This window comes from Promicromonospora aerolata (genome assembly GCF_042682255.1).
Classification (GTDB): domain Bacteria; phylum Actinomycetota; class Actinomycetes; order Actinomycetales; family Cellulomonadaceae; genus Promicromonospora; species Promicromonospora aerolata.
This window is the reverse complement of record NZ_JBHUHF010000001.1, coordinates 857,182-1,082,797: the sequence shown is the minus strand read 5'-3', so window position 1 is coordinate 1,082,797 and position 225,616 is coordinate 857,182. Positions and strand designations below refer to the sequence as shown.

Sequence of the window (225,616 nt, the reverse complement as noted above, 5' to 3'; positions counted from 1 at the left end):
CACCGAGGAGGCGGCCGGGGGCGGGTCCGCCACCGCGGCCGGCGCCTGCGACCCCGCGGACGTCACCCTGGTGGGCCAGGTGCGCAACGAGTCCAACCCCTACGAGGCCGCGTGGCTGACGGGCGGCGACGCCTTCGCCGAGCAGGTGGGTCTCACCCAGGAGCGGCTCACCTACGACGGCGACTCGACGCGGCAGCAGGAGCAGATCAGCCAGCTGCTGGCCGGCGACACCGAGTGCCTGGTCATGAACATCCTGCCCAACGGGGACTCCGACACCCCGCCCATCGTCGAGGGCGCCGAGGCGGCGGGGGCCTACCTCGTCACCCAGTGGAACAAGCCGGCCGACCTGAAGGTTGCCGACTACGACTCGTGGCTGTCGCACATCACCTACAACGGCGTGGAGTCCGGCAAGCAGATCGGTGACGCGCTGGCCGAGGCCATCGGCGGCTCGGGGGGCATCGTCGCCCTCCAGGGCATCCTGGACACCGGCGCCGCGAAGGACCGCTTCGCCGGGCTCGAGGAGTCGCTGGCGGCCAACCCGGACGTCGAGCTGCTCGACGACCAGACCGCCAACTTCTCCCGCGCGGAGGCGCTCGAGGTCACCAAGACGCTCCTGACCAAGCACGGCAAGGACGTCAAGGGCATCTGGGCCGCCAACGACGACATGGCGCTGGGTGCGCTGGAGGCGCTGCAGCAGGCCGGCCGTACGGACGTGGCAGTGGTCGGCATCGACGCGGTGCCGGACGCGCTCACGGCCATCGAGGACGGCACCATGACGGCCACGGTGTCCAGCGACGGACCGTGGCAGGGCGGCATCGGCCTGGCCATCGGCTACTGCGTGGCCACCGGTGAGCTCGCCGTCGAGGACATCGCCCCCGACGACCGCGCCTGGTTCGCGGAGCAGTTCCTCATCGAGCAGGACAACGTCACCGACTTCGTCTCCCCGGAGGTCGACGAGTCCGACTTCGCCTGCGACAACCTCTTCAGCCGTTCGCAGGGCGCGATGTCGTGACCATGACATCCCCCGCCGAAGCCGGCCCCGAGGTCGTGCACGCGCGGCGCCCCCAGCATCGGCGGGGGGTCCCGCTCCGGGACGCGGGCCCCCCGATCGCCCTCGTCGTCATCTTCGCGGTCTTCGCGGTCCTCAGCCCCGGCTTCCGCACGCTCTCGAACGTGCAGAACGTCCTGGACGCCGCGGCGGTCCTCACGGTCGTGACCTGTGGCATCACGTTCGTGCTGATGATGGGGTCCATCGACCTGTCCGCCCCCGGGATCATGGGGGCGTCCGCCATCACGGTCGCCCTCCTGGTCGCGAACAACCGCAACGACAACGACTTCGGGCTGCTCGGCGTCGTCGTCGCGGTCCTGCTCGGGGCGGGGCTGGGCTGTCTCAGCGGGCTCGCCCTGGTCGTGCTGAAGGTGCCGTCGTTCATGACCACGCTCGGCGTCTCCGCCGTGGGCCTGGGCCTGGCGACCCTGATGTTCGCGGGCGTGCAGCCCAACATCTCCGACGCGCTGCTGGAGGGCTGGGCGGTCGAGCGGTTCCTCGGGCTGGCCCGACTGACCTGGATCGCTCTCGGCTGCGTGGTCGTGGGCTGGCTGATCCAGCGCTACTCGCGCCTGGGGCGGTACGCCTTCGCGATCGGCGGCGCCGAGGAGGTGCTGGCGCTCTCCGGCGTGCGCGTGGCGCCCTACAAGGTGGCGGTCTTCACGATGGCGGGCGCGTTCTACGGTCTCGCCGGCGTGCTGGTCACCAGCCAGCTCGGCGCCGGCCTCGTCCAGGCGGGCCGGGGCTACGACTTCTCGTCCATCGCGGCCGCCGTGGTCGGCGGCACGCTGCTCATCGGCGGCCGCGGCGGCATCCTGCACTCTGCGGTCGGAGTCCTGCTCGTGACGGTCCTGACCAACGGCCTCGTCCAGATCGGGGTGAGCCCCTACTGGCAGGGCGGTGTCCAGGGCCTCATCGTCGTCGCGGCCGTCGCGGCCGCGGTCATCCCACAGCGTCGTAGGAACCAGGTGACGAAGTGAGCACGAACCTGCAGACCGAGACCGGCCCGGACGTGCCGGCGCCCGCGCACGCCCTCGAGGTGCGCGGGCTGGTCAAGCACTACCCGGGCGTCAAGGCGCTCGACGGCGTCGACCTGGTCGTGCACCAGCACGAGGTGCTCGGCCTGGCCGGCGAGAACGGCGCCGGCAAGTCCACGCTGCTCAAGGCGCTGGTCGGGCTGGTGCGGCCGGACGGGGGCGAGATCTGGGTGCGCGGCGAGAAGGTGCGGCTGGGGAGCATCGGCGACGCGGCCGCCCACGGCATCGGCATGGTGTTCCAGGAGCAGTCGCTGGTCCCCAACCTCACCGCCGCCGAGAACATCGTGCTCGGCAGCGAGGGGCCGGGCGTCCGCCGCGGCGTCTACCGCTGGAACACGATGCGCAGGCTCGCGCAGGAGCAGCTGGACAAGATCGGGTCGCACATCGACCCCCTCGCCCGCACCGACTCCCTGACCTTCGCCGACCGGCAGATGGTCGAGATCGCCAAGGTGCTCCGCATCGAGGAGCGCACGTCCCACCCGCCGGTGATCATCCTCGACGAGCCGACCTCCGTGCTGGAGTCGAAGGAGATCGAGACCCTCTTCACGCAGGTGCGCCGGCTGCGCGAGTTCGCCTCCGTCGTCTTCGTCTCGCACCGGCTGGACGAGGTGCTCGACGTCTGCGACCGGGTCGCGGTACTGCGCGGCGGACGGTCGGTGGGCGAGGTGTCCGCTGCGGGTGCCGCCCCGGCGGACCTGCACCGGATGATGATCGGCTCGACCGGGGCCGACGACCACTACCACGGCGCGGCCGCCGACCGGTCCGACGAGCCGGGCAGGCCTCGCCTCGTCGTGCGCGGCCTGACCGGCAAGACGTTCCGGGACGTCGACCTCGACGTGCACGCGGGCGAGATCGTCGGCATCGTCGGCGTCCACGGCTCCGGCCGGGAGGACGTGTGCCGGGCGCTCTTCGGCGCCGAGCCGACCACGGCCGGCGAGGTGGTCCTCGACGGCGAGCGGCTCGACCTGTCGGGCACCCGCGCGGCCTGTGCCGCGGGGGTCGGCTACGTGCCGGCCGAGCGCAAGATCGAGGGCATGGTCGGCCCCATGTCGGTCGCCGACAACATGACGCTCACCAAGCAGCAGTCCCGCTGCACCGGACCGCTGGTGCGCCCGCGGAAGCAGGCGACGCTGGTGGACAAGTGGATCGAGCGGCTCTCGATCCGCACCCCGCACCGGGGCACCGCGATCCAGCGCCTCTCGGGCGGAAACCAGCAGAAGGTGGTCCTGGCCCGCTGGCTGGTGGCCGGCGACGTCCGGCTGCTGCTGCTCGACCACCCGACCCGCGGCCTCGACATCGGGGCGCGCTCGGAGGTGTACCGCCTGATGCGTGAGCTCGCCGCCGGCGGCGTGGCCACGGTGCTGCTCGCCGACAGCCTCGAGGAGGCGATCGGCATGTCCGACCGGATCGTCGTGATGAGCGACGGCCGGGCGACGACGGAGGTCGCCGCCCCCGCGGGGAGCAAGCCGACTCCGCTCGACCTGGTCAAGGAGATGGTCTGAGCATGTCCGCACCCGTCCTCACCACACCGGCCGCCGACGCCGTCGTCCCTGGCCGGCCGACCGTCGGCCAGCGGCTCACGTCGTTCATGCCGGTCATCGCGCTCGTCGTGCTGCTGGCCGCGCTGGCCGTCGCGGACCCCGGCTTCCTGACCCAGAGCAGCCTCACGGCCGTCGCCCGGACCTCCGCACCGCTGGTCGTGCTCGCGGCCGGGGCCACCCTGGTGGTCCTGTGCGGCGGCATCGACCTGTCCATCGCCGCGCTCTGCTCGCTGGCCACGGTCTTCTTCGCCCTGTGGCTGCCCGACCTCGGCGGCCTCACGGTCGTCGCGGTCGTCGCGGCCACCGGCGCCATCGGGGCGCTGCAGGGCCTGGCCCACGTGCTGCTGCGCATCCCGTCGTTCATCGTCACGCTCGGCGGCATGAGCATCTTCGCCGCGATCGCCCTGGTGATCTCGGACGCCGGCCCGATCCGGGTGGTCGACCGGGACGCGACGAACTGGATCACCCTCTACGTCGGTGGCGTGGTGCCCATGTCCTTCCTGGTCGCGCTGATCGTCATCGGGGTGCTCGCGCTGGTCCTCCGGCTCACGCCGGTCGAGAGCTGGATCCGCGCGACCGGCTACTCCGAGTCGGCAGCCCGGCTGGCCGGCTCTCCGGTCGACCTGGTCAAGGTCGCCGCCTTCACGGTCTCCGGAGCCTGCGCCGGCCTCGCCGCGGTCATGCTCGTCTCCCGGAACTTCAGCGGCAGCCCGACCATGGCCGACAACCTGCTGCTGCCGGCCGTCGCGGCCATCGTGGTGGGCGGCACCGCCATCACCGGCGGTCACGGCTCGCTGTGGCGCAGCCTCGCCGGAGCGCTCGTGGTCACCCTGCTGCGCGTCGGTCTGCCGATCGTCGGCGTCCCGTCGGCCTACGAGCAGATCCTCTACGGTGCGATCATCGTCGCCGCCGTCGCGCTCACCCTCGACCGATCGAAGGTGCTGATCATCAAGTAGCCGCGGCCCACCCCACTCCCGTCCGACCACCCCGACCTACGGAAGGTTCCCCATGTCCGAGAGCTCCCCCCTTCTGCCCGCCGTTTCCTCGTTCCTCTCCTCGCCCCAGCAGCTGCTGATCGACGGCGAGCGGGTGGACGCCAAGGACGGCCAGACCTTCGCCACGGTGAATCCTGCGACCGAGGAGGTGCTCGTCCAGGTCGCCCAGGCCTCCGCGGTCGACGCCGACCGTGCCGTCAGAGCCGCCCGCGACGCGTTCGAGACCGGCCCGTGGTCGCGGATGACCCCGCGTGACCGCTCGCACCTCCTGTGGCGCATCGGCGACATGATCGAGGAGCGCGCCGAGGAGTTCGCGCAGCTCGAGTCGCTCGACAACGGCAAGAGCCTCGCGTCGGCCCGCGGCGACGTGGGCGTGGCCGCCGAGCTGTTCCGCTACTTCGCCGGCTGGGCCACCAAGATGGAGGGCACGACCATCCCGATGTCGGTGCCCGGCCGCGAGTTCCACGCCTACACCCGCCGCGAGGCCATCGGCGTCGTCGCCGGCATCGTGCCGTGGAACTTCCCGCTCACGATGGCCTGCTTCAAGATCGTCCCGTCCATCACGGCGGGCAACACGATAGTGCTCAAGCCGGCCGAGCAGACCCCGCTCACCGCGCTCCGGCTCGGCGAGCTGCTGCTGGAGGCCGGCGTCCCGGCCGGGGTCGTCAACGTCCTGCCCGGGTTCGGGGACGCGGGCGCCGCCCTGGTCGACCACCCCGGCGTCGACAAGGTCGCCTTCACCGGCAGCACCGAGGTGGGCAAGAAGATCGCCGCGGCCGCCTCCGGCAACCTGAAGAAGGTGTCGCTGGAGCTCGGCGGCAAGGCGCCCAACATCATCTTCGCCGACGCGGACCTCGACGCCGCGATCGCCGGGGCCGCGCTGGCGGGCTACTTCAACGAGGGCCAGTGCTGCGTCAACGGCTCGCGCCTCTACGTCCAGCGCGAGGTGTTCGACCAGGTGATCGAGGGCGTCGCCGCGGCGGCCCGCGCCATCACGGTCGGCGACGCGTTCGACCCGGCGACCACGATGGGGCCGCTGGTCTCGCAGGAGCAGCACGAGAAGGTGATGGGCTACGTCCGCGGCGCGGTCGCCGACGGCGCCACGCTCGCCGCGGGCAGTGCCGACCCGGCGGCCGACCGCGGCTACTTCTTCTCGCCGACCCTCATCACCGGGGTCACCGAGCAGATGGCCGTCCAGACGGACGAGATCTTCGGTCCGGTCGTGACCGCCATACCCTTCGACACCGAGGACGAGGTCGTCGCCGCCGCCAACAACACCGTCTACGGCCTGGCCGCCGGCGTGTGGTCGCGCGACCTCGGCACGGCCCACCGGGTCGGGAGCCGGCTGCGGGCCGGCACGGTCTGGCTCAACACCTGGCACGCGGACGACGTCACCCTCCCGCGGGGTGGCTTCAAGCAGTCCGGCTGGGGCCGTGAACTGGGGTCGTTCGGCCTGGACGACTACACGGAGCTGAAGACGGTCATCGCCGAGCTCCGCTGAACGAGCGCCACAAGCGCTGAACGGTAACGCAGGCACCACAGGCAACACCCGGAGTGAGGTCTGGCCGGCCCGCCCCTACGGGCCGGCCGTCCGGGCCGCCGTCATGCCCATGAACCACGTGCGAAAAGGGATTCAACGATGAACCTGCTACGCAGACCTGACCGGCGGCGCGACGCGCGCCGCCTCCGCAGAGCACCCGCGCGCCTGGCGGCCATGCTGGTCGCCCTGGCGGTGGCAGCACCGCTCGTCGGCGGCGTCGCGCACGCCGCGCCCGCCACCACGTCCGCACAGGCGGCAGTGGGGTCCGTCGACGACGGCGTGCTGCGCGTCCTGCTGTTCTACAAGCCGAACTTCCACGCCTCCCACGTCCAGGCCCGACAGGCCGTGCGCGAGCTGGCGGACGACCTGGGCACCGAGTACTCCCAACCGGTCGAGATCCAGGAGACCGACGACGCCGCGGCGTTCACCACGGACAACCTCGCGACCAAGGACGCGGTGGTCTTCGCCCAGACCGGCGGCGTGCTGTTCGACGTGGACCAGCGGGCCGCGCTGGAGAGCTACATCCGTGGCGGTGGCGGCTACATGGGCCTGCACTACACCGGCTGGTCGGTGGGGCAGAGCGAGCACGACGTGAACCCCTTCTACGCCCGCCTGGTCGGCGCGGTGTCCGAGGGCCACCCGGAGGACCCCGCGGTGCGGCCGGGCCGGGTCGTGGTCAAGGACAGCACGCACCCGCTCACGCAGGGGCTGCCGGCCGACTTCACCCGCAGCGACGAGTGGTACGACTGGGTGGTCAACCCGGCACCCCACGTGCGTACGCTCCTCGAGGCCGACGAGACGTCCTACGGCATGGGGGAGAACGGCACCAGCCACCCGATCACCTGGTGCCAGGAGATCGACTCCGGCCGGTCCTGGTACTCGGGGATGGGGCACGAGGGCACGGCGTACGCCGAGGCCCCGATCCGCACGCAGATGAAGAACGGCCTGGCCTATTCCGCCGGCCTGCTGCCCGCCGACTGCTCGCCCCCGGACAAGTCCGAGCAGGGTTCCTGGAGCGGGGTCACCCCGTGGCCGCTGGTCCCGATCAACGCGGCGCTCACGTCCGACGGTCGCGTGCAGTCCTTCGGCAGCGTCTCCTCGGGCTGCACCGACGGCAGCCCCTACGACTTCGGCGGCAACTCGTGCGTCACCCAGGGCGGTCAGATGGAGATCGACATCTGGGACCCCGACAAGCCGCGCACAGCGGCCAACGTCACCACGGGGCTCGTCGAGAACACGACGTACACCGACCTGTTCTGCTCCATGCAGGTGCAGATGCCGCACCGGCGAGCCACCCTGACGGTCGGTGGTGACGACGGCCTGGGCGGCAACGCGCCCAACGACGCGTCGCTCGGCGTCACCAGCTACACGACCAACCAGGGGCTGCACAACGAGGCCCCGATGAACTACCCGCGCTGGTACCCCACGGGCACCACCCTGCCGGACGGCTCCGTCGTGGTGCAGGGCGGCAGCCTCAAGGGCGGCCCCGGTGGGCCCGGCGTGCTGACCCCCGAGATCTACACCCCGGACGAGGGGAGCTCCTGGAAGCTCCTCGAGGGCGCCACCAGCGCGGCGGCGTACGGGGACGGCGGTAACGGCAACGGTCCCGACGAGAACCGCTGGTGGTACCCGCGGGCCTTCGTCGCGCCGGGCAACGGCAACGTCTTCAACATCACCGGTACGCAGATGTACGAGCTCGACCCCTCGGGCGACGGTGCGGTGACCCTGCGCGGCACCCTGCCGGCCGAGATCGCCGACCAGGACGAGCTCGGCAACCCGGTCGGTGCCACGTCCACCGCGACCATGTACCGCCCCGGCAAGATCCTGCAGGTCGGCGGCGGCTGGTGGGCCAACGGCGGTGGTCCGGACGGGGCCCGGGCCGGCTTCACCGTGGACATCACGGGCGGCACCGACGCGCCGGTGGTCGAGGCGACGGAGCCGATGAAGCACGCGCGGCACTGGGCCACCTCCACCGTGCTGCCCGACGGCAACGTGATCGTCACCGGCGGTGCTCGCGACAACAACGGCAACGGCGGCTACGTCACCAACGCCGAGATCTGGAACCCGGACACGGGCACGTGGACCGAGGTGGAGGTGCCCTACGAGCACGCCCGCCTCTACCACTCGACCGCGCTGCTCCTGCCCGACGGTCGCCTCATGGTGGGTGGCGGCGGCACGCCGGGCCCGCGCAACTACACGGACGTGGAGTTCTACTCCCCGGCGTACCTCTTCGAGGGTGACGAGCCGGCGGTGCGTCCGGAGGTCACGGGGGTGCCCAAGAAGCTGGGCTACGACGGCACGTTCGACGTGCAGGCCGACGGTCCGGTCTCCCGGGTCACCCTGGTCCGCAACGGCTCGGTGACGCACGGGTTCAACAATGACCAGAGCTTCCAGGACCTGGCGTTCGCCCAGGACGGGGACGCCCTGACCATCGAGACCCCGGTCGACGGCACGTACGCCCCGCCCGGTGCGTACATGCTCTTCGTCTTCGACGAGGACGGCACGCCGTCCGTGGCCGACATCGTCCAGATCGACCCGAAGGTCGCGATGGACGCCCGTTCGCCGCACCTGGTCGACCAGCTCGAGTACCCGCGCATCCCGGCCGAGTGGCGTTCCGCCAACCCGCCCGCCGTCGTGGACGTCGAGCCGGGCAACGGCCGGATGTCCCCGTGGGAGGTCGACAGCACGGTCCAGCTGGTCCGCGCGGCCGAGCCCAGCCAGGGCGGCCTCGGCCGGACCGGGTACCACCTCGGGGTGGGGGACGAGGGCAGCCTGACCCGCACGCTCAAGGGTCTCGACCCGGGCCGCGAGTACCGGCTCTCGCTGCGCTACGCCCGCGACAGCCGGTCCGCCGGCACCGCACCCGGTACCGCGAACCTCTCGGTCGGCGACCTGTCGGCGACCCTGACGGCGCAGGCGGACGTGTCGTCGCAGGACAGGTTCGCGACGTACGTCGGCACCTTCGTCGCGGGGGCGCGGTCGCAGGACCTGACGGTCACCGCCGGCGACTCCGGTGCGGGCGTCATGATCGACGACCTGGTGGTCGTGGGCTCCGACCCGGGAGCTTCCGACGTGCCGGTGCACTACACGTTCGACGAGGGCGACGGGACCAGCGCGGCCAACACCGGCACGGAGATGGGCGTGGGCGCCGCCACGCTGACGGGGCTGACCGGGTGGAGCGAGAACGGCGTGCACGGTGGCGCCGTCGACCTCGCCGGTGGAGCCAACACCAACGCGGTGGACCTGCCCGACAACCTGCTCCAGGGCGAGGCGAGCTTCAGCACGTCGTTCTGGGTGAAGCCGCGGGCGAAATCCGACTGGGCGGGCCTGTTCCACCTCGGGGACGGCCTCGGGGACGGGGGCAGCTTCTTCCAGATCCAGCTGCAGACCAACGCCGCCGCCGGCGGTACGGGGCTCGCGGCGACGTTCAAGGCCAAGGGAGCCGCACTGCAGGAACGGGTCTACGCCACGCCGACCCGTGACGTGGCCGTCGACGAGTGGAACCACGTGGCGTTCACCCGCCAGGGTGCGACCGGCACGCTGTACCTGAACGGCGAGCCGATCGCGTCCCGCGACGACCTGACGATCGACATGACCGACGTCGGGCCGACGGCGAACAACTGGCTGGGGCGCAACGGCTTCCCCGACCCGGCCTACGACGGGCTGATGGACGACGTTCGCGTCTACACGTCGGCCCTGGGCGATGCCGACATCGCGGCGATGTACGCCGACGGCACCGCGGTCGCCACGACCACCACGGTCACCGTCGAGCAGGCCTCGCCGTCGCCGTTCGGCGAGCCGGTCGACGTCTCGGCCGTGATCGGTGCGGGTTCCGGTGCGGCTCCCTCGGGCGTCGCGGAGCTGTGGGTCGACGGGACCCGCATCGGCGGACAGGTCGACGTGGTCGACGGCGCGGTGCGGTTCACCGGTGTCGCCCTCTCACCGGGGGAGCACGACATCAAGGTCCGCTTCGTCGCCGACGACGGGTGGCGCGACTCCGCGCAGACCGTCAAGCACACGGTCGAGCGGCCACCGCCGGGCGAGGGGACGCCGATCCACTACGCCTTCGACGAGGGCCAGGGTACGACGGCGGCCAACTCCGGTCTCGACGGCTCGGTCGGAGCGGCGACGCTCTCCGGGGCGGCGGGCTGGACCGCGGACGGCAGGTTCGGTGCGGGGATCAGCCTGCCCGGCGGCGCGTCGGGGACGGGCAACCAGGTCGAGCTCCCCGACAACATCGAAGCGGGCATGGACGACCAGTTCAGCGTGTCGATCTGGGCCCGCCCGGACGCCCTGCCCACCTGGGTGCCGCTGCTGCAGATCGGCAGCAGCACCGACACGTTCTTCCTGCTGCAGTCCAACACCCAGACCAGCGGGGCCACCGGCTTCGCGGCGACGTTCAAGGCGCCGGGCACCCCGGGCAGCGCCCAGGAGCGTCTGGTCCTGGGCCAGGGCAACGACCTGCCGCTGAACGAGTGGACGCACGTGGTGTTCACCCAGAGCGGCTCGGTCGGGAAGATCTACTTCGACGGTGAGCTCCAGGCCACGCGCGAGGACTTCACCGTGACCATCGGTGACGTCGGCGTGGGCGGCGAGACGACGACCAACCTGATCGGTGGCACCAGCTGGCCGGACGCGCGCTGGGACGGCCTGGTCGACGACTTCCGGATGTTCGGGTACGAGCTGACCGCCGACCAGGTGGGCGAGCTGCACGCCGGAACGCCCGCCAACGCGGCGCCGGTGGGTGCCGCCGACGCCTACGGCACCGTGGAGGACGAGCCGCTGACGGTGGCGGCGCCGGGGGTGCTGGCCAACGACACCGACACCGACGGTGACGAGCTGACGGCGACAGGGCTCACCCAGCCCGCCAACGGCGCCGTCGAGCTGGCGGCGGACGGTTCGTTCACCTACACGCCCGACGCCGGGTTCGCCGGCACGGACACGTTCACCTACCAGGCGTCGGACGGCGCCGCGACGTCGGCGGCGACGACGGTGACCATCACGGTGGAGGAGGGGGAGCAGCCACCGGCCAACACGGCTCCGGAGGCGGCCGCCGACGCCTACGAGGCAGTGGGCGGGGAGCCGCTGACGCTCCCGGCCCCGGGCGTGCTGGCCAACGACACGGACGCGGACGGCAACGTGCTGACCGCTACCGAGGTGACGCAGCCCGCCAACGGCGAGGTCACGCTGGCGGCGGACGGGTCCTTCACCTACACCTCCGACGCCGGGTTCTCCGGCAAGGACGTCTTCACCTACCGGGCCGACGACGGGAAGGATCTCTCCGCGCCGGCCAGGGTGACCATCACGGTGAAGTCGCCCACGGTGACGGCGGTCGCCGGGGTGGCGCTGCCGATCGTCTACGGGACGGCGGGCACGGTCTCCGTGGCGGTGTCGCCCGATACGGCGACGGGTGAGGTGGAGCTGCTCGACGGCGACACGAGCCTCGGCAGGGCGACGATCGCGGACGGTCGGGGAACCCTCGTCCTGCCGGCCACGTCGCTCGCACCGGACACCTACGACCTCACTCTCCGTTATGGGGGTGACGCCGACCACCGTGCCGCCTCGTCGACGGTGCGGGTCACGGTGGAGAAGGTGGTGCCCACGATGGAGATCACGGCGACGAAGGCCCGCGGCAAGCAGGCGGTCATCGACGTGTCGCTGACCGCGGAGCACGACGTGCCGGTCACGGGGGAGGTGCGGGTCGCCGTCCAGGGCGGTGAGACGCTCGTCGGGGCCGTCGAGGACGGCCTGGCCAGCTTTGAGGTGGCCCGGCCCAAGGGCCGCGACCTGACGCTGACGGCGTCCTACCTCGGCAGCGAGCTGGCCCTAAGGGCGGAGACGAAGGTGACGCTCCGGGTCCAGTAGCACGTGAGAGCGGCGTGGGCCCGGAGGACGGATCCTCCGGGCCCACGCCGCGTCAACTTCGCTTCGAGACCTAGGTTGCTTCGCTTTGAGCGGGTTCAAAGCGAAGCAACCTAGGTCTCGAAGGGAACCCGGGCGTCAGTCGTCGGCCAGCGAGGCCACCACGCCCGCGCGGCTCTCGTCTTCGCTGGCGAGCACGCCGCCGTTGGCGACGATGTCGGGGGTGATCTCGCTGAACACCATGCGGACGTCCTGGCGCCGGGCGCCCAGGATCTCGACGGCACTGTCGGCCACGGCCTTGGCGAACTCGCGACGCTGCTCGAGGGTACGGCCGCGCAGCAGCTCGACGTTGATGTTGGGCATGTCTTCCCTCCGGAGGCGGTCGCAGCCGTGTTCACGGGTGCGACCTTGATTCAGTGACATGAACCACCGTACGCGTACCGCGGGACGCCGTCCATGACTTCCACAACCCAGTTCACACTCTTGACAGCAGTTCAGCAGGCTGGTTTGGTCTGCTCAGCCCTTCATCTCTCGGGAGCCACCATGAAACGCACGACAGCCGTCCGCCGCGTGATCCTGTCCGGGCTCGCCGCCGCCGGGCTCGTGGCTCTCGGGGCGACGTCCGCCATGGCCCACGTCACGATCACGCCGTCCACCACCGCGGCGGGCGCCACCACCGTCCTCCGGGTCGAGGTGCCGCACGGCTGCGAGGGCTCGGCCACGACGGCGGTCTCCATCCGGATGCCGGAGGGTGTCGCGGACGTGACCGCCTCGAGCACCGGCCGCTGGACGGTCGACCAGACCCCGGACGCCCTCACGTACACGACCGAGGAGCCGCTCCAGGACGGAGAGCACGACGAGGTCGAGCTCTCCCTGCGCCTGCCCGAGACCGCCGGGACGACGCTGGTCTTCCCCGTCGTCCAGCGGTGCGAGCAGGGCGAGGTGGCCTGGACCGAGGTCGCCGAGCACGACGAGGGCCACGACGCGCTCGACCGGCCGGCGCCCGTCGTCGTCGTGACCTCTGCCGAAGCCGGAGCCGGAGCCGGAGCCGAGACCGAACCCGGAGCCGATACCGATACCGATACCGAGACAGAGGCCGGCGCCGAAGCCGCGGGCGCGGCGACCGGCGCCGAGGAGCGCAGGCCGCTGCTCGTCTACGGTGCGGCCGGGGTCCTGGCCGCGGGCGGCCTGGCGGGCGGGGCGGTCCTGCTGCGCCGCCGCCGGAACCGGTGACCCGCAGCGGCGTGGGCCGCGGCGGCGTGCGGCGGCGCGCCGGCGGCTGGCTGCTCCTGCTCGTCGTCGCCTGCGCGCTGGTCCTCGGCCCGGCGGGGCCCGTCGCCGCCCACGCGACCCTCGTCAGCACCGACCCCGCGGAGGGCGCGGTGCTCGACGCCGCCCCCGACCGGGTCACGTTCACCTTCGACGAGTCGGTGATCGGGGTCCCCGCCGGGATCAAGGTGTTCGACGCGACGGGGGCCGAGGTGCCCTCCTCCGCCTCGGTGACCGAGTCGCAGCTCTTCGTCGACCTCGACGAGGACCAGGTCCCGGACGGCACCCTCGTGGTGCTGTGGCGGCTCGTGTCCGCGGACGGGCACCCGATCGGCGGCTCGCTGACCTTCGCCGTCGGCGCTCCCAGCGACGTGGTCGACGTGCCGGCTGGCGCGGAGGCCGACACCGAGGCGCCGGTCCTGCTCGGGCTGGTCCGCGGGACCGGCTACGTGGGGCTGCTCGTCGCTGCCGGGGTCGCGGCGTTCTCGGTCCTGTTCCTCCCGCGCGACGGGGCCGCCGACCGCTCGCGCGCCCGGCTCCGGCCGGTCGCGCGGGCGGCGGCGGGCGTCGCCGCCCTGGGCTGGTCGCTGGCCGTGCCGCTGATCGCGCTCTACCAGCTCGGCCTGCCGTTCCCGGCGGTCGCCGACGGCTCGACCTGGTCGTCCCTCGCACCCGCTGAGTACGCCGTCCCCGCCGCGGTGGTCCTGGGGCTCGCCCTGGCCGTGGGGGCGCTCCCGGCGGCGGCCCCCGGTCGGCCGCAGGCCGCACTCGTGCTGGCCGGGGCCCTGCTGGCAGTCACCGCGCCGGCGTTCACCGGCCACACGCGGGCCGCGACGCCCGAGGCGCTGGTGATCGGCGTGGACGTGCTGCACCTGGCCGCGGGAACCCTGTGGCTCGGCGGTCTGGTGGCCATCGTGCTGGTGCTCGGGGACCTCGCCCGCGGCGACGCCGGCGCGGTGCTCGGCCGCTTCTCGGCCTGGGCCGCCGGCCTGCTCGCGGTGCTCGTGCTCGCCGGGTCGTTCCTCGCCTGGCGGGTCGCCGGATCCTGGGACGCGCTCGTCGGCTCCGGCTACGGGACCCTCCTCCTCGTCAAGGTCCTGATCGCGCTCGTCGCGATCGCCCTCGCCGCGTGGAACCGGTACGCCCTGATGCCGCGCCTTCGCGCGCCCGCGCGCCGCCGCGACCGCGGGTCCCCGGCCACGCCGGTGGTGCGCACGGCGCTCGCGGAGGCGGGGGTGCTGGTCGCCGTCCTGTTCGTCACCGGAGCCCTCGTGGACCGGAGCCCGGAGGCCGACGTGGCCGTCACCTCCGTGGACGGGGCGGGGGAGAGCGCCGGCGAGTCGGTGCGGCTGGACGACGTCTCGGCGCGGATCAGCCTGGACCCGCCGCGGGTCGGGCCGGCCACGCTCACCATCACGATGACCGACGGGTCCGGCGAGCCCGTGGAGGGCTACGAGGCGCCGCAGCTCAGCCTGGCGACCGACGAGGTGGACCTCGGCGTCGTGGAGGTCGCCTCGCTCGGCCCGGGTGTCTACGCGGGCGAGGTGGTGCTGCCGACCGGAGGGGAGTGGACGGTGCAGGTGTCGCTGCGCACCACGGAGTTCGACAACCCGGTGCGTACGGTGACGTTCCGCGTGCCGGGGCCGTGAGCCGCGGGCCCGGCCGGCTCAGCCGAGCAGCTGGTCCGCGGCGACGGACAGCCGCACCTCGTCCCCGGCGACGGCGGCGATCTGGTCCGCCTCGACGTAGCGGTGGCCCGTGAACAGCCCGCCGGCATCGACCCGGACGTACCCGAGCCGGGCGAGCCGCTCCTGGGACATCCGGCTCAGGCCGGTGCCCGAGTCGAACGTCTCGGCGACCCAGCCGAACGGGTCGCCCGCCGCCTCGGACGGCCGGTCGGCGGGTGCGGTGCTGCGGCCGGCGGTGTGCACGTGGCCGACGGTCCCCACGGTCTCGCCGTCGGCGTCGACCACCGTCATCCCGGTGGTGACCTCGCGGATGGGTCCCTCGGGCGCTGCGAACTCGGTCATGTTCCGTCTCCTCTCGGCGTCCTCCCACCGTTTCGGAGGTGCGCCGCAGTCGCACCCGGGACGTGCGGGGCGGGCGGGAGTGACGTGCACCACGTACCGGTTCTCGGCCCTGGCTTGACGCGACCCGGCGAGCCATTAGGTTAGGTCAGGCAAACCTAAGTTATGGTGCGCTGTCCGGCTCGGCCGGCGTGCGTCGTCCTGCCCGAAACCCTCCCCGAGGAGCCTCCCGTATGCCCGCACGCCTGCCCGCAGTGCCGCAGCCAGCGACCATCGCTCCCGCGCTCGGCGCGCGGCACGACACGACCGCGCTGCTGCGCGGCGCCACCGCGAGCAGCTACGCGGACACGGTCCGCGAGGTGGCCGACGACGTCGCCGCCCGGCTCTCCGCCGTCACGCAGCCGTTCTCCGGCGCCGCCCCGTCCGAGCTCCGCGCGCTCGTGGACGCCGTGGACCTCGACGGTCCGGCGTCGGGCACGCGCCAGGCCCTGCGCGAGGCGGGCGACCTGTACGCGCAGCACGCGATCTGGTTCCACGAGCCCACCTACGCGGCGCACCTGAACTGCCCGGTCGCGCTGCCCGCCGTGGGCGCGGAGACGATGCTGGCCGCCATCAACACCTCGGTCGACACCTACGACCAGTCCACGGTCGCCACGTTCATGGAGCGCCGGCTGATCGAGTGGACGGCCGGCCGCATCGGGTTCGCCGTCGACGGTCCGGGAACCCAGGGCGGTGCCGACGGCGTCTTCACCTCCGGCGGCACCCAGTCCAACTTCCAGGCGCTGTTCCTGGCGCGCGAGCAGGCGCGCACCGCCGGTGTCGCCCTGGAGTCGATGCGCATCCTCGCGACCGGCGTCAGCCATTTCAGCATCGCCAAGTCCGCCCTCCTGCTCGGCCTGCCCGACGGCGCCGTGGTGGCCGTCGGCACCGACGCCGAGGGGCGCCTGAGCCCGGACTCCCTGGCCCAGGCCCTCGTCGACGTCGAACGCGCCGGCGACACCGTGATCGCCGTCGTCGCGACCGCCGGCACCACCGACCGTGGCTGCATCGACCCGCTCGGCCCGGTCGCGGACCTGTGCGACGCCGTCGGCGTGTGGCTGCACCTCGACGCCGCCTACGGGTGCGGGTTGCTCGTGAGCCCCACGCGCCGCCACCTCCTGGACGGCATCGAGCGCGCCCGCAGCGTGACCGTCGACTTCCACAAGGCGTTCTTCCAGCCCGTGTCCTCCAGCGCGCTGGTCGTCCGCGAACGAGCGGACCTCGCCCCCGTCGCCTGGCACGCCGACTACCTCAACCCGCGGGCGAACGCCGAGCCCAACCAGGTCGACAAGTCCCTGCAGACCACGCGCCGGTTCGACGCGCTCAAGCTCTGGGTCACGCTGCGCGCGCTGGGGGCCGACGGGATCGGTGCGATGGTGGACGCCGTCTGCGACCTGGCCGCCGCCGTGCACCACGATCTCGCGACCGACCGCGACTTCCGGGTCGTGGGGACCACCGACCTGTCCACCGTCCTGTTCCGGTACGAGCCCGACGGGCTCGACCCCGAGCACGCGAACGCCCTCGTGCCCCAGGTGCGGCGGGTGCTGTTCGACTCGGGCCGCGCCCTGGTCGCCAAGACCGTGGTCGACGGCCGCCCCTGCCTCAAGCTGACGCTGCTCAACCCCGACGCCACGCTCGCCGACATCCGCGGCGTGCTCGAGCTCGTCCGCTCCGCCGCCCACGGCCTGCTCGCGGGGGAGGCGCTCACGGGCATCGACGAGCCGCCGTGCCGTGCCGTGCATCCCCGGCTCGCCCGGGCGGAGGGGGACGCCCGATGAGGACCTACGACCTGCTCTGCGTCGGCATCGGCCCGTTCGGCCTCGGCCTCGCGGCGCTCGCCGAGCCCCTGGACGACGTGGACGCCGTGTTCCTGGACCAGCGCGACGGGTTCTCCTGGCACGCCGGGATGCTGATCGAGGGCACCACCCTCCAGGTCCCGTTCCTGGCCGACCTGGTGACGATGGCCGACCCGACGTCACCGTACTCGTTCCTGGCGTGGCTCAAGGCGACCGGGCGGCTGTACCAGTTCTACATCCGGGAGTCGTTCTACCCGCTGCGTGCCGAGTACGACGCGTACTGCCGCTGGGTGGCCGAGCAGCTCCCGGCGCTGCGCTGGGCGCGGCGGGTCACGGGCGTCGTACGGGTCGCCGACCCCGGCGCACCCGGCGGCTATCTGTTCGAGGTGACGGCCGAGACGCCCGGCGGCGTCGAGAAATACTGTGCCAAGCACCTGGTGCTCGGCACCGGGACGCAGCCGCGCCTGCCGGCCCCGCTCGACGGCCTCGACGGCGCCGGCCCCGTGGTGCACACGAGCGACTACCTGCCGCGCCGGCAGGAGCTCGCGGCGGCCGGTTCCGTGACGGTGGTCGGCAGCGGGCAGTCCGCGGCGGAGGTCTATCGCGACCTGCTGGACGGCTGCGGCACCGGGGCGGGGGAGCACCGCCTGGACTGGGTGACGCGATCGCCACGGTTCTTCCCCATGGAGTACACCAAGCTGACCCTGGAGATGACGTCGCCCGAGTACACGGACCACTACGTGGCCCTGCCCGCCGAGGTGCGTGACGTGCTGGGCCGCGAGCAGCGCAACCTCTACAAGGGCATCAGTGCCGACCTCGTCGACGACATCTACGACACCCTGTACCGCAGGTCGGCCCTGGGCGCCGAGGTGCCGACCACGCTCCTGTCCGACACCGAGGTGGTCGCCGCCCGGTTCGACGCCTACGGCGCTGACGGCGCGGGGGAGTACGTGCTGAGCCTGCGCCACGCCCAGACCGGCACGACGGCGGAGCACCGCACCCGCGCGCTCGTCGCCGCGACCGGCTACGCCGCCGCCGTGCCCGAGTTCCTCGCGCCCGGCCTGGTCAACCTCGACCACCGCGGCCGGTACGCCGTCACGCGTGGCTACACCGTCGACGACGACCGCCGGATCCACGTGGTCGGCGGCGAGGAGCACACGCACGGTGTCACCGCGCCGGACCTCGGGTTCGGCCCCTGGCGCAGCTCCGTGATCCTCGCCGACATCACCGGACGCCGGCCCTACACGACCGAGCGCCGGATCGCGTTCCAGCAGTTCGGCCTGCCGGACGCCCACGCCCTGGAGGCCGTCCGATGAGCGCTCCCACCACCGTGCACGCGTTCGCCACCAGGACGCGCCTCGGCGAGATCACGCTCGAGCCCGTGGTCCCGGTGCGGGACGCCGAGCTCGTCCAGGGCTGGCTGGCCCACCCCGCCGCGTCCTCCTGGCAGATGGGCGAGCTGCGTGTCGACGAGGTGCGCGAATACCTGGCCGGCCTCCAGGCCGCCCCGCACGAGGCCGCCTGGCTCGGCCGGCTCGACGGCGAGCCGGTGTTCCTCACCGAGACCTACGACCCGGCCCGCGTGCTGCTCGCCGACGTCCACGACGCCCGGCCCGGCGACCTCGGCATGCACCTGCTCGTCGCCCCGCCGGACCCGCCCCGGCACGGCCTCACCGACGCCGTGATGACCGCCGTCATGCGGTTCTGCCTGTCCGACGGGGGACGAGCCGGCGCGGGCCTGGGCGCCACCCGGGTCGTCGTCGAGCCCGACGTCGGCAACCGGAAGATCGCCGCCAAGAACGCCGCCGCCGGCTTCCGCGTGCTGCGCGAGGTCGACCTCGGCCGCGGCGCCCACGCCAAGCGCGCCGCCCTGAGCGTCGCCACCCGGGCCGACTTCGCGGCCTCCGCACTCGGTACCGGTCCGCTGCCCGGCTCCAGCCTGCTCGCCACGCACCTGACCGCCGAGCACATGGAGCACGCCCACCGGCACCTCGTGGCCAAGGCGCTCGCGGAGCTCGCGCACGAGCGGCTTTTCCAGCCCGAGCCCGACGACGCGCCCGGCGCGCCACCGGACGGCTACCGCCTCGCCCTCGACGGCGTCACCTACCGGTTCACCGCCCGCCGGTACGCCCTGGAGCACTGGGTGGTCGACCCGGCGTCCGTCCGGCGCACGGCCACCGCCGGGATGCGCGGCGACGTCGCCCTCCCCGTCGACGCGCTCGAGCTGGTCGCCGAGCTGCAGCCCCTGCTGCAGGTGCCGGACGGCCTGCTCGCGACCTACCTGGAAGAGCTGTCCGCCACCCTGGCCGGTGCGGCCGCGAAGCGGGAGCGCGAGCTCGACGGGCACACCCCGTCGGTGAGCGGGCTGCTCGAGGCGATGCGGGCCGCGTCCGGCACCCGGGCGGTGGCCGAGACATTCCAGCAGGTCGAGGCCGCGATGTCCGAGGGGCACCCGGGCTTCGTCGCGAACAACGGCCGCATCGGGTTCTCCCTGAGCGACTACCGCGCCTACGCGCCCGAACGGGGCGAGCGCATGCGCGTGCTGTGGCTCGCGGCCCGCCGTGCGCACACCCACCTCGCGCTCGCAGCCGACCAGACCGAGGCGGGCCACTACGGCACCCCGGGCGTGCCCGGCGAGCTGTCCGACGCCGAGCGGGCCGCCTTCGCCGACCGCCTCGCCGCCCGCGGCCACGACCCGGCCGACTACCTGTACCTGCCGGTGCACCCCTGGCAGTGGGAGCACCGGGTCGCCATCACCTTCGCCGCCGACGTCGCCCGCGACGACCTGGTGCTGCTCGGGCCCGGGTCGGACGAGTACCAGCCCCAGCAGTCGATCCGCACCCTGTTCAACCGCACCCGCCCCGAGCGGCACTACGTCAAGGTGGCGCTCGCGATCCAGAACATGGGGTTCCTTCGCGGGCTCTCGCCGGCCTACATGCGCGCCACCCCGGCGATCAACGACTGGGTGGCGGACCTGGTCGCGGGGGACGCGACCCTGCGCACCGCCGGGTTCGGCGTGCTGCGCGAGGTGGCCGCCGCCGGCTACACGGGCGACGTGTACCACCGCGCTCCGCTGCACAAGGGGCAGCCGAACCCGCACCGCAAGATGCTCGCCGCCCTGTGGCGCGAGTCGCCCGTTGCAGGGCTGGCGGCGGGCGAGCGGCTCGTCACGATGGCGAGCCTGCTGCACCGCGACGCCGGCGGGGTGTCGTTCGCGACCGCCCTGGTCCGGGAGTCGGGCCTCTCGGCGGAGCAGTGGCTGCGCGCCTACCTCGACGCCTACCTGTACCCGCTGGTGCACTGCCTGCTGCGGCACGAGCTGGCGTTCATGCCGCACGGGGAGAACCTCATCCTCGTGCTGCGCGACGGCGTGGTGCGGCGCACCCTCATGAAGGACATCGGGGAGGAGGTCGCCGTGCTCGGCGACCGGCCCCTGCCCGAGCGGGTCGAGCGCATCCGGGCGGCCGTCGACGACGAGGAGAAGGCGCTGGCCGTCTTCACCGACGTGTTCGACGGCGTGCTGCGCCACCTGTCCGGCATCCTCGCCGAGGACGGGGTGCTGGACGAGGAGCGGTTCTGGGCGCTCGTCGCCGAGACCATCGACCGGCACGCCGCCGAGCACCCGGACGTGTCCGGCTCCGGGGCCCGCGCGCACCTGGGCGTCGACCTGCGGGCCGCCCGCTTCGCGCACTCGTGCCTGAACCGCCTGCAGCTGCGCAACACGCTGCAGATGGTGGACCTCGCCAACCAGTCGGAGTCCCTGATCTACGCGGGTACGCTCGCCAACCCGGCCGGCAGGCCGACCGGGCGGCGAACGGAGAGATGATGGAGAACGTGGACTTCGACCTGTTTCGTGACGACCTCGGCATCCCGCACGTGCGGGCCGCCTCCGAGACCGCGGTGGCCTACGGCCAGGGCTGGGTGACCGCTCAGGACCGGGGGCTGCAGATCGAGGCCGACCGCATGCGGGCCGAGGAACGGTTCGCCGACGTCGCCGGCGCGGCCGGCGCCGCCTGGGACCGGTTCGCCGCCCGGGAGCGGCTGGCGGAGACGGCCCGGGCGATCCACGACGCGCTGCGACCGCCGGAGCGGGCCTGGCTGGCCGCGTACGCCGACGGCGTGAGCGCCGGCCTGGTCGCCGGCGGGCGGGACGTGCCCGAGCTGGCGGGCGTGCCGCACCGGCCGTGGGCGCCGTGGACGCCCATCGGGGTGTTCCTCGCCACCCACGTGCTGTTCAACGGTTTCCCGAACGTGCTGTGGCGTGCGCACGTCGCCCGGCGCCTGCAGGTGCCGGGCGTACCGCTGGAGCGGGTCCTGGAGCTCTTCGGGGCGGACGCCGGGGCGACCTCCGGCTCGAACGCGTGGGCGGTGCACGGCTCGTTCACGGAGTCGGGCAGCCCGCTGGTGGCCGGCGACCCGCACCGCACGCTCGAGCTCCCCGGGCCCTACCAGCAGGTCCGGCTCGTGTGCACCGACCCCGCGGCCCCGTACGACGTGCTCGGGTTCGCCTTCCCCGGTGTGCCCGGCATCCCGCACTTCGGCCACGCCGTGTCGCCGGGCGGGTCGTCCGTCGCGTGGGGCATCACCAACGCGCTGGCGCACCACGTCGAGGTCGTCGCCGACGGCGCCGACAGCGCCGGACCGGGCACGTGGCGCCTGCACTGGCCCGCCCGCGAGCAGGCCGACGTCGGAGTCGCGACCTGGCGCGGCCTGCTGCACGCCCGGACCGCGCGGGACGTCACCGACGCGTTCCGGGGGTGGGTCGACCCGGTCAACCGGGTGCTCGCCGCGGACAGCGCCGGCGACGTGCTCAGCATGACCGCCGGCAAGGTGCCCGCGGTGGCCGACCGTGCGCTGCCGGCCGTCAAGCCGGCGGACGGGTTCGTCGACCTCCCGGCGCCGACGCCCGTCACCGAGGTCGCCGTCGACGCGAACGAGCGGCCCAGGACCCAGCCGTCCGCCGAGCTGGACGGCCGCCCGGGACCCGGTCCGCGTGACGCGCGCCCCGGCCGGGAGGCCCACGACCTGGGCTGGTCCTACGCCCCGCACCGCGCGGAACGGATCCGGCAGCTGCTCGCCGCGGCGTCCGGCCCCGAGTCGCCCGAGACCCAGGCCAGGATCCACGGGGACACCCGCGACCTGGGGGCGGACGGTCTCGTCGGGCACCTCGCGCACGACACGTCCGCGGCCGCCGGCCGCCTGCGCGCCTGGGTGGCGCGCGGCGCGCACGTCGACGCGGACTCCTCCGACGCCGCCCTGTACATGCGGTGGCGCGACACCCTGGCCCGCCGCCTCGCCGCGCATCCCGTGCTCGCGCCCCTGCACGAGCCGCACGGGCACGACCCCGCGCTCGCCGCGGTGCTGGGCGTCGCGCTCGACGTGCCGACGGCGGTCGGTGCCGGGCTCGCGCGCCTCCTCGCGGCCGACTGGCTGGGTATCGATACCGCCGCCGAGGCGAGCCGGGCACTGACCGAGGCCGGCAGCCCCGGGGACGCCGCCGGCCCGTCCACCGCACCGGACGAGTCGACCTGGGGCGACCTGCACGTCCCCGACCCGCTGCGCCCGGTGCCCGGCGGGCCGGCCGGCCCGTCCCACGAGGTGGCGCACGCCGCGGTCTCCGGGAACAACGAAACCGTCCGCTGCACCGGCGGCTCGCCGGGCGTCGCCCCCACCGCCTACCGGGGCTCCGTCGCCCGCTACGTGTGGGACCTGGCAGACCGCGCGAACAGCCGCTGGGGCGTGCCCTTCGGCGCCGACGGCCACCCCGGCAGCCCGCACTTCGACGACCAGCACGCCGCCTGGGCCGACGCGGCCACCACCCCCGTCGTCACCGACTGGGACCGCCTCCACCCCGTGGACACGACCCTCCGGCTGCTCAACGGGGCACGCGGCCAGGAGGTCTGGCGCCGGGACTTCGGCGCCGACGGCCTCATCACCGTGCACCTGGTGGACCCCGACACCGACGCCGACGTGCTGCACGACTGGTTCAAGGAGCCCCGTGCCACGTACTGGGGCATGCGCGAGCACACGCGCGACGACGTGCGGGACACCTACGCGTTCGTCGAGTCCCTGCCCACCCACCACGCCTACCTCGTGCGGTGGGACGGCGAGCCCGTCGTGCTCGTCCAGGCCTACCTCCCCGAGCACGACCCCGTCGCCACCGCCTACGACGTGCAGCCCGGAGACCTCGGGATGCACTTCTTCCTCGGCAGCCGCGGACCCACCGCACGGCACGGCTCGCCCGACGACCCGTGGACCGTGCTCGGGCCCGCCATGTGCGAGTTCCTCTTCGCCGGCCCGGGCACCCGGCGGGTCGTCGGCGAACCTGACGCGAACAACCAGAAGGCCCTGGACCGCATGGTCACCCTGGGCTTCACCGCCGGCGAGCGCGTCGCGTACCGGTCGCCGCAGGGCCCCAAGGAGGCCCGGATGGCCTACCTGACCCGCGAGCGGGCGCTCGCGGGCGGGGTGGTCGGCTAACGTCGCGACATGCCGAACGAACCGACCGCCGCGTCGACCACCGCACCGACCACACCGACCACCGCACCGTCCGCTCAGCCGTCCGCCGGCGACACGGCGGAACGGGGGCGGCGCACGCTGCTCGTCCGTCCGCCGTCCGCCCACCTGGCCGACGGCGAGCTCACGCACCTGGACCGCGTCCCGGTCGACGCCGACCTGGCCGCCGAGCAGTGGCAGCGGTACGTGGAGGTGTTCCGCGGGTTCGGCTGGGACGTGCGCACGGTCCCCGCGGCCGAGGGCCATCCCGACGGGGTGTTCGTGGAGGACGCGGTGGTCGTGTTCGACGACCTCGCCGTCCTGACCCGGCCGGGCGCGCTGTCCCGGCGCGGTGAGGTGGCGTCCGTGCGGCCGGTGGTCGAGGCGGCCGTGCGCGAGAGCGCGCAGATCACGGAGCCGGGAACGCTCGAGGGCGGCGACATCCTCAAGGTGGGCCGCACCGTCTACGTCGGGCGCACCGCGCGCACGAACGCCGAGGGTGCGGCCCAGCTCCGCGCACTGCTCGCACCGCGCGGGTGGCGCGTCGTCGAGGTTCCCGTGACCCGTGCGCTGCACCTGAAGTCGGCGGTGACCGCCCTGCCCGACGGCACGGTGATCGGCTACGAGCCGGTCGTCGACGACGTCAGCCGGTTCGCGGACTTCCTGCCGGTCCCCGAGGCGGAGGGCAGCGCCGTCGTCGTGCTGGACGAGACCACCGTGCTGCTGTCCGCTGCCGCTCCCGGTACCGCGGAGCTGCTGCGCGAGCGGGGTCTGACGGTGCTCACGACGCCGGTCACCGAGTTCGAGAAGCTCGAGGGCTGCGTGACGTGCCTGTCGGTGCGGGTGCGCTGAGGGCGGGTACTGCCGGACCGATGGCTGTGACGCAGGTCACATCACAGGAAGGTGCTTACCCAAAGTAACAAGTTGCGGCCAGCGGGATAATGAACCCGATGCCTCAAACAGCCGACAGTTCGAATCGATCCGATCCTTCGTCCGAGCGCAGCACCTTCGCCTCGATCCGTCGTCTCCGTCCCTACGTCCGCACCGCCCTGCCCCGCCTGGTCGGCGGGCTCGTCGCGTCGCTCGGCGCCAGCCTCATGGCGCTCGCCATCCCCGCCGTGCTCCGGTGGGTCACCGACGGCCCGCTCACGGCGGGTGTCCGCGAGCACGACTGGTCGGGCCTGATCTGGTCCGTCGTGCTGGTCGCCCTGCTCGGCGCGGGGGAGGCAGGCCTGATCCTGCTGCGCCGCACCCTCGTGATGTTCCCCGGCACGCGGGTCGAGGCCGCGATGCGCATGGCACTGTTCCGGCACCTGCAGGACCTGCCGGTCTCGTTCCACGACCGCTGGCCCGGCGGACAGCTGCTGAGCCGCATCATGGGCGACCTCGGCCTGCTGCGCCGCTGGCTCGTGTTCGGCATCCTCCAGCTCGTGGTCAGTTTCGTGACCATCGTCGTGGGTGTCGGCCTGCTCATCGCCACCGGCGGCTGGCTCGGCATCATCTTCCTGTGCGGCGCGATCCCGGTGACCCTCCTGGCGTTCCGGTTCTCCCGCAAGTACCGCAAGATCTCCCGGCTGTCGCAGGACCAGTCCGGCGACCTCGCCACCACCGTCGAGGAGTCGGTCCACGGCATCCGCGTGCTCAAGGCGTTCGGCCGCGGCCCGGACGCCCTCGACCAGTTCACCGACCAGGCCGAAGGGCTGCGCGAGACGGAGATCCGCAAGGCGACGACCGACGCGGGCCTGACCGTCGCCCTGCGCGTCATCCCCGAGGTCACCCAGGGGATCGCGCTCGTCGTGGGTGCCTACCTCGTGGCCCAGGGCGACATGACCCTCGGCACCCTCGTCGCGTTCTTCGCCACGGCCGCCGTCATCAACGGCCCCGTCGTCGACCTCGGTATGACGCTGTCGATGACGCTCAACGCGCGCACCGCCGTCGACCGGTTCTTCGAGGTCATGGACACCACCAACCCGATCACGGACCCGGCGGCGCCCGCCGACGTACCCGTCGTCACCGCGGGCGCGGCCGGCACGGCGGGCGGGCACGTCGCCTTCCGCGACGTCACGTTCCGCTATGCCGACGCCGCGCGCCCCGTGCTCGACCACGTCGACCTGGAGCTGCCGCCCGGCACCACGACCGCGCTGGTCGGCCTCACCGGCTCCGGCAAGTCGACGCTCGCGATGCTCCCGCCCCGCCTCTTCGACGTGACCGACGGCGTCGTCGAGGTCGACGGCGTCGACGTGCGCGACATGACCCGCGCCCAGGTGCGCGAACGGGTGGCTGTCGCCTTCGAGGACCCGACCCTGTTCTCCGCGTCCGTCCGGGACAACGTGCTGCTCGGCGTCTCCGACACCCTGCCGCAGGCCGAGCGCGAGGCGCTCATGACCCAGGCCCTCGAGGTCGCCCAGGCGCAGTTCGTGCTCGACCTGCCCGACGGCGTGCGCACCCGCATCGGTGAGGAGGGCCTGTCCCTGTCCGGCGGCCAGCGGCAACGCCTCGCCCTGGCCCGGGCCATCGCGGCCCAGCCCCGCGTCCTCGTGCTCGACGACCCGCTGTCCGCGCTCGACGTCACCACCGAGGAGGCCGTCACCGCCCGCCTGCGGGACGTGCTCGTGGCCACGACGACCCTCGTCATCGCGCACCGACCGTCCACGGTCGCGCTCGCCGACCGGGTGGCCGTGCTCCAGGGCGGCCGGATCACCGCCGTCGGCACCCACCACGACCTCCTCGCGAGCGACCCGCACTACCGGTACATCATCTCCAGCCTCGAGGACGACTACGAGGCGCACGACCACGGTCCCGAGCCGGATCGGGAGCCGGATCGGGAGCCGGGTCCGGAGCCGGGGCCCGACCGGACGACGAACCCCGACGAGCGCGACAAGCAGAGCCAGGAGGCGCTGTCATGACGGCAACCACCCAGCCCACCACCGGCCCCGCCGACCGCCGCCGTCCCACCGACGCCGCCGCCGACGACGAGACGAGCCTCGGCAAGGACGCCTCACGCGGGGTCCGGCGACGGTCCATGCACCTGCTCGGCGACCTGCTGCGCCCGCACAAGAAGGCCCTCGCCTGGGCCGCCGTGCTCGTCGTGGCCTCCACCCTCGGTCAGGTCGCCGGACCGTGGCTCGTCGCCGTCGCCATCGACCAGGTCGTGCCCTCCCTCCAGGACGGGTCCGTCACCCCGCTGGTGCTCACCGGCGCCGGATACCTCGGCGCAGCCGTGCTCGGCGGCGTCGCGGCCGGTGCCTACGTGCGGGCCGCCGCACGCATCGCGCAGGCCGTGCTGCTCGACCTGCGGCGCCGCGTCTTCCGCCAGACCCAGCGCCTCTCCCTCGAGTTCCACGAGTCGTACACGTCCGGCCGCATCATCTCCCGGCAGACCTCCGACCTGGAGGCGCTGCGCGAGCTGCTCGACGGCGGCCTGACCGGCGTCGTCTCGTCGCTCCTGCTGATGGTGTTCACCTTCGTCAGCCTGCTGCTCATCGACTGGCGCTCCGGCCTCCTGCTCGCCGCCGCGTTCTTCCCCGCCTGGCTGCTCACCCGCTGGTTCCAGCGCATGTCGCAGCGCTTCTACCGCGAGCAACGGACCGCATCGGCCCGGCTCATCGTGAAGTTCGTCGAGACCATGACCGGCATGCGAGCCGTCCAGGCGTTCCGCCGCGAACCCACCACCGAGGCCGACTACCGCCAGCTCGGCGAGGACTACCGCGACGCCAACCTGCAGATCTTCGGCGTCAACGGCCGGTTCCAGCCGGGCCTCATCCTCATCGGCAACATGACCGTCGTCGCGGCGCTCGCGGTGGGTGGCTGGCGGGTGCTGGAGGGCGCGCTGGACGTGGGTGTCCTCGCGGCGGTGCTGCTGTACTGCAAGCGGTTCTTCCAGCCCGTCCAGCAGCTCGGGATGTTCTACAACTCGTTCCAGTCGGCCACGGCCGCGCTGGAGAAGGTGTCCGGCCTGCTGTCCGAGGAGCCCACCGTCACCGAGCCCGCCGACCCGACGCCGCTGCCGAAGGCGGACGGCCGGGCCCGGGGCGAGCTGCGGCTGGACCACGTGCGGTTCCAGTACGGCGACGGCCCGGTGGTGCTGCCCGACCTGGACCTCACGATCCCCGGCGGGCAGACCGTCGCGGTGGTGGGTACCACGGGTGCCGGCAAGTCGACGGTGGCCAAGCTGGTCACCCGGTTCTACGACGCGTCGGCCGGTGCCGTGCGGCTGGACGGCGTGGACGTGCGCGACCTGGCGTCGACCGAGCTGCGTCGAGCGGTCGTCATGGTCACGCAGGAAGCGTATCTGTTCAGCGGTTCCGTGCGGGAGAACATCGCGCTCGGCCGGCCGGGCGCTACCCAGGAGGAGATCGAGGCGGCGGCGCGGGCGGTGGGCGCGCACGAGTTCGTGCTCGACATGCCCGACGGGTACGACACCGACGTGAACAAGCGCGGCGGACGCGTGTCGGCCGGGCAGCGGCAGCTGCTCTCGTTCGCGCGGGCCTTCCTCGCCGACCCGGTGGTGCTGGTGCTCGACGAGGCGACGTCCTCGCTCGACATGCCCGGTGAGCGGCTCGTGCAGCGCGGTCTGCAGACGCTGCTCGCCGACCGGACGGCGATCATCATCGCGCACCGCCTGTCCACGGTCGCGATCGCGGACCGGGTGCTCGTGATGGAGCACGGGCAGGTCGTCGAGGACGGCACGCCCGACGAGCTGATCGCCGGCAACGGGCAGTATGCGCGGCTGCACGAGGCCTGGCAGGACTCACTGGTCTAGCGGGTCCGGCTGGTCCGGCGGCTCCGACAGGCCGTCGGCGATCGCGGAGAGCGCACGGTCGAGCTCGGCGTCGGTCACACCGCCGAAGCCGAGCACGAACCCGGTCAGGTGCGCGCTGCGGCAGTACTCCGCGAGCAGCTGGAGGTCGAAGCCGGCGGCCCGGGCACCCGCCCGGGCCGCCCGGGCGGACGCGGGGCCGGTGAGCCAGGTCGAGTACATCCCGGCCAGCGGCCCCGCGAGCTCGGCGTGCGGCGCCATGGCGGCGGCGACGCGCGGCGCGCGGTCGGCGTAGACGCGGCGTGCGGTGCGCACGACCTTGTCGGCCCAGCCGTCGCGCAGCAGGGTGAGCAGCGCACGCTGGGTGGGCCACGGCGGGGTGTCGTGGGTGACGGCGCGGCGCCGGACGAGGATCTCGTGGGCGGCCGGCGGGGCGACGAGCCAGCCCAGCCGCAGGCTCGGGCTCACCGACTTGGACGCCGTGCCGAGGTAGGCGACGCGTGACCGGTCGAGGGCCGCGAGGGCGGGGACGGGGGCCACGTCGTACCGGAACTCGGAGTCGTAGTCGTCCTCCACCACCACGGCGTCGGCCTGTCGGGCGGCGGCGAGGAGCGCGAGCCGGTCCGCTGCGGGCATGACGCGACCCAGCGGGTGCTGGTGGGCGGGCGTGACGTAGGCGGCGGCGCAGCCGGCCAGCCCGATGACCGGTGCGAGCGCGGGATGGTCGACGACGGTGCGGCCGGCCGCCCGGACCGTTTCCACGGCCGCGCGGTAGCCGGGGTCCTCCACGAGGACGTCGCCCGGACCGAGCGCCCCGAGGAGCTGGCGCAGGCCGTCCGTCGAGCCGGTCGTCACGAGGATCTCGTCCGGCTCGACGGTGAGGCCGCGGGTGCGGGCCAGCCGCTCGGCGAGGGCGTCGCGCAGCTCGGGGAGGCCGCGCGGGTCGGGGTAACCGCGTGGCGGTCGGGTGGCGGAGACCTCGCGCCACGCCCGCTTCCAGCCCGCGGCGTGGCGCGGGTCGATCCAGGGCGTGCCCGCGTCCAGGCGGACGTACGACGGCTCGCGTGTCGCGGGCCGTGGCGGGGGAGCGGGTGCCGGGAGCGCCTCGCCGGACGCGACGAACGTGCCCGACCCGCGCCGGGTCTGCACCCAGGACTCGGCCAGGAGCTGGTCGTAAGCCTGCTCGACGACGGCGCGCGCCACGCCGAGGTCGGCCGCCAGGGCCCGGCTGGAGGGCAGACGGTCGCCCGTGGTGAGCGTGCCGTCGGTCACCAGCCGGCGGACGGCGGCCGCGAGCTGTGCGGGGAGCGGTTCGGGTCGCGTGCGGTCCAGGTGGACGGGGAGCATGGTCGTCTCCGGTGGGCGCCAGCAAAGTGGCTTGTTCGATCGGCGGCAAAATGGCCCGTGTCCGTGGGCCAGTTTCGGGCCAGGCTAGCGGCATGACGACGCAGCACCTCTCACCCACCTCGCGCACCACCCCGACGCGGGGCCGCAACCGTCAGGTCGACGACCGCCGTCGGCTCATGGCCCTGCTCTCCGACGCGCTCGTCGCGCACCTCGGGATCGTCGCGGGAACGCATCCGGTGGTGCTACCGACGGCCTTCGCCGTGGACGCGGCCGGCCCCGACGACGGTGGCACCCTCTACCTGCACGGATCGGTCGCCGCCGGCTGGCTCGTGCCCGCCCTGGAGCAGGACGTGTGCGTGACCGTGACGGAGCTGGACGGCATGGTCCTGGCGCGGACCGGGTTCCACCACTCGATGAACTACCGGTCGGCGGTGGTGATCGGACGGCCCCGGCAGGTCACGGACCTGGCGGAGCGGGCCCGGGCGCTCGACCTGATCGTGGACCACATGATGCCGGGCCGGGCCGCGACGCTCCCGGCCCCGACCCGCAAGGAGCTCGCGGCGACGGCCGTGCTCGCACTGCCCCTCGCGGAGGCCTCGATGAAGCAGCGCGCGGGCGGCGCGTCGCTGGAGCCGGGCGACCTCGAGCTCACCGGGTGGGCCGGGCACGTCCCGCTGCGCCGGGTCGCGGACGAGCCCGTCACCGAGGACTACGTGGCCGATCCGGTACCGGAGTCGGTGCTGCGGCGGGTCGCGGAGCTCGGACGGGCGTGACGGGGGCGGGCTGACCGCTCCGCTGTCAGACGTACGGGTCACTGGCGTGGCCCGTACGTCTGACGTGCTGGGTCGGGGCCTACGCCGCGGGGTAGTACTCGTCGAACGCCTGTGACTCGAGCTGCCAGCCGAAGGACCGGCTGATCTTGCCGTCGGCGATCTCGTAGACGTAGAGCCTCGGCACGACCAGCTCGGGCTTGTCGGTCCGTGCGTGCTTCTCGTGGACGAGCAGAGCGACGACCGCGTCACCGGCGACCAGGACGGTCGGGGGTGCCGCGAACGTGATGTTGCCGCCGCTCAGCTCCTGGAGGCGCCGCATGACCTTCAGCGACTCCTCGGGGCTGCTGGTCTCGCCGGAGAGCTCCGAACGACCCGCGGTGTAGGACGGCTTGTTCTCGGCGTAGAAGCTCGCCATGCGGGCCAGGCCTTCGGGGCCGCCGTCCCCGTAGGCGGCGTAGTAGTCGGTCAGGAGCTGGTGGTTCTCGGATGCCGTTGCCATGTTTCACTCTTCCTTGTTGCCGGGCAACTCCTGCTAGCCGGGTGGCTAAGCGAGTTAGCCGCACGGTCATCGTAGGAGCCGAGATGGTGAGCGTCAACGGGCACCTCGCTCGCCCGGTCGTGCACGGAGCGGGCGGTGATCCCGGCGATCTCGCGGGTGGTCCCCGTAGTGGCGAGCCGAGTCCTATTCGTCGGTGGGCCCGAAGGGGCGATTGGCACGTTGACGAGCACGTGGCGGTCAGAACGGTGGTTCGTCGGGTAAGTGGCGCGCCAGTTCTGCTGTGGCCGGCGAGCCCTGGGCGGACGTTCTGCCAGCCTCGGTCTCGGCACCAGCCCTGGCGTCGGCCCCGGGGCGCCCGAGGCGCGTCCGGATGTCGTCGGTCAGGCTGGTGATGTCGTTGCTGACGCGTCCGGTCAGGTCGGATCGGGGCGCCGTGGCCCCGACAGCCGGCGCGGGAAGCCGGGCGAGCCCCGTGGTCCCGGGCGTGTCCGTCGGATCGGTGATCGTGGGTGGGCGGGTGTAGAGGTGCCCGGTGGGTGCGGTCCACGTCGTGACGCCGGTCGCGGGGTCACGCACGGGGGTCCAGCCGTGGTGGGTCTTGGCCAGGTGATGTGCCCGGCAGAGGGGCTGGAGGTTCTGAGCGCGCGTCTGTCCGGGGGCGCCGAATGGTCGGGTGGCCGGGTCGAGACCGTGGTCGAAGGGGACGATGTGATCCAGGTCGGCCCAGCGGCCATGTCGGTCGCACTGCGGGAAGCTGCACGTCTCGTCGCGGGCGATCACAGCTTGACGGAGGACCTTGCCGGGCTGGTACGTGGTGGTCGAGTAGTCGGTCAGGATCCCGCTGACCGGGTCGGTGACCAGCCGCTGCCAGGTGGCGTCGGTAGCGATCTGCGCGGCCAGGCCGGCCGGGATCGGCCCGTAGGCGTCCAGCTGTCCGGGGGTCTCGTCGAGACCCAGGAGCATGCTGGCCGGGACCGTGACGCGGATCTGTGGCTTGACCGGGATCACCCGCACGCCTGCTCCGTCGCAGGTGCACCCACCACAGGTGCATCCCGACGCGGGCACTGTCGTGCGAGGCGGTAGCGAACCCTCTCGGTCCGGAGTGGTGCCGTGCCCGGTCGTATCAGCCGGCGCCGGGCCGCACGGGGCCTGGGGCGGGACGACGAGGCGGCCGGTCGTGATCGCCACCAGAGCATCGGCGCGTGCCTGGGCCAGGGTCCGGGTGGCCCCGGGCGCACGGCGGAGGGCGTGGGCGGCCTGCTCGATCGCGTCCCAGACCGCTGCGGCATCGGTCGCCGGGAGGTTCGCGCTGAGCCACGCCATCGCATTGTCCGCCGGGTCCAGGAACACCGCACGGCGTCTCATCGCCTGCTTGGTCACCTCCGCCGTACCGTGCAGACGGTTGGCGAACTGGTTCATCTTGTCCCGCAGCCACCGACGGGTGCGGTCGGGTGCCTGCGGCAGGTACCGCGTGATCGCCTCCTCGCGCTCCTCGGTGCTCAACGGGTTCCCGCTGCGCAGCAGGATGTCGGCCTTCGCGGTATCGATCACCGCATCGTGCAGGGCGGTCAGGACCTGCGGGTGCTCGGCCAGACCCGCGCCCCGGGCAAGGTGCCTGTTCGCCTCGCCCTGGGGCACCCGGAGACGCGCGCTGATCTCCGCAGCGGCCGCGTTGTGCTCCTCGGTCCACGTCCTGCGCCGGGCGATCTCACCGAGCGCTCGTGACTGCATGGCCGTCGCCCAGGAGACCACCTCCTGCCACCGCGCCGCCACGTCCAGCAGTGCCTCGTCCTGCAGGACGGCCACCTCCAGGCCGGCCAGCACCTCCACGAGCCCGGCGCCGACCACCGGACCCTCCAGCCCCGCCCCGGACGTCACCGCGCCGCGTTCGGCCCGAGCCCCGTCGGCCCTGGCGGCGCCGCCGGCATCGGCGACACCGGCAGGCGTCGGCGCGGCGCTCGCGGCCGGGCCGTGCCCGCGCCACGTCACGGTCGCCGAGGGTAGGGCGCCTTTACCGTCCAGACGGACCCCGTCCCAGCTCCAGGTGGACGGCAAGGACGTCACCGATGCCGGCTCTCGACCGGGTCCCGGGCCGTGCTGCGGGATGGGGGTCGAGTGCAGGACGCGGGCCAGCGACCGTTCGACCGCAGTGTGGAGGTGACCGTTCCGGTCGGTGTCCACGTTCATCGGTACGCCCCCTCTCCTCCAGGCCACTCTCAGCCGCTAGTCCAACCAAATACGTCATGACATAGAACGTATGTGCGATCAAAGAGATCCGCATCCCCAGATCCAAAGATGTGGATAACCCGCGGGCTCCGTCAGAGCGGCGCGCCGCCGCCCGACTCCGAGGCACCGAACCTCGAACGCACCCCGACCCTAGCCATGCCCTCCGACACCCGACGGCCCGCAGCGCCCCGCCCTCACCCTCGCCCCACCCCGCCGCCGCCCCGGCGACCGCTGCTAGCATCCCGTCCGTGACTCCCCACCGTTCCGTCCTGCCGCCCCCGGTCGTCTGACCGGAGCGGCACCACGACCGGCCCGCGCGGGCCGGCGCCGGGGTGTGCTCCACGACGATTCCCCGTCCCACGAAACGGGCCGGCGCGTCCCGTGCCGGCCAGGAGCACACATGTCATCCACGCGAACCGGGCTGTTCTCCGTGTGCCTTGCCGGGATCCTCTGGGGCACCGGCGGCCTCGCCCTCGAGATCCTTCGTGACCACTCGTCGATGTCCGTCCTCACGGTCAGCGCGTACCGCATGCTCATTGCCGCGATCGCGCTGGTCGCTGCGTCCCTCGTCCTGCGGCGAGGGGCGCAGCTCGTCGCGCTGGCGCGGGCGCACCCCGGGCGGGCGGCCGCCGTCGGGCTCGGGACCGGGGTATATCAGGCCCTCTATTTCGGGTCCGTGGCCACGGCCGGGGTCACCGTCGCCACCGTCGTCAGCCTGGGGCTGGCGCCGGTCATCCTCGCGGTCGTCGACCTCGTCCGGGCCCGACGCCGGACGGCCGCCCGCGGCACCGTCCGCCTGACCGTGGTCGTCGGCGCCGCCCTGTCGGGTCTCGTGCTGGTCAGTGCGGCGTCAGGTGCGAGCGCCGTCGGCCCGCGGCCCGTGCTCGGCCTCGTGCTGGCCGTCGCCTCCGGCTCCGTGTACGCGGCGACGACGGCGCTCGGCGGCACCCTGCTGGCGTCGGACGGCGTGGACCCGCTCGCCCTGACGACCGTGGCGACGACGGCGGGCGCCGTCGGACTCGTCCCGGTGGCGTTGTGGGGTGGGGGTCCGTTCGTCACGAGCGACCCGACGACGCTCGTCACCCTCGCCTACCTCGGGATCTTCACGATGGCGCTGGCGTACGGGCTGTTCTACGCGGGGCTGCGCACGACGCGCAGCGGTGCGGCGGTGGTGGCGACCCTGCTGGAACCGGTGACGGCAGCGATCGCGGCCGCCGTCGTGCTGGGGGAGCGGCTCGGCGTGACGGGGATCGTCGGGTCCGTACTGATCCTGGCCGCCGTGGCGGGGCTGGACGAATAGCCGGCAGTGCGGCAGCAGCACTGCCCGGCAGCGCTGCCGGCCGCCTCAGGCGTAGGACCAGCGTCCGTCCTGGTGCGGCCCCGGCCGCGCCGGGACGGGGGCGCCGCGTTCGACGGCGGCCACCTGGCCGGTGTTGTACTGGTCGGCGATGTACTGGCTGAACTGGCCCGAGTCGGCGGTGTGCGCGTTGTCCACGTAGTCGTACCGGTTGCGCCCGCCGGATGCCTCGTAGCCGCCTGCCGGAAGGGAGGCGGACGGCTCGGCCGGTGCGGCGGTGTAGGCACCGGTGCCGTAGCCCTGCGGCTGGCCGGAGCCGTAGTCCAGCTCCGAGCCCGCCGGGTACCGGGTCTCGTAGCCGGCCTGCTGGTACGCCGCCCGCGCCGGCGCCGTGCTCTCGTGCAGCCCGCCCGCGTACCCGGGCTCCGGCGTGGGCCGGTACGCCGGGTAGGCGCCGGTGTCGACGCGCTGCGCGGTCGGCTCCCACCGGTCGGTCTGCGGGTTGGGCGCGTCGAACGACGGGACACCCTGGCCGGCGACGTTCTGACCGCCCGCGCTCGGCGCCCCGGCGAGCTGCTGGGCGGCGAACAGGGCGGATGCGCCGGCGTCGGGCTGCACGCCGTTCAGCTCGCCGTGGATGCGCCCGGCGAGGTTCGCGGCGATGGCGAAGCGCAGCGGCGCGAGCGAGTCCACGGACATCGTGCCGGTGACCGCGGGAGGAGGCAGGAAGGCGAAGACCTCGTCGTCGTCGAGGCGCAGGCCCTGGCCGAGTGCGGTGCTCAGCGTCTCCTCGAGGAGGTACTCCGCGCGCCCGTCGGGGCGCTCGAGCTCGGCGAACATGTCGTCCATGGAGCCCCAGAGCCGCTCGAGCGTGCCCTCGACCGTGTCGAGGAACCACCAGCCGTCGGCGGACTCCAGAAACATGTCGCCGAAGCAGGACGCGAAGCGGGGGGTCTTGTCACCGGTCCCGATCCACGACCAGGACGACAGCGCGAACTCGTAGGCGTCAGGTGCGAATTCTCGGATCAGGTGCACCTTGCGAATGTTGCCATGCTCACACTCCGAGCAAAAGAGGCGTACTGGACACGTAACGATTCGGCCGGGGTGAAATGGTCAAGTGTTTTCTTGCCGGAAACACGTGGCGGCCGCTCCGGGACGCCGTTACCGTCCCGCCATGGAGAGCAGCAGGCACGACGACGGCGGCAGCCGGGAGCGCACGCGGGACCCGGCAAGCCCCCGCACGGCCGGTCCGCACACCACCGAACAGCGCCTGGTCGACGACCGGGTCCAGGAGTACTACGCCGGACGGACCGGCTGGGACGAGCACTCCCGGCTCACCGCCGGCACCGCGCAGGGTCCCGTGGAGCACATCAGGACCCAGGAGCTGGTGCGGCAGCGGCTCGCGCCGGGCGCCCGGGTGCTCGACGTCGGTGGCGCCACCGGCGCGCACGCCGCGCCGCTGGCCGCCGACGGGTACGACGTGCTGCTCGTCGACCCGGTCCCCGCCCAGGTCGCGCGCGCCGCGGCGCACGGGACGTTCGAGGCGCGCGTCGGCGACGCACGGGATCTGGCGGCCGTGGGCCCGGAGCTGGCGGACGGCTCGTTCGACGCCGTGCTCCTGCTGGGTCCGCTGTACCACCTCGCGACCCGCGAGGTCCGGCTGCGTGCTCTCCGCGAGGCCGTGCGCGTGACCCGGCCGGGCGGCACCGTGGCGGCGGCCGCCATCACCCGGCTGGCCGCACTGGTCGGCGGCGGGTACGAGCAGTTCGCCCCGTCTGCCTGGCAGGCGGTGCTGGAGCACGGCGCGGCGCCGGACGACATCCCCTTCCCGGCCGCCCACTTCCACGACGCCGCGGAGCTCGCGGCCGAGGCGGCCGAGGCCGGGCTGGCCGACGTCGTCGTGCACGGCATCGAAGGGCCGGCCGGCGGGGCGCTGGAACGGGTGCCGCTCGACGCCCCCGAGGCGCCCGAGCTCATCCAGGCCGCGCTCACGCTCGCCCGGTCGCTGTCGACCACTCCCGGGGTGCCGGACATGAGCCAGCACATCCTGGCGGTCGGTACGGTCATGCCATGAGCTCACAGCCGGACCGTGCCACCGTGCCCAGGACCGAACCACCGCAGGTCGCCGACGAGGTCACGACACTGCGGTCGTTCATCGACTTCTACCGCGCCACGATCCGGCGGCAGTGCGAAGGCCTGACGCCGGAACAGCTGCGCACGCCGCTCCCGCCGTCGACCATGACGCTGGCCGGGATGCTCAAGCACCTCGCGTACGTCGAGGACGTCTGGTTCAACGTCCGGCTGGCCGGCAACGAGCCGGCCCCGCCGTGGGACACCGTGGACTGGGCGGCCGACGACGACTGGGACTGGCACAGCGCCCTCGACGACACGCCCGAGCAGCTCACCAGCGTGTTCGACGGCGCGGTCGCGGTCTCGGAGCGGATCCTCGACCAGGTGCTGGCAGAGGCGCCGCCGTCCGGCGAGGGTGCCCTGGACCGCATCGCCGTGCGCGCGGGGCGTCGCGGGCCGATCTCCCTGCGCTGGATCCTCGTGCACATGGTCGAGGAGTACAGCAGGCACGCGGGCCACGCCGACCTGCTGCGCGAGGCCCTGGACGGCGCCACCGACATCTGAGCGGCGCGGGCCGGGCCAGGCCGGTTCAGAGCAGGAACCACGCGTAGTCGGCGGCCTCGAGCACGATCCAGAACCGGAAGAACCGGCCGACCAGGCCGGTGCCGACGAACAGCCACATCCGGACGCGCAGCACGCCCGCGACCACCGACATCACCATGAACGGCGGCAGCCCGGCGAACGCGGAGGCGAGCAGGATCATCCCCGTGTAGACCGGGCGGCCGTCGGTACGGTCGCGCCAGCGGGTCATGGCGGCGGCGGCCCGGGGCGACTCCAGCTTGCGGCGCAGCCACGGCAGGCGGGTGGTCCCCGCACCGGCCCAGTACCAGAGCAGCTTGCCGGTGACCTGGCCGGCCGCGGCCACGGCGGCGAGGACCACGCTGGGATAGGTGTCGTCGACCGCGGCGACCGCCAGGTATGCCTCGAGCGCCAGGAAGGCGGCCACGGCGGCGCCCGCGGAGTAGAAGAAGGTGGACAGCAGGAGCATCGGGCCGGAGTCTGTTCTCAGCCGGCCGGGCGCGGGTGGGTGGCCTGGGTCACAGTGGGACGTTAGCGCCCGCGGCGACGAGCTGCCGAATCAGGGCCTCGGCGGGCGGCGCCGGCGGGCCCACCGTGAGCGCCATGACCCGACGCACCGCACCCGGCAGGGGAGCGGTGGCTATGCCGGGGTGCCGATGGGCACGCAGGGTGAGCCCGGGCAGCAGGCTCACGCCGGCACCGGCGGCGACCAGGGCCTGGACCGCCACGTAGTCGTCGGTCTCGAAGGCGATGCGCGGGGCGAAACCCACGGCCGCACAGCGGGCGACCATGTCGGCCCGGCACCGTTCGCAGCCGGCGATCCACTCCGCGTCGTCGAGCACCTTCAGGTCCGGGACGTATCCCGGGACCGGCGCCGCCTCGAGGTCGGCCGCGGTCACGAGGTGCACCGGGTCGTCGAGGATCGTCGTGGCCTCGTAGCGCGAGAGGTCCTCCATCGAGCGGGCGTGCCGCACGTCGATGTGCTCGAACACGAGCGCGACGTCGACCGCACCCGACTGCAGCGCGGCGAGGGCGTCGGGCGGCTCGTGCTCGACGAGGCCGACGGAGAGCCCGGGATGTTCCTGCTGGAGCCGCGCGACGGCGTCGGGCACGACGGTGGCGAGGGCGGAGGGGAAGGCGGCGAGGCGGGCGCGGCCCGCGCGGAGGCCGGCGAGCGCGTCGAGCTCACGGCGTGCGCCCTCGACGCGGCCGAGGATCTCCTCGGCGCGGTTGGCGAGCAGGCGGCCGGCCTCGGTGAGGCGGACGCCGCGGCCGTGTCGCTGGAGCAGGGGGAGGCCGGCGTCGGCCTCGAGGCGGGACAGGTGGTGGCTCACCGACGGCTGTGCGTAGTGCAGCTCCTTCGCCGCCGCCGTGACGGAGCCGGTACGGGCGACCGCCGCGAGGACGCGCAGCCGGGTGAGGTCGAGCTCTGCGGTCATGTCTCCAGGCTAACGCAGAAAGATAGGCACTATCGATCGAATGTCTTCGTAACAGGTATTGGACCTATGGGTCATGTCGGGGTCACGCTGGACCCATGACGCTCGCGACGCTCCCGGTATCCCTCCCGTCGGCGACCCGCCCGACCATCGCCGACGTGCTCGCCGCCCAGGCCCGGCTGGACGGCACGGTGATCCGTACCCCGGTGGGGGAGTACGCGGAGCTGGACCGTGCCACCGACGCCGCGATCGTCGTCAAGCACGAGAACCTGCAGCGCACCGGGGCGTTCAAGGCCCGTGGGGCGAGCAACCTGCTGCTGGCGATGTCCGACGCCGAGCGCGCCCGCGGCGTCGTCGCCTACTCCACCGGCAACCACGCCCAGGGCGTCGCCTACGCAGCGCGCCTGACCGGTACCTCGTGCACCATCGTCATGCCCGACGACCCCAACCCCGTGAAGCTGCGCGCCGTGCTCGACCAGGGTGCCGACGTGCTGCTGCACGGTGCGAACTTCGACGACGCCCGCGCCCAGGCCACCGCGCTCGCCCACGACTCGGGCGCCCGGCTCGTGGGTGCGGCGAACGAACCGGACATCATCGCGGGCGTCGGCACCCTCTACCTCGAGCTGTTCCAGCAGGCGCCCGGTCTCGACGTGCTCGTCGTACCCGTCGGGGGCGGGTCGGGCGCGGCCGCGGCGAGCCTCGTCGCCGCCGCCGTCGCCCCGCACACCGAGGTCATCGGCGTCCAGTCCGCCGGCTCGCCCGCCGCACACGACTCCTGGCACACCGGCACGCTCGTCGAGCGTGACAACGCCACCCGCGCCGAGGGCCTCGCCGTCGGCTGCGGGTTCGAGGTCACGCAGGCCCTGATGCGCGAGCACCTCGCCGACTTCGTGCTCGTCAGCGACGACCAGATCACCGCCGCGCAGCACCTGTACCTCACCGGTGCGCACACCGTCGCCGAGGGGGCCGGCGCCGCCGCCTTGGCCGCGGTCCTGGCCGATCCGGAGCGGTTCGCCGGCCGCCGGGTCGGCATCGTCTGCACGGGCGGGAACGCCAGCGCGGACGAGCTGCGGCGGGCCCTGGCGCGCGCCGACGACCCCGTGCGCGACTAGGCTCGGCGGCATGGCCCGTTACTTCGACGTCCACCCCGTCGACCCGCAGCCGCGCAGCGTCGCGCAGGTCGTCGCCATGCTGCGCGACGACGCCCTGGTCGCCTACCCGACCGACTCTTCCTACGCGCTGGGCTGCCGCATGGACTACCACGACGGCGCGGACCGCATCCGCAGCATCCGCAGGCTCGGCGACAAGCACCACTTCACGCTGGTGTGCTCGGACTTCGCACAGCTGGGGCAGCTCGTGAAGCTCGACAACTCGGCGTTCCGCGCCATCAAGGCGGCCACGCCGGGTGCGTACACGTTCATCCTCCCTGCGACGGCCGAGGTGCCCCGCAGGCTGGCGCACCCGAAGAAGAAGACGGTGGGCGTGCGCATCCCGGACTCGGCGGTCACCCAGGCGCTGCTGCGCGAGCTCGGGGAGCCGCTGCTGTCGTCGACCCTGATCCTGCCGGACCAGTTCGAACCGCTGACCGACGGCTGGACCATCAAGGAGGAGCTGGACCACGTCGTCGACGCCGTCGTCGACGGCGGGGACGCCGGGACCGAGCCGACCACCGTGGTCGACTGGTCCGACGGCTACCCCCAGGTGGTCCGCGAGGGTGCGGGCGACCCGGCGCGCTTCGAGTAGCCGTACGCCGCGCGGGCGCGCGCTTCGAGTGGCCCCGGCTTCGCATAGCCTGTGCCCATGACGGACCCCACCGGGCTCGAGCAGGCCCGTACCAAGATGACCGAAGCCGGCGTGGCCCCCGCCGCCATCGAGACGTTCACCCGGTTCTACCACCTGCTCCAGGCGGGTGAGACCGGCCTGATCCGCGAGGACGACATCGACCCGCTGGTCGACATCCCGAACCGCGCGGAGCTGACGATCAGCGACGACGACGCGAACGCCGCCCTCGCCCGGACCGCGATGCTCAAGCTCAACGGCGGGCTCGGTACGTCCATGGGCATGGACCAGGCGAAGTCGCTGCTGCCGGTCCGGGTCGCGCCCGATACGGCGGCCGGCGAGCCGGCCGGCGGCGAGCCCGAGATGCTGACGTTCCTCGACATCATCGTCGGCCAGGTCCGTGCCGCGCGGGAGGCCACCGGGGCGCGGCTCCCCCTGCTGTTCATGAACTCCTTCCGCACCCGCGACGACTCGCTGGCGGCGCTGGAGCGCTACCCGGACCTCGCCGTCGACGGGCTGCCCGTCGACTTCCTGCAGAACCGGGAGCCCAAGCTCCTGGCCGACGACCTCACGCCGGTCACGTGGGAGCGGGAACCCGACCTCGAGTGGTGTCCGCCCGGGCACGGCGACCTCTATCCGGCCCTGCACGCGTCCGGTGTGGTCGTCGCGCTGCTGGAGGCCGGCTTCCGGTACATGTGCGTGTCGAACTCCGACAACCTCGGCGCCACGCCGGACGCCACGATCGCCGGCTGGTTCGCCGCGTCCGGCGCCCCGTACGCCGCCGAGCTCTGCCGCAAGACGGCGGCGGACGTCAAGGGCGGCCAGCTCGTGGTCCGCAGGAGCGACGGCCGCATCGTCCAGCGCGAGACCGCGCAGACCCACCCGGACGACGTGGCCGTCTCCCTCGACGCGACGCGCCACCCGTTCTTCCACACGAACAACCTCTGGTTCGACCTCGAGGCGCTGGCCGCGGAGCTGGACCGGACCTCGGGCGTGCTGGAGCTCCCGCTCATCCGCAACGACAAGACCGTGGACCCGGCCGACCCGACGTCGCCCGCGGTCGTGCAGATCGAGTCCGCGATGGGTGCGGCGGTCGCCGTGTTCGAGGGCGCGACGGCGATCGAGGTGGAGCGGTCCCGGTTCCTGCCGGTCAAGACGACCAACGACCTGTTGGTGCTGCGCTCGGACGTCTACGACCTGACGTCCGACTACCGGCTGGAGGCTCAGGCACCCGCGCCGCTCGTCGACCTGGACAAGGCGCACTACAAGCTCATCGACGCGTTCACCGAGCGCTTCGCGGCCGGCGCCCCGTCGCTGCGCGCCGCCGACTCGTTGACGGTCCGGGGCGACTGGACCTTCGGATCCGACGTGCGGGCCGAGGGCAAGGCCTCCCTCGCGGGCGACGGCGGCACGGTGCCCGACGGCGCGACGATCGGCCCGGACGGTATCTGACCTTTTGCCGACTACTCGGGGCCCGGCCGCGCGACGGCGCGCCACCTCTCCTCCAGCGCGACCACGCGCTCGCGCAGCGGGGTCGGGTCGGCGTCGGGTGGGACCGGACCCCGCGCCGCGGCGTCGGCCAGCCAGTCCGCCCAGGCCTGCCAGCGTGGCAGGTAGAGGTCCCGGACGAGGCCCTGCCAGTGCCGGCCCGAGTAGTCGTGCAGACCGTTGTGCTGCCCGCCCCAGACGCTGACGAGGCTCCGTGCCTCGCGCTCCATGGCGTTCCGCTCCGCCGGGGTGTCGCCCCAGGCGCGCGCGGCGTCGATCCAGGTGGCGACCCGGGTCTCGGGGCGGGCGCCGGCCAGGTCGTCGAGCTCCAGCAGGTCGGCGCGCAGGCGGCTCATGTGGGCGCGGACGCCGTCCGGGTCGCCCGCGCGCGCCGCCGCCAGGATGCCGCGCACGTGCACCCGCGTGCCCTGGGCGAGGACGTGACCGGTGAGGTCGGCGAGGTCGGCGCTCAGCACGTCCCTGGCGGCGTCGGATACCGAGCCCGCCGGCGATCCCGCGAGCGCGTCCCGGACCTCGGTGAGGTCCCGCACGGCCGCGGCCAGCCGGGGGAGCGCGGCCTCGTTCGCGGGATCGTTCTCGGCGTCCACGTCCGACGACGGCGTGGGCGGCTCGGTGCCCACGGCCTCACCCGCGCTGCGCTGGGCGGGGAACGGGAGCCCGGCGGTCCAGGGGCGAGCGATGACCGGCGTCGGGGTGGAGCGGGTGCGGCCGTCGGCGTAGAGCGTCGAACTAATAGTGTGCCAAGCGCGCAGCGCAACCCGTGCCAGGTTCGCCCGTTTCCTCCGATCCAGCCCAGACGGCCCGATCGGCGCCGAACGCCCGGCAGGCACCCCGCTCCGCTCGGACAGGCCGTACCGGTCGCGGACGAACCGCTCGAGCCAGTCGTCGAGCTCCGCGGGGGAGCGTGGCGCGTCGTCCCAGGCGAGGTCGGTGGCCAGCTCGTAGAAGACCTCGTTGTTCTCGATGGCCTCGGGGGCCAGACCGACGCCGCGCAGGTGCGGGACACCGTCGGGCAGGGCGTGCACGTCCCGCACGAGGCCCCGCAGGTCGCCGAACAGCGCCGGCCGGCCGCCGAAGTCGTGCAGCGCGCACCAGACCCAGGGTCGCCCGGCGAGCGGGGCGCCGTCGGCCAGGAGGGCGGTGTGCAGCGGCACGTGCTCGCCCCAGAGGTCCAGCACGAGCGTGCGGTCGACGGGCACGTCGCCCAGGTACGCGGCCACCCGGTCGGGCGTCCAGAACGCGCCCTTGTAGTGGAAGGGCCAGCCCTGGAGCACCCAGACGGCGTCGGGGTCGGCGGCGGCGAGGGCCTCGTACGTCCCACGACCGGCGGTCCGCAGGTATCCCACGTCGCCCGACGGCGGGACCGACTCGATGTACGGGTCGACGGCGTAGTACCCGGTGCCCGGCCCGATCAGCTCCTGCTGGACCTGCGCGAAGGTCGCGAACAGCTCGCGGAAACGCGGTGACCCCGGGTGCAGCAGGGGCACGCGCCAGCCCTGCCACTCGATCTCGTCGACGGGTTCCGGACCGGCGAGGGCCGGGGGGACGTGCCCGCCGAACACGGGCAGCACCGGCGTCATGCCGAGCTCGCGCATCCGGGCCAGGACGCGTCGGGCCAGGTCCACGCGGCGCTCGCCCCAGCGCGCCGGCAACGGACCACCGAACGAGTGCATGCCGCCCATGAACGTCCACGGGAGGTGCGCCGCCCCACCGAGCCACTCGGCGGCCTCGGCCTCGGGCAGCCCGGCGCGCCGGAACGTCTCGGCCAGAACCGCCTCGTGCCCCAGCAGCATGAGCGGGTGCGTCACGCCGTGCAGTGCCATCCAGTCGGTCTCCCGCTGCCAGCGGTCCCAGCCCCAGAACGGCGTCGAGTACCCGGCGGTCACGACGTTCAGGTAGTACCGCACCGCGTGCGGCGACGAGATGGTGGTGCGGGCGGCGTCCGGCAGGGGGCGTCCCGGCGGCAGGGCGTGCCCCGCCACGCGCGGCCGCTGCCAGGTCAGGCGGACGCCCAGGTGGTTCCGGACGTACCGGGCCAGCGCGACCGCGGCTGCTACCGCGCCGGTTGCGCGGACCGTGAGCCGGCCGCCCTGGGCCTGGTACTCGGCGACGGCCGGTCCTCCCCGGGGCAGCGGTTCCAGCCTGACTGCCCGCGGGTCGAGTCCGGCACGCTCTGCGACACCCCTGAGCGCGCCGGCCCACGGCGCGGACGACGGCGTGCTCGACGGCGTGCTCACAGCGGCCCCCGGCCGGCGGCGTCCAGAGCCGTCGCGGCCCACGGCCCGAACTCCACCACACCGGCGCCCGCGCGGGACTCCTCCGCGGCGAACGCCATGAGGTGGCTGTCCAGCGCGGTGTCGAACGACAGGTCGCCGGATCCGACGGTGCCGTCGGCCACCGCGCGGCAGAACGCGTCCATGAGTCCGTCGTCGCCGCCGGCGTGCCGGGGAGCACCCGCGGCGTCGCCCGACCCGGCCGCCGGGCGCGCCACCAGCGTGTGGGTCGCATGCCCGAGCGGTCCGTCCGTGCCCGACGCGACCAGCTCCACGTCGGGCGGGGCGTCCGGGCCCACCAGGGTCTCCGGCAGCCGGCCCGACGGCGAGAACAGGTCCACCCGGAGCTCGCCGGACTCCATGTGCCCGTGCAGCTGGCCGCGGGTGCCGGTGATCGCGAGGTGCCGGGTGTTCTCCGCCGTGAACGCGCTGGCCGTGAGCGTGGCGGTGAGGCCGGAGCCGAAGCGCAGGAGCGTCTGCTGGTGGTCGGCGACGTCGTTGTCGCTGCGGTAGACGCAGCGTCCGTACGGTCCCCGCCGCAGGGCGGCGAGGCGGCCGGCGGGGGACAGGTCGGCGCCGAGCATCGTGACCGGGTGCCCGGTGACGTCCCGGAGGGCGTCCAGGTAGTAGCGCGGCGCGTAGAACGGGCAGTCGGCGGCGGCGGGGCAGCCGTCGGTGCAGCGGGCAGGGGCGCCGTCCGGCGCGTTCTCGGGCCGGAAGTGCAGCAGCGAGCCCTCGCTGGACACCGTCCGGGGTGCCGCGCCGGCCAGCCAGCGGATCAGGTCGAGGTCGTGGCACGTCTTGGCGAGCACCATCGGGCTGGACTCCGCGGCACTGCGCCAGCTGCCCCGCACGAACGAGTGCGCGAAGTGCCAGAACCCGATGTTCTCGCGCACCTCGATCGTCGCGAGGTCGCCGAGGGCGCCGCTCGTGACGACGGCGTGCACCGCCCGCCAGAACGGCGTGAACCGCAGCACGTGCCCGACGGCGATCCGGGCGCCCGTCCGGTGTACCACCCGGGCCAGCTCGGTGAGGGCCGGCAGCGTCGGGGCAGAGGGCTTCTCCAGCAGCATCGGCAGCCCGGCGTCGGCCACGGCCACGGCCACGGCGGCGTCGACGTGGAGCGCGTCCGGGAGAGCGACCACGACGGCGTCGGGCCGCAGGTGCGCGAGGTCGGCGACCAGGTCGCGCCAGTCGGGGGAGCGGGCCGCCGTCGTGCCCGCCAGGGCGTCCAGGCGGGCACCGTCCGGCTCGGCGACCGCGACGATCCGCGCGCGGTCGGGGTGCGCCCGGACCCAGCGGCCGTAGGCGTCCGCGCCGCGTCCGCCGGCGCCGAGGGCGGCGAGCCGTACCGGAGCCGTGGTCATGTCGTTCCGCCTCTCGTCGCACGCATCGTTCCGCTCATCTCTCCGCGCCCTGGACCAGCCCCGACACGATGTAGCGCTGCGCCAGGAAGAAGACGATCACCACGGGCACGGTCACCGCGATCGACCCGGCCAGGAGCACCGTGACCGGCACCTGGAAGTCGCCGAGCTGTGCGATCCCGAGCGGCGCCGTCCAGAGGTCCCGGTGCTGCACCAGGAACAGCAGGGCGTAGAAGTACTCGTTCCAGGCGATCATGAACACGTAGATGGCGGTGGCGACCACACCGGGGACCGCGATCGGCAGCACCACCCGGACCAGCAGCTGGCCGAGCGTGCAGCCGTCCATGATCGCCGCCTCCTCCACGCTCTGCGGCAGCGCGAGGAAGAAGTTCCGCATCATGTACAGGGCGACGGGCACCGTCGCCGCCACGTAGACGATCAGCAGCCCCACCAGGGTGCTGGTCAGGCCCAGGCGCGACAGGATGACGAACTTCGGCACCGCGAGCACGATGCCGGGGAACAGGTAGACCGCGAGGATGATGCCGTTCGTGAGGGCCCGGCCGCGGTACCGCAGGCGGGCGGCGGCGTACGCACCGAGGATGCAGACCAGGATGCTCAGCGCGACCGTCCCCGCGGCGACGCCCAGGGAGTTGAGCACGAACCGGCCCAGGCCGAACCCGCCGTCCGACTCGTCCCGCATGGCCGTGGCGAACGCCGAGAGGTCGAGCCGGTCGGGCAGCCCCAGGGGGTCCCGGGTGACTTCCCCGTACGGCCGCACGGACAGCACGATGCCGTACACGACCGGGCCCAGCGACCACAGGAGCGCGGTCACGATCACGGCGGCGCGACCGGCACGCGCCGCCCGGGTGGGGCGCACGCCGCTCATGGCGCTCCTCTCCTGACCGGCCTCATGACTCCTCCGTCCGTCGGGACAGCAGCACGTACCCCGCCAGGAGCACCACCAGGATCAGGCTCATGAGCAGGCCGAACGCGGCGGCACTGCCGATGTCGGCCTTGGTGACGAGCTCGGTGTACACCTGGATGGCCATGACCTGCGTGCTCCCGGCGCCCTCGGTGAGCAGGTAGACGTCGTCGAACGTCTGGAACGACCAGATGAACCGCAGCAGCAGGAGCAGCAGGGCGACGGCCCGCAGCTGCGGGAGCAGGATGAACCGCAGGACCTGCCGGCGGTCCGCGCCGTCCAGCGCGGCGGCCTCCTCGATCTCACCGGGCACGGACTGGAGCCGGGCGGTGAGGAACAGGAAGGCGAGGGGCGCCGACCGCCAGATGTCGAACAGCACCACCACGAGCAGGGCCACCGGCACCGGGACGCCCCAGACCTCGGCCGAGGTGGTGCTGAGGAAGCCCACCGGCGTGTCCCACCCGAGGTAGGCGCGGCCGAACGCGTTCACCACGCCGTACTGCGGGTTGAGCGCGGTCTTCCAGATGGTCGCTGCAGCCACCACCGGCAGCACGTACGGCACCAGCAGCAGCGCGCGCACGAGCCCGCGCCCCGCGAACGGCCGCCGCAGCGCGAGCGCCAGCACCAGGCCGACGGCGAGCGAGCCGACCGCCGTCAGGCCCGCGTAGAGGACCGTGGTCCACAAGGCGCCCCAGAACGCCTGCGACGCCGCGGCGCGGCGGAAGTTGTCCAGCGTCCACTCGACGGGCTCCGTCCCGAGGTACGGGATGTCGATCAGGCGGATCTCGGAGAACCCGAACACCACGACCAGGGCGAAGGGCACCAGCACCACCAGGCCCACCACCGCGAGCGACGGCGAGACGAGCAGCCATCCCGAGCGGTTCTCGCGCTGTGCCCGCCGGGTCCCCGCGGCCGCCCGCGAGGTCCGGGTCGTCACTGGTCCTGCTGGAGCGCCGTCACCTCGGCGGCCATCTGCTGGGTCACCTCTGCCGGGTCGGTGCCCCGGTAGAGGGGGTCCAGCTGCTGGGCGAGCGTGCCCTGGGTGGCGACGAGCCCGGCGAGGGTCGCGTCGGGCGTGCCCTGGCCCCAGCGGGAGACGGCGGCCATGCCGTCGCCCATGGCCGTGACCAGGTCGTCGCCGTACACCTCGGCGACCGAGGACTCCACCTTCGGGCCGAAGCCCAGGTCGCCCCAGGAGTCGAGGTACTCCGTCGGGCTCTCCGGGGTGCCGGTGCGCAGCGGGAGGCGGCCCTCCGTGGCGACCGCGAGCGTGTCGGCGTAGCCCTCGCTCATGACGTACTCGATGTACTGCCGCGCCTCCTCGCTGTCGGCGTGCGCCGGGACGGCGTAGGCGAGGGTGGCACCGAACTGGGCCGGCTCGGACGCGGAACCCGATGGCTCCAGCACGGTGATGAAGTCCGAGCTCTCCGCGAGGAACGTCGGGTCGTCGGTGCACTGCGGGCACGACGGCGGCACCGCCTCGTCGAGGTTCGCCAGCTCGTCGAGGATGTGCGTGGAGAAGAGCAGCATCGCGGCGTCCCCCGCCATGTAGGCGGCGCGTGCGGACTCGACGTCGTAGTCACCGGCGACCGACGAGTCGCGCAGCTCCTTGAAGTATCCGGCGGCCTCCGTGCACTCCGGTGAGTCGATGGTGACCTCGCCGTCGGACACGAGCTCGCAGCCCGCGGACTGGAAGACCGACTCGATGCCCTCCGTGCCGGACGCGGTACCGGACTGGGTGCCGAGCGCGATGCCCGTGATGTCGAGCTCCTTCTTGACGGTGGTCGCCGCCTCGGCGAGCTCCGGCACGGTGGTGGGTACCTCGACGCCCGCCTCGTCGAGCAGGTCGGTGCGGTAGGCGATGAGGTGCACCCAGCCGTCGCTCGGCACGGCCGCCGGCGTCCCGTCGACCGTGACCGCGCCGAGCGCGTTCTCGTTGAAGGTGCTGGGATCGAGCGCGTCCATGGCCAGCTCGACGACGTCGGTGTCCAGCAGCCCCTGGGCCTGCCAGGAGGTGATCTGTGACGCTCCGGCGAGGATGACGTCGGGCACCTCGCCCGACGCGGCGCCGGTGACCAGTGCCTGGTCCTGGTCGGCGGCCGCGAGGGGCACCACGTCGACCTCGATGCCGGACTCCTCGGTGAACCGTGCGGCGACCGCCTCCTGCGCGGCCACCCGCTCCGGTGTGGACTGCGGGGTCCAGAACGTGATGCTGTCGGTCTGCTCGTCCTGCTCGGACGGGCCGCCACAGGCGGCGAGGAGGGTAGCGGCGGCGGTCAGTGCGACGACGACGGCGGACGAGCGGATGCGACGATGCATGGTCCCAGAGACTTCACCCGAGCGGTGAGCCAGTCAAGGCCGACGCGCCGGTGGCGTCGGAGCGCGGACCAGGAACGCGACCCCTACGCAGGGCACGCGACACGCCGACGAGGGGATGCAGGATGTTGGACTCGCGGTGTTGGGCTCGCCGAGCGAGGCCCGAGGAAGGTCAGTGAGGTCGCCGGGACGGGAGACCCTCCCCGGGGAGTATCGGGGGACGGAGCACGACCACAGGCGGGCGATCCCTGGACCTGTCCCCAGGAACGTCCGGACAGCACCAGGAGGGGCGACCGACGGTGTCGACTGTCCCCATGTCCCGTCCTCTTCCGATCCTGCCGAAAAAGCTGCTGCGCCTCGCGGCCGAACAACAGGGCCTCCTGACCATCGACCAGTGCGACGTGCACGGCGTCGACCGCGGGCGTCGGGCGCGGCTCGTCGCGGCAGGGACCTTGCGGCGGGTCGCTCGGAGGATCCTGGACACCCGCAGTGCGGACATCGCCGGCCGGATCGCCGCACGGGAGCACGACCATGTCCGGCTACGGAAGGTGTGGTTGGCGCAGCTGCTCGCCGGTCCCGGCTCGGTGGCGGTGGGGCGGGCCGCGCTGGTGGTGGCCGGTGTGCACGGCATCCCGTGGGAGTTCATCCCCGAGATGGCGTACCTGGACGGCCGGTACGGGCGGAGTAGCGAACACGTCGTGATCCGCCAGATGGATCTGGGCGACCGGCACTTCGAACGGAACGGGCTCCGATACACGGAGCCGGAGCGGGCTCTGGGGCAAGCGGTCCCCACCATGGATCGTCGGACGGCGATCGCCGTGCTCGACAGCGCCCGCCATCGCGGTGTGGTCGACGAGGAGGGACTGGCCCGGGCCCGGGAGATCGCCAGGGGCCGGCGTGGTTCGGCAGGGTCCACCCGCTGGTGGGACGAGTCGGTCGAGGGCGCCGAGTCGGTCCTCGAATCGCTGGCCCGCACGGACTGCGTCGATGCGGGTGTCCCGCCCGACGAGCTGCAGGTGAAGGTTTTCGCTCCGGACGGGACGCTGCTCGGTCGGGGTGACATGGGCTTCCGCCTGGCGGACGGTCGCCTGCTGGTCGTCGAGATCGACGGGGCCGGGGTGCACTCCGAGCTCGCGGCGCTCTTCCGCGACAGGTCACGGCAGAACGCTCTCGTCGCGCAGGGCGGCGTGCTGATCCTCCGGTTCACCTGGAGGGAGGTGCGCGAGCCGGGTGCGGTCGGCCAGGCGGTCCGGGCGGTCGTTCGACCGCACATCGGCCCCTGACTGGCCACCCCTACGCACGGCACGCGACACGCCGACGAAGGGATGCAGGATGTAGGGGTCGTTACGGACGCAACGGCAGGCTCACGACCCGGGAATCGCCGACGGTGGGGGAGCGGGCGCCCGCGGAGGCGGCGGCGACGTCGGCGGACAGGGCGTCCAGCTGCTGCGGCGGGACGAGCAGGCGCAGGTGCGCCACGGCGTCGTACGTTGGCGGCTCCATGACGGCGCCGTGCCCGGCGGCCCAGTCGCGCAGCATGTTGTCGATCCGGCCGGCGTCCCCGTGGGGAACCGCCACCTCGACCTCGTACAGCAGCTCCCGCCGGAGCAGCGCGCCGGAGTCGGACGCGACGTCGAGCGCGGCGGCCACGGCACCCGAGTAGGCGCGGACGAGGCCACCGGCCCCGAGCTTCACGCCCCCGAAGTAGCGGGTGACGACGGCCACCAGGTCGGTGACACCGCGATGCCGCAGCACCTCAAGCATGGGCACGCCCGCCGTGCCGCTCGGCTCGCCGTCGTCGGAGGAGCGGGCCTGGTCGGCCTCCGTGCCGAGCACCATGGCCACGCAGTGGTGGCGCGCGTCCCACAGCTCCTTGCGCAGCCGGGCGATCACGGCGTCGGCCTCCGCGACGTTCGTGGCGGGCGCGAGATGGGCCAGGAAGCGGGACTTCTTGATGACCACCTCGTGGTCGACGGGCCGGGCGATGGTGCGGGGGAGCTCCCCACTACCGGGCTTCCTGCTGACATGGTCCACCGCACGAGGGTACGGGCGTTCGGCGTTTCTCCTTTGATTAATAGTGTGCCAAGCGTACATTCACCACTATGACCAGCGAGCACACCACGTCACCCGCAGCACGGAGCGGGGAGCTCGGCCGCTACCCGCGGCCCCCCGTGAGCCTCGAGGAGGCCGAGTGGGTCTGGCGCGAGCTGTCCACCGAGGCGATGCGTCCCGGCGCCAAGCCGGAGGCCGTCCGCCTGGCGGTGATCACGGGCCTCGTGCGGGCGACGGGCGCGCGGTACGGCGACCTGCTGCGCGTTCGGGTCGAGGACATCGATCTCGGGCCGGCGCGGGCCCGGTCGGCGGAGGGTAGCGTGCTGGTGCGCCACGGCAAGCACCGCACGCCGCGGCGGCACCTGCTCCCGGCGGAGGTCGTGGTGCTGCTGAAGCACTGGATGGTGGTGCGCGAGGAGCTCGCCGCCGAGCTGGAGGGTTCGGTGCCGCGGGCACTGCTGCTCACGGTGCACCACACGCACGACAACGGCACCACTGTCGCGTCCGGCCTACCGATCACGCGGCAGGGCCTGGTGCTGTCGTGGCGCCGGTTCGTGCACCGGACCAACGCCCGCTACGGTGCGCTGCGTCCGCCGCTGCCCACCCGGTTCGAGCAGGTCAGGCGGGCCTGGGTGGACGCCGCGCAGGAGGACGGCTGAGCTCGATGTACGCGCTTCCGGTACCTGGGACCGGGCGAATATCCGGCAGTCAGCTGGTGCGGATGCCGAGGAGCGGCGCCTGCGGCGTCGACGACGGCAGCTCCGTGAACCCGTACCGGTCGTAGAAGCGCCGGGCCGCGGTGTTCTGGGCCGCGTACCCCAGGTGCACACCCGGTACGCCCCGCTCCGCGAGGGCGCCCCGGAGGGTGTCGAGGAGGCGCGAGCCCAGACCGCGGCGCTGCAGGACCGGGAGCAGGTCGATGTGCAGATGGGCCGGGTGCGTCGTCAGCTCGCCGTGGCGCAGGCCCCGGACCATGCGCTCGGGGTCGGCGCCGTCGTGCAGGAGCTGCGCCTCGGAGTACGCGGGGTTCCGGCCGGTCGCCGGGCCGGGCGCAGGGTGCCGGGCGACGAGTCCGGGCGTCCACTCGCGGGCCCACCAGCCGACGAACGCCTCGGTGTCGGCGACGCCGAGCACGTACCCGGTGGCCCGGCCCTCGTGCTCGACCACCCAGGCGAGGTCGGGGGAGTGCTCCACGTACGGCAGTGCGTAGACGTCGGGCATGAGCAGGTCGGAGGAGTAGACGCCGCGCGCGTCGCCGCCGGCCGCGGCGGTTCGGACACAGATGTCCGCGATGTCGGGGCGGTCGGCGACACGGTACGGACGGATGAAAGGGTCGGTCACCCCGGCACAGTAGCCTGCCGTCCCACAATGTGACCGTGCTGTGACATGACGCTCGGTCGGTCATGTGCGGACCCCGTGCGAACCGCGTACTGGTGCTGGTCAGCGCCCGATCTGGCCCCGCCGCGTTACTGCCAATTTGCCGCGTGAACACGCCAGTAACGGGATCGTCACAGGATCGCAATGTGCAATCGCCGCGCAAGTTCGTTACGGTCGATTTGTCATGCAGAACCTCGAAGAGGAACTCAAGCACATCCATCCGACCGAAACCACGGTGGCTTTGAGGGAGCCCACCGTCGCAGACGGAGCAGCGATGTGGCGCCTTGCGCGCGACTCCAAGACGCTGGACCTGAATTCGTCCTATGCGTATCTCCTCTGGGCACGAGACTTCGCCCGGACCTCGGTGATCGTGAGCGTCGACGGCGAACCCGGTGGGTTCGTCACGGCCTACATCCGACCCGACGAGCCGACCACGCTGATGGTCTGGCAGGTGGCCGTCGACCACGCGTACCGTGGACAGCGGCTGGCCTCCCGGATGCTCACGCATCTTGCCGAGCGGCACCCCGAGTGCACCCACGTGGAGACGACGATCACGTCGGACAACACGGCGTCGATCGCCCTGTTCATGTCCTTCGCGTCGGCCCAGGGTGCGCCCGTCGACGTCCGGACCGTCTTCCCCACGGAAGCGTTCCCGGACGGCCACGACGCGGAACTGGTGTTCCGCATCGGTCCGCTCTCCTGACCGTGCTCAGGTCATAACCCCGATAACTGCAGAAAACCGATCTACCACAGCCGAGTCCGGTCAACGGGACCGGACCGTGGAAGGAGCCATGCGCCCGAAAACCGCCATGCCCACTGGCATGTCCTCGACCAGCATCTTCGACGAGCTCGAGTCCCAGGTCCGCAGCTACTGCCGGAACTGGCCCGCGACGTTCACGACCGCTTCCGGCAGCTCGATGCACGCCGAGGACGGCCGAAGCTATCTCGACTTCTTCGCAGGGGCAGGTGCGCTCAACTACGGGCACAACCACCCGGTGCTGCTCGAGGCGCTGATCGAGTACCTGCGGAGCGGCGGGATCGTGCACTCGCTCGACATGCACACCGCTACCAAGCGCGAGTTCCTGAGGACGTTCCGGGACCGCATCCTCGCGCCGCGCGACCTCGACTACAAGGTCATGTTCCCCGGGCCGACCGGGACGAACACCGTCGAGAGCGCGCTCAAGCTCGCCCGCAAGGTGACGGGTCGGCAGCACATCCTGTCGTTCACCAACGCGTTCCACGGGATGACGCTCGGCGCGCTGTCCGTGACCGGCAACTCGATGAAGCGCAACGGCGCCGGCCTGCCGCTCACCAACAGCTCGAAGATCCCGTACGACGACTACTTCTCCGGCGCCACCGAGGACTTCCTGTGGCTCGAGCGCGTGCTCAGCGACAGCGGTTCCGGCGTCGACAAGCCCGCCGCGATCATCGTGGAGTCGGTCCAGGGCGAGGGTGGCCTGAGCGCCGCGCGCCCCGAGTGGATGCGCGCCCTGTCCGAGCTGTGCCGCGCCCACGAGATCCTCCTGATCGTCGATGACGTGCAGGCCGGTTGCGGCCGCACCGGCGACTTCTTCAGCTTCGAGGAGGCCGGGATCACCCCGGACATCGTGTGCCTCTCCAAGTCGATCTCCGGCTTCGGGCTCCCGATGGCGCTCACCCTGATCCGCCCCGAGCTGGACCAGTTTGCGCCGGGCGAGCACAACGGCACCTTCCGCGGGCACAACCCGGCCTTCGTCACGGGGACCGCTGCCCTGAACCACTTCTGGTCGGACGACACGTTCGTCGGCCAGGTCAAGGAGCGCGGCGACGAGCTGCACGACGGCCTGAGCCGGATCGCGAACGGCTACGAGGGGGCCGTCGTCAAGGGCCGCGGCTTCCTGACCGGGATCAAGTTCCCGGACACCTCGGCCGCGTCCAGGATTGCCGCCGCGTCGTACCAGCGCGGCCTGCTGGTCGAGACGTCCGGGCCCGAGGACGAGGTCCTCAAGACCATGCCCGCCCTGACGATCACCTCTGACGAGCTGCGTTCCGGCGTGGACATCATCGAGGCGGCAGCGACCGAGGTGCTCGGCGCGCCCGTCGCGGGTCTCGCCGCCGCGAAGTAGGACTGCCGCAAGGGCTCTGCGCCGCAGCTGGTCTGCGGCGCAGGGCCCTGCGCTGCGGGGCCCCGCAACGAGGGCCCTGGACTGGAGGGCGATGCCTGCCCCCGAGGAAAGGAACACCAAATGATAGTGACTCGAATTGCCGACCTCGACGGCACCGACCGGGACGTCAAGGGGAAGAACTGGCGGAGCCGCAGGCTCGTCCTCGCCAAGGAGGGCGTCGGGTTCTCGTTCCACGAGACCACCATGTACGCCGGCACCGAGACCGAGATGTGGTACGCGAACCACTTCGAGGCCGTGTACTGCGTGGGCGGCACCGGACAGCTCGAAAACCGGGAGACCGGCGAGATCCACGAGATCTCGGACGGCACGATGTATCTCCTGGACGGCAACGAGAAGCACACGATGCGTCCCACGACCGACCTGCGCCTGATCTGCACCTTCAACCCGCCGGTCACCGGGCGGGAGGTGCATGACGCCGATGGCGTGTACCCGCTGATCAAGGAAGAGGAGGCCGCCGTATGACGACGGATGCAATCAGCAACACCCAGACCCAGCCCACCACGGCCCAGCCCGCGGACCTCTACCCCACTCGGGTGGAAGGACCGGCCTCGGAGATCCCGCGCCAGGACAAGGTGGTCTGGGGCAGTGCCGCCGACGGCCCGCTGGAGCAGGAGCTCCTGGACGGGTTCGACCGCAACGGGTACCTCGTGTTCGAGGACCTCGTCACGCCTGCGGAGGTCGAGGAGTTCCGGGCCGAGCTGCAGCGGATGTCGACCGACCCGGTGATCCGCGCGGACGAGCGCACGATCATCGAGGGCACGTCGCAGCAGGTGCGGACGATCTTCGAGGTCCACAAGTCCAGCGACGTCTTCGCGCGGATCGCGAACGATCCCCGGGTGGTGGGCCGGGCCCGCCAGATCCTGGGCTCGGACGTGTACATCCACCAGAGCCGCGTGAACCTGAAACCGGGCTTCGGTGGCGGCGACTTCGCGTGGCACTCGGACTTCGAGACCTGGCACGCCGAGGACGGGCTCCCGCGGATGCGGACGGTCAGCATCTCGATCTCGCTGACCGACAACTACTCGTTCAACGGCCCGCTGATGATCATGCCCGGTACGCACAAGACCTACGTGTCCTGCACCGGCAAGACGCCGAACGACAACTACAAGTCGTCGCTGGTGATGCAGAACGCCGGGACTCCTGACGAGGACATCCTGACGCGGATGGCGGACGAGAACGGCATCGACGTGCTCGCCGGCAAGTCCGGCAGCGCGATCATGTTCGACTGCAACTGCATGCACGGCTCGAACGGCAACATCTCGCCGTACCCGCGCTCGAACATCTTCCTCGTGTTCAACAGCGTGGAGAACACGGCGGTCGAGCCGTTCGCGGCGGAATCGGCACGGCCGACGTTCCTCGGGACCCGGGACTTCACCCCGGTCGGCTGATCCCGGGGCACGCAGAGCGCCCCACAGCACGGAAGCCCCAGGTCACTCAGCTGACCTGGGGCTTTCGTCGTGGTGCCTGCGACGGTGCGGGTCACGTCTCGGGGATCGCTCCGGACGACGACTCCAGGTGCGCGCGGACGAACCAGTGGAACTGCTCGAGGTCGTGCAGGTGCCCGATGAGCAGGTCGTTCGTCACGTCGTCCAGACCCGCGGTGTCGTCCGCAGCCTTGCGGTGGAACGTGATGATCGAGTCGTAGACGCCGTCGAGCGCCCCCAGGTGCTCGATGGCCGGGGCGCGGCCGAGCTCGTAGTCCTCCCAGGTGCGCGCGGCGACGAGGGCGCCCGGCGTGCCGACCGGCACGGCGCCGAGCGTGGCGATGCGTTCCGCGATCTGGTCGACCATCGCGCGGACGGCGTCGACCTGCGGGTCGAGCATCTCGTGGACGCCGATGAAGTGGGGGCCCACCACGTTCCAGTGCACGTGCTTGAGCGTGAGGTGCAGGTCGTTCAGCGCGTGCAGCCGCTGCTGGAGGATCTCCGCGACCTTGGATCCCTCCTCAGGAGTGAGCGACGGGACCGTGTAGCGGGGGAGCTTCGGGGGCATGTCGGGTCCTCTCGTGCGGCAGTCGTGCAGACCACGGGTCAGCTCCGACCATGGTCACGCGAGGAGCCACCGGTCGCCAGCGCGAGGAGGGCGATGCCGACGACCGCCAGCGCGGCGAGCAGGACGGCGCCCGGCACCGTCGCGCCGGAGGCGAGCATCGCGAGCGCCCCGAGCAGGCCGGTGGTGGTGAGGACGGTGAGGTCGCGTCGCCAGCCGACGAGGAGGGCGGTGAGCTCGGCGCGGCCGCGGAGGGGGACGTGGGCGGTCCACCAGGTGATGCGGGTGAGGAGGTAGGCGAGGAGGGCGACGGCGAGGGCCCAGGGGTCGAACGGTTCGGTGGTGAAGCCCCACAGGAGGACGCCGGCGACGATGACGATGCCGGCGGCGGTGGTGGGTCGGGGGCGGGCGAGGAGGAGTCCGGTGCAGAGGGTGGTGATGGTCCAGGTGACGCCGTCGGGGATGTCGGGGGTGCGGCCGGCGGCGGTGAAGAGCAGGAGGGGGACGAGGGCGAGGAGGGCGAGGCGGGGTACCCAGCCGCGGAGGGTGGGGCCGGTCTCGGTGGTGATCTCGGGCAGGGGGCGGTGTGCGGGGTCGGTGAGGCGGAGCCGCAGGTGGTGGAGCTGTTCGGTGAGGGTGTTCATGGGACGCGTCCTGGTACGTGGCGTTGGGCGGCGCGGGCGAGGGCTTGGAACCGGACGGTGGCCTGGTCGCGTTCGGAGCCGGCCCAGGGGACGAGGGGTACGCCTTCGCCGTCGAGGGCGGCGATGCGGTCCTCGCGTTCGAGGCGGGCGATGTGCCAGGCGATGGCGAGGTGGTTCTCGATGACGGGGTGGACGTCGGGGAGGGTGTCGATGACGACGACGGGGTGGCCTGCGGTGCGCCAGGTGCGGACGAGGTGCAGGGGTTCGTCGTCGAGGAGGGTGGTGAAGAGGTAGACGATGGCGTCTGCGGGGAGCTGTGGTGGGCGTACGCGGTGGCCGGAGGCGCGGTCCGTGGGGTGGGCGAGGGCGAGGCCGTGGATCAGGCGGCGCAGGTGGCGGCGTCCGGCGGCGGGTGGCAGGGGGCGGCGTCGGCGGGCGAGGTCTTCGAGGCCGACGCGGTCGCCTGCTTCGACGAGGGCGTGGGCGACGGAGGCGGCGGCGTGGCGGGCGAGGTCGAGCGAGGTGGGTTCGTCGACGCGGAGGGTGCCGTAGCCGCGCCAGGTGCGTACGTCGGGTCCTACCTCGTCGCGGGAGTCGACGACGAGTACGGCGCTGGCCTCGGCGGTGGCGTAGGTGCGGCGTACGTACAGGGTGTCGAGGTCGGGGGAGCGGCGGGCGGTGGTGCGCCAGTCGATGCGGCGGAGGCGGTCGCCGGGGGTGAAGGGGTGGATGTCGCGGAGCTCTGCGCCGTCGCCGAGGCGGCGTGCGGAGTGTGGTCCGGTGAGGCCGCGGAGGCGGTGGGGCAGGGGTAGGCGGCCGAGGGGTGCGGAGGCGGGCAGGACGAGGCGGGGTGGGCCGCCGGCCTGGGTGGGTTCTTCTTCCCAGGTGTGGTGCCGGGATCCGCGGACGTCGACGGTGAAGGTCTCCTGGGGTCCGGTGCGGACGGAGGAGAGGCGCAGGGGCAGCTGTCGTCCGGGTGGGGGGCTGCGAGTGTGAGGTGGGTGTCGCGGTGGCCGGGTGCGGTGATGCGGAGGTGGACGAGGTCGGCGCTGGTGGGGTCGGTGGTGAGGTGGAGGGTGGCGGTGAGCTCGCCGGGGGTGGCGGTGCCGGGTGGTTCGTTCAGGGTCGCGCGCAGGGGTGCGGTGGGTCGGGTGGCGTGTGCCCAGGTGGCGGCCAGGAGGGCGGGGATGCCGATGAGTGCGAGGTCGGCGCGGCCGGCGAGGACGCTGAGGGTCAGCAGGAGGACGCCGGTGACGACGGCGGCGGTGTGGGCGGAGGTGGGTCGCCAGCCGTGGTGGTCGGTGGGGTGGCCCGGGGAGGTTGGTCCTGGGGCGACGTCGAGGCCGCCGGCGGTCATCGGGTGGGGACCGTGGCGGGGGTGGGGACGGTGTGCAGGAGGTCGGCGACGATGGTCTCGGGCCGGGTCGCCGATGCCCAGGCGGTGGGGGTGAGGGTGATGCGGTGGGCGAGGACGGGTACGGCGACGCGCTTGACGTCTTCGGGCAGGACGTAGTCGCGTCCGTCGAGGACGGCGATCGCCCGGGCGAGGAGGACGAGGTTCTGGGAGCCGCGGGGTGAGGCGCCGACCTCGAGGGCGTGGTGGCCGCGGGTGGCGGCGGCGAGGTCGACGCAGTAGCGCACGACGTCGGGGTCGACGGCGACGGCTTCGGTCCCTGCCTGCATGGCGCGCACGGTGGCGGGGTCGACGACCTGTGCGACGGGGGCGGCTTCCTGCCTGCGCGCGAGGCGGCGGGTGAGGACCTCGGCCTCCTGGCCGCGGTCGGGGTAGCCGACGGCGAGGCGGACCATGAAGCGGTCGAGCTGCGCCTCCGGCAGGGGGTAGGTGCCCTCGTACTCGACGGGGTTGGAGGTGGCGAGCACGTGGAAGGGGTTGGGCAGGGGGCGGCTGGTGCCTTCGATCGAGACCTGTCGTTCGGCCATCGCCTCGAGGAGCGCCGACTGGGTCTTGGGCGCGGTGCGGTTGATCTCGTCGGCGAGGAAGAGGCCGGTGAAGACGGGGCCGGGGCGGAACTCGAAGGTCCGTGTGGCGGGGTCGAAGACGGAGGAGCCGGTGATGTCGGCGGGCAGCAGGTCGGGGGTGCACTGGAGGCGGGCGAAGTCCAGGCCGAGGGCGGTGGCCAGGGACCGGGCCGCGAGCGTCTTGCCGAGCCCGGGGACGTCCTCGAACAGGACGTGCCCGCCGGCCAGGATGGTCGCGAGCGCCACCTCGAGCGGGTCTCGCATGCCGACGACCGCGGTACCGACCTCGGCCAGGACGCGCTCGCCCAGTGCTGCGACGTCGGCGACGGCCAGGGGGCGGGGATGTTCTGGTCAGGCACGGTGCTCCTCGGTGGTGGGTGCGGCACCGAGGCGCTCGATCGCGTCGAGCCAGGTCTTCACGGTGCGGGCGGTGGGGGGTTGCCGGGACTTGAGCTGGCGCAGCACGCGAGCGCCGAGCAGGCGTTCGGCGTCGGGTTCTGCTGCGGGGTCGGACGGGTCGATGCCGTGGGCGCGGAGCCGGTCGGCGGCCAGGGCGCGGATGCGGTGGACGACGCGGTCGGTGACGTGGCCGTCGCGGCCGAACACGGACCAGCCGAGGTCGGACACGTCGTGTCGTCCGCCGGCGCGGGCTTCGACGGGGTTGCGTGGCCACTCGGGGTCGCTGGTGGCGGTCTGGGTGGTGGGTTCGGTGGCGGACCACAGGATGCTCAGGGCGGTGGTCAGCGCTGCGGCGGCTATGGCGTGCCCGGGGTCGACGATCTGCCAGAGCAGGAGTCCGGTGGCGGCCAGGGCGGCGAGGACGGTGACGGTGGTGATGCGTCGCCAGTTCCAGGTGCTCATGCGTCGTTCTGCCGTGCGTTGCCCGGGGTGTCGGGGGCCGGGTCGTCGATGTCGAGGCTCTGTGCGATGTCCGCGAGCGCCTGGCGGGCCTGGTCGACGGTGGTGCGGTCGATGGGCCGGTCGGTGAATCGGGCGCGTTGGTAGAGGGTGCGTAGTCGGGCGACGGCGGCTGGTGGGGCGGGGGTGGTGGCGAGGACGGCGCCGGCGAACTCGGTGGGGGTCTGTGCGGGGTCGCGGTGGGCTCCGGCGCGGGCTGCGGCGTCTTCGAGGGCTACCCAGGCGGCGACGACGGCGTCGCGGGGGCGGGCGTGGCCGTCGAGGTGGGCGAGGGCGCGGGTGACGGCGTCCTGGAGCTCGGGGAGGTCGACGTCGTCGCCGAGGGTGCCGGTGGTGTTGGTGCCGGCGGGGAGGCGGTCGGTGGTTGTGGTGGTGCGTTGGCGCAGGATGGTGAGGAGCTTGCGGACGGCGAGGGTGAGGAGGGCGGCGGCGAGGAGTCCGAGGAGGAGGGCGGCGACGAGGCCGAGCCAGCGGATGTCGGCGGGTGGGTTGTCGACGGGGGTGCTGGGGGTGCTGGGGCTGTTGGTGGGTGCCGGGAGGAGCTGTTCGGGCATGGGGATCTCCGGGGTGGCCTGGGGTGGGTTCAGGCGCCAGGGTGTGGCGGTGGCGACCCCGAGTACGACGACGGTGATGAGCAGGAGGGTGAGGGCCAGGCGGGTGGTGGCCTTCATGCGCGGTGGGTGAGGTGGTGGGCGTGGATGCCTGCGACGGCGGCGGTGACGAAGGAGGCGGGGTCGCTGTCGAGGTTGCGGCCCATGGTGCGCAGGGCGGCGGGGGAGGTGCGGAGGGTGTCGAGGAGGGCGGTGTCGGCGGGGACCTCGACGAGGGTGTGGCCGGGCCTGCTGGTGGGTGTGCTGCTGGGTGGGGTCAGTGCCTGTGCTTGTTCGCGGATCCGTTGGGTCAGGGGAGTGCCCCAGGTGGGCAGGCTCTCGATGTCCCTGGTGGGGGTGGCGAGGGGATGTCCGCGGGGGCGAGGGCGACGCGTGTGTAGGCGGTCAGGGAGTGGTGGGAGATGCCGAGGTGCCGGTCGCGGGGGTCGGCGCCGGAGACGCGCAGGGAGGCGACGGGGCGTCCGTGGAGGGTGGCGGTGGCGTTGACGGCTTCGCCGGCGGCGACGCCGGAGTAGCCCCAGCGGGTCCCGGTGCCGAGGTTGCCGGGTCCTTGGGTGACGACGGCGATGTCGCACGCGGCGATGTGGCGGGCGGCGAGGAGTCCGGTGTGGACGGTGACGGCTTCGAGGTCGCCGCCGAAGGCTTGTCCGACGGTGATGCAGGTGGTGAGCCAGTCGGTGTCGCGCAGGGCGGCGATGGTGCGGGAGAAGGCCGCGGGCAGGGCGCCGCCGTCGGTCATGACGTAGGCGATCTTGAGGTTTTCCGCGGCGGGGCCGGCGGCGTGGCGGATCCCGGCGACGACGGCGGGCAGGGCGGAGTGGAGGTCGGCGACGACGACGGGCATGCCGTCGAGGCTGTCGGCGTCGGCGAGGGTGGTGTGGTGGGGCGATTCCTGCTCGTCGACGCCGAGCACCATGGTCTGCAGTGGTGTGTACCTGGCCTTGACGAGGTGGCCGGGTCGGGGTGCCGGGTCGGGTGGCAGGGGGGTGTCGGGTGCTGCGGGGCCGACGACGAGCGCGTACCCGCCGGTGCCGAGCCCGCGGGCGAGGGCGGACACGTTGAGCAGGAGGGCGTCGCCCGGTCCGGGGTCGCCGACGAGGTCGGTGTAGGCCAGGGCGCGTACGGTCACCGGGGCCCCGGTGTCCTGCCCTGGTAAGGGCCGGTCGAGGGTCACCTCGAGCTCGCGTGCACCCCGCCACGACCTGCCTGTGGAAATCACGGTCCCGATCCGCCACGTCATCACAGGGTGGAGGCTACCGAACGCTACCGTTGTCCTGATGCCCATCGACCCGCTCCCCGCCGCGCAGTCCACCTCGTCACCCGGCCTGAACCCGGCCGAGCGGCTGCTGAACCTTGTCATCGCGCTCGTGAACACGAACGCGGCGATGACGAAGCAGCAGGTCCGCACCGCCGTGGCGGGGTATGCGGACGCGCCGAGCGACGACGCGTTCGAGCGGATGTTCGAGCGGGACAAGGACATGCTGCGGGCGCTGGGGATTCCGGTGGTGACGGTGGGTACCGGTGGGCACACCGACGAGCTCGGGTACCGGATCGATCAGGACGCGTACGCGCTGCCGTCGATCGACCTGACGCCGGCCGAGCTCGGTGTGCTGTCGCTGGCTGCCCAGTTCTGGCAGGACAAGACGCTGCAGACGGACATCAACCGTGCCATGGTCAAGCTGCGTGCCGCTGGTGCGGGCGACCCGTCGGACGACGCCCTGTCCGGGCTCGCGCCGTCGGTACGGGCGGTCGGGGACGCCTACGGGCCGCTCATGGAGGCGATCGAGGCACGCCGGGCGGTGACGTTCAGCTACCGCGCCGCGTACAACGGGACGGTGCTGGTGCGGCACGTCGAGCCCTGGCGCATCGCGGCCCGCGACGGTGGCTGGTATCTCATGTGCTTCGACCGGGACCGGCAGGCGCCGCGCGTGTTCCGCATGTCGCGCATCGAGTCCCGCGTGCGCATCACCGGCCCTGCGGGTGCGTACGAGATCCCCGAGTTCGAGACCGACGTCATGCTGGGCAAGGCGCACGGTGAGGTCCGGCAGGCGGTGGTCGCCGTGCGCCCCGAACGGGCGGGGGCGTTGCGCGCCCGGGCCAAACCCGTGCCCGACGGCGAGCGCGAGGTCTACGGCGAGCGCCTGCCCGACCCCGGTGGTGCGTCCGCCGGTGACCGGGCGGGCTGGGACATCCTGCGGGTGCCGTACCGGTCGATGAGCGGCATGGCGTCCGAGGCGGCGGGCTACGGGGCGGCGCTGGTCGTGCTCGAACCGGACAACGTCCGGGAGGAGACGCTGCGCCGGCTCGCGGCCGCCGCGGCACTGGGGCGGGGCACGGCCCGGACCGTGGAGAGCGAGGTGCCCCGTGGCTGAACGCGCCGACGACCGGCTCCTGCGCCTGCTGGGCATCGTCGCCTACCTCGACGGTGCCGGGCCGGTGTCCGTGGCCGACCTCGCCCGCCGGTTCGGGACCACGCCCGCACAGATCCAGAAGGACGTCGACGCCCTGTGGGTCTCCGGCACGCCCGGGTACTGGCCCGACGACCTCATCGACTTCGACGCGGCGTCCATCGACCGTGGTGTGGTGCACCTGACCGAGGCGCGCGGCATGACCCGGCCGCTGCGGCTCGGGACCCGGGAGGCGGTCGCGCTGGTCGCGGCTCTGCGGGCCATGCGGGCCACCGGCGCGGTCCAGGCGGACCCGGCGCGGTCCGCCGTCGTCGAGTCCGCGCTGCGCAAGCTGACCGACGCGACCGGTGAGGCGGCGAACGCGGTGGACGTGCGGCTCGCGCCGGGTGGTGACCGGCAGGTCGTGGCCGCGATCACGTCCGCGCTCACCGCCCGTCACCGGCTGCGGATCCGGTACGTGACGTCCTCGGACGTCGTCAGCGAACGGGAGGTCGATCCCGTGCGGCTGCACACGCAGGACGAGTTCGCCTACCTCGCGGCCTGGTGCTACCGGGCGGCCGCGCCGCGCACCTTCCGCGTGGACCGCGTCCTGGAGGCCACCGAGACGGACGTGCCCGTCCAGTCCCACCCGGGGGCCGAACCGTCGGCGGAGATAGACTTCACTGCCCTGTTCGCCGGCGGGTCGGCGCCCCTGGCGACCATCCGGTTCGCGCCACGGGCGCGCTGGTTCGCCGAGGAGGTGCCCGTCGAGTCGGTGCGCAACCTGCCCGACGGCGACTTCGAGGTCACGCTGCGCGTCACCAACCCGGGCTGGCTGCGCAGCACCCTCATCCAGCTCGCCCCGTACGTGCGGTCGGTCGCCCCGAAGTCGCTGGCCGACGACGTGGCGGGCGCCGCGACGGACGCGCTGGCCCTCTACGACGCAGGTCCGATCCCCCCGGACGCAGCCACATCGGCGATTCGGCACTAGGCTTGGCGACCATGTGGTTCTGGGTGTGGACCCTGCTGATCGTGGGCAGCCTCGTCGGAGCGTTCTTTCTGGCCCGCTCTCTCTGGCGGTCGGCGATGGGCCTGATGGACGAGCTGGGCCGGGCGTCGCGCCGTGTCGGTGAGGCGAGCGACCGGCTCCAGGAGCTGTCCGACCGTGCACGCGAGGCAGCAGCCTCGCAGCACGCCGGACCGAGCCTGTTCGACGACGTGACCATCCACTACCAGCGCGTCAACGCGCAACGGGCAGCCCGGGCGGTGCGCAAGGACGTGCGCCGGGCGCGGCACGTGGTGACGTGGCAGAAGTGGAAGCACTTCAACGACTGAGACCACGTTCCGCGCGGTTCCCGCGGCACGTTCCGGACCCGCGCCACCTTCCGTCCACCGGAGGGCTACCTTTGTGCCCCGCCGGTCCGCGTAAGATCGGTCATATCCGCATCACACCGCGTACTAGCACCGCACCGTAAGGAGTCACCATGGGCGCAATGCAGCCGTGGCACTGGATCGTCCTGCTCGTCGTCGTCCTGCTGCTCTTCGGGTCCACCCGCCTGCCGGGACTGGCCAAGAGCGTCGGGCAGTCGATGAAGATCTTCAAGAAGGAGATCAAGGACCTGCGCGACGACGGTTCCGAGAACACCGACGGACGCGACCGGGCCGCCGACAACGCGCCGGGAGGTTCCACCACGTCCACCTCGGGCTCGACCACGGGCACGGGGGCCAGCTCGGGAACGGACGAGGTACCTGGACTGATCAACAACAGGGACCGCGACATCCCCAAGGCCTGACCGGTGGCACGTACGAGGCGGCCGTCCGACGGCCGTATGCCCCTGCTCGAGCATCTCCTCGAGCTCCGCAAGCGTTTCGTCCTCATCGGGGCCGGGCTCCTGCTCGGCGCCATCGCCGGCTGGGTCCTGTACGAGCCACTGCTCGTCGCGCTCCAGCAACCCCTGGAGCGGGCGTCCGAGCTCACGGGCAACGACGTGACCCTGAACTTCACCGGACCGGCATCGGCGCTGGACCTGAAGGTCAAGGCCGCGCTGTTCCTCGCCGTGTTCGTGTCGTGCCCGTGGTGGCTCTACCAGGTGTGGGCGTTCATCACGCCCGGGCTCAACAAGCGGGAGAAGCACTACGCGTACGGGTTCGTCGGCGCCTCGGTACCGCTGTTCGTCGGTGGCGCCTACATGGCGTGGGTCGTCATCCCGCACGCCGTGCAGATCCTGACCGGCTTCCTGCCCGAGGACGCGACCAACTTCACCGACGCCCAGATGTACCTGAGCCTGGTGATGCGGCTCCTGCTCGCCTTCGGGCTCGCGTTCGTGTCCCCGGTGCTGCTGGTCGGGCTCAACTTCGCGGGCCTGATGTCCGCCAAGGCACTGCTCGCCGGCTGGCGGTGGGCCATCCTGGTCGCGTTCACGTTCGCCGCGATCATGACACCGACACCGGACGCGCTCACGATGATCCTCGTGGCGCTGCCGATCTGCGTCCTGTACTTCGGGGCCGTCGGCGTCTCGATGCTGCACGACAGGCGCGTCGAGAAGCGGCTCGCCGAGGCCGAGGTCTGACCGACAGCCCGGGCGCGGGCCTGTCGCGCCCGGGCTGTCGGACAGTGACCGTAGGCTGTGCCCATGAGCGAGCTGAGCCCCGCCGAGCGGTACACGGCCTTCCGGTCACAGAGCCGCCTCGTGGCCGAGCACCCCGAGCTGACCCAGTTCCGGGAGGTCATCGGGTTCGAGCTCGACGACTTCCAGACACAGGCGTGCGAGGCCCTCGAACAGGGCCGCGCCGTCCTCGTCGCCGCCCCCACCGGGGCGGGCAAGACCGTCGTGGGCGAGTTCGCGGTCCACCTGGCCCTGGCGTCGGGCCGCAAGGCGTTCTACACCACGCCCATCAAGGCCCTGTCCAACCAGAAGTACGCCGACCTCGTGCGCCGGTACGGGCCCGACAGCGTCGGCCTGCTCACCGGCGACACCACGATCAACGGCGAGGCCCCCGTGGTGGTCATGACCACCGAGGTGCTGCGCAACATGCTCTACGCCGGCTCCTCGACCCTGGACGGCCTCGCCTACGTCGTCATGGACGAGGTGCACTACCTCGCCGACCGGTTCCGCGGCCCCGTCTGGGAAGAGGTCATCATCCACCTCTCCGACGACGTGCAGCTCGTCTCCCTGAGCGCGACCGTGTCCAACGCCGAGGAGTTCGGCGACTGGCTCGAGATGGTGCGCGGCGACACCGCCGTCGTCGTCTCCGAACGCCGGCCCGTACCCCTGTGGCAGCACGTCCTGATGTCCTCACCGGAACCCCGCGGCAAGCCGCGCCTCCTGGACCTCTACGCCGGGCACGTCGACCCGACCGACCCCGGCACCAGCCCGCCCATCAACCCCGACCTGTCCGCCGCGTTCCGGTCCGGGCGCGGCGGCAACCGCCCCGGCGACTACCGCGGCGGGCCCGGCGGCCGACGCGGCCGCGGGCGCGGCGACCGCGGGTACCGCGGCGGCAACGGGCGCCGCACCGACGACGGCGGAGGCGGCATCGGCCCCAGCCGCCGCACCCCGCCGCGGTTCATCGTCATCGACGCGCTCAACGCGGACGCCCTGCTGCCCGCGATCTACTTCGTGTTCTCGCGCGCGGGCTGCGAGGCCGCCGTCGACCAGTGCCTCAAGGCCGGGCTGCGGCTGACCACCCCGCAGGAGGAAGCGACCATCCGGTCCGTCGTGGAGGAGCGCACCGCCGCCATCCCGCCCGAGGACCTCGACGTGCTCGGCTACTGGTCCTGGTCCCAGGCCCTGGCCCGCGGCGTCGCCGCCCACCACGCCGGCATGCTGCCCGTGTTCAAGGAGACCGTCGAGGACCTGTTCTCCCGCGGGCTGGTCAAGGTCGTGTTCGCCACCGAGACCCTCGCGCTCGGCATCAACATGCCCGCCCGCTCCGTCGTCCTGGACAAGCTCGTCAAGTGGGACGGCACCAGCCACGTCCCGGTCACCCCCGGCGAGTTCACCCAGCTCACCGGCCGCGCCGGGCGCCGCGGCATCGACATCGAGGGCCACGCCGTCGTCGTCGACCACCCGGCGCTCGACCCCGTGGCACTGGCCGGCCTCGCGTCCAAGCGTCTCTACCCGCTCAAGTCCAGCTTCCGGCCCACCTACAACATGGCCGTCAACCTCGTCGCCCAGGTCGGCCGCGACCGCGCCCGCGAGGTCCTGGAGACCTCGTTCGCGCAGTTCCAGGCCGACCGCGGCGTCGTCGGCCTCGCCAAGCAGGCCCAGGCGCACGCCGAGGCCCTCGACGGATACGCCAAGGCCATGTCCTGCACCGAAGGCGACTTCGGCGAGTACATGGACCTGCGCCGCGCCATCAAGGACCGCGAGAAGGAGCTCTCCCGCGCGGCGTCCGGCGCCCAGCGGGCCGAGATCGTCGCCTCCCTGGAACGGCTGCGCCGCGGCGACGTCGTCGAGGTCCCCACCGGACGACGGCGCGGCTACGTCCTCGTGCTCGACCCCGGCGAGCCCGGCGGGTTCGACGGACCCCGCCCCACCGTGCTCACCCAGGAACGTCAGGTCAAGAAGCTCACCCTCGCCGACGCGCCCGCCGGGCTGGAGACCGTCACCACCGTCAAGATCCCCAAGGCGTTCAACCCCCGCAAGCCCGACGCCCGCCGCGACCTCGTCTCCTCCATGCGCAACGCCCTGGGCGCCCTGGCCGACGACGTCCCCGCCGCACACTCCACCAGCAGCCCCGGCGGCCGGGCCGCACGCGGCGGCAAGGCCCTGGCCGCACGCCGCTCGGACGCCTCCACCGACGCCGAGCTCGCCCGGCTGCGCAAGACCCTCAAGGCACACCCGTGCCACGCCTGCCCCGAACGGGACGACCACGCCCGCTGGGCCGAACGCTGGAACAAGCTCAAGCGCGAGCACGACCAGCTCGTACGCCGCGTCGAGGGCCGCACCGGCTCCATCGCCCGCACCTTCGACCGCACCCTCGACGTGCTGCTCACCCTCGGCTACCTGCAGCGCACCGGCACCGGCACCGGCGACGGCCGGCGCGACGCCGGCCCCGGCCGGATCCGCGTGACCGACGACGGCCGCTGGCTACGGCGCCTGTACGCCGAGAACGACCTGCTGCTCGCCGAGTGCCTGCGCCGCGGCGTCTGGGACGGGCTCGACCCGGCCGGCCTGGCCGCCGTCGTCTCCACCGTCGTCTACCAGAGCCGCCGCGACGACGCCCCCGACCCCTACATCCCCGGCGGGCCCACCGGCCGCCTCGCCGGCGTCCTGGACGACACCCAGCGCGTCTGGTCCGAGGTCGACGACCTCGAGGAGGCGCACGGCATCGACGCCACCGGACCGCTCGACCTCGGCCTGGTCGGCGCGATGTACCGCTGGGCGTCCGGCAAGGGCCTGGACACCGTGCTGCGCGGCTCCGACCTCGCCGCCGGCGACTTCGTCCGCTGGTGCAAGCAGGTCATCGACGTGCTGGACCAGCTCGGCGGGGCCGCACCGTCCGCCAAGCTGCGCTCCACCGCCCGCAAGGCGCAGGACGCGGTGCTGCGCGGTGTGGTGGCGTACTCCAGCCTCTGAGCCGCTGACGAGGCCCCGGTGCCGGATATCGGCACCGGGGCGGCCGATCGCATACAGTTCCCACCGTGAGCCAGCCTGTCCGATCCATCCTGTACCGCAACGGCGTCATCCACTCCGCGGCCGACCCGTTCGCCGAGGCGATCCTCGTCGACGACGGTGTCGTGGCCTGGCTGGGAGCCGACGACACCGCGGCAGGCCTCGCCGCACGCGCCGACCGGGTCATCGACCTCGACGGTGCCCTGGTGACCCCCGGGTTCGTCGACGCGCACGCCCACGTGCTGGAGACCGGCCTGTCGAGCGATGCCGTGGACCTCACCCCCACCGGGGGAGTGCACTCCCTCGCCGACGCCCTCGCCGCCCTCCACGAGGGCGCCCGCCGGCTGGCGGCCGCCGACCCGGCCGGCGACCAGGTGCTGCTCGCCTTCGGCTGGGACGAGCAGGCCTGGCCCGAACGGCGCACCTTCACCCGGCAGGAGCTCGACGACGCCTGCGGCGGTCGCCCCGTGTACGCCGCCCGCGTCGACGTGCACTCGGCAGTGGTCTCCACGGCGATGGCCGCCCGCGCCGGTATCGAGCACGACCCCACCTGGACCGGCACCGGCATGTCCGGCTCCGGCTGGTCCGACGCCCCCGCCGACACCGGCCTGGTCACCGCCGACCTGCACCACACCGTGCGCGCCGTCGCCCACACCCTGTCGCCCGAGCGCCGCACCCGCCTCTACCGCGAGACCCTCGCAGCCTGGGCCGCGCGCGGCGTCGTGTCCGTGCACGAGATGAGCGGCGAGCACCTCGACACCCGCGCCGGACTGGCCGAGCTGTACGCCATGACCGCGCACTCCCTGACCACCGAGGCCCGGTCCGACGCCGGTGTGCCCGCCCTGCCGCACCTGGCCGCGTACCGCGGCGAGCTGTGCGGGACCACCGACGACGCCGCCGCGCTGCTCGCCGAGCTGCCGTTCCTCACCGGGATCGGCGGCGACCTCAACGTCGACGGCTCCATCGGCTCCCGCACCGCCGCACTGCGCAGCCCGTACGCCGACCTGCCCGTCGACCCCTCCACCGGCTCCTTCACCGGTGCCCTGACCAACCCCGACGGCACCCCCTGGACCGGCAACCTCTACCTGTCGGCCGAGCAGATCGCCCACCACCTCGCCGCCGTCCAGGGCGCCCGCGGGCAGGGCGCCGGCGTGCAGGCCGCGTTCCACGCCATCGGGGACCGCGCCATGGACACCATGGTGCTCGGCCTCCAGATCGCCGCCCAGCTGACCAGCGAGAGCGCCGTGCGCGCCGGGCACCACCGCATCGAGCACGGGCTGTTCGTCGACGCGACCACCCTCGCCGCGCTGCTGGTCCAGGGCGTCGGCCTGTCGGTCCAGCCGGCGTTCGACTCCGCCTTCGGCGGCAGCAAGGGCGTCTACGCGTCCCGGCTCGGCACGATGCGGGCCGGCTCCCTCATGCCGTTCGCCGACCTCGCCCAGGCCGGCGTGCCCCTCGCGTTCGGCTCCGACACCCCCGTCACCCCCGTGGACCCCTGGCAGGGCGTGCGCGCGGCGACCAGCCACGAGGACCCCGACCAGCGCATCTCCGCCGGCGCCGCGTTCCGCGCCCACACCCGCGGCGGCTGGCGCCTCGCCGGCCTGGACCACACCGGCGCCGGACAGCTGCGGGTCGGTGCGCCCGCCCACCTCGCCGTCTGGCGCGCCGAACGGCTCGGCGTACAGGCCGCACCGGGCCGCCTCAGCTCCTGGAGCGAGGAGGCCCGGGCGGGAACGCCCCTGCTGCCCGACCTCTCGCCCGACGCCGTCGAGCCCGAGTGCCTCCACACGATGCGCGACGGCATCATCCTCCACGACACGTTCTGACGAGCGCCGGGCCCCGGCCGTGAGCAGGAGGAGGGGTTCGCGCCGGTAGGCTGCCTCCGTGCGCCTGCCTGAGCCGTCCCGGCTGCTGTCCCTGTTCCTCGCGGTGGCCGGTGGCCTCCTCCTCTGGACCGCGTTCCCCGACGCCGGCGTGTGGCCCGCCGCGTTCGTCGCCGTCGCCGTCCTGTACTGGTCGCTGGGCCGCGACGGTGCCTGGTGGAACTTCCTCATCGGCTTCCTGTTCGGCCTCGCCTTCTTCCTGCCCCACCTGTGGTGGGCGCACGAGTCCACCGAGACAGCGCCGTGGATCGCCATGTCGGCGGTCGAGGCCCTGTTCCTCGCCGCGTTCGGCGCCGGATGGACCTGGGTACGGCGGGCGCGGTTCCTGCGCCGCCGCGGATGGCGGCTCGCCGCCGCGTTCTCCGTGCTGTTCGTCGCCGTGGAGCAGTGGCGCGCCGAGATCCCGTTCGGCGGGTTCCCCTGGGGCCGCCTCGCCTGGGCGATGGCCGGTACCCCGACGGGTCGCGCCGCCTGGCTGGGCGGCACCGTCGCCGTGAGCCTCCTGGTCGCCTTCGCGGGCGTGCTGCTCGCCCTGGCCGTCGCGAGCCTCGTCCGCGCGGCCCGCCTGCGTACCTCGCGGGCCGACGGCGGCACCGCGTCCTCGGGCGGCGGACCCCGGCACTCCACGCCCGGACGGGAGGCGCGCCGCGCCGCCGGTGCCCTCGCGCTGGGTGTCGCGGTCGCCGTCGTACCGCTCGTGCTGCCGCTGGCCACGTCCGCGAGCGCCGGTCCCGTCGAGACACCGGAGGGTGACGAGGTGTACGACGCGGGGAGCGACCTGGCGGAGGAGGGGACGCTGTGGGTGGGTGCGGTCCAGGGCAACGTGGGGGAGCCGGGTCTGGGGGCGTTCGCGAACCGGGCCGAGGTGCTGAACAACCACCTGGACGGTACGTACACGCTGGCGGAGGACTTTGCGGGTGAGCTGGACGTGGTGCTGTGGCCGGAGAACGGCAGCGATCTGGACCCGCAGACGACGCCGGACGTGGCGCGGGGTCTGGATGCGGCGGCGACGGCTGTGGGGGCGCCGATCCTGGTGGGGGCGCAGGAGTTTCCGGAGTCGGGTGGGCGGTACAACGTGTCGTTGCTCTGGCAGGCGGGCAACGGGGTGATCGGGCGGTATGCGAAGCAGCATCCGGCGCCGTTCGGTGAGTACATCCCGATGCGGTCGTTCCTGCGGTTGCTGTCGGACCAGGTGGACCGGGTGACGACGGACATGATCGCGGGGGTGAATCCGCCGGTGGTGGATGTGCCGAGCCGGCTGGGGCAGGGTGACTACCGGATGGGCGTCATCATCTGTTTCGAGGTGGCGTACGACGAGATCATCCGGGACGCGGTGCTGGAGGGTGCGCAGGTGCTGGTGGTCCCGACGAACAACGCGTCGTTCGGGTTCACGGCGGAGTCGACGCAGCAGCTGGCGATGTCGCGGATGCAGGCGATCACGACGGGCCGGGCGACGGTGCAGATCTCGACGGTCGGTGTGTCGGGGGTGATCACGCCGGACGGGACGGTGGTGCGGCGGACGGGCCTGTTCACGGATGACGAGTTCGTGGCGAACCTGCCGTTGCGGTCCTCGGTGACGCCGGCGGTGGCGGCGGGGTACTGGCCGGGCTGGGTGGTCGGTGGTCTCGCCGTGCTGCTGGTCGGGGCGGGGGTCGTGGGCGGGGTCGGTGCGCGCCGGCGGGTGCGTGCGCAGGCTGCGCCGGTGGAGACCCGGTAGAGACCCCGGAGGGACGCAGAGACGACCGTCGGGTCCAGGCCATGTGGCCTGGACCCGACGGTCGTTGTTCTGCTGTCGGTCGCTGCCGGCGGTCGCGGGGACCGTCGGTGCGGGACCGTCAGGCGGAGCGGCGGAGCTTGCCGGCGCGCAGGAGCTCGAGCCGCTCGTCGAGCAGGTCCTCGAGCTCCTTGACCGTGCGGCGCTCCAGCAGCATGTCCCAGTGGGTGCGCTGCGGCTTGGTCGCCTTGGGCTCGGGCTTCTCGGCGTCGCGCAGGAGTGCCTCCTCGCCGCAGCGGCACTCCCAGATCGGGGGGACGTCCGCGTCGGTGGCGAAGGGCAGGATGATGGTGTGGCCGTTGGGGCAGTCGTAGTAGGCCTGGAACCGAGGGGCGAAGTCCACGCCCTCGTCGGACTCCATGCTCTTGCTACCGATGCTCATACCGCGCAGGGACCGGTCGGGCACGATGTCCTCCAGAGGGTTGTCGGGATAGGTGGCGGAGAAAAGGTCCGTACTGCCAACGCGGGGACCCTCTGTGATGTTCCAGCCGTTCCGGCCGTCATCTTTCCAGCCGTCTGATCAGGCTACGCGTCGGATGTGCGCGCGCAAGCGCACTCCGGGCAAAATGGGCGCGGATGTGCGCGATCTCACGTGTGTCACGGCCGGTGGGAGCGGGCCGGGTGGGAACAATCGACAGTAGCAGCAGGTTGACGCCCACGTGCATGCATCTGCATGGACAGCTCGTACAGCGGGCATCATCAGTACCACGATCAGGGAGCGCGGCATCATGCAGTTCGGGATCTTCAGTGTCAGTGACGTGACGACGGACCCGACGACGGGGCACACGCCGGACGACACCGAGCGCGTCCGGGCGATGCTGACCATCGCCAAGCACGCTGACGAGGCGGGCCTCGACGTCTTCGCCACGGGCGAGCACCACAACCCGCCGTTCGTGGCCTCCAGCCCGACGACGATGCTCGGGTATCTGGCCGGCGTCACCAAGAACATCACCCTGTCCACCGCGACCACGCTCATCACGACCAACGACCCGGTCCGCATCGCCGAGGAGTACGCGATGCTCCAGGTAATCTCCGACGGCCGCATGGATCTCATGATGGGCCGCGGCAACACCGGTCCGGTCTACCCGTGGTTCGGTCAGGACATCCGCCAGGGCATCCCGCTCGCCATCGAGAACTACGCGCTGGTGCGCCGGCTCTGGACCGAGGACGTCGTGGACTGGGAGGGCAAGTTCCGCACCCCCCTGCAGGGCTTCACCGCCACCCCGCGCCCGCTGGACGGCGTGCCGCCCTTCGTGTGGCACGGCTCGATCCGCAGCCCCGAGATCGCCGAGCAGGCCGCCTACTACGGCGACGGGTTCCTGCACAACAACATCTTCTGGCCCATCACCCACACCAGGCAGATGGTGCAGTTCTACCGCCAGCGCTTCGAGCACTACGGCCACGGCCGCGCCGACCAGGCGATCGTCGGCCTCGGCGGCCAGGCGTTCATGCGCAAGAACAGCCAGGCGGCCTGGGACGAGTTCCGGCCCTACTTCGACAACGCGCCCGTCTACGGCCACGGGCCGAGCATGGAGGACTTCACGCGCGACACACCCCTGACCGTCGGGTCGCCGCAGCAGGTCGTCGACCGGTACGGCTCCTTCATCGACGACGTCGGGTACTACCAGCGTCAGCTGTTCCTCATGGACCACGCGGGCCTGCCGCTCAAGACGGTCCTGGAACAGATCGACCTGCTCGCCTCCGACGTCGTGCCGGAGCTGCGCAAGATCGCCGAGGCCAAGCGGCCCGCGGACGTGCCGGCCGACCCGCCCACGCACGCCGAACGCGTCGCCGCCGCGCAGGCCAAGGGCAAGGCCGGCGCCACGCACGTCGGCGACGGCGGGGACGAGTACACCGGCAAGCGGGCAGAGGAGGTCCTGTCATGACCGAGATCGAGACCGCGGAGGACCGCGACCACCGCACCGTCGCCGTCGTGCACGCCGGGCTGGGCCAGCCCTCGTCCACCCGGCTGCTCGCCGACCGCATGGCCGACGCCACGGTCCGGGAGCTGGAGTCCCTCGGGCACGACGTGACCGTCGAGATGGTCGAGCTGCGCGACCACGGGCACGCGATCGTCGACGCGATGCTCACCGGGTTCCCGGCCGGCGACCTGGCCCAGGCCGTCGAGACGGTCACCCGGGCCGACGCCGTCATCGTCGTCACCCCGCTGTTCACCACCACCTACTCGGGACTGTTCAAGTCGTTCGTCGACATCCTCGACAAGGAGGCCCTCACGGGCATGCCCGTGCTGCTCGGCGCCACAGGCGGCACACCGCGGCACTCCCTCGCGCTCGAGTACTCGCTGCGGCCGCTGTTCACCTACCTGCGGGCCGACGTCGTCACGACGTCGGTCTTCGCCGCCACGGACGACTGGGCACAGGCCGCGGACACCGGCGGGCACGACGACGGAGGCAGCTCCCTGCCGCAGCGCATCGAACGGGCAGGCCGGTCCCTCGCCGGCCTCGTGTTCGCACGCGGCGAGCACGCCAAGCCGGCCGACCCGTTCTCGAGCACCCCGAGCTTCCTGGACATGCTCGGCGGGGAGTGACGCGAGCGCCCGGACCACGGTCCTGGACCGCGACCCGGGGCTTGCACGCCCAGGTCAGGGCAGGGAACATAAGGGACAGCGGTCGCCGCTGGTCGTGGCCGGGACGATGGTGAGGGAGCGCGGTCATGGCGGACGGTACGGACAAGCCGGTCACGGACGGTTCGAGCACAGACAGCCCCGGGGCTGTGCACCCGCCGAACACCGACCCGGGACGCGTCGCCCGCATCGTGGCCGCGCTCCGCGCGGCGCACGCAGCGCAGGCAGCGAGCGCCGCGGCAGGTACGGCTGCCGCTGTACCGGCCGACGTCGCCGCGGCTGACGTCGCCACCGTCGACACTGCTGCCGACACTGCTGCAGACACCAGTCCTGTCGACGCCGCAGGCTCCGTCGAGCTCCCGGACGCGCCGGCGCCTCGCCGGGAGACCAGCGGGGTCCGGTCGACCCGGCCGCCGGTGCCGGGCCTGCGCTGGGACCCGGGGTCGCGCTACCGGGCGTCGCGGCTCGCGAACCGCCCGGTGCCGCAGCCGCCGCCCGCCGGGCCTGCGGCGCCGGCCGCGGCTGGCCCGCTGCCTGCCGCACCGTCGTCGGCCGCAGCGCCGGTCCCGCCACCCCCGACGCCACCCCCGCCGCCCGCGCCGCCGGCACTGGCCGGGCGCCTGTTTCGCGGGCCGGCTCGGCGCACCGGTGTCTTCGAGCGGGAGATCTGGTACCCGGTGACGCCGTCGTCCCGGGTTCCGCGCGACGTCAGTGAGGCGCTCGTCGCCGCGGTGGAGCGCTACCGCAAGGGCTCGATCTCGACGTCCGGCCTCGTGCGTGCGATCGGCAGGGCGCACGCCGCCTGACGGCTCGTCGGGGCGGCCGGCCGGCCTCGACACGGGGTGTCCCCGCGTGTCGCGCCGGTTTTTCACATCGTGGTAAATCGCCTGTCCCGTGCGGCGTGGTTCCCCCTCGTGGGGTCTTGTCCTGCCGTGGTGCGACGGAGGAGCATGCGTTGCACGTACGAGGGAGGCAGGTCCGGCCAATGCGACGGCGGGTGAGGGTATCGCTCGGTGTGCTCGGTTTGGTCGTGCTCCTGTGCGGCTGCAGCACCGATGCGGGAGCCGCCGACTTCATCGCGCCCGAGAAGTACGGCACGGTCGAGCAGCTGGTCGCGGACGCCGATGTCGTCGCCGTCGTGCAGGCCGGCGAGTCGGCGGTCGACGTCGTCGACGAGGTGCCGTACACGCGCACGGAACTGCAGCTGCGCGAGGTGCTGCTCGGTGCGGTGGCGAAGAACGCCGGGCTTGCCGTCACCCAGGTCGGGTCCGCGTCGTCGCCGCCGGGGGCGGGGCTGCCGGCCGTCCTGGAGGAGGGTCAGGAGTACGTGGTCGTCCTGCACCGTACCGAGGCGGGGGAGTTCGAGGTGGTCGGTCCGGGCGTCTGGCGGGCGGACACGCTCGGGGCGAGCCTCACCCTGCACTCGGCAGGGTTGGCCTGCGTGCCGGCGGCCATCCCGCACGTGACCACGCCCGGTCAGCTCGAGGTGCAGCTCGGCGAGGTCGGTGAGGTGCTCGGCACGAGCGTGATCGGCCGGACCTGACCGGTCCGGTACGGGTCCGCGACACGTGCGGCGCCGCTGTCCGCGGCTGCGCCAGACTGGACGCATGACGCGCAGCCTCGTTCTCACCGCGGACGATGCCGGCACGGACCCGGACGCCGACCGCGAGATCGCCGCGCTGCTCGCCGGCTCACCGCTGACGGCGGTCGGCGTGATCACGACGCCTGCGGACCACGGCATGGTGCAACCGGACCCCGTGCAACCGGACCCCGCGCAACCGGACCCCGCGCTCCCCGGCCCGATGCGCCCGGGCGTGGCGCGGGCCGTCGAGCTGTTCGCCCGGTCCGCTCCTGACGTCGCGCCCGGGGTCCACGTGGTGCTCCCGGTACCGGCACCGGAGGGCGGCTTCGACGACGTCGCCGACCGGGTCACCACCCAGGTCGACGCGCTGGAGCGGGCGACCGCCGCCGCCGGCTCGCCCGCGCCGGACCGCCTGGACTCCCACCAGGGCACGCTCTACGGGCTGGTGGGACGTTCCTACCTCGCGGAGGCGATCGGGGTGTGCGCACGGCGCGGCCTGGCGTTCCGGCTGCCGCGCGGCCTGGAGCTGTACGGGGACGGCGACCCGGTGCTGGCCACCGCCGCCGTCCGCTCCCGGCACGCGAGCGCCGTGGCGGCGGCGGACGCGGCGGGGGTGCGTCTGCCGCGGGTGATCGCGACCCACCGGGGCGGAGACGCGGAGGCGCGGGACTACGGGACCTTGCGTGACCACTACCTGCGTCTGCTGGGGCGGCTGCCCGAGGGGGCGAGCGAGATCTTTCTGCACCCGGCCCCGGACACCGCGCGCCTGCGTGTGCTGTCGGCGGGGTGGTGGCGCAAGCGGACGTGGGAGCTGCGTCTGCTGAGCGATCCCGTTTTCATCCGGGAGATCGAGCGACAGGGCATCGACCTCGTCGACCGGTGGTGAGTAGGCTCACCTGCGTGGACGCCGAGCGAGCGGCACCGGGTGCGTCGTCGGGCGCGCCCCGGGAGGGGACGTCGCCGCTGCGCTATGGCGTCGGTATGTTCGGCACCTCGCTGCCGATCAATCTCGTCAAGGGCTCGATGCTCTACGTGTACGTGGAGCTGCTCGGCCTGGACGCCGTCGTCTACGCGGCGGTGTACGCGGTGTACGGGGTGCTCGACGCCCTGGACAACCCGGTGTTCGGGTACCTGTCGGACCGCACGCGGTCCCGCTGGGGGCGGCGCCGGCCGTATCTGGTGACCGGTGCGCTGGTGCTGGCCGCCACCACCGTCGCCCTGTTCTCGGTGCCGGGTCCCGTGGCGGAGTCCGCGGTGGGTCTCGCCGTGTGGTTCGCGGTCTTCGCGATCACCACCGAGATGGCCGACTCGCTGATCAACGCCAGCTACGGTGCGCTGCTGCCCGAGCTCTTCTCCCACGAACGTCGGCGGGCGACGGCGAACGCGGTGCGGCAGGGTGCGCAGCTGGTCGCGCTCGTGATCGCGCTGGCGCTGACGCCGGTCCTGGCCCGGAACGTGCTCGGCACGGAGGGTTCGGCCGTCGGTTACGGGCGCCTCGCAGTGATCTTCGGGATCGTGTCGGCGGCGGTGATCCTCTGGACGGCGTTCGGTGTGCGGGAGGATCCGGCGCTCGACGACGAGCCGCGCCCGCTGTTCTTCCGTTCGGTGAAGGAGATCCTGTCGACGTCGCACTTCTGGACGGTCGGCCTGGTCAACGCCTGCTACGGGGCGGCGATGGCGCTGGTCCTTGGCGGGCTGCAGCTGTACGTGCACCACACGCTGGGCGGTTCCGCGCTGGACGCGAGCATCCTGCAGCTGGTGGTGATCGCGGTGTCGATCGGGATGCTGGGCGTGTGGGCCGCCGTGGTGCGGCGCAGGGGCGCCGCATGGACCTGGCGGCTCGCGCTGCCGATCGCGGCCGTCGGGTTCGTGCCGATGTACTTCGCGACGGACCTGCTCACGGGGATCCTGGGCGGGCTGTCGGTCGCGGTCGGGTACTCCGGGCTGCTCGCGACGAACGACCTGGTCATCGCCCGTGTGCTCGACGCCGACGCCGCCCGCCACGGCACACACCGCAGCGGTCTCTTCCTCGCGGCGTTCGGGGTGCTGGGCCGGCTCAACGGCCTCGTCACGGCGGGCGCGCTGGCCTCCCTGGCACTGTGGTTCGGCTACCGCTCGGGCACCGACCCCGGGCCGGACCCGGGCCAGGCGTTCCGGGTGTACCTGTCCGTGTACCCGGTCACGCTCCTGCTGATCGGCACGGCCGTGTCCCGGTTCATCCGCCTGCCGCCCCCGCCGCAGGAAGCGCCCTCGCCGTCCGAACCCGGCTCGGCACCCGTCACGCGCTGATCGCGAGCAGCGTCCGGTCGGCGGCCTCCAGCCGGTAGGGGCCGTGCGCGTGCGGGGCAGGGAACACCACCCGGTCGCCACGCACCCGACGGCGGCCCGTGCCGCCGACCAGGACCGTCCCGTCGGCGTCCACGGCCACCAGATCGTCCCCCACGCGCACCAGCACGGGCTCGCCGGGCCCGGGAAAGCGGCTGATCGCCGTCCGCCCGTGGCGGACGGCGTCGAGGATCGCCTCCGGCGTGCGGTCCTCGGCGGCGACCCAGGTGGTCGGCGTGCCGGGCGGGTAGCCCTGGTCGGGCGTGTGGAAGTCGCTACCACCCAGCAGCACGGGCTGCGCCGCGCCCCCGGACGCCAGATAGGCCCAGGGTCCCGTCGCCGTCAGGTCGAGGAACCACGAGATGTGCCAGAGCTCCAGGAACCCGGTGCGCACGGGATACAGCCAGCCGCAGTCGTCCTGGACCGGGTGGTTCACCGACAGGAACCCGCCGCGCTCCTCGACGTCGGACAGCCACCGCGCCGCAGGGCGCCGGAAGTCCACCCAGCCGATGTCGCCGAACGCGTTCGCGTGCCCCGCGTGCGTGGTCACCTCCTGCCCGGGCAGGAGGCACAGGTCGTACACGGCCCCCACGGCGGGAAGGTGCAGATGATGGGAGACCGTGTTGTGGTCCGTCACGGCGAGGAAGTCCAGGCCCCGGTCCGCGGCGGCCGCCGTGAGCTGGGCGATGCTCAGGGTGCCGTCCGAGTGCGTGGTGTGCGCGTGCAGGTCGCCCGCATACCAGGTCAGGCCGTCCGGCGCGGGGAGGTCCCGCCCGAGCCGGGTGCGGTCCGCCCCGCTTCCGGACGCGCCGGTGCCTGACGGCGGTGGCGGCGCCGGCGCCTCGTCCTCGACCCCGCCCGCGTCGACCCCCGTGGCGATCGTGACGGTGACGTCGACCGGCTCGGCAGGCATCCCGTGCAGGCCCAGCACCACCGCCCACCGCCCGGGGACCAGCTCACCGGGCTCGTACCCGGGCGTCGCCGCCCCCTGCGTGAGCGCGAAGCGGGACCGGGCGCCGCCCGACCACCCGCGCCAGCGCTCAGGGTCCCGGCAGCCCAGGTCGATCACCGCGGCGTCCCGGTCGTAGGCGAGGGTGACCTCCAGGGCGGACACGCCGCCCGCGGGCAGCTCGAACGGCACGTCCAGGTACCGGTTCTCGATCTGGTCGTCGATCGACAGGTGCAGGCGGCGCTCCTCGCGGGTCACGCCTCGAGGCTACGGCGTGCCTTGCCGAAGATCACGTGACCGTCTGTCGGTACTGCGGCCCTGACTCGGCGTACCTGACTCGACGTACCTGGTACGTCGAGTCAGGGCCGCACGACGGTTCTCAACGACCCAGGATCTCCGCGAGGAACTCGATCGCCGCCGGGTAGGCGTCCTTCCGGTTCGCGCGCTTGGCCAGCCCGTGACCCTCGTCGGCGTACACGCGCAGCTCGTGCCGGATGCCACGTTCCGCGAGCGCCGCCGCGATCTGCTCGGCCTCGGACAGCGGGACGCGGGGGTCGTTGGCGCCGTGGATCACGAACAGCGGTGCGCGAAGCTGGTCGAGGTAGGTGATGGGGGAGGCGGCGACGAGGAGGTCGCGGTCGTGCTCGAGACTGCCGTACTCGCGTTCGCGGGCGGCGCGGCGGTACTCGGACGTGTTCTCGAGGAACGTCACCAGCGAGGACATACCGACGATGTCGACGCCGGCGGCCCACAGGTCGGGCTGCATGGTGGTGCCGGCCAGGACCATGTAGCCGCCGTAGGAGCCGCCCCAGAGCGCGCTGCGTGCGGGGTCGAGGCCGAGCTCGAGCAGCCAGGCGCGCAGGGCGGCGAGGTCGGCGACGGAGTCGAGGCGCTTGTCGACGTCGTCGAGGCTGACCCAGCGCTTGCCGTAGCCGGCGGAGCCGCGGACGTTGGGGACCAGCACGGTGAGCCCCGCGGCGGCGAGCGCCTGGACGACGGGGGAGAAGAGGCGGGTGGCCTCACTCTCGGGCCCGCCGTGCACGACGACGACGGAGGCGCCGGCCAGGGCGGCGTCCGACCCGGGTGCCGGGCGGTGCACGAAGCAGGGCACCTGCTCGCCGTCGGGGGTGGGGACGCGGTGCACGGTGGGCAGCGAGACGGGCAGGCCGGCGGGGATCTGGGCGGTGCCGTCGACCACCGTGGTGGCGGTGCCGGTGGTGGCGTCGACGAGGTGGACGGAGCCGGGGTCGCCCGAGGTGGTGAGGTGCACGGCGAAGCGGGAGGAGTCCGGGGCCCAGACGACGGTGGGCACGCCTGCGCCGGGCAGCGTGACGTCGCAGCGGTGGGCGCCGTCGGGCTCGTGCACGGCCAGGGTGGTGACGCCGTCCTGGTGGTGACCCACGACCATCGTCGTGCCGTCGGGGGAGAGGACCACCTCGAGGTCGTGGTCGTCGGCCTCGACGAGGGTCTCCCAGATCGTGCGGTCAGTGCCGTCGGCGGCGCTCGTGTCGTCGGTCGGGTGGATATCGCCGGTACGGTCGGCGCGGTCGGCGCGGGCCCGGAGGACGGCGGCGAACTCGCGGTCGTGGTCCGACGCCATGACGAGCGCACCGTCGTCCGCGGTCCAGGCGGCCTGGGAGTGATGGGCGTGCTCGTCGTAGGAGGTGACGGCGACCGCCCGTGCGGCAGTGTCGTCCGCTTCGCCGCCTGCTGCGAGGAGGATCTGCGTGGAGCGTGGCTTGCTGCTGAGCAACGTGATGGCGACGGAGCGCCGGTCGTGGGAGGCGACGGCGTCGACGAGGTAGCCGCCGCCGTCGTACAGCGTGGTCTCGGTGCCGGTGGCCAGGTCGTGCACCACGACGTCGAAGGCCACGCCGTCCCGCCGGTTGGTCAGGAACACGACCGAGTCGGCGGAGACGTCGGCCAGGTCGTGCTTGTGCTCCGGGTCGCGGACCAGGGGAACGAGGTCGGCCAGCGTCGCGGGCAGGGCTGCCGGCCGGGCGGGCGTGGTCGTGCCCGACGCGTCCGACGCGAGGTCGAGCAGGCTGAGCTGCGTCTTCTCGTCGCCACCGTTGTCGTGCTGCACCACCACACGGCGCGTGCCGGGGACATACCGGCCGGAGCAGCGGGACGGCAGCGCGGTGAGCGCGGTCCGGGTGCCGTCGGGTGCGATCTCGACCAGCTGCATGCTGCCGGACTCGTCGTTCCCGGCCAGGATGCGGCCCTCCGGGTCGACGTCGAACACGGCCCAGGCGGTCAGGTCGAGCAGGGCGTTGATGATCTCGGGCGCGGAGGTCGCGGGTGCGGAAGTCACGCACGCAACTTAGCGGCCCGGTCCGTCAGCCCGCGAGGGAGTGCTGCTCCAGGTAGTGCGGGTTGTACATGACACCGAGGACGTTCCCGAACGGGTCCACCACGGACGCCGTGACGAACCCCGCCTCCCGCGGTGTGACGGGCTGGTACTCGGTGGCGCCCAGCTCATGGAGCCGTGCCAGCGTGCCCTCCAGGTCGTCGACGTGCCAGTACATGACCGCGCCGCCCGGCTCGGCGGGGAAGCCCGGCGGTGCGTAGGCGCGGCTCACGATTCCGAGCTCGGCCTGCTTGTCACCGATCCGGAACTCCGCGTAGGCGGGCACCCCGTCCGGGCCGGAGCGTTCGAAGTAGGGCTCGATGCCGAGCAGCTGCGTGTACCAGGCGGCGGCCGCCGCGACGTCGTCGGCCCAGTAGCTGATGGTGGCAAATCCGCGAAGGTTCATCCGAGCATCAAAGCACCAGCCACTGACACTCGACCTGGACCCGCGAGCCGGACCCCGCGAGCCGACCGGTGCGTCAGCTGGTCACCGCCTCCGCCGACCTCGCCGCCTCCAGTGCCTCCCGCAGCCCGGCCGCCGTGCCTTCGGCCTCCGCGCGGGCGGCGATCGCTCCCACGCGGGCCTGCTCGGCCTCCGCTGCCTGCCCGCGGGCCGACTCCAGCGCCTCCCGCGAGGCCGACAGCTCGCCCTCGAGCCGGGCGACCGACGCTTCCGCGGTGGAGCGGGCAGCCTCGGCCGCCGCACGGTCCTGGTGGGCCCGGGCAGCGTCGGCCCGGGCGGCGTCGAGGGTGCCCCGCACGTCCGCGAGCGACTCCCGCAGCCCGACGGCGGCACCCTCCGCCTGGGCGCGGGCGGCGTCGGCGTCCGCGCGCGCACGCTCGGCGGTCACCGCCGCGGACCGCTCCTGGGCCAGCTCCGCCCGGGCCGCGTCGAGGGCCTGCCGCACGGCGGCGAGGTCACCCTCCAGGCGGGCGGACGTCGCCACGGCGGCCGCCCGCTCCTGCTCCGCGGTGCCGCGCTGTTCCTCCACGGACCGGGCATGCTCGCGCGCCGACTCGAGCACGGCACGGAACTGCGCCAGCTCCGCGTCCGCCTCGTCCACGCGCGCGGCCAGGGCGTCCGCCTCGCCGACTACGGCGGTCAGCGCCTCGTCCTGCGCGGCGGCCGCTGCCTCGTGCTCGGCCCGCGCGACCTCGACCGCGGCGCCCCACAGGGCGTCCAGCCCACGCTCGGCCAGCGCCGTGACCGCCGGAGGCAGATCGGGGAGCGCCTGCCGGGCCTCGTCCTCCGCGGCCCTCGTGTCCCGCCACTCCCGCAGGTACTTCGTCGCCGCGGCGTTGGAGCAGCCGGCGCGCTCACGCACGTTCGTCACCGTGACCGCTGCGCCCTCCGCCGTCAGCGTCTCGGCAGCCTCGAAGACCCGTTCCCTGTCCCGCACGTCGTTCCCCGATCCGTCGGTCGTTCGTCGCGCCGTCTATTCGTCGCAACGCCGTAGTAGTACGCGTAGTACTGCGATACTACTCCTACTCTTGCTCCACACACTACGCACCCGCTTTCCTGAAGCGGGTGCGTAGTAGTGGAGCAATCGGCTAGATGACAACGCTCCGAGGCGATGACGGCAGCCTTTGACGGGCCACAGAGAGCACATAGTGAGCACCCGATGCGCGGGTGCGACGCCGTCGGGCAGCGCGCTCAGTGGCGCTCCGGTCGAAGACCTGGCCCGCGCCGACGTGCGCCTCCCCCGAGCGGGGGAGACGCTTCACCTGGTCAGGGGAGGTATGCCCCCGGGCACGACGCCACGCTGGAGCCATGCGAACCTCGACGAGAACCCCTGGCACGACGGGAACCCCTGGCACGCCCGGCTCCGCGCTCACCCGCGCCGGTGGGGCCCTGATGATCCTGATCGCCGTGGTGCACGTCGTCTTCACCAGCAGCCCCCACTGGCCCGGCTGGCTCGCGGGGGAGCTGCGGAACGGCACCGCGAGCGCCGAGTCCGTGGCGTCCTTCTGGGCCCAGCCGGGCGGGTTCTCGGTCGTCGTGCTGCTGCTGGGCCTCCTCGCCGTACGGGCCGCGAACCGGGGTGAGCGGCTGCCGGCCTATGTCGGCTGGACGGTGCTGGCCTGGGTCGGTCTCTGCGTCTTTCTGGTGGGCCCCGCGAGCGGGTTCAGCTTCGCGCTGATCCCGGCCGTGCTGCTGGTGGCCGCCGACGTGCGGGCTCGTACGGCGGGCTCCGGCGGCCCTGCTGCCGTTCGGTCGCGGCGGTAGGTCGTTCCCCATGGGCGACACTCGCCTGCTGCGCCGACCCGGCGGCCGGATCGGACGAATCCATGGGTATGGAGCCGGATACCTGGGTGATCGTCTAGCCTCGGTGGTATGGATGCCTTCAGCGACCTGATCCGCGGGGTGCGAGCCCGGGGCTCGTTGTTCGGCAGCTCGGCTCTGACCCCGCCCTGGGCACTGCAGTTCGTGGACGGCGCGCCCCTGACGTTGTGCACGGTCATCGGCGGTCAGGGCTGGGTCGTGCCGGAACACGGTCCGGCGCAGGAGCTCCGCCCTGGCGAGACGGTCCTCGTGCGTGGTCCCGGCACGTTCACCTTCGTCGACGCGATCGGCACCGCGGCCGACCCGGTCGCGTGCGGAGAGTTCTGCGCGGTGCCGGAGGAGGGCGGGACCAGGCACCGGCTCGGCTGGCACGATCCGGGCGAGGACACCGACGCCGGCCGCCCGACCACGCTGATCGTCGGCGCCTACCCCGTACGGGGCGAGATCAGCCGCAGGCTGCTGGACGCCCTGCCCGTGGTGCTGCGGGTGGGCACCGGGGGTACCGGCGACGCCGCGCTGGAGCATCTCGCCGCCGAGGTCGCCGTCGACGCGCCGGGCCAGCAGGTGGTGCTGGACCGGCTGCTGGACTGGATGCTGGTCTGCACGCTGCGTGACTGGTTCGACCGGCCAGGTGGCGAGCCCCCCGCCTGGTGGGCGGCCCAGCGGGACCCGGTCGTCGGCTACGCGCTGCGCCTGCTGCACGCCGAGCCGGAGGCACCGTGGACGGTCGCCGCGCTGGCCGACCGGACCGGGGTCGCGCGCTCCACGCTGGCCAAGCGGTTCGCCGACCTGGTCGGCGAACCGCCGCTGACCTACCTGACCCGCTGGCGCATGACGCTCGCGGCGGACCTGCTGACCGAGCGTGAGTCGGTGACCGTCGCGGAGGTCGCCCGCGGTGTCGGCTACTCCGACGCGTTCGCGTTCAGCGCGGCCTTCAAGCGCACCCGGGGCGTGAGCCCGAGCCTGTTCCGGCGCGCCTCCGCGTCTCCGGCCGGCGCGGTGTCTACTTCAGTGGCTGCTTCGGTGGCTACTGCTGCGGGACGTCCCTGACGAACACGATCCCGTCGACGTCCGGCAGGTCGGCCGGGTCGAGCGGGGCGTAGCCGTACCAGGAGGACACCCGGGCGGGGGGCGTCCCGTCGAGCTCCGCGGCCAGCCGCGGGGCGTCGACGAGCACCTGGTCCTCGGGCAGCGCGTACAGCAGTCCCTCGACGGTGTCCGACGGCGGGGCGTCCACGCCCTGCTCCCGCAGCGTGCCGACCGCGGTGGCCAGGAACCCGTACTCCCCGCCGAGCCGTGCGCTCACGAGGGCGCCGGCACCCCACCACTCCAGCACGGGGTGGTCCCACATGCGCAGGGTGCTCTGCCCGCGCCGCAGGTGGCTGTTGTGGGCGTTGACCAGGGTGGGGCCACGCTCCGCGAGCGCGAGCAGGTTCGCGGCCATCATCGCGTCCCGCACCCCGAGCAGCCACGTCATGCGGCTCGGGGAGGTGTCAGCCATCCAGAAGTGGTAGCGCAGCAGGCCGGTCGCGGTGCGTCCGTACAGCCGGGCCCGGTCCCACTCGTCCGGTGCGGACGCGGCGATCAGCCGGGGTGTCTGGGCGTCGAGCAGCGCCACCAGGTCGTCCGCGAGCAGCCGCAGCTCCCTGGCCTGTGCCGACCGTCCCACGGACCGGGCGGGGTCCGTCATCGCCGCCGGCTCGGTCCAGCGGTCGTCGGGTCCGAGCAGACCGTCGAGCACCTCCGCGGTGCAGGGGAGCAGGGCCGGGTCCACCCGGTCCGCCAGGAAGTCATGCAGGGCGGTCAGGACCTGGCGGGGGCTCGCGGCGGCCGTGCTCTCCAGCGGGCCGTCGAACCCGGCGAACCGGAGCCGGTCGTCCCCGGACCGGTCCTCGTTGTAGGCGCGCATCCAGCGCACGAGCTCGCGGTTTGCCCCGAAGGCGCCCCACTCGTGGCTGAAGCCGCGTTCCATGACCTCGTCGAGCCCGGCGTCGGCGTCGCCCGCACCAGTGACGTAGTCGTCCACGAGCGAGCCACGCACACAGTCGATCTCGAGAGCGATCGTCCGGTACCCCTCCTGCTCGACGAGCTGTCGGAAGAGCTCGTTGCGCAGGACGAGCAGGCGGTCCGCGCCGTGGGTGGGCTCGCCCAGTGCGAGGAGCCGCGGCCGGGACGTGAACAGGCGCCCTACGGCGGGGGAGTCGATCGGAAGGGTGGTCTCCTGGATGTCTGTCACCATTCCCTCAACGGTATCGTTGAAGGCCCGGTTGAAACTTTGCCCCGACAGATCGCAGCGCATGCCCCACAACCCTCAAAACCGAAGCGGCCCGACAGGTGCGCGGCTCCGGCCGGTCGACCTGGCGCGCGAGCACGGACTGTCCACCCAGGCGGTGCGGAACTACGAGGACGCGGGCATCCTCCCGGCCGCCGGGCGCACACCGCACGGATATCGCGTCTACACCATGCAGCACGCACGGGCCCTGCGCGCCTTCCTCGCCCTGCTGCCCGGGCACGGCCACCAGACGGCGACGGCGATCATGCGCGCGGTGCACGACGGCGCCGACGCCGATGCGTTCCGGCTGGTCGACGAGAGCCACGCCCAGCTCCTCGACGACCGGCGGACGCTGCAGGCCGTCGAGGACGCCCTGCGCGACCTGGACACCGCCGCGCCCGGCGCCCGGCACGAATCCGACGCGACACCCGACGCGACACCCGGACGGAGCCCCGCCGACACGTTCATCGGCCCGCTCGCCGCAAGGCTGCGGGTGCGCCCCGCGACCCTGCGCGCGTGGGAACGCGCGGGGCTGGTGCGCCCGCGCCGCGACCCGCTCACCGGCTACCGGGTCTACGACGCGGCCGGCGTGCGGGAGGCCGAGCTGACCCACCAGCTCAGACGCGGAGGCTACCGGCTGGACCAGATAGCGCCGCTGATCACCCAGGTGCGCGAGGCGGGCGGTCTCGAACCGTTGGCGGCGACCCTGCGGGACTGGCACGGCCGGCTGTCCGACCGCGGCCGGGCCCTGCTGGCCGGCGCCGCCGCGCTGGAGGCCTACCTGCGATATCTCCCCCGGACGGGGGACGCGGATCACCCCTGAACAGGAGGCTCGGGGGCCCCGGGGCGCAGCAGGCTCGCGGTATGGATACGAGTACGTTCCCGACCGCACATCCCCGCACCCCAGCCCCGGCGCGTACCGCAGTGCTGCGGTGGGTGGTCACCGTCGCGTGCCTGCTGGCCGGCGGGGCGCTCCTGGCCATCGAGGTGGCCGAGCTCGCCGATCCCGTCGAGATGCCCACCGCACCGCGCTGGTTCGCCGCCGTGATGGCTGCCGCCACCGCCCTGCTCACGCTGCCCACCGCACGACCTGCCCCGCGGTGGCGTACGACCCTGGCCGCGGGTACGGGGATCGGGATGCTGAGCGGCAGCCTGCTGGCCGTGCCGCACTCGATCCTGATGCTCGTGATCGGGGTCCTGAGCCGGCTCACCGGTGCCGAGGGGCCCTTCGAGGTCGGGATCCCGTGGGCAACGGCCGGAACACACCTGCTCGTCGTCACGGCGGGGCTGTTCCTGCTGGCCTGGTCGGTGGTGCAGCACCGCCTGCGCCGGGGCAGGTGCCCGTGGTGCGGGCGGGTGGAGGCCGAGGCACCCGTCGTCGGCGAGAGGACCCGGCGCACGCTGCGCCGGCTAGCGTTCGTCGCCGTGCTGGCCGCAGCGCCGTACACCGCGCTCAAGCTCGCCTGGGGGCTCGGCTCCCGGATCGGCGTCAACGGCGACGCGTTCGACGGCGTGACCCTTGCCTCCCCCGGTTACGGGGACACCGTGGTGATGGGGGTGCTGGCCGTGCTCGTCACCCTCGTGATGGGTGCGGGTGCGGTCCCGGTCACCACCCGGCAGCGCGTGCTCCACGCCGTCAGCGGGACGTTCGGCGTGATCGGTTCGCTCATGCTGCTGCCGATCAGCATGACGGGCGTCGTGCTGATGGTCCTCGCTCCGCCGGCGGCGGGCGGCGACCTCGCTCCGTGGGTCTTCTACCTGGTCTACGGCTGCTTCTTCGTCTGGGGGCTGGCCTTGGCTCCGCTGACCGCCCTGTACCTGCGTGCGACCCGGCGGGACTGCGGGCGGCACCCGCTCAGGTCTGAGCGCCCGACCGCAGCCGCGCCGCCTGCTTGATGAGGTGGGTGCGCTCCGCCGAGCTGGTGGCCTGGTCCGCGGCTGCCCTGTAGTGCTGGATCGCCCGGTCGACGTCGTCGGCGCGCTCGTACAGGTGGGCCGCCACGGCGGCCCACCGGGACAAGCCCGGGTCGACGTCGGCGAGGACGGCGAGTCCCGCACGCGGGCCGTCGACCTGACCCACCGCCACCGCGCGGTTGAGGGCGACGACGGGGCTGTCCGTGAGCTGCGCCAGCTCGTCGTACCACTCGAGGATCTGCGGCCAGTCGGTCTCCTCGGCCGTGGGGGCGTCGTCGTGCAGCGCGGCGATCGCCGCCTGCACCTGGTACTGGCCGAGCCGGTCGTGTGCCAGGGCGGTCTGCAGGACGGTGACGCCCTCCGCGATCATCGAGGTGTCCCACAGCGACCGGTCCTGCTGGTCCAGGGGCACCAGCTCGCCCGAGGGTGTGAACCGGGCGTCCCGGCGGGCGTGGTGCAGCAGCATCAGGGCGAGCAGGCCGGCGATCTCGGGGTCGGCCGTGTCGAGGGCGTCCCGGGAGGTCGCGGCGACGAGCTGGCGGGTCAGGCGGATCGCCTCGGCGGCCAGCGAGACCTCGCCCGTGAATCCCTCGTTGAACATCAGGTACAGCACGTGGAGCACCGCCCGGGCGTCACCGGGCGTGTCGAACCGTTCGCCGGTGATCGTGCGCTTGGCGCGCGAGATCCGCTGGGCCATCGTCGCCTCGGGGACCAGGAAGGCCGTGGCGATCTGCGCCGTCGTGAGCCCACCGACCGCACGCAGCGTGAGTGCGATGGCGGACGCCGGGCTGAGCGCCGGATGGCAGCACCGGCTCAGCAGGAGCAGCGTGTCGTCCGCCTGCTCGGTAGGTCCCTGCGCGGGTTCGTCGTGCACCCGTTCCTCGCGCCGCCGGCGGGCCGCCTCGGAACGCTGCAGGTCGATCAGCTTGCGGCCGGCGACCCGCAGCAGCCACGCCTTCGGGTCGTCGGGCGGGCTGTCGGGCCAGTGCCGGGCGGCCTCGATGAGGGCCTCCTGCACGGCGTCCTCGGCCGTCGCGAAGTCAGCTCCGCGACGGACGAGGACGCCCAGGGCCTGCGGCGCGAGCGTCCGCATCAGGTTCTCCACCTGGTCCCGGTCCACGCTGTCTCCCGACTACTCGGCCGTGGCCTGCAGCTCGGCGAAGAACGGACGCACCTCGAGCCACTCGTAGATCGGGCGCCCACCCTGGCCGGGTGCCGCGGAGAGCTCGGCGGCGGCCTCGTAGGCCCGCTCCTGGGACTCGACGTCGATGATCATGAAGCCCGCGATGAGGTCCTTCGTCTCCGCGAACGGCCCGTCCGTGACCGGCGGCCGGCCCTCGCCGTCGTACCGCACGAACGTGCCCTCCGGCAGGAGCGCGCCCTCGCTGACGAACTCACCGCGCTCCGTCAGCTTCTCCGCGAACCGGCGCATGTAGTCGATGTGCTCCGTGATCTCCTCCGGCGTCCACTGGTCCATCATCGTCTCGGTGCCCGGAACCGGCTTGGGGCCGTTGTGCCGGTAGTGCTTGAGCAACAGGTACTTCGCCATGGTGGTCTCCCTGGTCGAGGGCCCTCTCCCGGGCCCAGCGGTCGTGGGCGCGGTGTGCGCCCTCGAGCCTAGGACGGAGCCGGCCGGAGGTTCTCGACATCAGCATCGCCTGATTCCCGGAAAGACGTCTGCAGAGAATTCCGGAGCGATCGGGTCAGCCGGTCGCCGAGGCCCGCGCCTCCCCGATCGAGGTGACGCTCGCACTGGTTCCCGGTGCCGGACCGGCGGCGCTCGCCTGGAACGCCGCGCTCATCGTGTCGCCCAGGGCGTCGAGGTCGTCCTCGAACAGGCCCGCGTACGTCGACAGCGTGAGCACCGGCGACTCGTGGCCCAGCATGCGCTGGACCGCCTTGACCGTGGCCCCGCCGGAGATGGCGAGCGACGCGGCCGTGTGGCGCAGGTCGTGCAGGGTGAGCGTGTCGAAGTCCTCGGCGCCCGGCCCGAGCGTGGTGCCCGACAGTGCGGTGAGCAGCCGGGTACGGCTCACCTTGTCGCCGCGGGTCATCCCCGGCCCAGGTCCGGGCCCCGGCCGGTCGCGGCGCGCCCGGTCGGCGTCGGTCACCAGCGCCCAGGTCGCCGGGTCGCAGACGCCCGTCGCCGCCAGCCCGCCGTCGGCCTGCAGGTGACGGACCGCGGCGCCTACCACGTCGTCGTACAGGCCGGACGGGTGCAGCCCGAGGGCCTCGCGCAGCGTGCGGACGGCGCGGCCGGCCGCCAGGACCGCGGGCCGGAACGCCGACCGGTCGAAGCTCTCGCGACGCAGCGGACCACCGCGCGTCCCGGTGAACAGCAGGTCCGTGGGCATCCGGCCGGCCGCCTGCCCGGCCACCATCCCGACCAGGGTGGCGGGCAGGGGAACCTCGCGCCGGGCGTGGGTCTTGGTGTCACCGAGCAGCAGGGTGCCGTCGTCGAGCCGCGTGTACGCCTTGGTCACGCGCACCCGGCGGCGCAGCGGGTCCACGTCGGCCACGGTCAGCGCGCTGACCTCGCCCCAGCGCAGGCCGGTCAGCGCCGTCAGCAGCACGAGCGTGCGCGCCTGCGCCGACCGGGTGGCGTCCGCGACGCGGCGCAGCTGTTCGTGCGAGAGGTAGCGGTGCGGCTTGGTCTTCGGCGCACGCGGCAGGGCAGGCACCCTGCCGGACGGCGTCCGCGCCGGGTTGGTGCGCAGGCGCCGTGCGTCGACGGCGGCGTCGAGCAGGGCCACCAGGAGCCGCGCCGCGTCCCGGCGCCGGGCCGGAGAGGCGGTCTCGCCGGTGCTGGGGGACGTCATGGTGGCCGCCCAGCGGGCGACGTCCTCGTGGGTGACCTGGCGCAGCGGCCGGTCGCCGAACGCCGGGGCCACCAGGGAGCGGAACCGCTCCCGCTCCGCCTCGAGGGTGCGGGGCGCACGGTCGACGCGGGACTCCTGCCACGTCGCGAACCACTCGGCGACCGTGACCCGGCCGGCGGCGGGGTCGACCCACTCGCCGTGCTTACCCGCCTCCTCCTGGCGCCTTGCCTCCGCGAGCGCCTCCCGCTTGGCGGTGAAGCGGCGGGTGCTGCGCAGGCGCCCGTCGACACGGTAGCGGCCGACGTGGCCGGTGCGGCCCTCGGAGTCGGTGCGCTGCTCGGTGTAGGCCACGGGGGCAGCGTAGTGGCGGCGTCCGGTGCGGTCACGGCTGCCGCGCTGCCGTGCGGGCTTCCGTCAGATCACGCGAGCCTGTCCGGTCAGGGCGTTCCACCCGAGCCGTCCGCCGAAGGCGAGCAGCACCACGCCCGTCACCCGGTCGGTGACCCGCGCGATCGCACGCCCGGACAGCCAGCGCTTCGCCAGAGCGGCAACGTTGATCAGCAGCGCCAGCCACACGAACCCGAGGACGTCGTGCTCGACCGCGAGCAGCAGACCCATCAGCAGGTGCGGCACGTCGTCGGGCAGGAACTGGGGGATGGTCGCGAGGTAGAAGACGCCCACCTTCGGATTGAGCAGGTTCGTCGTGGCGCCCACCGCGAACGAGCGCCAGGCGGACCGCGGCGCGCCCCGGTCCGCACCAGGGAGGTCCGCACCAGGGAGGTCCGCACCGGACGGCGCCGCACGCCGCAGGGCGACGGCGGGCAGCGCGTCGTACCGGCCCGGCCGGAAGCTGGACCACAGCATCCGCCCGCCGAGCCACACGAGGTACGCGGCTCCGGCGAGCGTCAGCACGCGGTAGGCGGTCTCGGAGGCGGCGAGCACCGCCGTCGCACCCACCGCGGCGGCCACGCCCCAGACCAGGACGCCCGCGTTGATGCCCAGCGCCGTCGCGTAGGCGTGCCGGTGGCCGCTCACGACGGCGGTGCGCAGCACGAGCGCGCTGTCCAGGCCGGGCATGATGGTCAGCGGGATCGCGACGACCGCGAACAGCAGCATCGCCTCGAGCACCGTCATGCGCGCGAGGCTACCGACCGGCGATTCTCCGAGGCCAGCGGATACCGGACACGGCACCGCCCGGCCACCCGGTAGTTTGAGAACATGCGCGTTCTCGTCTCCGGTGGTGCCGGCTATATCGGCTCACACACCGTCCTCGCCCTGGTAGCCGCTGGTCACGACGTCGTGGTGGTGGACGACTTCTCCAACTCCAAGCCCTCGGTGCAGGGGCGCCTGGAGGCGCTCGCGGGCCGGGCGATCCCGATCCATGCGTTCAACCTGACCGACGTCGACAAGACGGAGGCACTGTTCGCGCACGAGCAGATCGACGCGGTGATCCACTTCGCGGGGTTCAAGGCGGTGGGGGAGTCGGTGGCCAAGCCGCTGGAGTACTACCGCAACAACCTCGACTCCACGTTCGCCCTGGCCACGTCGATGATGAAGTACGGCGTGACGAAGCTGGTGTTCTCGTCGTCGGCGACGGTGTACGGCGAGAAGGCTCCGGTGCCGTACCGGGAGGACTACGAACACCTGTCCTCCTCGTCGCCGTACGGGCAGACCAAGGTGATGATCGAACGGGTCCTGTCGGACATCGCTCAGATCTCCGAGGGGTGGAAGGTGGCGCTGCTGCGGTACTTCAACCCGGTCGGCGCGCACGAGAGCGGTGACATCGGCGAGGACCCGCAGGGCATCCCGAACAACCTGATGCCGTTCATCGCGCAGGTAGCGGTGGGCCGGCGCGACCGGCTCACGGTGTTCGGGGACGACTACCCGACGGCGGACGGCACGGCGGAGCGCGACTACCTGCACGTCACGGACCTCGCCGCGGGTCATGTCGCGGCGCTGGAGCACCTGGACGACATGGCCGAGCCGGCGCGGGCGTTCAACCTGGGCACGGGTACCGGTACGTCGGTGCTGGAGCTGCTCAAGGCGTTCGAGCGGGCGGTCGGCCGGGAGCTGCCGTACGAGATCGGTCCGCGCCGGGCGGGTGACCTGCCGGCGTTCTGGGCCGACCCGACCCGGGCCAACACCGAGCTGGGCTGGCGTGCGACCAAGACGATCGACGACATGTGCGCGGACACCTGGCGCTGGCAGTCCAAGAACCCGCAGGGCTTCCCGGGCGGCGCCTGACGGGTCGCCCGGTGTCCTGGGTGGCGGCCCAGGGCACCGGGTGTCAGACGACGGGGTTGCCGATGGGCGGGGTCTCGAGGCGGTCGAAGTCGAGCTGGGGCACGCCGTCGTCCGGGTCGAGGTCCCGGTCGCGCCGGTGCGCGGGGCGAGGCCGCGGCCGCAGGACCGGGTTGCGGCCCGCCCCGGGCGTCGTGGGCACGCTCTGGTCGTGCAGCGGCTGCTCGGGCACCGGCTGCTCCCGCGTCGGAGGTTCGGTCGCGGCCGCGCGGGCGGTCCGGTCGACGGGCTCCGCGTGCGCCTCCTCGAAGGCCCGCACGATCGACCAGGGCAGTCGGATGTAGCCCTCGACGTCGAACCCGTTGGCGATGGCCCAGGCGCGCATCTGCGCGGGTGTGGCGGCGTTGCGTCCGTCGGTCGGCTTCTTGCGCCCCGTCTCGTCGTCGAGCTTGGGGAACTCCACCGGCGTCGCCTCGACGATCGGTTCGATCACGGCGTCGCGCGGGCAGCCGAGCGTGTCCGCGACGCGCCACAGCTCCTGGCGCGCCTCGAGGTGGTAGCGGTCGGCGTCGATGGCCTGGTGGACGAGGGCGTCGAAGAACTTCCGGCGGACGTCGGCGGCCGCGTCGGGCGTCAGACGGTAGAGCGGCTCGGCGTCGGTCAGCCCGGCCGCCGTCTCGGGCGTCAGGCGGCCGTCGTGCAGGGTCTCGGCGATGAGCGCCAGGTACCCGTGGGTGTGCACGTCCGCGACCGCGGCTATCGCGTCGGCGAGCGGCTGGCCGGCGAGCGTCGTGAGGATGCCGGGACCGCGGCGTCCGGGCCAGGGGCGGGGGGCCTCGGCCATCCGGCTGGGCGCCTCGGGCCAGGGATAGACCCAGGCTCGCAGGGTGACCTGCAGCAGCTCGGGCAGGTCGGGTACCCCGCCGACGCTCTGCACGAACCGGGACAGCAGGCCGGCCACGGCGCGCGCCTCGTTGACCGGGCTGGAGTTGGGCGGGATGCCGCCGCCCTCGAAGGGGACCCCTGCGGCGGTGCAGCAGTCCGACAGGCGGCGGTGCACCAGGTTCGGCAGGTAGTGGTAGCTCGCGTCGATGGTCGTCAGCTGCGCGAACGCGGGCAGGTGCCACCCGAGGTGGGCCAGCTCCGCGCGCAGCACCTCGATGCCGAGGCGGCCGTTGTGCGTCACGATCGCCATCTGCGACAGCCGCTGACGCAGGGTCGCCGCGACGTCCGCGAGCGCGATCCAGGCACCGTCCGGGTGCAGCACCGCCGACCACTCGTCGACGACGCCGCCGCGCTCGTCGACCCGTACGACGGCGATCTCCCGCAGGCGCGCGCGAGCCACCCGGATGCCGGTGATGCGCGTCGACACCGCTGCGTACGCGGGCTTGCCTACGCCTTCGTCCCTCGCCATGCGCGTCCTTCCTCGACAGCCGTGCCGCCGGCGGCGCTACGACGCGCCACAGGGTGCCATCAGCGCGGGAGCCCTGAAAGTGGAGATAGTACGAATATGTCGGATTTTGTGAAAATCACTACCGGGGATGGCGGACCGCCCCCCGATTATTAACACTTGTCGTGGGTGTTTGGCCACCGCCCGGGGTGGGTCAAAAGGGGAGGTCATGGTGTTGTCGAAGCTTTCGGTCATGGACTGGCGCGCCATCGCGGCGCTCGGATTCGCTCTGCCGTACGTGGCACTGGTGCTTTTGGGGGACCGGTTCGGATGGCTGGAGCCATCCGCCTCCGGCACGCTGACCAGCCCGATCACCCTCGTCACGCTCGGCTGCCTGCTGGCGGGAGCAGCCCTTGCACTAGCGCCCGTGCTACAGGACGGAACCTACCCGGTCCTGAACATCCTCGTCGGCACGGCGATGCTCCTGGCCTTCGTCTGGGCGGTTCTCGTACTCGCACAAGCCAAGTACGGCTGCGACCCGATGAACGTGCTGCCCGGGTGCGGGTGAACTTTTTCGGATAGGGGCCGGCACCGTCGCCCGCCGGCCTTTTCCGCTGCTCCTTCCGGCACCTTCAGGACACAATGCGAGCGTGATCCGACGCCGCTGACACCCCCGTAGCGCGGACGCCGCCACCCGGTGTCCAGGGGCAGTTCTCCCCGTTGACCCGGCACCCGCCCCGACGCACGATGCCGCCCATGAGCAACCCCGCGAACGGCTGGGACGGCGCCGTCAACCTCCGCGACCTCGGCGGGCTCCCGCTCGCCGACGGCGGCACCACCGCACCGGGACGCGTCTGGCGCTCCGGCGCCCCCGAACCCATGACCTCCACCGGCTGGGCCGAGGCGCTCGCCGCGGGGCTCACCACCGTCGTCGACCTGCGCAACGCGGCCGAGATCGCGCAGGCGCACGACCCGACCCCCGAGGCCGTGCGCCCGGCCGTGCTCGTCACGCACCGCACCCCGACCGAGGACCCTGGCGACCCGCACTTCCTGGAGACCTGCGGCCCCTGGCTCGACCACCCGCGCTCCTACGCCCCCAACACCGCCATGTACCCGCACCTGCTCGGCGCGGTCTTCCGGGCGCTCGCCGACGCGCCGGGACCGGTGCTCGTGCACTGCTCCGCTGGACGCGACCGCACCGGGATGGTCACGGCGCTGCTGCTGGCCCTGGCCGGGGTGGAGCATCAGGCGATCGCCGACGACTACGAGCAGGCGTTCCGCGGGGCGACCGACCGTGGCGGCATCGCGTACGACGTCGAGCGGGGCGCCTGGGTGCAGCACCCGGGGGAGACGTGGACGACCGCGCAGGTCGACGTACGCGTCCGCGAGCGCCGGGCGGCGCTCCTGGAGTGGCTCGCCGGCCTGGACCCGGTCGCCTACCTCCGGTATGCGGGGCTGGACGGGCGCCGGCTCACGAACCTGCGCGACCGGCTGCGGCGGGCCGCAGGGCGGCCGGCAGCTCCAGCGTCATGAACACGCTGTGCGGGTCGGGTACGTAGCTGCCGAACGGGTCGCAGGGGGTGAACCCGTGGCGGGTGTAGAGGCGGCGGGCCGGCGCGAAGAAGTCCTGCGTCCCGGTCTCGAGGCTCACGCGCGGGTACCCGCGCCGCTCCGCCTCGGTCAGGACGGTCCGCAGCAGGGCCGACGCCACGCCCCGCCCCCGGGCCGGTGCGGTGGTGCGCATCGACTTGATCTCGCCGTGGCGGGCCGGGGTGCCGGGCTCCTGGCTCGTGGGCGGGTCGAGCTCGCTGAGTGCGGCGCACCCGAGCAGGGTGTCGTCGTCGCGTGCGGTCCAGAATGTGATGGTCGGGGCGAGCAGGGCGGAGTGGTCCAGCGCGTGCACGCTGTCGGCCGGGGACGTGGCGAACATGTCGGTGAGGTGTTCGTCCAGGAGCCGGCGGACGTCGTCGCGGCCGGGCGATTCGGTGGTGATGTGCACGGCACCATCTTCGGTGGCGAGCGGGGCGGCGCCGTCCGGATAGCGGTCCCGTGTGGCGCACGTCACGTCCTGCCGGTAGGAATCTCTTCGTGCGCGGACTCCCGCGCGCGTGACCGAGGAGACCACGATGTCGTTGCCCAGCCCGAGCTACACGATCACCCTGCGCGTGGAGGTGGCAGCGTCGCAGCGTGCCACGAGCACGGTGGTAGCGGCGGTAGCGGACGCCGGGGGTGCGGTGATGGGGGTGGACATCGCACACTCGACGTCGCACGGCCTGGTCGTGGACGTCACGTGCGACACGATCGACGCGGAGCACGGCGAGCGGGTCGTGGCGGCGGTGAACGCGATCGAGGGCGCCGAGGTGCTCAAGTCGAGCGACTCGACGTTCCTGATGCACCTGGGCGGCAAGATCGAGGTCACCAACAAGGTGCCGCTCAAGACGCGGCGCGACCTGTCGCGTGCGTACACGCCGGGCGTGGCCCGGGTGTGCCTGGCCATCGCGGACAACCCCGAGGACGCGCGCCGGCTGACGATCAAGCGGAACACGGTGGCGGTGGTCACGGACGGCACCGCGGTGCTCGGCCTGGGGGACATCGGCCCGGCCGCTGCCCTGCCCGTCATGGAGGGCAAGGCCGCCCTGTTCAAGGAGTTCGGCGGGGTCGACGCGTGGCCGGTGTGCCTGGACACGACCGACACCGACGAGATCGTGCGGATCGTCAAAGCGTTGGCGCCCGTGTACGGGGGCGTGAACCTGGAGGACATCGCGGCGCCGCGCTGTTTCGAGATCGAGGCGCGGCTGCGGGCGGAGCTGGACATCCCCGTGTTCCACGACGACCAGCACGGCACGGCGATCGTGGTGCTGGCGGCTCTGGTCAACGCCCTCAAGGTCGTCGACAAGGGGCTCGAGGACGTGCGGATCGTGGTGTCCGGCGTCGGCGCAGCGGGCAACGCGATCATCCGGCTGCTCAAGGCGCAGGGCGCGCGCCACATCGTGGCGTTCGGCCGGGACGGCGCCCTGCACGCCGGGGTGCGGACCGACGACCCGCACCGGCGCTGGATCGTGGAGAACACCAACGTCGACGGGTTCGCCGGCACCCTCCAGGAGGGCCTGAAGGGGGCCGACGTGTTCATCGGGGTCTCGGCGGCCGGGATCCTGTCGGGGGCGGACGTGGCGCAGATGGCCGAGGGGGCCGTCGTGTTCGCCCTGGCCAACCCGACGCCCGAGGTGGACCCGCTCGAGGCCGCCGAGACGGCGGCGGTGGTGGCGACGGGCCGCAGCGACTACCCGAACCAGATCAACAACGTGCTCGCGTTCCCGGGGCTGTTCCGTGGCCTGCTCGACACGGGTGCGAAGGACATCACCACGGAGCTGCTGCGGGTGGCGGCGGTCGCGATCGCGGAGGTCGTCGGGTCGGACGAGCTCAACAGCGCCTACATCATCCCGGGCGTGTTCGATCACCGGGTCGCCGACGCGGTGGCCGACGCGGTGCGCAAGCAGGCGTAGCGGCTGCCGCGGTCGGCCGCGGCGGGGTGCTACCGGTCGGCCGAGGTCAGCCGATGCCGCTGATGGTGGAGTTCACCAGGCTGCTGACCACCGCGGCGGTGCCGAGGACCAGGACGAGCAGCGCGCCGGTGGACGCCACGAGCGGGATCCACCAGCGGACGGACTCCTGCTGGGTGTAGCTGTCGGGACGGAAGGCGTTCTTGTTGTTCACACTGTTGCTCACACTGATAGAGACGCACGGGACCCGGAAAACGATGCCCCGAGTCCGGTAACGGTTCGGGAACGGTCCTGGGACCCGGGACGGGGCAGCTGCCCCGGGGAGGTTGAGGTCAGCATGAAGAACATCGGATTCCTGTCGTTCGGACACTGGACGCCGCACCCGCAGTCGGGCACACGCTCGGCGTCGGACGCGCTGCTGCAGTCGATCGACCTGGCCGTCGCCGCCGAGGAGCTGGGCGCCGACGGCGCCTACTTCCGCGTGCACCACTTCGCACGCCAGCTGGCCTCGCCGTTCCCGCTGCTCGCGGCGGTCGGCGCCCGCACCAGCCGCATCGAGATCGGCACCGGTGTGATCGACATGCGCTACGAGAACCCGCTGTACATGGCCGAGGACGCCGGGGCGGCGGACCTGATCTCGGGCGGCCGGCTGCAGCTCGGCATCAGCCGCGGGTCACCCGAGCAGGTCATCGAGGGGTACCGGTACTTCGGCCACGAGCCGGCCACCACGGACGCGGGCGCGGCCGACCTGGCCCGCGCGCACACCGCACGCTTCCTGGAGGTGCTCGACGGCGAGGGCTTCGCCGAGCCGAACCCCCGGCCGATGTTCCCCAACCCGCCCGGGCTGCTGCGCATCGAGCCGCACTCCGAGGGGCTGCGCCGCCGCATCTGGTGGGGCGCGGGCTCGCGGGCCACGGCCGAGTGGACCGCCGCCCAGGGGATGAACCTGATGTCGTCCACCCTGCTGACCGAGGACACGGGCATCCCGTTCCACCGCCTGCAGGCCGAACAGATCCAGCGGTTCCGCGACGCCTGGGCCGAGGCAGGGCACGAGCACGCCCCGCGTGTGTCCGTCAGCCGCAGCATCTTCCCGATCACCGACGAGCGCGACCGGCAGTACTTCGGCATGGAGGTCTACAGCGAGGACCAGGTGGGCCGCCTCGACACCGGCCCCGCCCGCTTCGGCAAGACGTACGCCGGCGAGCCCGACACGCTCGTCGAGGACCTGCGGGCGGACGAGGCCGTACAGGCCGCCGACACCCTCCTGCTCACCGTGCCCAACCAGCTCGGCGTCGACTACAACGCGCACGTCATCGAGAACATCCTGCGGCACGTCGCGCCCGCCCTCGGCTGGCGATAGACCCCACCGCGGTAGACCCCACCAGAGACGCGCCCGCCCGCACCGTGGTGCAGCAGACCTACCTGACCTGGCCCGCCACCCGCCACCTGGCCAGGTCCCGCACCTGCCGGAACGCATCACACCGAGCCATCAGGTACACCCCCGACCACGGGCCCCGCGGGCCACCGTCCGCACCCGCGAAGGCCGCCCGCTGCGCCGTCCACCGCGACCAGTGCCGCACGAACTGCTCCGGCCGCACCACCCGGCCACGATCCAGCTGCCCGTCGAGCGCCTCCGCCAACGACACGTCGACCGCCACCAGCACCGGGTCCCACCCCCGCGACCGCGCCAGCAGGCCCAGCGCCTCCCGCCGCCGCTCCCGGGTAGCGGTGTCGTGCACCAGCAGCGGAACACCCGAACCGGGCCCCCGCAGGACCCGCACCAGAACGACGACCGCATGCAGCGTGTGCACCGCCCACCGGTACACGTCGTACGGCAACCACGACGGCACGCGCGACGCGAGCCGACGCCGGTACCGGTCGGGATCGAGCACCACGCCGCCCGGGACGTCATCGGCGATCCGAGCCAGGAGGGTGCTCTTGCCCGCACCCGGCACACCACCCACCACGATCAGCACCGGACCGGGCGTCGCACCAGGAGAGTCGGCCAGGCCGCCGACCTCGCGTGACCGGGGCCGTAGTACGGGAGTCGTCACATGGTCCTCCATTCGTCGGGGGCCGGGTGAGCAGCATCGCGCGCGCCGATCCGCGAACACCGGGAACACCCTGAGAGAGCGCTGAACAGCACACGGACCAGGACGAGCCACAACGCCAGGCACAGGGCACCAACCCTCGGCCCACGACGTCGGACAGCCGCTCATTCCACCCATAGAACGGAAGAAACGGTCACCTTTGTTCCCACCCGCCCCCAAGTCGCCCCAGGTCACAGCGCCGAGCACCCCACCAGCCCACTTCACGCGCCAGAAACCACCCCCCATGGCACCATCACCTACGTGACGAGCAGAGCCGCCGACCCGGACCACCTGCGCGACCTCACGCTCCTGCGCCGCGTGCGCGACCGCATGGACCGCGAGTACACCCAGCCCCTCGACGTCCCGGCGCTCGCGGCCGGGGTGCACATGTCGGCCGGGCACCTCTCGCGCCAGTTCAAGGCCGCCTACGGCGAGTCGCCGTACAGCTACCTCATGACGCGGCGCATCGAGCGCGCCATGATGCTGCTGCGCCGCGGCGAGCTCAGCGTCACGGAGGTCTGCTTCGCCGTCGGCTGCTCGTCCCTCGGCACGTTCAGCACCCGCTTCACCGAGCTGGTCGGCGTCCCGCCCAGCGTCTACCGCGACGACCCGCTGGCGGCGGCGGCATCCGTCGACACCGCCGGACTGCCGGCCTGCATCGCCAAACAGGTCACCCGGCCCGTCCGGAGCACCTCGGGCCGGTCAGGAATCGAGAAGCGCACACCCGCAGGGGGGCCTTAGCGTGACTGGCATGAGCACCGACACCGGCATCACCATCCACCAGACGTTCCTCCCGCACACGGACCCGGAGGCCTCGCTCACCTTCTACCGTGACGCCCTGGGGTTCGAGGTCCTCCTCGACGTGGGCCAGGGCACCATGCGCTGGATCACCGTGGGCCCCGCCGGCCAGGCCGGCACCTCGATCGTGCTGACCCCGCCGGCCGCCGACCCCGGCGTCACCGACGCCGAGCGGCAGACCATCGCCGAGATGATGGCCAAGGGGACCTACTCGGCGATCATCCTCGGCGCCGACGACCTCGACGCCACGTTCGAACGGGTCCAGGCCAGCGGCGCCGAGGTCATGCAGGAGCCCGTCGACCAGCCGTACGGCTTCCGAGACTGCGCGTTCCGGGACCCGGCGGGCAACACCGTCCGCATCAAGCAGCTCTGAGTCCGCGATGTGCATCCCCGGCCTGACCGCGAGCGCCCGTGCAGCAGCCCAGGCCGCGGCACGTCCCACCACGCTCCGCACGGCACCCGGCACCACACCCGGCGCCGTTCCCAGCACCGTTCGGCGCGTGGTCCGGCGGACCGGTCCCGCCACGACGCACGAGCCGGAGCCAGCAACCTGGTCCGCGTCCCGCGTGACCGTCATGGAAGGTCGAGCATGAACACGGCGAGCACAACCACGACGAGCACCCCGGCGGCGCAGGACACCGCACCGGGGGTGCCGCACCCCGCGGACAGCCACGACCTGATCCGGGTCCAAGGGGCGCGGGAGAACAACCTCAAGGACATCAGCCTCGAGATCCCCAAGCGTCGACTCACGGTGTTCACCGGGGTCTCGGGGTCGGGCAAGAGCTCGCTGGTGTTCGCGACGGTCGCGGCGGAGTCGCAGCGGATGATCAACGAGACGTACAGCGCGTTCGTGCAGGGCTTCATGCCGTCGCTGGACCGCCCGGAGGTGGACCGGCTGGACGGGCTGACCACGGCGATCGTCGTGGACCAGGAGCGGCTGGGGGCGAACCCGCGGTCCACGCTCGGGACGGTGACGGACACCAACGCGTTGCTGCGGATCCTGTTCAGCCGCCTCGCGCAGCCGCAGATCGGGCCGGCGATCGCGTTCTCGTTCAACGTGCCCGCCCGCAAGGCGAGCGGGGTGATGACCTCGGCGACGGGCGAGAAGACGATAGTCCGTGAGCAGGTGTACCACGGTGGCATGTGCCCGAGCTGCGAGGGGCGCGGCCAGGTCTCCGACCTCGACCTGACGCGGTTCTTCGACGACTCGCTGTCGCTCAACGGCGGCGCGATCAAGATCCCCGGGTACACCCCGGGTGGCTGGATGGTGGGCAGCTACAGCGAGTCCGGCTTCCTGGACCCGGACAAGCCGATCCGCGAGTACACGGAGACGGAGCTGCACGACTTCCTGTACAAGGAGCCCACGAAGATCAAGGCCAAGGGCATCAACATCACCTACGAGGGTCTGGTGCCCAAGGTGCGCAAGTCGATGCTCAGCAAGGACGTCGAGTCGCTCCAGCCACACATCCGGGCGTTCGTCGAGCAGGCGGTCACGTTCGTGACGTGCCCCGAGTGCGCGGGTACCCGGCTGGCGGAGGCGGCCCGGTCGGCCAGGATCGACGGGGTGAGCATCGCGGACGCGTGCGCGATGCAGATCAGCGACCTGGCGGTCTGGGTGCAGGCGCTCGCGGCGTCGGACGCCGGGGCGTCGACGGGGCCGCTGCTGGCCAACCTGCTGCACCAGCTCGACAAGTTCGTGCAGATCGGTCTGGGGTACCTGTCGCTGGACCGGCCGTCGGGCACGCTGTCCGGGGGAGAGGCGCAGCGCACCAAGCTGATCCGGCATCTCGGCTCGGCGCTCACGGATGTCACGTACGTCTTCGACGAGCCGACGATCGGCCTGCACCCGCACGACATCCAGCGGATGAACGACCTGCTGGTCGAGCTGCGCGACAAGGGGAACACGGTGCTGGTCGTGGAGCACAAGCCGGAGGCGATAGCCATCGCGGACCACGTGGTCGACCTGGGCCCGGGCGCGGGGTCGGCGGGCGGCACCGTGCAGTTCGAGGGCACGGTCGAGGGGCTGCGCACCAGCGACACCCTGACCGGACGCCACCTCGGCTACCGCGCGCAGCTCAAGGACGCGGTGCGGGAGGCGTCGGGCACGCTGGAGATCCGCGGGGCGAGCACGCACAACCTGCAGGACGTCGACGTGGACGTGCCGCTGGGGGTGCTGACGGTCGTGACGGGTGTGGCCGGTTCGGGCAAGAGCTCGCTCATCCACGGCTCGCTGCCCGGCGACGCGGGCGTCGTGACCGTCGACCAGGGCGCGATCAAGGGGTCGCGGCGGTCCAACCCGGCCACGTACACGGGTCTGCTGGACCCGATCCGCAAGGCGTTCGCCAAGGCGAACGGGGTCAAGCCGGCCCTGTTCAGCGCGAACTCGGAGGGTGCGTGCCCCACGTGCAAGGGTGCGGGCGTGATCTACACCGAGCTCGGGTTCATGGACACCGTCTCGACCACGTGCGAGGACTGCGGCGGCAAGCGGTTCGACGCCTCGGCACTCGTGTACACGCTCGGGGGGACGGGGTCCGGCGCGGGTGGCGGCAAGGACATCAGCGAGGTCCTCGCGATGCCGGTGGCGGAGGCCGAGGCGTTCTTCACGAAGGACGGGCCCGCTCCGGTCCCCGCAGCGCACAAGATCCTGCGGCGGCTGGCCGACGTGGGGCTCGGCTACCTCGGCATCGGGCAGCCGTTGACGACGCTTTCGGGCGGCGAGCGGCAGCGGCTCAAGCTCGCTGTCGAGATGGCGCGCGACGGTGGTGTGTACGTGCTGGACGAGCCGACCACGGGCCTGCACCTGGCGGACGTCGAGAACCTGCTCGGGCTGCTGGACCGGCTGGTCGAGTCCGGTAAGTCGGTCATCGTGATCGAGCATCACCAGGCGGTGATGGCGCACGCGGACTGGATCATCGACCTGGGCCCCGGGGCCGGCCACGACGGCGGCCGGGTCGTCTTCGAGGGCACGCCCGCCGCGCTCGTGGCGCAGGCCCGGGCGGGACGGTCGACGCTCACGGGGGAGCACCTGGCGCAGTACGTCGGGCAGTAGCCGGCAGGTGCGGGGGGGGGGGTCAGCGCCCGGCCCGCACCAGGCCGGACTCGTAGGCGCAGACCACCAGCTGGGTCCGGTCGCGCAGGTCGAGCTTGTTCAGGATGCGCGAGACGTGCGTCTTGACGGTCTGCTCGGCGAGGTACAGGGCGGCGGCGATCTCGGCGTTCGACCGGCCGGCAGCGACGAGCTTCATGACGTCGAGCTCACGGTCGGTCAGCGTGGACAGCGTGGCGTCGGGCGAGGAGGGCAGGGTCGGGCGCGCCGCGTAGTCCGCGATCAGGGCCCGGGTGATCTTGGGGGACAGGAGCGCCTCGCCGGCGGCCACGACGCGGACCGCGTGCGTGAGCTCCTCGGGCGGCGAGTCCTTCAGCAGGAAGCCGCTCGCACCCACGCGCAGCGCCGCGAAGACGTACTCGTCGGCGTCGAACGTGGTCAGCATGATCACCTTGGGCGGGGTGCCGGGCATACCGATGATCGTGCGGGCGGCGTCCAGCCCGCTCACCTTCGGCATCCGGATGTCCATCAGCACGACGTCCGGCTGGGTGCGGCGTACGACGTCGGAAATTCCCGCGCCGTCGTCGGCCGTGCCGACTACCGTGATTCCCTCGTGCGCATCCAGGAGGGCTGCGAAGCCAGCACGGATCATCGACTGGTCGTCGACGATCAGCACCCGGATCGCGTCGTCGACGACATCGAGTGCTGGTGACATGGGACCAAACTATCCGACCGCCGGAGGTATGACGCCGGTTAGCCCTCAGGGGTGACGCGGCGCACGTGCCCGACCGCATAACCTGCAAAGAATGGACCACCCACATGACGCTCCGCCGGTGCCGCGCGACGCCGCAGCGCCCGGCCGTGGCGAACGACGCTGGCGAAGGCTGCCCCGGGTGCTGCGCTCCCTGACCCGGCTGGACGTACCCACGGTCTCGATCGCGCGGCGCGAGGTCGTCTGGATGTGGAGCGTGGTCTCCATCGCGGCGGTCGCGCTGGTCGCGGTCGGCTGGCCGGTCACCGCATCGGGGTACGGCACGCACCCGGCGGCGGCCATGGCGTGGACCATCGTGCACTGCGCCGCGGCGATCCTGGCGGTGCGCTGGCCCTGGGCCGGGCTGCCCGCGTCCGTCGCCGGGGCGCTCGGCCTGATGGTCGTCACGGCCGACGCCGCGCCCGAGTGGCCCTGGCCGTGGCCGGTCACGGTGCTGCTCACCCACTGCCTGACCGTGTTCGTGCTCGCCCTGCGGCACGCGTGGTACTGGGCGGCGTCCCTCTGGCTGGCCGGCGCCATGCTGACCGTCCTCGCGCCCGCGGCGTTCATCGACGGACCGCGCGCGAGCTCCGTCGCCAACGGCGTCGTGCTCGTCTCCCTGAGCGGCGGCATCGCCCTCGTGGGCGTCATCGTCCGGCTGTGGATCCTGAGCGTGGTGCGCATGGAGCAGGCCGAACGGCTCACGGCCGCCGAGGCCGGCCGCCGCCGGGAGCTCGAGGAACGCAACCGGATCGCCCGGGAGCTGCACGACGTCGTGGCGCACAGCATGTCCGTCATCACCGTCCAGGCCTCCACCGCCCGCTACCGCCAGCCCGGCCTCGACGAGGCGATCCAGCAGGAGTTCGAGGAGATCGCCGCATCCTCCCGGCGGGCACTGGGGGAGATGCGGGGACTGCTCGGCATCCTGCGTGGCCACGACACCGCACCGACGGCACCCCTGCCCGGGCTGTTCGACGTCGCCGAGCTGGTCGAGTCCACGCGGGCCTCCGGTGTCGAGATCGCCTACGCCGGCACGGACGCCGTGGTGCCCGACGCCGTCGGGCTCACCGGGTTCCGCGTCGTCCAGGAGGCCCTCAGCAACGCCCTGCGGCACGCCCCCGGGTCCGTCGTGACCGTCGCCATCACCGAGGACGAGCACGATCTCACCGTCCGCGTCAGCAACACACCCCCCGAACGCACCGACGACCCCACACCCGGCGCCCGGCTGGGCCTGGCCGGCATCCGGGAACGCGCCGCCGCCCTCGGCGGGAGCGTCACCGCAGGCCGCACCCCGGACGGCGGCTTCGAGCTCACCGCCACCCTGCCCATCGTCGACGACGAGCCCCCACTACTCACGTAGGGGGTGAGGTTGGCTCCCGCGGGGGACGCGCACAGCACCGCCCGCTTCCTAGGTTGACGCCCATGACGACGACGACCGACGCACCGCCACACCTGGCCCGGCCGGCACGCTCGGCCCGCTCAGCCCGAAACCAGCAGACGAACGACTACTTCGACCTCGTCGAACGCGCCAACGCCGCCGGGCTCATGGGCCGCCGCGTCGGCTGGTACGCCCGCCGCACCGTCGTCCTGACCGCGAGCCTGGCGCTCGCCGTGGTGCTGCTGCTCACCCTCGGCAACACCTGGTGGCAGCTCGCCGTGGCCGCGCTGTTCGGGGTCGTCCTGACGCAGTTCGCGTTCCTGGCCCATGACGGCGGGCACCAGCAGGTCTTCGCCACCAGCAAGCACAACGAGTGGTTCTCCCGGATCATCGGCAACCTGGTGGTCGGGCTCAGCATCGGCTGGTGGAACCGCAAGCACAACCGGCACCACGGCAACCCCAACGTGATCGGCAAGGACGGCGACATCGCCACCGGGGCGCTCGTCTTCGTGCCCGGCGAAGAGGTCGGGCGCTCCGGGTTCCTCGGCTGGGTCACGCGCCGCCAGGGCTGGCTGTTCTTCCCGATGCTGGCGCTGTTCGGCCCGGTGCTGCACTACAACTCCGTCCAGACCCTCGTCACGATGCCGCAGGTCAAGCACCGCGTCGCGGAGAGCGTGCTCCTCGGCATCCGGCTCATCGGGTTCCCGGCCCTCGTCCTGCTCACGCTCGGCCCGGCCCTCGGCGCGGCGTTCCTCGTCGTGCAGCTCGCCGTGTTCGGCGTCTACATGGGCGCCACGTTCGCGCCGAACCACAAGGGGATGCCGCTGCTCCCCAAGGACACGTCCATCGACTTCCTGCGCCGCCAGGTCCTCACCTCGCGCAACATCCGGGGCGGACGATTCGTCGCGTGGGCCATGGGCGGCCTGAACTACCAGGTCGAGCACCACGTCTTCCCGCGGATGCCCAGCGTCAACCTGCGCCACGTGCGCCCGATCGTGCAGGATTTCTGCGCCGAGCGGGACATCCCCTACACGGAGACCGGGCTGTTCGAGTCCTACGGCATCATCGTCGACTACCTCAACCGGGTCGGGCTCGGCTACGCCAACCCGATGGACTGCCCCATCGCCGCGCAGTACAGGTGACCGGTGCGCCTGACCGGTGCCGCTGACCGGTGCCCGCCGCCGGTCAGGCGGCGGGCCGCACGGCGTCCGCCACGGACACCGGGACCCGTCCGGTCAGCCGCAGCACCTCGTCCGAGACGGCGCCCCACCGGCCCTGCCGGACGGACGCGAACATCGTCGAGTACGCGTACGCCCACCACGGGTCCACACCCGCCCTGGCCAGCTCCTCGACCTGCACGTCCGCCGGGATGTCGGCGTAACGCACCGGCCGGCCCGCGACCGCGGACAGCACACCCGCCACGTCGTCGAACGTCAGAGCGGCCGGCCCCGTCAGGTCATGGTGCCGGCCGCTCGGCGGCAGCAGCGCGAGAGCGGCCAGGCACCGCCCCACGTCGGCCCGGGCCACCAGAGCGACCCGCCCACCACCACCCGGCACCCGCAGCACCCCGGATGCCAGCGCCGGCCGCAGGAACGCCGCGAAGAACTCGGTGAACAGCGACGCCCGCGCGAACGAGAAACCACACCCGCTCGCCGCGAGCAACCCCTCCGTGTACCCGTTGGTGAACGCGTAGCAGAACGGCGAGCCCAGGTCGGCGTCCACACCGCTCAGATACACGACGTGCCCCACCCCACCAGCGACGGCCGCCCGCACGACGTTCTGGTGGTGCACCATCATGCGCGCCGCGTCACCATCGCTCGAGACGAACACCAGCACGTCGACACCCCGCAGCGCCGAAGACAGCGACGCCACGTCGCCGTAGTCCGCGCGCACCGGCACCACCACACCGGCATCCCACGCCACCGGGCCCACCGCCGCCCGCACCGCGTCCGGACGCCGCGCGAGCGCCAGGAGCTCGAGCCCCGACCCCACCGATGACGGCGGCGACGAAGCCGGCGACGACGAAGCCAGGCCACCGGCCGCAAGAAGGCCGACGACCTGACTCCCCAACGCCCCGGTCGAACCGGTGACCGCGATCCGCACGGCCGCCACGCTACCGCCGGGCCGACGCCCGCGGGACCCGTACCGAGCACGAGTCCCGCGCGCCGACCACCCGCCCCACCCTCCTAGGCAGCCGCCGGGGCGATCCCGTCCAGCACCGCGACCTCCTCGTCCGTCAGGCGCAGCGCCCCCGCCGCGACGTTCTCCTCCAGGTGCGCCGGGCTACCCGTACCGGGGATCGCCAGCACGTGCGAACCACGATGCAGGGTCCAGGCCAACCGCACCTGAGCAGGGGTGGCGCCGTGCGCGGCAGCGACCGCTGCGACCTCCGCCTGGCCGGTCTCGTCGGCACCGCCCCGCGGGGACGCACCCGGCACCGCCGCACCGACAGCGAAGAACGGCACGAACGCGATCCCGTGCTCACCGCACAGGGCGAGCACCGCGTCGTCCTCCCGGCTCGTCAGGCCGTACTGGTTCTGCACGCACACCACCGGGGCGATCGTCATCGCCTCGGTCAGCTGCTCCGGGAGGACGTTGGAGACACCGAGGTTGCGGATCAGGCCCGCCTCGCGCAGCTCCGCGAGCGCCCCGAAGTGCTCGGCCACCGACTCGGGCTCGCGGCCCTCGCCGGCCATCCGCGTGCCCCAGCGCAGGTTCACGACGTCAAGGTGGTCCCGACCGAGCTGACGGATGTTCTCCTCGACCTGGCCACGGAGCTGCTCGGGCCGTGCCATCTCCTCGAAGTCACCGCTCCGGACCCGGGACGGCCCGACCTTGGTCGTGATCGTCAGGTCGTCCCCATAGGGCTGCAGGGCCGTGCTGATCAGCTCGTTGGCCGACCGGACAGGCGTGAAGTAGAACGCGGCGGTGTCGATGTGGTTCACGCCGAGCTCGACCGCGCGCCGCAGCACGGCGATCGAGCCCTCGCGACCGCGGGGCGTCGTGTCCCACGGCATGCCCACGAGCCGCATCGCACCCAGACCCACCCGGTTGACCGTCCGGTCACCGAGCTGCCACGTACCAGCCGCCGCCGCATCCGGCACCGTCGTCGTCATGTTCGCCTCTGTCGTCATGCAGCCAGCATCACGCCACCCCCAGCCCTGACCACACCGATGGCAACTTGCTGCCGAACCTGGCGCGACCGGGCGCTCGCGGGCAGACTCGGAGCCATGCAGACGGGTGAGGCTGTCACGATCGTGCACGGCGAGCAGGAGCTGTTCGAACGGACGATGCACCTGTTCGCGTCGGCCTCCGACGTCGCGTGTGCCGCCAACGACCTCTTCACCTGGGCCGGGGCCCGGATGGCCGCGGATCTCGGCGAGTCGTACCGCCACCACCGGCCGGCCGACGCCCGGATCCGCAAGGTCTACCGGTCCGGGATGCTGCTCGACCCCGTGGCGGCACGGACCGTGGCCAGGGCACGGGACCTGCACGGCGCGGAGATCCGCATCACCAGCGACGAGATCAACGAGACGATCGTCCTGGACCGCCGGATCGTGATCCTGGCCGGTGACCTCCAAGCCGGCCGGCGCAGCTTCAGCATCCTCACCCAACCCGAGGCGGTCCAGGGCGTCATCTCCCTGTTCGATGCGGCCTGGCGCTCCGCCACCGACCTTGCCGTCTACGACACCCAGATCGCCGAGATCCGTGAGCTCGCGCCCCAGGTGCTCGACCTCCTCGGAAAGGGCGTCAAGGACGAGGCCGCCGCCCGCACGCTCCACCTCGGCGTCCGCACCTACCGCCGCCGCGTCGCCGAGCTGATGGACGCCCTGGGCGCCGGGTCACGCTTCCAGGCGGGCGTCCGGGCACGCGAGCTCGGCCTCGTCTGACCCGCACCCGGAGCACCGCCGACCGACCATGTCAGTGGCGGGTGCCAGACTCACCGACGTGAGCGAACGTGCACCCGTCCCCGCCGAGACCGTCCTGCGGCTCGCTGCCATCCTCGAACACCTCCCGGAGTGCGCGGAGCACGACGCCTGGACCGGCGTCGCCTGGAAGGTCCGGGACGCGACGGTCGGCCACGTGTTCGGCGGCGAGGACGGCCTGGTCCGGATCACGTTCCGTGCCGAACCCGACGAGGTCGAGGCCTTCCAGCACCTCGGCCCCCAGTACTTCAAGACGAGCTGGGGCACCAACGTCGTCGGCATCGTGCTGGACCAGCGCACCGACTGGGACGAGCTGACCGAGCTGCTCACCGACTCCTACTGCATCCAGGCACCCCAGAGCCTCGCCGCGCAGGTGGACCGACCCGCACCACACACCACTGAGTAACCTCGACACATGACCCACCACGCCACCGCCGAAGCCTGGATCAGCAGCTACGAACGGCTCTGGCGCACCTCCGGCACCGACGGCCTCGCGCAGCTCTTCACCCTCGACGCCACCTACCGCACCTCACCCTGGGCGCCACCCATCGAAGGGCTGCCGGCGCTCGCGGCTTTCTGGGACGCGGAGCGGGACGGACCGGACGAGCCCTTCACGATGAGCGCCGAGGTCATCGCCGTGGACGGTTCGACGGCTGTCGTCCGGGTCGACGTCGAGTACGGCGCGTCGGGCGATCGCTGGCGTGACCTGTGGGTCCTCGAGCTCGACGACGACGGGCGCTGCATGTCCTTCGAGGAGTGGCCGTTCGCGCCCCAGTAGGCAGCGTCACGGTAGGGCCCGCCGTCGCAGGGTGACTGGCGCCGGGTGACTCGGTGTCCGGGTACGGCTCAGTAGCCTCGTTCGCGCGCGGCCGCCGACGTCGGACGGACGCCGGCCCGGATCTGCGTGAGCGCCTCCTCGAGGGCCGCGACGACGTCGGACGGCAGTGTGAGCCCGGAGATGTGGGGCGTGATGGTGACGTCGGGCCGGCGCCACAGGAGAGAGGCGGGGTCGAGGGGCTCCTGCTCGGTGACGTCGAGCGTCGCGTGCCGTACCCGGCCGGTGTCGAGGGCGTGCAGCAGCGTGTCCGTGCGGAGAGCCGATCCGCGTCCGATGTTGATCAGGTGTACGCCGTCGAACGTCTGGAGGAGCTCAGGGGTGATGACGCCGGCGGTCTGCGGGGTGTGGGGGAGTGCGAGCACGACGACGTCGGTGCCAGGTGCGTCGAGTCGCGCCTCGTCGTGCCCTGGCCGTTCGGAGTCGGCCGGGTCGAGGGCCCGGGCGAGGGGGAGCACCGCGTCGAAGGCGTCGTCCGGGCGTCCGCTCCTGCTGAGGCCCGTCACGCGGTGCCCGACGACCCTCAGCGCCCGGGCGATCGCGCTTCCCATGGCGCCGGTACCGATCACGACGGCCCCGTTGCGGTCGGGTGGTACCGGCGGGTCGGAGGGGTCCCATGTGGCCGTCGCCGAGTCGGCGAGGTAGCGGGCCGTCTGCCAGCGGTCGGCGAGGACCCAGGCCAGCACGTACTCGGCGATGCGCTCCGGCATCGTCCCGGTCGTACGGGTCAGCAGCACGTCGCCGGGCAGGGCGGGCGCCAGGTGCTCTATACCTGCGTAGGGTGAGTGGACCCAGGCGGCGCCGTTCGCGTGGTCGGGACGAGTCGTGATGGCGAGGGTCGCGTCGCGGTCGGTGATCTCCAGGCCGTGCGAGCGCGCCCAGGCGGTGAGCGCGTCACGCCAGCCTGGTTCGACGTCGTCCCCGAGGCGGACCGTGGGGCTGGCGCGGAGGGTGCCGTCGAGGCGGTGCATCGTGAGCTCGGAAGTCATCGGTGCAATTCTGCCCGGTCTGACCACCTTTACGGCGCCGGTTCCTGGCACGACGCCCATCCTGGTCCAGAACCGATAATGCACATTATGTCATTACGGCGCTGAAAGAGGCCCTGACTGGCGGGGTGCGGTGCCCTGTAGGTGCGCTTGCAGCCCTGCGCCCCTGCCCTGCAGTCCTGCACCTCTGCAGCGTGCCCGCGTGCCCCGGCACCCTGTGCCCGCGACCCGCTCTGAGCTGCACACCCGCCAGCCCGCCGACCCGCCCGCGAGGTCGGTGGAGTTCGGTCACCGAGTTCGGTCGCTTGCTGGTTCTGGTCTCGTGAGTTCGGTCCGTTGGTATGAGATCGGTCGGTTAATTGACCGATCTCATACCAACGGACCGAACTCACGGATCGAGACCTCCCATCCGACCGAACTCACAGACCTGGACGCCCCAACTGGCCGAACCCGCGGGCCAGAACGCTCCAACCGACATCTGATCCAGCTCCAGGCGCCCCAACTGACCGATCTCATGGCCCTGCAGCCGCCCCGGCACGCCGCCGCCAGGCATACATGCCGCCGCCGGGCACACCCCGCCAGACACACCCGGGCGCGGCGTTCCCGAGCACAGCGCTCACTGCACACCTGCCACTGCACGTCCATCACTGCACGTCCATCACTGCACAGCGCTCACTGCGCACCCATCACAACACCCCTCTCACTGGATGACCGTCAGCCACGACCGCCCCACTCGCCCGCACCCATTCAACTACCAACCGATCCAAAGCATTGTGTATAGCGCAACACAACCGTTACCCGCCAAGAAGCAAGATCAATACGCTAGCAGGCCACGAATACCGCGGCACGGACGCCCGCCCCCGGCATACGATCCGGAGACCATGAACCTCGCAGGAGTCATCACCGCCTCGACGCGTACCGCGGTGCTCGTCGAGGGTGAGAGCGACCGTGCGGCGGTCGAGACGCTCGCGGCCCGTCTGGGCCTCCCCCTCGCCGACCTCGGCGTGCAGGTCCTGGCGATGGGCGGGATCACCAACATCGGCCACCATCTCGTCGCGCTGGGCGAGCAGGACGTTCGCCTGGGCGGCCTGTACGACGCCGCGGAGGAGCGCTTCGTCGTCAACGGGCTGGACCGGGTGGGGCTGCGTCCGTTCGGGTCGACCACTCCCCTGTCCGACGTCGGCTTCTTCCGTTGCGACCGGGACCTGGAGGACGAGCTGATCCGGGCGGTCGGGATCGACGGGTTCCTCGCCCTGATCGCCGCCGAGGGCGAGCTGCGCAGCTTCGAGCGCCTGCAGGGTCAGCCGGCTCAGCGCGAGCGGACCACGACCCAGCAGCTGCACCGCTTCATCGGGTCCAAGGGTGGACGCAAGGAACGCTACGGGCGCCGTCTGGCGCAGGCGCTGCCCCTCGACCGGGTGCCGGCGCCGCTCGACGCGCTCCTGCGCTGGGCCACCTGAGGCGCGACTGAGGCTACGACCCGGCCTGAGCCCAACCCGGGGTCGGGCAGCAGGCAGGCTGCGCGGGTTCACCGCCAGTCAGTCGCCGCCGAGCCGAGCAAGCCGGTCGGCGAGGTGCAGCACCGCGCGGCTGCTGCCGCGCCGGTTGGTGGCGAGGACGAGCTCTCGCCACAGGGGCTCGGCCAGCGGGAGGAACGTGACGTCGTCGGAGGCGTACCGGCGAGCGGAGGCAGGGACGCACGCCACGGCGAGCCCAGCGCGGACGAGCTCGATCTGCGTGACGTGGTCCGCGACGTGAAAGCGCACGTCCACGTCGACCCCGCGCGAGTGAGCGATCTGGGTGAGCGCGACATGCGGGTCGGACCCTGCTGGGCAGGTGGCCCAGGACGCGCCCTCGAGGTCCCGGAGATCGACCTCTGCCCTGGTGTGTCCCGGGTGGCCGGCGGGCAGCGCGATGTAGGCCTCCTCCCTGGCGAGCCGCCGGTACGTCAGACCAGCAGGGAGCCGGACCGGGGTCGGGGACCATGACTCGGCGATCACGAGGTCCAGGTGCCCCTCCGCGAGCCGGCGAACATGGTCGACCGCTTCGCCGTCCTCGACGAACACGTCGACGCCTGGATGGGCCGCGCGCAGGTCTGCGAGCTCGGTCGTGAGGACCGTCCTGACCGCCGACGCGACCGCACCGATACGGACCACGCCGGCCAGCGGGTCGCGGGCGTGCACGGCGTTGTCGGCCTCTTGCATCAGGGCTGCCACCCGCCCCGCGTAGCGGGCCAGCACCTCCCCCTCGGAGGTGAGCCGGATGCCTCGTCCGCACGGTTCGACAACCTTGACCCCGGCCTCGGCCTCCAGTCGCCTGAGCTGCTGGGAGACCGCCGGCCCCGACATGCCGAGCAGCGTGGCGGCTTCCCTGACCGAACCGGTGCGGGAGAGCGCGTCGAGTGCTCTGAGCCGATTCCATTCCCACATATTCTTAACGTTAGCTTATGACTTGGTCCAACAAACCGGTCGTAGACGAGCGCAATTCCGGCCCATAGCGTCACCTGCGTGGAGAAGACCAGGACGATCGCGCAGCCGAGACGCCAGAGCACGGCACGATCACGCAGAGCCGCATCCCTGTCGGTGCTCGCCGGGGCGCTGTGTCTCTCCGGCTCGGCGGTCCTCGTCAAGCTCGCCGGGGTCGACCCGTCCACCACCGCGGTCCTGCGCTGCGCGATCGCCTGCGCGTTCCTGGTGCCGCTCGCGCTGTGGGAGCGTCGACGCCGGGGTGCGGCCTCGCGGACCGCCACGCTCTGGGCCGTCGTCGCCGGGATCGCGCTGGGTGTGGACTACGCCGCGTGGACGGCGTCGATCTACCACGTCGGCGCCGGGATCAGCACCGTGCTGGTCAACGTGCAGGTGATCGTCCTGCCCGCGCTCGCGTTCGCCTTCGACGGTGAACGTCCACCGCGACGGTTCCTCCTCGCGGTCCCGGCGATGGGCGCGGGGATCGTCATGGTCGGCGGGATCGGCGCCGGCGCAGGGACCGGCGGCGACCGCGTCGTGTCGGGAACGGTGCTCGGAGTGCTCGCAGGCGTCGGGTACGCCGTCTACCTCTATCTCACCCGCCGCGGAAATCGGGCGTCACCCGGGAAGACCGTGCAGTCGCTGGCCTGGGCGACCCTGTCCGCGGCGATCACTGCCGCGCTCCTCGCCCCGTTCGGCTCCGGCCTCGACATCACCGGCATCTCCGCCCGCTCGTGGCTCCTGTTGCTCCTGCTGGCCGTCCTCGGCCAGGTCATCGCCTGGATGTTCATCAACACGGGCAGCGCCGAGCTCGCGCCGAGCACGACCGCGGCGCTGCTGCTCGTCCACCCGATCCTCGCGCTGGCGCTCGCCGCGGCCGTCCTCGCGGAGCGGCCCCAGCCCACCCAGCTCGTGGGCGCCGTGCTCGTCGTGACCGGTGTCGCCGTCGCCGGCAATGCCGTACCCGGCGCCGTGGCGCTGCTGCCTCGCGGAAAGCGCGGCGCCGGGCGTTAGCAACGCCCCGCACCGACCGAGGGTGGGCTGCCCGTCAGGCCCGCCGCGGGTCGAGCACGACCATCCCGGCGCGCGGCGTCGAGTCCATCGTCGGCAGGAGCTCCGCGGCCTGCGCCAGGCCGACCACCCGGTCGAGCAGGTCCTGGGGGCGCAGCGCCCCGGAGGCCACGAGGTCGAGCATCTCCGGGTAGTCCGCCGCCGCCATGCCGTGGCTGCCGAGCACGTCCAGCTCCCAGGCGATGACCCGGCCCATGGGGACGCGCGGGCCACCCTCGACGGGCGCGAAGAGTCCCACCTGTACGTGCCGGCCACGGCGGCGCAGGCTCCCGATCGCGTCGGCGCACGTCTGCTCGCTGCCGACGGCGTCCACCGTGACGTGCGCGCCGCCGTCGGTCACCTGCTGCACGACGACGGGCACGTCGAGACCGTCGGCGAGCACGGTGCGCTCGGCACCGGCCCGCCGGGCCATCTCCAGTGCCGCCGCGGACCGGTCGACCGCGACGACGCGTGCCCCGCGCGCCACGGCGACCATGATGGCGCTGAGCCCGACACCGCCCGCGCCGATCACCGCCACCCACTGCCCTGCCTGGACCTCCGCGCGTCCGGCCACCGCCCGGTAAGCGGTGGCGAAGCGGCAGCCGAGGGCGGCCGCGGTCTCGAACGAGACGTCCTCGGGGATCGCGACGAGGTTGGCGTCGGCCGCGTGCAGCACCACGAGCTCGGCGTACGACCCCCAGTGCGTGAAGCCGGGCTGGGTCTGGTCGGGGCACACCTGCGCCTGCCCGCCGCGGCACCACCGGCAGGTACCGCAGCCGCTGACGAACGGGACGGTCACCCGGTCACCCACCTGCCAGCCGGTGACACCCGCACCGACCTCGGCCACCGTGCCGGCCAGCTCGTGCCCGGGCACGTGCGGCAGGGAGGTGATGTCGCCGTCGTGCCCCGCCCAGGCGTGCCAGTCGCTCAGGCACAGGCCGGTGGCGTGCACCCGCACCACCACTCCCCCGACGGGGGCACTGGGGTCGGGCACCGCCCGGACGGCGGCGGGCCCCTGGAACTCGTCGAAGAGGATGGCACGCACCCACGGATTGAATCACGGCCGCCGGTCCGGCCCGACCAGCTCCGCCCTCGCCCTGCACCGGGCGGCGCCGCGAGCGCCGTCGGCCGGCCGGCTACGCAAACCTGCGTACGAGGGTGTCGCTCCGGGACGGACGCCGTGACCGGGCCGGGGCGCGACGGTGGGGTCATGGACGACGACGACATGAACGACATGGACGACGACGCGCTCGTGCTGCGGACGGAGGGGCTGACCAAGCGGTACGGCGACCGGCTGGCGGTCGACGGGGTCAGCATGACGGTGCGGCGGGGCGAGGTGTACGGGTTCCTGGGCCACAACGGTGCGGGCAAGACCACCACGCTGCGGATGGTGCTGGGCCTGGTGCGGCCCACCTCCGGGCACGCGACGGTCCTGGGCCGTGCGGTAGGGCGGCAGGACGTGACGGCACGGGTCGGCGCGCTCGTGGAGGGGCCGGGTTTCTACCCGTACCTGTCCGGCAGGGACAACCTGCGCTCCCTGGCCCGCTACCAGCACCTGCCTCGCACGGACGTGGAGCGGGTGCTCGACCTGGTCGACCTGACCCGGCGCGGCGACGACGCGTACAAGGGCTACTCCCTGGGCATGAAGCAACGCCTCGGGGTCGCCGCGGCGCTGCTCGGTGACCCGGAGCTGATCATCCTGGACGAACCGACCAACGGCCTGGACCCCGCGGGGATGGCCGACATGCGCGACCTGGTCGTGTCCCTGGCGCGCGACGGCCGCACGGTGCTGCTGTCCAGCCACCTCCTGACCGAGGTGCAGGAGATCTGCGACCGCGTCGGCGTCATCGACCACGGCCGCCTCCTGCGCGAGGCAGCCGTCGCCGACCTGCGCGGCGGCATCACCGTCCGCGTGCGTGCCACACCGCAGGACACGGCGCTCGCCGTCGCGGCACGCCTGGCCGGCCCGGGTGGCGTCCGCCCCCTGCCGGGCGGCGCCCTCGGGGTGGACCTGCCCGCGTCCGCCGCACCCGGCCTGACGCGTGCCCTGGTCACCGCCGGAGCCGACGTGCACGAGGTGGCACCCAGCGAACGCACCCTCGAAGAGGTGTTCTTCGAGATGACCACCACCCCCGCACCGGACACCACGACCATCAAGGAGCCCGTCCCATGACCGCCATCCTCGACAGCACCCGCGCGGAGCTGCTCCGGCTGCGTCGGTGGCCGGCCGTCTGGATCACCATCGGCGCCTGGACCGCCCTGGCCCTGACGTTCGGGTACGTCTTCGACTACGTCTCCTACGCCACCGGCACGGAGAGCTTCGCCACCGCGGGCGCCGCACGGGACGCGCTCCTGACCGGGCTGCTGCCCCAGGCCGTCCCCGACGTCCTGGTCCAGGGCATGCCCCTGTTCGGCGGGGCGCTCGCCATGGTGCTCGGCGCCCTGGTCGCGGGCAACGGCTTCGCCTGGGGCACCTGGAAGACCGCGCTGACCCAGGGACCAGGACGCCTCGCCACCGTCGGCGGCTCCCTGACGGCCCTGACGATCTTCGTCGTCGTCATCGTCGCCGCGACCCTCACCCTGTTCACCGCCGTGTCCACGGGCATCGCCCTGGCCGAGGGCGAGAGTATCACCTGGCCGACGGCGACCGACCTCGCCCGCGCGACCGGCGGCGGACTCCTCGTCCTGCAGATGTGGGCACTGCTCGGCTACACCATCGCCATCCTCGCCCGCGGACCGGCGCTCGCGGTGGGTCTCGGGCTGGTGTGGGCACTGGTCGTGGAGAACCTGCTGCGCGGTGTGGGGTCGCTGCTCGGTGCCGTGGAGCAGCTCACCCTGTTCCTGCCCGGCACCGCGGCCGGGTCCCTGGTCGGGTCGCTGGTCGACGCCGGTGGCACACCGGGCGTGCTCGACGTCGTCCCCGGCGACCGGGCAGCCCTGACGGTGGCCGCGTACGTCGTCGGCCTGACCGCTCTGGTGCTCACCGTGATGCGGCGCCGCGACCTCGCCTGAGCCACCCCGCCGGTCGTACCACGGCGCACCCACGGGGCACCTGTCGAGAGGTGCCGGTCGCATCGCAGGTCAGCGGCACATTCCGGCATATCGGGAGTGTCAGTGGTGGCGCCTAGGGTGACGGTCATGGTCGCTCCCCCGCGCCTCGAGCGCATCACCGTCGCCGAAGCCACCCGTCGCTATCTCGCGGCGGTCGAGGTCGAGACGATCCGCGGCGTCCTGTCACCCGCCACGGCACGCAGCTACACGCGTGACGTCACCGAGTTCGGCCGGCTGACCGGACGCGACCGCATCCTCGACGACGTCACCGGACCCGACGTCGACACCGTCCTGGTGCGCTACCAGTCCGCACCGGACGCCCGGTACACCGACCCGGACCGCAAACCCGGACCGGGACGCAGCACCGCGACCGTCAACCGGTTCCGGCAGTCCGTGACCCGGTTCCTCGCGTACGCCGCCCGCGAGTGCTGGGTACAGGCCGACCCCATGCAATGGGCCGCCCCGCCCGCCAAGGTACGCGGCACCCTGCGCACCGCCCGCACCGCCCTCTCGGCCGGCGCAGCACGCAGCCTGCTGACCACCACCCCCGCCGACGCACCGGCCCGCACCGACCAGGACCTCGTCCTGCGCGACCGGCTGGTCGTCGCACTCCTGCTCGTCCTCGGCCCCCGCGTCTCGGAACTGGCCCGCACCGACGTCGACGACGTCGCCCGCGAACCCGAACGCACCACCTGGCGCATCCGCGGCAAGGGCGGCAACACCCGCACCGTGACCCTGTCACCACCCCTCGCCCGCGCCCTGGAGGACTACCTCACCCACCTACGCCCCACCCTGGCCGCCAAACGCCCCCAGGACCCCGACGCACAACGCGCCCTCCTGCTGTCCTGGCGCGGCCGCCGCATCGACACCCAGGCGATCCGAGCCCTGCTCTCCCGCACCGTGGCCCGCATGCCCGCCCCCTACCAGCGCGAAGCCACCCCCCACGCCCTGCGACACACCACCGCCACCCTGCTCGTGGCCGACGGCTGGGACGTCAAGGTCGTCGCCGAGCTGCTCGGCCACGCCTCGATCGCCACCACAGGCGTCTACCTCGACCGCATCGAGGGCGAGCTCGCCGCCGCGATCCGCGCCCACCCCCTGGCCACCGCCATCGACTGAGACCCGGAGATATCCCGTGCCAACCCACCGATACCGGGTACCGTGAGCCCGTGGCGTCTCGCAAGGTCCCTCGCAACCTCCCCAAGCTCACCCTCGACCTCCCATACGGTTTCGTCCAGCGTGCCCGCACGCTCGCGACCCGCGCCGCGATCATCGCGGCCGCCGTACCGGTCGGAGCAGCCGTCGCACTCACCGTCACGGACATGGTCCGCCGACGCCTGCACCCCCTCACGGCGAAGTTCCCCACCGAGAAGCCGCTCACCGAGCACATCGACCAGACCGCCACCACCGTCTACACCTACGGCGCCGACCTGTTCGAAGCGATGCTCGAGGCCATCCGCGGCGCTCGCAGCACCGTGATGCTCGAGTCGTACATCTGGAAGAACGACCACGTGGGCCAGCAGTTCAAGCAGGCCCTCATCGACGCGTCCGCACGCGGGGTCGACGTCTACGTCATCGTGGACGGGTTCGCCAACCTCGTCGTGCCGTACTCGTTCTTCCGCTTCCCGCCGGCCGTGCACGTGCTGCGCTTTCCCGTGCTGCGCCCGGGCATGGCGTACCTCAACATCCGTACGTCCGGCCGTGACCACCGCAAGATCCTCGTGGTCGACGACGAGATCGGCTTCGTCGGCGGGTACAACATCGGCTCCCTGTACGCCACGCAGTGGCGTGACACCCACGTGCGCCTCGCCGGGCCGTCGGTGTGGGAGCTGCGCAACGCGTTCGTCGACTTCTGGAACCGGCACCGCAAGCCGCGCCACCCGATCCTGCCGGACATCGGCTCGGAGGCCTGGCTGCCGCACCTCAAGGCCGCGCGCAACGCACCGTCGGAGCTCGTGTTCCCCATCCGCGGTCTCTACCTGGACGCGATCGACCGGGCCACGCACCACGTGTACATCACGCAGGCGTACTTCATCCCGGACCACGACATCCATGCCGCGCTGCTCGCCGCGGCCGCGCGGGGGTGTCGACGTCCGGGTGCTGGTCCCGCACCGCTCCAACCACGTCGTGGCCGACTGGCTCGCGCGCGGCCAGTACGCCTCCCTGCTGCGCGGCGGGGTACGCATCTTCCTGTACCAGGGCGCCATGGTGCACGCCAAGACGGCGACCATCGACCGCCGCTGGACCACCATCGGCACCGCGAACATCGACCGGCTCAGCCTGACGGGCAACTACGAGGTCAACCTCGAGATCGTCGACCCCGGGCTCGCCGGCCGCATGGAGGACGTCTTCGCCATGGACCTGTCCAACGCGCAGGAGCTCACGCTCGCCCAGTGGGAGGAACGTGGCGCGCTCGCCAAGATCGGGGAGTACCTCCTGATCCCGCTGCGCCCTCTGCTGTAGAAGCCTGCGGTAATCCTCTGCTGTGAACCTCCGCTGCGATCCCCTGCGGTCAGACGGCGGCCTCGGCCGCGGTGCGCAGCACGGGGTGGTGCGCCGCACCGTGCTCCCAGCGGGTGCGGGGCAGCGCGTCGGGTGCCTCGCGCTGCAGCCAGGTCACCAGTCCCTCGCGCACCAGGCACTGCAGGTTCCACAACGCGGAGCTGTCGGCGGCGCTGATCGTCGCGCGGGCCCGCACCGTCCCCTGCACCGCCGAGGTGACCTGCAGGCTCACCACGCGCCCGTCCCACAACGGTGACTCGACCACGAGGCGCCGCAGCTCGGTCCGCATGGGTTCGAGCGGTGCCCGGAAGTCCACGTCGACCTCGACGGTGCCCATCACCTCCGACGACGTGCGGGTCCAGTTCTCGTACGGTGTCGACGTGAAGTAGGTGCACGGCAGGATCAGCTTGCGCTCGTCCCAGATCGCCACCACGACGTACGCGAGGGTGATGTCCTCGATCGTGCCCCACTCGCCCTCGACGACGACGACGTCGCCCACCCGTACCGCGTCGCTGAACGCGATCTGCAGCCCGGCGAACACGTTGCCGAGCGACGACTGCGCCGCCAGGGCCGCGACCACGGACAGCACGCCCGCGGACGCCAGCAGGCTCGCGCTGGCCGCACGGGCCTCCGGGAACGTGAAGAGCACGGCGGCGCACGCCACGACCGCCACGAGCCCCATGGTCAGGCGGCGCACGACCATGATCTGGGTGCGCAGCCGGCGGGCGTGCCGGCCCTCCATGCTGTGGCCGACCCGGTGCAGTGCCCGGTCCTCGATGACCAGTGCGATGGTGGCGACCATCCAGGCGGAGCTGAGGATCACCGACACGGCCACCACGTGCTCCAGCACGGGGAACCAGTGGTCGCCCCGGTTGGCGGTCGACCACACCGCGATCCACATGCCCAGGACCATGAACGTGGCGTGGGCGGGCTTGCGCAGCCGTACCGCGATCTCCCGCACCGTCTCGTGGCTCCGTGCGGCGTACCGCACCACCTTGGAGGCCAGCATCACGGCGAAGAACGCGACGGTGACCGCGAGGGCGACCCACCCGAGCGTGACGGCGAGGTTGGTTGCCTGTTCGATCTCTTCCTCTGCCACGGGCACAGCGTCGCCCATCGGCGGCACATGCCGCAAACCCCGCAACCAAGACATAGCGGATTTCACCCGTGGGGGTGGTGCGGGCGGGGCCGGGTCAGGCGGTGAGCGACTCCCCCACGGACAGCCGGGTGTAGTCGTACTGCCCGCCGAGGCGTGCGGTGTCGAGCCACCGTGCGGTCAGGGTGTGGCCCACCTCGGACAGCGGTGCGTCGTGGATCGGTACGACGACAGCCGCGGGGACCGTCCGTGCGAAGTCGATGGCGTGGGCCAGCTTGACCCACGGTCCGGAGACCGGCACCAGCAGGACGTCCAGGCCGCCGTCGGGCAGCGCCTCGGGGGCGGTGTAGGAGTCGCCGGGGTGGTAGACCGTGCGCCCGGACGTCGCGACCTGGTAGGTGACGTTCGTGGCGAGCCGGGGGGCGTCGGGGTGGATCTCGGCGTGGGTTCCGCCGCCGACGGTGACGTGGGTGCCGGCGATGTCCAGGACGTCACCGGGGTTGACCTCGTGCACGCGGTCGGCGGGCGCACCGGCGGCGGTCAGATCGTCCAGGGCGGAGCGCGGGCCCCACACGTGGGTGTCGGGGGCGGTGCGAAGATGCCTCAGCACGGCGTCGGTGTCCAGGTGGTCGGCGTGGTCGTGCGTGATCAGGACGGCGGTCGCGCGGCGCAGTGCGGCCTCGGTGTCGCTGAAGGATCCGGGGTCGATGACGAGGGTGTCGCCGTCGGGCAGGGTGAGGCCGACGCACGCGTGACCGTGGTAGGTGAGCTGCATGCTGGCAGGTTACGCCTGCCGGCGTGGTGGTGGCCGGGTCAGCCGGCGGTCCTGGCTGCCCGGCGCTGCGCGAGCTCGTCGCCCTCGACGACGGGGACGTCGCCGGGCTCGCCCTGTTCGAGGGTCTCGGTGGGCATCTGGGCCAGGGTGCCCTCGATCTCGCGCCACACCCGCCCGACGGCGATGCCGAACACGCCCTGGCCGCCGGCGACGAGGTCGACGACCTCGTCGGGTGAGGTGCACTCGTACACGCTCGCGCCGTCGGACATGAGGGTGATCTGCGCCAGGTCGTCGACGCCGCGTTCGCGCAGTGCGGTGACGGCGGTGCGGATCTGCTGCAGGGAGACTCCGGTGTCGAGGAGGCGCTTGACCACCTTGAGCACGAGGATGTCGCGGAAGCTGTAGAGCCGGTGGGTGCCGGAGCCGGTGGCCGGTTTGATGCTGGGCTCCACGAGCCCGGTGCGTGCCCAGTAGTCGAGCTGGCGGTAGGTGATGCCGGCGATGTGGCACGCCGTGGTGCCTCGGTAGCCGGTCGTGGCGTCCTGCTCCGTCAGGTCCTCACCGAAGAGGAGACCCTGCGCGCCGTGCGGGACCGTAGCGCGTGTGGCTCTCTCACCGCTGGTGTTCACTGTGCCTCCTGGGGTGTCGTGGCCACGCTATGGCGCGTCGAAGGTGATTTCAAAGATGCGCGCCGTGAAAGGCCCCGGCGTGTCGCGAGTTGGTCCGCTTTCAGCCGGTTCGGCCGCCGCCGCCCTGGGTGCCGCCGCCGGGTGGTCCGAGGAAGTCCTCGGGGGTGACGTGGTCCAGGAAGTCGCGGAACCGTTCGACCTCGGCCTGCTGGTCGACGTCGACGATCTCGACGCCGGCCAGGGCGACGATCTCGGCGGAGCACAGGACGGGGCTGCCGGTGCGTACGGCCAGGGCGATGGCGTCGGAGGCCCGGGAGTCGAGGTGGACGCCGTTGCTCAGGACGAGCTCGGCGAAGTAGATGCCGCCTTCGAGGGCGACGATCTCGACGCGTTCGAGCGTGACGCCGACGGCGCCGAGCACGTCGCGCAGGAGGTCGTGGGTCATGGGGCGGGGTGTGGCCAGGCCTGCCTGGGCCATGGCGATGGCGCTGGCCTCGCGTGCGCCGATGACGATCGGGATGGCCAGGTCGGCGGCACTGTCCAGCAGCAGAACGACGATCTCCTGATCGCGTTGCTGCTGTCGAACGCCGAGGATCTCTACGGGGACCATCGGCACGTCGTCCGGCCTCACGCTTTCACCGTACGGCTACTCGCGGCCACTCGTCGCGCGCTCGGGACAAGTTCCTGGTCACGGACGGGCCCCGGGGCGGCAGCCGGCGGGTGATTTCTCGCGCGGGCGTGGTGCGGTGCGGCGGTGTCAGCCCAGGTCGTCGATGCCCTGGCGGACCCAGGCGGCGTGCAGGCGGGTGAACAGCTCCCCCATGTCGCTGGCCATGCTCGCGGCGCGCCCGTGGGCCGCGCTGGCCTGCTGGCTGCGCAGTGGTGCGACGACCTGGTCCACGAGGGCGACCTGCCGGTCCGCGGAGGTGCGGAAGGAGCGCAGGTGGCGTGGCTCGATGCCGAACTCGGCCAGGGCGCCCGCGATGCGGGCGACCTCGACGGCGCCCGACCCGAACGTGCTGCCCGATGCGGGCAGGAGGCCGGCACGGGCCAGGTCCTGCACGAACTCGTCGGTGACGCCGGCGGCCTCGGCCACCGACTGGGCGGTCCAGCGGCGGCGGGCGGGTGCGGCGACGCCGGCCAGGCGGGGTGCGGGGTGCTCGGCCGAGTCGGGGTCGGCGTCCATCGTGGCGAGGCGTTCCTTGATGACCTTCAGCGGCATGTAGCTGTCGCGCTGCTCGGTCAGGACGAACCGCAGGCGTTCGACGTCGGCCTGGCTGTACTGGCGGTACCCCGACGGTGTGCGGACGGGCTCGATCAGTCCCTGCTCCTCGAGGAAGCGGAGCTTGGAGTGCGACACGGAGGGGAACTCCGTGCCCAGCGCGCGCAGGACGTCGCTGATGCGCATGGTGGCCTGGCGGGAGATGCCGCGGGGCCAGGGCGCGTCGAGGTCGTCCTGGTCGGGGCCGTGCTCGGTGTCCTGAGCTCGGTCGTGGCGCGGGACGGAGGTGCCGTGGACCCCGTGGTGGTCGCGCGCGGCGCCGCTCGTCACGGGGCCGGCGTCCCCGCGCCCCACTGCGCCGGCGACTGCGGGCTGGCGTGGAAGGTCAGGCGGAACTTGCCGATCTGCACCTCGTCGCCGGTGACCAGGGTGGCGGCGTCGATGCGGCCGCGGTTGACGTAGGTGCCGTTCAGGGAGCCGATGTCGCGCACGACGAACGAGTCGCCCTCGCGCACGAACTCGGCGTGCTTGCGGGACACGGTGACGTCGTCCAGGAAGATGTCGGCCTGCTCGCTGCGGCCGGCGACCGACCGGCCGGTGTCCAGCAGGAACCGGGCACCGAACCCGGGTCCGCGCTGCACGATGAGCAGTGCGGAGTGCCGCGGCAGCGCGGCGACGGCGGCGGCTTCCTCCGGGCTGAGCGCCGTGCGGGGCGCCTGCTCGTCGGAGGTCGGGAACGCGATGCGACCCAGGTTGGCCGTGGTATCGGGCCCGACCGGATGGGCGCTGGGGTCCGTCATCAGGTCTCCTCGGGTGCGGTGGTCGATGTGCGGGTCACTACGCTTCGGACAACGGCTGGGACCGTGTCCGGGTTCCACTCAACCTACCCCGATCGAGATGGGCGCGGGAACCACGGTGGGGAACCAACCCGGATAAAACTACCCACGTCACGGCGGTTCCGCATGCCAGTTTCCACAGCACGCGCCACCACGGCCCGAATCCGGGCCCGGAACGTGGCGGGGGTCACTCCTCCTCGACCGGTTCGGCGTGCTTCGGCTCGGCCGGGATCCGCAGCGCATCTACCCTGACCTGGTCGGAGACCGTCGTCGTCGCCTCCCCGCCCTCCTCCCGGATCCGCGGCAGCGCACCCCCGGGGATCTCGAGCGCACGGTCGATCGTCTCCGGGTCCCCGATCGCCGTCCACTCGTACGGGGACACGATGGCCGACCCGTCCAGCACGACACCACCACCCGAGTCGACGAAGTAGCTCGTCGTGACCAGCCGGACCCCGTTGACCTCGATCGCCTCGGCGCCCGCGTTGCGCAGCTCCTCCAGCAGGTTGAACAGGACCTGCGCCTCCAGCGGCCGGTCCCCGTCCTCGACGTGGATCTGCACCCCCGGCCCGTGGGCGGGCAGCCGGCCCGAGAGGATGCCCTCCTGCTCGGCACGCTGCTGCGCCAGGTCCCGCGCCGCCTGGTCGCGACCGTCCTCGGAGCGCAGCTCGTCCCGGATGTCCTCCAGGTTGGCGACCTCCGCGTCGAGCTGGTCCGCCCGTTGCGTCACCTCGTCCAGCAGCCGTACCAGCTCGTCCTGACGCAGGCTGCTGAGCTGGTCGCCCGTCGACTGCCCCACCTGGACCGCCAGGGCGAACCCCAGCAGCAGGCACAGCAGGCCCGTCAGCAGCTCCGAACGCGTGCCACGCGGCCGCAGCAGCCGCGCCACCCGCCGCCAGCCCGACACCGGCCGGTCCTCGGCCCCCTCCGGGGCGCCGTCACGCTCGTCGTCCATGCTCACGCCTTGAAGATGTGCCGACGGATCGACGCGGCGTTCGAAAAGATGCGGATACCCAGCACCACCACAACGGCCGTCGACAGCTGACCACCCACACCGAGCTGGTCACCGAGGAACACGATGAACGCCGCCACCACCACGTTCGACAGGAACGACACCAGGAACACCTTGTCGTCGAACAACCCGTCGAGCATCGCCCGCAGCCCCCCGAACAGGGCATCCAGCGCCGCCACCACCGCGATCGGCAGATACGGCTGCAGCATCAGCGGGACGGTCGGCTGCAGCACCAGCCCGGCCACCACCCCCACCACGAGCCCGACGATCGCGATCATCCGTTGTCCTCCTCGGATCGGTCCTCCGTTGTGCGCGCATAGCGCAGCGTCGGGGAGCCCGCACCCGGCAGGTACATCCCCTCGCTCGTGGTCACCTCGTTCTCGATGCCGTACTCCGCACTCAGCAGCTGCAAGAAACCCAACCCCGCCGACCGCGCGAACTCGACCTGCATGTCATCCGGGTCCCCCACCGCCTCGATCGTGTACGTCGGCCCGTTCAACGGCTGCAGATCCACCAGGATCGCGTCACCCGCGTTCCGGATCGCCGACAACGACGTCAACCGCTCGTCGTTCACCGCCACCGCCTCCGCACCCGCCGCCCACAGCTCGTTGACGACGAACTGCACGTCCGCGTCCCGCACCCGCGACTCCGCCGGCGCGTCCCCCGGCTCCACCAGCCCACCACCCGAACCATCGGTCAACCGCACCACCATCCCAGGACCCCGCACCGGCACCGCACCACCCACCCACCGGTCCAGCTCGTTGACCTCCACCAACGCCGAAGGCAACAACCCACCAGCACGCAGCCCCTCCACCTCGGCACCGAGCTCCACCGACCGCCGCGACAACGCCTCCACCGCAGCACTGCGCTCCTGGATCTGCTCCATCAGCACCGCGCGCCCCCGCGACACCGACGGCTGCGGCGCTCGCAGGTCGCGCACCGCGATCGTCGTCACCGCGCCCAGCAGCACCGCCACCAGCAGCCACGTGACCACGCTCGCACCGCCGCGCCGCGCCGTGACCTCCCCCGCCGCACGCCGCTGAGCCATCTGCGCGTACCCGGGGTCCAGCGGACGCTCCGTGACCTCGCGCAGAAGGGTCATCGACTCGTCCGGGCGGCGGCCCGCCGCGTCCACCGTCGGCCCGGGTGCCGTCATGCCCGGCCGCCAGGCGCCGCACCTGGGCCACGTACTGCAGGCCCGCCAGCCAGTACAGGCCCACGCCCCACCAGGTGAAGGCCCAGCCCACCACATGGGCGGCCGCACCGACCCAGCCCGGAACCTCCGCGAGCAGCAACAACGGGAACGCGTACAACAGGGCGAACGTCGCCACCTTGCCCACCAGGGTCACGTTCAGCGTGCCGTACCCGAGACGGGCCAGCACCGGCACCGTCAGCGCCAGCAGCACGTCACGCGCCACGATCGCCCCCACGAGCCACAGCGGGACCACCTCGCGCCACGCCAGGCCGATCAGTGTCACGAAGATGAACAGACGGTCGGCGAACGGGTCCAGCACCTGCCCCAGCCGGGTGACCTGGTTCAGGCGACGGGCCAACACACCGTCCAGCCAGTCCGACACACCCGAGACCGCGAGCACGAGCAACGCCCAACCGTCCTCGCCCAGGAAGATCAGCACGGCGAAGACCGGCACGAGCGCCAGCCGCACCAGGCTGATCACGTTGGGCACGGTCAGGACCCGGGAGCTCATCTCCGCCCCACTAGACACGCGCACCGCCCTCGCTCACGCCGGTTGGTCTCGGCCGCCATCCTACGTGGCGGCCGTTGCGTATCCGCACTGGCACGCCGCCCACGCCCCCGACCACCCCGCTCACCACCCACAACATCACCCCCGTGCTGCACGTCACGCCCCGAACGTCTGTGCCGAAGCCCCCAGCAGCCGATAGGGTGGTGACACATCCCCTTGGAGTTCGTCGTCTTCCCGTGTGTGCACACAACGTGCGAGGCAGGCCCGCAGCCCTGGCTGCGGGGAAGGTGTTTCGGGAGCGAGCGACGCGAGGGCCCTCACCTCGGCCCTGACTCCGCCCGCGACGACGAACGGTGCAGCACTGCATGTCTATCGACACCCATGACCTGATCGCGCCTGCCCAGCAGGACACCGAGCAGGCCATCGCCGACACCGGCGACCAGGCGACCCCCGAGGCCGCCACCACCGAGGCCACCACCGAGGCCACGCCCGAGGCGCCCGCCACCGAGGCAACCACCCCGGAACCGGCCACCACGCCCGAGCCCACCGGCCCGACCTTCGCCAGCCTCGGCCTCCCCGCGCAGCTGATGGCAGCCGTCGACAAGCTCGGCTTCGTCACCCCCTCCGCCATCCAGGCGCGCGCCATCCCCGAGCTGCTCGCCGGCCGCGACATCACCGGCGTCGCCCAGACCGGCACCGGCAAGACCGCCGCGTTCGGCCTCCCGCTGCTCGCCGCCATCGACCCCAAGCTCCGCAAGGTCCAGGCCCTCGTCCTGGCCCCCACCCGCGAGCTCGCCATGCAGGTCGCCGACGCCATCGAGTCCTTCGCGACCGAGCTCGACGACGTCCGCGTCCTGCCCGTCTACGGCGGCGCCCCCTACATCCCCCAGCAGCGCGCCCTGCGCGACGGCGTCCACGTCGTCGTCGGCACCCCCGGCCGCATCAAGGACCACCTCGACCGCGGCGCCCTCAAGCTCGACGACATCCGCTTCCTCGTCCTCGACGAGGCCGACGAGATGCTCCGCATGGGCTTCGCCGAAGACGTCGAGGAGATCTTCGGCCAGGCACCCACCAAGCGCCAGGTCGCCCTCTTCTCCGCGACCATGCCCCCGGCCATCCGCAAGGTCGCCGACCACCACATGACCGACCCCGTGCAGATCGCCGTCACCCGGCAGGCCTCCACCGTCACCTCGGTCCGCCAGACCTACGCCGTCGTCCCCTTCCGCCACAAGGTCGGCTCCCTCGCCCGCGTCCTCGCCACCTCCGACGCCGACGCCGCCATCGTCTTCACCCGCACCCGCGGCGCAGCAGAAGACGTCGGCTCCGCCCTCATCGAAAAGGGCATCTCCGCTGCCACCATCTCCGGCGACGTCGCCCAGAAGGAACGCGAGAAGATCGTCGAACGACTCCGCTCCGGCGCCCTCGACGTCCTCGTCGCCACCGACGTCGCAGCCCGCGGCCTCGACGTCGACCGCATCGGACTCGTCGTCAACTTCGACGTCCCCGGCGAACCCGAGGCCTACGTCCACCGCATCGGCCGCACCGGCCGCGCCGGACGCACCGGCGAAGCACTCACCTTCGTCACCCCCCACGAGCGCGGCAAGCTCCGCAGCATCGAACGCACCATCCGCGCCACACTCGAAGAAATCGAGATCCCCTCCCCCAAGGACGTCTCCGCCCACCAGGTCAAGCGCACCCTCGGCAAGGTCGCCACCCGCCGCGAAGCCGGACGCCTCGACATGTACACCGACCTCATCCGCACCTACACCCAGGAGAACGACGTCGACCCCATCGACGTCGCAGCCGCCATCGCGGCGCTCGCGGTCGGTGACGACGGCCCCCGCGCCCGTGCGGAGCAGGAGGAGTACGAGCGCGAGCGGAGCGAGGCCAAGTCGGCCGCCGCCCGTCGCAGCTCCCGTGACGGCGACCGCCAGGACCGGTCCCCGCGGGGCCGTTCCGAGGGCGAGCGCGGCATCCGCCGTCCGGCCCGTGGCACGCGCTACCGCATCGCCGTCGGGCACACGCACGGCGTGCAGCCGGGCGGGATCGTCGGTGCGCTGACGGGCGAGGGCGGCATCACGGGCGCCGACGTCGGCAAGATCGACATCTTCGGCAGCTTCTCGCTGGTGGACATCATCGCGCCGCTCGACAACGACGCGCTCGACCGCCTGGCCCGTGCCCGCGTGGCCGGCAAGCCGCTGCGCATCACGCTCGACCGCGGACCGGCACGTACGGGTGGCGACCGTGACCGGGCGCCCCGCTCCGGTGGCGACCACCGCCGCCCGGACGGCGAGCGTGGCCCCCGTGGCCGCAGCACCGCCCACTGGGAGGCGCGCAGCAGCCGCTGACCCCGGCTGACGCCCGACGAGCGGTCGTACGACGACGGCGGTCGAGCTCACCGAGACCTGGTCTCGGTGAGCTCGACCGCCGTTCTTGCTGTCCGGGGCAGGAGCCGCGAGGCTACGTCTGGCCGGGCTCGCGCGGGTCGGGCTCGCTGGCCTCGCCCAGCTCCTCGATGAGCGCCACCAGGCGGCGGGCCTCCGCCATACCGTGCTCGCCGTCGGCGCGCTGGATGCCCATGACGGCCAGCACGTCGCCGTCGGCCAGGTCGAGGTGCACCCACGGGTCGTTCGGGCCGAACCGCACGGTGACGATCTCGGCCCAGTCCAGCCGGCGGCTCGTGGCGTAGTTCACCACGGTGAGGCCGGACGGGTCGGGCACGGCACGCACCGCACCGAACCGCCAGGCGATGACGGCGGCCACCAGTCCGAACACGATCATCGCCACCCGGTTCGGGGTGTCCGCGGTGTTGGCCGCCAGGGCGACGAACGTGCAGCCCCCGGCGACGAGCAGCGCCAGCCCGTACGCCGTGGGCGTGCCGAAGCGGCCCCGGAAGGTGCGGAAGCGGCCCCGGCCGGAACCGGAGGCGGCGCTGCCTGTCTCCCCGCCCATGAGGCCTACAGCCGAGAGGCGTGGATCGACGTCACGATGATGGCGCGCGCACCGATGTCGTACAGCGCGTCCATGATCTGGTTGGTCTCGCTGCGCGGCACCATGACGCGTACCGCACAGGCGTCGCTGTGGTGCTGCGCCGAGACCGTCGGCGATTCCTTGCCCGGCGTGATCGCCACCGCGCGCTCGAGCCGACCCGCGGACACCACGTAGTCCATGAGCACGTACTCCCGGGCCGTGATCACGCCCTCCAGCCGCCGCGTCAGGATGTGCAGGCCCGCCGGCTCCTCGGCGTCGGCCTGCCGGATCAGCACGGCCTCCGAGCGCAGGATGGGGTCGCCGAAGACCTCGAGGCCCGCGGCCCGCAGCGTGGTTCCGGTCTCCACGACGTCGGCGATCACGTCCGCGACGCCGAGCCGCACGCTCGACTCGACGGCGCCGTCCAGGTGCACGATCGCGGCAGCCTCGATGCCCTGCTTGGCCAGGTGCTGGGCCACGAGCGTGGTGTACGACGACGCCACGCGCCGCCCCGCGATCTGGCTCACCTCGGTCACCGGGTCGGTCGCGCCCGGACCGGCGGGCGCCGCGAACCGGAACGTGGACCGGGCGAACCCGAGACCGAGGTGCTCGACCGCCTCAGCGCCGGAGTCGAGCATCAGGTCACGACCGGTGATCCCGACGTCGACGGTTCCGGTACCCACGTAGACCGCGACGTCGCGCGGACGCAGGAAGAAGAACTCGACGTCGTTCTCGGGGTCGGCGAGCACGAGCTCGCGGGTGTCGCGGCGCTGGCGGTAGCCCGCCTCGCGCAGCATCTCGGAGGCGGGGCCGGACAGGGCACCCTTGTTGGGGACGGCGATGCGCAGCATGTGGTGATTCCTCTCTGGGGTACGTCGGATCCGTGGAACCCGGTTCTCTCGGCTCTCCGACCACGGGGTGGGCGGTCGGGCCGAGGCCGGGTCACAGATGCGTGTACACGTCCTCGAGGGTCAGGCCCTTGGCGACCATCAGTACCTGCAGGTGGTAGAGGAGCTGGGAGATCTCCTCCGCGGTCTCGCCGTCCGACTGGTACTCGGCGGCCATCCACACCTCGGCGGCCTCCTCCACGACCTTCTTGCCGATCGCATGGACGCCGGCATCCAGCTGGGCCACGGTCCCGGAGCCCGCCGGACGGGTCTCGGCCTTCTCGGTCAGCTCGGCGAACAGGGTCTCGAAGGTCTTCACGGGCCCAGCCTAGTCGGGCATCGGGGGCACTACCCGCCGCCGTCCCACGTACTGGCCATGTCCGGCTATGGCACGGGCCACTTTGCCGGCAGCGTGCCGCCGGGCGCCGGCGGCACGACGCCCTGGTACGGCGTGATCAGGGAGGGGTCCTCCACCCCCTCCGGAGCCTCGTCGCCCCACGCACCCGACAGCATGACGATCACGGCACCGTCCTCGCCCGCGAGGCCCGTCGCCGGGTCGAGCGGGTCGCCCTCCGGATAGGCGCCACCGTCGGTGCACGTCTCCGGCGTGGACACGACCGGCACCCGGTCCCCTGCCGACACCGGCAGCTCGGGCGGTGGCTCCCCGCCGTCCCGCGGGGGTTCCGGGCGCTCCAGCACCTGCTCGACCTCGACCACCCAGCGGTTCGCGTCGACGCCGAAGAGCTCGACAGTGCCCGCACGCTCCACCACCGTCCCCAGGAGCACGGCACCGGCGTGGGCGGCCGCCTCCCGGGGCGTCCCGAAGGAGACCCAGTCGACGCACGCCACCCCCGGCGCCTCCGGCGCAACGGAGGACTCCGCGCTACCGGACGGCCCGCCCCCCGTCGGCTCGCCGTCCACCGATGCGCCCCCGCCCACCGGTCCGGCCGTCGCGCAGCCCGCGAGGCCCCCGGTCACGGCGATCGCCAGGGCGGCCGCGAACAGTCGCGACGCGGACGCCGGGCGACCCGCCGGCTGTCGAGCACGTGAGGTTCTCATACCCAGCACATGTGCCGGCGCCCTGGTTCTTGCAGGGCGCCGGGCCTTTTCTCCGGGCCGGGTTCGGTTCTCGCGGAGCTGTCCGGACGGTGCTCACCCGCTTGGCACACTATTAATGCAGGACGATACCACTATCCGGCGCGTCTCACTCCGGCACCGGCACCAGGCCGCGCAGGGTGACCGCCGTGGCGACGGCCGCCTCGGCGGCCTCGGCCCCCTTGTCCTCGTGGGAACCCTCCAGGCCGGCCCGGTCCAGCGCCTGCGCCTCGTCGTCGCACGTCAGCAGCCCGAACCCGACGGGGACGCCGGTGCGCACGCTCACGTCCGTCAGGCCCGACGTCGCGGCCGCGCACACGTACTCGAAGTGCGGCGTCCCGCCCCGGATCACCACCCCCAGGGCGACCACGGCGTCCGCTCCCCCGGCGGCCGCGCGCGCCGCGGCGACCGGCAGCTCGAACGAACCGGGCACCCGGATCTCCGTCCAGGCCGCACCCGACTCCCCCAGTGCCCTGCGCGCCCCGGCCAGCAGGCCGTCCATCACCTGCTCGTGCCAGCTCGCCGCGACCACGACGACCCGCAGGCCGGTCCCGTCCACGGTCACCTTCGGTGCTCCAGCGCCGCTCATGCGCATGCTCCTTCGTCCTCGTTCATGGTCAGGTCGTTCGAAACGGCCGACCCGGTCGGTCCGGGCGGCTCGGTCACGTCCGGCGTCGCGATGCGGTGGCCCATGACCGTGCGCTTGGTCTCCAGGTAGCGGTGGTTGTGCACGCCGCGGCCCACCACCAGGGCGCGCCGGCCGACGACCGCCGTGCCCGCCGCGCGCAGACCCGACACCTTCTCCGGGTTGTTCGTCAGCAGGGTCACGCCGTCGATCCCGAGGTCGGCCAGCATCGCCGCCGCAGCGCCGTACTCGCGCGCGTCCACCGGCAGCCCCAGGTCCACGTTCGCCTCGACCGTGTCCCGGCCGCCGTCCTGCAGCGCGTACGCCTGGATCTTCGCCGCGAGGCCGATGCCCCGGCCCTCGTGACCGCGCAGGTACACCACGGCGCCGCCCTCGGCGGCCACGGCCGCCAGCGACGCCTCCAGCTGCGGGCCGCAGTCACAGCGCAGCGATCCCAGGGCGTCCCCGGTCAGGCACTCGGAGTGCACCCGCACCAGGGACCCGCGGCCTGCGCTCCCGCCCCGCGGTCCCGACGGGACCACCGGGATCAGCGCCAGGTGCTCCGCGCCCGAACGCAGGTCGCGGTACGCCACGACCCGGAAGTCTCCGTGCCGGGTCGGCAACGACGCCTCCGCCACCCGGTGCACCCGTGAGACCGGGGCGCCGGATCCCACATCGCCGGGGCCCGCACCGTCGACCGTCGGCCCGGGGTCGTGCGCCCGGCGCCACGCCACCAGGTCGGCGACCGTCAGCACCACGAGACCGGCCTCCGCGGCCAGCACCCGCGCGTCGGACAGGCGCAGCACGGCACCGTCGTCCCGCACGAGCTCGGCGATCGCGCCCACCTCACCCAGGACCTGACCGGGACCGCCCGCGAGCCGCACCAGGTCCACCGCGGCCTCGGTGTGCCCCGCACGCTCCAGCACACCGCCCGGCCGGGCGCGCAGGGGCAGCACGTGCCCCGGACGGATCAGGTCCCGCGCGCCCGACGCCGGGTCGCCCAGCACTCGCAGGGTCCGAGCCCGGTCGGCGCCGGAGATCCCCGTGGTCACACCGACCGCGGCGTCCACCGACACCGTGTAGGCCGTGGCCCTGGGGTCCTCGCTCCGCTCCACCATCAGGGGCAGCTCCAGCGCGTCCGCGCGGTGCGCGGGCATGGGTGCGCACAGGTACCCGGACGAGTGCCGCACCGTCCAGCCCACCCACTCGGCCGTCGCCGTGCTCGCCGCGAGCACCACGTCCACCTCGTTCTCCCGGCCCGCGTCGTCGGCGACCAGGACCGGCCGGCCCGCGGCGAGCTCGGCGAGAGCCTGCTCGACGAGGCCGGTGCCCGGCGCGGCCGCCGGCGCTGCCAGCGCGTGCACCGTGCCGCCCGCGCTCATCGTGCGACCTCCGCGGCCGGCACCGCACCGGACACCGCGCCCACCGCCAGCAACCGCTCGACGTACTTCGCGAGCACGTCCACCTCGACGTTGACCGGGTCGCCCGGCGTGAGCCGGCCGAGCGTCGTGGCGGCGAGCGTCGTCGGGATGAGCGACACGCCGAAACCGTCGTCCGACACCCAGGTCACGGTGAGCGAGACCCCCGAGAGGGCCACCGAGCCCTTCTCCGCGACGTACCGGGTCAGTGCGGCGGGTGCGGCGAGCTCGAGGTCGTCCCAGCGCGGGCCGGGCGTACGTGCCCGCAGCGTCGCGACGCCGTCGACGTGCCCCTGGACCACGTGTCCGCCCAGCCGGCCGTCGGCGGGCAGGGCCCGCTCCAGGTTGACCGGCGCACCCGGGCGGAGGCCGCCGAGCGAGCTGCGCCGCAATGTCTCCGGCATCACCTCGGCCACGAAGGTGCCGTCCGTCACCGAGGTGACCGTGAGGCACACCCCGTCGACGGCGATCGAGTCGCCCGGGCGGGCGTCGGACGCGGCGAGCGGGCCCGCGACGGTCAGCAGGGCGTCGGAGCCGTCACCACCGCCGGGCCGGGCGAGCGCGACGACGGAGCCGAGCTCCTCGATGATTCCGGTGAACATCAGATCTCCTCCTGGGTGGGCCGGCCGGGCCGGCCGTTCTGGCGTGGCTGGGCGCTCCGGGCGTCCGGTGACGGCCCCGGGTCGGACCCCGGGGCAAGGTTCTGGGTGGGCTCCGCGCGGCGCGCGACCAGCAGCACGTCGTCGCCGAGCCGCGTCACGTCGCGCGTGGCGAAGCGCGCGGCGGCGCCGATCGTGCTGATGCCGAGGTCCCCGACGACCGTCGCCCCCGCGCCCAGCAGCACGGGTGCGACGTAGGCGTGGATCTCGTCGACGGCGTCGGCGGCCAGCAGCGCGGTCGCCAGCGTGGGGCCGCCCTCCACGAGCAGGTGGCGCACCTCGCGTTCCGCGAGCCGCGCGAGTGCGGTGTCGACGTCGTGCTCGGGCAGGTGCAGCAACGCGCCCCCGGTCCCGCGCAGGCGGGCGTCGTCGGGCACCCCGCGGCGGCCGAGCACCACTCGGAGCGGCTGGTGCTCGAAGAGGCCGCCGTCGAGGGTGCGTGCCGTAAGCGACGGGTCGTCGGCCAGGGCGGTCCCCGTGCCGACCGCTATCGCGTCGACCTGCGCACGGACCGTGTGGGCGTGGGCGCGCGCCTGCGGGCCGGTGATCCAGCGGCTCGTCCCGTCCGCCGCGGCGACCCGGCCGTCGAGGCTGGTCGCGAGCTTCAGGGTCACGTAGGGCCGGCCGGTCCGGACCGCGTGCAGCCACGGTCGCAGCAGCTCCTGGCCCTCGTCCGCGAGGATCCCGGTGGACACGTCGATCCCCGCCGCACGCAACCGGGCCACGCCGCCCGTCGCGAGCGGGTTCGGGTCGCGGACCGCCAGGTGCACGGCGGTGACGCCGGCGTCGATCAGGGCGTCGGCGCACGGCCCGGTCCGGCCGTGATGGGCGCACGGCTCGAGCGTCACCACCGCCGTCGTCCCGCGGGGGTCGACACCGCGGGAACGGGCGGCGGCCAGCGCCGCCGCCTCGGCGTGCGGTGTGCCCGCGCCCCGGTGGAACCCCTCGGCGACGGTGCGACCGTCCGGGTCCAGGAGCACGCAGCCGACGCGCGGGTTCGGGCCGTGTGCGGGGCCCTGCGCGGCCAGCAGGAGTGCGCGGCGCATCGCGGCCTCGACGGCGGTGGGTACGGCGCGCACCGGCGCGTACCCCGCGGCGCTGCCTTGCGGTGCCTCAGTCATGCTGTCCTCCCCGAGCTTCGGCGCTCGGGGTGGACGACGGGTACGCGGACGGGGCCGTCCGGCCCTGCCCGCGCGCACGACGTCACGGCGTGGCCGCCCCAGGGGACGGCGGCGCCGCACGTGCTTCCTCCCATCCGGACTTTCACCGTCGGTCCTGGAGTTCCACCAGATCAACCGGCCCTCCTCACGGAGGACGCGGGTCGCGGACTGTCACCGCCGGCTCGGAATTGCACCGACCCCGGAGCACGTGTGTGCGTACTGCTGCTTGCCAGCATGCCACAACTCGGCAGGCCACCGGCATGGTGTGCGTCACACGCGCGCGGGCACCCGGCGACGGCGGATCACCCACTCGGCGACCGCCGCGTTGATCACCCATGCGGCGGTCATGAGCACCGTGACCGGCACCGGCGCGGGCGCGTCGACGAGGAGCATGTACGGCCCCAGCAGCAGCGCCTGGGTGCCGGCCCCCATGGCCAGCGCGTACGCCCGCATCATCCAGGCCGGGTGTGCCACGAGGTCGCGGCGCAGCGCCGCCCGCACCCCCAGGACCAGGGACACCGCCATCACCACGCCGACCACGTAGCGCACCCCGTTGACGACCACCGTGTCCTTGTCCGGCAGGTCGTAGAACGCGGTCATCCAGAGACCGGTCAGCGCCACGCCGAGCCCGGTGACGGCGACGACCCGGCCGGCCAGCCGGTGCCAGCCGTTCCGCCGCAGCCGGGGCACGAACTGGAACGCACCCAGCACGCCGTACAGGGTCGCGCACACGATGTGCACCAGGACCGGCACGGGCTGCGTCACGAACCGCGCGTTCTCGGCGGTGAGGACGGGATCCGACGCCAGCTCGGTGACGCGCGCCGCGCCACCGAGCGACGGGATGATGGTCAGCAGGAGCAGCCCGGCGGGCACCAGCCACTCGCTACGTCCGGTCCGGGCCCGCGGGGTTCTCGCCTTGGTCGTCGTCATGCGTAGAGCCTGCGTGGCCGGGTACCCGCCCGTCATCGGCCGGGCGGCCGGTTCCCGGCCTGGCCGAAAGGACGACGTCAGCGGCGGCCCGGCCGCACGCGCCCGGTGTCGTACGCCCAGAGGGCCATCTCGACCCGGTTGCGCGCGCCCACCTTGGCCATCAGGTTCGCCACGTGCGACTTGACCGTGCTGAGCGTCACGTACAGCTCGTGCGCGATCTCGGTGTTGGTCCGCCCGCGGGCGACCGCCAGGAGCACCTCCTCCTCGCGCGCCGTCAGTGGATCGAGCGGCTGCGCCGGCACGGCCGTCGGTCCCGCGTCGGCGAACGCGCTGAGCAGGCGGGTCGTGATGCTCGGCGCGATGAGGGCGTCACCCCGCGCGGCGGCACGCACCGCCTGGGCCAGGAGCGCGGGCCCCGCGTCCTTGAGCAGGAAGCCGCGGGCCCCCGCCCGCAGGGCCGCGTACACGTACTCGTCGAGATCGAACGTGGTGATCACGACCACGGCGAGGGGCTCCGCGACGTCGGGCCCGGCCAGCAGCCGGGTCGCCTGGATGCCGTCCAGGCCGGGCATCCGGATGTCGAGCAGGCAGACGTCGGGGCGGAGCCGCTGCGCGAGCTCGATGGCGTCGGCGCCGTCCGCCGCCTCGCCGACCACCTCGATACCGTCCTGGGCCCCGAGAATCATGCTGAGCCCCGTACGCACGATCTCCTGGTCGTCCGCGACCAGCACCCGGATGTGCTCCGCCGCGTGCTCCCAGCCGGCGCCCCGGCCCTCTGGGCCACCCCCGGGCCTCATGCGGGCGGGTTCGCGGACGCAGTGCGCTCCGGCCCGCGTCCGGCCGACAGCGGGAGCTCCGCCTCGACGGTCCAACCGCCCGGTGCGGCCGGCCCGGCGGCGAGCGTGCCGCCCAGCAGCGCGGCGCGCTCGCGCATCCCGGCCAGCCCGTACCCGGCACGTGCCGGCCGGGCGGCCTGCGGGGCACCGTCGTCGGACACGCGGAGCCGGACGGCCGTCGCGCCGACCTCGACCAGGACGGTGATCCCGGTGGCGCCGCGGGCATGGCGGCGGGCGTTCGTGACCGACTCCTGCGCGATGCGCCGCACCGCGCCGCCGACGGCGGCCGGGACGCGGGACGGGTCTCCCGTCAGGTCCACCTCGACGGGCGGGAAGGAGGGGTCGGCGAGCTCCTCGACGTCGGCCAGGACCGGCCCGGGGGCGAGGTCGGGCGGCTCATCCGCGTCCGGCCCGCCGCCACGTAGCTCGTCCGAGCGGAGGCCGCGCACCAGGGTGCGCATCTCGGCCAGCGCGCGGGAGGCCTGCTCCTCGATCACGCGCAGCGCGTCCGTGGCGGCGTCCGGGTCGGTCCGGGACATCGCGAGCCCTGCCTGCGCCCGCACGGCGACGGCCGAGACGTGGTGCCCGACGACGTCGTGCAGGTCCCGGGCCAGCCGTTCCCGCTCCAGCAGCACCATCTGCTCGCGCTCCCGCCGGCGAGCACCGGCGCGGTAGCGCACGGCGAGGCCGATCGAGAACGCCGCACCGTAGAACAGGACAGCGCCGCCCGCGTCCGCGAGCGTCCCGGCCGCGAGCACCGTCCGGAGGCCCACGATCGCGAGGGCCGCGGCGCCGCCCAGCACCATGGCGCGGCCGCTCCCCCACCGGGCCAGCGCGTACGGCAGGGCGAGCGTGAACGCGTAGCTGACGAGGTCCACGTCGCGGCCCAGGAGCACGCTCGGCACCGTGGTGACGGCGAGCCCGACCGCGAGCATCTGTGCCGGGTACGTACGGCGCCACAGCAGAGTCGGCGTGAGGAGCACGACGACGGCCGCTTGCAGCCAACGTCCGGGCACGTCCGGGCGCAGCGCTCCCTCGAGCATCGCCGCGGTGACCACGGCGGCGACGAACACGCCGTCGCGCCAGACCCACGCGGGCGGGACGGCGGGACGTGGCTCGTCCCAGACCGCGCGGATGGTGGACACGGCCACATGCTACGAGGGCGGGGTGGCCGGCGGATCAGGCGAAAGTACGAGGTGGGCCCTCGGCATCGGGGCGGTTGGCGCGGTGTCTGCTGGACGGTGTGGGGCGGAAGGCCCGCTTGGCACACTTTTTATCGTGTTCTCCGCACGGCGGACGCGGGCGTGCCGAAGCGAGCGGTCGCGTCAGTGGGCGTGCCGGGACGCCAGCTCGCGCAGCGTCGCGATCTCGGCGGGGACGTCCTCGGCCCCGTACACCGCCGAGCCCGCGACGAAGACGTTCGCGCCGGCGTCGGCCGCCCGCTCGATGGTGTCGCGGGAGACTCCCCCGTCGACCTGGATCCAGACGTCCAGCCCGGACTCGCTGACGGCCTCGCGTGCGCGCCGGATCTTGGGCAGCGTCCCCTCGATGAACGACTGTCCACCGAACCCGGGCTCTACCGTCATCACCAGGATCATGTCGATCTCGGTGAGCAGGTCCAGGTACGGCTCCACCGGCGTCGCCGGGCGCAGCGCGACGCCGGCCCGCGCCCCCAGCTTCCGCAGCTCCCGGGCCAGGCGCACCGGCGCCTGCGCCGCCTCGGCGTGGAAGGTGACCGACGCCGCCCCGGCCTCGGCGAACGCGGGTGCCCACCGGTCCGGGTTCTCGATCATGAGGTGCGCGTCGAGCGGGATCGGCGACACCTTCGCGAGGCGCTCGAAGATCGGCAGTCCCAGCGTCAGGTTCGGCACGAAGTGGTTGTCCATGACGTCGACGTGCGCGTAGTCGGCATCGGCGATCCGGCCGAGGTCGCGCTCCAGGTTCGCGAAGTCGGCGGACAGGATGCTCGGGGCGATGAGGGCTGCCATGATGCCAGCGTAGAGCGCAATTCATCGCGGTTGCGAACGAGCAGTCCCCACAGACCGGGAGCACGGATGATCCCCGAGGTGAACTACTGGGCAGTCATCGTCGCCACGGTGTCGACGGTGGTCGTGGGCGCCGTCTGGTACACGCCCAAGGTGTTCGGCGGCCGCTGGACCGAGCTGACGAGGGTCGGCCCGAAGTCTCCGAACCAGCCGACCGTCTGGCCGTCCGTCGTGGCGGTCCTGGGTGGCTTCGTGACCGCGTGGGTGCTCGCCGGCGCCGCCTACATCTCGTGGGAGTTCTACGAGGGCACCTTCCTCATGGCCGCGATCGTCACCGCCGTCCTGCTCTGGATCGGGTTCACCGTCGCGCGCTTCGCCGTGCACGACGCCTTCGAGGGTCGCCCGGCCGCGCTCACCATCCTCAACCTGGGGCACGAGCTGGTCACGATCCTGGTCATCGCCGTGATCATCGGAGTGTGGCCGCCGGCGGGCGTCTGACGGCGCTGCGGGCCGGCTCGCAGGTCTGCACCGGCCTGTGACGACGGACAGCGTCACCCCGCCGGGCCCCGGTACGTGACAATCGCCCGCGTGGAAGAACTTCTCGGAATCACGCCGCTCGAGGCCGCCGCCGTCGCCATCGCCACGGCCGGGATGTACGGGGCGCTCGTCGTGCTGGTCCGCCTGCTGGGCCAGCGCATGCTCGCCGGGCTGTCGACGTTCGACCTCGCGGCCATCATCGGCATCGGTTCCGTCCTCGGGCGTGCGGCGCTCGGCGAGGCCCCCCGGCTGGTCGGCGGTCTCGTCGCGCTGGCCACCTTGGCCGCCTGCCAGGCCGCCGTGGGGCTCGTGCGTACCCGCGGATGGGGCGCCCGTGCGGTCACCACACGCCCCATGCTCCTCATGGCGGGCGAGACCGTGCTGACGCGCAACCTCCGACGCTGCCACGTCGTGCCGAGCGAGCTCGCCGCGAAGCTCCGCCAGGCCGGCATCCGCCATCCCCGGGAGGTCGCGATCGCGGTGCTGGAACCCTCCGGGACGATCAGCGTGCTGCGCACCGGTGAGCTGATCGATCCGTTGCTGCTCGCCGGGGTCGACGGCGCCCGGCTCGTCCCGCAGGAGCTGCTCGCCCCTCAGCCCTGAACAGGACTTTCTGTGCCGCCGCCCGCTCTACGCCAGGAAGAACTCGGCCAGCGCCCGGCCGATCCGTTCGGGGGCGTTCTCTGTAGGGATGTGGCCCGCATCCGGGATGCGGAGGAGCGTGGTGTGCGGGATCTCCGCGGCGAACCGTTCGGCGTACTCCACCTTCTGGAAGGCGTCGTCCTCGCCCCAGACGAGCAGCTTGGGCGTCGTGGACCGCTGCAGCGCGGGAGTCAGCTCAAGGGTGTAGCGACTGTCGGCCGCGCCCGCCAGGGCCATCCAGGAGCGGCGGACCCGCGCGTCGGTCCACGGGTCCAGGTACTCCGCGACGAGCGGCTCGGTGGCGGCACCGGCCAGCGCACCTGTCACGGTGTGCCGGCGAGCGTCGAGAATCTCGGCGCCGGTGGTCGCGGCGACGACCTCGGGGTCCCGGAACCGGGCCACGCTGGGCACCGGCCAGGAGTCGTACGTGACCGAGTTGACCAGGGCGAACCGCGAAACCTCCAGCAGCTCGTGGACGAGGAGGCGCTGCGCGATGGCGCCGCCGATGTCATGTCCGGCCAGCGCGATCGGCCCGGAGACCCCGAGCGCGGACACGAACCGGGTCACCCAGCCGGCGAGGGCCGGCACGGTGGCCGTCTCCGGGGTGAGCTCTCCGCCTGAGCGGCCCAGTCCGGGGAGGTCGACGGCGATGGGACGGAACCCCGCCTCGGCGAGCCGGCCCAGCACCGGGAGCCAGACCCGGCTCCAGTACGTCCCGTGCAGCAGGAGGACGGGCGGGCCGTCCCGCTCGACGGTCAGGTAGCTGGCGGCCTCGCCGTCGACCTGGACGCTTTTCCTCAGCATCTTCGTCTCCGTGGTTTCGCTCATGGGACCACCGTGGCCGGGACGGACGGCGCAGCCCAGTGTCAAGAAAGACATCCTTGGGTATCTTTCTGCCATGGAGCTGCGTCGAACCAACCTGCCTCAGCCGGACCTGCACCGAGTGAACCTGCACCGAGTGGTCGCCCTCCTCAACGAGCCGCAGTCACCCTTCGAGCTCTCCTGCGCCGCCGAGGTCTTCGACACCGCCCTGCCGGGTGTCCCCGGTCGCTACAGCTTCCGGATCTGCGCCGAGCGCCCCGGTGCGCTGCGGACCACGATCGGCTACTCGGTGCTGGTCGACGCCGGGCTGGAAGCCCTGCAGGAAGCGGACACCGTGGTCGTCCCCGGCTGGCAGCCGCCCGGGGACCCTGCGGCGCCGGCCGTCATCGAGGCGCTGCAGGCGGCCCACCGGCACGGAGCACGGATCGTCGCCATCTGTACCGGAGCGTTCGTCCTCGCACAGGCCGGACTGCTCGACGGCCGCCGTGCCACCACCCACTGGCGTAACGCGGCCCGGCTCGCCGCGAGCTTTCCAGAGGTCCAGGTGGACGAGGACGTGCTCTATGTCGACCATGGCGACGTGGCGACCAGTGCCGGGTCCGGCGCCGGGATCGACCTGTGCCTGCATCTCGTTCGATCCGACCACGGGGCGGCCTACGCTGCCCAGGTCGCCCGGAACATGGTCCTGCCGCCGCACCGGGAGGGCAGCCAGCTCCAGTACGCCACCCAGCCGGCGCCGGCCAGGGCGGACGGGTCGCTGGCGCCGCTGCTCGAGTGGGCGGCGTCCCGCCTCGACACCCCACTGACCCTCGACCGGCTCGCCGAGCGTGCTGGGCTGTCCAGCCGAACGCTCGCCCGCCGGTTCACCGAACAGCTCGGCACCAGCCCCGGACACTGGCTGCTCGGCCAGCGGCTCGACGCGGCACGGGCTCTCCTGGAGCAGACCGACCTGCCGGTCGAAGCCATCGCCACCCGAGTCGGTCTCACGTCGGCGGTCAACCTGCGGCGCCGGTTCCGGGCGTACCTCGGCACCACGCCCGGCGCCTACCGACGGACCTTCAGCGAGGTCTGATGCCCTGAGCCGTGCGGAGGCCACCCTCGCCACGACCGGCAACTTGCTCGCCGTGCTGGGTGCGCTGGCGCCCGGCGGAGACGAGTGCCGGGGGCTGGTCCGACGCCGGTACGGGGCACTAACCTCCCTGTGTGACCGATCAGCGGGACAGGCCATAGTGCGAATCGGCACAGGGCAGATCAGAAGATCCAGTGCCAAAGGCCTCGTGCTCACGATCTGCGTGGCCGTCGTCGTCGCCGCGTTTCCCGCCTACGCCACGTTCGAGCACATCCAAGATCGGCTGATCCTCGCGGACCGTGGGGTGCAGGTCAACGCATGGGTGGTCGACTACGACCACGTGCGCAGGGGCTGGGACACGGTGGTGGTCCGACCGGACGAGCCACCGTACTTCGAGGCGACACTCAACCGCTGGCCGGGCGACATCGCGTTCAACAGTCGGATCGACGTCGTGTACGACGCCCGCGACCCGGGTCGGATCGTCGCCGTCGACGAGCCGCTGATCGACAGCCAGGTTCTGGTCTTCGCCGGCCTCGACCTGTTCGCCCTCCTCATGCTGTTCCGTGGGCTCGTCGCGATCTGCGAGCTCTTCCGGCGGCGCGCACGGGCGCGGCGGCCGGAAGGCGTGGTCCTGCAGGATGACCCTCCTGCAGGACCACGTCCACATCTCCTTTCCGGGTGGCAGACGTCCCAGATCGTCCTCCTGCTGGTCATCGCACCCGTTCTCGGCACCGCGATCTCCGGCCTGCTCGCCGCGAGCGCCATCAGCGAGGCGGCAGCGCTGCGAACGTCCGGCGTCTCCGAACGGGCGGTTGTCGTGAAGAGCATCTGGGAAGGCGCGGGCAGGCTCGACGTCCGGTTCCCGATCCAGGACGGCACGAGGCGTAGTGCAGAGGTCACGGTGCGGGGTGGCGGGTACTACGAGGGCGACACCGTCGAGGTGGTCTACGAGCCGGCCGACCCGGCCAACGCTCGGTTGACCGGACCGGACAGCGGAGACTATCCGCCGTGGGTCCATGCCGGCGTCTCCATCGCATTCTCGGCGACAGCGGCCGTGACCGTCCCGACCGCCATCGGCGCGCTCGGACGTCGGCGGCCGCGGTGACCCGACGTCAGCACTGTGACTTGGCTCGGAGTCACACGGTGCGCCGCAGCAGCGTCAGGTGCATCGCGTCCGTCCCGTGCACGTGCGGCCACAGCTGCACGTCGTCACGGTCCGACAGCGGGATGTCGTCGCCCCCACCGGCCCGGACGACGGACCGCACGGTGGCCGCCGTGTCGAGCCGCTCGACGTCGTCGCGCTTCTTCAGGACGTCGGAGACCACGAGCTGCGTCTCCGCGAGGTGCGGGGAGCACGTCACGTACGCCACCACTCCCCCGGGCCGCACGGCGTCCAGCGCCGAGGCGAGCAGCTCGCGCTGCAGCGTGGTGAGCGCGGCGAGGTCCGCCGGCGTCCGCCGCCACCGGCTCTCCGGCCGACGGCGCAGCGCGCCCAGCCCGGTGCACGGCGCGTCGACCAGCACGCGGTCGTACGCACCCGGCTCGTCGGCGCCGACCTCGCGCCCGTCCCCGGTCCGGACCTCCTCGACCACGCCGTCGGGCAGCGCGGCGAGGGTCTTCTCCACCAGGCGGGCGCGGTGCGGCGCCACCTCGTTGGCGACCAGCGTCGCGCCGCGCTGTCCGGCCAGCGCCGCCAGCAGGGCTGCCTTGCCGCCAGGACCGGCGCACAGGTCCAGCCAGCGCTCGTCCCGACCGTCGACCGGTGTGTCGGCGAGGGCGAGGGTCACGAGCTGTGAGCCCTCGTCCTGCACGCCGGCGAGGCCCTCGCGGACCGCGGGGATGCCCGACGGGTCCGAGCCCTCCAGGCGCAGCGCGGTGAGCGCCCAGCGGCCCGCGACCAGGTCGACGTCGCCCCAGGCGGCCTCGTCGGCGACGTCGACCAGACCCGGCCGTGCCACCAGCGTGACGCGGGGCGACGCGTTGTCCGCGGCCAGCAGGTCACCGATCTCGCCGACGTCGCGGCCGTTGCCGGCCAGCGCCTCGCGCAGGGCGCGGGCGATCCACATCGGGTGGGACTCGGTCGCCGCGAGGCCGGACAGGGCGTCGGGCGCCTCCCCGGTGAGCACGGCGAGCCACTCGTCGAGCGACCGCTGTGATACACGGCGCAGCACGGCGTTCACCATCTGCGCCGGCCCGGCGCCCACGCGGTTGCGCGCGAGACCCACCGTCTCGGAGACCGCCGCGTGCACGGGCACCCGCATGCCGAGCACCTGGTGGGCGCCGAGGCGCAGCACGTCGAGCAGCGCCGGATCGAGCCCGGGCAGGGGGCGGTCCACGCAGGTCGCCAGGATCGCGTCGTACCGGCCGCGCAGGCGCAGCGTGCCGTAGGTGAGCTCGGTGGCGAAACCAGCGTCCCGCCCGCGGATGTGCCGCTCGCGTAGCAGCGGGGGCAGCACGAGGTTCGCGTACGCGTCCGACTCGTCGACCTCGCGCAGCACGTCGAAGGCGGCCATCCGGGCCGGGTCGGTGCGCTTACGACGCTCCGACGGCGCCTGCGACGTGCGCGAGCGGTCGCCACCCCGGGACCGGGACGCGGAACGCTGCCGCCCCGCGGCGTTGCGCCGGCCGTCGTCGAAGCCGCCGTCCCGGCCTCCCTCCTCGTGCGAACCGCCGTTGCCGCGGTCGCCCTCGTAGCCGCTCATGCGGAGACCTCCGTCGCACCCGTCGTGGAGCCGCCGAGCACGAGGCCCGCCTCGACCAGCGGACGCCCTGCGCCGCGCGCCCAGTCGGGTGCGGGCATCGCCTTCTTCCCGACGGGTCGCACGTCCCCGAGCGCGACGGCGTGCGTGGCCGTCCCGACCAGCACCTCGTGCTTCAGGGCGCGCACCTCGCCGGGCCGCAGGTCGGTGACCTCCTGGCGCACCGCGACGGGACCGAGGCCCAGCCGGGAGCCGTCCGGCAGCACCGTCCACGCGCCGGGCGCGGGCGTACACCCCCGTACCAGCCGGTCGACCGCGAGCGCCGGTGCGGTCCAGGCGACGCGGGCGTCGTCGGTGGTGAGCTTGGGGGCGACGGAGACGCCGTCGGTGGGCTGTGGCTGGGGCTGGAGGGTGCCGTCGTCCAGGGCGTCGAGGGTGGCGACGAGGAGCTCGGCGCCGGAGACGGCGAGGCGGCCGAGGAGGTCGCCGGACGTGTCGGTGGGGCGGATGGTCTCGGTGGCGGTGCCGAGCACGGGGCCGGTGTCCATGCCCTCGTCGAGCAGGAAGGTGGTGGCGCCCGTGACCTCGTCGCCGGCGATCACGGCGCGCTGCACGGGGGCGGCGCCGCGCCAGGCGGGCAGCACGGAGAAGTGCAGGTTGATCCAGCCGAGGCGGGGTACGTCCAGCACCGCGGGTCGCAGGATGTGCCCGTAGGCGACGACGGGGGCTGCGTCGATCTCAAGCTCGCGCAGGCGGGCGATGAACTCGTCGCCGCGGGGGACGTCCGTGATGACGGGGATCCCGGCCTCCTCGGCGCGGGCGCGCACGGGGCTCGGCGTGAGCTTGCGGCCGCGGCCCGACGGCGCGTCGGCGCGGGTCAGGACGGCCACGACCTCGTGGCGCGAGCCGATCAGAGCCTCCAGCGAGGCGACGGCGGGTTCGGGGGTTCCTGCGAAGAGAAGACGCACCAGGTCAGTCTAAGTTCGGCACACCGCACGCGGGTTCTCGGGCGGCGCGCAAGGGCCGTGGTCCTCGGCACAGAGACGCTGTAGCAGCGCTGTCAGCGGCTGGCAGTGCGTACCCGGTCGGAGGACCATGATGCGTCGGACCGTGCTCGTCCCACAGGTGCTCGTCCCACCGGTGCTCGTGCTGCTCGCCGGTGGCCTGCTGGCGGGGTGCGCCGCCGATCCGGGGAGCGCTGGTGGCTGCGGCACCGGTGCCGGGGACCGTGCGGGCGAGGCCGGCTTCGCCGAGGTGCTCGCCCTGTCCGCGCCGACCGCGGACTACGCCTGGTACCCGGAGACGGTGACCGCTGCACTGCCGTCGGTCACGTACACCGGTGAAGGGGTTGGGGACGGGCATGGTTCCGAGCTGGCCGCCGTCGGCCGGTTCACCGGCTGGGAGCCCGGCGAACCGGACCACCCGGCCCGCGCGATGATCGACCTGACGTTCGCCGTCGACGAGGTGGTCGACGCGCTGGGCGACCTCACCATGCTCGAGGGTGCCACCGTCACGGTGCACGTCGGCGTCGACGGCTGTGCGGACGTCGACCGGGTGGCCGAGGAGCTCCTCGGGCTGGACGACCTGGTCCTGTTCCTGGACCACGTGGGTCCGGAGCCCTGGCCGCCGCCGGAGTGGGTCATCGGGTTCGACGGCGCCTTCCTGGGCGACGTGCACGGCGACGGCGCGATCACCTGGCCCGTCGCGGACGCTATAGCGGCGAACAACGCCGCCGACCACCATCCGGAGACCGACGCCGGCACGCTCGAGGATCTCCGGGCGGCGGCCGCGGAGGAACGCACCGTGGAGCTCTGCACGGACTGATGCCCGGCAGCCCTGCTACTCCGCGACGGGAAGCCCCAGGGCGCGCAGGTCCGTGCGGAGGGCCGCGGTGGTCGTGAACACCACGCCGTGGAAGCCGACCCCGCGCGCCGCGTCCACGTTCACGTCCTTGTCGTCGATGAACACGGCGCGGGCCGGGTCCACGCGGAACCGTTCGGCGACGAGCTCGAAGATGCGGCGGTCCGGCTTGGCCATGCCCTCGCGGCCGGACACGATGACGTCCTCCATCAGCCCGATCGCCGGCGCGGCGGGCTCGGCGCTGTGGAACGTCTCGGCCTGCCAGTTCGTCAGCCCGTACAGCCGCAGCCCGAGACCCTTGAGCTCGGCCACCAGCTCCGCCGACCCGTCGATCGGCCCGGTCAGCGAGAGCTCGTAGTGCTCCACGTACCGGCGCAGGTCGTCGACCAGGTCGGGGCGCGTGCGCTCCACGCGCTCGAGCAGCACGGCGTAGGGCGTGCCGGCGTCGGCGGCGTGGTTGATCGAGCCGAAGTCCACGGCCTCGAAGAACGCCTCGACCTCGGCCCGCGGCCGGCCCTCGTAGGGACCGAACGGGTCCCAGCCGACCAGCACGTTGCCGAAGTCGTACACGACGGTGTCGATCGCCGGACCGTCCGTCGGGGCGGGCGGGGTCACGGGGCTGGTCGTCAAAGCATCTCCTTGGGGTCGAGCTGGACACGGACGGTGCCGCCCTCGCGACGCGCGGAGCGGACGGCAAGACTCGCCTTGAGCCTACGTGCCAGCTCGTCGCCCTGGGCAAGGGGTACGCGCAGCACCGTGCGTACGGGCAGGTCCAGGGCCTGTGCCGCGGCTCTGCCCGCGCCGCCTCCTCGGCCGCCCGACGGCGCTCCGGCGCCCCGGCCGGCCGGTCCGCGACCCGTGGCGTCGAGGTCGACCTCGACCGGTCCGAGCACACCCGAACCGGTCCCCGGGTCCTCGCGCAGCCCGACGCGCGCGACGACGGCGTCGACCGCGGTCCGGTCCCCGGTGACGGCGGCGACCCGGACCGCGGGCGGCAGGTGCAGCTCGGCCCGCTCGTCCAGCTCACGCGCCGCGAAGCCCGCGGGGTCCCAGCGCACCAGGGCCTGGGTGGGTCCCGGTGCGCCGTCGCCCACGAGCAGCACCTGTCCGTGCGGCCCGGGACGCACCAGGGACGCGGCCGCCAGCCAGCGGTGGAGCGCCTCCGTGCCGGCGGCGAGGCCCGTGCCGCCCGTCATCACGGCGGCGTCGAGCAGGAGCGCCGTGGTGTACCCGGACTCGGCGACCGGCTCGGCACCGGGCGTCGCGACGACGAGCGCCGGCGTGGCCGGGACCGCGTCGAGCACCCCGCCCGGGGCGGACGCGGACGACAGCCGCACCGGCACACCCGCGAACGCGCGCCCGAGCTCCTCGGCGGTGCGCGCGGACCCGACGCGGACCGACCGCAGGCCCGTCCAGCCGCACTCCTCGCAGTGCCAGCCGCCCGCGAGCCGCCCGCACCAGCTGCACTGCGGTGCACCGTCGGCGTGCGGCAGGCCCAGCGGACCGTGGCAGTGCCCACAGCGGGCCGCCACGCGGCACCGCGAGCACGCCACGACGGGCAGGTAGCCCGACCGTGGCACCTGCACCAGCACGGGGCCGTGCTCCAGGGCGTCCCGCGCGGCCTTCCAGGCGGCGGACGGCAGACGGGCTGCCGCGGCGGCGCCGTCCCGCGCGAGCTCCACGGACGTCAGGGCCCGCACCCGTGGTGCGCGGCCGCGCACCACGTCCCGGGGGGCCGCCAGCTCGCGCGCCCAGCCCGACGCGAGCAGCGCCTGCGCCTGCACCGTCCGTCCGGGCGAACCCAGCAGGAACGCGGCGTGCTCCCGGTCGGCGCGCAGCGCCAGTACGTCACGGGCGTGGGGGTACGGCGCGTGGGGCTCCGCCAGGGTCTCCTCGCCGTCGCCCCACAGGACCACCAGACCGAGGTGGGCGACCGGTGCGAACATCGCCGCCCGGGTGCCGACCACCACGCGTGCGGCGCCCCGCAGCACCCGCAGGAACGCCCGGTAGCGGGGTGCCGGCCCGTCGTCGGCGAGGAGCCGCACGACGTCGTCCGCGGCGATACCGGCGCCCTCGAGCGCCGTGGTCACCCGTGCCACGTCCCGGGCGTCCGGCACGACCACGAGCGCCCCGCGCCCACCGGCGGTGCACGCCCGCACGGACTGCGCGACGGCGGCGGCCCAGTGCGGCGTGTCCCGGTCCGTGCGGCCGCTACCGGCCGTGCTCCCGTCCGTACCCACGCCGGACAGCGCCGACCAGACGGCCCGCGGTGCCTCACCCGCCTGGATGCGGCGGAGGTACGCCTCTCCCCCGCGGTACGGGGCCCAGGAGGAAGACTGCGGCGGCGCGGCGGCGCCGGGCCCCGTAGGTTGCTCGGGTTGCTCGGGTTGCTCGGGCGCCGGCTCCTTCTCCACCCGCGCGTGCCGCGGCGGCAGGGCCAGGCGGAGCACGTCGGCGAGCGTGCCCGAGTACCGGTCGGCGACGGCGCGACACAGCTCCAGCACCTGCGGGGTCAGCACCTGCTCGCCGGACACCACCTTGCGCAGTGCCACGAGCCGGCCGTCGTGGTCCGACGTCTCCTGGCGCGCCACGACGTACCCGGCGACGTCCTGCCGCCCGAACCGCGCCTTGATGCGGACGCCGGGCAGGGCCTCCGGCGCCATCGCGGCCGGGACCAGATAGTCGTACGGCTGGTCGAGGTGCGCGGGCTGCAGGTCGAGCACGACCCGCGCCACCGGGAGCGTCTCGCTGATGGGGACGCCGTTGGTCTCGGCCTTGTCGAGCGGGTGCTTGCCGCGGCCACGGGCGGGCGCCGCGCCCACCTCGTCCAGCCCGAGCAGCACGCCGTCAGGCAGCTCGTCATCCGGCACGGCCTCGTCCGGCGACACCGCCTGCACCGCCTCCTCGTCCACGTCCCCGATCACGCCCCTATCCCACCACGCGCCACCGACATCCCGGGGCGCGTGCCGGCAGGCGTCAGAACAGGCTCAGCAGGTCCTCGACGCGGTCCGTGCGCTCCCAGGTGAAGTCCGGCAGGTCCCGCCCGAAGTGCCCGTAGGTCGACGTCGCACGGTAGATGGGCCGCAGGAGGGCGAGGTCGCGCACGATGGCGGCCGGGCGCAGGTCGAACACCTCGCGGATCGCGGCGGTGATCCGCTCGACCGGCACGGTCTCGGTGCCGAACGTCTCGACGTAGAGGCCCACGGGGTGCGCCTTGCCGATCGCATAGGCGACCTGCGCCTCGCAGCGCCGCGCCAGCCCGGCCGCGACCACGTTCTTGGCCACCCAGCGCATCGCGTACGCGGCCGACCGGTCCACCTTCGACGGATCCTTGCCGGAGAACGCCCCGCCGCCGTGGCGCGCCATGCCGCCGTACGTGTCGACGATGATCTTGCGGCCCGTCAGGCCGGCGTCGCCCTGTGGCCCGCCGATGACGAACTTGCCCGTCGGGTTGACGAACTGCCGCGCGCCCGACCAGTCCAGGCCCGCGGCGTCCAGCACCGGAGCGATGACGGTCTCGGCCACCTCCACGTGCAGCTTCTCCTGCTGGACGTCGGCGTCGTGCTGGGTGGAGAGCACCACCGTGTCGACCGCGACGGGGCGGTCGCCGTCGTACCCCACGGTCACCTGGGTCTTGCCGTCGGGGCGCAGGCCCAGCAGCTCACCCGACTTGCGCACGGCGGCGAGCCGCTCCGAGAGCCGGTGCGCCAGCCAGCCCGCGACGGGCATCAGGGACGGCGTCTCGTCCGACGCGTAGCCGAACATGAGCCCCTGGTCCCCCGCGCCCTGGGCGTCGAGAGGATCGAGACCGCTCGTGTCGTCCCGCATCTCGAGGGCCTTGTCGACCCCCTGCGCGATGTCGGGCGACTGCTGGCCGATCGACACGGACACACCGCACGAGTCGCCGTCGAACCCGATGGCCGACGACGTGTAGCCGATCCCGCGCACCACGTCCCGCACGATCTGCGGGATCTCGACGTACGCCTCGGTGGTGACCTCGCCGGCGACGTGCACCAGCCCGGTGGTGACCATGGTCTCGACCGCCACCCGCGACGTCGGGTCCTGCTCCAGCAGGGCGTCGAGGATGGCATCACTGATCTGATCACAGACCTTGTCCGGATGACCCTCTGTCACGGACTCGGACGTGAACAGACGCAGCTCGCTCATGCGCACCAGCCTACGGTCTCGCACAGCGAACAGTCGATCCTGGTAGGTGAGACGGGCATCACGGCCCCGCCGAAGGCTACGGCAGCAGCTTCACGACGGCGTCCCAGAGGGCGTCCGCCACCGCGCGCTTCGACCCGGAGGCCTGCCCGACGACGTCGCCGGCACCGTCCAGGACCGTGACCTCGTTGGAGTCCGTGCCGAAACCACGACCGGAGCCGACGGCGTTGACCGCGATCAGGTCAGCGCCCTTGCGCCGGGCCTTGGCGCGGCCGTGCTCGAGGACGCTCCCCGAGGCGTCGCCCGTCTCGGCGGCGAAGCCCACCACCACCTGGTCGGGCCGCAACCGTTCCCGGGCGAGCTCCGCCAGGATGTCGGGGTTCTCGACCAGCTCGATCGGCGCGGGACCCTGCCCCGGCACCTTCTTGATCTTGGCGTCCGGCGTGGCGGCAGGACGGAAGTCCGCCACTGCCGCGGCCATCACCACGACGTCGGCGTCCGCACCGGCGGCCCGCACGGCGTCGCGCAGCTGTGCCGTCGACTCGACCTGCACGACGGCGCAGGGCCGCTCGCCGGTCCGCACCTGCTCGGTCACGTCCTGCGCGAGGTTGGCCGCCACCAGGGTCACGTGTGCACCGCGTGCGGCAGCCGCCTGAGCGAGCGCGACACCCTGCCGGCCGCTCGACCGGTTGCCGATGAACCGGACCGGGTCGATCGGCTCCCTGGTGCCGCCCGCGGAGACGACGACGTCGCGGCCGGCCAGGTCCTGCGACTCCGGCCGGGATCCGGCGGGCTCCACCTCGGTGCCGACCAGGGCGAGCGCCTCGCGCGCGATGTCCTCCGGGTCGGGCAGCCGGCCCGGCCCCGTGTCCGCACCGGTCAGCCGGCCCGCCGCCGGCTCGATCACGTGCACGCCCCGCTCGCGCAGGGTGGCCACGTTGGCCCGGGTCGCGGGGTGGTCCCACATCTCGGTGTGCATCGCCGGGGCGAACACCACCGGGCAGCGGGCGGCGAGCAGCGTCGTGGTCAGCAGGTCGTCGGCGAGGCCGACGACGGCACGCGCCATGAAGTCCGCGGTCGCCGGTGCGACGATCACGAGGTCGGCGCCCTTGCCCAGCGCCACGTGCTGGACGCCGGGCACGTCGTCGAACACCTCGGTGCTGACCGGCTCGCCCGACAGCGCCTCGAAGGTCGGCGCGCCCACGAACTCGAGCGCGGCACGGGTCGGCACGACCCGCACGGCGTGCCCCTGCTCACGCAGGAGGCGCAGCAGGAGCACCGCCTTGTACGCGGCGATCCCCCCGCTCACACCAAGGAGGATCCTCATCGATGGTCGCCCTTCGGCACGCTCGGCGGCATGCTCATCAGCAGCTCGGATACCGCGGATCGAACCCCGGTCAGGCCGGGAACTCGGGCAGCGGCTGCTCGGCCTTGGCGGCCGCGGCGGCGTCGGCCTGCGCCTGGACCTCCGCCGGGTCGACCTCCTCGATCGTGAGGAGGCCCTGGGTGATCTCGCGCATCGCGATGGAGAGCGGCTTCTCCTGGTTGCGGGTCTCGACGAGCGGACCCACGTTCTCCAGCAGGCCCTCGTTGAGCTGCGAGTAGTAAGCGTTGATCTGACGGGCACGCATGGACGCGTACAGCACGAGGCCGTACTTCGAGTCGATGCGCTCGAGCAGCTCGTCGATCGGCGGGTCGGTGATGCCCTCGGGGGCGGCGACGGTTCCGGCCATGATGAAGCTCCAGAAGTCTGAGGTGATGGGGGAAAGTCCGAAGGAAGAGTCTACCTGCTCTGTCGCTCGGCGGTGATCGGGCGGGACGCCCGCCCTAGCCGGCGACGGGCGTGGAGGAACCCACGCCCATGACGGAGACCAGCTCGTCGGTGGCGCGGTGGACGTTGTCGTTCACGATCGTGACGTCGAACTCCTCCTCCGCCGCGAGCTCGACCCGTGCGGTGGCGAGCCGGCGCTCGCGCTCCTCGGAATCCTCCGTGCCGCGGCCGACGAGCCGGCGCACCAACTCGTCGAAGCTCGGCGGCGCGAGGAAGACGAACCGGGCCTGCAGGCCCGAGGTCGTGACCGCGGAACGCACCTGGCGCGCACCCTGGAGGTCGATCTCCAGGAGGACGGGCACTCCGGCGGCGAGCTTCTGCTCGACCGGCCGACGCGGCGTTCCGTAGCGGTTCTGACCGTGCACCACGGCCCATTCGAGCATCTCCCCGGCGGCGACCATGCGGTCGAACTCCTCCGGTGACACGAACAGGTAGTGCACTCCGTCCACCTCGCCCGGACGCGGCGACCGGGTGGTCGCCGACACAGACAGCCAGACTTGCGGATAACGGTCCCGCACATCAGCGGAGACCGTGCCCTTGCCCACTGCCGTGGGGCCTGCGAGCACGGTCAGCCGTGCGGGTTGTGTCGTACTGATCTCAGCCAAACCTCTCGATGAGCGCCGCCGACTGGTGCGGTCCGAGGCCTCGGACGCGGCGGGTCTCGGCGATCCCGATCTCTTCCATGATCGCCTTGGCCTTAACCTTACCGACCCCCGGCAGTGACTCGAGCAGCGAGACGACCTTGAGCTTCCCCACGACGTCGTCCTGCTGCCCCTGCTCGATGACCTCCTTGAGGGAGCCTTGCGAGTACTTGAGCTTGTTCTTGATCTCTGCCCGCGCGCGTCGCGCCTCGGCCGCCTTCTCGAGTGCTGCCGCACGCTGCTCGGGTGTGAGTGGAGGTAGTGCCACGCAAGTCACCTACTCGTGTCTCGACCGGTCTCCTGGCTCGGACACCCGTGGTCCTCGCTCGGGCACGATGCCCAAGTCCGTGACCTGGTCCGCAACCGGTCTGGTGTGAACTGCTGCATCGAAAGTAGCCACCGGGTCAGTGGTCGGCAATCGCAGAACGCCACTTCGTGAAAATTCATGCAGACGTGCGTTTAGTCATTTAGTACATATCGCATTAAAAGGGCCTCAATTGCGACGGTTGGCGCCACGGCCGGGGCTCGTCACGCCCGCGACTTCCGCTGCCTTCCCCGAGGTCCGCGGCCCGTGCCACCTCGCACCGGACCGACCATTGACGCCGGATCGACCGTCGCCGTACCGTCCATCGACACTGACACCGATGTCATGGCCAGAGGAGTGCCGCGTGCCCCGAAGCAGCAGATCGACGAATCGTCTCGCCTCCCTCACCGCAACCTTTGTCACAGCGTTCGCCACGGCGGCCGCCCTCGTCGTCGGCGGGCCCGGCGGCCCGCCCCCGGCGCTCGCCCAGGACCCGCCGACGTCCGCCGACCGGCCCACCTGGGTGGGCACCTGGTCGGCGGCCCCCAACGGTGGCACCGGCACCGACGGGTACGCGGGCTTCACCATCCGCAACCTCGTGCACACCAGCGTCGGGGGCGATCGCGTCCGCGTGAAGCTGTCCAACGCGTTCGGCACCGAGCCCGTGCTGGTGGAGCACACCACCGTCGGCGTCCAGCGGCTCCCCGGATCGGCCGCCGTGGCGGACGGCACGCTGCGCGACGTGACGTTCGACGGCAGCACGGCGGTCACCATCCCCGCCGGGGCCGAGCTCTACAGCGATCCGGTCGCGCTGCGTCTCGGCGCGGCCGCCGACCTCTTCGTCACGACCTTCACCCCGGAGCCGTCCGGGCCGGTCACCTACCACGCCGAGGGTCTGGCGACGTCGTACTTCGCCACCGACGGCACCGACCACGCGGCGAGCGTCGACGGGAGCGCCCTGACCGAGACCACGACCGCGCTGCACTACGTGACGGAGGTCGACGTCGAGCCGGGGCAGAGCCCTGGCGCCGTGGTCACCCTCGGGGACTCGATCACCGACGGCGTGGGCTCCGCGCGCGACCGGAACCGCCGCTACCCGGACGTGCTCGCCGCGCGGCTCCGCGCCGAGGGCGGCGACCTCGGCCGGATGGGCGTGCTGAACGCGGGCATCAGCGGGAACCGGGTGCTGCTGGACGGCGCGGGGGTGCGCGCGACCGAGCGCGTCGACCGCGACGTGCTCCAGCGGGCCGGGGCCAGCAGCGTCATCGTGCTGCTGGGCATCAACGACATCCAGCAGCAGCCGCACCAGCTCGACCCGGACAAGATCGTCGCCGGTCTCCGGCAGATCGCCCGCGACGCCCGGGACGCCGGGCTGACCGTGATCGGCGGGACCATCACCCCGTTCAAGGGCTGGTACAGCTACGGCCCCGAGCAGGAGGCCACCCGTCAGGCGGTGAACGACTGGATCCGGACCACCGACGAGCTCGACGCGGTGGTCGACTTCGACGAGACGATTCGCGATCCCGACGACCCCCAGCGGATGCTGCCGCGCTATGACAGCGGCGACCACCTCCACCCGGGCGAGGCGGGTCTGGCGGCGATGGCCGGAGCCGTCGACCTGTCCCGGCTCGGAACGCCGGGCAAGGTGCTGCCCGGTGAGCCGGCACCGGTGGAGCGCTCGGTCGGCGTCGCGAGCTCCCCGCAGTCCGCCGTGGCCGTCGCGGGACGGCCCGCCGAGATCGGCTTCCAGGTCCGGGCCGTCGTCCAGAAGCCCGGCACTGCCACGGGCACCCTCACCACGGTCGTCGACGGGGACCGCACGGTGACCCCGTTCGAGGTGCTGAGCGAGGGCCGGATGACCCAGGTCGACCTCAGCCCCACGGTCCGGGTGCCCGGCGACGCCGAGCCCGGCACCAGGACCGTCCGGTTCGAGATCGCCGTGGAAGGCGGTGGGCGGGCCGTCACCACCTCCGAGCTGGAGCTGGTGGCCGTCGGGTGCGCACAGGACGACGATGTCTGCCCGGTCGGCCTCGACCACGACCACGACTCGGTCGCCAGCGCGGCCGACGACCGCGACGGCAACTTCGACGGGCTGGGCTGGAGCTATGCGGCGGAGACCCTGCCGGACGCCGGCACCACCCTGCTGGCAGGGATGGCGTACGCGTTCCCGAGCGGCGCCGACGGCGACGACAACACCGTCGTGGCGGACGGGAAGACGATCGACCTGCCCGACCTCAGGTCGGACCGCCTGCACGTGCTGGCGGCCGCCGGCAACGGCTCGGTGAACGAGACCGCCACGGTCACGTACACGGACGGCGGCACCGAGACCGTCTCGCTCGCCTTCAGCGACTGGGCCCAGGGTCCGGGGAGCGGCGAGCACGTGGCGGTACGGGCCCCGTACCGGCTGCGGGCCGGCGTGGGGCGCGACGGCCCGGCCGTGCACATCTACGGCCGCGCCAACGAGCTCGACCCGTCCCGGACCGTGACCGCCCTGACCCTGCCGGACGAGTCCCGGCTGAAGATCTTCGCCCTCACCCTGGAGGTGGCGACCCCGTAGCCGGAGCCCGGGACGACTCTCCCGGCCAGGCCTGCGCGGCCGGCCGGGAGAGCTTTCGTCAGGACCGCAGCGCCGCCTGCGCCTCTCGCGCGGCGGTGCGTGCGGCACGCACCAGGTCGTCCCGGTCGGGTCCGGCGCCGAGCACGGCGCGGGACGACGACGCCAGCACGTTCCGCCGGGCGGCGCCGAACGTCGTGGCGAGCTCCCGCTCCCCCGCGCCCTGCGCGCCCACACCCGGGGCCAGCAGCGGGCCGTTCACCGCCACCAGGTCGGTGCCCGTGGCGCGGACCGCGTCACCGATCGTGGCACCGACCACGAGACCGACGGAGCCCAGGGGCTCGGCTCCCGCGTTGAGCACCGCCGCCCGTGCGGCCATGAGCGCGGCCACCGTGCCGCCGGCCGCGCTGCCCGGAGCATCCTCCGGGCCGGCGGTGCGCGCGTGCTGCACCTCGAAGCCCTCCTTGTTGGAGGTGAGGCACAGCACGAACAGCCCTCGGCCCGTGGCCGCGGCCAGCTCCACGGCCGGCTGCAGCGAGCCGAACCCGAGGTACGGCGACACCGTGATCGCGTCCCCGGCCAGGGGCGAACCGTCCGCGAGGAACGCCTCGGCGTAGGCGCCCATCGTCGAGCCGATGTCGCCCCGCTTGGCGTCCACGATCGTCAGGGTGCCCGTGCTGGAGGAGCCCGCCGCGCGAGCCGCCGCCACGACCTCCTCCAGGACCGCCAGGCCACGTGAGCCGTGCCGTTCGAAGAACGCCGCCTGCGGCTTGACGGCCGCGACCTTGCCCCCGAGCGCGTCCACGACCCGCAGCGAGAACTCGCGCAGCCCGTCGACGTCGTCCCGCAGGCCCCAGGCCTGCAGGAGCGACGCGTGCGGGTCGATGCCCACGCACAACGGGCCGTGCTCGTCCATCGCGGTCGCCAGGCGGGCGCCGAACGGCACCACCGGGGTGGGCCCGACGCCGCTCATGCGTGCGCCGCCGCCTCGACGACTGCCTTGGCCGCCGCCAGGCGGGCGACCGTCGCCGCCTGGTGCTCCTGGAGGCTCGCCACCTCGAACGGCCCGGCGAGCACCGCCTCGATGCCCTGCACGGCGGCTGCGAGCTGGTCCACCGTGGTCGCTATCGGCTTGTCCGCCGCCGTCGTGGCCGCACGGATCTCGTAGCCGTCCGCGCGGGCTCCCTGGCCGGAGGGCGAGTTCACCACCAGGTCGATCTGCCCCTCGGTGATGAGGCCGACGACCGTGAGCTCGCCGTCCGGGCCGCGGCCCTCGGTGTGCTTGCGCACCACCGTCGCCTCGATGCCGTTGCGGCGCAGCACGGTGGCCGTGCCCGCGGTCGCCAGAACCTTGAACCCGAGCTCGACCAGGCGCTTGACCGGGAAGACGACGTGCCGCTTGTCGCTGTCGGCCACCGACACGAACACGGTGCCCGACGTCGGCAGCCCGCCGAACGCTGCCGCCTGCGACTTCGCGAACGCGTGCGGGAAGTCCTTGTCGAAGCCCATGACCTCGCCGGTGGACCGCATCTCGGGGCCGAGCAGCGAGTCGACGACCAGACCCTCCCGGGTGCGGAACCGCTTGAACGGCAGCACGGCCTCCTTGACCGCCAGCGGGGCGCCCAGGTCGAGCGTCGCGCCGTCGTGCTCCGGGAGCATGCCCTCGGCGCGCAGGTCGGCGATCGAGTCGCCCACCATCACGCGCGCCGCCGCCTTGGCGAGGGGCGTGCCCGTCGCCTTGGAGACGAACGGCACCGTGCGCGACGCGCGGGGGTTGGCCTCCAGGACGTACAGGACGTCGCTCACGAGCGCGTACTGCACGTTCAGCAGGCCGCGCACCCCGACGCCCCGGGCGATGGCCTCTGTGGAGCGGCGGATGCGCGCGATCTCGGTCTCGCTCAGGGAGACCGGCGGCAGCACGCACGCCGAGTCGCCCGAGTGGATGCCGGCCTCCTCGATGTGCTCCATGACGCCGCCGAGGAACAGCTCCTCGCCGTCGAACAGGGCGTCGACGTCGATTTCCATCGCGTCGTCGAGGAACCGGTCGATGAGCAGCGGCGCGGCCAGCGTGCCGTGCGCGCCGGAGTCGGCGTGGGTCAGGGCTGCCGCGTCGAGCGCACGCTCGACGTACCCGGTGAGCTGGTCCTCGCTGTAGACGATCTCCATGCCACGGCCGCCCAGCACGTACGACGGGCGCACGAGCACGGGGTAGCCGATGCGGTCGGCGATGTCGCGCGCCTGGGCGAGCGAACGAGCGGTGCCGAAGGCCGGGGCGGGCAGGCCGGCGTCGTGCAGCACCTGGCCGAAGATCCCGCGGTCCTCCGCGGCGTCGATCGCCTCCGGGCTGGTGCCGAGGATCGGCAGGCCGGCCTCGGCCAGCCGCCGCGCGAGGCCCAGCGGCGTCTGCCCGCCGAGCTGCACGATGATGCCCTTGACGGGCCCGGCGGCGAGCTCGGCCTGGTACACCTCCAGGACGTCCTCGAAGGTCAGCGGCTCGAAGTACAGCCGGTCGGACGTGTCGTAGTCCGTCGAGACCGTCTCCGGGTTGCAGTTGACCATGACGGTCTCGTACTTGTCCGCCAGGGCCAGGGTGGCGTGCACGCACGAGTAGTCGAACTCGATGCCCTGCCCGATGCGGTTGGGGCCGGAGCCGAGGATGATCACGGCCTCCCGCTCGCGGGGTGCCACCTCGGTCTCGGCGTCGTAGCTGGAGTAGTGGTACGGCGTCCTGGCCTCGAACTCGGCGGCGCAGGTGTCGACGGTCTTGTAGACCGGGCGCACCCCCAGCGCGTGCCGGATCTCGCGGACCGTGACCTCGCCCGTGGAGCCCATGCCCCGCAGGCGGGCGATCTGGGCGTCCGAGAGCCCGTGCCGCTTGGCGTACCGCAGGACGTCCTGCGTGAGGGTCGGCGACGCCGCCACCTCGGCCGCCACCTCGTTGACGAGCTGGATCTGGTCCAGGTACCAGGGGTCGATCTTGGTGGCGTCGAAGACCTGCTCGAGCGTGGTCGCCCCGGTCGCGACGGCCCGCAGTGCCTGCTGCACCTGCACGAGCCGCTGCTCGGTGGGCCGTTCGATCTCCTTGAGCAGCGTCGCCAGCTCCTCGCCCGCCGGGGCGTCGCCGTCCCAGTGGAACGTCACGCCGCCCTTGTCGATCGAGCGCAGGGCCTTGCCGAGCGCCTCGGTGAAGTTGCGGCCGAGCGCCATGGCCTCGCCCACGGACTTCATGGTGGTGGTGAGCGTGTCGTCGGCAGCGGGGAACTTCTCGAACGCGAACCGCGGGACCTTGACCACCACGTAGTCGAGCGTGGGCTCGAAGCTCGCGGGGGTCACCTTGGTGATGTCGTTCGGGATCTCGTCCAGCGTGTAGCCGACGGCGAGCTTGGCGGCGATCTTCGCGATCGGGAAGCCGGTCGCCTTGGAGGCCAGCGCCGAGGAGCGGGACACGCGGGGGTTCATCTCGATCACGATGATGCGGCCGTCGGCCGGGTCGATCGCGAACTGGATGTTGCAGCCACCCGTGTCCACGCCCACCTCGCGGATCACGGCGATGCCGATGTCCCGCAGCTTCTGGTACTCGCGGTCGGTCAGCGTCATCGCGGGGGCCACGGTGACGGAGTCGCCGGTGTGGACGCCGACGGGGTCGACGTTCTCGATGGAGCACACGACCACGACGTTGTCGTTGTGGTCGCGCATCAGCTCCAGCTCGTACTCCTTCCACCCGAGGATGGACTCCTCCAGGAGCACCTCCGTGGTGGGCGAGTAGTGCAGGCCCTGCCCGACGATGCGGTGCAGGTCGGCCTCGTCGTACGCGAGGCCGGAGCCGAGGCCGCCCATGGTGAAGGACGGGCGCACGACCATCGGGTAGCCGAGGACCTCGGCGGCCTTCAGCGCCTCCTCGATGGAGTGCACGATCTCGGAGCGTGCCGACTCGCCGCCGCACTTCTCGACGACGTCCTTGAACTGCTGGCGGTCCTCGCCCTTCTGGATGGCGGGGATGTTGGCGCCGATGAGCTCGACGCCGTACTTCTCGAGCACCCCGGCCTCGTCGAGCGCGATGGCGGCGTTGAGCGCCGTCTGGCCGCCCAGGGTGGGCAGCAGCGCGTCGGGGCGCTCCTTCGCGATGATCGTGGTGAGGACCTCGGTGGTGATGGGCTCCACGTACGTGGCGTCCGCGAACTCGGGGTCGGTCATGATCGTGGCCGGGTTCGAGTTCACGAGGATGACCCGCAGGCCCTCCTCGCGCAGGACCCGGCACGCCTGGGTGCCGGAGTAGTCGAACTCGCAGGCCTGGCCGATGACGATCGGGCCGGACCCGATGACCAGGACCGAGGAGATGTCGGAACGGCGAGGCATCAGTGGTTCTCCTCGGTGGTGAGCTGTGCGGTGGTGAGCTGTGCGGTGCCGGTCTGAGCTGCCGGCTGCGGGGACCTGATGGCGGGCGGCCAGGCCGCCGGGTTCGTCAGGAGGCCGACGAACCGGTCGAACAGGTAGGCGGCGTCGTGCGGACCCGCCGCTGCCTCCGGGTGGTACTGCACCGAGAAGGCCGGCAGGTCGAGACAGGTCAGGCCCTCGACCACCTGGTCGTTGAGGCCGACGTGGGAGACGACCACGCGGCCGTAGCGCCCGCCGTCGTGCGGCGCGCTCGAGCCCGCGTCGTCGAGCGGCGCGTCCACGGCGAAGCCGTGGTTGTGCGCGGTGACCTCCACCTTGGCGGTGGTGCGGTCCAGCACCGGCTGGTTGATGCCGCGGTGCCCGTAGCCGAGCTTGTAGGTGCCGTAGCCGAGCGCCCGGCCCAGGAGCTGGTTGCCGAAGCAGATGCCGAAGAACGGGATCTTGCGGTCCAGGACGGCCCGCAGCAGCTCGACCTCGTGGCTGGACGCGCTCGGGTCGCCGGGGCCGTTGGAGAAGAACACGCCGACGGGGGTGCCGTCGGCGGGCAGGGCAGCCTCGAGGTCGGCGATCGTGGAGGACTGCGGCACGACGACGACGCGGACGCCGCGCTCGGCGAGGCGCACCGGCGTCATGGTCTTGATGCCGAGGTCGACGGCGACGACCGTGGCGATCGGGGCCTTGCCCGTCTCGCCCCCGTACTCGGCGGGGTTCACGGTGGCCGGCTCGACCGTGTAGGGCTCGGTCGTGGAGACCTCGCGGGCCAGGTCGGCGCCCGCCATCTGCGGCGACGCCTGGACCTGGGCCACGAGCTCCTCGACGGGGCGCGGGTAGCCGTCGCGGACCAGGTCGGCGCCGGAGAAGATGCCGGCGCGCATGACGCCCTCCTCGCGCAGCCGGCGGGTCAGCGCACGGGTGTCGACGTCGGAGATGCCGACGACGCCCTGCTCGGCGAGCTCCTCCCCCAGCGAGTGCTGCGCGCGCCAGCTCGACACGCGCCGCGCGGGGTCGCGGACCACGTAGCCGGAGACCCAGATCTGCCCCGACTCCGGGTCCTCGTCGTTGACGCCGGTGTTGCCGACGTGCGGGGCCGTCATGACGACGATCTGCCGGTGGTAGGACGGGTCGGTCAGCGTCTCCTGGTAGCCGGTCATGCCGGTGGAGAACACGATCTCGCCGAACGTGGTGCCCGTGGCGCCGTACGCGCGGCCGCGGTAGGTGGTGCCGTCCTCGAGGACCAGTGCTGCGGGTGTGGCGGGGGACGTAGCTGTGGGTGTCATCGGGATGGTCACCGGGCCTCCTGCTGGTGCGGGTCCTGCTGGTGCGGGTACTGCTGGGCGTGCTGCCCGGAATGCTGCTGTGGGGTGTGCTGCTGGCCCTGCTCCGGGGCCTGCTCCAGGGCCTGCTCCTGGGCGGCGAGCAGGTGGCGCACGGCGTCGACGAGACCGCCGCGGTCCTCGGCGCGTCGCGGGCGCAGCCCGGTGTCGACGAGGGCCGTCGCGACGTCGTCGGCCGGCGGGACCGACCAGGTGAGGACCACGAGGCCGTCGGCGCCGACGTACTTGCCCGCCATGCCCGGGGCGAGGCCCGCGCTGCGGACGGCGTGCACGGGCACCCAGAGGTCGTCGGCGCCGTCGCGCTCGACCAGCACGCCGCCGTCGTGCACGGACACGAGGGCACCGGACCGGTCGCCCAGTCCGTGCGCCCCGACGCGGGCGAGCCAGTCGCCGTGCAGCGTGGTGGACACGTAGACGGCCTCCAGCGGACCGAACCGGACGGGCCCCACCTGCTCGGGACCGGGCACCGCCGGCGGCCGCGGCACGACCGTGGTGGTGCGCTGCGCGAGCCGGCGCCGGCCGATGAGGGTCACGTACAGCACGAGGAAGATCGCGAGCGCGACCAGCAGGGCGATGGCCAGGATCTTCATCGGGCGGCTCCTTCGAGGGGCCGGCCGTCGGCGCCGGCACGGTCGACGACCGCGCCGTCGAGCACCGTGGCCCGGCCGCGCAGGAACGTCGCGACCACGCGGCCCGGGAGCTCCATGCCGGCGAACGGCGTGTTGTCGCTGGCCGTGACCTGCGCGCGCCCCTCGACGGCACGGGTGGCGGACGGGTCGACCAGCGTCAGGTTGGCGGGCTCACCGACGGCGATCGGCCGGCCCTGGCTCCCGCCGTGCTCGGCGTCGATCCGGCCGATGCGTGCGGGGTTCTCCGACAGCACGCGGGCCACGTCCGTCCAGGTCATGCGTCCGGTGTCGACCATCGTCTGCTGCACCACCGACAGGGCCGTCTCCAGGCCGGTCATGCCGAACGCGGCGGACGCCCACTCGCAGTCCTTGTCCTCGACCGGGTGCGGGGCATGGTCGGTGGCGACGATGTCGATCGTGCCGTCGGCCAGGCCCTCGCGGACCGCCTCGACGTCCTTGGCGGTACGCAGCGGCGGGTTCACCTTGAACACCGGGTCGTAGTCGCGGGCCAGCTCGTCGGTCAGCACCAGGTGGTGCGGCGTCACCTCGGCAGTGACGTCGATGCCGCGACCCTTGGCCCAGCGGATGATCTCCACCGAGCCGGCCGTGGACAGGTGGCACACGTGCAGCCGCGAGCCGACGTGCTCGGCCAGCAGCACGTCGCGCGCGATGATCGACTCCTCGGCGACCGCGGGCCAGCCCGTCAGGCCGATCTGCGCGGAGACGACGCCCTCGTTCATCTGGGCGCCCTCGGTCAGGCGCGGCTCCTGTGCGTGCTGGGCCACGACGCCGTCGAACGCCTTGACGTACTCCAGCGCGCGGCGCATCAGCACCGGGTCGTGCACGCACTTGCCGTCGTCGGAGAAGACCCGGACACGAGCGGCGGAGTCCGCCATGGCACCGAGCTCGGCGAGCTTCTCGCCGCCCAGCCCCACGGTCACGGCCCCGACGGGGTGCACGTCCACCCAGCCGGCCTCCTGGCCCAGGCGGTACACCTGCTCGACGACGCCCGCGGTGTCCTGCGTCGGCGTCGTGTTCGCCATGGCGTGCACGGCCGTGAAGCCGCCCGCCGCGGCCGCACGCGTGCCGGAGAACACCGTCTCGGCGTCCTCCCGGCCGGGCTCGCGCAGGTGGGTGTGCAGATCGACCAGCCCGGGCAGCAGGACCAGGCCCGCCCCGTCGCTGCCCGACGCCGCGATCTCCGTGGCTCCCTCGGGCGCCTCGACCGTTCCGGCGGCGCCGAGGGCGGCGATCACACCGTCCGCGAGCACGACGTCGACCGGGTCCGTCCCGTAGGGGCGGACGCCCCGCAGGACGTAGGCCACGGGTGTAGGGGTGCTCACAGGGCATTCCTCTCGTCAGTGCTGGTCTCAGAGCCCGGATCGGTACCGGCCAGCAGCAGGTACAGGGCGGCCATCCGCACGGCGACGCCGTTCGCCACCTGCTCCACGATCACGGACCGCGGGTGGTCGGCGGCGGCCGCCGAGATCTCCAGACCGCGGTTCATCGGTCCGGGGTGCATCACGATGGCGTGCTCGGGCAGCACGGCCAGACGCCGGGCGTCGAACCCGAACTTACGGCTGTACTCCATCGGGCTCGGGAAGAACGAGCCGGAGCCGCCCGACATCCGCTCACGCTGCACCCGCAGCATCATGACCCCATCCGGCTGCCACTGCTCGAGCGTCTCGTCCAGGTGGTACGACACGCGGCACGGCCACGTCTCCACGCCCACGGGGACCAGGGTCGGGGGCGCGACCAGGGTCACCTCGGCGCCGAGGGTGTGCAGCAGGTACACGTTCGAGCGGGCGACGCGCGAGTGCAGCACGTCCCCCACGATCGCGATGCGCAGCCCGGACAGGTCCGCGCCCGCGGAGGTGTCGGTCCCCCGACCGTCCTCGCCGACGTTGCCCACCAGGTGGCGGCGGATCGTGAACGCGTCCAGCAGTGCCTGCGTGGGGTGCTGGTGCATGCCGTCGCCGGCGTTGAGCACGCCCGCGTCGAGCCAGCCCGCGTGGGCCAGCTGGTGGGCGGCCCCGGAGGCCGAGTGGCGCACCACCACGGCGTCAGCGCCCATGGCGTGCAGGGTGAGGGCCGTGTCCTTCAGGGACTCGCCCTTGGAGACGCTGGAGCCCTTGGCCGAGAAGTTGATGACGTCGGCGGACAGCCGCTTGGCCGCCGTCTCGAACGAGATCCGCGTGCGTGTGGAGTCCTCGTAGAACAGGTTCACCACCGTGCGCCCGCGCAGCGTCGGCAGCTTCTTGTTCTCCCGCGACTGGGTCGCGGCCATCTGCGCGGAGGTGTCCAGCAGCAGGATCGCGTCGTCCTTGGACAGGCCCTGGGTGGTCAGCAGGTGCTTCACCGCACGCCTCCGTCCGTCGTGGCCGGGCCCGCCGGAGCCGCGCTGATCACCACGGCGTCCGCGCCGCCGTCGACGTCGGACAGCCGCACCCGCACACGCTCCCTGCGCGACGTGGGCAGGTTCTTGCCCACGTGGTCCGCACGGATCGGCAGCTCGCGGTGCCCGCGGTCCACCAGGGCAGCGAGCCGCACCACGCGCGGGCGGCCCAGGTCGTTCAGGGCGTCGAGCGCCGCACGGATGGTGCGCCCGGAGAACAGGACGTCGTCCACCAGGACGACGACCTTGTCGTCGATGGTGCCGTCCAGGCTGCCCGGCAGGACCGTCTGCCCGACGGCGCGCGTGGGCTGCCGACGCAGGTCGTCGCGGTACATGGTCACGTCGAGCGTGCCGTACTCGCCGCTGAAGGAGGGCTCGATCTGCGTCAGGCGCTCGGCCAGCCGGTGGGCCAGCTGCACGCCGCGCGTGGGGATACCGAGCAGGAGGAGGTCGGCGGCGCCCTTGTTCCGCTCCACGATCTCGTGGGCGATGCGGGTCAGCGCTCGAGCGATGTCGGCCTCACCGAGTACGGTCCGCTCGACGACGGTGCCGGGATCCGCTGAGGTCGGATCACCTGGTGTCGGAGCTGTGCCGTGGTCGGCTGGGGCGCTGGATTCGGGCATGCGGCTGCCAGGATTCATCTGGCGACCTCCTTCTCCGCCTCACGGGACGGGTTTAAAGGGAGTCTGACAGCCACCACCTTAACCTGCCGGACATGTGCCGGATGCCGAGGCAGCCGCCCGCCGAAGCGGCGTTGCTCACACCCACCGCCCCCGCGGAGCCGGTTCCCGCGGCGCACGACGTCAGCCGCCGTCCAGGCCCTCCGCGATCCGCGCGATGCGACCCAGGCGGGCCTCCCACGCGTCCCCGATCCGCTCCAGCCGCCGGCCCAGCGCCGTCAGCTCCGCACCGAGCGCGCGGTACCGGCGCTCGCGGCCCACCAGGCGCGACTCGACCAGCCCGGCCGCCTCCAGCACCGCGAGGTGCTTGGCGATCGCCTGCCGCGTGACCGGCAGCCGATCGGCGAGGGCCGACGCGGTGAGGCCCGTCGTACCGGTGCCGGCCGTCCCCGGATCCGCGGGGCCGGCCTCCGCCAGGGTCGTGAGCACGGCCCAGCGGGTCTCGTCGGCAAGTGCGGCGAACGCGGCGACGGGCGAGCCTCCCGCCGCCGCCGTGGCGCCGGCCGGCCTCACCACGCGCGCGACTCGACGTACTCGACCAGCTCGTCCAGCTCGCCGTCCCAGCCCTCCCGGTTGCCGTCCAGGGCGGCGCGCAGGGCGTCGTCCATGTCTCCGTCGAAGCCGGTCTCGTGCACCGTGAGGTACGTGCCGTCGCCGTCGGGCCGCAGGGTGAACTCGGCCTCGGTCATGCGGTCGGGCTCGTCGGCCGACTGTCCCCACCGGTAGGCGAGCAGGCGGCCCGGCTCGGCCCGGGTCACCTCGAAGGGGAACCAGCCGTACCCCTCGAAGTGGAGGCGGCCACGGGTGCCGGCGGCGAGCGGGCCCCCGTCGTCCGTCTCGCAGCCGTCGCCGAACCAGCCGGCGACGTGCTCGGGCTCGGAGAGAGCGCGCCAGACCGCGTCGGGCCGGGCGGCGACGCGGACGGTGCGGGTCACGGATCGCTCGTCGAGGTCGACGGTCGCGCGGGGCTGGGCGATGGTCATGGCTTCCTCCGGGGATATGTGCAATCAGCTGGTTGCACATCATCATGCACCGCGGTCGAGGAACATGCAACCCTTAGGTTGCACCAACCGGGTGTCGCCGCCCGCCGGGTCAGTCCCGCAGCACCACCGCCGCCAGCCCGGCCGCGACCGCCACCAGCACGAGCACCATCCACACCGTGCCGGGCCAGCCGGCCAGCGCGAAGCCGACGCCGCCGAGCCAGCCGAACACGCTGGAACCCGTGTAGTACGCCAGGTTGTAGACGGCGGCCGCCTGGGTCCGGGCGCGCGGCGCGGCGACCGGGGTCCAGCCGCTCGCCACCGCGTGGGCGGCGAAGAACCCGGCCGTCAGGATCACGAGGCCCGCCAGGACGAGCGGCAGCCGGTCCGACAGCGTGGTCAGCACGCCGGCCGCCTGTACCCCGGTCGAGACGACCAGCACGCGGCGCCGGCCGTACCGCACCACGAGCCGCCCCGTCCGCGCCGACGACCACGTACCGGCCAGGTAGGCGAGGAACACGAGGCTCACCACACCGGAGGACAGCCCGAACGGTTCGTCGACCAGGCGGAAACCGAGATAGTTGTAGACGGCGACGAAGCCGCCCATGAGCAGGAGACCCTGTGCGTCCAGCACCAGCAGCCGCGGGCTGAACAAGACCCGCAGGCGGCTCACGGCCGGGATCCCGGTCTCCGACTCCTCGGCCGGTGGCCGGCTGCCCGGTGTTCGACTGCCCTGTGCTCGACTGCCCTGTGCTCGACTGCCCTGTGCTCGGCTGCCCGGGGGCCGCTGGTCCCGCGGCGCCAGCCAGACGAACACGCCTGCCGCGACGAGGCACGCGACCGCGACGGCGCCCACCCCCGCGCGCCAGCCGAAGAGCTCGGCGACCCCGCCCGACACCAGGCGCCCCAGGAGCCCGCCCATGGACGTGCCGGCCACGTAGGTGCCGGCGGCGCGGGGCACCATCGATGCCTCGCCCGCCTCGGTGAGCATCTCGGTCAGGTATGCCATGGCGACGGCGGGCACGCCCGCGACGAGCAGCCCTTCGAGGGCGCGGCCGGCGACGATGAGGCCGAACGTCGGCGCGAACGGGACCATCAGCCCGACGGCGGTCGCCCCGAGCATCGCGACGGTCATCGACCGCACCCGTCCGACGCGGTCCGCCACCCACGCCCAGGGCAGCACGCCGACGGCCAGGCCGAGCGTCGCGGCGGAGACGAGCAGCGCCGTCGCGGAGGCCGACGTCGCGAGCTCCCGGGCGGCGTCGGGCAGGACGGACTGCGGCGCGTAGAGCTGGGCGAACGCAGCGGTCCCGGCGCCGAACAGCGCGACGAGCAGACGTCGCTCGTCGAACCGTCCGGCGCCGGGACCGGTGCTCACGCGTGCCGGCGGCCGGCGCTCGCGGTCATGCCGACCTCGTACCAGACTTCATGGCGGAGCTCGGGCCGGCCTCAGGCCAGCAGGGTCGGCTTCAGGTCCTTGACCCGGCCGAGCAGACCGTTCACGAAGGCCGGGGAGTCGTCCGTGGACAGGTCACCCGCGAGATCGACCGCCTCGTCGAGCGCGACGGCGTCGGGCACCTCGTCGTTGAAGAGGACCTCCCAGGAGCCGATCCGCAGCAGCGCGCGGTCGACCGCTGGCATGCGCTGGAGGCTCCAGCCCTGCGAGTACGTCTCCAGCACCTCGTCGATGCGGTCGCGGTAGGCGACCACACCCTCGACGATGTCGACCGTGTACTGCGGCACGGCCGCCTCGCTGTGCGGGACGGCCACGCGGTCGGCGAGGAGCTTCAGCGGGTCGATGCCCCGCTGCTCCGCCTCGAAGAGGATGTCGGCGGCGCGCTTGCGCGCCTTGGTGCGTGCGCCCATGGTCTCTCTCTGCTACGAAAACTCTGCTACGAAACCTGCTGGAGGGCTGCTGTGCGTCAGTCCGTGACGCGACCGAGGTAGTCGCCCGTACGCGTGTCGACCTTCACCCGGACACCCTGCTCGAGGAACAGCGGGACCTGGATCTCTGCGCCCGTCTCGAGGGTCGCCGGCTTGGTGCCGCCGGTGGACCGGTCGCCCTGGAGGCCCGGCTCCGTGTAGGTGATCTCCAGGACCACGGACGTCGGGAGCTCGATGTAGAGCGGCGTGCCGTCGTTCGAGGCGAGCATGACGTTCATGCCCTCGAGCATGTAGTCCTTCGCCTCGCCGACGGTCGCGGCGGGCACGTTGATCTGGTCGTACGTGTCGGTGTCCATGAAGACGAAGTCCTCGCCGTCCATGTACAGGTACTGGAAGTCGCGGCGGTCGACGTTGGCCGTCTCGACCTTGATGCCGGCGTTGAACGTCTTGTCGACGACCTTGCCCGAGAGCACGTTCTTCATCTTCGTCCGGACGAACGCTCCACCCTTGCCCGGCTTGACATGCTGGAATTCGATGACCGACCAGAGGTTGCCGTCGATCCGGAGCACGGTGCCGTTCTTGATGTCGTTGGAGGTAGCCACGTTCGTCTTCCTGTGTCGGTGAAGGTGTGTACCCAGGGCACGCCGACAGGGAGCCGGCGGCTGGGGTGATCAAGCGGGGTGTCAAGCAGCAGCGGTCAAGTCTAACGGACGACGGCGAGCACGCCGGTCTACCCGCCCGTGCGGACGATGACACCGAGCGCTGCAGCGACGACCATCAGGATCACAGACACCGGATAGAACGTCAGAGCTCGTCGAATGTTGGCGTGCTTCTGCGCCGAGATGTCCGCGAGGTTCTTCACCTGGACCCATGCCTCGCGACGATCGCTCTCTGGACTGGTCGCCGCCAGCTCCTCCACCGTTGCTGCGGCAATGTCCGGCAAGGAGTAACGGGAGAACTCTCGTCGCTTCATACGGGGACGGAGCGACAGGACCAGGTACAGACCCGCGACACCGCACAGCACGATCGCGATGAAGCCCAGTGCGGCAGCGAGCACGGCAAGCCCAGCCCCTGGCTCCAGAGCCTGGGAGAACGGGATCGCCGGCGTCCCGACACCGAAGGTCAGTGCGATCGCACCGACAAGAACACTCGTCTTGAGGTCCGCGTTGGTGATGGTCAGCTGGAGCATCGACTGGACGAACTGCGCATCCGCGGCGCCGCCGTCACTGTCCGGCATCCGAGTCAGCCGAGCCGAATCACGCTGCACCCGGCCGATGCCCCACCGACTCATACGGCCTCCTGACCTCGAACGACGCCACTGCTCGGGCGAGCGTACCCGCGCCCGCACCGAGCGCCGCGGAGTTCGCGTCAGATTCGACCGGACTTAAGTCTCGAACTTATATACCTCCAAGTTAAGGTATATCCTTGACGGGTGTTCACAGTTATCGGGGATATCGTCGGCTCCCGCGCCCTCGAAGACCGGGCGCGGGCACAGCAGGCTGTCGTTGCCACGCTCCTCCGGGTCAGCAGCGTCATGCCTCTCGCACAGCGGCTGGAGCCGACCTTCGGCGACGAGATCCAGGGCGGGTTCGAGACAGTCGCCGACGCGACGCTCGCAACCCTGCTGATCCGGCTCGAGCTCAATCGACTTGCGCACCCTCAGCCCCCGGGCGATGCATCAGCTGAGCCGACGCCCGAGCTGGTCACGATGCGTTTCGGGATTGGCAAGGGCGACGTCAGGGTGTTCGAGCTGGAAACCCAGCCGATTCGCCAGGATGGCCCTGGCTGGCATGCAGCCCGCGATGCGATCGACTCGCTCGGCAAGAAGCCTGGTACGAGGTATGTCGGCCCCACGGATGTCGCATGGCCCCGGCCCGCGGCCGTCAACGCGTTCCTCGTTGCACGGGACTGCCTCGTCGATACACTCAACCACCGCCAGCGGCGGATGCTGCTCTTCACACTTCACGGCGAACCCCAGAAGGCCATCGCCGAGCGGGAGGGCATCTCCCCATCGGCCGTGAGCCAGGCGTTCGCGAAGGGCGTGAGCGCCATTCGCGACGCGCAGACCTTGTTCGGAAAGGCGTGATGCACGGATGGCAGTCCTCGGAGCATTCCTCGCAGCACTGGGCGTGACGGACGCGATCCGCGACACCAGCCAAGGACCCATCTCTCCCACCCGGCGTTACGCCGCACTGGCCGCCGGTCTTGTCACCCTGGGTGCCCTGTTGACCGCTGGCGGCGTCTCGGCAGCCACCGGACTAGCTGTTGGCATTCCACTCGCCACACTCCTCGCGGTCTGGGTCCACGACGGCGTTATCGCGCGCGCCTTCGGAGAGGCTCCGGGCCTTGCTGTCGCCTTTTCAGCAGTGAGCCTGGGCATCGCTGTTGCGCTCCTCTTCGGGGAGGCCGCACCCACCGCGTGGCCGAGCTGGGTGCCGGGACCTCTGTCGGAGCTCCCCGTCTCGCGCGTGATTCTCGTGGGCGGCATCGCCCTGTTCCAGGTAGCTACGGCGAACCTGCTCGTCCGCCTCATTCTCGAGGCCGTCAACGTTCCCAGCAAGGAAGGTTCCGCCCGCCTGCGAAGCGGACGCGTGCTCGGGCCGATGGAGCGGCTCTTCATCGTCGGGCTCGGGCTTGCCGGAAACCTGACGGCCGCAGCAGTCGTAGTGGGCGCCAAGGGCTTGCTCCGCTTCCCCGAGCTCGCCGCCAGCGAATCCAGGGGCGCCAGCGGGCCGCCGCCGATCATCATCCAGGCTGCCGGCGCCGAAGGTTCCGGTAACGGTGCCGACCCGGAGCCCGCCACCACACCTGTCGACCACGGGCCGAACCCCGTCACCGAGTACTTTCTGATCGGCAGCTTCGCAAGCTGGCTCCTCGCGCTCGGCGGGCTCGGGCTGGCCATGCTTGTCTGGGAGTGAGTTAAGCCGCTTGCTTAACTACCTCAAGGTTAAGTTCCTGGCTTCTACTGACTGAGCCGCTGTGCGATCGCCGACAGCGCCAGCCGGTAGGAATCGAACCCGAAGCCGGCCACGGTGCCTGTCGCGACCCCCGCCACCACGGAGTAGTGCCGGAACGACTCCCGCGTGGCCGGATTCGAGAGATGCACCTCGACGAGCTGCAGGCCCGCCGTGCTGACCTGGGCGGCAGCGTCACGCAGGGCGTACGAGTAGTGCGTGAACGCGGCCGGGTTGAGCACCACATGGGCACCGGCGTCGACCGCCTCGTGGAGCCAGCCGACGATCTCCGACTCGCCGTCCGTCTGCCGCACCTCGACCTCCAGACCGAGCTCCGCGCCCCACTTCGCGGCGGCGACCTCGAGATCCGCCATGGAGGCGTGCCCGTAGATCTCGGGCTCGCGGACACCGAGCCGGCCGAGGTTGGGTCCGTTGAGCACCAGGACACGGGGCAGTGCAGAAGCCATGGCCGAGAGCCTAGTCGGCCACGGCAGCCGCCGCCGTCACGCCTGCGCCCGACACCCGCGGCCGGCCGGCGCACCGGCCGGGTCCGCCTTCGGTCGACCGTCAGACCCCGTCCGGCTCCAGCCCTTCGACCAGCAGCGTCCGCGGGCCCGGGCCGGCCTCGGCGAGCTCGTCGTGCGGGTTGGTCAGGGCGCACCGGCGCAGCGAGAGGCAGCCGCACCCGATGCAGTCGGTGAGGTGGTCGCGCAGCCGCGACAGCTGCTCGATCCGCGCGTCGAGGTCGTCGTGCCACGCCTGCGAGATACGGCGCCAGTCCTTCGCGGTGGGCGTGCGGTCGCCGGGAAGCGTGGCGAGCGCCGCACCGATGTCCGCGAGCGGGATGCCGACGCGCTGCGACACCCGGATGAACGCCACCCGCCGCAACGTCTCGCGCCGGTAGCGCCGCTGGTTGCCCGACGTGCGCCGGCTCGCGATGAGCCCCTTGCGCTCGTAGAAGTGCAGCGCCGACACCGACACGCCGCTGCGTGCGGCGAGATCACCGACGGTGAGCTCGTCACGGTCCCACGGGACCTGGGGACTGACTGATTCCACGTGCCGCCTCCAGCGGATCCGAGGCCACCGTTGACCTCAACTTTGGTTCAGGTTGAATGATACCGGCATGGACGCGATCAGACACCACACCTTCGGCCCGCCGGAGGTACTCACGCTCGAACAGATCCCCGACCCGGTGCCGGGGCCCGGCGAGGTGCTCGTCGACGCGGTCGCGCACGGCGTGCACCTCGTCGACGTCACCGTCCGCCGCGGCGAGAGCGGCCCGCCGCTCCCCCTGCCCAGTCTCCCGACCGTGCCCGGCCGAGAGATCGCGGGCACCGTCGCCGATGTCGCACCCGGGGTCGACCCCTCGTGGATCGGACGGTCCGTGGCCGCGCACCTCGGCCGTGTGCCGGACGGCGGTGGGTACGCCCGACGGGTCGCCGTCGCCGCCGACAAGCTGCACGCCATCCCGGACAGCCCTGGCGGCAACCCCCTCGACCCGGCGGACGCGATCGCCATGATCGGCACCGGCCGGATGGCCGTCTACACGCTCGACATCGCGGCACCGACCGCGACCGACGTGGTCGTGGTGACTGCCGCGGCCGGCGGGCTTGGCACACTTTTTGTGCAGGAGGCGCTGCACACCGGGGCTCGCGTCATTGCCCTCGCAGGCAGCGACACCAAGCTCGCCCGCCTGCGAGAGCTGCTCCCCGACGTACCCACCGCCGGCGAGACCGACGGGCAGTCCGGCACCGCCCGCCTCGCGCTCGTCGACTACGCCGCTCCCGGCTGGACCGCCGCCGCACGCGCGGCCCTCGGGGACTCCCCCGCGACGCTCGTGCTCGACGGCGTCGGCGGAGACCTCGGCACGGCCGCGACCACCCTGTTGGACGGAGCCGACGGCGCGGGAGCCCGCACCGGCGCGGCGCCCGGGCGGCTCGTCGCGTACGGCTGGGCCTCCGGCGCACCGAACCGCTACACGTCCTGGGCCGGGGACGACGACCGGATCGAGTCCACCGTCGAGGTCCGCTACGCCCTGGGGCCCGATGCTCCCCCGATGCCCGACCAGCGCCCGTACCAGGAGCGCGCGCTGGCCCGTGCGGCGTCGGGCCGGTGGCGGGTGGTGACGCACCGGGTGCCGTTCGCCGAGGCGGCCCGGGCGCACCGCGAGCTGGAGGAGCGCCGCACCACCGGCAAGGTGGTGCTGGTGTGACCGCCACCGTCGCCGCCGCACCCGTACCACCTGCCCCGGTGTCGGGCACGCTGAGCCGGGGCGCCCAGCGCCTCGTGATCGCCGGGATGATCGCGCTGTGCTCGCTGGGCGCGTTCGAGTCGCTCGCGGTGTCCACGGCGATGCCGACCGTCGCCGTCGACCTGGACGGGCTGCGGCACTACACGCTCGCGTTCGCGGTCGCGTTGGCCACCGGCGTGGTCGGGATGCTCGCGGCCGGTCGCTGGTGCGACCGCAGCGGTCCGACGCCGGCCATGTGGACCGGCGTGGCGCTCTTCGTGGCCGGGCTCGTCGTCGCGGGGACGGCGACCGGCATGGGCGCCCTCGTCGCGGGACGTGCGGTACAGGGAATCGGCAGCGGGCTCTACGGCGTCGCGCTGTACGTGCTGGTGGCGCGCGTGTTCGCCCCGGAGCGGCGGGCCGCCGTGTTCTCGGCGTTCGCCGCGGCCTGGGTGGTGCCCGCGATCGTCGGCCCCGGGCTGGCCGGGCTCGTCGTGGAGCATCTGGGCTGGCGCTGGGTATTTCTCGGCGCCGCCGCGCTGACCGTCCCGGCGGCGCTGCTGATGCGGCCGGGGCTGACTGCGGCGAACGCGCGCGACGCGGCTCCGCGCGACGCGGACCCGGGCGACGGAGACGGCGACGGCGACGGCGCACAGCCAGGGCCTTCCCCGCTGCCTGCGCTGGGCCTGGCCCTCGCGGTGCTGCGGGCCAGGCGGGGCCTGCCGGCCGTCATCTCGGTGCGGGCCCTGGTATCGGCGGCGTTCATGGGTGCCGAGGTGCTGCTGCCCCTGCTCCTCGTGCACGAGCGCCAACTGAGCCCCGGGAGCGCCGGGTTGATCCTGACCGTGGGGGCGCTCGGCTGGTCGGTGGCATCGTGGGTGCGTGGGCGCGACGTGCTGCATCTGAGCCATGCAGGTTACGTGCGGCTCGGCGGGGTTCTGCTGGCGCTGGGGATGGCCGGTGCGTCGGTGCTCGTCCTCCCGGACGTGCCTGCCGGGTTCGGCATGGCGTTCTGGGTGCTGTCGGGCAGTGGGATGGGTCTGGTCTACCCGACTCTGTCGGTCCTCACGCTCGACCTCGCGGCGCCGCACGAGCAGGGTTCGGCGTCGTCCGCCCTGCAGGTCGCCGACGCCGTCGCGGCAGCCATCGCATCGTCGGCGACCGGCGCCCTCCTGTGGGCCCTCTACGACGTCGCGGGACTGACCGCGTACGCAGCGGTGCTCGGTCTCACGAGCGTGCTGGCGTTGACGACCGTGCTGCTGGCCGGCCGGACGCGGGTCCTCCGGGCATGACCGTCGCGGAGGCGGCCCGACTCCGGAGTCAGCCGGAGTCAGCCGGCCTCCGCGGCCGTCGGAGCCCGTCGGTCAGGCTGCTTCGGCAGCAGGTGGTCCGGCCTCCGGTGGGGGTAGTGCGTCGAGCGAGGGTAGGGCCTCGAGAGCGTCGGGCAGGCGGATGCGATGCCCACGGGCATCGGTGAACGCCCACCCGGTCTCCACGAGGGCTCCGAGCGCGCCGGTACCCGGTGCCGGCTTGCCGGTCCAGTGCATGACAATGCCTCGGGCGTCCACGAGCTGATGGTGGAACCAGCACAGCAACGCACTGTTCGCGACCGAGGTCTGCCCACCGTCAGCCCAGTGCCGCACCGCATGGTGCACCTCGCACCGCGACGGCGGCTGATCACACCCCGGATACACACAATGCCGATCCCGGGCAATCACCGCACGACGGATCTGCCCCGTCACCGTCCGCTGCGCACGACCCACATCCACCACCGCACCATCCGGCCCGAACACGACCCGCGTGACCGCACCATCACACGCCAACCGCCGCAACAACGCCCGGGGCACGCGTCCACCCGCCTCGGTGAACACCGGACCACCAGCCGACAGCGCTCCGGACACCGACGGCATGGCCGAGCCCCCACCCGCCACCGCCGTCGTGCCCGCTGCGCCGGCGCTCGCCCGGCTGCCGCGGGCGGGCGTGGCCTGCCCACAGGTGAGGCACAGCCCCTCGCGGGTCCGGGTGACCTGCGTGACCAGCTCCGACCACGACACGGTCACGTTCAAGTGCGGTCGGATCGCCGCGCCCGGGGAGGCCTGATCCGTATCCAGCACGACCCGGGCCACGTCTGCCAACCCCTGCGCCCGACGCTGCGTCGACGTGCGCACCTCTCCGGCCGCGGGCGCACCCATGACCGCGTTCACCGCCGCCGAGACCAGCAGGCCGTGCTCGTCGGTCAGGAACCCCGCCACGTGATAGCCGCCCAACGTCTTGGACAGGTCCAGGAACTCCCCCTGCGCGGCCTTGTCGTCCTCGATGTCGTCCGTGCCCGGATCGGTCACCGTCGCGAACCGGCGCGCCACCACACGAAACCGGTCCGCGTTCAACACACCCGCCTCACGCAACACCAGACCCTCACCGGTCACCAGCGTCCCGTCCGCGACCGCCTGCTCCAGCACCGCGGTGATCCGCTCCCGTGTGCGAGTGCCGTCCGGATCATCCAACGGGTCCGGGAAGTCCACAGACACGCTCTGCACGAACTGCTCGGGCGTGGTCGTCTGCCCCGTACGGGTATCGACCAACCACGCCAACGCGTCCGTGCGGGTCTCGCTCGTCGGCGCGACCTCCGCCATCACCCGCGCATGATCCACACCCAGCCGCCCCGCGACCAGCTGCTCCCGCGTCACGGGCAACGCCGTCGCCAGCCGGCGCGCCATCGCCACGTCCCTACCCGCCGTCGCCGACGACACCCCCTCACGCAACCGCAACCACGCCCGGAACGTACGCGCCATACCACCCGACCGCCACGAACCCTCCCGCTCGACCCGCTCCAGAACGGTGTACCGCACCCCGTCCAGACGACCGGTCACCCGACGGATCCGCGCATGCGCCTCCACCAGGCGCGTCACACTCGGCGCGTCCCACCCGTTCAGCACCTCCGGACCGACCAGGTCCGCCAGATCACCCACCGCATCCTCGAGCCGGCCCAGCACCTCCTCGAACGAACCCATGGCAGGCGGACCGTCGGACGCCGTGCCGTACATCGACCGCTCCACCGATCCGCCCCCTCTACCTCTAGCTCTCCAACTCTGACTACATCCATTATCTCGAACATTCGTACGCTTCGCAGCGGCAAACCAAGATCTGTGGACAACTCTCCCGACCCGGTCGGCAGTTCCCCCGGCATCACTCTCGGGAACGCCCTGGCGCGCACGCCGTGCCCTGACGGCACCGGCCCGGGAGCTCCCGAACCCGGGCGACGGCGCCGGCCTCGCGCAGCGCCGTCCGCGGAGCGATGCTGTGCAGATGGACGAGTTCACCGAGTACATCGCGAGCCTGGACGGCTCGGTGCGGGACGCCGTCGAGCGCGTGCGGGCCCGCGCGCTGCGGCTGGTCCCCGCCGCCGAGGAGGGCATGAGCTACGGCATGGCCGCGCTGCGCTACCGGGACAGCCCGCTGGTGTCGGCGCGGGCCACGGTGAAGCACATCGGGCTGTACCCGTTCAGCCCGCCGGCGATCGAGGCGCTCGCTCCCGAGCTGACGGGCTTCTCGACGTCGAAGGGCACCATCCGCTTCACGCCCGAGCAGCCGTTGCCCGACGACGTCCTGGACCGGCTCATCCTGCTCCGGCGCGACGAGATCGACGCGATGCGCTCGCACTGATCGGTCGCACTGATCGATCACCCCATAGCCGACCCCATACCCGATGCGACGGTGCTGTCACGTCTGACGCCCGCATCTCGTCATCGGAGCATGACGCGAGAGCATGTCCTCATGACGGAACCCGACACCTCGCACCCCGGTGGTGCGCAGGCCGGTGCGGAGCACGGCGGCGCGCTCCCCCACGACACCCGCCTCGACGGCGCGGCGCTGGACCGGCTGCGCCCTCTGGCGTTCTCGGTGGCGTATCGCATGCTCGGCAGCGTGGCCGAGGCGGAGGACGTGGTGCAGGAGGCGCTGACACGGCTCTCGCAGGCCGACGGCGTGCGCAACCCGGATGCGTTCGTGACCACCGTGACGACCCGGATCGCCATCGACGTGCTGCGGTCCGCCCGGGTGCGGAGGGAGTCCTACGTGGGCGACTGGTTCCCCGAGCCTTTGGTCGGGCCGGTGACGTCGAACCAGCCGGTCGCCATGGCGGCCATGCCGCCGGACGCCGCGGCGCACGCCGAGCTGGCCGACGATCTCTCGACGGCGTTCCTGGTGCTGCTGGAGACCCTCACCCCGACCGAGCGGGCGGCGTTCCTGCTGCACGACGTACTGGGCTTTCCGCACAGCGACGCGGCCGAGGTGATCGGCACGAGCGAGGTCGCCGCCCGCCAGCTGGCGTCACGCGCCAGGCGACGGATCGCCCGGCAGCGCGGCGCCGGCGCCGGACGGGCAGGATCCGCGGAGCCGGGATCCGGGGAGGCACCCGCGAGCGCCGCTCCGGTCCGGTCCGAGGGTCGTTCGAGCGGCCAGCAGGGCGACCGGCCGCGCGACCGGCCGCCCGTCCCGACGGGTGAGCAGCAGGGCGACCGGCCGGGTGAGCGGCCGAGGGAGCAGCCGGGCCGCCGGCCGGGCGACCGCTCGGGCAGGGCGCGTGCCGACGAGCTCGTGACCAGGTTCCTGGCAGCGTGCGAGGAGGGCGCCGTGGACTCGTTCCTGGAGCTGCTCGCCGAGGACGTCGTGATGGCCGGTGACGGGGGCGGGAACGTGCCGAAGGGGATGTCGATCGCCCGGCCGGTCACGGGGCAGGTCGCAGTGGCGCGCCTGCTGGCGACCTTCGTGCGCCGTGGGGGTCCGTTCTCCTTCGAGCGGGCCCTGGTGGGTGGTGAGCCGGGTCTGCTCATCCTGGCCGACGAGAGCGTCGGTGGCGGTCTGATCGGTACCTGGGCGTTCGAGGTCGCGGAAGGGAAGCTCGTGGGCATCCGGGGCGTGATCAACCCGGACAAGCTGCGGCACCTGGGGCCGTTGGCCGATCTGCCCCGGATCCAGCGGTGGCTGCGTGGGCCCGGGCGGCGCCCGCCCCGTCGCGGGGCCGACGCCCCTCGCGGGGCCGACGCCCCTCCGCCCGCCTCGTAGGCGGAGCGGCGTGCACGCCGGCGGTCACGCGTCGGCTACTGGTGCTTCCTGGACGAACCACATCAGGACGAGGCCGAGGAGGACCACGGCGATGATGCCGAGGGTGCCCCAGATCGTCGCTCCCGTCACGGCGATGAGGATGGTCCAGAGCCCGTGCGACATCCAGGACGTCGCACGGCCGGTGGTCGCGTAGAGGCCGAAGATCTCGGACTCCTTGCCCGCGGGGGTCACGCGGGCGAGGTAGGAGCGGGAGGCGGCCTGCGCGGGGCCGACGCACGCGGACAGGACCAGTCCACCGACCCAGTAGACGACGGGGCCGAGGTCGCGCAGGAAGACGACGGCGAGCCCGGCGACGACGATCACGCTGAGCGTGCTGAGGATGACCGAGCGGGGTCCGAAGCGATCGTCGGCCCGGCCGATGAGGATGGTGCTGACTCCGGCCACGAGGTTGGCTGCGATGCCGAAGATGATGACCTGGTCGGGGCTGAACCCGAAGCTCACGCTGCCGATGATGGCGCCGAAGGCGAAGACGCCGCTGAGGCCGTCGCGGAACACGGCGCTGGCCAGGAGGAACCAGAAGGTGCGCCGGGCGGTGCGCCACAGGCCGAGGATGTCGCGGTAGAGGACCGCGTAGCTGGCGAAGAAGCCGACCTTGGCCCGGCCCTTGGTGGGCGGCAGCTCGGGTACGAAGGCGAAGATCGGCCAGACGAACGCCACGGCCCAGACCGCGCAGCCGACCGCTATGACGCGGTAGGCGAGGCCGTTGTCGGTGGGCATGCCCCACCAGCCGGCGCCGTTGGCGATCACGACGAGCAGCAGCATGAGGATGCCGCCCATGTAGCCGAGGCCCCAGCCGAGTCCGGAGACCTTGCCGACGGTCCTGGGCGTGGCGACGGAGACCATCATGGCGTTGTAGTTCACGCCCGCGATCTCGCTGAGCACGCTGCCGAGCCCGATGACTATCGCGCCGAACACGAAGTAGGCGGGGTCCGCCTCGACGAACCACAGCGCGAGCATGCACAGCACCATGCCGCCGGTGGCGCCGCCGAGCCATGCCTTGCGGCGGCCGGACGCGTCGGCCCGCTGGCCCAGCACGGGGGCGACCAGCGCGACGAGCACACCGGCGAGCGTGGTCCACAGCCCGAGGCCGCTGGTCAGCTCGGCCAGCGCGCGGACCCGCAGCGGGTCGTCGTCGTCGAGGGACGCGACGCTCGGGTCCAGGAACGACTCGGAGATCAGGTAGCTGGCCGTGAACACGAACGTGAGGATCACCGTGTTGAACGGCTGCGTCCCCCAGTCCCAGAGCGCCCAGGAGTAGACCTGGCGGCGTGGGATCCGCACACCGTCCCGGAGCTCGAGGCCGGTCCGCGGGGGTGCCGGGGCGCTCGTCGAGCCGGTTTCCGGCGGTTCAGGTCGGCGGGGGGCGTCGGTCATGGCCGCAGTCTGCCCGCGTCGCGTGAATCGTGGGTGCTGGACCGGTCACGATCTCATACCGACCCGACGCCGTGGGGCGGGCCGGCCGGGCCGGTTCGCGGCGCCGGTCAGAGGGCCAGGTTGTGCCGTCCGACCTGCCGCACGTCGGCGACGCCCGCGAGCGCCATGGTGAGGTCGAGCTCGGCGAGGACGTGCTCGGTGACGGCGCGCACGCCGTCGGCTCCGGCGAGGGCGAGGCCGTAGACCCAGGGCCGGCCCAGGAGCACGGCGTCGGCGCCGAGGGCGAGGGCGGTGAAGACGTCGGCGCCGGTGCGGATGCCGGAGTCGAACAGGACGGGGACGGGTGGCGCCGCCGGGTCGGTGCCTGTGCGGGCGCGGACGGCATCGACCACGGGGGCCAGGGTGTCGAGGGACGCGACGGCGTTGTCGATCTGGCGGCCGCCGTGGTTGGACACGATGATGCCGTCGGCACCGTGGTCGAGGGCCGCGCGGGCGTCGTCGGGGTGCTGGACCCCCTTGACGACCAGGGGCAGGGTGGTGCGCTCGCGCAGCCAGGCGAGGTCGGCCCAGGTGAGGGTGGAGCGGGAGAAGACGTCGAGGAAGGTCTCGACGGCGGCGCGCGCGTACGGCTGGGTGAGGTTGCGCAGCGTGGGTCCGGGGTGGTGCCTGGCCATGGACAGCAGCGAGCGGACGGCGGCGACCGTGGGCCGGGCCGGTGCGGGTCGGGGGCTCGACGACGCGGCGGCGCCGACCCGGGCCTCGACCAGCTGCTGGAACACGGGGTCGCTGAGGTACTGGGCGATGCCCTCGGCGCGGGCGAACGGCAGGTAGCCGAGGTCGAGGTCCATCGTGCGCCAGCCGAGCACGTGGGTGTCGAGGGTGACGACGATGGCCTCGCAGCCGGACGCCTCGGCGCGGGCGACGAACGACTCGACCAGGGCGTCGTCGGACGACCAGTAGAGCTGGAACCAGCGGGGGCCGTCGCCGAGGATCGCGGCGGTTTCCTCCATCGGGGTGGAGGCCTGGGAGGAGATGACAACGGGCAGGCCGAGGCCACGGGCGGCGTGGGCGAGGGCCGGCTCGGCGTGGCGGGGGGCGGCAGCGCGGCCGCCGCGCCGGTGCTGCACGGCGAGCTCCAGCGCGCCAACGGGGGCGAACAGCACGGGCGCCGGCAGGTCCCGACCGAGCAGGGTGGTGGCCAGGGAACGCTCGCCGACGTCGACGAGCTGGCGCGGGACGGTCCGGTACCGGCCGAAGGCCTCGCGGTTGGCGTCGACGGTGCGCTGGGCGCCCGCACCACCGGCGACGTAGGACCAGCCGGCGCGGGTCATCCGGCGCCTGGCGGCGGTGGCGAGCGCGTCGGGGCTGGTGGGGACGGTCGGCCGGTGGCCGTACACCCCGTCGCGGTAGATCGACGACTGCACTGTCCGGCCGATATTGCGCATGCCGGACATCTTGTCATGTGGCTCCGCCCACCGAGCAAATGTACAAGCCCTCTTGTACAACTTCTCTTGTGGAACTAGGGTCGTGGCCATGCCCACCCCCGACGTACGCAGGCTCACCGAGGCCAAGGCACTCGCCGCGCTCGCCCACCCCACCCGCTCACGCCTGCTCGACAGCCTCACGGTCGACGGGCCCGGCACCGCCTCCGACCTCGCCGAGCGGATCGGGCAGGCGGTCGGCAGCATCAGCCACCACATGAAGGTCCTGGCCGACGCCGGGCTCGTCCAGGAAGCGGCGGAGCTCGCGCGCGACAGACGGGAGCGCTGGTGGCGCATCACTCCTGGCCGCGTCTCGTGGTCGCGCACGGACGTGGCGCAGGACCTGGCCTCGACGCGGACCGCCGTCGCCGCCGAGAAGTTCGTGCTCGCCCAGCAGACCGAGCGTGCCTACGAGTGGCTGGAGGTCGCGCAGAGCGCCGACGAGTGGGAAGCCGCCGCGTTCGCCGCCCAGGGCTGGCTGCGTCTCACCCCGGACGAGCTGCGACAGGTCAACCAGGAGCTGCTCGACGTCGTGGACCGGTGGCGGCACCGCGACGTGCCCGCCGACGACCGCGAGCGCGAGTCGGTCTTCCTGTTCGCCCGCGGCTTCCCGGCGCAGCCATGAGTGCGCCCGCCGGCAGCGCACCGGCCGCCACCGACGACGCGGGCCGGGCCCCCGCCGCCCCGCTGTCCCGTAACCGCTCGTTCTCGCTCCTGTGGCTGGGCGAGGGCGTGAGCGTGCTCGGCAACACCATGACGTCCGCCCTGCTGCCGCTGCTCGCCGTCGTCTCCCTGGACGCCGGGCCGCTGTGGATGGGGCTCATCACGGCCGCGGCCTGGCTGCCGTGGCTGGTGATCGGTCTGCCCGCGGGCGCCTGGGTGGACCGGCTCCCCGCCAAGCGGGTCATGATCGCCGCCGACGTCGTCGCCGCGGCGGCCCTGGCCTCGGTACCCGCCGCCTGGGCTCTCGACCGGCTCACCCTGACCCACCTCGTGGTGGCCGCCCTGCTGAACGGGACCTGCACCGTCTTCTTCCGCACCGCCTACGTGGTCTTCCTGCCCCAGGTGGTGGCGCCGGAACAGCTCGAACCGGCGAACGCCCGCCTGTTCGGCACGGAGTCGGCGATGCAGCTCGTCGGGCCGGGCGCCGGCGGCCTGCTGGCACAGTGGCTCTCGGCCGCCCTCGGCCTCCTGGTCGACGCGGTGACGTTCCTCGTCTCGGCCGTCTGCCTGTGGCGGATCAAACCGGCGTACGCCCCGCCGGCGCCGGACCGCGCCGGCGCGGCGGGCGAACCGTTGTGGGCGCGGATCCGCGAGGGCGTCGCGTACGTGCGCCGCGACCGCTACCTGCCGTGGTTCGTGCTGATCGGCGGCCTGTCGAACTTCGGGCTCACCGGGTACACGACGCTCTTCGTGCTCCACCTGGTCCGGGACCTGGGCCTCGCTCCTGCCCAGGTCGGCCTGACCTTCGCCCTGGCCGCGTGCGGCGGCCTCCCCGGCGCCGTCATGGCCACCTGGCTCAGCCGCCGCTTCGGCAACGGACGGGCCTCGACCATCCTGCTGCTGTGCTCCGGCCCGGTCGCCCTGCTGGTGGGCCTCGGCAGCCCGGGGTGGGGCGTCGCCGTACCGGTGCTGGGCAGCTTCCTCGCGGGGCTGTTCATCGTCGCGGGCAACGTGATCCGGGGCGCCTGGCGTCAGCGGTACGTCCCGCCCGAGATCATGGGGCGCGTCACGACCACCATGCAGATGGTCAACTTCGGCACCATGCCGCTCGCGGGGCTCGCCGCGGGCTGGCTCGGCGGAGCCCTCGGAGTGCGGGAGACCATCCTCCTCATGGCCGCGACCCACTGCCTGGCGTGCTTCCTGGTCCTGCTCAGCCCGTTGCGACCGCTGCGCGAGCTGCCGACCCGGCCCGCCGGCCCGCTCGACGGCACCGACGCCCGGCCGCCACGGCAGCAGCCCGCTCGTGGTGATTGATCTCCCACCGACCGCCGTCTAGCATCGGGCGCCCGGGGGTGGAGGGGGTCCGGTGCCTGGTCATGACGTGTTCCTGTCCTACGACTGTGTGATCTCAGGACATCGGAATGGGGTGTCTCGGGTCATCGGAATAGGCGTGTCTCAAGACATCGGCATCCCGCGGCCGGTACACCCCGGTCATGTCCATCAGGAAGCTCGTGATCACGGCCGTGCTGGCCGGTTCGTCGCAGTCCGAGACCGCCCGCCGCTACGGCGTCTCGCAGGGCTGGGTCTCACGACTCATGGCCCGCTACGCGGCCGAGGGTGACGCCGCCTTCGAGACCCGGTCTCGCCGCCCGCACACCACACCGAACGCGACCCCACCTGCTGTCGTGGAACAGATCCTGCGACTACGCAAGCGTCTGACCGAGCAGGGCCTGGACGCCGGCGCCGACACGATCGTGTGGCACCTGACCCACCACCACCAGACCACCGTCTCCCGGGCCACCGTCCACCGGATCCTGACCCGCGAAGGCACCATCACCCCCGAACCCAGGAAACGCCCCCGGTCCTCCTACCTCCGATTCCAGGCCGACCAGCCGAACGAGACCTGGCAGTCCGACTTCACCCACTACCGGCTCACCCGACCCGACGGCACTCCCGGCACCGACGCCGAGATCATCACCTGGCTGGACGACCACTCCCGCTACGTGCTGCACGCCAGCGCTCACCAGCGCGTCACCGCACCCGTCGTGCTGCACACGTTCCGCAAGGCCTGTGAGCAGCACGGACACCCCGCTTCGGTGCTGACCGACAACGGCATGGTCTACACCGTCCGCTACGCCGGCGGCCGCGGTGGACGCAACCACCTCCAGCACGAGCTACGCCGCCTGAACATCGTCCAGAAGAACGGCCGCCCGAACCACCCCACCACCCAGGGCAAGGTCGAACGCTTCCAGCAGACCATGAAGAAATGGCTCCGCGCCCAGCCGATCCAGCCGACGACGACCACAGAGCTGCAAACACTGATCGACACCTTCGTCGACGAGTACAACCACCGGCGCCCACACCGGTCACTGCCGCACCGCCAGACCCCGGCCACCGCCTACCAGGCCCGCCCGAAGGCGACCCCGAACACCGACCGCACCACCGATACCCACGACCGCGTCCGCCACGACCGCGTCTCGACCGCCGGAACCATCACCCTGCGCCACAACGGCACGCTCTACCGGATCGGGATCGGCAAGACCTACGCCCGAACCTACGTCCTGGCCTTGGTCCAGGACCTCGACATCCGGATCATCAACGCAGCCACCGGTGAAATCCTCCGCGACCTCACACTCGACCCGACCCGGATCTACCAGGGCACCGGCCGACCACCCGGCCCTACCCGGAAATGACGAATGGCCTGAACCTACGATTCGTAGGTTCAGGCCATTCCGATGTCCTGCGACATCACATTCCTGTCCTACGACCCTACGACCCTGCGACCCTGCGACGGACGAGCCGTTCACCCGACGGATCGGTCCGCGTCGTGGACCCGGGCAGCGGGCGCCTGCGCGGCGAGGCGAAGGTCGCGGGCGGCCCGTGGGCCTCCGCCGAGATCGCCCCGACGGGCGCCGCGTGACAGCCCCATGCTCGCCGCCACACCCGGCCGGCTCCTCGTGATCGGGAGCAGCCCCGACAACCGCCGGGTGGTCCGCCGCGACACCAGCGCCGACGGCCTGCTGGAGGCGGCCTGCGCGACCGCCGGCCGGGACCTGACCGTCCAGGAATGGCACCAGGCGGCCGACACCGCGCCGCCGTCGGACCTGTCCTGCACGCGAGCGCCGTGAGCCGGTCGGGACGGCGCACGCTCGAAGTTCCGCCTCTCGGGGGAGGTCATGCCGAGGCCTTCCGCCTAGCGTGAGGACATGGCCAACCATGGAGACCCGGCGAACGAGGAACCGGACCGTCACGGCGGCGGCGCCTCGTCGACCGCGACCTGGAACTGGGGCGCGGGCATCGCCGTCGCGCTGGGCGTGGGCGTCGCCCTGGGCTCCGCCCTCGGCAACGTCGCCCTCGGCATCGCGTTCGGCGTCGCATTCTTCCCCGTGTTCGCGATGCTCTTCCGCAGCAGGCCCAGTGGTCCGGCGAATCCGCCTCCGCCTGCCGGCGGACCGCCCCCGTCCGACGACGGAGCACCGCCCGCCGACATCAAGGACTGACCGGCTCGTCGTGCCGCACGACCCGACCCGACCGGGCTACGATCCACTCGTGCCTGTACCGCCCCTGCCCGAGTCGCCGCAGGTCACGCTCCACTGGCGCACCGACCACCTGCTCGGCGAACCGTTCCTGGAGGCCCCGCTCGGGCCCGCGACGCTCGTGCGGTACCCGCACCCGGCCGACGCTCCCCCGGCCCGCGCCGCCGTCATCCACGTGCACGGCTACAACGACTACTTCTTCCAGGAGCACCTGGCCCGTGCCTTCGCGGCGGCCGGCTACGCGTTCTACGCCGTCGACCTGCGGGCGGCGGGACGGTCGTTGCAGAGCGACCAGATCCCGCACTTCGTGCTGGACCTGCGCGAGCAGGCCACCGACATCGCCGCTGCCGCCCGGACCGTCCGAGCGCTGGAGCCGGGCCTGCCGCTCGTCGTGCACGCGCACTCCACGGGCGGGCTCACCGCGTCGCTGTGGGCGCACGCCCACCGGAACGCCGCGGGCGCCGACGCCGGACCCGACGTGCTGGTGCTCGACTCACCGTTCCTCGACCTGCACGCCCCGCACTGGAAGCGCACCTTCGGGACGCGGGTGCTGGACACGGTCGGCCACCTCGCTGCGACCGCCGTCGTCAGCGACGGCCCGTCCCGGTACGCCGAGCACCTGCTCGTCGCCAACGGCGGACGCTGGGACTTCGACACCACGCTCAAGCGCCCCGAGGGCCTGCCCAGCCGGGTCGGGTGGTTCGTCGCCGTGCGGCGCGGCCAGGCGCGCGTCGCCGCCGGCCTGGACATCGCGTGCCCGGTGCTGCTCGCCCGGTCCGACTCGTCCGGCCCCGACATGCTCGACAACCCGCTGCTGGACGCGCAGGACACCGTGCTCGACGTGCGGCAGATGGCCGCGCTCGTACCGTGTCTCGGGCACGACGTCACCGAGCTGGTCGTCCCGGGCGGGATCCACGACCTCACGCTGTCGGCCGGCGGGCCGCGCGAGGCCTACCTCGGGCGCATGCTGGAATGGACGAACAGCCGGGTCGGCGCCGTCGTCGGTGCTCGTGACGCCACGTAGCACCCACCAGCCGGTACGCACGACGCAGTACACGCGACGCAACTTTCACGCCACAGCTTTCATGACGCAGGACCGAGACCCGAGGGACAGCCAGTGACCTACTTCGAGGGGCCGTTCCAAGCCCTCGCCCACCGCGGATTCGCACACGCTTCGGCCGGCACCGAGGGCCTGGAGAACTCGCTGGCGGCGTTCGGCGCCGCCGTCGACCTCGGCTACCGCTACGTCGAGACGGACGCGCACGGCACGGCCGACGGCGTGGCCGTCGCGCTGCACGACGAGTCGCTGGACCGCACCACCGACGGCACCGGTCTCGTGGCGGAGCTGCCGTGGTCCGAGGTCAGCGAGGCCCGCATCGGCGGTGTCGAGCCCGTCCCGCTGCTGGAGGACGTGCTGGGCGGCTGGCCCGGCCTGCGGGTGAACGTGGACGTCAAGCACAACTCCAGCGTGGGTCCGGTCGCCCGGGCCATCGAGAAGACCGCGTCGTGGGACCGCGTGTGCGTCACCTCCTTCGACGTCGCGCGGCGCCGCGCCACGCTCGCGAAGCTGTCCCGTCCGGTGACGACGTCCGCGGGCCGCAAGGAGATCGCGGCCTTCCTCGCCGGCGTGCGGCTCCACGTGCGGCCGCTCGCCCGGCGGGCGCTGCGCGACGTCGACGCGCTGCAGGTCCCGGTGGGCGAGGGCGCCGTCACCGTCGTGGACATCGCCTCGATCGACGCCGCGCACGCCCTCGGCAAGAAGGTGCACGTCTGGACCATCGACGACCCGGACGAGATGGACCGGCTCATCGACGAGGGCGTGGACGGCCTGGTCACCGACCGCGCCGACCTCCTGAAGGACCTCCTGATCGGGCGGGGCCTGTGGGAGTAGCGGGACAAGATCACCCAGGCGACTCCCTGGCCGGTGGTTGCGCCGGGGCGCACGCCCTGTCGAGAATGAAGCGGTGAGCAGCCCGGACGGCATCCCCAGCGAGTCGGCGCCACGGAGGAAGCGGCGTGGTCGGCGCACCGTGCTGCTCGCGATCGCGACGGTTGCCGTCGTCGGTGTCGGCACGGCAGGAGCCGTGTTCGCAGCGACGGCGAACGACACCACGCCGTGGGGCGGAGCCGCACCGCTGCAGCCCTTTCCGTTGGTGCAGCCGGAGCGTCTTCTTGTCCCGGACGGGACGGTCCCGACCGGGCATGTCCGCGTCCCGGAGCTCCGGGAGGGCCTGGACGCGGAGGAACTCGGTCACGCAGCGATCGACGCCACGACGGCGGAGTGGATCGAGAGCCTCCAGACCGCGGTACGGAACGACCCGAACTTTGGTTCCGTGGCGATCTCCGCGGACCGCGCCACCGTCACGATCACCTGGTTCAGCGAGCCGAGCGCAACGCTTCGAGCGCAGATCGACGCCGCTCCCGCGGACGTGGAGGTCGTCGTCCAGTCGGCCGCGTTCCGTACCGGCGAGCTGCAGGATCTCGTGCTGAAAGCGATGCGGCCCGGCCTCGTGCCCGGCGTCCAGGTCACGACCGGCGGCCCCGAGAACGACGGCTCCGGTCTCCGGCTCACCATCCTGGAGCTCCCCGCCGGTCAGACCCTTGAGGACGTCGGCCACGACATCGCCACGGCCCTCGAGCGCACCGACGTGCCGATCTCCGTCGAGGTCAGCGGACCGGTCACCGCGATCTCCGGCACCCGCTGACAACCGGCTGGGCGGAATGCCCCACCCGCTGCGCGCGGACCGGCTCAGCCCAGCGTCAGCGTCACCGGGGTGCCCGGGCCCTTGGCCGGGGGCTCCTTCGAGACCTCCGCGTAGGCGGCGGCCAGGAGCGTCGGGTCGGGGCCCTCCAGGCGGACCGGCTTGGCCACGTCGTCCAGCACCACGAACCGCAGCAGGTCCCCGCGCGTCTTCTTGTCGCGGCGCATCGCGGCCAGCAGCTGGTCCCAACGGTCGCCCCGGTAGTGCACCGGGAGCCCGAGCGAGGACAGCAGGGCGCGGTGCCGGTCGGCGACGTCGTCGGGCAGCTTGCCCGCCATCCGGGCAAGCTCTGCGGCGAAGACCATGCCGACGCTGACGGCGGCGCCGTGGCGCCACTGGTACCGCTCGGCCAGCTCGATCGCGTGGCCCAGCGTGTGCCCGTAGTTCAGGATCTCGCGCAGGCCGGCCTCCTTGAGGTCCTCGCCCACCACCTGAGCCTTGACGCGGACAGACCGCTCGACGAGCTCGGCCACGACGGCCCAGGTCTCATCGGACGCATCCTGGCCGGCCCAGTTGCGCAGCTCGTCGACGTGGGCCTCGACCACGTCCAGGATCACCGGGTCGGCGATGAAGCCCGTCTTGACGACCTCGGCCAGCCCTGCCACGAGGTCCCACTTGTCGAGCGAGCCGAGCGCCGCGAGGTCGCACAGCACACCGGCCGGCGGGTGGAACGCACCGACGAGGTTCTTGCCCTCGGACGTGTTGATACCGGTCTTGCCGCCCACGGCGGCGTCGACCATCGCGAGCAGCGTGGTCGGTACGTGGACGACGCGGATCCCCCGCAGCCAGGTGGCGGCGACGAACCCGGCAAGGTCCGTGGTGGCGCCTCCGCCGACGCCGACGATCGCGTCCGAGCGCGTGAAGTCGAGCTGGCCCAGCAGGCCCCACAGGAACGCCGCGACCTGGGGCGTCTTGGCCTCCTCGGCGTCGGGCACCTCGGCCACGAACGCCTCGTAGCCCGACGCCTTGAGGTCCTCCGCGATGGTGTCCGCCGTCGCCGACAGGGTGGCCGGGTGGATCACCATGACCTTGCGGGCCACGCCCACCAGGGACGGCAGCTCCCCCAGCAGGTGGCGGCCGATGACGACGTCGTAGGGCGCGTCTCCCCGCACGGTGATCCGTGCGGGGGCGCTGTCGGTGCTCACGTGGTGCTCTCCTTCGTACTTTCCGTCCGCTTGGGGTCCACCAGCTCGGGGACCTCCAGGTCGAGGCCCAGGGCCTCCATGATCTCGGCGGCCACCTGCTCGCCGGGCCGCTCGCTCGACACGATGGTCAGCGTGGCGAGGCGCTCGTAGGTGGGTCGCCGCTCGGTCATCAGCTTCTGCCACTGCGCGCGGGGGTTGCCCAGCAGCAGCGGCCGCGCCTGGTTCATGCCGACGCGCTGCGCCGCGATCGCCAGCGGCACGTCGAGGAACACGACGTGGCCACCGCCTGCCGCGTACTGCTCCAGCGCGTCCTGCGTCACGGGGTTCATGATCGCGCCGCCCCCGAGGGACAGCACGCCGTCGTGCTCGGCGAGGGCAGCCAGCACCGCCTCGCGCTCGAGCTCGCGGAACCGGGGCTCGCCGTCGTCCACGAAGATCTCGCTGACGGGCTTGCCCGCGGCCGCCTCGATGTCCGCGTCGGTGTCCCGGACGGTGACGCCCAGGCCGGCCGCGAGGATGCGGCCCACCTTGGACTTGCCCGACCCGGGCGGCCCGATCATGACCGCGACGGGCCCGCGGCGGGTCGCGGCCGTCACTGCAGCAGCTCCGGGATGGCGGCGAGGTAGGACTCGACGTTGCGGCGCACCTCGACCACGGAGTCGCCGCCGAACTTCTCGCACGCGGCCTCCGCCAGCGTGAGCGCGACCATCGCCTCGGCGACGACGGCGGCGGGCGGCACCGCGCAGACGTCGGACCGCTGGTGGTGCGCCACGACGGGCTCACCGGTGGCGACGTCCACGGTCGGCAGGGCGCGGGGCACCGTCGAGATCGGCTTCATCGCGGCGCGCACGCGCACGATCTCGCCGTTCGACATGCCGCCCTCGATGCCACCGGCGCGGTTGGTGGTGCGGTGGATCCTGCCCGGCCCGGCGCCCTCCGCCCCGGCGTCGCGCACGATCTCGTCGTGGGCGGCGGTGCCACGTCGACGCGCGGTGCGGAAGCCGTCGCCGACCTCGACGCCCTTGATCGCCTGGATGCCCATGAGCGCGGCGGCGAGGCGTGCGTCGAGCCTGCGGTCGCCCTGCACGTAGGTGCCGAGGCCGGACGGCACGCCGTAGGCGAGCACCTCGACGACGCCACCGAGGGTGTCGCCGTCCTTCTTGGCCAGGTCGATCTCCTCGACCATGAGCTTCGACGACGCGGCGTCGAAGCAGCGCACCGGGTCGGCGTCGAGGGCGGCCACGTCGTCGGGGGCGGGCAGGGCGGCGTCGTCGGGCGCCGCCGCCTCGCCGATGGCAACCACGTGGGAGACCAGGCGGATGCCGAGGGCCTGCTCGAGAAACTTCGCCGCGGCCACGCCGAGCGCGACCCGGGCCGCCGTCTCGCGCGCCGAGGCCCGCTCCAGCACCGGGCGGGCGTCCTCGAAGCCGTACTTGCGCATGCCTACCAGGTCGGCGTGTCCCGGCCGGGGGCGCGTCAGGGGCCGGTTGCGGGCCACCTCGCGCTCGTCACCCGTCCCGGCGTCGACCAGGAGCGCCTCCGGCGGCACCGGGTCGGCCGACATGACGTCGGTCCACTTGGGCCACTCGGTGTTGGCGATCTCGATCGCGAGCGGGCCGCCCTGCGTGATCCCGTGGCGCAGACCACCGAGCACCCGCACCTGGTCCTGCTCGAACTTCATCCGCGCCCCGCGGCCGTAGCCGAGGCGCCGGCGCGCGAGCGCGCCTTGAATGTCCGACGTGGTCAGCTCCACCCCAGCGGGCAGACCCTCCATCACCCCCACCAGGGCTGGACCGTGCGACTCACCCGATGTCAACCAACGCAGCATGGCGCGATTGTTTCACGCGTGTCCCGCACCCGGCGCCCGGTGTCCACAGGACGGCGTCAGCCGAGCGCTGCCCGCAACGCCTCGTCCATCGCACCCAGCGGCGCCGGGCGCCCCGTCATCAGCCGCACCTGCTCGGCGGCCTGGTGCAGCAGCATGCGCTCGCCGCCCACGGCGTCGGCCCCCAGGGCGGTCCACGCGGACTGCAGGACCGTGGGACGCGGGTCGTAGACCACGTCCAGCAGCACACCGCGGGGTTTCTCCCCCGCGCCCGTCGACAGGGTCGTCAGCAGGGGGGCCCAGGTGTCCGCCGCGTACTTCGGCGTCGTGGAGACGACGGCGTCCGCGGTCGCCAGGGCCGACGTCGTCGCCTGCTCGTCGAACACCTCGAACGACGGGCTGACCCCCATCCGCGCCACCGCCTCGCGCAGCGGGCCGATCCGGTCCAGGGACCGGACGAAGACCCGCGGCGAGGGGCACCCGAGCTCGGCGACCGCCGCGAGGGCCGACGCCGCGGTGGCACCGCCGCCCAGGACCGCGGCGTCCGAGACCCGGCGGGTACCGAGGCCCTCCCGCAGTGCAGCGACGATGCCGTGCACGTCGGTGTTGGTGCCGGTGGCGACAACCCGGCCGCGGACCGTGGCGAACAGCACCGTGTTCACCGCACCCACGGCCTCGGCGAGGGGCTCCACGTGGTCCAGCAACGGGATGATCGCGTGCTTGAGGGGCATGGTCAGGCTGAGCCCGGCCCAGTCCGGGTCCAGACCCCGCAGGAAGCCCGGCAGGGTGTCCTCCGTGACGTCGTGGACGCCGTACTCCCACCCGTCCAGCCCCAGCGCGTGGTACGCCGCGGTGTGCAGCACCGGGGACAGGGAGTGGGCGACGGGGTGGCCGAGCACCGCGGCGCGACGCATGGTCGTGGTGTGCATGATCAGTAGCCGTTCTCCGCTGCCCAGGCCTGGTACTCGTCCTTGAAGACGAGGAACTCGTCGTAGCTGTCGGTGAACTTCGTCTCCTGCGAGTCCAGGTTCACCGTCACGTACCACCGCCAGGGCCCTTCCGGCGGGTTCAGGACGGCTTCGACCGACGCCTTGCTCGGCGCGCCGATGGCGGTCGGCGGCAGGCCCGGGACCACCCGCGAGGCGTAGGGGAACGACTCGTCCTGGAACTCCTCCGTGGTGATCTCGTGCGACGGCTTCCCGCGGCCGTACGAGTCGATCGCGTCCAGGCCGAGCGGCTCGTCGATCTCGAGCCGGTTCTCGATCACCCGGGCGACCTCGCCCCGGTACTCGTCCGGCGCCTCGCGCTCGACCAGGGACGCCTTGATGATGACCTCGTTGCGCTGGTCCGCCGGCACGTCCAGCTCGTCGAGCTCGCTCACCGTCATGGCGACCGCGTCCTTGAGCACGTCCACCGCGCTCGTGTCGTCCGGCTTTGCCTCGTAGGTGTTGGCCGCCAGCCAGCCCTCCAGCTCCCCACCCGCCTCCGCGGGCAGGCCCAGCGCCTTCGGGTCCGCCAGGGCCGCCTCGACGTCCTCCTGGGGCCAGCCCTGGTCGACCATCGTCTGCTGGACCTGCGCCACCGTGTGGCCCTCGACGATCGTCAGGCCGCTCCGGTCCACGTTGTTCTGCGCCAGCAGCTCGACGGCGGCCGCGGCACTCATGTGCAGCTTCATCTCGCGGGTCCCGGGCTGGATCGCCGCGGCGTCCGGGTTGGCGTTGAACGCGCGCACGAACGCGTCGGCGCTGGCCACCACGTCCTGCTCCGCGAGCGCCACGCCGATCGTGCGCCCGCTGCCCTGCGGGACCTCGACGACGACCGGCTCCCCGCCCGTGCCCTCGTAGTCGGCGGCGGCCAGCGGCGTGCGGAGGCCGAAGAGATAACCGTCGTTCAGCACCGTCCAGCCGCCCAGGGCGCCGAGGACCAGCAGGACGGCCACCACCGCGAGGACCAGCGGGCGCCTGGAGCGCCTCGACCGCCTGTCGCGCCGGCTGGTGTGCACGTCCCGCTCTCCTCGTCGCCCGCGAGAGCCGCTGGCGTGCCGCGGTGGCCCCTGATAATTCACTCCGGGCAGGGCCTCGGTCACGCTCGCTCCATCCTCTGCACTGCCTGGATCTCTGGTCGATCCACGCTGGTCACCGACCGGGCGCGCGGCATCGTGGTCCGATGTCACGATCACATCACAGCCCGGGTGCCGCGAACGCTACCCCGATCGGTACATTCCCGGCCAACTCCCGGGATTCAGCGCGCAGCAGCGGCAGGAACCCGTCCGACCTGCCCGTTCATTCGTTCGCGTCCTGCCACGCACGCAGCTCCGCGACGTTCAGCTGGTGCTCCTCGAAGTCCTCGGCGAACTTCGTCTCCCCCGTGTCGAGGTTGACCGTGACCCAGAACTTCCATTCGCCCGGCGTCGGGTTGAGCACCGCGTCGATCGCCACCTCGCCCGGGTTGGCGATCGGGCCCGGCGGCAGACCCGTGTGCTCGTACGTGTTGTACCGGTTCTTCGCGTCGTTGAGGTCGTCCCGCGTCAGCTCGGTGCCGGGCTTGTCGGCCCCGTACGCGACGGCCGCGTCGATCTCGAGGAACGTGTCGTCGGCCAGCCGGTTCTCGATCGCCCGCGCGATCTTGGGCTTGTCCGCGGCGTGCAGGCCCTCGCGCTCCACGAGCGACGCCTTGGTCAGCACGTCCTGCCGGTCGCCCGCGGGGACGTCCTTCTTCCCCAGCAGCTGGTCGGTGCGGTCGACCATCCGCGACAGCAGGTCCTCGGCGGTGTCGTTCGGCTTCACCATGTAGGTGTCGGCGTACAGCCAGCCCTCGGCCTTGCCGCCGGCCTGCTTCGGCAGGCCGATCGCGGACGGGTCCTTCAGAGCGGCCGTGAAGTCCTTGGCCGGCAGGCCGGTGACCTGCACGGCACGGTCGACGATCTGCTCGACCGTGTAGCCCTCGGGAATGGTGAGCTGCAGGTCCACGGTGTCGTTCTTGACCAGCAGCGCGACCGCGTCCCGGGCGGGCATCTCCTCGAGCATGGCGTGGGTGCCGGGCCGGATCAGTACCGAGTCCGGGTTGGCCTCGAAGGCCGTCGTGAACGCCGACACGCTGGCGACGACGCCGGCCTCGTAGAGCGTCTCACCCATGGCGGTGCCGGTAGCGCCCTCGGGGATCTCGACGACGATCGGGTCGCCACCGGGGCCCGAGAAGTCCTTGGACTCGAGCGGGTTCGTCAGGCCGGTCAGCCAGTCCAGGTTCGTCCAGACCGCGTAGCCCGACCCGCCGACCAGCACGAGGGCGACCAGGAGCACGATGAACGAGCGCCCGTTCCGGCCGCGTCGTCGGCGGCGCTGGGCCCGCCTGCTGGATCTCGGTTCAGGGAACGCGGGGTCTGCCTGGCTACGCGGGGGCGCCGTGAAGAGGTCCGTCACCGGAGACTCACTGTCCTTCGTTGGGGGGGCACTGGGGTCAGTCGTGCGTGTCGTGCACCGTCCGCGCCTCGACGAGCTCGCCGGCGCGCTCCCCCTTCGCCCGCTCCGCGTCGAGTGCAGATTGCAGAATGATAACGGCTGCGGCCTGATCAATCACGGACCTGTGCTTCTTACTTTTCCGGCCCGCCGCGTGGAGCGCCTGATGGGCCGAGACGGTGGTCATCCGCTCGTCCACGAGCCTGACCTCCGCGTCCTCGCCCGCAGCGGCCAGCGCGGCGACCAGACGGCCCGCGAAACCTCGTGCGTCCGCCGTCGCGGCGCCCTCCTTGCCGGACAGGTGCCGGGGCAGCCCCACGTAGACGACGACGGCGAAGCGCTCCGTCACCTCCGCGACGATCCGCGCCACGTCGGCGCTGGTCCCGGACGCGTGCAGGGCGGCCTGCCCGCCCTGCTGCCGACCCCCTCTGCCGCCCTGCCGGCCGCCCTTGCCCCTTTGCCCGGAGGCGGCCGGCACGCGCGGCACCGTCTCCACCGGGGTGGCGACCAGACCGTCGGGGTCGCTGGCGGCGAGCCCGATCCGGGCCATGCCGACGTCGACCCCGAGCCGGGCTCCGCGAGGGAGCCCGGCCTCGGCGTCGGCCGCTGCGAAGGATGCGTCGGTCACGGGCGTCAGGCGCCGACGGCGGCCAGGCGCACGCTCTCGGCGATGCCCGCCAGCGCCTCGCCCAGCCGGGCCGGGTCGGTGCCACCACCCTGGGCCATGTCCGGCTTGCCGCCGCCACCGCCGCCGAGCGTCTGGGCCGCCGTGCGGACCAGGTCGCCGGCCTTGTGGCCCGCGTCGCGCGCGGCGGCGTTGGTCACGACCACCACGACGGGACGACCGCCCGACACACCGCCGGCCGCGGCCACCACGGGCTCCGCCTCGCCGAGGCGCGAGCGCACGTCGAGCACCAGGGCCCGCAGGTCGTCGGCCTGGACCTCTCCGGCGTCGTGCGCCACGACGCGGACGTCGCCCACGCGGGGAGCCTCGGCGGCGAGCTTGCCCGCGGCGGCCAGCAGCTGGCCCTGACGCACCGCCGCCAGCTCCTTCTCGGCCTCCTTGAGCCGCGACACCAGCGAGCCCACGCGGTCGGGGAGCTCCTCGGCCCGCGTGTTCAGCAGCCCCGTGAGCTGGCCGACGAGGGCGTGCTCCTTGGCCTGGAAGCCGTAGGCGCCGTCGCCCACGAGGGCGTCGACGCGACGCACACCGGAACCGATCGACGACTCGCCCAGCAGCGTCACGCGGCCGAGCTGTCCCGTCTGCTTGACGTGCGTGCCGGCACACAGCTCGCGCGACCAGTCGTCGCCGATCGAGACCACCCGCACGACGTCGCCGTACTTCTCGCCGAACAGCGCCATGGCGCCGGCCTCACGGGCCTGGGCGATCGGCATGAGCTGGTCGGTCACCTCGAGGTTGTCGGCGAGACGCACGTTCACCCGCTCCTCGATCTCCGACAGGGCCGACGACGGCACGGCCGACGGCGAGCGGAAGTCGAACCGGATGCGGCTCGGGGCGTTCTCCGAACCGGCCTGCGTACGGTCGGGACCGACGAGCTCGTGCAGCGCCTTGTGGATCATGTGCGTGGCCGAGTGCGCGCGGCTGATGGCCTTGCGCCGGGCAGTGTCGATCTGCGCCGTGCCCGGGTCGCCCACGGCCACGGTGCCCTCGACGAGCCGACCGCGGTGCACGCTCAGGCCCTTGATGGGGCGCTGGACGTCGTCCACCTCGATGGTCGCGCCGGCGTCGAGCACGATGGTGCCGTGGTCGGCGAGCTGGCCACCGGCCTCGGCGTAGAACGGGGTGCGGTCCAGGATGACCTCGACCTCGGCCGGGGCGGTGACCGCCGGGGCGGGCACCCCGCCGCTCAGCAGGCCGGTCACGCGCACGGTGGCGTCCGTCTGCGTGTAGCCGAGGAACTCCGGCGGAGCCGTCAGCTCCTTCTCCAGCGCCTCGTAGGCGGCGACGTCGGCCCCGCCGGTGCGCTTGGCGAGGGCGTCGGCACGGGCGCGCGAACGCTGCTCCTGCATCAGCGAGCGGAAGGCGTGCTCGTCGACCTGCACGCCCTGCTCTGCGGCCATCTCGAGGGTGAGGTCGATCGGGAAGCCGTACGTGTCGTGCAGCTGGAAGGCGGCCTCGCCCGGCAGCACCAGGCCGCGGTCACCGGTACCGCCCTGGTCGGCCGCGCGCTGCTTCAGGTTCGTCACGGCGTTGTCCAGGATCGTGGTGCCGGAGACCAGCGTGCGGCGGAAGGCGTCCTCCTCGGCATAGGCCACGGCGGAGATCTGGTCGAAGTGAGTGGCGAGCTCCGGGTACGACGGGGCCATGGCGTCCTTGGAGACCGGCAGCAGCGTCGTCAGGGCGAGCCCGTCCACGCCGAGCAGGCGCATCGCACGCACGGAGCGGCGCAGCAGCCGGCGCAGCACGTAGCCGCGGCCCTCGTTGGAGGGGCGCACGCCGTCGCCGATGATCATCAGGGACGAGCGGACGTGGTCGGCGACGACACGCATGCGCACGTCGTCCTCGCGGTTGTCGCCGTACTTCTTGCCGCTGAGCTTCTCGGCGGCCTCGATGACGGGGAACACCTCGTCGATCTCGTACATGTTGTCCTTGCCCTGCAGCAGGAAGGCAACCCGCTCGAGACCCATGCCGGTGTCGATGTTCTTGTTCTCGAGCTCCCCGAGGATCCGGAACTCCTCCTTGGACTTCACCTCGTCGATCTCGTACTGCATGAACACGAGGTTCCAGATCTCGACGAAGCGGTCACCACCCTCGTCGATCAGCGGACCGCCGTCGGGACCGTAGGCGGCGCCGCGGTCGTAGAAGATCTCCGAGCACGGGCCGGCCGGGCCCGGCTGGCCCGTGGACCAGTAGTTGTCCTTCTTGCCGAGGCCCTGGATGCGCTCGTCGGGCAGCCCGACGATGTCCTTCCAGAGCTGCCGGGCCTCGTCGTCCTCGTAGTAGACGGTGACCCACAGCTTGTCGGGGTCGATGCCGAGCTTGCCGTCGTCCAGCGAGCCGGTCAGGAAGTCCCAGGCCATGCGGATGGCGTCGGCCTTGAAGTAGTCCCCGAACGAGAAGTTGCCGTTCATCTGGAAGAAGGTGCCGTGGCGCGTCGTCTTGCCGACGTCCTCGATGTCGAGCGTGCGCACGCACTTCTGCACGCTCGTGGCGCGCTTCCACGGCGGCGTCTGCTGCGCCGTCATGTACGGGATGAACGGGACCATGCCGGCGATGGTGAACAGCGTCGACGGGTCCGGGGAGATCAGCGACGCAGACGGCACCACCGCATGACCCTGAGCTTCGAAGTAGTCGAGCCAACGCTTGCGGATCTCGGCGGTGCGCATGAGGTCAGTGATCCTTCTTCTCGGTCGTATCTCGGTCATACGGAACGGGGGTGCACAAGTCGCGCCAGGCTCCTCGCGCAGGTACATACCTATTCTGCCGCTCGTGGCGGGGCAGACGGAAACTGAATGATCCAGCGGGACGACGGACGGTGACGCTACCGCTCGTGCCGCGGCAGCTCGCCCCGGAGGGACGCCATGAGCTGCGCCTCGCGCTCGGCGCGCGCCGTGCTGAAGTCGGACCGGAACGAGTGCGCCATGCGGTTCAGCCGCACGCCGGCGTCGTCCACCGCGGCCGCGGCGCGCTCGCTCACCGCCTCCGGCGTGTAGCGCGCGACGACCTGGCGACCCTTGCGGATGACGACGACGGTGACGGCCACCCCTACGCCCACCCAGAACAGCCGCCGGATCATGCGCCGGCCCCGGTGGCACCGGCGTTCGGGTCGGTGTGCTTGCCCAACCGGCCCTTGGCCTGCCCAAAGGCCTGTCGCACGCCGTAGGAGAAGGCGGCGACCTTGACGAGGGGCTTGCCGAGCGTCGCGGCGTACAGCCCCGTCAGGGCGGACACGTTCTCGCTGACCGACGCCGCCGAGGTGGTGATCGTGTCGACCTTGACGAGCTGGGTGTTCGCGGAGGCGACCGTGCTCGCGGCCTCGTCGAGGATCGGTACCGAGTGGTCGGTGACGTCACGGACGCTCGAGCGCGCCTCGTCCAGGAGCTTGCCCAGCTTCCACAGGGGAACGGCGAGAAAGCCCACCAGGAGCACGAACGCGATCGCCGCGATCAGTCCCGCCACGTCTCCGAGGTCGCCGAGGGTCATGCGCAAACTCCTACCTGAAGGTCCGCTGGTGGTCAGCTGGTGTCCGGCCCGAGCTGTCTGCGACCAGCCTGCAAACCTGTCTGCACGGAACCGTTCGTCACCCTATCCCGGACGCCGCCACCGGCGCCGCCCGACGCCAGCGCGCCGCGAGAACGGGGTTGTGTGCGCTCTGGACCCCCAGCCGAGCACAAGCCCGTTCTCGCCAGGGCGCGCCAGTCAGCGCAGACGACAGGACGCCCCGACTGCGCCGAAGCGCGGACGGGGCGTCCTGTTACTGCTCAGCGATGCGGATCAGCGAGCGTAGTACTCGACGACCATCTGCACGTCGCAGGTCACGGGGACCTCGGCGCGCTTGGGCGCACGGGTCAGCGTGGCCGACAGCTTCTCGATCTGCACTTCCAGGTAGCCCGGGACGGCCGGCAGCACGTCGCGGTGCGCACCGGCGGCCGCGACCTGGAACGGCACCGTGGCCTGGCTCTTCGCCTTGACCTGGATGGTCTGCCCCGGCTTCACGCGGAACGACGGGCGGTCCACGATCTTGCCGTCGACGAGGATGTGGCGGTGCGTCACGTGCTGACGCGCCTGCAGGATGGTGCGGCCGAAACCCGCGCGCAGCACGACGGAGTCGAGCCGCGTCTCCAGGTCCTCGACCATGACCTCACCGGTCAGACCGGCCTGCTTGCGGGCGTTCTCGTACACCTTGAGCAGCTGCTTCTCGCGGAGCATGTACTGCGCGCGCAGACGCTGCTTCTCGCGCAGACGCACCGCGTAGTCCGACTCGGTGCGACGGCGGGCACGGCCGTGCTCGCCGGGCGGGTAGGGGCGCTTCTCGAAGTGCTTGACGGCCTTGGGCGTGAGCGCGAGGCCCAGCTTGCGGCTCAGACGCACCTGGCGGCGCGAACGGGTCACAGAAGTCACTGTGTTTCCTGTCCTGTAGTAAGGAAAAAGGTCACACCCAGACACGGCACGCCCACGAGGGGGAACCACATCGGGTGCGGGACCAGCCGTTGGAGCGCGGGATCGGATCGAAGTCCGACCATCACGTTCGCGGGGCCGAGGTCCCAGGGAGTCGCCATGGGCAACCTGTACATCTTAGCGCACGTCAGGGCTCCGGCCTGTCGTGGGGCTGATCACTGCCGTTCGCCCTCGCTGCCGAGGATGCCTCGGATGCGCTCCAGCCGCTCCGACACCTGCCGCTCGTAGCCGCGGTCGCTCGGGTCGTAGTAGCGCGACCCCGCCAGGACGTCCGGCAGGTACTGCTGCGGCGCGACGCCGTTCGGCCAGTCGTGGGCGTAGCGGTATCCCTCGCCGTGCCCCATCTGCTTCGCGCCCGCGTAGTGCGCGTCGCGCAGGTGCTGCGGGACGGTGCCGACGCGGCCGGCCCGCACGTCCGCGAGCGCCGCGTCCACGCCGAGGTAGGCGGCGTTGGACTTGGGCGCGGTCGCCAGGTGCACGACGGCCTCGGCGAGCACGATGCGCCCCTCGGGCATCCCGATGAGCTGGACCGCCTGCGCGGCGGCGACGGCGGTCTGCAGCGCGGACGGGTCGGCCATGCCGACGTCCTCGGCGGCGGAGATGACCAGGCGCCGGGCGATGAACCGGGGGTCCTCCCCCGCGGCCACCATGCGGGCGAGGTAGTGCAGCGCGGCGTCCACGTCGGAGCCGCGGATGGACTTGATGAACGCGGAGATGACGTCGTAGTGCTGGTCGCCGTCGCGGTCGTAGCGGACGGCCGCGACGTCGACGGCGCGCTCGACGTCGGCCAGCCCGATGCGCGGCACGTCGCCGGGGGCCCGGTCACCGGCGGCGGAGGCACCGTCGGCGGAGCCGCCGTCGGACAGGACGGCGCCGGCCGCGGCCTCCAGGACGGTGAGCGCCTTGCGGGCGTCGCCGCCGGAGAGCCGCAGGAGGTGCTCGGTCGCCTCGTCGGCGAGCTCGACGGCACCGCCGAGGCCGCGCTCGTCGGTCACCGCACGCAGGACGAGCTCGCGGACGTGCTCGGTCTCCAGCGGCCGGAGCGTGAGCAGCAGCGAGCGGGACAGGAGCGGCGAGTTCACGGAGAAGCTGGGGTTCTCGGTGGTGGCGGCCACGAGGGTGACCCAGCGGTTCTCGACGCTGGGCAGCAGCGCGTCCTGCTGGGACTTGGAGAAGCGGTGCACCTCGTCGACGAACAGCACCGTCTCGTCGCCGCCGGTGGCGAGCCGGCGCCGGGCGTCCTCGACGACCTGGCGCACGTCCTTGACGCCGGCCGTCACGGCGCTCAGCTCCACGAAGCGGCGGCCGGACACGGTGGCGACGAGGTAGGCGAGCGTGGTCTTGCCGGTACCCGGCGGCCCCCAGAGGATGACCGAGGACGGGGCGGCGCGCCCGCCCGCTCCCGGTTCGATGAGGCGGCGCAGCGGGGACCCGGGGACCAGCAGGTGCTGCTGCCCCGCGATCTCGTCGACCGATGCCGGGCGCATGCGCACGGCGAGGGGGGACGACGCCCGCGCGACCGGGGTGCCAGCCGTGTCTGTCGTCGCGGCATCGAAGAGATCCACCATGGCCCCAGCCTACGGAGGCTCACTGACATGCTCGGCCACGCGGGGCGCCGGCGGGGGCCGGGAGCACTCCTCCGGGGCGCTCTCCGGCTCGCCGCGCGGGACGGTGCGCGCGGTGAGATGGTCGCTCGGTGCTCACTTCGCTGTTCGACGGGCTGGGCCGCACCGTCGCTCGCCGTCCGCTGACGACGGTCGCCGTCTGGTTCGTCCTGGCCACCACGGGGTTCGTGGCGGCCGCCACGGGGTTCGGTGGTCCGAACCTCCTGGACCGGTCCACGGTCTCCGCGCCGGCCGCACCCGGCTCGGAGAGCGCCGCTGCCGACGCCGTCCTGGCCGACGCGGCCCCGGGTGGCGGCGCCGTCTCCCTCGTGGTGCACGGTGCGGACCCGGCAGACCCGGGTGTGACGTCGACGATGGGCACCCTGAACGCTCGGCTGGCCCGGCTCGACGGCGTGGCGACCGTGGTCAACCCGTACGTGCTCGACGGCGGGCCGGCGGGCCCCACGGCGCGCGACCTCGTGGCGCAGGGCGGCGACGGGTTCGTGACCTACGTCCTGCTGGAGGACGGCCCGCTGCCGGAGCGCGCCGCCGTCCACGATGCCGTCGTGGACCGGCTGGAGGCCGTGCCCGCGGCGCTGCGGCGGGACGGCGGCGAGGGCGCCGCCGCGGCGTCCGGCCTGGTGACCAGCACGGACCTGGTGGACGACGCGGTGCGCGACCAGGCCGGGGACGACCTGCGGACGGGCACGCTCGTCGCGCTCCCGCCGGCGCTGGTCGTGGCCGCGCTCGCGCTGGGCAGCCTCCTGGCGGCGGCCGTCCCACTGGCGGCGGCGGTCGCGGCACTGGGCACGGGTCTCGGCGTCCTGTACGCCCTGACGTACCTGTCGTCCGGGGCCGTGGTGGTCGACGCGTCGCTGCCCGCGGTCGTGGCCATGCTCGTGACGGCGGTCGCCGTCGGAAACGGGCTGTTCCTGACCGCCCGGTTCCGGGAGGAGCTGCGCACGCTGTCGGGCCTGGCCGCGGAGTCCCGCCTCCTGCGCCGGCGCCGGCGCGACGTCGTGGTGGTCGAGGCGGTGGCCCGGACCACCGCGACGGCGGGCCGGGCCGTCGCGCTCGCGACCCTGGCGCTGGCGGCGGCCACGGCCGGCCTGCTCGCGCTCTCCCCCGCCGCCGTGCTGGGTACCGGGGCGGGCGCCCTGGCGGCCGTCGTGCTCGCACTGCTCGCCGCGGTCACCCTCGTGCCCGCACTGCTGGCCCTCACCGGGCGCCGGCTCGCCCGCCCCGACGTGCTGCGGCCCCCCGGACGTCTGGGCCTGCGGTACCGGGCGGTGCGGGAGCGGGTGGTGCGCCCGCGCCGCGTGGCCACCCGCTTCGTGCGCAGGCACCGGTGGGCCGTCGCCGTCGGCTGCCTGGTGGTGCTGCTCGGGTTCGCGGCTCCGGGCACGGCGCTGCAGGTGCGTTCCACGAGCGCCATCGAGCTGCTGCCCGACGACGCCGAGCAGCGCCGCTTCTTCGAGGTCCTCGCGGCGTCCTACCCGGCCAGCGAGGGCGCCGAGGTGACGGTCGTCGCCCGGGCGGCCGCCGGTGACGTCGGGCCGCTGGCCGCCGAGGTCCGCGAGGTGGAGGGCGTCACCCGGGTGGACGGGCCGGACGCCCTGGACCCGGCGGGCCCGGGCGCCGCACGGGGGTCCACGCAGGGCGCCACCCAGGACCACCACGCCGTGCTGGGCGTGCACACCGACGGCGCGGACGCCACGAGCCCGGAAGCCCAGGACGTGGTGCGGGCCGTGCGCGGGCTGGCGGCCCCGCACGAGGTGCTCGTCACCGGCCGGGCGGCCACGCAGGTGGACCTCACGGAGTCGCTCGCGCAGCGGGGCCTGCCCGCCGCCGCGGTCGTGGCGGCCGTGGCGGCACTGCTCGTCCTCCTCGCGACGGGCTCCGCGGTGGTGGCATGCGCCGCCGTGGTCTCGGGCGCCCTGACTCTCGCCGTCTCGCTGGGCGTGCTGGTCCTGACCTTCCAGCACGGGGTGCTGCCGGTGCCGCTGGGGGTGACGTCGGTCGGTGGCATCGAGGCGAACGTGCTCGCCACCGTCGCCGCACTGGCGTTCGGGCTGGGGTGCGCGCACACGCTGCTCGTGACCTCCCGGGTGGCCGAGCTGCGCGCCGGCGGCACGTCCGCCACCGAGGCCGTCCGTCGCGGCCTGTACCGCGCGGGGCGGTCGGTCCTCGCGGCCGTGCTGGTGGTCGTGGTGGTCTGCGCGGCGTTCATGGCCGGTGGCGGGCTGGTGATCAACGAGACCGGGTTCGCCGTCACCGTCGCCGCCCTGGTCGACCTGCTGGTCCTCGCGCTGCTCTGGCCCGTCGCCCTGGTCGTGCTGGGCCACCGGGCCTGGTGGGCGCCACCGGCCGTCCGCGCGGCGCAGGCCCGCCTCAGCTGACGCCGGGCCGCACCCGCGTCCCGGGAGCGTCGGCGGGCCAGGGTTCGTTGGGCTCGCGCGGATCGTCGGGCAGCACGGTCCCGACCCAGGCGTCACGCCGCACGCCGCGCTGCAGCGCGTGCCTGCGCAGGGTCGCCTCCAGGCGGAAACCGAGACGCCAGGCGACACGGCGCGACGCCCAGTTGCCGACGTACGCCACCCAGCTCACCACCGACAGCCCGAGCCCGTCGGGGTCGAGCGCCCAGTCCACGACCAGCCGGGCGGCCTCGGTGCACAGCCCGCCGCCGCGCACGTCGGCCGCCATCCAGTAGCCGAGCTCGCCGGCGCGCTCCTCCCCCGGGCCGCCCTCGCACGTCAGCCCCACCATGCCGATCAGCGGTCCGTCGGCGTCGCCCGGCGCGCGCACCGCCCACGTGTACACGGCGCCCTTCGCCCAGCCTTCGGCCACGTGATGGCGTACGAACCCCTCGGCGTGCCTGCGCTCGTACGGCACCGGCACCACCGTCCACTCGGCGACGGCGGGGTCCTGACAGGCCGCGGTGATCGCGTCGACGTCCGCATACGTGGGGACGGACAGGCGGACGTGCTCTGTGGCCAGGACGAACGGTTCCATGGGTCGATCGTGCCACAAAAAGTGGCTCCGACCTGCAGGTTTACCGTTTCGAAGAGGTAGCGGGACGGTCCGGGGTCTGCTCGTCCTGCGGCGTCGGGTCCGCGGGCGGCAGATCCTCCCCGCCGTCGGGCACGGGATCGTCGGGACCCGTGCGGAGCGTGCTGAACACCGACCACGCCACCGCGATCAGCGGGACGGCGATGATCGCCCCGAGGATGCCGCCCACCACCGTGCCGCAGGTGACGCCGAGCGCGACCACCACGGGGTGCAGCGAGACCTGCTTGCCCATGATGAGCGGCTGCAGCACGTGCCCCTCGAGCTGGCCGATGCCCGCGATGCCGAGCGTGACGATCAGCGCCGTCAGGAGCCCGTCGGCGGCGAGCGCCACCACCGCGGCGATGATCATGGCCAGGGGCGCCCCGATGAGCGGGATGAAGGTACCGATGAAGACGAGCACGGCCAGGGGCGCCGCGAGCGGCACGCCGAGGATCGAGAGGAAGATGCCGGCCAGGATGCCGTTGGAGATCGCGACCAGGACGATGCCACGGGTGTAGCCGGAGAACGTGTACCAGCCCGCGCTGGCGACGGCGTGCCACCGGTCCCGCGTACGAGCGGGCACCTGCGCCATGAACCAGCGCCACATCGAGGCGCCCGACGCGACGAAGAAGACGGTGCAGAAGATCGCGAGCACCACCACCGCGACGCCCTCGACGATCGAGCCGGCGCTCTCCGCGGCGCGGCCCACGAGGGTCTCGGCGTTCCGCTGGAGCCAGTCGGCGGCGTCGTCGATCCACTGGTCTCGGGTGTCCACGTCGACGTCGACCCGCAGCGGGTTGTTCTCGATGAAGTCGACGATCTGGTCGATGCCGGTGTTGAACTGCCCCGCCAGCCGTTCCCACTGTCCGGCGACGGAGACCACGACGTAGGTGAGCAGGCCCCCGACCACGAGCACGCCGGACAGGATCGCGGCGGCCGTGGCCAGGGCGCGGGGCATCGCCCGGCTGTAGAGGTCGGTGAGGGGGTTGAGCACGGCGGTGAAGACCAGCGCCAGGAAGACCGCCACGAAGACGATCAGCACCTGGGTGACCGCCCAGAACACCAGGGCGACCCCGGCGACCAGCACGATCAGGCGCCAGGACCACCCGGCGGAGGTGCGCAGCCAGGGCGGCAGGACAGGTTCGTTCAGCACCAGGACGCGGCGCTCGGCGTCCGGTCGTGGTGCGGGGTCGGTCGGTGCGGGGTCAGGCACCGAGTCAGTCTGCCTCATGGCTGGGCGCCGCGCCCTGCGTCGTGGCACGTGTCGCGCCCTGCGCCGGCACGTGGTGCGCTCCCCCGGCCGTCCCGGCGAGCGGCGTCCTGCGCAGCGTGCTGAACACGGCCCACGTCACCGCGGTGAGCGGCACCGCGACGACGGCACCCAGCAGGCCACCCAGCACCGAGCCCGCCGCGACGACGAGCGCCATCACCACGGGATGCAGCGAGACCTGCTTGCCGGTGATCAGCGGCTGCAGCACGTTCGCGTCGATCTGCGCCACCACGACCATGCCGATCAGCACCACGAGCGCCAGCACCGGGCCCTTGGCGGCCAGCGCCACCAGCACGCTGACGACGATCGCGGCGACCGGGCCGATCATCGGGACGAACGCCCCCAGGAACACCACCACGGACAGCGGGAGCGCGAGCGGTACGCCCACGACGGTCAGGAAGATCCCGGCCATGACGCCGTCGGACAGCGCGACGAAGAACATTCCCCGCGTGAACCCCGAGAACGCCGTCCAGCCGGCGCCCGCGGCGGTCTGCCAGCGGTCGTGCCGGTCCGCCGGGACCAGGGAGAGCACCCACCGCCACATCCGGTCGCCCTGGGTCAGGAAGAACACCGTGCAGAAGATCGCCAGCACGACCGCGGTCGCGCCCTCGGCGATCGACCCGGCGCTCTCCGCGGCGGTGCCGGCGAAGGCACCGCCGTTCTGCTGGAGCCAGGCACCCCCGTCGGCGAGCCACTCCTCGGGACCGCCCAGGCCGGCGAGGAGCGGGACGCCGGTGAGGAGACCGGAGAGGTCGGTGAGGCCCGTGCCGAACTCCGTGGCGAGCTCGTCCCAGCGGCTCACCACGGAGGAGACCACGTAGGTCACCAGTCCGCCGACGGCGAGCACCGCGGTCAGCAGCGACGCGGCCATGGCCAGCCCGCGGGGCATCACCCGGTCGTACAGGTCACCGAGCGGCAACAGCACGGTCGTGAACACGAGGGCGAGGAACAGCGCGACGAACACGACCTGGACCAGGCCCACGACGTAGAACACGACGGCGACGGCGACCACGATGCCGACCAGCCGCCACGCCAGGTCGCCGGTGGACCGGATCCAGGGTGCGCCGAAGGTGGCCCGCGGGCTCGTGGGGTCCGGGGGGACCAGGGCCGCGCCCTGGTGCTCGGTGGCCGCCGGGTCCGGGGCCGCCGGCCGGGGGGTGGTCGGCGACTCCGCCGCTGTCGTCGGCGCTACCGTCGGCGCGTCAGCCGTCATCGCCATGCTCCCACTATTTGTTTTGGGCGAATTGTCCAGGCGGACGTTAGCGGGAGGTCACGGCTCGCGACAACCGGTACGGGCCGGTCACCCGCCGTCGGCCGGCGCGGGCCGCCGGGATGCGTGCTCGTCCGCCAGGATCGCGTAGTTCAGCTCGGTGGCCCACGCGCCGTCGTCCGGCCGGATGTCGCTCTCGACCAGACGCGCCTCCCTGCGCATGCCGAGGCGCTCGCACACCCGGGCCGACGGTGTGTTCTCCTCGTCGAGGCGCGCGAACACGCGGTGGAAGCCGTAGGTGCCGAACGCGACGTCGAGCGTCGCCCGGACCGCCTCGGTGGCATACCCGGCGCCGGCCACCTCCGGACGAAATCCGTAGCCGACCTCCGCCTGCCCGGTTCCGGGCGCCCACTTGAGGAGCGTCTCCCCGATGACGCGCCGGTCCGCCCGGTCGACGACCGCGAGGACCAGCACGTCGCCCGCCATGGAGAACGGCGCGTCCGACCAGTCGATCAGCTTGCGCTCGGCGACCTCGCGCGTCCAGGGCGGCTGGAACATGTAGCGCGCCACCTCCGGCCGCGAGCGCCAGACGAGGAACGCATCGGCGTCGGCAGGGATGACCGGGCGGAGCTCGAGGCGTTCGGTGGTCAGGGGCCAGTGCGAGGTCGTCACGCTTCGTGAGTGTGCCAGCCGTGCGGCAGCGGCGGCATGCGCGGGTCTCGCCGGCGGCGACGGGCGCCGTCGTGCGGCGTCCGGGGCCCTGCCCGGTCACGGGACCCAGGTCACACGGCTTTCGATTCGGAACCGACCCGTCCTGCGTGCTATGTTTTTCCCCGCACCGGAACGGCGGAAACGCCGGGATCGGTCCACCTGTCCGGGTGGCGGAATGGCAGACGCGCTAGCTTGAGGTGCTAGTGCCCTTTATCGGGCGTGGGGGTTCAAGTCCCCCTCCGGACACCAATGTAGTTGCAGGTCAGAGGGATTTTGTTATCACTTTGACTTCCGTGTAATCACCCGGTGTGAGCACGATCCACCCGGGGAGCGCCCCCGTTTCACCTGGATTCACCGTCGAACTAGGATGCCAGCCCTCGCCGCGCCTGCTGTAGGCCCAGGGCACTCTTGGGGCACACTGGGGCGGTGCCCTCATCGCCCCGGGTCCGAGCAGCCGACCAGCGACCCCGTAGTGGTCCTGGGCGCCTGACCGTGTATCCCGTCCCTGACCAGACCGGTCGCACCGTCGTCGTCACCGGCGCCAACAGCGGCACGGGCCGTGAGGCGGCCGAACGGCTGGCAGCGGCGGGTGCCCGTGTGATCTTCGCCGTCCGCAACCCCGAGAAGGGCGCCGAGGCGCTCGCCGAGGTCCTGCGGAGCCGGCCCGACGCACATGCCGAGGTACGGGTCGTCGATCTCGCCGACCTTGCGTCGGTGCGCGCGTTCGCCGAGGGCCTGCGGCGCGACCTCGACCGGCTCGACACCCTCGTCAACAACGCCGGCGTCATGGTCCCGCCCCGGCGTCACGAGACCGCCGATGGTCATGAGCTGCAGTGGGGAACCAACTTTCTGGGCCCGTTCGCCCTGACCAACCTGCTCCTGCCACTGCTTCTGGCCGCGCCCGCACCGCGCGTCGCCACCATGAGCTCAGGCGCCGCAAACCTGGGCCGCATCGACTTTGCCGACCTCGACTGGGAGCGCCGGCGATACCGCCCGTGGGCCGCGTACGCGCAGTCCAAGCTCGCCGACGTGCACCTCGCCCGCCACCTGGCGCACCTGGCCAGGGCACGGGGCTGGAGCCTGGTCAGCAACGCCGCCCACCCCGGCTTCACGCGCACGAACCTGCAGACCGCCGGGCCCAACCTGGGCCGCGAGCACCCGGTCACCCGGCCCGTGGGCTGGCCCCTCCCGAACATGGAACCCCAGGAGGGCACGGGTTCGATCCTGTTCGCGGCTGCCGATCCTGCCGCGTTGCCCGGTGCTTACTACGGTCCCCGTCACTTCATCACGGGGTACCCCCATCGAGCCGGCCTCAGCCGACGCATGCGCGACGCCACGACGGCGGCCCGCCTCTGGTCGGCCGCCGAGGAGATCACGTCGACCACGGCCACTGCTCGGTAGTGCTGGACGGGATCTCCAGGACTGATCTCTTGGAGTCCTTCGCCCGCACGGTGACGATCACCGCGGCCGGGCTCTGCGTAGCCCTCGGAGCAGCCGGCGACCCACCGCACCAGCGATGCTGCGCGGGCTCAGCTGGCGCAGGAACGCGAGCTGGTTGACGACGTTCCAGTGCTCGACGATCTGACCGTCCCGCACGCGGACGATGTCCATCACCTCGAGCGCGAGAGCGCGTCCGGACGCCGGAACGCCCATGAGGTCCCCCGTGTGCGTGCCGTGGAACGTCTTGTGCGTGGCGGCCCGGTCGCCGGAGACCAGCAGCTGATGGATCTCCACCCGAAGATCCGAGAGCCCGGTGTGCAGCATCTCGAACTGGTCCAGGACGGCTTGCCGGTCACCCGACGAGCCCGGGTCCGGGGTCCGGTTGACGAAGTCGGCGGCGAGGAGCTCCTCACCCACCCGCCGTGTCCCGTTGCCCTGGAACTCTTCCACGAACAGCCTCACGACCGCCCCGGTGTCTTCGTTCATGCCACGAACGCTACGCTGCTGCGCGGCGCGGTCGACCATGCGGAGCAGGTCCAGTTCGGCCGGCTGTTCGCCGACGAGCACGATGTCGGGCACGCGTGAGCACGCCGTGCCGGGGCGCGAGCAGCCAGGCAAGGAGGAACACCGCCGTGGCGACCAGGACGATCGTGCCGCCGACCGGGAGGTCCAGGCTCCATGACAGGTACAGGCCGACGAGCGCCGACGCCCCGCCGATGGTCGGTCCGAGCAGCATCATCGGGCCGAGCCGGTCGGTCAGCAGCCGGGCGGCCGCGGCGGGCGTGACGAGGAGGGCCAGGACCAGGACGTTGCCGATGGTCTGCACCGAGATCACGATCGCGGCGGCGACGACCACGTAGAGCAGCAGGTCGAGCCGCAGCACGGGCAGCCCGAGGGCGCGCGCGCTCTCCCGGTCCAGGCTGACGGCGACCAGCTCCTTGTGGAACGCGAACAGCACGGCCATCAGGACCAGTCCGACGACGACGGCGATCAGCACGTCCTCGTCGGGGATGCCGACGATGGATCCGAACAGGAAGTCCTGCAACGACCCCGCGTACCCGGGCGCCGCCGAGATGATCACGATCCCGAGCGCGAACGCGGCGACGAAGAAGACGCCGATCACGGAGTCCTCGCGCAGCCGGCGGTTCTGCGCGAACAGCGCGACCAGCAGGGCCGTGGTGATCCCGGCGATCGCCCCGCCGAGCACGAGCGAGCCCTGCAGCACGAACGCCACCGCGAGACCGGGGAACACGGCGTGTGCCACGGCGTCGCCGATGAAGGCCATGCCGCGCAGGACCACGTGGGTGCCGACCACGCCGCACACCACGCTCGAGAGCACGGCCATGAGCAGCGCCTTGGGCAGGAAGGCGAGGTCGGGGTTGACCAGGTCCTGGACGAAGTCGACGGGCGAGATCATGCGCGACCGCCCCCGTCCGGCGCGCCGGCCGCCCGCCCCCGGGCGACCTCGCTGATCGCCGTGAGCAGCGGGGATCCGGCGGAGACGCCGAAGGCCGTCATCCATGGTTCCGGGCCGGCCAGCTCCGCGGGCGTGCCGGAGGCGACGACCGTCCCGTTCAGCAGGCACAGGCGGTCGCACGCGTGGACCGCGCCCACCAGGTCGTGGTTCGTCATGATCACTGCTCGCTCCTCGTCCGCCAGCTCGCGGAACAGCTCGGTCAGGTGTTCCTGGGTGGGTACGTCCAGGCCGGTGAACGGCTCGTCCAGCAGCAGGATCCGGGGGTCGAGGGCGAGGGCGCGGGCCACCAGGACCCGTTGGCGCTGGCCGCCGGAGAGCTCCCCGACGGGCCGTCGCCGCAGGTGGGTCATCTCCACGCGGTCCAGCGCGTGGCGTACCGCCCGGTAGTCCTGCGCCCCGGCTCCGCGCAGCCAGCCGATCCGGGTGACCCGCCCGGTCAGCACGGCGTCCTCCACGGTGACGGGGAAGTCCCAGGCGAACTCGTGACGTTGCGGCACGTAGCCGATCGAGCGCGTCGGGCGTGCTGCCCTGCCGTACCCCCGGCCCGAGCGGACGTCCTGACCCGTGATGCTGATCCGGCCGGACGACGGCACCAGTCCCAGCACGGCCCGCAGCAACGTCGTCTTGCCCGCGCCGTTCGGGCCGACCAGCCCCAGCAGCTCGCCCTCGGCGACCTCGAGCCGCACGTCCTCCAGCACGGACCGGCCGCCGAGCACGACGGCCAGGTCGCGCACCTGCAGCACCGTGGCCGCACCCGAGCGGGCACCGGTGCTCGCGTCGCCCGCGACGGTCGCCGTCACGACTCGTCCCCGGCGTCGCGCTCGGCCGCCGCACGCGCCCGACGCGCGCCCGACACCCGCGCGACCAGGACCGCGAGCAGCGCGAGACCCCCCAGCACCGCCGCCCAGACCAGCACACCGGGGCTGTCGCCCGACGAGGCCGCGCTCGCCTCCGGCGCGTCCGTCGCCTCCACGTCGGTGGCCTCCCCGGTCACGCCGGCGGACGGTGTGCGGCCGGCCGGGGCGTCGTCGTCGGCCACCGCGAACGCCGCGGCCGGATCGGTGTCCTCCCCCACCGCGAACACGAGACTGCTCCGGTCCTCGGCCTGCGTCCCGTCGGTCAGGTCGGCCAGCATGGTGACGTCCAGCCGGTAGATGCCCGGTTCGGTGAACACCCAGTTCGCGTGGACATGGGTGTTGACCTCCATCCACAGCTCCTGCGGCAGGGGTTCGCCCGAGTCCCACAGCACGTTCGGTGGTCCGGACACACCCTCCTGCAGGAACACGAACACGTCACCGGGACCGTCGAGCGCGTCGAGGCGCAGCGACGCACCCTGGCCGATCGCGTCCACGACCCGGGGGTCCTGGGTGTTCCAGCCGAGCCAGACGACGTCGGGCGCCTGTGTCTGCGGCACCACGTGCAGCGGGGTACCGGGCTCGACGCCGAGGAACGCGTAGTCGGGGCCGTCGGGGGCGGGCAGGGCCGCCGCGTCGCCGAGGTGCAGGACGGTGCGCCCGGGGTCACGCCAGACGGACGGTACCTCGCGGTCGTCCCGTGCGAGCATCGTCCACTCGTCGTCGAGGAAGCGGGGGCCGACGTCGACGTGACCGTCGGTCACCACCACGTCCCCGGTCACCACCTCCTCGCCGGCCTCGACCGTCTGCCGCAGCCCGGCGTCGTCCGGGGCGTCGTCGGCCGCGGCGACCGGCACGACGCCGAGGCCCAGGCCGGCGAGCAGCACGGCGGTGCACGCTGCCGCCGTGCGGCTCCGCGTGGTTCGGGATGTCATGGGGTACTCCTTCATGTCAGGCACCGGCGGAGGCTGTCGGCGTTGGCGCGCATCAGGTCGACGTAGGTGGTGACGTGGTCGTCGAACGCGTCGGAGTAGATCGCGCAGACCCGCAGGTCGTTCTCGCGCGCCACCTCGGTGAGCACGCTGGACCGCGCCGCGAGGTTGGGCTCCAGGAACACCGCCGGGACGTCCAGCGCCCGGACCGTCCGGGTGAGCTTGATCCGGTCGGCCACGCTGGGTTCGGCGGCAGGGTTCGGCGTCACGAAGCCGGCGATGTCGACGTCGTACGCCCTGCCGAGGTAGGCGAAGGCGTCGTGCGTGGTCACGAGGTGTCGGCGGGAACGCGGGACCTGCGCGATGGTGCTCTCCACGTAGGCGTCCGTCTCGCGCAGCACCGCCAGGTAGGCGTCGGCGTTCGCCCGGAACTCGGCCGCCCGTGCGGGGGCGACCGCGGCCAGGGTGTCCCTGATGACCTCCACGTAGGCCCGCGCGTTGCGGACGTCCTGCCACAGGTGCGGGTCGATCTCCCCGTGCACGTGCTTGCCCAGCACTGCCTGGGGCAGCAGGTAGACCTGGTCGCCGGGCCGCCCCAGGAACCCGAAGCCCGGCTGGGCGGGCACGGGCGCGAGCGCCTTGTTCGGTACGGACACCACGGCCTCGGCCGGGTCGAGCCGCTCCGCGTGCGGGTGCGCGGCGGCGTCGTGGGCGTCCGGACCTTCGCCCCCGGCATCGTCCGACGCCACGTCGGCCGCGGTGTCGGCCGCGGTGTCGTCTGGTGTATCGGCTGGTGTGTCGGTCTGGAGCACGATCGCGCCGTCGTCCAGGTCAACGGTGACGTCCGCATGCCCGCCGTCGAGCACCCGGGCGTTCGTCATGCCGGGCACGGTGTAGGGGTCGACGCCGACCGCGAAGGTCACCGACGTCTTCCCCAGCGGCAGCGGGTCCGCGCCGGGTTCGGTCACCAGGTCGGACTCCATGGCGATCCGGTAGATACCCGGTTCGGTGAACGCCCAGCTCATGTGCGTGTGCGCGTCGGCAGGAAGGGTGGCGGTGTCCCGGGCGTACCCGTCGGTGGCATCGAACCCGTCGCCGGAGTCGAAGTAGACCCGTGGCTGGCCGAACGTCTCGGTCAGGTAGCCCGCCAGACGCCCGGGCCCGTCCATGTCCGTCACCCGGAGCCGAACCTCCGACGCCCGTGTCGCGCCGAGCTCCTCGCCGGTTCCACCGATGCGCAGGCCGAGCCAGATGGTGTCCAGGTTGACGTTCTCGACCAGCGGGATCACCTCGGCGGCGTACTTCGTCGCCGACTCCGCCAAGGAGATGTTCGGGGCACTCTCGGACAGGTTCGCGTCCAGGGTGGTGACCACCGAGTGGTCCTCGAGCAGCAGGTAGTTGCTGAAGGCCACGTCGGCGTAGACCACGTCGCGCACGTCGCGCAGGGTCGGGTCGTAGGAGTGGGGGTCGCCGGTGGGCGGCACGATCGAGGTGACCTCCACGCCGTCGCCGGCCACGTTGCGCACCAGGTCGGCGAGGATGCCGGTGGTGGTCACCACGTGCAGCGTGCCGTCGTCCGAGGCGGCGGTCCCGCCCGCGCACCCGGCCAGCAGCACCGCACCCGCCGCGATCCCCCCGACGGCGGCGCGCCGACGGCGGGGCCGCGGGTCCCACGTCATGCCGAGACCCGGCGGCGGCGCGCGATGACGACGAGCACCGCCCCGAGCAGCACGAGGACGCCGGCGAGCAGGAGCGGCGGGAGCACGCTCGCGCCGGTGCTGGCGAGCGCGGCGCGCTGCGCGGCACTGAGGTCGCACTCCGCGCCCGACGCCGTCCGGCCCACGTAGCTGGTCCTCGTGGTGGTCCCCGAGGTATCACCCACGGAGAACTTGAGCGTCGCCGCCCCCGAGGCCGTGCCGCCGCTCTTCAGCGGGACCGACTGCGTCAGGGTCACCGAGTAGACGCCGGGCTCCGTGAACGCCCAGTTCGCGTGCACGTGCTGGTTGAGGGGCACGGACATGGACTTCGGGAACCCGGAGAGGGTGCCGAAGCTCTTGGCCCCCACTCCCCCGAACGTGCCGGTCGCGTACACACCCAGCCTGCCCGGCCCCTCGACGCCGTCCAGCGTGAAGGTGACCGGACCGTCCGCCGCCTCGATCAGGCTCGGATGCTGGGTGTTCCAGCCGATCCAGGGAACGCCGGGCTCCTGGACCTGACCGACGGACCAGATCGTCGAACCAGCGGTACCCAGGAAGGCGAACTCGCTTCCTGTCGGCACCTTGTCCTCGGCCGCCTCCCCCAGCCGGAAGGTGAGCGACGCCGGGTCGACCCAGGACGAGGGCTGCTTGCGGTCGTCCTTCACCTGGGCGACGAGCTTGCCGTCCCGAACCATCGAGCCGAAGTCGAAGTGGCCGGAGTCCAGACCGCCCACCTCGGGCGTGCTCACCTCGCGCGTGACCGGCTGCGCCTCGCACTGCTCGGGCTGGGCGCTCGGCACGGTGCCGCCGGTGCCCGGGCCGGCACCCGGGTCGGTGCGCGGACCGTCGCCCGGTCTGTCGCCGGGACGGTTGCCGGGGCCGTCGTCCGGCGACGGGCTCGGGTCGCTGCCCGGGCCGTCGCCGGGGTCGGCTCCGCCGGGCCCGTCCGTCCCCTCTGCTCCCGCACGGAAGTGGTAGTCGGCGGCGGGCCCCGTGATGGTGCGGCCGTCGGAGGTCCGCAGGCGCGGGGTCACCTCCAGGTGGTAGTCGCCGGCGGCGGTGAAGACCCAGTTGGTGTGCACGTGCGCGTTCGCCGCGACCGGGATGGTCCCGCCGTCGGACGCCGTCGTGTCGAGGTACCGGTTGACCGGCTGCCCGAACGAGTCGTTCTGGAACGTGAACACGTCGCCCGGTCCGTCGACCTTCACCACGAGGGACACGGGGCTGCCGGAGGCGGGCGTGATGCCGGTCCCGGCCAGTGAGCTCAGCAGCCGCTCGGTGCTCCAGCCGGCCCACGGCAGGTACTCCTGGTCGCTACCCGTCTGCGAACCGAGCCAGGCGGTCCGGCCGCCGTGCTCACCCAGGAACGACCACGCTCCGGTCGCCTCGGGCAGCTCGACCCGGCCCCGTGGATCCGCATAGGCCAGTGTCACGTCCTCCGGCGAGCGGTAGACGGTGCGGTCGGCGTGGATGCGGGTGTCGTCCTTGACCGACAGGGTCAGGCGGCCGGAGTCGTCGTCATAGGTGGTCTCGAAGGCATCGGCATGCCCGTGGTCGAGCACGTACTCCCGGTCCTTGCCCGGCTCCGGGTCCGTCCCGGGGCCGGACGGCGTCGGGGTCGGAGTCGGCGTCGGCGTCGGCGTCGGAGTGGGTGTCGGGGTCGGAGTGGGCGTCGGCGTCGGGTCCGGCACCTCCGCGACCGAGAGAGTGACGGGCTCGGAGGTCCCGGCGACCCGGTCGCCGTCGAGCAGGACCGCGCGCACGCGCGCCCCGTCGTCCGCGCCGACCAGCTCACGCCGGTAGACGGCGGAGTCCTGGCCGTCGACCGGAGCGAACTGGTCCGAGCCTCCGGGGGCGACGTCCCAGCGATAGTCCGCCAGGTCGGTGGCCGGGTCCTGGGCCGCGGTCAGCACCGCCGTGTCGCCCACCGTGTACTCGGCCCGGTCGGCCGAGACGGTGACCGCCGTCGTGACCGGTCGTTCGCCCACCCGCACGTGGTAGGTCGCCGCATCGCCGCTCACCGTGTCCCCGCCCGACGTCGCGAGCGACGGCGTCACGGTCAACGTGTAGTCGCCCGCCGCGGTGAAGATCCAGTTGGTGTGCACGTGCGCGTTCGCCGCGACGGGGATGGTCCCGCCGTCGGACGCCGTGGTGTCGAGGTAACGGTTGATCGGCTGGCCGAACGAGTCGTTCTGGAACGTGAGCACGTCACCCGGCCCGTCGACGGTGACGTCGAGCGACACGGGCTGCCCCGGAGCCGGCGTGATACCGGTCCCGGCGAGCGAGTCCAGGAGCCGCTCGGTGCTCCAGCCGACCCAGGGGGCGTACCCCTGGTCGCTGCCGGTCTGCGAGCCGAGCCACACCGTGGCGCCGCCGTACTCGCCGAGGAAGGCCCAGCCGCCCTCGGCCGCGGGCAGCGTGACCTGGCTCCGTGGGTCCTCGTACGCGAACGTCGTCGACTCGGGCGTCCGGAAGACGGGGTCGCCGTCGTAGATGCGGGTGTCGTCCCGCACCGAGAGCACGAGCTTGCCGGCGTCAGCGTCGTACGTCGTCTCGAAGCCGTCGACGTGCCCGTGCGTGAGCACGTGCTCGCGGTCGGGCACAGCGGCGGACGCCGGCGCGGCGGCGAGCGCCGTCGGGCTCAGCGCGGGGACGACCAACGCGCTGAGCAGCGCGACGATGGCCGACAGGACGATGGCTTTATGAGAACGATTCTCAGTCACGCCTCGAAGTGAACCAGGACTGAGAATCGTTATCAAGAACGAATGTGGCATTTCACCCGTCCGCCGGACGTCGTCGTGCCGGGGACGGGCGACAACTCGTTGAAGGTGGCTCTGATAACGGTTATCGTTCGCAAACGTGACCGGAAGATCGCGAACCCGCCCGAGCCAGAGGCCCTGTCCTCCAGAGCCCAGGACGAACCACTCACCAGGAGGAACACGTGGATCCCGCTGAGTTCTGGGCGACGGGCGACTACGCCGTCGTCGGCGACCTGTGGGCGCAGCCCGGGCGCGACCTGGCTGCGGCCCTTCCTGTCCAAGGAAAGGACGTGGTCGACCTGGCCACAGGAACCGGTGTGACGGCGATCGCCGCCGCCGCCCGCGCGGCACGGTCCGTGGTGGGCGTGGACGTGACTCCCGACCTGCTCCTGGAGGCCGCGCGCCGGGCCGAGCGCGCAGGCGTCGACGTCACCTGGCTGACCGCCGACTTCCTGTCGGTGCCGCTCCCGAGCCGGTGCGCGGACCTGGTGACGTCGACCTTCGGCATCGTCTTCGCCGCCGACCTGGCTGAGGCACGCCGCCTGGCCCGGCCCGGCGGCCGGATCGTCTTCACGAGCTGGTCCGCCACCGGCCTCTTCGGTCGGGTCCGGCAGACGCTGGCGCCCTTCTTCCCCGCGGCTCCCGAGCCGTGGCACGAGACCGCGGACGGCATCCACGCCGTGGCAGGTCCGGACGGACAGGTCACCGAGGAGTCGTTCGTCATGACCGTGGAGTCGGCCGAGCAGTTCGTCGGCCAGCTCGAACGGCACAGCGCACCCATCGTCCTGGGCGCCGCGAGCCTCGGACCGGTGTGGCCCCAGGCGCGCGAACGACTCCTGGACACGGTGCGCGAGGCAGGTGAGCTCGGCGACGACGGCTTCCGGCTACCGGTCGGCTACCTGCGCACCACGCTCCGCGAACCGTGAGCCGGCCCGTCAACCGCACGGTCGAGGTCGTCGTCATCGGCGGTGGCCAGGCGGGCCTGTCGATGGGCGAGCGCTTGCGGCGCGCCGGTCGCGAGTTCACCATCCTGGAGGCGAGCGACCGCATCGGGCACGGCTGGCGGTCGCGGTGGGACTCGCTGCGGCTGTTCACCCCTGCTCGGTACAGCCAGCTGCCTGGACTGCCCCTGCCGCTGCCGTCATGGTCCTACCCCGGCAAGGACCAGATCGCCGACTACCTCGAGCGGTACGCCGCCGAGCTGGGCCTCCCGGTGGAGGCCGGAACGCGGGTCACGGCATTGCGGCGAACGGGACCAGGGTTCAGCCTGGAGACGACCGCAGGGCCCTGGGAAGCCGCGCAGGTGGTGGTGGCCACCGGCCCGTTCCAGACCCCGTCCGTCCCGGCGGCCGCACACGGCCTCTCGGGGCACGTCGTCCAGGTCCACAGCAGCGGATATCAGCGGCCGGAACAGCTGCCCGGCGGGACGGTCCTGGTCGTCGGCGGCGGGAACTCTGGCTATCAGATCGCGTGGGAGCTCGCCCGCAGCGGTCGCGACGTGCACCTGTCGAGGGGGCAGCACAACGTGAGCGTGCCGCAGCGCATCCTGGGCCGCGACCTCTTCTGGTGGCAGGACGTACTCGGCGTTCTCGACATGCCTGGCGAGAGCCGGCTCGGTCGCCGCATGCGCGCGCACGACAGCACCGTGATCGGCCTTCCGCTGCGCGAGCTCACCGCCGCCGGCGTCACGCTGCACGAGCGGGTCGTGCGCGCCGAAGGGAGCTCGGTCCAGCTCGCCGACGACACCGCCCTGGAGGTCGACGCGGTCGTCTGGGCCACGGGGTTCCGCACCGACTTCTCGTGGATCCGGATACCGGAGGCCCTGGACGAGTCAGGCAGCCCCGTCCATCGCCGTGGCGTCAGCACCGTCCGTGGCCTCTACTTCCTGGGCCTCCCGTGGTTGCACACCACCGGCTCGGCGCTGCTCGGCTTCGTCTGGCGCGACGCCGCCCACCTGGCCGCCACGATCGAGGCCCGGTGTCCTCCCGTCGACGGCGGGAGGACCGGCGCGCCGGACCGGGTCAGCTGAGCCGGTCCGCCTGGGCGTGCAGGTACTCCTGTTCGGGACTGCTCGTCGTCAACCGCGCGGCCCGCACGTAAGCCTCCCGGGCCGCCGCGTGATTCCCCTCGGCCTCGAGCAGGTGTGCGCGCACGGCGTGCAACCTGTGGTGCCCGCGCAGCGGCTCGGTGTCCTGGAGCGTGTCGAGCCGGCTGAGCCCGGCGCCCGGGCCGCGGACCATCGCCAGCGCGACGGCGCCGTTCAGCATGACCATCGGGGTGGGCCAGATGCGCTCCAAGAGCTGGTAGAGCAGCAGGATCTGGGGCCAGTCCGTGTGCTCGGCGGCGCGTGCCTCGGCATGGACGGCTGCGATGGCCGCCTGAAGCTGGTACGGGCCAGGTCCGGTCCGTGATCGCGACAGCGCCGCCGCGACGAGCCGGCAACCCTCGCTGATCAGGGGCTGGTCCCACAGCGACCGGTCCTGCTCGGTCAACGGGACGAGCCGGCCCTGGGCGTCGGTACGCGCGGCGTGCCGGGCCTCCGTCAACAGCATCAGGGCCAGCAGGCCGGCGACCTCACCGTCCACGGGCAGCCTCGCGTACAGGTCCCTGGTGAGGCGAATGGCCTCCGCGGTCAGGTCGGGACGCTGCAGGTCCGCGCCGACGGTGCTCGTGTAGCCCTCGTTGAAGACCAGGTACAGCACCTGGAGAACCGCGGGCAGGCGATCGTGCAGGCGTCGTTCCGCCGGCACCTGGAACCGTGCACCCGAGTCCCGGAGGCGACGCTTGGCCCGGCTGATCCGCTGCGCCATCGTGCTCTCCGGCACCAGGAACGCTGCGGCGATCTCGGCCGTCGTCAGCCCGCCCACGGCCCGCAAGGTCAAGGCCACCTGGGATGCGGCCGGCAAGTCAGGATGGCAGCACAGGAACAGCAGCGCGAGGGCGTCGTCGTGGTCCCCGGCGCTCTCCTCGTCCGCGGCCGGCTCGAACATCCGGCCGCTGGTGGCCGCTGCCGCGACGTTCTCCTCACGGCGGCGGCGCGAGGAGTCGCTGCGCATCATGTCGGTGAGCCGACGGTCCGCGACCCGCACGAGCCAGCCACGAGGGCTCTGCGGCACGCCGTGCTCGCGCCACTGCACGGCGGCGGCCAGCAGGGCCTCCTGGGTCGCGTCCTCGACGGCCCCGAAGTCCGTGTGGCGACGGGCCAGCGCGCCGATCACCTGTGGGGTCAGCCGACGCAGCGTCTCGTCGACCACGGGATCGGGGCTCACATCTCCAGCCCGGACGGGTCCATCAACGGTCGCACCTCCACGGCACAGTCGCGAGCGTCGGGGAAGCGGGCGGCAATCTCAGTCGCCCGCTCCATGCTCTCGCAGTCCACCAGGAAGTACCCGGCCAGCTGCTCCTTCGCCTCGCCGAACGGTCCATCGGTCACCTCCGGGGCACCCTCACGGACCGTCACTGTCCGGGTGTTCAGGGGGTCCGACAACGCACCGGAGCCGACGAGCTCACCGGACTCGGCGATCTCCTGCAGCAGATCGCCCAGCTGCCCCAACCGGGACTGACGCTCCGCGTCGGACAGCTGCTCGCGTTGGTGCAGGAACATCGGGTGAACCCAGCTCTGCGGATTGCTGTAGATCAGGATCATGTATTTCACTGCCCCGCCCTCCGACGTCTCGTAGCCGTGCCGGGCCGTGCCCGCACGCCTTCCTCACTGTGACATCGGATCCGATCGGGCGGCTTCGACACGGGCTGCCTGGATGTCGAGCGGCCGGGATCGGCTCCGATGTCCCTCGACAGATATGAAACGGGCTTCACGCACGAGGGAGTGACCATGGTTGCCGTGCACGGAAGTGCGAGCGACACCGGCCGACGACGGACCCTCCTCTGGTGGGCGGTCCTGAGCGGTTCGGTCTCGTCCCTGGTGGTGCTGTCGGCGGCGTTGGACGGCGCGAGCCGGCTGGGTGCGCCGCAGTACTGGACGTGGGTCCTGACCGGGCTCCAGGTCCTCGCCCTCCAGGCGGCCGGGCAGCGACGGAGCTGGGCATGGCCGCTCGGTGCCAGCGTCCAACCGGTCTGGATCACCTACGCCATCCTCACCGGTCAGATCGGGTTCATCCCTGGCTGCGTCGTCTCCTCGGTGGTGCAGTTCCGCAACGCTCTCACCTCGCTGCCGGGCCGGACCCAAGAATCTCCTCCAGCCGAAAGGACACACACATGCACACCGTGACATCACAGGACGGTACCCGTATCGCCTACGAGCGCAGGGGCCACGGGCCGTTGGTCGTACTGGTCGCGCCCGCCCTGCACGACCACCGGCTCGGGCTCCCCCTCGCGGAGGAGCTGGCCGGCGAGTACACCGTCATCAGCTACGACCGGCGCGGCCGAGGCGCCAGCGGTGACACCGCCCCGTACGCCGTGGAGCGCGAGATCGAGGACCTCGCCGCGCTGATCACCGCCGAAGCCGCGTCCGCGGCGATCTACGGCCATTCCTCCGGTGGCGGCCTCGCGCTGCACGCCGCGGCCCACCACCTCCCGGTGACCCGGCTCGTCGTGCACGACCCGCCCTACGGGCCCGACTCCGAAGATCACCGTCGCGGCGCACGAGCCATCGCCGAAGAGGTCACCAACCTGTTGAGCCAGGGCCTGCGCCGCGAGGCCGTCGCCTCGTTCCTGCTCGCCGCCGGTATGCCGCACGAGGCGGCACAACAGACGAGCCAGGACCCGGCGCTCGAGTCCATGGCCCCGACACTCGCCTACGACCTGGCCGTGATGGGCAACCTGGAGCACGGCGGTACCGTCCCGACCCAGCTCCTTCCTCAGATAGCCGTACCCACCCTCGTCCTCAACGGCGGTGAGAGCCCTCAGTTCATGTCGGAGTCGGGTCGCCAGATCGCGAGCTCGCTGCCCGACGGGCACCAGGAGATCCTCGACGGCCAGGAGCACTTCGTGCCGGCCGCCGACCTGGCACCCCGGATCGCTCAGTTCCTCAGGACGTGACTCCGCACGGCACGACGTCGGCGCGCCGACCCGGTGATCAGCCTGCCCATGGTGCGCGGAGCTCCTTCCAGTCGACGACGCTCAGCGGGACCGTCAGGACCGGGCGGTGCTGATGGTGCGCCAGGTGGACCGCGACCGACCCCTCGAAGAACTCCCGCACCCGCGCCCCACCGCCCGGAGCTCGGGTACCGACCACGATGACCGCCGCGTCCACGGCGCGGGCGAGGTGCGTCAGCGCCCGGTCCGGGCGGCCGGCCAGGTAGCGCAGCTCCCACGGGACCGTCGAGCCGCGCAACGCGCGCGCCAGCTGCGTGCGCAGCACGGCCTCCGTATCGTGCCAGGCGTGATCGACGGCGTCCGGGTCGATCGGCGCATGGTGCACGGACCCGTCCGGATGTTCCTCGACCGTGTAGCGGGCGGTGTCGGCGAAGGCGAAGTACACCGCTGGTGACCCCGCGGTGTGCGCCCAGTCCACCGCGGTCAGCGCAACCAGAGCGGCCTGGCCGGGTACTACCCCGACCACGATCGGATGGCCCGAGAACGGTGTCATCCGATCGATGCTCGGCTGCGGGACAGGTCGGTCGCTCACCACGCACCACCACCTTCTGCGGGCAGCACGCTCCTGCCCGTCGTCCGACGAGACAGGAACCATCAGCCGTCACGGCGGTTCGGACACGCACAGTGCCCCGGCGGGATCCATCACCGATCATTTCAGCGTACTCCGTGACCGGCGGTGGAATTGGCGGTCGCACCGGAGGGTTCCCTCGAGTAGCGGACGCCGTGCGGGAGCTGGATCGGGAGCCTCCGCCCACTCAGAGACGACCCCGCACAGTTCGTCGGAAGGGTGGGAACCAATGCTGCGGTCGACAAGGTCGCTTGCCGAGTGTCACCAGGTGGCACGGTTGCTGCAGGCCTATCTCGACGGTGAGCTGGATGCCGGACGCGCACGTCGCGTGGCTGTGCATCTCGACGGCTGCTGGCGCTGCGGCCTGGAGGCGAGCGCGTACGAGGCCATCAAGGTCGCGGTGTCGGCCGTCAGCACGCACGGCGGACCGGTCTCCCACGAGGCCGTCGCGCGCTTGCGCGACTTTGCCGATCGCCTCGCTGAGGCGCAGCCATGACCGACGAGCCGACACCCTGGTCGGCGTACCTGCAGGCCTACCACGCACATCAGCCTGGCATCACCGAGGCGGCACTCGACCACGCCCGTGACCCGCTCCTCGGCTCGCCCTATGACTGGCTCGCTGCCGCCCTACCTGACCAGCCAGGTCGCGTGCTCGACGTCGCCTGTGGCAACGCTCCCCTGCAGCCACGGCTGACGGGCCCCATGTCCTATCTCGGGGTCGACCTGTCCGAGGCCGAGGTACAGGCGGCCCAGAACCGGGGCC

Annotated in this window: 210 protein-coding genes, 1 tRNA gene, 2 pseudogenes and 2 riboswitches (2 of these 215 running past the window's edge); of the genes and pseudogenes, 96 read left to right on the top strand and 117 right to left on the bottom strand. The window is 72.7% G+C overall.

Annotated elements, in window-relative coordinates; all coding sequences use genetic code 11:
* From ACFSL2_RS04910 to ACFSL2_RS04885, 6 genes are all read left to right on the top strand, one after another.
* Positions 1-1,012, top strand: the 3' portion of a protein-coding gene (locus ACFSL2_RS04910; protein ID WP_377196767.1) for a sugar ABC transporter substrate-binding protein. It extends 71 nt beyond the left edge of the window; only the last 1,012 of its 1,083 coding nucleotides appear in the window; its start codon lies beyond the left edge, outside the window; the stop codon is at positions 1,010-1,012.
* A 2-nt stretch (positions 1,013-1,014) separates the two neighbouring features.
* A complete protein-coding gene (locus tag ACFSL2_RS04905) occupies positions 1,015-2,028 on the top strand; it encodes an ABC transporter permease (RefSeq protein WP_377200768.1) in 1,014 nt (337 codons plus the stop codon).
* On the top strand, positions 2,025-3,587 hold the full coding sequence (locus tag ACFSL2_RS04900) for a sugar ABC transporter ATP-binding protein (protein ID WP_377196766.1): 1,563 nt from the start codon (positions 2,025-2,027) through the stop codon (positions 3,585-3,587). The genes ACFSL2_RS04905 and ACFSL2_RS04900 overlap by 4 nt, the downstream gene beginning before the upstream one ends.
* 2 nt (positions 3,588-3,589) lie before the next feature.
* Positions 3,590-4,582, top strand: coding sequence for an ABC transporter permease (locus tag ACFSL2_RS04895; protein ID WP_377196765.1), 993 nt, complete (start codon positions 3,590-3,592; stop codon positions 4,580-4,582).
* Positions 4,583-4,634: 52 nt separating this feature from the next.
* Positions 4,635-6,122: an aldehyde dehydrogenase family protein gene (locus ACFSL2_RS04890; RefSeq protein ID WP_377196764.1), complete on the top strand. Its 1,488-nt coding sequence runs from the start codon at positions 4,635-4,637 to the stop codon at positions 6,120-6,122.
* Between the two features lie 138 nt (positions 6,123-6,260).
* Positions 6,261-12,026 (top strand): LamG-like jellyroll fold domain-containing protein, encoded by a 5,766-nt coding sequence (locus ACFSL2_RS04885; protein ID WP_377196763.1) that lies wholly within the window; start codon positions 6,261-6,263, stop codon positions 12,024-12,026.
* 135 nt (positions 12,027-12,161) lie between these two features.
* Here the strand turns inward: ACFSL2_RS04885 and ACFSL2_RS04880 are convergent, their stop codons facing one another.
* Positions 12,162-12,386, bottom strand: coding sequence for a tautomerase family protein (locus tag ACFSL2_RS04880; protein ID WP_377196762.1), 225 nt, complete (start codon positions 12,384-12,386; stop codon positions 12,162-12,164).
* 180 nt (positions 12,387-12,566) lie between these two features.
* On the opposite strand from ACFSL2_RS04880, the gene ACFSL2_RS04875 reads away from it, so the two are divergent.
* Positions 12,567-13,256, top strand: coding sequence for a YcnI family protein (locus tag ACFSL2_RS04875; protein ID WP_377196761.1), 690 nt, complete (start codon positions 12,567-12,569; stop codon positions 13,254-13,256).
* Positions 13,253-14,941: a copper resistance protein CopC gene (locus tag ACFSL2_RS04870; RefSeq protein ID WP_377196760.1), complete on the top strand. Its 1,689-nt coding sequence runs from the start codon at positions 13,253-13,255 to the stop codon at positions 14,939-14,941. Before ACFSL2_RS04875 ends, ACFSL2_RS04870 begins: the two co-directional genes overlap by 4 nt.
* 18 nt (positions 14,942-14,959) lie before the next feature.
* Here the strand turns inward: ACFSL2_RS04870 and ACFSL2_RS04865 are convergent, their stop codons facing one another.
* Positions 14,960-15,322 carry a hypothetical protein gene (locus ACFSL2_RS04865; protein ID WP_377196759.1) on the bottom strand — a complete coding sequence of 121 codons (363 nt, stop codon included), beginning with the start codon at positions 15,320-15,322 and terminating at the stop codon, positions 14,960-14,962.
* A gap of 230 nt (positions 15,323-15,552) precedes the next feature.
* Between ACFSL2_RS04865 and ACFSL2_RS04860 the strand changes: the two genes are divergently transcribed.
* From ACFSL2_RS04860 to ACFSL2_RS04830, 7 genes are all read left to right on the top strand, one after another.
* Entirely contained in the window at positions 15,553-17,136 is a 1,584-nt protein-coding gene (locus ACFSL2_RS04860; RefSeq protein WP_377196758.1) for a pyridoxal phosphate-dependent decarboxylase family protein, read from the top strand.
* Positions 17,133-18,470, top strand: a complete 1,338-nt coding sequence (locus ACFSL2_RS04855; protein ID WP_377196757.1) for a lysine N(6)-hydroxylase/L-ornithine N(5)-oxygenase family protein — start codon at positions 17,133-17,135, stop codon at positions 18,468-18,470. Before ACFSL2_RS04860 ends, ACFSL2_RS04855 begins: the two co-directional genes overlap by 4 nt.
* Positions 18,467-20,980: a GNAT family N-acetyltransferase gene (locus ACFSL2_RS04850; RefSeq protein WP_377196756.1), complete on the top strand. Its 2,514-nt coding sequence runs from the start codon at positions 18,467-18,469 to the stop codon at positions 20,978-20,980. Before ACFSL2_RS04855 ends, ACFSL2_RS04850 begins: the two co-directional genes overlap by 4 nt.
* The gene (locus tag ACFSL2_RS04845) at positions 20,980-23,634 is read left to right on the top strand and encodes a GNAT family N-acetyltransferase (RefSeq protein ID WP_377196755.1); all 2,655 of its coding nucleotides are present in this window, start codon (positions 20,980-20,982) and stop codon (positions 23,632-23,634) included. The genes ACFSL2_RS04850 and ACFSL2_RS04845 overlap by 1 nt, the downstream gene beginning before the upstream one ends.
* Before the next feature lie 9 nt (positions 23,635-23,643).
* Positions 23,644-24,501 (top strand): dimethylargininase, encoded by an 858-nt coding sequence (gene ddaH, locus ACFSL2_RS04840; protein WP_377196754.1) that lies wholly within the window; start codon positions 23,644-23,646, stop codon positions 24,499-24,501.
* A gap of 98 nt (positions 24,502-24,599) precedes the next feature.
* Positions 24,600-26,555: an ABC transporter transmembrane domain-containing protein gene (locus ACFSL2_RS04835; protein ID WP_377196753.1), complete on the top strand. Its 1,956-nt coding sequence runs from the start codon at positions 24,600-24,602 to the stop codon at positions 26,553-26,555.
* Positions 26,552-28,411 (top strand): ABC transporter ATP-binding protein, encoded by a 1,860-nt coding sequence (locus tag ACFSL2_RS04830; protein WP_377196752.1) that lies wholly within the window; start codon positions 26,552-26,554, stop codon positions 28,409-28,411. The genes ACFSL2_RS04835 and ACFSL2_RS04830 overlap by 4 nt, the downstream gene beginning before the upstream one ends.
* On the opposite strand, the gene pdxR is transcribed toward ACFSL2_RS04830, so the two are convergent.
* The gene (gene pdxR, locus ACFSL2_RS04825; RefSeq protein WP_377196751.1) at positions 28,400-29,755 is read right to left on the bottom strand and encodes a MocR-like pyridoxine biosynthesis transcription factor PdxR; all 1,356 of its coding nucleotides are present in this window, start codon (positions 29,753-29,755) and stop codon (positions 28,400-28,402) included. The genes ACFSL2_RS04830 and pdxR overlap by 12 nt on opposite strands.
* Before the next feature lie 92 nt (positions 29,756-29,847).
* Here pdxR and ACFSL2_RS04820 point away from each other — a divergent pair, with 92 nt between their 5' ends.
* Positions 29,848-30,528 (top strand): pyridoxamine 5'-phosphate oxidase family protein, encoded by a 681-nt coding sequence (locus ACFSL2_RS04820; protein WP_377196750.1) that lies wholly within the window; start codon positions 29,848-29,850, stop codon positions 30,526-30,528.
* 79 nt (positions 30,529-30,607) lie between these two features.
* Here the strand turns inward: ACFSL2_RS04820 and ACFSL2_RS04815 are convergent, their stop codons facing one another.
* Positions 30,608-31,027, bottom strand: coding sequence for a nuclear transport factor 2 family protein (locus ACFSL2_RS04815; protein WP_377196749.1), 420 nt, complete (start codon positions 31,025-31,027; stop codon positions 30,608-30,610).
* Between the two features lie 237 nt (positions 31,028-31,264).
* A complete protein-coding gene (locus tag ACFSL2_RS04810) occupies positions 31,265-33,016 on the bottom strand; it encodes an HNH endonuclease signature motif containing protein (protein ID WP_377196748.1) in 1,752 nt (583 codons plus the stop codon).
* A 637-nt stretch (positions 33,017-33,653) separates the two neighbouring features.
* On the opposite strand from ACFSL2_RS04810, the gene ACFSL2_RS04805 reads away from it, so the two are divergent.
* Complete coding sequence (locus ACFSL2_RS04805; RefSeq protein WP_377196747.1) at positions 33,654-34,553, top strand: DMT family transporter; 900 nt, start codon at positions 33,654-33,656, stop codon at positions 34,551-34,553.
* 45 nt (positions 34,554-34,598) lie between these two features.
* On the opposite strand, the gene ACFSL2_RS04800 is transcribed toward ACFSL2_RS04805, so the two are convergent.
* Positions 34,599-35,585 carry a hypothetical protein gene (locus tag ACFSL2_RS04800; protein ID WP_377196746.1) on the bottom strand — a complete coding sequence of 329 codons (987 nt, stop codon included), beginning with the start codon at positions 35,583-35,585 and terminating at the stop codon, positions 34,599-34,601.
* Between the two features lie 139 nt (positions 35,586-35,724).
* On the opposite strand from ACFSL2_RS04800, the gene ACFSL2_RS04795 reads away from it, so the two are divergent.
* Complete coding sequence (locus ACFSL2_RS04795) at positions 35,725-36,624, top strand: class I SAM-dependent methyltransferase (protein WP_377196745.1); 900 nt, start codon at positions 35,725-35,727, stop codon at positions 36,622-36,624.
* A complete protein-coding gene (locus tag ACFSL2_RS04790; RefSeq protein WP_377196744.1) occupies positions 36,621-37,184 on the top strand; it encodes a DinB family protein in 564 nt (187 codons plus the stop codon). Before ACFSL2_RS04795 ends, ACFSL2_RS04790 begins: the two co-directional genes overlap by 4 nt.
* Before the next feature lie 25 nt (positions 37,185-37,209).
* On the opposite strand, the gene ACFSL2_RS04785 is transcribed toward ACFSL2_RS04790, so the two are convergent.
* Both ACFSL2_RS04785 and ACFSL2_RS04780 read right to left on the bottom strand, forming a co-directional pair.
* Positions 37,210-37,668, bottom strand: a complete 459-nt coding sequence (locus ACFSL2_RS04785; protein WP_377196743.1) for a hypothetical protein — start codon at positions 37,666-37,668, stop codon at positions 37,210-37,212.
* A 49-nt stretch (positions 37,669-37,717) separates the two neighbouring features.
* A complete protein-coding gene (locus tag ACFSL2_RS04780; protein WP_377196742.1) occupies positions 37,718-38,638 on the bottom strand; it encodes a LysR family transcriptional regulator in 921 nt (306 codons plus the stop codon).
* Positions 38,639-38,733: 95 nt separating this feature from the next.
* Between ACFSL2_RS04780 and ACFSL2_RS04775 the strand changes: the two genes are divergently transcribed.
* Genes ACFSL2_RS04775 through ACFSL2_RS04765 form a run of 3 tightly spaced genes read left to right on the top strand, consistent with a single transcriptional unit; the run spans position 38,734 to position 41,866 of the window.
* Positions 38,734-39,747 carry a threonine ammonia-lyase gene (locus ACFSL2_RS04775; protein WP_377196741.1) on the top strand — a complete coding sequence of 338 codons (1,014 nt, stop codon included), beginning with the start codon at positions 38,734-38,736 and terminating at the stop codon, positions 39,745-39,747.
* A gap of 10 nt (positions 39,748-39,757) precedes the next feature.
* Positions 39,758-40,378 (top strand): L-threonylcarbamoyladenylate synthase, encoded by a 621-nt coding sequence (locus ACFSL2_RS04770; protein ID WP_377196740.1) that lies wholly within the window; start codon positions 39,758-39,760, stop codon positions 40,376-40,378.
* 57 nt (positions 40,379-40,435) lie between these two features.
* Positions 40,436-41,866: a UTP--glucose-1-phosphate uridylyltransferase gene (locus ACFSL2_RS04765; RefSeq protein WP_377196739.1), complete on the top strand. Its 1,431-nt coding sequence runs from the start codon at positions 40,436-40,438 to the stop codon at positions 41,864-41,866.
* A gap of 11 nt (positions 41,867-41,877) precedes the next feature.
* On the opposite strand, the gene ACFSL2_RS04760 is transcribed toward ACFSL2_RS04765, so the two are convergent.
* From ACFSL2_RS04760 to ACFSL2_RS04740, 5 genes are read right to left on the bottom strand one after another with little or no spacing between them, the layout of a single operon-like run.
* Positions 41,878-44,160 carry an alpha-N-acetylglucosaminidase TIM-barrel domain-containing protein gene (locus tag ACFSL2_RS04760; RefSeq protein ID WP_377196738.1) on the bottom strand — a complete coding sequence of 761 codons (2,283 nt, stop codon included), beginning with the start codon at positions 44,158-44,160 and terminating at the stop codon, positions 41,878-41,880.
* The gene (locus ACFSL2_RS04755; protein ID WP_377196737.1) at positions 44,157-45,563 is read right to left on the bottom strand and encodes a Gfo/Idh/MocA family protein; all 1,407 of its coding nucleotides are present in this window, start codon (positions 45,561-45,563) and stop codon (positions 44,157-44,159) included. The genes ACFSL2_RS04760 and ACFSL2_RS04755 overlap by 4 nt, the downstream gene beginning before the upstream one ends.
* 34 nt (positions 45,564-45,597) lie before the next feature.
* Positions 45,598-46,446 carry a carbohydrate ABC transporter permease gene (locus tag ACFSL2_RS04750; RefSeq protein ID WP_377196736.1) on the bottom strand — a complete coding sequence of 283 codons (849 nt, stop codon included), beginning with the start codon at positions 46,444-46,446 and terminating at the stop codon, positions 45,598-45,600.
* Between the two features lie 22 nt (positions 46,447-46,468).
* Positions 46,469-47,419, bottom strand: a complete 951-nt coding sequence (locus ACFSL2_RS04745) for a carbohydrate ABC transporter permease (RefSeq protein ID WP_377196735.1) — start codon at positions 47,417-47,419, stop codon at positions 46,469-46,471.
* Positions 47,416-48,801: an ABC transporter substrate-binding protein gene (locus ACFSL2_RS04740; RefSeq protein WP_377196734.1), complete on the bottom strand. Its 1,386-nt coding sequence runs from the start codon at positions 48,799-48,801 to the stop codon at positions 47,416-47,418. Before ACFSL2_RS04740 ends, ACFSL2_RS04745 begins: the two co-directional genes overlap by 4 nt.
* Before the next feature lie 311 nt (positions 48,802-49,112).
* Between ACFSL2_RS04740 and ACFSL2_RS04735 the strand changes: the two genes are divergently transcribed.
* The gene (locus ACFSL2_RS04735) at positions 49,113-50,081 is read left to right on the top strand and encodes a hypothetical protein (RefSeq protein ID WP_377196733.1); all 969 of its coding nucleotides are present in this window, start codon (positions 49,113-49,115) and stop codon (positions 50,079-50,081) included.
* Positions 50,082-50,142: 61 nt separating this feature from the next.
* Here ACFSL2_RS04735 and ACFSL2_RS04730 read toward each other — a convergent pair whose 3' ends face one another.
* The gene (locus tag ACFSL2_RS04730) at positions 50,143-50,832 is read right to left on the bottom strand and encodes an IMPACT family protein (RefSeq protein ID WP_377196732.1); all 690 of its coding nucleotides are present in this window, start codon (positions 50,830-50,832) and stop codon (positions 50,143-50,145) included.
* A 68-nt stretch (positions 50,833-50,900) separates the two neighbouring features.
* Here ACFSL2_RS04730 and ACFSL2_RS04725 point away from each other — a divergent pair, with 68 nt between their 5' ends.
* Positions 50,901-51,509 carry a tyrosine-type recombinase/integrase gene (locus tag ACFSL2_RS04725; protein ID WP_377196731.1) on the top strand — a complete coding sequence of 203 codons (609 nt, stop codon included), beginning with the start codon at positions 50,901-50,903 and terminating at the stop codon, positions 51,507-51,509.
* A 49-nt stretch (positions 51,510-51,558) separates the two neighbouring features.
* On the opposite strand, the gene ACFSL2_RS04720 is transcribed toward ACFSL2_RS04725, so the two are convergent.
* Positions 51,559-52,191, bottom strand: coding sequence for a GNAT family N-acetyltransferase (locus ACFSL2_RS04720; protein ID WP_377196730.1), 633 nt, complete (start codon positions 52,189-52,191; stop codon positions 51,559-51,561).
* A 310-nt stretch (positions 52,192-52,501) separates the two neighbouring features.
* Here ACFSL2_RS04720 and ectA point away from each other — a divergent pair, with 310 nt between their 5' ends.
* The 4 genes from ectA (at position 52,502) to thpD (ending at position 55,780) form a co-directional block, all read left to right on the top strand.
* Complete coding sequence (gene ectA, locus ACFSL2_RS04715; protein WP_377196729.1) at positions 52,502-52,930, top strand: diaminobutyrate acetyltransferase; 429 nt, start codon at positions 52,502-52,504, stop codon at positions 52,928-52,930.
* 118 nt (positions 52,931-53,048) lie between these two features.
* Entirely contained in the window at positions 53,049-54,332 is a 1,284-nt protein-coding gene (gene ectB, locus ACFSL2_RS04710; RefSeq protein WP_377196728.1) for a diaminobutyrate--2-oxoglutarate transaminase, read from the top strand.
* 120 nt (positions 54,333-54,452) lie between these two features.
* A complete protein-coding gene (locus ACFSL2_RS04705) occupies positions 54,453-54,854 on the top strand; it encodes an ectoine synthase (RefSeq protein WP_377196727.1) in 402 nt (133 codons plus the stop codon).
* Positions 54,851-55,780: an ectoine hydroxylase gene (thpD, locus tag ACFSL2_RS04700; RefSeq protein ID WP_377196726.1), complete on the top strand. Its 930-nt coding sequence runs from the start codon at positions 54,851-54,853 to the stop codon at positions 55,778-55,780. The genes ACFSL2_RS04705 and thpD overlap by 4 nt, the downstream gene beginning before the upstream one ends.
* A gap of 91 nt (positions 55,781-55,871) precedes the next feature.
* Here thpD and ACFSL2_RS04695 read toward each other — a convergent pair whose 3' ends face one another.
* The 7 genes from ACFSL2_RS04695 to ACFSL2_RS04665 all read right to left on the bottom strand — a co-directional run bounded on the left by ACFSL2_RS04695 (position 55,872) and on the right by ACFSL2_RS04665 (position 61,753).
* Positions 55,872-56,384: a Dps family protein gene (locus ACFSL2_RS04695; protein WP_377196725.1), complete on the bottom strand. Its 513-nt coding sequence runs from the start codon at positions 56,382-56,384 to the stop codon at positions 55,872-55,874.
* A 38-nt stretch (positions 56,385-56,422) separates the two neighbouring features.
* Complete coding sequence (locus ACFSL2_RS04690; RefSeq protein ID WP_377196724.1) at positions 56,423-57,025, bottom strand: hypothetical protein; 603 nt, start codon at positions 57,023-57,025, stop codon at positions 56,423-56,425.
* On the bottom strand, positions 57,022-57,720 hold the full coding sequence (locus ACFSL2_RS04685; protein WP_377200767.1) for a DUF58 domain-containing protein: 699 nt from the start codon (positions 57,718-57,720) through the stop codon (positions 57,022-57,024). The genes ACFSL2_RS04690 and ACFSL2_RS04685 overlap by 4 nt, the downstream gene beginning before the upstream one ends.
* Positions 57,721-58,378: 658 nt before the next feature.
* Entirely contained in the window at positions 58,379-59,269 is an 891-nt protein-coding gene (locus ACFSL2_RS04680; RefSeq protein ID WP_377196723.1) for an AAA family ATPase, read from the bottom strand.
* Between the two features lie 87 nt (positions 59,270-59,356).
* The gene (locus ACFSL2_RS04675) at positions 59,357-59,866 is read right to left on the bottom strand and encodes a hypothetical protein (protein ID WP_377196722.1); all 510 of its coding nucleotides are present in this window, start codon (positions 59,864-59,866) and stop codon (positions 59,357-59,359) included.
* Positions 59,863-60,594, bottom strand: coding sequence for a DUF4129 domain-containing protein (locus ACFSL2_RS04670; RefSeq protein ID WP_377196721.1), 732 nt, complete (start codon positions 60,592-60,594; stop codon positions 59,863-59,865). The genes ACFSL2_RS04675 and ACFSL2_RS04670 overlap by 4 nt, the downstream gene beginning before the upstream one ends.
* Before the next feature lie 229 nt (positions 60,595-60,823).
* Positions 60,824-61,753: a DUF3866 family protein gene (locus ACFSL2_RS04665; protein WP_377196720.1), complete on the bottom strand. Its 930-nt coding sequence runs from the start codon at positions 61,751-61,753 to the stop codon at positions 60,824-60,826.
* A 58-nt stretch (positions 61,754-61,811) separates the two neighbouring features.
* Between ACFSL2_RS04665 and ACFSL2_RS04660 the strand changes: the two genes are divergently transcribed.
* The 8 genes from ACFSL2_RS04660 to lnt all read left to right on the top strand — a co-directional run bounded on the left by ACFSL2_RS04660 (position 61,812) and on the right by lnt (position 72,139).
* Positions 61,812-62,906, top strand: coding sequence for a helix-turn-helix transcriptional regulator (locus tag ACFSL2_RS04660; RefSeq protein WP_377196719.1), 1,095 nt, complete (start codon positions 61,812-61,814; stop codon positions 62,904-62,906).
* Positions 62,899-63,912, top strand: a complete 1,014-nt coding sequence (locus tag ACFSL2_RS04655; RefSeq protein WP_377196718.1) for a helix-turn-helix transcriptional regulator — start codon at positions 62,899-62,901, stop codon at positions 63,910-63,912. The genes ACFSL2_RS04660 and ACFSL2_RS04655 overlap by 8 nt, the downstream gene beginning before the upstream one ends.
* 11 nt (positions 63,913-63,923) lie before the next feature.
* Positions 63,924-64,256: a hypothetical protein gene (locus ACFSL2_RS04650; protein WP_377196717.1), complete on the top strand. Its 333-nt coding sequence runs from the start codon at positions 63,924-63,926 to the stop codon at positions 64,254-64,256.
* Positions 64,257-64,405: 149 nt separating this feature from the next.
* Entirely contained in the window at positions 64,406-64,714 is a 309-nt protein-coding gene (tatA, locus tag ACFSL2_RS04645) for a Sec-independent protein translocase subunit TatA (protein WP_377196716.1), read from the top strand.
* Between the two features lie 3 nt (positions 64,715-64,717).
* Positions 64,718-65,491 carry a twin-arginine translocase subunit TatC gene (gene tatC / locus ACFSL2_RS04640; protein ID WP_377196715.1) on the top strand — a complete coding sequence of 258 codons (774 nt, stop codon included), beginning with the start codon at positions 64,718-64,720 and terminating at the stop codon, positions 65,489-65,491.
* A gap of 63 nt (positions 65,492-65,554) precedes the next feature.
* Complete coding sequence (locus tag ACFSL2_RS04635) at positions 65,555-68,503, top strand: DEAD/DEAH box helicase (protein WP_377196714.1); 2,949 nt, start codon at positions 65,555-65,557, stop codon at positions 68,501-68,503.
* A gap of 65 nt (positions 68,504-68,568) precedes the next feature.
* Entirely contained in the window at positions 68,569-70,365 is a 1,797-nt protein-coding gene (locus tag ACFSL2_RS04630; RefSeq protein ID WP_377196713.1) for an amidohydrolase, read from the top strand.
* 58 nt (positions 70,366-70,423) lie between these two features.
* Positions 70,424-72,139 carry an apolipoprotein N-acyltransferase gene (gene lnt, locus ACFSL2_RS04625; RefSeq protein ID WP_377196712.1) on the top strand — a complete coding sequence of 572 codons (1,716 nt, stop codon included), beginning with the start codon at positions 70,424-70,426 and terminating at the stop codon, positions 72,137-72,139.
* 118 nt (positions 72,140-72,257) lie between these two features.
* On the opposite strand, the gene ACFSL2_RS04620 is transcribed toward lnt, so the two are convergent.
* Entirely contained in the window at positions 72,258-72,602 is a 345-nt protein-coding gene (locus ACFSL2_RS04620) for an RNA polymerase-binding protein RbpA (protein WP_026365682.1), read from the bottom strand.
* Positions 72,603-72,924: 322 nt separating this feature from the next.
* On the opposite strand from ACFSL2_RS04620, the gene ACFSL2_RS04615 reads away from it, so the two are divergent.
* From ACFSL2_RS04615 to ACFSL2_RS04590, 6 genes are all read left to right on the top strand, one after another.
* Positions 72,925-74,082, top strand: a complete 1,158-nt coding sequence (locus ACFSL2_RS04615; RefSeq protein WP_377196711.1) for an LLM class flavin-dependent oxidoreductase — start codon at positions 72,925-72,927, stop codon at positions 74,080-74,082.
* The gene (locus tag ACFSL2_RS04610; RefSeq protein WP_377196710.1) at positions 74,079-74,744 is read left to right on the top strand and encodes an FMN reductase; all 666 of its coding nucleotides are present in this window, start codon (positions 74,079-74,081) and stop codon (positions 74,742-74,744) included. The genes ACFSL2_RS04615 and ACFSL2_RS04610 overlap by 4 nt, the downstream gene beginning before the upstream one ends.
* A 125-nt stretch (positions 74,745-74,869) precedes the next feature.
* A complete protein-coding gene (locus tag ACFSL2_RS04605) occupies positions 74,870-75,586 on the top strand; it encodes a hypothetical protein (protein WP_377196709.1) in 717 nt (238 codons plus the stop codon).
* Between the two features lie 191 nt (positions 75,587-75,777).
* Positions 75,778-76,323: a hypothetical protein gene (locus ACFSL2_RS04600; protein WP_377196708.1), complete on the top strand. Its 546-nt coding sequence runs from the start codon at positions 75,778-75,780 to the stop codon at positions 76,321-76,323.
* A gap of 64 nt (positions 76,324-76,387) precedes the next feature.
* The gene (locus ACFSL2_RS04595) at positions 76,388-77,248 is read left to right on the top strand and encodes a ChbG/HpnK family deacetylase (RefSeq protein ID WP_377196707.1); all 861 of its coding nucleotides are present in this window, start codon (positions 76,388-76,390) and stop codon (positions 77,246-77,248) included.
* Between the two features lie 14 nt (positions 77,249-77,262).
* Positions 77,263-78,651, top strand: a complete 1,389-nt coding sequence (locus tag ACFSL2_RS04590) for an MFS transporter (protein ID WP_377196706.1) — start codon at positions 77,263-77,265, stop codon at positions 78,649-78,651.
* Here ACFSL2_RS04590 and ACFSL2_RS04585 read toward each other — a convergent pair.
* The 4 genes from ACFSL2_RS04585 to ACFSL2_RS04570 form a co-directional block, all read right to left on the bottom strand.
* Positions 78,641-79,894 carry a CehA/McbA family metallohydrolase gene (locus ACFSL2_RS04585; protein ID WP_377196705.1) on the bottom strand — a complete coding sequence of 418 codons (1,254 nt, stop codon included), beginning with the start codon at positions 79,892-79,894 and terminating at the stop codon, positions 78,641-78,643. The genes ACFSL2_RS04590 and ACFSL2_RS04585 overlap by 11 nt on opposite strands.
* A gap of 121 nt (positions 79,895-80,015) precedes the next feature.
* Positions 80,016-81,950, bottom strand: a complete 1,935-nt coding sequence (locus tag ACFSL2_RS04580; RefSeq protein ID WP_377196704.1) for a S9 family peptidase — start codon at positions 81,948-81,950, stop codon at positions 80,016-80,018.
* A 25-nt stretch (positions 81,951-81,975) separates the two neighbouring features.
* Positions 81,976-82,392, bottom strand: coding sequence for a VOC family protein (locus ACFSL2_RS04575; RefSeq protein ID WP_377196703.1), 417 nt, complete (start codon positions 82,390-82,392; stop codon positions 81,976-81,978).
* Positions 82,393-82,465: 73 nt separating this feature from the next.
* A complete protein-coding gene (locus ACFSL2_RS04570) occupies positions 82,466-83,386 on the bottom strand; it encodes a DNA-binding protein (RefSeq protein WP_377196702.1) in 921 nt (306 codons plus the stop codon).
* A 371-nt stretch (positions 83,387-83,757) separates the two neighbouring features.
* On the opposite strand from ACFSL2_RS04570, the gene ACFSL2_RS04565 reads away from it, so the two are divergent.
* Both ACFSL2_RS04565 and ACFSL2_RS04560 read left to right on the top strand, forming a co-directional pair.
* Complete coding sequence (locus ACFSL2_RS04565) at positions 83,758-84,213, top strand: DUF6463 family protein (RefSeq protein WP_377196701.1); 456 nt, start codon at positions 83,758-83,760, stop codon at positions 84,211-84,213.
* A gap of 108 nt (positions 84,214-84,321) precedes the next feature.
* On the top strand, positions 84,322-85,320 hold the full coding sequence (locus ACFSL2_RS04560) for an AraC family transcriptional regulator (RefSeq protein ID WP_377196700.1): 999 nt from the start codon (positions 84,322-84,324) through the stop codon (positions 85,318-85,320).
* Here ACFSL2_RS04560 and ACFSL2_RS04555 read toward each other — a convergent pair.
* Positions 85,298-86,509, bottom strand: a complete 1,212-nt coding sequence (locus ACFSL2_RS04555) for an erythromycin esterase family protein (protein ID WP_377196699.1) — start codon at positions 86,507-86,509, stop codon at positions 85,298-85,300. The two genes, ACFSL2_RS04560 and ACFSL2_RS04555, sit on opposite strands and share 23 nt — an antisense overlap.
* A 58-nt stretch (positions 86,510-86,567) precedes the next feature.
* Here ACFSL2_RS04555 and ACFSL2_RS04550 point away from each other — a divergent pair, with 58 nt between their 5' ends.
* Together ACFSL2_RS04550 and ACFSL2_RS04545 are read left to right on the top strand one after the other, a co-directional pair.
* Positions 86,568-87,365, top strand: a complete 798-nt coding sequence (locus ACFSL2_RS04550) for a MerR family transcriptional regulator (RefSeq protein WP_377196698.1) — start codon at positions 86,568-86,570, stop codon at positions 87,363-87,365.
* Positions 87,366-87,406: 41 nt separating this feature from the next.
* Entirely contained in the window at positions 87,407-88,438 is a 1,032-nt protein-coding gene (locus tag ACFSL2_RS04545) for a hypothetical protein (protein WP_377196697.1), read from the top strand.
* Here the strand turns inward: ACFSL2_RS04545 and ACFSL2_RS04540 are convergent.
* The 4 genes from ACFSL2_RS04540 to ACFSL2_RS04525 all read right to left on the bottom strand — a co-directional run bounded on the left by ACFSL2_RS04540 (position 88,398) and on the right by ACFSL2_RS04525 (position 92,409).
* A complete protein-coding gene (locus tag ACFSL2_RS04540; protein WP_377200766.1) occupies positions 88,398-89,549 on the bottom strand; it encodes an RNA polymerase sigma factor in 1,152 nt (383 codons plus the stop codon). The two genes, ACFSL2_RS04545 and ACFSL2_RS04540, sit on opposite strands and share 41 nt — an antisense overlap.
* A gap of 39 nt (positions 89,550-89,588) precedes the next feature.
* Complete coding sequence (locus ACFSL2_RS04535) at positions 89,589-90,005, bottom strand: YciI family protein (protein WP_377196696.1); 417 nt, start codon at positions 90,003-90,005, stop codon at positions 89,589-89,591.
* Positions 90,006-90,159: 154 nt separating this feature from the next.
* A complete protein-coding gene (locus tag ACFSL2_RS04530) occupies positions 90,160-91,626 on the bottom strand; it encodes a tyrosine-type recombinase/integrase (protein WP_377196695.1) in 1,467 nt (488 codons plus the stop codon).
* Positions 91,627-91,689: 63 nt separating this feature from the next.
* On the bottom strand, positions 91,690-92,409 hold the full coding sequence (locus ACFSL2_RS04525; RefSeq protein WP_377196694.1) for a LysE family translocator: 720 nt from the start codon (positions 92,407-92,409) through the stop codon (positions 91,690-91,692).
* An 84-nt stretch (positions 92,410-92,493) separates the two neighbouring features.
* Here ACFSL2_RS04525 and galE point away from each other — a divergent pair, with 84 nt between their 5' ends.
* Entirely contained in the window at positions 92,494-93,519 is a 1,026-nt protein-coding gene (gene galE, locus ACFSL2_RS04520) for a UDP-glucose 4-epimerase GalE (protein WP_377196693.1), read from the top strand.
* A 43-nt stretch (positions 93,520-93,562) separates the two neighbouring features.
* Here galE and ACFSL2_RS04515 read toward each other — a convergent pair whose 3' ends face one another.
* Positions 93,563-94,930: a hypothetical protein gene (locus ACFSL2_RS04515; RefSeq protein ID WP_377196692.1), complete on the bottom strand. Its 1,368-nt coding sequence runs from the start codon at positions 94,928-94,930 to the stop codon at positions 93,563-93,565.
* Between the two features lie 211 nt (positions 94,931-95,141).
* Between ACFSL2_RS04515 and ACFSL2_RS04510 the strand changes: the two genes are divergently transcribed.
* The gene (locus ACFSL2_RS04510; protein ID WP_377196691.1) at positions 95,142-95,474 is read left to right on the top strand and encodes a hypothetical protein; all 333 of its coding nucleotides are present in this window, start codon (positions 95,142-95,144) and stop codon (positions 95,472-95,474) included.
* 188 nt (positions 95,475-95,662) lie between these two features.
* The gene (locus ACFSL2_RS04505) at positions 95,663-96,439 is read left to right on the top strand and encodes a tyrosine-protein phosphatase (RefSeq protein WP_377196690.1); all 777 of its coding nucleotides are present in this window, start codon (positions 95,663-95,665) and stop codon (positions 96,437-96,439) included.
* On the opposite strand, the gene ACFSL2_RS04500 is transcribed toward ACFSL2_RS04505, so the two are convergent.
* Complete coding sequence (locus ACFSL2_RS04500) at positions 96,378-96,905, bottom strand: GNAT family N-acetyltransferase (protein ID WP_377200765.1); 528 nt, start codon at positions 96,903-96,905, stop codon at positions 96,378-96,380. The two genes, ACFSL2_RS04505 and ACFSL2_RS04500, sit on opposite strands and share 62 nt — an antisense overlap.
* 127 nt (positions 96,906-97,032) lie before the next feature.
* On the opposite strand from ACFSL2_RS04500, the gene ACFSL2_RS04495 reads away from it, so the two are divergent.
* Positions 97,033-98,409 carry an NAD-dependent malic enzyme gene (locus ACFSL2_RS04495; RefSeq protein WP_377196689.1) on the top strand — a complete coding sequence of 459 codons (1,377 nt, stop codon included), beginning with the start codon at positions 97,033-97,035 and terminating at the stop codon, positions 98,407-98,409.
* A gap of 46 nt (positions 98,410-98,455) precedes the next feature.
* Here the strand turns inward: ACFSL2_RS04495 and ACFSL2_RS04490 are convergent, their stop codons facing one another.
* Positions 98,456-98,632, bottom strand: coding sequence for a hypothetical protein (locus tag ACFSL2_RS04490; RefSeq protein WP_377196688.1), 177 nt, complete (start codon positions 98,630-98,632; stop codon positions 98,456-98,458).
* A gap of 111 nt (positions 98,633-98,743) precedes the next feature.
* Between ACFSL2_RS04490 and ACFSL2_RS04485 the strand changes: the two genes are divergently transcribed.
* Positions 98,744-99,766, top strand: coding sequence for an LLM class flavin-dependent oxidoreductase (locus ACFSL2_RS04485; protein WP_377196687.1), 1,023 nt, complete (start codon positions 98,744-98,746; stop codon positions 99,764-99,766).
* Positions 99,767-99,824: 58 nt separating this feature from the next.
* Here ACFSL2_RS04485 and ACFSL2_RS04480 read toward each other — a convergent pair whose 3' ends face one another.
* On the bottom strand, positions 99,825-100,460 hold the full coding sequence (locus tag ACFSL2_RS04480) for an AAA family ATPase (RefSeq protein ID WP_377196686.1): 636 nt from the start codon (positions 100,458-100,460) through the stop codon (positions 99,825-99,827).
* A gap of 297 nt (positions 100,461-100,757) precedes the next feature.
* Here ACFSL2_RS04480 and ACFSL2_RS04475 point away from each other — a divergent pair, with 297 nt between their 5' ends.
* From ACFSL2_RS04475 to ACFSL2_RS04465, 3 genes are all read left to right on the top strand, one after another.
* Entirely contained in the window at positions 100,758-101,237 is a 480-nt protein-coding gene (locus ACFSL2_RS04475) for a helix-turn-helix transcriptional regulator (RefSeq protein WP_377196685.1), read from the top strand.
* Between the two features lie 10 nt (positions 101,238-101,247).
* On the top strand, positions 101,248-101,667 hold the full coding sequence (locus ACFSL2_RS04470) for a VOC family protein (protein ID WP_377196684.1): 420 nt from the start codon (positions 101,248-101,250) through the stop codon (positions 101,665-101,667).
* A gap of 216 nt (positions 101,668-101,883) precedes the next feature.
* Entirely contained in the window at positions 101,884-104,343 is a 2,460-nt protein-coding gene (locus ACFSL2_RS04465) for an ATP-binding cassette domain-containing protein (RefSeq protein WP_377196683.1), read from the top strand.
* A 22-nt stretch (positions 104,344-104,365) separates the two neighbouring features.
* Here the strand turns inward: ACFSL2_RS04465 and ACFSL2_RS04460 are convergent, their stop codons facing one another.
* Positions 104,366-105,055, bottom strand: coding sequence for a response regulator (locus tag ACFSL2_RS04460; protein WP_377196682.1), 690 nt, complete (start codon positions 105,053-105,055; stop codon positions 104,366-104,368).
* A 91-nt stretch (positions 105,056-105,146) separates the two neighbouring features.
* Here ACFSL2_RS04460 and ACFSL2_RS04455 point away from each other — a divergent pair, with 91 nt between their 5' ends.
* A complete protein-coding gene (locus tag ACFSL2_RS04455) occupies positions 105,147-106,451 on the top strand; it encodes a sensor histidine kinase (RefSeq protein ID WP_377196681.1) in 1,305 nt (434 codons plus the stop codon).
* A gap of 62 nt (positions 106,452-106,513) precedes the next feature.
* On the top strand, positions 106,514-107,611 hold the full coding sequence (locus ACFSL2_RS04450; protein WP_377196680.1) for a fatty acid desaturase family protein: 1,098 nt from the start codon (positions 106,514-106,516) through the stop codon (positions 107,609-107,611).
* A gap of 43 nt (positions 107,612-107,654) precedes the next feature.
* Here ACFSL2_RS04450 and ACFSL2_RS04445 read toward each other — a convergent pair whose 3' ends face one another.
* Positions 107,655-108,572 carry an NmrA family NAD(P)-binding protein gene (locus ACFSL2_RS04445; protein ID WP_377196679.1) on the bottom strand — a complete coding sequence of 306 codons (918 nt, stop codon included), beginning with the start codon at positions 108,570-108,572 and terminating at the stop codon, positions 107,655-107,657.
* Between the two features lie 83 nt (positions 108,573-108,655).
* Positions 108,656-109,603: an oxidoreductase gene (locus tag ACFSL2_RS04440; RefSeq protein ID WP_377196678.1), complete on the bottom strand. Its 948-nt coding sequence runs from the start codon at positions 109,601-109,603 to the stop codon at positions 108,656-108,658.
* 96 nt (positions 109,604-109,699) lie between these two features.
* Between ACFSL2_RS04440 and ACFSL2_RS04435 the strand changes: the two genes are divergently transcribed.
* From ACFSL2_RS04435 to ACFSL2_RS04425, 3 genes are read left to right on the top strand one after another with little or no spacing between them, the layout of a single operon-like run.
* Positions 109,700-110,359: a DNA-binding response regulator gene (locus tag ACFSL2_RS04435; protein ID WP_377196677.1), complete on the top strand. Its 660-nt coding sequence runs from the start codon at positions 109,700-109,702 to the stop codon at positions 110,357-110,359.
* Positions 110,360-110,417: 58 nt separating this feature from the next.
* Positions 110,418-110,801, top strand: coding sequence for an MmcQ/YjbR family DNA-binding protein (locus ACFSL2_RS04430; RefSeq protein ID WP_377196676.1), 384 nt, complete (start codon positions 110,418-110,420; stop codon positions 110,799-110,801).
* A gap of 9 nt (positions 110,802-110,810) precedes the next feature.
* Positions 110,811-111,173 carry a nuclear transport factor 2 family protein gene (locus tag ACFSL2_RS04425; RefSeq protein WP_377196675.1) on the top strand — a complete coding sequence of 121 codons (363 nt, stop codon included), beginning with the start codon at positions 110,811-110,813 and terminating at the stop codon, positions 111,171-111,173.
* 68 nt (positions 111,174-111,241) lie between these two features.
* Here the strand turns inward: ACFSL2_RS04425 and ACFSL2_RS04420 are convergent, their stop codons facing one another.
* Positions 111,242-112,219: an NAD(P)-dependent oxidoreductase gene (locus tag ACFSL2_RS04420; RefSeq protein WP_377196674.1), complete on the bottom strand. Its 978-nt coding sequence runs from the start codon at positions 112,217-112,219 to the stop codon at positions 111,242-111,244.
* Positions 112,220-113,097: 878 nt separating this feature from the next.
* Here ACFSL2_RS04420 and ACFSL2_RS04415 point away from each other — a divergent pair.
* Entirely contained in the window at positions 113,098-113,676 is a 579-nt protein-coding gene (locus ACFSL2_RS04415) for a TOPRIM nucleotidyl transferase/hydrolase domain-containing protein (RefSeq protein ID WP_377196673.1), read from the top strand.
* Positions 113,677-113,754: 78 nt separating this feature from the next.
* On the opposite strand, the gene ACFSL2_RS04410 is transcribed toward ACFSL2_RS04415, so the two are convergent.
* Positions 113,755-114,645, bottom strand: a complete 891-nt coding sequence (locus ACFSL2_RS04410) for a LysR family transcriptional regulator (protein WP_377196672.1) — start codon at positions 114,643-114,645, stop codon at positions 113,755-113,757.
* A gap of 78 nt (positions 114,646-114,723) precedes the next feature.
* Here ACFSL2_RS04410 and ACFSL2_RS04405 point away from each other — a divergent pair, with 78 nt between their 5' ends.
* Positions 114,724-115,695, top strand: coding sequence for a DMT family transporter (locus ACFSL2_RS04405; RefSeq protein ID WP_377196671.1), 972 nt, complete (start codon positions 114,724-114,726; stop codon positions 115,693-115,695).
* A gap of 34 nt (positions 115,696-115,729) precedes the next feature.
* On the opposite strand, the gene ACFSL2_RS04400 is transcribed toward ACFSL2_RS04405, so the two are convergent.
* Entirely contained in the window at positions 115,730-116,776 is a 1,047-nt protein-coding gene (locus ACFSL2_RS04400; protein ID WP_377196670.1) for a zinc-dependent alcohol dehydrogenase family protein, read from the bottom strand.
* 165 nt (positions 116,777-116,941) lie between these two features.
* On the opposite strand from ACFSL2_RS04400, the gene ACFSL2_RS04395 reads away from it, so the two are divergent.
* The 5 genes and pseudogenes from ACFSL2_RS04395 (at position 116,942) to ACFSL2_RS04375 (ending at position 121,245) form a co-directional block, all read left to right on the top strand.
* Positions 116,942-117,904: an ABC transporter ATP-binding protein gene (locus ACFSL2_RS04395; RefSeq protein ID WP_377196669.1), complete on the top strand. Its 963-nt coding sequence runs from the start codon at positions 116,942-116,944 to the stop codon at positions 117,902-117,904.
* The gene (locus ACFSL2_RS04390) at positions 117,901-118,743 is read left to right on the top strand and encodes an ABC transporter permease (RefSeq protein ID WP_377196668.1); all 843 of its coding nucleotides are present in this window, start codon (positions 117,901-117,903) and stop codon (positions 118,741-118,743) included. The genes ACFSL2_RS04395 and ACFSL2_RS04390 overlap by 4 nt, the downstream gene beginning before the upstream one ends.
* Before the next feature lie 126 nt (positions 118,744-118,869).
* Positions 118,870-119,901: a tyrosine-type recombinase/integrase gene (locus ACFSL2_RS04385; protein ID WP_377196667.1), complete on the top strand. Its 1,032-nt coding sequence runs from the start codon at positions 118,870-118,872 to the stop codon at positions 119,899-119,901.
* Positions 119,902-120,104: 203 nt separating this feature from the next.
* Positions 120,105-120,539 (top strand): annotated as a pseudogene (locus tag ACFSL2_RS04380) (phospholipase D-like domain-containing protein); the annotation flags it as partial.
* A 295-nt stretch (positions 120,540-120,834) separates the two neighbouring features.
* On the top strand, positions 120,835-121,245 hold the full coding sequence (locus ACFSL2_RS04375; protein ID WP_377196666.1) for a phospholipase D-like domain-containing protein: 411 nt from the start codon (positions 120,835-120,837) through the stop codon (positions 121,243-121,245).
* 49 nt (positions 121,246-121,294) lie between these two features.
* On the opposite strand, the gene ACFSL2_RS04370 is transcribed toward ACFSL2_RS04375, so the two are convergent.
* The 10 genes and pseudogenes from ACFSL2_RS04370 to ACFSL2_RS04325 all read right to left on the bottom strand — a co-directional run.
* A complete protein-coding gene (locus ACFSL2_RS04370) occupies positions 121,295-122,383 on the bottom strand; it encodes a mechanosensitive ion channel family protein (protein WP_377196665.1) in 1,089 nt (362 codons plus the stop codon).
* A gap of 94 nt (positions 122,384-122,477) precedes the next feature.
* Complete coding sequence (locus ACFSL2_RS04365) at positions 122,478-123,155, bottom strand: MBL fold metallo-hydrolase (RefSeq protein WP_377196664.1); 678 nt, start codon at positions 123,153-123,155, stop codon at positions 122,478-122,480.
* Positions 123,156-123,193: 38 nt separating this feature from the next.
* Positions 123,194-123,784 carry a MerR family transcriptional regulator gene (locus tag ACFSL2_RS04360; RefSeq protein ID WP_377196663.1) on the bottom strand — a complete coding sequence of 197 codons (591 nt, stop codon included), beginning with the start codon at positions 123,782-123,784 and terminating at the stop codon, positions 123,194-123,196.
* Between the two features lie 100 nt (positions 123,785-123,884).
* The gene (locus ACFSL2_RS04355) at positions 123,885-124,394 is read right to left on the bottom strand and encodes a bifunctional nuclease family protein (RefSeq protein ID WP_377200764.1); all 510 of its coding nucleotides are present in this window, start codon (positions 124,392-124,394) and stop codon (positions 123,885-123,887) included.
* A gap of 147 nt (positions 124,395-124,541) precedes the next feature.
* Positions 124,542-125,336 (bottom strand): transcriptional regulator FtsR, encoded by a 795-nt coding sequence (gene ftsR, locus ACFSL2_RS04350; protein ID WP_377196662.1) that lies wholly within the window; start codon positions 125,334-125,336, stop codon positions 124,542-124,544.
* Entirely contained in the window at positions 125,333-125,806 is a 474-nt protein-coding gene (locus ACFSL2_RS04345) for an FHA domain-containing protein (RefSeq protein WP_116675148.1), read from the bottom strand. The genes ftsR and ACFSL2_RS04345 overlap by 4 nt, the downstream gene beginning before the upstream one ends.
* A gap of 223 nt (positions 125,807-126,029) precedes the next feature.
* Entirely contained in the window at positions 126,030-126,794 is a 765-nt protein-coding gene (locus tag ACFSL2_RS04340; RefSeq protein WP_377196661.1) for a DUF881 domain-containing protein, read from the bottom strand.
* Between the two features lie 2 nt (positions 126,795-126,796).
* Positions 126,797-127,129, bottom strand: coding sequence for a small basic family protein (locus ACFSL2_RS04335; RefSeq protein WP_357470753.1), 333 nt, complete (start codon positions 127,127-127,129; stop codon positions 126,797-126,799).
* Entirely contained in the window at positions 127,126-128,007 is an 882-nt protein-coding gene (locus tag ACFSL2_RS04330) for a DUF881 domain-containing protein (RefSeq protein WP_377196660.1), read from the bottom strand. Before ACFSL2_RS04330 ends, ACFSL2_RS04335 begins: the two co-directional genes overlap by 4 nt.
* 4 nt (positions 128,008-128,011) lie before the next feature.
* Positions 128,012-128,557 (bottom strand): annotated as a pseudogene (locus tag ACFSL2_RS04325) (CDP-alcohol phosphatidyltransferase family protein); the annotation flags it as partial.
* A 362-nt stretch (positions 128,558-128,919) separates the two neighbouring features.
* On the opposite strand from ACFSL2_RS04325, the gene ACFSL2_RS04320 reads away from it, so the two are divergent.
* The gene (locus ACFSL2_RS04320) at positions 128,920-130,902 is read left to right on the top strand and encodes a DEAD/DEAH box helicase (RefSeq protein ID WP_377196659.1); all 1,983 of its coding nucleotides are present in this window, start codon (positions 128,920-128,922) and stop codon (positions 130,900-130,902) included.
* A gap of 112 nt (positions 130,903-131,014) precedes the next feature.
* On the opposite strand, the gene ACFSL2_RS04315 is transcribed toward ACFSL2_RS04320, so the two are convergent.
* The 12 genes from ACFSL2_RS04315 to rpe all read right to left on the bottom strand — a co-directional run bounded on the left by ACFSL2_RS04315 (position 131,015) and on the right by rpe (position 141,122).
* Positions 131,015-131,506: a PH domain-containing protein gene (locus tag ACFSL2_RS04315; protein ID WP_377196658.1), complete on the bottom strand. Its 492-nt coding sequence runs from the start codon at positions 131,504-131,506 to the stop codon at positions 131,015-131,017.
* 5 nt (positions 131,507-131,511) lie between these two features.
* Positions 131,512-132,375: an ATP phosphoribosyltransferase gene (gene hisG / locus ACFSL2_RS04310; protein ID WP_377196657.1), complete on the bottom strand. Its 864-nt coding sequence runs from the start codon at positions 132,373-132,375 to the stop codon at positions 131,512-131,514.
* A 91-nt stretch (positions 132,376-132,466) separates the two neighbouring features.
* Entirely contained in the window at positions 132,467-132,730 is a 264-nt protein-coding gene (locus ACFSL2_RS04305; protein WP_377196656.1) for a phosphoribosyl-ATP diphosphatase, read from the bottom strand.
* A 65-nt stretch (positions 132,731-132,795) separates the two neighbouring features.
* Positions 132,796-133,470: a hypothetical protein gene (locus ACFSL2_RS04300; protein ID WP_377196655.1), complete on the bottom strand. Its 675-nt coding sequence runs from the start codon at positions 133,468-133,470 to the stop codon at positions 132,796-132,798.
* Positions 133,471-133,615: 145 nt separating this feature from the next.
* Positions 133,616-134,095 (bottom strand): 6,7-dimethyl-8-ribityllumazine synthase, encoded by a 480-nt coding sequence (gene ribH / locus ACFSL2_RS04295; RefSeq protein ID WP_377196654.1) that lies wholly within the window; start codon positions 134,093-134,095, stop codon positions 133,616-133,618.
* On the bottom strand, positions 134,092-135,513 hold the full coding sequence (ribA, locus tag ACFSL2_RS04290; RefSeq protein ID WP_377196653.1) for a GTP cyclohydrolase II: 1,422 nt from the start codon (positions 135,511-135,513) through the stop codon (positions 134,092-134,094). Before ribA ends, ribH begins: the two co-directional genes overlap by 4 nt.
* On the bottom strand, positions 135,510-136,151 hold the full coding sequence (locus ACFSL2_RS04285) for a riboflavin synthase (protein ID WP_377196652.1): 642 nt from the start codon (positions 136,149-136,151) through the stop codon (positions 135,510-135,512). The genes ribA and ACFSL2_RS04285 overlap by 4 nt, the downstream gene beginning before the upstream one ends.
* The gene (ribD, locus tag ACFSL2_RS04280) at positions 136,151-137,329 is read right to left on the bottom strand and encodes a bifunctional diaminohydroxyphosphoribosylaminopyrimidine deaminase/5-amino-6-(5-phosphoribosylamino)uracil reductase RibD (RefSeq protein ID WP_377196651.1); all 1,179 of its coding nucleotides are present in this window, start codon (positions 137,327-137,329) and stop codon (positions 136,151-136,153) included. Before ribD ends, ACFSL2_RS04285 begins: the two co-directional genes overlap by 1 nt.
* Before the next feature lie 116 nt (positions 137,330-137,445).
* Positions 137,446-137,580: riboswitch (FMN riboswitch) on the bottom strand.
* A 58-nt stretch (positions 137,581-137,638) separates the two neighbouring features.
* On the bottom strand, positions 137,639-138,298 hold the full coding sequence (locus ACFSL2_RS04275; RefSeq protein WP_377196650.1) for a DUF2306 domain-containing protein: 660 nt from the start codon (positions 138,296-138,298) through the stop codon (positions 137,639-137,641).
* A 77-nt stretch (positions 138,299-138,375) separates the two neighbouring features.
* Positions 138,376-139,095 carry a response regulator gene (locus ACFSL2_RS04270; protein WP_377196649.1) on the bottom strand — a complete coding sequence of 240 codons (720 nt, stop codon included), beginning with the start codon at positions 139,093-139,095 and terminating at the stop codon, positions 138,376-138,378.
* Positions 139,092-140,279 (bottom strand): sensor histidine kinase, encoded by a 1,188-nt coding sequence (locus tag ACFSL2_RS04265; protein ID WP_377196648.1) that lies wholly within the window; start codon positions 140,277-140,279, stop codon positions 139,092-139,094. The genes ACFSL2_RS04270 and ACFSL2_RS04265 overlap by 4 nt, the downstream gene beginning before the upstream one ends.
* 180 nt (positions 140,280-140,459) lie before the next feature.
* A complete protein-coding gene (rpe, locus tag ACFSL2_RS04260) occupies positions 140,460-141,122 on the bottom strand; it encodes a ribulose-phosphate 3-epimerase (RefSeq protein ID WP_377196647.1) in 663 nt (220 codons plus the stop codon).
* 66 nt (positions 141,123-141,188) lie between these two features.
* Here rpe and ACFSL2_RS04255 point away from each other — a divergent pair, with 66 nt between their 5' ends.
* Positions 141,189-141,617 (top strand): DUF1761 domain-containing protein, encoded by a 429-nt coding sequence (locus ACFSL2_RS04255; RefSeq protein WP_377196646.1) that lies wholly within the window; start codon positions 141,189-141,191, stop codon positions 141,615-141,617.
* 90 nt (positions 141,618-141,707) lie between these two features.
* A complete protein-coding gene (locus tag ACFSL2_RS04250) occupies positions 141,708-142,259 on the top strand; it encodes a DUF421 domain-containing protein (RefSeq protein ID WP_377196645.1) in 552 nt (183 codons plus the stop codon).
* A 27-nt stretch (positions 142,260-142,286) separates the two neighbouring features.
* On the opposite strand, the gene ACFSL2_RS04245 is transcribed toward ACFSL2_RS04250, so the two are convergent.
* Positions 142,287-143,126 (bottom strand): alpha/beta fold hydrolase, encoded by an 840-nt coding sequence (locus ACFSL2_RS04245; protein ID WP_377196644.1) that lies wholly within the window; start codon positions 143,124-143,126, stop codon positions 142,287-142,289.
* Positions 143,127-143,196: 70 nt separating this feature from the next.
* On the opposite strand from ACFSL2_RS04245, the gene ACFSL2_RS04240 reads away from it, so the two are divergent.
* Both ACFSL2_RS04240 and ACFSL2_RS04235 read left to right on the top strand, forming a co-directional pair.
* Positions 143,197-144,192 (top strand): GlxA family transcriptional regulator, encoded by a 996-nt coding sequence (locus tag ACFSL2_RS04240; protein ID WP_377196643.1) that lies wholly within the window; start codon positions 143,197-143,199, stop codon positions 144,190-144,192.
* A gap of 205 nt (positions 144,193-144,397) precedes the next feature.
* Positions 144,398-145,294, top strand: a complete 897-nt coding sequence (locus ACFSL2_RS04235; protein ID WP_377196642.1) for a DUF3592 domain-containing protein — start codon at positions 144,398-144,400, stop codon at positions 145,292-145,294.
* A 31-nt stretch (positions 145,295-145,325) separates the two neighbouring features.
* On the opposite strand, the gene ACFSL2_RS04230 is transcribed toward ACFSL2_RS04235, so the two are convergent.
* Both ACFSL2_RS04230 and fmt read right to left on the bottom strand, forming a co-directional pair.
* Positions 145,326-146,891, bottom strand: a complete 1,566-nt coding sequence (locus tag ACFSL2_RS04230) for an RsmB/NOP family class I SAM-dependent RNA methyltransferase (protein ID WP_377196641.1) — start codon at positions 146,889-146,891, stop codon at positions 145,326-145,328.
* The gene (gene fmt / locus ACFSL2_RS04225; RefSeq protein WP_377196640.1) at positions 146,888-147,856 is read right to left on the bottom strand and encodes a methionyl-tRNA formyltransferase; all 969 of its coding nucleotides are present in this window, start codon (positions 147,854-147,856) and stop codon (positions 146,888-146,890) included. The genes ACFSL2_RS04230 and fmt overlap by 4 nt, the downstream gene beginning before the upstream one ends.
* A 127-nt stretch (positions 147,857-147,983) precedes the next feature.
* Between fmt and ACFSL2_RS04220 the strand changes: the two genes are divergently transcribed.
* Positions 147,984-148,712, top strand: a complete 729-nt coding sequence (locus ACFSL2_RS04220) for a hypothetical protein (RefSeq protein WP_377196639.1) — start codon at positions 147,984-147,986, stop codon at positions 148,710-148,712.
* Between the two features lie 15 nt (positions 148,713-148,727).
* Here the strand turns inward: ACFSL2_RS04220 and ACFSL2_RS04215 are convergent, their stop codons facing one another.
* The 7 genes from ACFSL2_RS04215 to mihF form a co-directional block, all read right to left on the bottom strand.
* Positions 148,728-149,378, bottom strand: coding sequence for an HAD family hydrolase (locus ACFSL2_RS04215; RefSeq protein ID WP_377196638.1), 651 nt, complete (start codon positions 149,376-149,378; stop codon positions 148,728-148,730).
* On the bottom strand, positions 149,375-151,672 hold the full coding sequence (locus tag ACFSL2_RS04210; RefSeq protein WP_377196637.1) for a primosomal protein N': 2,298 nt from the start codon (positions 151,670-151,672) through the stop codon (positions 149,375-149,377). The genes ACFSL2_RS04215 and ACFSL2_RS04210 overlap by 4 nt, the downstream gene beginning before the upstream one ends.
* Positions 151,673-151,724: 52 nt before the next feature.
* On the bottom strand, positions 151,725-152,915 hold the full coding sequence (metK, locus tag ACFSL2_RS04205) for a methionine adenosyltransferase (RefSeq protein ID WP_377196636.1): 1,191 nt from the start codon (positions 152,913-152,915) through the stop codon (positions 151,725-151,727).
* Between the two features lie 76 nt (positions 152,916-152,991).
* On the bottom strand, positions 152,992-154,239 hold the full coding sequence (gene coaBC, locus ACFSL2_RS04200; RefSeq protein ID WP_377196635.1) for a bifunctional phosphopantothenoylcysteine decarboxylase/phosphopantothenate--cysteine ligase CoaBC: 1,248 nt from the start codon (positions 154,237-154,239) through the stop codon (positions 152,992-152,994).
* A 70-nt stretch (positions 154,240-154,309) separates the two neighbouring features.
* Positions 154,310-154,645 (bottom strand): DNA-directed RNA polymerase subunit omega, encoded by a 336-nt coding sequence (gene rpoZ / locus ACFSL2_RS04195; protein ID WP_129788923.1) that lies wholly within the window; start codon positions 154,643-154,645, stop codon positions 154,310-154,312.
* Between the two features lie 94 nt (positions 154,646-154,739).
* Entirely contained in the window at positions 154,740-155,339 is a 600-nt protein-coding gene (gene gmk, locus ACFSL2_RS04190; RefSeq protein WP_377200763.1) for a guanylate kinase, read from the bottom strand.
* Between the two features lies 1 nt (position 155,340).
* Positions 155,341-155,652 (bottom strand): integration host factor, actinobacterial type, encoded by a 312-nt coding sequence (gene mihF, locus ACFSL2_RS04185; protein ID WP_377196634.1) that lies wholly within the window; start codon positions 155,650-155,652, stop codon positions 155,341-155,343.
* 400 nt (positions 155,653-156,052) lie between these two features.
* On the opposite strand from mihF, the gene ACFSL2_RS04180 reads away from it, so the two are divergent.
* Positions 156,053-158,245: an SGNH/GDSL hydrolase family protein gene (locus ACFSL2_RS04180; RefSeq protein WP_377196633.1), complete on the top strand. Its 2,193-nt coding sequence runs from the start codon at positions 156,053-156,055 to the stop codon at positions 158,243-158,245.
* 58 nt (positions 158,246-158,303) lie between these two features.
* Here ACFSL2_RS04180 and pyrF read toward each other — a convergent pair whose 3' ends face one another.
* The 13 genes from pyrF to ACFSL2_RS04115 form a co-directional block, all read right to left on the bottom strand.
* Entirely contained in the window at positions 158,304-159,215 is a 912-nt protein-coding gene (gene pyrF / locus ACFSL2_RS04175; protein WP_377196632.1) for an orotidine-5'-phosphate decarboxylase, read from the bottom strand.
* Positions 159,212-162,598 (bottom strand): carbamoyl-phosphate synthase large subunit, encoded by a 3,387-nt coding sequence (gene carB / locus ACFSL2_RS04170; RefSeq protein WP_377196631.1) that lies wholly within the window; start codon positions 162,596-162,598, stop codon positions 159,212-159,214. Before carB ends, pyrF begins: the two co-directional genes overlap by 4 nt.
* On the bottom strand, positions 162,598-163,914 hold the full coding sequence (gene carA / locus ACFSL2_RS04165) for a glutamine-hydrolyzing carbamoyl-phosphate synthase small subunit (RefSeq protein ID WP_377200762.1): 1,317 nt from the start codon (positions 163,912-163,914) through the stop codon (positions 162,598-162,600). Before carA ends, carB begins: the two co-directional genes overlap by 1 nt.
* Positions 163,915-163,922: 8 nt before the next feature.
* Positions 163,923-164,561 (bottom strand): PH-like domain-containing protein, encoded by a 639-nt coding sequence (locus tag ACFSL2_RS04160; RefSeq protein ID WP_377196630.1) that lies wholly within the window; start codon positions 164,559-164,561, stop codon positions 163,923-163,925.
* Positions 164,558-165,943: a dihydroorotase gene (locus ACFSL2_RS04155; RefSeq protein ID WP_377196629.1), complete on the bottom strand. Its 1,386-nt coding sequence runs from the start codon at positions 165,941-165,943 to the stop codon at positions 164,558-164,560. The genes ACFSL2_RS04160 and ACFSL2_RS04155 overlap by 4 nt, the downstream gene beginning before the upstream one ends.
* Positions 165,940-166,959: an aspartate carbamoyltransferase catalytic subunit gene (locus tag ACFSL2_RS04150; protein ID WP_377196628.1), complete on the bottom strand. Its 1,020-nt coding sequence runs from the start codon at positions 166,957-166,959 to the stop codon at positions 165,940-165,942. Before ACFSL2_RS04150 ends, ACFSL2_RS04155 begins: the two co-directional genes overlap by 4 nt.
* Complete coding sequence (gene pyrR, locus ACFSL2_RS04145) at positions 166,956-167,636, bottom strand: bifunctional pyr operon transcriptional regulator/uracil phosphoribosyltransferase PyrR (protein WP_377196627.1); 681 nt, start codon at positions 167,634-167,636, stop codon at positions 166,956-166,958. Before pyrR ends, ACFSL2_RS04150 begins: the two co-directional genes overlap by 4 nt.
* A gap of 162 nt (positions 167,637-167,798) precedes the next feature.
* Entirely contained in the window at positions 167,799-168,191 is a 393-nt protein-coding gene (locus ACFSL2_RS04140; protein WP_377196626.1) for an ArsR/SmtB family transcription factor, read from the bottom strand.
* Complete coding sequence (locus ACFSL2_RS04135; protein ID WP_377196625.1) at positions 168,185-168,658, bottom strand: SRPBCC domain-containing protein; 474 nt, start codon at positions 168,656-168,658, stop codon at positions 168,185-168,187. Before ACFSL2_RS04135 ends, ACFSL2_RS04140 begins: the two co-directional genes overlap by 7 nt.
* 109 nt (positions 168,659-168,767) lie before the next feature.
* A complete protein-coding gene (locus ACFSL2_RS04130) occupies positions 168,768-170,033 on the bottom strand; it encodes an MFS transporter (RefSeq protein WP_377196624.1) in 1,266 nt (421 codons plus the stop codon).
* 71 nt (positions 170,034-170,104) lie between these two features.
* The gene (nusB, locus tag ACFSL2_RS04125; RefSeq protein ID WP_377196623.1) at positions 170,105-170,521 is read right to left on the bottom strand and encodes a transcription antitermination factor NusB; all 417 of its coding nucleotides are present in this window, start codon (positions 170,519-170,521) and stop codon (positions 170,105-170,107) included.
* Positions 170,522-170,577: 56 nt separating this feature from the next.
* Positions 170,578-171,141, bottom strand: a complete 564-nt coding sequence (efp, locus tag ACFSL2_RS04120; protein WP_357468226.1) for an elongation factor P — start codon at positions 171,139-171,141, stop codon at positions 170,578-170,580.
* 128 nt (positions 171,142-171,269) lie between these two features.
* Positions 171,270-171,776: a Pycsar system effector family protein gene (locus tag ACFSL2_RS04115; protein ID WP_377196622.1), complete on the bottom strand. Its 507-nt coding sequence runs from the start codon at positions 171,774-171,776 to the stop codon at positions 171,270-171,272.
* A gap of 195 nt (positions 171,777-171,971) precedes the next feature.
* Between ACFSL2_RS04115 and ACFSL2_RS04110 the strand changes: the two genes are divergently transcribed.
* A complete protein-coding gene (locus tag ACFSL2_RS04110; RefSeq protein ID WP_377196621.1) occupies positions 171,972-172,625 on the top strand; it encodes a hypothetical protein in 654 nt (217 codons plus the stop codon).
* A 7-nt stretch (positions 172,626-172,632) separates the two neighbouring features.
* Complete coding sequence (locus ACFSL2_RS04105; protein WP_377196620.1) at positions 172,633-173,457, top strand: hypothetical protein; 825 nt, start codon at positions 172,633-172,635, stop codon at positions 173,455-173,457.
* A gap of 44 nt (positions 173,458-173,501) precedes the next feature.
* Here ACFSL2_RS04105 and ACFSL2_RS04100 read toward each other — a convergent pair whose 3' ends face one another.
* A complete protein-coding gene (locus ACFSL2_RS04100) occupies positions 173,502-173,960 on the bottom strand; it encodes a type II 3-dehydroquinate dehydratase (protein WP_377196619.1) in 459 nt (152 codons plus the stop codon).
* A 100-nt stretch (positions 173,961-174,060) separates the two neighbouring features.
* Entirely contained in the window at positions 174,061-174,549 is a 489-nt protein-coding gene (soxR, locus tag ACFSL2_RS04095; RefSeq protein ID WP_377196618.1) for a redox-sensitive transcriptional activator SoxR, read from the bottom strand.
* Positions 174,550-174,616: 67 nt separating this feature from the next.
* Here soxR and ACFSL2_RS04090 point away from each other — a divergent pair, with 67 nt between their 5' ends.
* Positions 174,617-175,705: an alcohol dehydrogenase catalytic domain-containing protein gene (locus ACFSL2_RS04090; protein ID WP_377196617.1), complete on the top strand. Its 1,089-nt coding sequence runs from the start codon at positions 174,617-174,619 to the stop codon at positions 175,703-175,705.
* Positions 175,702-177,015: an MFS transporter gene (locus tag ACFSL2_RS04085; protein ID WP_377196616.1), complete on the top strand. Its 1,314-nt coding sequence runs from the start codon at positions 175,702-175,704 to the stop codon at positions 177,013-177,015. Before ACFSL2_RS04090 ends, ACFSL2_RS04085 begins: the two co-directional genes overlap by 4 nt.
* Positions 177,016-177,087: 72 nt before the next feature.
* On the opposite strand, the gene ACFSL2_RS04080 is transcribed toward ACFSL2_RS04085, so the two are convergent.
* Positions 177,088-178,767 (bottom strand): HNH endonuclease signature motif containing protein, encoded by a 1,680-nt coding sequence (locus ACFSL2_RS04080; protein ID WP_377196615.1) that lies wholly within the window; start codon positions 178,765-178,767, stop codon positions 177,088-177,090.
* 262 nt (positions 178,768-179,029) lie between these two features.
* On the opposite strand from ACFSL2_RS04080, the gene ACFSL2_RS04075 reads away from it, so the two are divergent.
* Complete coding sequence (locus tag ACFSL2_RS04075) at positions 179,030-179,386, top strand: iron chaperone (protein ID WP_377196614.1); 357 nt, start codon at positions 179,030-179,032, stop codon at positions 179,384-179,386.
* A 111-nt stretch (positions 179,387-179,497) separates the two neighbouring features.
* On the top strand, positions 179,498-180,787 hold the full coding sequence (locus ACFSL2_RS04070; RefSeq protein ID WP_377196613.1) for a sigma-70 family RNA polymerase sigma factor: 1,290 nt from the start codon (positions 179,498-179,500) through the stop codon (positions 180,785-180,787).
* 24 nt (positions 180,788-180,811) lie between these two features.
* On the opposite strand, the gene ACFSL2_RS04065 is transcribed toward ACFSL2_RS04070, so the two are convergent.
* Complete coding sequence (locus tag ACFSL2_RS04065; RefSeq protein WP_377196612.1) at positions 180,812-182,221, bottom strand: MFS transporter; 1,410 nt, start codon at positions 182,219-182,221, stop codon at positions 180,812-180,814.
* Positions 182,222-182,328: 107 nt separating this feature from the next.
* The gene (locus tag ACFSL2_RS04060) at positions 182,329-183,666 is read right to left on the bottom strand and encodes an alpha-hydroxy-acid oxidizing protein (protein ID WP_377196611.1); all 1,338 of its coding nucleotides are present in this window, start codon (positions 183,664-183,666) and stop codon (positions 182,329-182,331) included.
* 88 nt (positions 183,667-183,754) lie between these two features.
* On the opposite strand from ACFSL2_RS04060, the gene ACFSL2_RS04055 reads away from it, so the two are divergent.
* The 8 genes from ACFSL2_RS04055 to ACFSL2_RS04020 all read left to right on the top strand — a co-directional run bounded on the left by ACFSL2_RS04055 (position 183,755) and on the right by ACFSL2_RS04020 (position 190,606).
* On the top strand, positions 183,755-184,327 hold the full coding sequence (locus tag ACFSL2_RS04055) for an ArsR/SmtB family transcription factor (protein WP_377196610.1): 573 nt from the start codon (positions 183,755-183,757) through the stop codon (positions 184,325-184,327).
* Positions 184,324-185,679: an MFS transporter gene (locus tag ACFSL2_RS04050; protein ID WP_377196609.1), complete on the top strand. Its 1,356-nt coding sequence runs from the start codon at positions 184,324-184,326 to the stop codon at positions 185,677-185,679. Before ACFSL2_RS04055 ends, ACFSL2_RS04050 begins: the two co-directional genes overlap by 4 nt.
* Positions 185,680-185,858: 179 nt before the next feature.
* On the top strand, positions 185,859-187,058 hold the full coding sequence (locus ACFSL2_RS04045; protein ID WP_377196447.1) for an IS481 family transposase: 1,200 nt from the start codon (positions 185,859-185,861) through the stop codon (positions 187,056-187,058).
* A gap of 234 nt (positions 187,059-187,292) precedes the next feature.
* Complete coding sequence (locus tag ACFSL2_RS04040) at positions 187,293-187,493, top strand: hypothetical protein (RefSeq protein WP_377196608.1); 201 nt, start codon at positions 187,293-187,295, stop codon at positions 187,491-187,493.
* A 78-nt stretch (positions 187,494-187,571) separates the two neighbouring features.
* On the top strand, positions 187,572-187,865 hold the full coding sequence (locus tag ACFSL2_RS04035) for a glycine zipper domain-containing protein (protein WP_377196607.1): 294 nt from the start codon (positions 187,572-187,574) through the stop codon (positions 187,863-187,865).
* A gap of 49 nt (positions 187,866-187,914) precedes the next feature.
* Positions 187,915-188,925, top strand: a complete 1,011-nt coding sequence (locus tag ACFSL2_RS04030) for an alpha/beta hydrolase (protein WP_377196606.1) — start codon at positions 187,915-187,917, stop codon at positions 188,923-188,925.
* A gap of 93 nt (positions 188,926-189,018) precedes the next feature.
* Complete coding sequence (locus tag ACFSL2_RS04025) at positions 189,019-189,792, top strand: glycerophosphodiester phosphodiesterase (protein WP_377196605.1); 774 nt, start codon at positions 189,019-189,021, stop codon at positions 189,790-189,792.
* 73 nt (positions 189,793-189,865) lie between these two features.
* The gene (locus tag ACFSL2_RS04020) at positions 189,866-190,606 is read left to right on the top strand and encodes a hypothetical protein (RefSeq protein ID WP_377196604.1); all 741 of its coding nucleotides are present in this window, start codon (positions 189,866-189,868) and stop codon (positions 190,604-190,606) included.
* A gap of 44 nt (positions 190,607-190,650) precedes the next feature.
* Here the strand turns inward: ACFSL2_RS04020 and aroB are convergent, their stop codons facing one another.
* The 12 genes from aroB to ACFSL2_RS03960 all read right to left on the bottom strand — a co-directional run bounded on the left by aroB (position 190,651) and on the right by ACFSL2_RS03960 (position 203,793).
* On the bottom strand, positions 190,651-191,808 hold the full coding sequence (gene aroB, locus ACFSL2_RS04015; RefSeq protein WP_377196603.1) for a 3-dehydroquinate synthase: 1,158 nt from the start codon (positions 191,806-191,808) through the stop codon (positions 190,651-190,653).
* Complete coding sequence (locus ACFSL2_RS04010; RefSeq protein WP_377196602.1) at positions 191,805-192,404, bottom strand: shikimate kinase; 600 nt, start codon at positions 192,402-192,404, stop codon at positions 191,805-191,807. Before ACFSL2_RS04010 ends, aroB begins: the two co-directional genes overlap by 4 nt.
* Positions 192,401-193,636 (bottom strand): chorismate synthase, encoded by a 1,236-nt coding sequence (gene aroC / locus ACFSL2_RS04005; protein WP_377196601.1) that lies wholly within the window; start codon positions 193,634-193,636, stop codon positions 192,401-192,403. Before aroC ends, ACFSL2_RS04010 begins: the two co-directional genes overlap by 4 nt.
* A 56-nt stretch (positions 193,637-193,692) precedes the next feature.
* Complete coding sequence (locus ACFSL2_RS04000) at positions 193,693-194,562, bottom strand: shikimate dehydrogenase (protein WP_377196600.1); 870 nt, start codon at positions 194,560-194,562, stop codon at positions 193,693-193,695.
* Positions 194,563-194,564: 2 nt separating this feature from the next.
* Positions 194,565-195,635 carry an endolytic transglycosylase MltG gene (locus ACFSL2_RS03995; RefSeq protein WP_377196599.1) on the bottom strand — a complete coding sequence of 357 codons (1,071 nt, stop codon included), beginning with the start codon at positions 195,633-195,635 and terminating at the stop codon, positions 194,565-194,567.
* A gap of 280 nt (positions 195,636-195,915) precedes the next feature.
* Positions 195,916-197,052 carry an endolytic transglycosylase MltG gene (mltG, locus tag ACFSL2_RS03990; protein ID WP_377196598.1) on the bottom strand — a complete coding sequence of 379 codons (1,137 nt, stop codon included), beginning with the start codon at positions 197,050-197,052 and terminating at the stop codon, positions 195,916-195,918.
* Positions 197,053-197,089: 37 nt separating this feature from the next.
* Positions 197,090-197,638 carry a Holliday junction resolvase RuvX gene (ruvX, locus tag ACFSL2_RS03985; RefSeq protein WP_377200761.1) on the bottom strand — a complete coding sequence of 183 codons (549 nt, stop codon included), beginning with the start codon at positions 197,636-197,638 and terminating at the stop codon, positions 197,090-197,092.
* Positions 197,639-197,721: 83 nt separating this feature from the next.
* Positions 197,722-200,436, bottom strand: a complete 2,715-nt coding sequence (gene alaS / locus ACFSL2_RS03980; RefSeq protein WP_377196597.1) for an alanine--tRNA ligase — start codon at positions 200,434-200,436, stop codon at positions 197,722-197,724.
* 155 nt (positions 200,437-200,591) lie between these two features.
* The gene (locus ACFSL2_RS03975; RefSeq protein ID WP_377196596.1) at positions 200,592-200,846 is read right to left on the bottom strand and encodes a hypothetical protein; all 255 of its coding nucleotides are present in this window, start codon (positions 200,844-200,846) and stop codon (positions 200,592-200,594) included.
* Complete coding sequence (locus tag ACFSL2_RS03970) at positions 200,843-201,253, bottom strand: DUF948 domain-containing protein (RefSeq protein ID WP_377196595.1); 411 nt, start codon at positions 201,251-201,253, stop codon at positions 200,843-200,845. The genes ACFSL2_RS03975 and ACFSL2_RS03970 overlap by 4 nt, the downstream gene beginning before the upstream one ends.
* 291 nt (positions 201,254-201,544) lie before the next feature.
* A complete protein-coding gene (gene rpsD, locus ACFSL2_RS03965) occupies positions 201,545-202,171 on the bottom strand; it encodes a 30S ribosomal protein S4 (RefSeq protein ID WP_377196594.1) in 627 nt (208 codons plus the stop codon).
* 212 nt (positions 202,172-202,383) lie between these two features.
* On the bottom strand, positions 202,384-203,793 hold the full coding sequence (locus tag ACFSL2_RS03960) for a replication-associated recombination protein A (protein WP_377200760.1): 1,410 nt from the start codon (positions 203,791-203,793) through the stop codon (positions 202,384-202,386).
* Between the two features lie 131 nt (positions 203,794-203,924).
* On the opposite strand from ACFSL2_RS03960, the gene ACFSL2_RS03955 reads away from it, so the two are divergent.
* Positions 203,925-206,231, top strand: a complete 2,307-nt coding sequence (locus ACFSL2_RS03955; protein ID WP_377196593.1) for an MMPL family transporter — start codon at positions 203,925-203,927, stop codon at positions 206,229-206,231.
* On the opposite strand, the gene ACFSL2_RS03950 is transcribed toward ACFSL2_RS03955, so the two are convergent.
* The 4 genes from ACFSL2_RS03950 to ACFSL2_RS03935 all read right to left on the bottom strand — a co-directional run bounded on the left by ACFSL2_RS03950 (position 206,224) and on the right by ACFSL2_RS03935 (position 210,032).
* The gene (locus ACFSL2_RS03950) at positions 206,224-206,844 is read right to left on the bottom strand and encodes a GNAT family N-acetyltransferase (RefSeq protein WP_377196592.1); all 621 of its coding nucleotides are present in this window, start codon (positions 206,842-206,844) and stop codon (positions 206,224-206,226) included. The genes ACFSL2_RS03955 and ACFSL2_RS03950 overlap by 8 nt on opposite strands.
* A gap of 40 nt (positions 206,845-206,884) precedes the next feature.
* The gene (locus ACFSL2_RS03945; RefSeq protein ID WP_377196591.1) at positions 206,885-208,093 is read right to left on the bottom strand and encodes an AI-2E family transporter; all 1,209 of its coding nucleotides are present in this window, start codon (positions 208,091-208,093) and stop codon (positions 206,885-206,887) included.
* Positions 208,094-208,097: 4 nt separating this feature from the next.
* A complete protein-coding gene (locus ACFSL2_RS03940; RefSeq protein WP_377196590.1) occupies positions 208,098-209,369 on the bottom strand; it encodes an AI-2E family transporter in 1,272 nt (423 codons plus the stop codon).
* Between the two features lie 81 nt (positions 209,370-209,450).
* Positions 209,451-210,032 (bottom strand): GNAT family N-acetyltransferase, encoded by a 582-nt coding sequence (locus ACFSL2_RS03935; RefSeq protein ID WP_377196589.1) that lies wholly within the window; start codon positions 210,030-210,032, stop codon positions 209,451-209,453.
* 200 nt (positions 210,033-210,232) lie between these two features.
* Here ACFSL2_RS03935 and ACFSL2_RS03930 point away from each other — a divergent pair.
* Both ACFSL2_RS03930 and ACFSL2_RS03925 read left to right on the top strand, forming a co-directional pair.
* Positions 210,233-210,320, top strand: a tRNA-Leu gene (locus ACFSL2_RS03930).
* A 243-nt stretch (positions 210,321-210,563) separates the two neighbouring features.
* Positions 210,564-211,472, top strand: coding sequence for an SDR family oxidoreductase (locus ACFSL2_RS03925; RefSeq protein ID WP_377196588.1), 909 nt, complete (start codon positions 210,564-210,566; stop codon positions 211,470-211,472).
* Positions 211,473-211,529: 57 nt separating this feature from the next.
* Here the strand turns inward: ACFSL2_RS03925 and ACFSL2_RS03920 are convergent, their stop codons facing one another.
* Genes ACFSL2_RS03920 through ACFSL2_RS03895 form a run of 6 tightly spaced genes read right to left on the bottom strand, consistent with a single transcriptional unit; the run spans position 211,530 to position 219,194 of the window.
* Positions 211,530-211,997 (bottom strand): ester cyclase, encoded by a 468-nt coding sequence (locus tag ACFSL2_RS03920; protein ID WP_377196587.1) that lies wholly within the window; start codon positions 211,995-211,997, stop codon positions 211,530-211,532.
* Between the two features lie 10 nt (positions 211,998-212,007).
* A complete protein-coding gene (locus tag ACFSL2_RS03915; RefSeq protein WP_377196586.1) occupies positions 212,008-212,928 on the bottom strand; it encodes an anchored repeat-type ABC transporter permease subunit in 921 nt (306 codons plus the stop codon).
* Positions 212,925-213,788, bottom strand: a complete 864-nt coding sequence (locus tag ACFSL2_RS03910; protein ID WP_377196585.1) for an anchored repeat-type ABC transporter ATP-binding subunit — start codon at positions 213,786-213,788, stop codon at positions 212,925-212,927. The genes ACFSL2_RS03915 and ACFSL2_RS03910 overlap by 4 nt, the downstream gene beginning before the upstream one ends.
* Positions 213,785-214,777 carry a choice-of-anchor M domain-containing protein gene (locus ACFSL2_RS03905; RefSeq protein ID WP_377196584.1) on the bottom strand — a complete coding sequence of 331 codons (993 nt, stop codon included), beginning with the start codon at positions 214,775-214,777 and terminating at the stop codon, positions 213,785-213,787. Before ACFSL2_RS03905 ends, ACFSL2_RS03910 begins: the two co-directional genes overlap by 4 nt.
* Positions 214,778-214,788: 11 nt before the next feature.
* Positions 214,789-216,453: an anchored repeat ABC transporter, substrate-binding protein gene (locus ACFSL2_RS03900; RefSeq protein ID WP_377196583.1), complete on the bottom strand. Its 1,665-nt coding sequence runs from the start codon at positions 216,451-216,453 to the stop codon at positions 214,789-214,791.
* Positions 216,450-219,194: a TIGR03773 family transporter-associated surface protein gene (locus ACFSL2_RS03895; RefSeq protein WP_377196582.1), complete on the bottom strand. Its 2,745-nt coding sequence runs from the start codon at positions 219,192-219,194 to the stop codon at positions 216,450-216,452. Before ACFSL2_RS03895 ends, ACFSL2_RS03900 begins: the two co-directional genes overlap by 4 nt.
* A gap of 218 nt (positions 219,195-219,412) precedes the next feature.
* On the opposite strand from ACFSL2_RS03895, the gene ACFSL2_RS03890 reads away from it, so the two are divergent.
* On the top strand, positions 219,413-220,156 hold the full coding sequence (locus ACFSL2_RS03890) for a class I SAM-dependent methyltransferase (RefSeq protein ID WP_377196581.1): 744 nt from the start codon (positions 219,413-219,415) through the stop codon (positions 220,154-220,156).
* On the top strand, positions 220,153-221,259 hold the full coding sequence (locus tag ACFSL2_RS03885; protein WP_377196580.1) for a flavin-containing monooxygenase: 1,107 nt from the start codon (positions 220,153-220,155) through the stop codon (positions 221,257-221,259). Before ACFSL2_RS03890 ends, ACFSL2_RS03885 begins: the two co-directional genes overlap by 4 nt.
* Here the strand turns inward: ACFSL2_RS03885 and ACFSL2_RS03880 are convergent.
* Both ACFSL2_RS03880 and ACFSL2_RS03875 read right to left on the bottom strand, forming a co-directional pair.
* On the bottom strand, positions 221,252-222,499 hold the full coding sequence (locus ACFSL2_RS03880; RefSeq protein WP_377196579.1) for an RNA polymerase sigma factor: 1,248 nt from the start codon (positions 222,497-222,499) through the stop codon (positions 221,252-221,254). The genes ACFSL2_RS03885 and ACFSL2_RS03880 overlap by 8 nt on opposite strands.
* Positions 222,496-222,834 carry a YciI family protein gene (locus ACFSL2_RS03875; RefSeq protein WP_465264529.1) on the bottom strand — a complete coding sequence of 113 codons (339 nt, stop codon included), beginning with the start codon at positions 222,832-222,834 and terminating at the stop codon, positions 222,496-222,498. The genes ACFSL2_RS03880 and ACFSL2_RS03875 overlap by 4 nt, the downstream gene beginning before the upstream one ends.
* A gap of 237 nt (positions 222,835-223,071) precedes the next feature.
* Between ACFSL2_RS03875 and ACFSL2_RS03870 the strand changes: the two genes are divergently transcribed.
* Together ACFSL2_RS03870 and ACFSL2_RS03865 are read left to right on the top strand one after the other, a co-directional pair.
* Positions 223,072-223,458 (top strand): hypothetical protein, encoded by a 387-nt coding sequence (locus ACFSL2_RS03870; protein ID WP_377196577.1) that lies wholly within the window; start codon positions 223,072-223,074, stop codon positions 223,456-223,458.
* Positions 223,446-224,228: an alpha/beta fold hydrolase gene (locus ACFSL2_RS03865; RefSeq protein ID WP_377196576.1), complete on the top strand. Its 783-nt coding sequence runs from the start codon at positions 223,446-223,448 to the stop codon at positions 224,226-224,228. Before ACFSL2_RS03870 ends, ACFSL2_RS03865 begins: the two co-directional genes overlap by 13 nt.
* 37 nt (positions 224,229-224,265) lie before the next feature.
* Here ACFSL2_RS03865 and ACFSL2_RS03860 read toward each other — a convergent pair whose 3' ends face one another.
* Positions 224,266-224,817 carry a universal stress protein gene (locus ACFSL2_RS03860; RefSeq protein WP_377196575.1) on the bottom strand — a complete coding sequence of 184 codons (552 nt, stop codon included), beginning with the start codon at positions 224,815-224,817 and terminating at the stop codon, positions 224,266-224,268.
* A gap of 46 nt (positions 224,818-224,863) precedes the next feature.
* Positions 224,864-224,941: riboswitch (Fluoride riboswitch) on the bottom strand.
* A gap of 180 nt (positions 224,942-225,121) precedes the next feature.
* Between ACFSL2_RS03860 and ACFSL2_RS03855 the strand changes: the two genes are divergently transcribed.
* Together ACFSL2_RS03855 and ACFSL2_RS03850 are read left to right on the top strand one after the other, a co-directional pair.
* Positions 225,122-225,349 carry an anti-sigma factor family protein gene (locus ACFSL2_RS03855; protein ID WP_377196574.1) on the top strand — a complete coding sequence of 76 codons (228 nt, stop codon included), beginning with the start codon at positions 225,122-225,124 and terminating at the stop codon, positions 225,347-225,349.
* Positions 225,346-225,616: the 5' end (the start) of a class I SAM-dependent methyltransferase gene (locus ACFSL2_RS03850; protein ID WP_377196573.1), read on the top strand. 503 nt of this gene lie beyond the right edge of the window; only the first 271 of its 774 coding nucleotides appear in the window; its start codon is at positions 225,346-225,348; its stop codon lies off the right edge, out of view. The genes ACFSL2_RS03855 and ACFSL2_RS03850 overlap by 4 nt, the downstream gene beginning before the upstream one ends.

Excerpts from the sequence above, each read along its gene's own strand:
- ACFSL2_RS04905 (WP_377200768.1), top strand. The coding sequence starts at position 1,015 with ATGACATCCCCCGCCGAAGCCGGCCCCGAGGTCGTGCACGCGCGGCGC.
- ACFSL2_RS04895 (WP_377196765.1), top strand. The coding sequence starts at position 3,590 with ATGTCCGCACCCGTCCTCACCACACCGGCCGCCGACGCCGTCGTCCCT.
- ACFSL2_RS04890 (WP_377196764.1), top strand. The coding sequence starts at position 4,635 with ATGTCCGAGAGCTCCCCCCTTCTGCCCGCCGTTTCCTCGTTCCTCTCC.
- ACFSL2_RS04885 (WP_377196763.1), top strand. The coding sequence starts at position 6,261 with ATGAACCTGCTACGCAGACCTGACCGGCGGCGCGACGCGCGCCGCCTC.
- ACFSL2_RS04880 (WP_377196762.1), bottom strand. The coding sequence starts at position 12,386 with ATGCCCAACATCAACGTCGAGCTGCTGCGCGGCCGTACCCTCGAGCAG.
- ACFSL2_RS04875 (WP_377196761.1), top strand. The coding sequence starts at position 12,567 with ATGAAACGCACGACAGCCGTCCGCCGCGTGATCCTGTCCGGGCTCGCC.
- ACFSL2_RS04865 (WP_377196759.1), bottom strand. The coding sequence starts at position 15,322 with ATGACCGAGTTCGCAGCGCCCGAGGGACCCATCCGCGAGGTCACCACC.
- ACFSL2_RS04860 (WP_377196758.1), top strand. The coding sequence starts at position 15,553 with ATGCCCGCACGCCTGCCCGCAGTGCCGCAGCCAGCGACCATCGCTCCC.
- ACFSL2_RS04855 (WP_377196757.1), top strand. The coding sequence starts at position 17,133 with ATGAGGACCTACGACCTGCTCTGCGTCGGCATCGGCCCGTTCGGCCTC.
- ACFSL2_RS04850 (WP_377196756.1), top strand. The coding sequence starts at position 18,467 with ATGAGCGCTCCCACCACCGTGCACGCGTTCGCCACCAGGACGCGCCTC.
- ACFSL2_RS04845 (WP_377196755.1), top strand. The coding sequence starts at position 20,980 with ATGGAGAACGTGGACTTCGACCTGTTTCGTGACGACCTCGGCATCCCG.
- ddaH (WP_377196754.1), top strand. The coding sequence starts at position 23,644 with ATGCCGAACGAACCGACCGCCGCGTCGACCACCGCACCGACCACACCG.
- ACFSL2_RS04835 (WP_377196753.1), top strand. The coding sequence starts at position 24,600 with ATGCCTCAAACAGCCGACAGTTCGAATCGATCCGATCCTTCGTCCGAG.
- ACFSL2_RS04830 (WP_377196752.1), top strand. The coding sequence starts at position 26,552 with ATGACGGCAACCACCCAGCCCACCACCGGCCCCGCCGACCGCCGCCGT.
- pdxR (WP_377196751.1), bottom strand. The coding sequence starts at position 29,755 with ATGCTCCCCGTCCACCTGGACCGCACGCGACCCGAACCGCTCCCCGCA.
- ACFSL2_RS04820 (WP_377196750.1), top strand. The coding sequence starts at position 29,848 with ATGACGACGCAGCACCTCTCACCCACCTCGCGCACCACCCCGACGCGG.
- ACFSL2_RS04815 (WP_377196749.1), bottom strand. The coding sequence starts at position 31,027 with ATGGCAACGGCATCCGAGAACCACCAGCTCCTGACCGACTACTACGCC.
- ACFSL2_RS04805 (WP_377196747.1), top strand. The coding sequence starts at position 33,654 with ATGTCATCCACGCGAACCGGGCTGTTCTCCGTGTGCCTTGCCGGGATC.
- ACFSL2_RS04795 (WP_377196745.1), top strand. The coding sequence starts at position 35,725 with ATGGAGAGCAGCAGGCACGACGACGGCGGCAGCCGGGAGCGCACGCGG.
- ACFSL2_RS04790 (WP_377196744.1), top strand. The coding sequence starts at position 36,621 with ATGAGCTCACAGCCGGACCGTGCCACCGTGCCCAGGACCGAACCACCG.
- ACFSL2_RS04785 (WP_377196743.1), bottom strand. The coding sequence starts at position 37,668 with ATGCTCCTGCTGTCCACCTTCTTCTACTCCGCGGGCGCCGCCGTGGCC.
- ACFSL2_RS04780 (WP_377196742.1), bottom strand. The coding sequence starts at position 38,638 with ATGACCGCAGAGCTCGACCTCACCCGGCTGCGCGTCCTCGCGGCGGTC.
- ACFSL2_RS04775 (WP_377196741.1), top strand. The coding sequence starts at position 38,734 with ATGACGCTCGCGACGCTCCCGGTATCCCTCCCGTCGGCGACCCGCCCG.
- ACFSL2_RS04770 (WP_377196740.1), top strand. The coding sequence starts at position 39,758 with ATGGCCCGTTACTTCGACGTCCACCCCGTCGACCCGCAGCCGCGCAGC.
- ACFSL2_RS04765 (WP_377196739.1), top strand. The coding sequence starts at position 40,436 with ATGACGGACCCCACCGGGCTCGAGCAGGCCCGTACCAAGATGACCGAA.
- ACFSL2_RS04755 (WP_377196737.1), bottom strand. The coding sequence starts at position 45,563 with ATGACCACGGCTCCGGTACGGCTCGCCGCCCTCGGCGCCGGCGGACGC.
- ACFSL2_RS04750 (WP_377196736.1), bottom strand. The coding sequence starts at position 46,446 with ATGAGCGGCGTGCGCCCCACCCGGGCGGCGCGTGCCGGTCGCGCCGCC.
- ACFSL2_RS04740 (WP_377196734.1), bottom strand. The coding sequence starts at position 48,801 with ATGCATCGTCGCATCCGCTCGTCCGCCGTCGTCGTCGCACTGACCGCC.
- ACFSL2_RS04735 (WP_377196733.1), top strand. The coding sequence starts at position 49,113 with ATGTCCCGTCCTCTTCCGATCCTGCCGAAAAAGCTGCTGCGCCTCGCG.
- ACFSL2_RS04725 (WP_377196731.1), top strand. The coding sequence starts at position 50,901 with ATGACCAGCGAGCACACCACGTCACCCGCAGCACGGAGCGGGGAGCTC.
- ectA (WP_377196729.1), top strand. The coding sequence starts at position 52,502 with ATGTGGCGCCTTGCGCGCGACTCCAAGACGCTGGACCTGAATTCGTCC.
- ectB (WP_377196728.1), top strand. The coding sequence starts at position 53,049 with ATGTCCTCGACCAGCATCTTCGACGAGCTCGAGTCCCAGGTCCGCAGC.
- ACFSL2_RS04705 (WP_377196727.1), top strand. The coding sequence starts at position 54,453 with ATGATAGTGACTCGAATTGCCGACCTCGACGGCACCGACCGGGACGTC.
- thpD (WP_377196726.1), top strand. The coding sequence starts at position 54,851 with ATGACGACGGATGCAATCAGCAACACCCAGACCCAGCCCACCACGGCC.
- ACFSL2_RS04695 (WP_377196725.1), bottom strand. The coding sequence starts at position 56,384 with ATGCCCCCGAAGCTCCCCCGCTACACGGTCCCGTCGCTCACTCCTGAG.
- ACFSL2_RS04690 (WP_377196724.1), bottom strand. The coding sequence starts at position 57,025 with ATGAACACCCTCACCGAACAGCTCCACCACCTGCGGCTCCGCCTCACC.
- ACFSL2_RS04680 (WP_377196723.1), bottom strand. The coding sequence starts at position 59,269 with ATGCGAGACCCGCTCGAGGTGGCGCTCGCGACCATCCTGGCCGGCGGG.
- ACFSL2_RS04675 (WP_377196722.1), bottom strand. The coding sequence starts at position 59,866 with ATGAGCACCTGGAACTGGCGACGCATCACCACCGTCACCGTCCTCGCC.
- ACFSL2_RS04670 (WP_377196721.1), bottom strand. The coding sequence starts at position 60,594 with ATGAAGGCCACCACCCGCCTGGCCCTCACCCTCCTGCTCATCACCGTC.
- ACFSL2_RS04660 (WP_377196719.1), top strand. The coding sequence starts at position 61,812 with ATGCCCATCGACCCGCTCCCCGCCGCGCAGTCCACCTCGTCACCCGGC.
- ACFSL2_RS04650 (WP_377196717.1), top strand. The coding sequence starts at position 63,924 with ATGTGGTTCTGGGTGTGGACCCTGCTGATCGTGGGCAGCCTCGTCGGA.
- tatA (WP_377196716.1), top strand. The coding sequence starts at position 64,406 with ATGGGCGCAATGCAGCCGTGGCACTGGATCGTCCTGCTCGTCGTCGTC.
- ACFSL2_RS04635 (WP_377196714.1), top strand. The coding sequence starts at position 65,555 with ATGAGCGAGCTGAGCCCCGCCGAGCGGTACACGGCCTTCCGGTCACAG.
- ACFSL2_RS04615 (WP_377196711.1), top strand. The coding sequence starts at position 72,925 with ATGCAGTTCGGGATCTTCAGTGTCAGTGACGTGACGACGGACCCGACG.
- ACFSL2_RS04610 (WP_377196710.1), top strand. The coding sequence starts at position 74,079 with ATGACCGAGATCGAGACCGCGGAGGACCGCGACCACCGCACCGTCGCC.
- ACFSL2_RS04605 (WP_377196709.1), top strand. The coding sequence starts at position 74,870 with ATGGCGGACGGTACGGACAAGCCGGTCACGGACGGTTCGAGCACAGAC.
- ACFSL2_RS04595 (WP_377196707.1), top strand. The coding sequence starts at position 76,388 with ATGACGCGCAGCCTCGTTCTCACCGCGGACGATGCCGGCACGGACCCG.
- ACFSL2_RS04575 (WP_377196703.1), bottom strand. The coding sequence starts at position 82,392 with ATGAACCTTCGCGGATTTGCCACCATCAGCTACTGGGCCGACGACGTC.
- ACFSL2_RS04565 (WP_377196701.1), top strand. The coding sequence starts at position 83,758 with ATGCGAACCTCGACGAGAACCCCTGGCACGACGGGAACCCCTGGCACG.
- ACFSL2_RS04560 (WP_377196700.1), top strand. The coding sequence starts at position 84,322 with ATGGATGCCTTCAGCGACCTGATCCGCGGGGTGCGAGCCCGGGGCTCG.
- ACFSL2_RS04555 (WP_377196699.1), bottom strand. The coding sequence starts at position 86,509 with ATGGTGACAGACATCCAGGAGACCACCCTTCCGATCGACTCCCCCGCC.
- ACFSL2_RS04550 (WP_377196698.1), top strand. The coding sequence starts at position 86,568 with ATGCCCCACAACCCTCAAAACCGAAGCGGCCCGACAGGTGCGCGGCTC.
- ACFSL2_RS04545 (WP_377196697.1), top strand. The coding sequence starts at position 87,407 with ATGGATACGAGTACGTTCCCGACCGCACATCCCCGCACCCCAGCCCCG.
- ACFSL2_RS04540 (WP_377200766.1), bottom strand. The coding sequence starts at position 89,549 with ATGCGGACGCTCGCGCCGCAGGCCCTGGGCGTCCTCGTCCGTCGCGGA.
- ACFSL2_RS04535 (WP_377196696.1), bottom strand. The coding sequence starts at position 90,005 with ATGGCGAAGTACCTGTTGCTCAAGCACTACCGGCACAACGGCCCCAAG.
- ACFSL2_RS04525 (WP_377196694.1), bottom strand. The coding sequence starts at position 92,409 with ATGACGGTGCTCGAGGCGATGCTGCTGTTCGCGGTCGTCGCGATCCCG.
- galE (WP_377196693.1), top strand. The coding sequence starts at position 92,494 with ATGCGCGTTCTCGTCTCCGGTGGTGCCGGCTATATCGGCTCACACACC.
- ACFSL2_RS04515 (WP_377196692.1), bottom strand. The coding sequence starts at position 94,930 with ATGGCGAGGGACGAAGGCGTAGGCAAGCCCGCGTACGCAGCGGTGTCG.
- ACFSL2_RS04505 (WP_377196690.1), top strand. The coding sequence starts at position 95,663 with ATGAGCAACCCCGCGAACGGCTGGGACGGCGCCGTCAACCTCCGCGAC.
- ACFSL2_RS04495 (WP_377196689.1), top strand. The coding sequence starts at position 97,033 with ATGTCGTTGCCCAGCCCGAGCTACACGATCACCCTGCGCGTGGAGGTG.
- ACFSL2_RS04485 (WP_377196687.1), top strand. The coding sequence starts at position 98,744 with ATGAAGAACATCGGATTCCTGTCGTTCGGACACTGGACGCCGCACCCG.
- ACFSL2_RS04470 (WP_377196684.1), top strand. The coding sequence starts at position 101,248 with ATGAGCACCGACACCGGCATCACCATCCACCAGACGTTCCTCCCGCAC.
- ACFSL2_RS04465 (WP_377196683.1), top strand. The coding sequence starts at position 101,884 with ATGAACACGGCGAGCACAACCACGACGAGCACCCCGGCGGCGCAGGAC.
- ACFSL2_RS04460 (WP_377196682.1), bottom strand. The coding sequence starts at position 105,055 with ATGTCACCAGCACTCGATGTCGTCGACGACGCGATCCGGGTGCTGATC.
- ACFSL2_RS04455 (WP_377196681.1), top strand. The coding sequence starts at position 105,147 with ATGGACCACCCACATGACGCTCCGCCGGTGCCGCGCGACGCCGCAGCG.
- ACFSL2_RS04450 (WP_377196680.1), top strand. The coding sequence starts at position 106,514 with ATGACGACGACGACCGACGCACCGCCACACCTGGCCCGGCCGGCACGC.
- ACFSL2_RS04440 (WP_377196678.1), bottom strand. The coding sequence starts at position 109,603 with ATGACGACAGAGGCGAACATGACGACGACGGTGCCGGATGCGGCGGCG.
- ACFSL2_RS04435 (WP_377196677.1), top strand. The coding sequence starts at position 109,700 with ATGCAGACGGGTGAGGCTGTCACGATCGTGCACGGCGAGCAGGAGCTG.
- ACFSL2_RS04425 (WP_377196675.1), top strand. The coding sequence starts at position 110,811 with ATGACCCACCACGCCACCGCCGAAGCCTGGATCAGCAGCTACGAACGG.
- ACFSL2_RS04420 (WP_377196674.1), bottom strand. The coding sequence starts at position 112,219 with ATGACTTCCGAGCTCACGATGCACCGCCTCGACGGCACCCTCCGCGCC.
- ACFSL2_RS04415 (WP_377196673.1), top strand. The coding sequence starts at position 113,098 with ATGAACCTCGCAGGAGTCATCACCGCCTCGACGCGTACCGCGGTGCTC.
- ACFSL2_RS04410 (WP_377196672.1), bottom strand. The coding sequence starts at position 114,645 with ATGTGGGAATGGAATCGGCTCAGAGCACTCGACGCGCTCTCCCGCACC.
- ACFSL2_RS04395 (WP_377196669.1), top strand. The coding sequence starts at position 116,942 with ATGGACGACGACGACATGAACGACATGGACGACGACGCGCTCGTGCTG.
- ACFSL2_RS04390 (WP_377196668.1), top strand. The coding sequence starts at position 117,901 with ATGACCGCCATCCTCGACAGCACCCGCGCGGAGCTGCTCCGGCTGCGT.
- ACFSL2_RS04385 (WP_377196667.1), top strand. The coding sequence starts at position 118,870 with ATGGTCGCTCCCCCGCGCCTCGAGCGCATCACCGTCGCCGAAGCCACC.
- ACFSL2_RS04375 (WP_377196666.1), top strand. The coding sequence starts at position 120,835 with ATGCCGCGCTGCTCGCCGCGGCCGCGCGGGGGTGTCGACGTCCGGGTG.
- ACFSL2_RS04365 (WP_377196664.1), bottom strand. The coding sequence starts at position 123,155 with ATGCAGCTCACCTACCACGGTCACGCGTGCGTCGGCCTCACCCTGCCC.
- ACFSL2_RS04355 (WP_377200764.1), bottom strand. The coding sequence starts at position 124,394 with ATGGTCCCCGTAGAGATCCTCGGCGTTCGACAGCAGCAACGCGATCAG.
- ACFSL2_RS04345 (WP_116675148.1), bottom strand. The coding sequence starts at position 125,806 with ATGACGGACCCCAGCGCCCATCCGGTCGGGCCCGATACCACGGCCAAC.
- ACFSL2_RS04340 (WP_377196661.1), bottom strand. The coding sequence starts at position 126,794 with ATGGACGACGAGCGTGACGGCGCCCCGGAGGGGGCCGAGGACCGGCCG.
- ACFSL2_RS04335 (WP_357470753.1), bottom strand. The coding sequence starts at position 127,129 with ATGATCGCGATCGTCGGGCTCGTGGTGGGGGTGGTGGCCGGGCTGGTG.
- ACFSL2_RS04330 (WP_377196660.1), bottom strand. The coding sequence starts at position 128,007 with ATGACGGCACCCGGGCCGACGGTGGACGCGGCGGGCCGCCGCCCGGAC.
- ACFSL2_RS04320 (WP_377196659.1), top strand. The coding sequence starts at position 128,920 with ATGTCTATCGACACCCATGACCTGATCGCGCCTGCCCAGCAGGACACC.
- ACFSL2_RS04315 (WP_377196658.1), bottom strand. The coding sequence starts at position 131,506 with ATGGGCGGGGAGACAGGCAGCGCCGCCTCCGGTTCCGGCCGGGGCCGC.
- hisG (WP_377196657.1), bottom strand. The coding sequence starts at position 132,375 with ATGCTGCGCATCGCCGTCCCCAACAAGGGTGCCCTGTCCGGCCCCGCC.
- ACFSL2_RS04300 (WP_377196655.1), bottom strand. The coding sequence starts at position 133,470 with ATGAGAACCTCACGTGCTCGACAGCCGGCGGGTCGCCCGGCGTCCGCG.
- ribH (WP_377196654.1), bottom strand. The coding sequence starts at position 134,095 with ATGAGCGGCGCTGGAGCACCGAAGGTGACCGTGGACGGGACCGGCCTG.
- ribA (WP_377196653.1), bottom strand. The coding sequence starts at position 135,513 with ATGAGCGCGGGCGGCACGGTGCACGCGCTGGCAGCGCCGGCGGCCGCG.
- ACFSL2_RS04285 (WP_377196652.1), bottom strand. The coding sequence starts at position 136,151 with ATGTTCACCGGAATCATCGAGGAGCTCGGCTCCGTCGTCGCGCTCGCC.
- ribD (WP_377196651.1), bottom strand. The coding sequence starts at position 137,329 with ATGACTGAGGCACCGCAAGGCAGCGCCGCGGGGTACGCGCCGGTGCGC.
- ACFSL2_RS04275 (WP_377196650.1), bottom strand. The coding sequence starts at position 138,298 with ATGACGACGACCAAGGCGAGAACCCCGCGGGCCCGGACCGGACGTAGC.
- ACFSL2_RS04270 (WP_377196649.1), bottom strand. The coding sequence starts at position 139,095 with ATGAGGCCCGGGGGTGGCCCAGAGGGCCGGGGCGCCGGCTGGGAGCAC.
- rpe (WP_377196647.1), bottom strand. The coding sequence starts at position 141,122 with ATGGCAGCCCTCATCGCCCCGAGCATCCTGTCCGCCGACTTCGCGAAC.
- ACFSL2_RS04255 (WP_377196646.1), top strand. The coding sequence starts at position 141,189 with ATGATCCCCGAGGTGAACTACTGGGCAGTCATCGTCGCCACGGTGTCG.
- ACFSL2_RS04245 (WP_377196644.1), bottom strand. The coding sequence starts at position 143,126 with ATGAGCGAAACCACGGAGACGAAGATGCTGAGGAAAAGCGTCCAGGTC.
- ACFSL2_RS04240 (WP_377196643.1), top strand. The coding sequence starts at position 143,197 with ATGGAGCTGCGTCGAACCAACCTGCCTCAGCCGGACCTGCACCGAGTG.
- ACFSL2_RS04230 (WP_377196641.1), bottom strand. The coding sequence starts at position 146,891 with ATGAGCGGCTACGAGGGCGACCGCGGCAACGGCGGTTCGCACGAGGAG.
- ACFSL2_RS04220 (WP_377196639.1), top strand. The coding sequence starts at position 147,984 with ATGATGCGTCGGACCGTGCTCGTCCCACAGGTGCTCGTCCCACCGGTG.
- metK (WP_377196636.1), bottom strand. The coding sequence starts at position 152,915 with ATGAGCGAGCTGCGTCTGTTCACGTCCGAGTCCGTGACAGAGGGTCAT.
- coaBC (WP_377196635.1), bottom strand. The coding sequence starts at position 154,239 with ATGAGGATCCTCCTTGGTGTGAGCGGGGGGATCGCCGCGTACAAGGCG.
- rpoZ (WP_129788923.1), bottom strand. The coding sequence starts at position 154,645 with ATGGCCGGAACCGTCGCCGCCCCCGAGGGCATCACCGACCCGCCGATC.
- pyrF (WP_377196632.1), bottom strand. The coding sequence starts at position 159,215 with ATGAGCGGCGTCGGGCCCACCCCGGTGGTGCCGTTCGGCGCCCGCCTG.
- carB (WP_377196631.1), bottom strand. The coding sequence starts at position 162,598 with ATGCCTCGCCGTTCCGACATCTCCTCGGTCCTGGTCATCGGGTCCGGC.
- carA (WP_377200762.1), bottom strand. The coding sequence starts at position 163,914 with ATGACACCCACAGCTACGTCCCCCGCCACACCCGCAGCACTGGTCCTC.
- ACFSL2_RS04160 (WP_377196630.1), bottom strand. The coding sequence starts at position 164,561 with ATGAAGATCCTGGCCATCGCCCTGCTGGTCGCGCTCGCGATCTTCCTC.
- pyrR (WP_377196627.1), bottom strand. The coding sequence starts at position 167,636 with ATGAATCCTGGCAGCCGCATGCCCGAATCCAGCGCCCCAGCCGACCAC.
- ACFSL2_RS04135 (WP_377196625.1), bottom strand. The coding sequence starts at position 168,658 with ATGACCATCGCCCAGCCCCGCGCGACCGTCGACCTCGACGAGCGATCC.
- nusB (WP_377196623.1), bottom strand. The coding sequence starts at position 170,521 with ATGGGCGCACGCACCAAGGCGCGCAAGCGCGCCGCCGACATCCTCTTC.
- ACFSL2_RS04115 (WP_377196622.1), bottom strand. The coding sequence starts at position 171,776 with ATGCCGGACAGTGACGGCGGCGCCGCGGATGCGCAGTTCGTCCAGTCG.
- ACFSL2_RS04105 (WP_377196620.1), top strand. The coding sequence starts at position 172,633 with ATGGCAGTCCTCGGAGCATTCCTCGCAGCACTGGGCGTGACGGACGCG.
- ACFSL2_RS04100 (WP_377196619.1), bottom strand. The coding sequence starts at position 173,960 with ATGGCTTCTGCACTGCCCCGTGTCCTGGTGCTCAACGGACCCAACCTC.
- ACFSL2_RS04090 (WP_377196617.1), top strand. The coding sequence starts at position 174,617 with ATGGACGCGATCAGACACCACACCTTCGGCCCGCCGGAGGTACTCACG.
- ACFSL2_RS04080 (WP_377196615.1), bottom strand. The coding sequence starts at position 178,767 with ATGTACGGCACGGCGTCCGACGGTCCGCCTGCCATGGGTTCGTTCGAG.
- ACFSL2_RS04075 (WP_377196614.1), top strand. The coding sequence starts at position 179,030 with ATGGACGAGTTCACCGAGTACATCGCGAGCCTGGACGGCTCGGTGCGG.
- ACFSL2_RS04070 (WP_377196613.1), top strand. The coding sequence starts at position 179,498 with ATGACGGAACCCGACACCTCGCACCCCGGTGGTGCGCAGGCCGGTGCG.
- ACFSL2_RS04065 (WP_377196612.1), bottom strand. The coding sequence starts at position 182,221 with ATGACCGACGCCCCCCGCCGACCTGAACCGCCGGAAACCGGCTCGACG.
- ACFSL2_RS04060 (WP_377196611.1), bottom strand. The coding sequence starts at position 183,666 with ATGCGCAATATCGGCCGGACAGTGCAGTCGTCGATCTACCGCGACGGG.
- ACFSL2_RS04055 (WP_377196610.1), top strand. The coding sequence starts at position 183,755 with ATGCCCACCCCCGACGTACGCAGGCTCACCGAGGCCAAGGCACTCGCC.
- ACFSL2_RS04050 (WP_377196609.1), top strand. The coding sequence starts at position 184,324 with ATGAGTGCGCCCGCCGGCAGCGCACCGGCCGCCACCGACGACGCGGGC.
- ACFSL2_RS04045 (WP_377196447.1), top strand. The coding sequence starts at position 185,859 with ATGTCCATCAGGAAGCTCGTGATCACGGCCGTGCTGGCCGGTTCGTCG.
- ACFSL2_RS04040 (WP_377196608.1), top strand. The coding sequence starts at position 187,293 with ATGCTCGCCGCCACACCCGGCCGGCTCCTCGTGATCGGGAGCAGCCCC.
- ACFSL2_RS04035 (WP_377196607.1), top strand. The coding sequence starts at position 187,572 with ATGGCCAACCATGGAGACCCGGCGAACGAGGAACCGGACCGTCACGGC.
- aroC (WP_377196601.1), bottom strand. The coding sequence starts at position 193,636 with ATGCTGCGTTGGTTGACATCGGGTGAGTCGCACGGTCCAGCCCTGGTG.
- ACFSL2_RS04000 (WP_377196600.1), bottom strand. The coding sequence starts at position 194,562 with ATGCACACCACGACCATGCGTCGCGCCGCGGTGCTCGGCCACCCCGTC.
- ruvX (WP_377200761.1), bottom strand. The coding sequence starts at position 197,638 with ATGGCCCGGATCGGGCTCGCCGCCAGCGACCCCGACGGTCTGGTCGCC.
- alaS (WP_377196597.1), bottom strand. The coding sequence starts at position 200,436 with ATGCGCACCGCCGAGATCCGCAAGCGTTGGCTCGACTACTTCGAAGCT.
- ACFSL2_RS03975 (WP_377196596.1), bottom strand. The coding sequence starts at position 200,846 with ATGATCCGGCGGCTGTTCTGGGTGGGCGTAGGGGTGGCCGTCACCGTC.
- ACFSL2_RS03970 (WP_377196595.1), bottom strand. The coding sequence starts at position 201,253 with ATGACCCTCGGCGACCTCGGAGACGTGGCGGGACTGATCGCGGCGATC.
- ACFSL2_RS03950 (WP_377196592.1), bottom strand. The coding sequence starts at position 206,844 with ATGGAACCGTTCGTCCTGGCCACAGAGCACGTCCGCCTGTCCGTCCCC.
- ACFSL2_RS03940 (WP_377196590.1), bottom strand. The coding sequence starts at position 209,369 with ATGGCGATGACGGCTGACGCGCCGACGGTAGCGCCGACGACAGCGGCG.
- ACFSL2_RS03920 (WP_377196587.1), bottom strand. The coding sequence starts at position 211,997 with ATGAACGAAGACACCGGGGCGGTCGTGAGGCTGTTCGTGGAAGAGTTC.
- ACFSL2_RS03915 (WP_377196586.1), bottom strand. The coding sequence starts at position 212,928 with ATGATCTCGCCCGTCGACTTCGTCCAGGACCTGGTCAACCCCGACCTC.
- ACFSL2_RS03905 (WP_377196584.1), bottom strand. The coding sequence starts at position 214,777 with ATGACATCCCGAACCACGCGGAGCCGCACGGCGGCAGCGTGCACCGCC.
- ACFSL2_RS03900 (WP_377196583.1), bottom strand. The coding sequence starts at position 216,453 with ATGACGTGGGACCCGCGGCCCCGCCGTCGGCGCGCCGCCGTCGGGGGG.
- ACFSL2_RS03875 (WP_465264529.1), bottom strand. The coding sequence starts at position 222,834 with ATGTTCCTGCACCAACGCGAGCAGCTGTCCGACGCGGAGCGTCAGTCC.
- ACFSL2_RS03865 (WP_377196576.1), top strand. The coding sequence starts at position 223,446 with ATGCACACCGTGACATCACAGGACGGTACCCGTATCGCCTACGAGCGC.